The 230,686-nt window shown below is 46.5% G+C and carries 216 protein-coding genes, 1 tRNA gene, 1 other RNA gene, 1 pseudogene and 6 other annotated features (1 of these 225 running past the window's edge); of the genes and pseudogenes, 43 read left to right on the top strand and 176 right to left on the bottom strand.

Going from position 1 to position 230,686, the window contains the following annotated elements:
* Positions 1 to 124 precede the first annotated feature (124 nt).
* The 4 genes from BW42_RS01685 to BW42_RS01670 all read left to right on the top strand — a co-directional run bounded on the left by BW42_RS01685 (position 125) and on the right by BW42_RS01670 (position 4,011).
* On the top strand, positions 125 to 856 hold the full coding sequence (locus tag BW42_RS01685; RefSeq protein WP_035406651.1) for a hypothetical protein: 732 nt from the start codon (positions 125 to 127) through the stop codon (positions 854 to 856).
* A gap of 247 nt (positions 857 to 1,103) precedes the next feature.
* On the top strand, positions 1,104 to 1,397 hold the full coding sequence (locus BW42_RS01680) for a hypothetical protein (RefSeq protein ID WP_035406649.1): 294 nt from the start codon (positions 1,104 to 1,106) through the stop codon (positions 1,395 to 1,397).
* A 347-nt stretch (positions 1,398 to 1,744) separates the two neighbouring features.
* On the top strand, positions 1,745 to 3,070 hold the full coding sequence (gene brnQ / locus BW42_RS01675; RefSeq protein WP_035406647.1) for a branched-chain amino acid transport system II carrier protein: 1,326 nt from the start codon (positions 1,745 to 1,747) through the stop codon (positions 3,068 to 3,070).
* 65 nt (positions 3,071 to 3,135) lie between these two features.
* The gene (locus tag BW42_RS01670; RefSeq protein WP_035406645.1) at positions 3,136 to 4,011 is read left to right on the top strand and encodes a DegV family protein; all 876 of its coding nucleotides are present in this window, start codon (positions 3,136 to 3,138) and stop codon (positions 4,009 to 4,011) included.
* Positions 4,012 to 4,067: 56 nt separating this feature from the next.
* On the opposite strand, the gene BW42_RS01665 is transcribed toward BW42_RS01670, so the two are convergent.
* Genes BW42_RS01665 through BW42_RS01655 form a run of 3 tightly spaced genes read right to left on the bottom strand, consistent with a single transcriptional unit; the run spans position 4,068 to position 5,727 of the window.
* Complete coding sequence (locus BW42_RS01665) at positions 4,068 to 4,565, bottom strand: hypothetical protein (RefSeq protein ID WP_035406643.1); 498 nt, start codon at positions 4,563 to 4,565, stop codon at positions 4,068 to 4,070.
* Positions 4,565 to 5,185 carry a phosphatase PAP2 family protein gene (locus BW42_RS15960; protein ID WP_052018989.1) on the bottom strand — a complete coding sequence of 207 codons (621 nt, stop codon included), beginning with the start codon at positions 5,183 to 5,185 and terminating at the stop codon, positions 4,565 to 4,567. Before BW42_RS15960 ends, BW42_RS01665 begins: the two co-directional genes overlap by 1 nt.
* Positions 5,185 to 5,727 carry a phosphatidylglycerophosphatase A gene (locus BW42_RS01655; RefSeq protein ID WP_035406640.1) on the bottom strand — a complete coding sequence of 181 codons (543 nt, stop codon included), beginning with the start codon at positions 5,725 to 5,727 and terminating at the stop codon, positions 5,185 to 5,187. Before BW42_RS01655 ends, BW42_RS15960 begins: the two co-directional genes overlap by 1 nt.
* Positions 5,728 to 5,872: 145 nt before the next feature.
* On the opposite strand from BW42_RS01655, the gene BW42_RS01650 reads away from it, so the two are divergent.
* Positions 5,873 to 6,385 (top strand): YjcG family protein, encoded by a 513-nt coding sequence (locus tag BW42_RS01650; RefSeq protein WP_035406637.1) that lies wholly within the window; start codon positions 5,873 to 5,875, stop codon positions 6,383 to 6,385.
* A gap of 4 nt (positions 6,386 to 6,389) precedes the next feature.
* On the opposite strand, the gene BW42_RS01645 is transcribed toward BW42_RS01650, so the two are convergent.
* Complete coding sequence (locus tag BW42_RS01645) at positions 6,390 to 6,608, bottom strand: hypothetical protein (protein WP_035406634.1); 219 nt, start codon at positions 6,606 to 6,608, stop codon at positions 6,390 to 6,392.
* Between the two features lie 119 nt (positions 6,609 to 6,727).
* Positions 6,728 to 7,501: an enoyl-ACP reductase FabI gene (gene fabI / locus BW42_RS01640; protein ID WP_029342212.1), complete on the bottom strand. Its 774-nt coding sequence runs from the start codon at positions 7,499 to 7,501 to the stop codon at positions 6,728 to 6,730.
* Positions 7,502 to 7,645: 144 nt separating this feature from the next.
* Between fabI and BW42_RS01635 the strand changes: the two genes are divergently transcribed.
* Positions 7,646 to 8,815, top strand: coding sequence for an FtsW/RodA/SpoVE family cell cycle protein (locus tag BW42_RS01635; RefSeq protein ID WP_035406631.1), 1,170 nt, complete (start codon positions 7,646 to 7,648; stop codon positions 8,813 to 8,815).
* 54 nt (positions 8,816 to 8,869) lie between these two features.
* Here BW42_RS01635 and BW42_RS01630 read toward each other — a convergent pair whose 3' ends face one another.
* The 3 genes from BW42_RS01630 to BW42_RS01620 are packed head-to-tail and all read right to left on the bottom strand — an operon-like array spanning position 8,870 to position 11,238.
* The gene (locus tag BW42_RS01630; protein ID WP_035406628.1) at positions 8,870 to 9,754 is read right to left on the bottom strand and encodes an RluA family pseudouridine synthase; all 885 of its coding nucleotides are present in this window, start codon (positions 9,752 to 9,754) and stop codon (positions 8,870 to 8,872) included.
* Between the two features lie 25 nt (positions 9,755 to 9,779).
* Positions 9,780 to 10,583, bottom strand: a complete 804-nt coding sequence (locus BW42_RS01625; RefSeq protein ID WP_035406625.1) for an NAD kinase — start codon at positions 10,581 to 10,583, stop codon at positions 9,780 to 9,782.
* A gap of 10 nt (positions 10,584 to 10,593) precedes the next feature.
* On the bottom strand, positions 10,594 to 11,238 hold the full coding sequence (locus BW42_RS01620) for a GTP pyrophosphokinase family protein (RefSeq protein ID WP_035396676.1): 645 nt from the start codon (positions 11,236 to 11,238) through the stop codon (positions 10,594 to 10,596).
* A 96-nt stretch (positions 11,239 to 11,334) separates the two neighbouring features.
* Here BW42_RS01620 and BW42_RS01615 point away from each other — a divergent pair, with 96 nt between their 5' ends.
* The gene (locus BW42_RS01615; protein WP_231496835.1) at positions 11,335 to 11,916 is read left to right on the top strand and encodes a CYTH domain-containing protein; all 582 of its coding nucleotides are present in this window, start codon (positions 11,335 to 11,337) and stop codon (positions 11,914 to 11,916) included.
* A gap of 94 nt (positions 11,917 to 12,010) precedes the next feature.
* Positions 12,011 to 12,802, top strand: coding sequence for a DsbA family protein (locus tag BW42_RS01610; RefSeq protein ID WP_035406622.1), 792 nt, complete (start codon positions 12,011 to 12,013; stop codon positions 12,800 to 12,802).
* Positions 12,803 to 13,014: 212 nt separating this feature from the next.
* Here BW42_RS01610 and pepF read toward each other — a convergent pair whose 3' ends face one another.
* The 3 genes from pepF to cls all read right to left on the bottom strand — a co-directional run bounded on the left by pepF (position 13,015) and on the right by cls (position 17,362).
* Positions 13,015 to 14,817, bottom strand: a complete 1,803-nt coding sequence (gene pepF, locus BW42_RS01605) for an oligoendopeptidase F (protein WP_035406619.1) — start codon at positions 14,815 to 14,817, stop codon at positions 13,015 to 13,017.
* Positions 14,818 to 14,881: 64 nt separating this feature from the next.
* Entirely contained in the window at positions 14,882 to 15,832 is a 951-nt protein-coding gene (locus BW42_RS01600; RefSeq protein WP_035406616.1) for a competence protein CoiA family protein, read from the bottom strand.
* 18 nt (positions 15,833 to 15,850) lie between these two features.
* Positions 15,851 to 17,362 (bottom strand): cardiolipin synthase, encoded by a 1,512-nt coding sequence (cls, locus tag BW42_RS01595; protein WP_035406614.1) that lies wholly within the window; start codon positions 17,360 to 17,362, stop codon positions 15,851 to 15,853.
* A gap of 70 nt (positions 17,363 to 17,432) precedes the next feature.
* Between cls and BW42_RS01590 the strand changes: the two genes are divergently transcribed.
* Positions 17,433 to 18,155, top strand: coding sequence for an SDR family NAD(P)-dependent oxidoreductase (locus tag BW42_RS01590; RefSeq protein WP_035406611.1), 723 nt, complete (start codon positions 17,433 to 17,435; stop codon positions 18,153 to 18,155).
* A gap of 62 nt (positions 18,156 to 18,217) precedes the next feature.
* Here BW42_RS01590 and mecA read toward each other — a convergent pair whose 3' ends face one another.
* The 3 genes from mecA to BW42_RS16385 form a co-directional block, all read right to left on the bottom strand.
* Positions 18,218 to 18,844 carry an adaptor protein MecA gene (gene mecA / locus BW42_RS01585; RefSeq protein WP_035406608.1) on the bottom strand — a complete coding sequence of 209 codons (627 nt, stop codon included), beginning with the start codon at positions 18,842 to 18,844 and terminating at the stop codon, positions 18,218 to 18,220.
* 171 nt (positions 18,845 to 19,015) lie between these two features.
* On the bottom strand, positions 19,016 to 19,414 hold the full coding sequence (gene spxA, locus BW42_RS01580; RefSeq protein WP_012370920.1) for a transcriptional regulator SpxA: 399 nt from the start codon (positions 19,412 to 19,414) through the stop codon (positions 19,016 to 19,018).
* Between the two features lie 172 nt (positions 19,415 to 19,586).
* A complete protein-coding gene (locus BW42_RS16385; RefSeq protein WP_023468890.1) occupies positions 19,587 to 19,724 on the bottom strand; it encodes a hypothetical protein in 138 nt (45 codons plus the stop codon).
* Between the two features lie 223 nt (positions 19,725 to 19,947).
* Between BW42_RS16385 and BW42_RS01575 the strand changes: the two genes are divergently transcribed.
* The gene (locus tag BW42_RS01575; RefSeq protein ID WP_035406605.1) at positions 19,948 to 20,481 is read left to right on the top strand and encodes an HD domain-containing protein; all 534 of its coding nucleotides are present in this window, start codon (positions 19,948 to 19,950) and stop codon (positions 20,479 to 20,481) included.
* 46 nt (positions 20,482 to 20,527) lie between these two features.
* Here the strand turns inward: BW42_RS01575 and BW42_RS01570 are convergent, their stop codons facing one another.
* The 5 genes from BW42_RS01570 to BW42_RS01550 all read right to left on the bottom strand — a co-directional run bounded on the left by BW42_RS01570 (position 20,528) and on the right by BW42_RS01550 (position 26,491).
* Positions 20,528 to 21,481 (bottom strand): ABC transporter ATP-binding protein, encoded by a 954-nt coding sequence (locus BW42_RS01570; protein WP_035406602.1) that lies wholly within the window; start codon positions 21,479 to 21,481, stop codon positions 20,528 to 20,530.
* Positions 21,481 to 22,554: an ABC transporter ATP-binding protein gene (locus tag BW42_RS01565; RefSeq protein ID WP_035406599.1), complete on the bottom strand. Its 1,074-nt coding sequence runs from the start codon at positions 22,552 to 22,554 to the stop codon at positions 21,481 to 21,483. The genes BW42_RS01570 and BW42_RS01565 overlap by 1 nt, the downstream gene beginning before the upstream one ends.
* Before the next feature lie 32 nt (positions 22,555 to 22,586).
* Positions 22,587 to 23,618 carry an oligopeptide ABC transporter permease gene (gene opp3C / locus BW42_RS01560; protein ID WP_035406596.1) on the bottom strand — a complete coding sequence of 344 codons (1,032 nt, stop codon included), beginning with the start codon at positions 23,616 to 23,618 and terminating at the stop codon, positions 22,587 to 22,589.
* On the bottom strand, positions 23,618 to 24,544 hold the full coding sequence (gene opp3b / locus BW42_RS01555; protein ID WP_035406592.1) for an oligopeptide ABC transporter permease: 927 nt from the start codon (positions 24,542 to 24,544) through the stop codon (positions 23,618 to 23,620). Before opp3b ends, opp3C begins: the two co-directional genes overlap by 1 nt.
* 333 nt (positions 24,545 to 24,877) lie before the next feature.
* A complete protein-coding gene (locus BW42_RS01550; RefSeq protein ID WP_035406590.1) occupies positions 24,878 to 26,491 on the bottom strand; it encodes an ABC transporter substrate-binding protein in 1,614 nt (537 codons plus the stop codon).
* Positions 26,492 to 26,763: 272 nt separating this feature from the next.
* Here BW42_RS01550 and BW42_RS01545 point away from each other — a divergent pair, with 272 nt between their 5' ends.
* Positions 26,764 to 27,144 carry a DUF3899 domain-containing protein gene (locus BW42_RS01545; protein ID WP_035406587.1) on the top strand — a complete coding sequence of 127 codons (381 nt, stop codon included), beginning with the start codon at positions 26,764 to 26,766 and terminating at the stop codon, positions 27,142 to 27,144.
* Positions 27,145 to 27,200: 56 nt separating this feature from the next.
* Positions 27,201 to 27,407, top strand: a binding site (T-box leader).
* 51 nt (positions 27,408 to 27,458) lie between these two features.
* Complete coding sequence (gene trpS, locus BW42_RS01540) at positions 27,459 to 28,460, top strand: tryptophan--tRNA ligase (RefSeq protein ID WP_035406584.1); 1,002 nt, start codon at positions 27,459 to 27,461, stop codon at positions 28,458 to 28,460.
* 99 nt (positions 28,461 to 28,559) lie between these two features.
* Here the strand turns inward: trpS and BW42_RS01535 are convergent, their stop codons facing one another.
* The 15 genes from BW42_RS01535 to BW42_RS01465 form a co-directional block, all read right to left on the bottom strand.
* On the bottom strand, positions 28,560 to 30,203 hold the full coding sequence (locus BW42_RS01535; protein WP_035406580.1) for a peptide ABC transporter substrate-binding protein: 1,644 nt from the start codon (positions 30,201 to 30,203) through the stop codon (positions 28,560 to 28,562).
* Between the two features lie 205 nt (positions 30,204 to 30,408).
* A complete protein-coding gene (locus tag BW42_RS01530; RefSeq protein ID WP_035406577.1) occupies positions 30,409 to 31,965 on the bottom strand; it encodes a peptide ABC transporter substrate-binding protein in 1,557 nt (518 codons plus the stop codon).
* Between the two features lie 97 nt (positions 31,966 to 32,062).
* Positions 32,063 to 33,301: a beta-ketoacyl-ACP synthase II gene (gene fabF / locus BW42_RS01525; RefSeq protein WP_035406574.1), complete on the bottom strand. Its 1,239-nt coding sequence runs from the start codon at positions 33,299 to 33,301 to the stop codon at positions 32,063 to 32,065.
* Between the two features lies 1 nt (position 33,302).
* On the bottom strand, positions 33,303 to 34,247 hold the full coding sequence (locus BW42_RS01520) for a beta-ketoacyl-ACP synthase III (protein ID WP_035406571.1): 945 nt from the start codon (positions 34,245 to 34,247) through the stop codon (positions 33,303 to 33,305).
* Positions 34,248 to 34,353: 106 nt separating this feature from the next.
* Positions 34,354 to 35,052, bottom strand: coding sequence for a 5'-methylthioadenosine/S-adenosylhomocysteine nucleosidase (gene mtnN / locus BW42_RS01515; protein WP_035406568.1), 699 nt, complete (start codon positions 35,050 to 35,052; stop codon positions 34,354 to 34,356).
* A gap of 52 nt (positions 35,053 to 35,104) precedes the next feature.
* Complete coding sequence (gene greA / locus BW42_RS01510; protein ID WP_029342224.1) at positions 35,105 to 35,578, bottom strand: transcription elongation factor GreA; 474 nt, start codon at positions 35,576 to 35,578, stop codon at positions 35,105 to 35,107.
* Positions 35,579 to 35,634: 56 nt separating this feature from the next.
* Positions 35,635 to 36,282, bottom strand: a complete 648-nt coding sequence (gene udk, locus BW42_RS01505; RefSeq protein WP_035406565.1) for a uridine kinase — start codon at positions 36,280 to 36,282, stop codon at positions 35,635 to 35,637.
* 16 nt (positions 36,283 to 36,298) lie between these two features.
* Entirely contained in the window at positions 36,299 to 36,937 is a 639-nt protein-coding gene (locus BW42_RS01500; protein ID WP_081780346.1) for an O-methyltransferase, read from the bottom strand.
* Positions 36,938 to 37,008: 71 nt separating this feature from the next.
* Positions 37,009 to 38,157: an endolytic transglycosylase MltG gene (gene mltG / locus BW42_RS01495; protein WP_035406563.1), complete on the bottom strand. Its 1,149-nt coding sequence runs from the start codon at positions 38,155 to 38,157 to the stop codon at positions 37,009 to 37,011.
* 78 nt (positions 38,158 to 38,235) lie between these two features.
* Positions 38,236 to 38,529, bottom strand: coding sequence for a DUF1292 domain-containing protein (locus tag BW42_RS01490; RefSeq protein ID WP_023468908.1), 294 nt, complete (start codon positions 38,527 to 38,529; stop codon positions 38,236 to 38,238).
* A complete protein-coding gene (locus tag BW42_RS01485; RefSeq protein ID WP_023468909.1) occupies positions 38,516 to 38,803 on the bottom strand; it encodes a DUF1292 domain-containing protein in 288 nt (95 codons plus the stop codon). The genes BW42_RS01490 and BW42_RS01485 overlap by 14 nt, the downstream gene beginning before the upstream one ends.
* Before the next feature lie 14 nt (positions 38,804 to 38,817).
* Positions 38,818 to 39,240 (bottom strand): Holliday junction resolvase RuvX, encoded by a 423-nt coding sequence (gene ruvX, locus BW42_RS01480; protein ID WP_035406560.1) that lies wholly within the window; start codon positions 39,238 to 39,240, stop codon positions 38,818 to 38,820.
* Positions 39,237 to 39,506 carry an IreB family regulatory phosphoprotein gene (locus BW42_RS01475; protein ID WP_029342229.1) on the bottom strand — a complete coding sequence of 90 codons (270 nt, stop codon included), beginning with the start codon at positions 39,504 to 39,506 and terminating at the stop codon, positions 39,237 to 39,239. Before BW42_RS01475 ends, ruvX begins: the two co-directional genes overlap by 4 nt.
* Before the next feature lie 34 nt (positions 39,507 to 39,540).
* Complete coding sequence (alaS, locus tag BW42_RS01470; protein WP_035406557.1) at positions 39,541 to 42,183, bottom strand: alanine--tRNA ligase; 2,643 nt, start codon at positions 42,181 to 42,183, stop codon at positions 39,541 to 39,543.
* 57 nt (positions 42,184 to 42,240) lie between these two features.
* Positions 42,241 to 42,451 (bottom strand) — a binding site (T-box leader).
* A 42-nt stretch (positions 42,452 to 42,493) separates the two neighbouring features.
* Complete coding sequence (locus BW42_RS01465; protein ID WP_035406554.1) at positions 42,494 to 44,719, bottom strand: ATP-dependent RecD-like DNA helicase; 2,226 nt, start codon at positions 44,717 to 44,719, stop codon at positions 42,494 to 42,496.
* Between the two features lie 116 nt (positions 44,720 to 44,835).
* On the opposite strand from BW42_RS01465, the gene BW42_RS01460 reads away from it, so the two are divergent.
* Complete coding sequence (locus tag BW42_RS01460; protein ID WP_035406551.1) at positions 44,836 to 45,384, top strand: VOC family protein; 549 nt, start codon at positions 44,836 to 44,838, stop codon at positions 45,382 to 45,384.
* A 47-nt stretch (positions 45,385 to 45,431) separates the two neighbouring features.
* Here BW42_RS01460 and BW42_RS01455 read toward each other — a convergent pair whose 3' ends face one another.
* Genes BW42_RS01455 through cymR form a run of 4 tightly spaced genes read right to left on the bottom strand, consistent with a single transcriptional unit; the run spans position 45,432 to position 48,797 of the window.
* Complete coding sequence (locus BW42_RS01455) at positions 45,432 to 46,097, bottom strand: lipopolysaccharide assembly protein LapB (protein ID WP_035406548.1); 666 nt, start codon at positions 46,095 to 46,097, stop codon at positions 45,432 to 45,434.
* 13 nt (positions 46,098 to 46,110) lie between these two features.
* Positions 46,111 to 47,232, bottom strand: coding sequence for a tRNA 2-thiouridine(34) synthase MnmA (gene mnmA, locus BW42_RS01450; RefSeq protein ID WP_029342234.1), 1,122 nt, complete (start codon positions 47,230 to 47,232; stop codon positions 46,111 to 46,113).
* Positions 47,233 to 47,248: 16 nt separating this feature from the next.
* Positions 47,249 to 48,376: a cysteine desulfurase family protein gene (locus tag BW42_RS01445; protein ID WP_035406543.1), complete on the bottom strand. Its 1,128-nt coding sequence runs from the start codon at positions 48,374 to 48,376 to the stop codon at positions 47,249 to 47,251.
* A 13-nt stretch (positions 48,377 to 48,389) separates the two neighbouring features.
* Positions 48,390 to 48,797, bottom strand: coding sequence for a cysteine metabolism transcriptional regulator CymR (gene cymR / locus BW42_RS01440; protein WP_035409489.1), 408 nt, complete (start codon positions 48,795 to 48,797; stop codon positions 48,390 to 48,392).
* A gap of 60 nt (positions 48,798 to 48,857) precedes the next feature.
* On the opposite strand from cymR, the gene BW42_RS01435 reads away from it, so the two are divergent.
* A complete protein-coding gene (locus BW42_RS01435) occupies positions 48,858 to 50,195 on the top strand; it encodes a replication-associated recombination protein A (protein ID WP_035406541.1) in 1,338 nt (445 codons plus the stop codon).
* A 12-nt stretch (positions 50,196 to 50,207) separates the two neighbouring features.
* Here the strand turns inward: BW42_RS01435 and BW42_RS01430 are convergent, their stop codons facing one another.
* The 19 genes and pseudogenes from BW42_RS01430 to BW42_RS01345 form a co-directional block, all read right to left on the bottom strand.
* Entirely contained in the window at positions 50,208 to 50,972 is a 765-nt protein-coding gene (locus BW42_RS01430) for a ThiF family adenylyltransferase (RefSeq protein ID WP_023468920.1), read from the bottom strand.
* 93 nt (positions 50,973 to 51,065) lie between these two features.
* Positions 51,066 to 51,255: non-coding RNA, 6S RNA (gene ssrS, locus BW42_RS16100), on the bottom strand.
* Positions 51,256 to 51,328: 73 nt separating this feature from the next.
* Entirely contained in the window at positions 51,329 to 52,513 is a 1,185-nt protein-coding gene (locus tag BW42_RS01425; protein WP_035406539.1) for a DASH family cryptochrome, read from the bottom strand.
* Between the two features lie 289 nt (positions 52,514 to 52,802).
* A complete protein-coding gene (locus BW42_RS01420; protein WP_035406536.1) occupies positions 52,803 to 53,387 on the bottom strand; it encodes a DNA-3-methyladenine glycosylase in 585 nt (194 codons plus the stop codon).
* Positions 53,388 to 53,449: 62 nt separating this feature from the next.
* Complete coding sequence (gene aspS, locus BW42_RS01415) at positions 53,450 to 55,216, bottom strand: aspartate--tRNA ligase (RefSeq protein ID WP_035406533.1); 1,767 nt, start codon at positions 55,214 to 55,216, stop codon at positions 53,450 to 53,452.
* Positions 55,213 to 56,493: a histidine--tRNA ligase gene (gene hisS / locus BW42_RS01410; RefSeq protein WP_035406530.1), complete on the bottom strand. Its 1,281-nt coding sequence runs from the start codon at positions 56,491 to 56,493 to the stop codon at positions 55,213 to 55,215. Before hisS ends, aspS begins: the two co-directional genes overlap by 4 nt.
* Positions 56,494 to 56,535: 42 nt before the next feature.
* Positions 56,536 to 56,757: a binding site (T-box leader), on the bottom strand.
* 45 nt (positions 56,758 to 56,802) lie between these two features.
* Positions 56,803 to 57,252: a D-aminoacyl-tRNA deacylase gene (gene dtd, locus BW42_RS01405; RefSeq protein ID WP_035406526.1), complete on the bottom strand. Its 450-nt coding sequence runs from the start codon at positions 57,250 to 57,252 to the stop codon at positions 56,803 to 56,805.
* Between the two features lie 14 nt (positions 57,253 to 57,266).
* Positions 57,267 to 59,465, bottom strand: coding sequence for a bifunctional (p)ppGpp synthetase/guanosine-3',5'-bis(diphosphate) 3'-pyrophosphohydrolase (locus BW42_RS01400; protein WP_035406523.1), 2,199 nt, complete (start codon positions 59,463 to 59,465; stop codon positions 57,267 to 57,269).
* A gap of 141 nt (positions 59,466 to 59,606) precedes the next feature.
* Positions 59,607 to 60,125, bottom strand: coding sequence for an adenine phosphoribosyltransferase (locus BW42_RS01395; RefSeq protein ID WP_035406521.1), 519 nt, complete (start codon positions 60,123 to 60,125; stop codon positions 59,607 to 59,609).
* Positions 60,104 to 62,413 carry a single-stranded-DNA-specific exonuclease RecJ gene (gene recJ / locus BW42_RS01390; protein WP_035406518.1) on the bottom strand — a complete coding sequence of 770 codons (2,310 nt, stop codon included), beginning with the start codon at positions 62,411 to 62,413 and terminating at the stop codon, positions 60,104 to 60,106. Before recJ ends, BW42_RS01395 begins: the two co-directional genes overlap by 22 nt.
* A gap of 72 nt (positions 62,414 to 62,485) precedes the next feature.
* Positions 62,486 to 64,694, bottom strand: a pseudogene (gene secD / locus BW42_RS16495) (protein translocase subunit SecD).
* A 156-nt stretch (positions 64,695 to 64,850) separates the two neighbouring features.
* Positions 64,851 to 65,141, bottom strand: a complete 291-nt coding sequence (gene yajC / locus BW42_RS01380; protein WP_035406515.1) for a preprotein translocase subunit YajC — start codon at positions 65,139 to 65,141, stop codon at positions 64,851 to 64,853.
* Positions 65,142 to 65,213: 72 nt separating this feature from the next.
* Positions 65,214 to 66,359 (bottom strand): tRNA guanosine(34) transglycosylase Tgt, encoded by a 1,146-nt coding sequence (gene tgt, locus BW42_RS01375; protein WP_035406513.1) that lies wholly within the window; start codon positions 66,357 to 66,359, stop codon positions 65,214 to 65,216.
* The gene (gene queA / locus BW42_RS01370) at positions 66,359 to 67,399 is read right to left on the bottom strand and encodes a tRNA preQ1(34) S-adenosylmethionine ribosyltransferase-isomerase QueA (protein WP_035406510.1); all 1,041 of its coding nucleotides are present in this window, start codon (positions 67,397 to 67,399) and stop codon (positions 66,359 to 66,361) included. The genes tgt and queA overlap by 1 nt, the downstream gene beginning before the upstream one ends.
* 4 nt (positions 67,400 to 67,403) lie before the next feature.
* Positions 67,404 to 68,399 carry a Holliday junction branch migration DNA helicase RuvB gene (gene ruvB, locus BW42_RS01365; protein WP_035406506.1) on the bottom strand — a complete coding sequence of 332 codons (996 nt, stop codon included), beginning with the start codon at positions 68,397 to 68,399 and terminating at the stop codon, positions 67,404 to 67,406.
* A 4-nt stretch (positions 68,400 to 68,403) separates the two neighbouring features.
* Positions 68,404 to 68,997, bottom strand: coding sequence for a Holliday junction branch migration protein RuvA (gene ruvA / locus BW42_RS01360; protein WP_023468936.1), 594 nt, complete (start codon positions 68,995 to 68,997; stop codon positions 68,404 to 68,406).
* A gap of 162 nt (positions 68,998 to 69,159) precedes the next feature.
* Positions 69,160 to 70,257: a quinolinate synthase NadA gene (nadA, locus tag BW42_RS01355; protein ID WP_035406503.1), complete on the bottom strand. Its 1,098-nt coding sequence runs from the start codon at positions 70,255 to 70,257 to the stop codon at positions 69,160 to 69,162.
* Positions 70,247 to 71,098, bottom strand: coding sequence for a carboxylating nicotinate-nucleotide diphosphorylase (nadC, locus tag BW42_RS01350; protein ID WP_369792025.1), 852 nt, complete (start codon positions 71,096 to 71,098; stop codon positions 70,247 to 70,249). Before nadC ends, nadA begins: the two co-directional genes overlap by 11 nt.
* Positions 71,013 to 72,482, bottom strand: coding sequence for an L-aspartate oxidase (locus BW42_RS01345; RefSeq protein ID WP_052018988.1), 1,470 nt, complete (start codon positions 72,480 to 72,482; stop codon positions 71,013 to 71,015). Before BW42_RS01345 ends, nadC begins: the two co-directional genes overlap by 86 nt.
* A 98-nt stretch (positions 72,483 to 72,580) precedes the next feature.
* Between BW42_RS01345 and BW42_RS01340 the strand changes: the two genes are divergently transcribed.
* Both BW42_RS01340 and BW42_RS01335 read left to right on the top strand, forming a co-directional pair.
* A complete protein-coding gene (locus tag BW42_RS01340) occupies positions 72,581 to 73,663 on the top strand; it encodes a cysteine desulfurase family protein (RefSeq protein WP_035406497.1) in 1,083 nt (360 codons plus the stop codon).
* Between the two features lie 24 nt (positions 73,664 to 73,687).
* Complete coding sequence (locus BW42_RS01335; protein WP_035406494.1) at positions 73,688 to 74,230, top strand: transcription repressor NadR; 543 nt, start codon at positions 73,688 to 73,690, stop codon at positions 74,228 to 74,230.
* Between the two features lie 45 nt (positions 74,231 to 74,275).
* Here BW42_RS01335 and BW42_RS01330 read toward each other — a convergent pair whose 3' ends face one another.
* The 23 genes from BW42_RS01330 to BW42_RS01220 all read right to left on the bottom strand — a co-directional run bounded on the left by BW42_RS01330 (position 74,276) and on the right by BW42_RS01220 (position 95,041).
* A complete protein-coding gene (locus BW42_RS01330) occupies positions 74,276 to 75,544 on the bottom strand; it encodes a hemolysin family protein (protein WP_231496834.1) in 1,269 nt (422 codons plus the stop codon).
* A gap of 53 nt (positions 75,545 to 75,597) precedes the next feature.
* A complete protein-coding gene (gene obgE, locus BW42_RS01325) occupies positions 75,598 to 76,893 on the bottom strand; it encodes a GTPase ObgE (RefSeq protein WP_035406491.1) in 1,296 nt (431 codons plus the stop codon).
* Positions 76,894 to 76,908: 15 nt separating this feature from the next.
* Positions 76,909 to 77,391, bottom strand: coding sequence for a Spo0B domain-containing protein (locus tag BW42_RS01320; protein WP_035406489.1), 483 nt, complete (start codon positions 77,389 to 77,391; stop codon positions 76,909 to 76,911).
* A 68-nt stretch (positions 77,392 to 77,459) separates the two neighbouring features.
* Positions 77,460 to 77,738, bottom strand: coding sequence for a 50S ribosomal protein L27 (rpmA, locus tag BW42_RS01315; protein ID WP_012370976.1), 279 nt, complete (start codon positions 77,736 to 77,738; stop codon positions 77,460 to 77,462).
* A gap of 14 nt (positions 77,739 to 77,752) precedes the next feature.
* Positions 77,753 to 78,091, bottom strand: coding sequence for a ribosomal-processing cysteine protease Prp (locus BW42_RS01310; RefSeq protein WP_023468945.1), 339 nt, complete (start codon positions 78,089 to 78,091; stop codon positions 77,753 to 77,755).
* Between the two features lie 3 nt (positions 78,092 to 78,094).
* The gene (gene rplU / locus BW42_RS01305; protein WP_012370978.1) at positions 78,095 to 78,403 is read right to left on the bottom strand and encodes a 50S ribosomal protein L21; all 309 of its coding nucleotides are present in this window, start codon (positions 78,401 to 78,403) and stop codon (positions 78,095 to 78,097) included.
* A gap of 15 nt (positions 78,404 to 78,418) precedes the next feature.
* Positions 78,419 to 78,488, bottom strand: a sequence feature (ribosomal protein L21 leader region).
* Positions 78,489 to 78,562: 74 nt separating this feature from the next.
* Positions 78,563 to 79,903, bottom strand: a complete 1,341-nt coding sequence (locus BW42_RS01300) for a ribonuclease E/G (RefSeq protein WP_035406486.1) — start codon at positions 79,901 to 79,903, stop codon at positions 78,563 to 78,565.
* A 63-nt stretch (positions 79,904 to 79,966) separates the two neighbouring features.
* Entirely contained in the window at positions 79,967 to 80,770 is an 804-nt protein-coding gene (gene minD / locus BW42_RS01295) for a septum site-determining protein MinD (RefSeq protein ID WP_029342255.1), read from the bottom strand.
* 50 nt (positions 80,771 to 80,820) lie between these two features.
* Positions 80,821 to 81,495, bottom strand: a complete 675-nt coding sequence (locus BW42_RS01290) for a septum site-determining protein MinC (RefSeq protein WP_035406484.1) — start codon at positions 81,493 to 81,495, stop codon at positions 80,821 to 80,823.
* Positions 81,496 to 81,498: 3 nt separating this feature from the next.
* Positions 81,499 to 82,002: a rod shape-determining protein MreD gene (mreD, locus tag BW42_RS01285; RefSeq protein WP_035406481.1), complete on the bottom strand. Its 504-nt coding sequence runs from the start codon at positions 82,000 to 82,002 to the stop codon at positions 81,499 to 81,501.
* Complete coding sequence (gene mreC / locus BW42_RS01280) at positions 81,995 to 82,879, bottom strand: rod shape-determining protein MreC (RefSeq protein ID WP_035406478.1); 885 nt, start codon at positions 82,877 to 82,879, stop codon at positions 81,995 to 81,997. Before mreC ends, mreD begins: the two co-directional genes overlap by 8 nt.
* Before the next feature lie 14 nt (positions 82,880 to 82,893).
* Positions 82,894 to 83,928 (bottom strand): rod shape-determining protein, encoded by a 1,035-nt coding sequence (locus tag BW42_RS01275; protein WP_029342258.1) that lies wholly within the window; start codon positions 83,926 to 83,928, stop codon positions 82,894 to 82,896.
* A 162-nt stretch (positions 83,929 to 84,090) separates the two neighbouring features.
* Complete coding sequence (gene radC, locus BW42_RS01270) at positions 84,091 to 84,723, bottom strand: DNA repair protein RadC (RefSeq protein WP_050677672.1); 633 nt, start codon at positions 84,721 to 84,723, stop codon at positions 84,091 to 84,093.
* A 46-nt stretch (positions 84,724 to 84,769) separates the two neighbouring features.
* The gene (locus BW42_RS01265) at positions 84,770 to 85,345 is read right to left on the bottom strand and encodes a nucleoside triphosphate pyrophosphatase (protein WP_035406475.1); all 576 of its coding nucleotides are present in this window, start codon (positions 85,343 to 85,345) and stop codon (positions 84,770 to 84,772) included.
* A 107-nt stretch (positions 85,346 to 85,452) separates the two neighbouring features.
* Positions 85,453 to 86,181, bottom strand: a complete 729-nt coding sequence (locus BW42_RS01260) for a hypothetical protein (protein ID WP_035406472.1) — start codon at positions 86,179 to 86,181, stop codon at positions 85,453 to 85,455.
* A complete protein-coding gene (locus tag BW42_RS01255; RefSeq protein ID WP_035406469.1) occupies positions 86,178 to 87,917 on the bottom strand; it encodes a fimbrial assembly protein in 1,740 nt (579 codons plus the stop codon). The genes BW42_RS01260 and BW42_RS01255 overlap by 4 nt, the downstream gene beginning before the upstream one ends.
* Before the next feature lie 18 nt (positions 87,918 to 87,935).
* Complete coding sequence (locus BW42_RS01250) at positions 87,936 to 88,691, bottom strand: A24 family peptidase (RefSeq protein WP_035406466.1); 756 nt, start codon at positions 88,689 to 88,691, stop codon at positions 87,936 to 87,938.
* Positions 88,692 to 88,748: 57 nt separating this feature from the next.
* Entirely contained in the window at positions 88,749 to 89,267 is a 519-nt protein-coding gene (locus tag BW42_RS01245) for a type II secretion system protein (protein ID WP_050677605.1), read from the bottom strand.
* A gap of 138 nt (positions 89,268 to 89,405) precedes the next feature.
* A complete protein-coding gene (locus BW42_RS01240) occupies positions 89,406 to 90,623 on the bottom strand; it encodes a type II secretion system F family protein (protein WP_035406463.1) in 1,218 nt (405 codons plus the stop codon).
* A 4-nt stretch (positions 90,624 to 90,627) separates the two neighbouring features.
* On the bottom strand, positions 90,628 to 91,674 hold the full coding sequence (locus tag BW42_RS01235) for a type IV pilus twitching motility protein PilT (RefSeq protein ID WP_035406460.1): 1,047 nt from the start codon (positions 91,672 to 91,674) through the stop codon (positions 90,628 to 90,630).
* Positions 91,671 to 93,335, bottom strand: coding sequence for a GspE/PulE family protein (locus tag BW42_RS01230; protein ID WP_035406458.1), 1,665 nt, complete (start codon positions 93,333 to 93,335; stop codon positions 91,671 to 91,673). Before BW42_RS01230 ends, BW42_RS01235 begins: the two co-directional genes overlap by 4 nt.
* An 8-nt stretch (positions 93,336 to 93,343) precedes the next feature.
* Positions 93,344 to 93,658 (bottom strand): hypothetical protein, encoded by a 315-nt coding sequence (locus BW42_RS01225; protein ID WP_035406455.1) that lies wholly within the window; start codon positions 93,656 to 93,658, stop codon positions 93,344 to 93,346.
* 15 nt (positions 93,659 to 93,673) lie between these two features.
* Positions 93,674 to 95,041: a G5 domain-containing protein gene (locus tag BW42_RS01220; RefSeq protein ID WP_035406453.1), complete on the bottom strand. Its 1,368-nt coding sequence runs from the start codon at positions 95,039 to 95,041 to the stop codon at positions 93,674 to 93,676.
* Positions 95,042 to 95,231: 190 nt separating this feature from the next.
* Here BW42_RS01220 and BW42_RS01215 point away from each other — a divergent pair, with 190 nt between their 5' ends.
* Genes BW42_RS01215 through BW42_RS01205 form a run of 3 tightly spaced genes read left to right on the top strand, consistent with a single transcriptional unit; the run spans position 95,232 to position 97,932 of the window.
* A complete protein-coding gene (locus tag BW42_RS01215; RefSeq protein ID WP_035406451.1) occupies positions 95,232 to 95,759 on the top strand; it encodes a prepilin-type N-terminal cleavage/methylation domain-containing protein in 528 nt (175 codons plus the stop codon).
* The gene (locus BW42_RS01210; protein WP_035406449.1) at positions 95,722 to 96,342 is read left to right on the top strand and encodes a type II secretion system protein; all 621 of its coding nucleotides are present in this window, start codon (positions 95,722 to 95,724) and stop codon (positions 96,340 to 96,342) included. Before BW42_RS01215 ends, BW42_RS01210 begins: the two co-directional genes overlap by 38 nt.
* Positions 96,343 to 96,360: 18 nt before the next feature.
* Positions 96,361 to 97,932, top strand: coding sequence for a hypothetical protein (locus BW42_RS01205; RefSeq protein WP_035406447.1), 1,572 nt, complete (start codon positions 96,361 to 96,363; stop codon positions 97,930 to 97,932).
* 49 nt (positions 97,933 to 97,981) lie between these two features.
* On the opposite strand, the gene BW42_RS01200 is transcribed toward BW42_RS01205, so the two are convergent.
* From BW42_RS01200 to BW42_RS01055, 30 genes are all read right to left on the bottom strand, one after another.
* Positions 97,982 to 98,668, bottom strand: a complete 687-nt coding sequence (locus BW42_RS01200; protein ID WP_035406445.1) for an ankyrin repeat domain-containing protein — start codon at positions 98,666 to 98,668, stop codon at positions 97,982 to 97,984.
* An 18-nt stretch (positions 98,669 to 98,686) separates the two neighbouring features.
* The gene (locus BW42_RS01195; RefSeq protein ID WP_231496833.1) at positions 98,687 to 102,268 is read right to left on the bottom strand and encodes a DUF5057 domain-containing protein; all 3,582 of its coding nucleotides are present in this window, start codon (positions 102,266 to 102,268) and stop codon (positions 98,687 to 98,689) included.
* A 79-nt stretch (positions 102,269 to 102,347) separates the two neighbouring features.
* Entirely contained in the window at positions 102,348 to 103,580 is a 1,233-nt protein-coding gene (locus tag BW42_RS01190; RefSeq protein ID WP_035406443.1) for a folylpolyglutamate synthase/dihydrofolate synthase family protein, read from the bottom strand.
* A 54-nt stretch (positions 103,581 to 103,634) separates the two neighbouring features.
* Entirely contained in the window at positions 103,635 to 106,271 is a 2,637-nt protein-coding gene (locus BW42_RS01185) for a valine--tRNA ligase (RefSeq protein ID WP_035406439.1), read from the bottom strand.
* A gap of 50 nt (positions 106,272 to 106,321) precedes the next feature.
* Positions 106,322 to 106,551, bottom strand: a binding site (T-box leader).
* Positions 106,552 to 106,605: 54 nt separating this feature from the next.
* Positions 106,606 to 107,916: a glutamate-1-semialdehyde 2,1-aminomutase gene (gene hemL / locus BW42_RS01180; RefSeq protein ID WP_035406436.1), complete on the bottom strand. Its 1,311-nt coding sequence runs from the start codon at positions 107,914 to 107,916 to the stop codon at positions 106,606 to 106,608.
* Positions 107,913 to 108,902: a porphobilinogen synthase gene (gene hemB / locus BW42_RS01175; RefSeq protein WP_035406433.1), complete on the bottom strand. Its 990-nt coding sequence runs from the start codon at positions 108,900 to 108,902 to the stop codon at positions 107,913 to 107,915. Before hemB ends, hemL begins: the two co-directional genes overlap by 4 nt.
* Complete coding sequence (locus tag BW42_RS01170) at positions 108,899 to 109,603, bottom strand: uroporphyrinogen-III synthase (RefSeq protein WP_231496832.1); 705 nt, start codon at positions 109,601 to 109,603, stop codon at positions 108,899 to 108,901. The genes hemB and BW42_RS01170 overlap by 4 nt, the downstream gene beginning before the upstream one ends.
* Positions 109,569 to 110,495 (bottom strand): hydroxymethylbilane synthase, encoded by a 927-nt coding sequence (hemC, locus tag BW42_RS01165; RefSeq protein ID WP_035406427.1) that lies wholly within the window; start codon positions 110,493 to 110,495, stop codon positions 109,569 to 109,571. The genes BW42_RS01170 and hemC overlap by 35 nt, the downstream gene beginning before the upstream one ends.
* An 83-nt stretch (positions 110,496 to 110,578) precedes the next feature.
* Positions 110,579 to 111,919 (bottom strand): glutamyl-tRNA reductase, encoded by a 1,341-nt coding sequence (hemA, locus tag BW42_RS01160; RefSeq protein ID WP_035406423.1) that lies wholly within the window; start codon positions 111,917 to 111,919, stop codon positions 110,579 to 110,581.
* A gap of 214 nt (positions 111,920 to 112,133) precedes the next feature.
* Complete coding sequence (locus tag BW42_RS01155; RefSeq protein WP_052018986.1) at positions 112,134 to 113,276, bottom strand: AI-2E family transporter; 1,143 nt, start codon at positions 113,274 to 113,276, stop codon at positions 112,134 to 112,136.
* 27 nt (positions 113,277 to 113,303) lie between these two features.
* Positions 113,304 to 114,737: a glycosyltransferase gene (locus BW42_RS01150; RefSeq protein ID WP_035406421.1), complete on the bottom strand. Its 1,434-nt coding sequence runs from the start codon at positions 114,735 to 114,737 to the stop codon at positions 113,304 to 113,306.
* Positions 114,727 to 115,746, bottom strand: coding sequence for a HEAT repeat domain-containing protein (locus tag BW42_RS01145; protein WP_035406418.1), 1,020 nt, complete (start codon positions 115,744 to 115,746; stop codon positions 114,727 to 114,729). The genes BW42_RS01150 and BW42_RS01145 overlap by 11 nt, the downstream gene beginning before the upstream one ends.
* On the bottom strand, positions 115,746 to 116,492 hold the full coding sequence (locus BW42_RS01140) for a response regulator (RefSeq protein WP_035406415.1): 747 nt from the start codon (positions 116,490 to 116,492) through the stop codon (positions 115,746 to 115,748). The genes BW42_RS01145 and BW42_RS01140 overlap by 1 nt, the downstream gene beginning before the upstream one ends.
* A complete protein-coding gene (locus tag BW42_RS01135) occupies positions 116,493 to 119,540 on the bottom strand; it encodes a hypothetical protein (RefSeq protein ID WP_035406412.1) in 3,048 nt (1,015 codons plus the stop codon).
* Positions 119,541 to 119,724: 184 nt separating this feature from the next.
* Positions 119,725 to 120,306, bottom strand: coding sequence for a ribosome biogenesis GTP-binding protein YihA/YsxC (gene yihA, locus BW42_RS01130; protein ID WP_023468975.1), 582 nt, complete (start codon positions 120,304 to 120,306; stop codon positions 119,725 to 119,727).
* A 1-nt stretch (position 120,307) separates the two neighbouring features.
* Positions 120,308 to 122,617 (bottom strand): endopeptidase La, encoded by a 2,310-nt coding sequence (gene lon / locus BW42_RS01125; RefSeq protein ID WP_035406409.1) that lies wholly within the window; start codon positions 122,615 to 122,617, stop codon positions 120,308 to 120,310.
* A 69-nt stretch (positions 122,618 to 122,686) separates the two neighbouring features.
* Complete coding sequence (gene clpX / locus BW42_RS01120) at positions 122,687 to 123,952, bottom strand: ATP-dependent protease ATP-binding subunit ClpX (RefSeq protein WP_023468977.1); 1,266 nt, start codon at positions 123,950 to 123,952, stop codon at positions 122,687 to 122,689.
* 234 nt (positions 123,953 to 124,186) lie between these two features.
* A complete protein-coding gene (gene tig / locus BW42_RS01115; RefSeq protein WP_023468978.1) occupies positions 124,187 to 125,479 on the bottom strand; it encodes a trigger factor in 1,293 nt (430 codons plus the stop codon).
* 110 nt (positions 125,480 to 125,589) lie between these two features.
* The gene (locus BW42_RS01110) at positions 125,590 to 126,576 is read right to left on the bottom strand and encodes a hypothetical protein (protein WP_035406406.1); all 987 of its coding nucleotides are present in this window, start codon (positions 126,574 to 126,576) and stop codon (positions 125,590 to 125,592) included.
* 27 nt (positions 126,577 to 126,603) lie between these two features.
* Positions 126,604 to 127,128, bottom strand: a complete 525-nt coding sequence (locus BW42_RS01105; RefSeq protein WP_231496831.1) for a hypothetical protein — start codon at positions 127,126 to 127,128, stop codon at positions 126,604 to 126,606.
* 102 nt (positions 127,129 to 127,230) lie between these two features.
* Positions 127,231 to 127,304: transfer RNA gene (locus BW42_RS01100), tRNA-Arg, on the bottom strand.
* 73 nt (positions 127,305 to 127,377) lie between these two features.
* A complete protein-coding gene (locus BW42_RS01095) occupies positions 127,378 to 127,887 on the bottom strand; it encodes a metallophosphoesterase family protein (RefSeq protein WP_035406400.1) in 510 nt (169 codons plus the stop codon).
* A 5-nt stretch (positions 127,888 to 127,892) separates the two neighbouring features.
* Complete coding sequence (locus BW42_RS01090; protein ID WP_035406397.1) at positions 127,893 to 128,486, bottom strand: XTP/dITP diphosphatase; 594 nt, start codon at positions 128,484 to 128,486, stop codon at positions 127,893 to 127,895.
* A complete protein-coding gene (rph, locus tag BW42_RS01085; protein ID WP_035406394.1) occupies positions 128,483 to 129,238 on the bottom strand; it encodes a ribonuclease PH in 756 nt (251 codons plus the stop codon). The genes BW42_RS01090 and rph overlap by 4 nt, the downstream gene beginning before the upstream one ends.
* A complete protein-coding gene (gene racE, locus BW42_RS01080) occupies positions 129,239 to 130,045 on the bottom strand; it encodes a glutamate racemase (RefSeq protein ID WP_035406391.1) in 807 nt (268 codons plus the stop codon).
* Between the two features lie 86 nt (positions 130,046 to 130,131).
* Positions 130,132 to 130,395, bottom strand: coding sequence for a phosphocarrier protein HPr (locus BW42_RS01075; RefSeq protein ID WP_012371023.1), 264 nt, complete (start codon positions 130,393 to 130,395; stop codon positions 130,132 to 130,134).
* A gap of 65 nt (positions 130,396 to 130,460) precedes the next feature.
* A complete protein-coding gene (locus BW42_RS01070) occupies positions 130,461 to 130,916 on the bottom strand; it encodes a thioesterase family protein (protein ID WP_035406388.1) in 456 nt (151 codons plus the stop codon).
* Positions 130,917 to 130,972: 56 nt separating this feature from the next.
* The gene (sdhB, locus tag BW42_RS01065) at positions 130,973 to 131,779 is read right to left on the bottom strand and encodes a succinate dehydrogenase iron-sulfur subunit (protein WP_023468986.1); all 807 of its coding nucleotides are present in this window, start codon (positions 131,777 to 131,779) and stop codon (positions 130,973 to 130,975) included.
* The gene (gene sdhA, locus BW42_RS01060) at positions 131,779 to 133,542 is read right to left on the bottom strand and encodes a succinate dehydrogenase flavoprotein subunit (protein WP_023468987.1); all 1,764 of its coding nucleotides are present in this window, start codon (positions 133,540 to 133,542) and stop codon (positions 131,779 to 131,781) included. Before sdhA ends, sdhB begins: the two co-directional genes overlap by 1 nt.
* A 19-nt stretch (positions 133,543 to 133,561) precedes the next feature.
* Positions 133,562 to 134,179, bottom strand: a complete 618-nt coding sequence (locus BW42_RS01055) for a succinate dehydrogenase cytochrome b558 subunit (RefSeq protein WP_035406385.1) — start codon at positions 134,177 to 134,179, stop codon at positions 133,562 to 133,564.
* Positions 134,180 to 134,392: 213 nt separating this feature from the next.
* Here BW42_RS01055 and BW42_RS01050 point away from each other — a divergent pair, with 213 nt between their 5' ends.
* Together BW42_RS01050 and BW42_RS01045 are read left to right on the top strand one after the other, a co-directional pair.
* Entirely contained in the window at positions 134,393 to 134,830 is a 438-nt protein-coding gene (locus BW42_RS01050) for a YslB family protein (protein ID WP_035406382.1), read from the top strand.
* Between the two features lie 99 nt (positions 134,831 to 134,929).
* Positions 134,930 to 135,544: a PH domain-containing protein gene (locus BW42_RS01045; RefSeq protein WP_023468990.1), complete on the top strand. Its 615-nt coding sequence runs from the start codon at positions 134,930 to 134,932 to the stop codon at positions 135,542 to 135,544.
* A 42-nt stretch (positions 135,545 to 135,586) separates the two neighbouring features.
* Here BW42_RS01045 and uvrC read toward each other — a convergent pair whose 3' ends face one another.
* The gene (gene uvrC / locus BW42_RS01040) at positions 135,587 to 137,371 is read right to left on the bottom strand and encodes an excinuclease ABC subunit UvrC (protein WP_035406379.1); all 1,785 of its coding nucleotides are present in this window, start codon (positions 137,369 to 137,371) and stop codon (positions 135,587 to 135,589) included.
* Positions 137,372 to 137,453: 82 nt separating this feature from the next.
* On the opposite strand from uvrC, the gene BW42_RS01035 reads away from it, so the two are divergent.
* Positions 137,454 to 138,776 (top strand): NAD(P)/FAD-dependent oxidoreductase, encoded by a 1,323-nt coding sequence (locus tag BW42_RS01035; protein WP_035406377.1) that lies wholly within the window; start codon positions 137,454 to 137,456, stop codon positions 138,774 to 138,776.
* A gap of 11 nt (positions 138,777 to 138,787) precedes the next feature.
* A complete protein-coding gene (locus BW42_RS01030) occupies positions 138,788 to 139,168 on the top strand; it encodes a VOC family protein (protein ID WP_035406375.1) in 381 nt (126 codons plus the stop codon).
* Positions 139,169 to 139,230: 62 nt separating this feature from the next.
* On the opposite strand, the gene trxA is transcribed toward BW42_RS01030, so the two are convergent.
* The 11 genes from trxA to zapA form a co-directional block, all read right to left on the bottom strand.
* The gene (trxA, locus tag BW42_RS01025; RefSeq protein ID WP_023468994.1) at positions 139,231 to 139,542 is read right to left on the bottom strand and encodes a thioredoxin; all 312 of its coding nucleotides are present in this window, start codon (positions 139,540 to 139,542) and stop codon (positions 139,231 to 139,233) included.
* A 160-nt stretch (positions 139,543 to 139,702) separates the two neighbouring features.
* Positions 139,703 to 140,668: an electron transfer flavoprotein subunit alpha/FixB family protein gene (locus BW42_RS01020; RefSeq protein WP_035406372.1), complete on the bottom strand. Its 966-nt coding sequence runs from the start codon at positions 140,666 to 140,668 to the stop codon at positions 139,703 to 139,705.
* A gap of 13 nt (positions 140,669 to 140,681) precedes the next feature.
* On the bottom strand, positions 140,682 to 141,455 hold the full coding sequence (locus BW42_RS01015) for an electron transfer flavoprotein subunit beta/FixA family protein (RefSeq protein ID WP_035406369.1): 774 nt from the start codon (positions 141,453 to 141,455) through the stop codon (positions 140,682 to 140,684).
* A gap of 74 nt (positions 141,456 to 141,529) precedes the next feature.
* On the bottom strand, positions 141,530 to 142,108 hold the full coding sequence (locus BW42_RS01010; protein ID WP_052018985.1) for a TetR/AcrR family transcriptional regulator: 579 nt from the start codon (positions 142,106 to 142,108) through the stop codon (positions 141,530 to 141,532).
* Between the two features lie 71 nt (positions 142,109 to 142,179).
* Entirely contained in the window at positions 142,180 to 143,853 is a 1,674-nt protein-coding gene (locus BW42_RS01005; protein ID WP_035406363.1) for an AMP-binding protein, read from the bottom strand.
* A 197-nt stretch (positions 143,854 to 144,050) separates the two neighbouring features.
* Positions 144,051 to 144,947 carry a YitT family protein gene (locus tag BW42_RS01000; RefSeq protein ID WP_035406360.1) on the bottom strand — a complete coding sequence of 299 codons (897 nt, stop codon included), beginning with the start codon at positions 144,945 to 144,947 and terminating at the stop codon, positions 144,051 to 144,053.
* 183 nt (positions 144,948 to 145,130) lie between these two features.
* Positions 145,131 to 145,538 carry a DUF350 domain-containing protein gene (locus BW42_RS00995; RefSeq protein ID WP_035406358.1) on the bottom strand — a complete coding sequence of 136 codons (408 nt, stop codon included), beginning with the start codon at positions 145,536 to 145,538 and terminating at the stop codon, positions 145,131 to 145,133.
* A gap of 10 nt (positions 145,539 to 145,548) precedes the next feature.
* On the bottom strand, positions 145,549 to 147,915 hold the full coding sequence (locus BW42_RS00990) for an endonuclease MutS2 (RefSeq protein WP_035406355.1): 2,367 nt from the start codon (positions 147,913 to 147,915) through the stop codon (positions 145,549 to 145,551).
* Positions 147,916 to 149,631, bottom strand: a complete 1,716-nt coding sequence (polX, locus tag BW42_RS00985; RefSeq protein WP_035406352.1) for a DNA polymerase/3'-5' exonuclease PolX — start codon at positions 149,629 to 149,631, stop codon at positions 147,916 to 147,918.
* A gap of 45 nt (positions 149,632 to 149,676) precedes the next feature.
* Entirely contained in the window at positions 149,677 to 150,225 is a 549-nt protein-coding gene (locus BW42_RS00980; protein WP_035406349.1) for a CvpA family protein, read from the bottom strand.
* Between the two features lie 3 nt (positions 150,226 to 150,228).
* Entirely contained in the window at positions 150,229 to 150,465 is a 237-nt protein-coding gene (gene zapA, locus BW42_RS00975) for a cell division protein ZapA (RefSeq protein WP_029342308.1), read from the bottom strand.
* 120 nt (positions 150,466 to 150,585) lie between these two features.
* On the opposite strand from zapA, the gene rnhC reads away from it, so the two are divergent.
* Positions 150,586 to 151,506 (top strand): ribonuclease HIII, encoded by a 921-nt coding sequence (gene rnhC / locus BW42_RS00970; RefSeq protein ID WP_035406344.1) that lies wholly within the window; start codon positions 150,586 to 150,588, stop codon positions 151,504 to 151,506.
* Between the two features lie 21 nt (positions 151,507 to 151,527).
* Here rnhC and BW42_RS00965 read toward each other — a convergent pair whose 3' ends face one another.
* The gene (locus BW42_RS00965; protein WP_052018984.1) at positions 151,528 to 152,994 is read right to left on the bottom strand and encodes a UDP-N-acetylmuramoyl-L-alanyl-D-glutamate--2,6-diaminopimelate ligase; all 1,467 of its coding nucleotides are present in this window, start codon (positions 152,992 to 152,994) and stop codon (positions 151,528 to 151,530) included.
* 248 nt (positions 152,995 to 153,242) lie between these two features.
* Here BW42_RS00965 and BW42_RS00960 point away from each other — a divergent pair, with 248 nt between their 5' ends.
* A complete protein-coding gene (locus BW42_RS00960) occupies positions 153,243 to 153,671 on the top strand; it encodes a MarR family winged helix-turn-helix transcriptional regulator (RefSeq protein WP_035406341.1) in 429 nt (142 codons plus the stop codon).
* Entirely contained in the window at positions 153,668 to 154,855 is a 1,188-nt protein-coding gene (locus BW42_RS00955; RefSeq protein WP_035406338.1) for an MFS transporter, read from the top strand. The genes BW42_RS00960 and BW42_RS00955 overlap by 4 nt, the downstream gene beginning before the upstream one ends.
* 82 nt (positions 154,856 to 154,937) lie before the next feature.
* Here the strand turns inward: BW42_RS00955 and pheT are convergent, their stop codons facing one another.
* From pheT to infC, 8 genes are all read right to left on the bottom strand, one after another.
* Positions 154,938 to 157,334, bottom strand: coding sequence for a phenylalanine--tRNA ligase subunit beta (pheT, locus tag BW42_RS00950; RefSeq protein ID WP_035406335.1), 2,397 nt, complete (start codon positions 157,332 to 157,334; stop codon positions 154,938 to 154,940).
* Between the two features lie 12 nt (positions 157,335 to 157,346).
* Complete coding sequence (gene pheS / locus BW42_RS00945; protein ID WP_035396564.1) at positions 157,347 to 158,369, bottom strand: phenylalanine--tRNA ligase subunit alpha; 1,023 nt, start codon at positions 158,367 to 158,369, stop codon at positions 157,347 to 157,349.
* A 308-nt stretch (positions 158,370 to 158,677) separates the two neighbouring features.
* Positions 158,678 to 159,430, bottom strand: a complete 753-nt coding sequence (locus BW42_RS00940; RefSeq protein ID WP_035406333.1) for an RNA methyltransferase — start codon at positions 159,428 to 159,430, stop codon at positions 158,678 to 158,680.
* A gap of 7 nt (positions 159,431 to 159,437) precedes the next feature.
* A complete protein-coding gene (locus BW42_RS00935; protein ID WP_029342316.1) occupies positions 159,438 to 160,520 on the bottom strand; it encodes a M42 family metallopeptidase in 1,083 nt (360 codons plus the stop codon).
* A gap of 12 nt (positions 160,521 to 160,532) precedes the next feature.
* The gene (locus tag BW42_RS00930) at positions 160,533 to 161,015 is read right to left on the bottom strand and encodes a dUTP diphosphatase (RefSeq protein WP_035406331.1); all 483 of its coding nucleotides are present in this window, start codon (positions 161,013 to 161,015) and stop codon (positions 160,533 to 160,535) included.
* Between the two features lie 118 nt (positions 161,016 to 161,133).
* On the bottom strand, positions 161,134 to 161,493 hold the full coding sequence (rplT, locus tag BW42_RS00925) for a 50S ribosomal protein L20 (protein ID WP_012371057.1): 360 nt from the start codon (positions 161,491 to 161,493) through the stop codon (positions 161,134 to 161,136).
* Between the two features lie 37 nt (positions 161,494 to 161,530).
* On the bottom strand, positions 161,531 to 161,725 hold the full coding sequence (gene rpmI / locus BW42_RS00920; RefSeq protein ID WP_023469015.1) for a 50S ribosomal protein L35: 195 nt from the start codon (positions 161,723 to 161,725) through the stop codon (positions 161,531 to 161,533).
* A 27-nt stretch (positions 161,726 to 161,752) separates the two neighbouring features.
* A complete protein-coding gene (gene infC, locus BW42_RS00915; protein WP_035406328.1) occupies positions 161,753 to 162,283 on the bottom strand; it encodes a translation initiation factor IF-3 in 531 nt (176 codons plus the stop codon).
* Positions 162,284 to 162,715: 432 nt separating this feature from the next.
* Between infC and BW42_RS00910 the strand changes: the two genes are divergently transcribed.
* Positions 162,716 to 164,185, top strand: coding sequence for a catalase (locus BW42_RS00910; RefSeq protein ID WP_035406325.1), 1,470 nt, complete (start codon positions 162,716 to 162,718; stop codon positions 164,183 to 164,185).
* Positions 164,186 to 164,232: 47 nt separating this feature from the next.
* Here the strand turns inward: BW42_RS00910 and BW42_RS00905 are convergent, their stop codons facing one another.
* From BW42_RS00905 to BW42_RS00845, 13 genes are all read right to left on the bottom strand, one after another.
* Positions 164,233 to 165,438 (bottom strand): hypothetical protein, encoded by a 1,206-nt coding sequence (locus BW42_RS00905; RefSeq protein ID WP_231496830.1) that lies wholly within the window; start codon positions 165,436 to 165,438, stop codon positions 164,233 to 164,235.
* A 217-nt stretch (positions 165,439 to 165,655) separates the two neighbouring features.
* Positions 165,656 to 167,596: a threonine--tRNA ligase gene (gene thrS, locus BW42_RS00900; RefSeq protein WP_035406322.1), complete on the bottom strand. Its 1,941-nt coding sequence runs from the start codon at positions 167,594 to 167,596 to the stop codon at positions 165,656 to 165,658.
* A 311-nt stretch (positions 167,597 to 167,907) separates the two neighbouring features.
* Entirely contained in the window at positions 167,908 to 168,825 is a 918-nt protein-coding gene (gene dnaI, locus BW42_RS00895) for a primosomal protein DnaI (protein WP_035406319.1), read from the bottom strand.
* 12 nt (positions 168,826 to 168,837) lie between these two features.
* A complete protein-coding gene (locus tag BW42_RS00890; RefSeq protein ID WP_035406315.1) occupies positions 168,838 to 170,199 on the bottom strand; it encodes a replication initiation and membrane attachment family protein in 1,362 nt (453 codons plus the stop codon).
* Between the two features lie 72 nt (positions 170,200 to 170,271).
* Positions 170,272 to 170,748 (bottom strand): transcriptional regulator NrdR, encoded by a 477-nt coding sequence (gene nrdR / locus BW42_RS00885; RefSeq protein WP_035406313.1) that lies wholly within the window; start codon positions 170,746 to 170,748, stop codon positions 170,272 to 170,274.
* 13 nt (positions 170,749 to 170,761) lie between these two features.
* Positions 170,762 to 171,130 (bottom strand): hypothetical protein, encoded by a 369-nt coding sequence (locus BW42_RS00880; RefSeq protein WP_035406312.1) that lies wholly within the window; start codon positions 171,128 to 171,130, stop codon positions 170,762 to 170,764.
* A 107-nt stretch (positions 171,131 to 171,237) separates the two neighbouring features.
* A complete protein-coding gene (gene speD, locus BW42_RS00875; protein ID WP_023469024.1) occupies positions 171,238 to 171,624 on the bottom strand; it encodes an adenosylmethionine decarboxylase in 387 nt (128 codons plus the stop codon).
* A gap of 258 nt (positions 171,625 to 171,882) precedes the next feature.
* Positions 171,883 to 172,926: a glyceraldehyde-3-phosphate dehydrogenase gene (locus tag BW42_RS00870; protein ID WP_035406310.1), complete on the bottom strand. Its 1,044-nt coding sequence runs from the start codon at positions 172,924 to 172,926 to the stop codon at positions 171,883 to 171,885.
* Between the two features lie 154 nt (positions 172,927 to 173,080).
* Positions 173,081 to 173,665: a dephospho-CoA kinase gene (gene coaE, locus BW42_RS00865; protein WP_035406308.1), complete on the bottom strand. Its 585-nt coding sequence runs from the start codon at positions 173,663 to 173,665 to the stop codon at positions 173,081 to 173,083.
* A complete protein-coding gene (mutM, locus tag BW42_RS00860; protein WP_035406306.1) occupies positions 173,662 to 174,492 on the bottom strand; it encodes a DNA-formamidopyrimidine glycosylase in 831 nt (276 codons plus the stop codon). Before mutM ends, coaE begins: the two co-directional genes overlap by 4 nt.
* Positions 174,493 to 174,508: 16 nt before the next feature.
* Positions 174,509 to 177,106 (bottom strand): DNA polymerase I, encoded by a 2,598-nt coding sequence (gene polA, locus BW42_RS00855; protein WP_035406304.1) that lies wholly within the window; start codon positions 177,104 to 177,106, stop codon positions 174,509 to 174,511.
* Positions 177,107 to 177,318: 212 nt separating this feature from the next.
* Positions 177,319 to 179,052: a two-component system histidine kinase PnpS gene (pnpS, locus tag BW42_RS00850; RefSeq protein ID WP_035406301.1), complete on the bottom strand. Its 1,734-nt coding sequence runs from the start codon at positions 179,050 to 179,052 to the stop codon at positions 177,319 to 177,321.
* On the bottom strand, positions 179,049 to 179,768 hold the full coding sequence (locus BW42_RS00845; RefSeq protein ID WP_369792024.1) for a response regulator: 720 nt from the start codon (positions 179,766 to 179,768) through the stop codon (positions 179,049 to 179,051). Before BW42_RS00845 ends, pnpS begins: the two co-directional genes overlap by 4 nt.
* Before the next feature lie 211 nt (positions 179,769 to 179,979).
* Here BW42_RS00845 and BW42_RS00840 point away from each other — a divergent pair, with 211 nt between their 5' ends.
* Positions 179,980 to 180,405, top strand: coding sequence for a divergent PAP2 family protein (locus tag BW42_RS00840; protein WP_035406299.1), 426 nt, complete (start codon positions 179,980 to 179,982; stop codon positions 180,403 to 180,405).
* A gap of 49 nt (positions 180,406 to 180,454) precedes the next feature.
* On the opposite strand, the gene BW42_RS00835 is transcribed toward BW42_RS00840, so the two are convergent.
* The 11 genes from BW42_RS00835 to dnaE all read right to left on the bottom strand — a co-directional run bounded on the left by BW42_RS00835 (position 180,455) and on the right by dnaE (position 194,602).
* On the bottom strand, positions 180,455 to 181,594 hold the full coding sequence (locus BW42_RS00835) for a zinc-dependent alcohol dehydrogenase (RefSeq protein ID WP_035406295.1): 1,140 nt from the start codon (positions 181,592 to 181,594) through the stop codon (positions 180,455 to 180,457).
* A 325-nt stretch (positions 181,595 to 181,919) separates the two neighbouring features.
* Positions 181,920 to 182,858 (bottom strand): malate dehydrogenase, encoded by a 939-nt coding sequence (gene mdh / locus BW42_RS00830; RefSeq protein ID WP_035406292.1) that lies wholly within the window; start codon positions 182,856 to 182,858, stop codon positions 181,920 to 181,922.
* A 22-nt stretch (positions 182,859 to 182,880) separates the two neighbouring features.
* Positions 182,881 to 184,155, bottom strand: coding sequence for an NADP-dependent isocitrate dehydrogenase (icd, locus tag BW42_RS00825; protein WP_035406288.1), 1,275 nt, complete (start codon positions 184,153 to 184,155; stop codon positions 182,881 to 182,883).
* Positions 184,156 to 184,226: 71 nt separating this feature from the next.
* Positions 184,227 to 185,339 (bottom strand): citrate synthase, encoded by a 1,113-nt coding sequence (gene citZ, locus BW42_RS00820; protein WP_035406285.1) that lies wholly within the window; start codon positions 185,337 to 185,339, stop codon positions 184,227 to 184,229.
* A gap of 218 nt (positions 185,340 to 185,557) precedes the next feature.
* Positions 185,558 to 186,028 carry a DUF441 domain-containing protein gene (locus BW42_RS00815; protein WP_035406282.1) on the bottom strand — a complete coding sequence of 157 codons (471 nt, stop codon included), beginning with the start codon at positions 186,026 to 186,028 and terminating at the stop codon, positions 185,558 to 185,560.
* A gap of 58 nt (positions 186,029 to 186,086) precedes the next feature.
* Complete coding sequence (gene pyk, locus BW42_RS00810) at positions 186,087 to 187,835, bottom strand: pyruvate kinase (protein WP_035406280.1); 1,749 nt, start codon at positions 187,833 to 187,835, stop codon at positions 186,087 to 186,089.
* Between the two features lie 65 nt (positions 187,836 to 187,900).
* Positions 187,901 to 188,869 (bottom strand): 6-phosphofructokinase, encoded by a 969-nt coding sequence (pfkA, locus tag BW42_RS00805; RefSeq protein WP_035406276.1) that lies wholly within the window; start codon positions 188,867 to 188,869, stop codon positions 187,901 to 187,903.
* Positions 188,870 to 189,016: 147 nt separating this feature from the next.
* Positions 189,017 to 189,952 (bottom strand): acetyl-CoA carboxylase carboxyl transferase subunit alpha, encoded by a 936-nt coding sequence (gene accA, locus BW42_RS00800; RefSeq protein ID WP_035406271.1) that lies wholly within the window; start codon positions 189,950 to 189,952, stop codon positions 189,017 to 189,019.
* Positions 189,939 to 190,799, bottom strand: coding sequence for an acetyl-CoA carboxylase, carboxyltransferase subunit beta (gene accD / locus BW42_RS00795; RefSeq protein ID WP_035406267.1), 861 nt, complete (start codon positions 190,797 to 190,799; stop codon positions 189,939 to 189,941). Before accD ends, accA begins: the two co-directional genes overlap by 14 nt.
* A 20-nt stretch (positions 190,800 to 190,819) precedes the next feature.
* Positions 190,820 to 191,338, bottom strand: coding sequence for a FadR/GntR family transcriptional regulator (locus BW42_RS00790; RefSeq protein WP_035406263.1), 519 nt, complete (start codon positions 191,336 to 191,338; stop codon positions 190,820 to 190,822).
* Positions 191,339 to 191,440: 102 nt separating this feature from the next.
* Positions 191,441 to 194,602, bottom strand: a complete 3,162-nt coding sequence (gene dnaE / locus BW42_RS00785; protein ID WP_035406260.1) for a DNA polymerase III subunit alpha — start codon at positions 194,600 to 194,602, stop codon at positions 191,441 to 191,443.
* 145 nt (positions 194,603 to 194,747) lie between these two features.
* Here dnaE and BW42_RS00780 point away from each other — a divergent pair, with 145 nt between their 5' ends.
* Complete coding sequence (locus BW42_RS00780; RefSeq protein ID WP_035406258.1) at positions 194,748 to 194,942, top strand: hypothetical protein; 195 nt, start codon at positions 194,748 to 194,750, stop codon at positions 194,940 to 194,942.
* 65 nt (positions 194,943 to 195,007) lie between these two features.
* On the opposite strand, the gene BW42_RS00775 is transcribed toward BW42_RS00780, so the two are convergent.
* Positions 195,008 to 195,943 carry a bifunctional oligoribonuclease/PAP phosphatase NrnA gene (locus BW42_RS00775; protein WP_035406255.1) on the bottom strand — a complete coding sequence of 312 codons (936 nt, stop codon included), beginning with the start codon at positions 195,941 to 195,943 and terminating at the stop codon, positions 195,008 to 195,010.
* Between the two features lie 63 nt (positions 195,944 to 196,006).
* On the opposite strand from BW42_RS00775, the gene BW42_RS00770 reads away from it, so the two are divergent.
* Positions 196,007 to 196,315, top strand: coding sequence for a YtpI family protein (locus BW42_RS00770; RefSeq protein WP_035406252.1), 309 nt, complete (start codon positions 196,007 to 196,009; stop codon positions 196,313 to 196,315).
* A gap of 52 nt (positions 196,316 to 196,367) precedes the next feature.
* Here BW42_RS00770 and BW42_RS00765 read toward each other — a convergent pair whose 3' ends face one another.
* The gene (locus tag BW42_RS00765) at positions 196,368 to 197,678 is read right to left on the bottom strand and encodes a DRTGG domain-containing protein (RefSeq protein WP_023469046.1); all 1,311 of its coding nucleotides are present in this window, start codon (positions 197,676 to 197,678) and stop codon (positions 196,368 to 196,370) included.
* 155 nt (positions 197,679 to 197,833) lie between these two features.
* On the opposite strand from BW42_RS00765, the gene BW42_RS00760 reads away from it, so the two are divergent.
* A complete protein-coding gene (locus BW42_RS00760) occupies positions 197,834 to 198,937 on the top strand; it encodes a Xaa-Pro peptidase family protein (protein WP_035406247.1) in 1,104 nt (367 codons plus the stop codon).
* 46 nt (positions 198,938 to 198,983) lie between these two features.
* Here the strand turns inward: BW42_RS00760 and BW42_RS00755 are convergent, their stop codons facing one another.
* A complete protein-coding gene (locus BW42_RS00755; RefSeq protein WP_035406245.1) occupies positions 198,984 to 199,709 on the bottom strand; it encodes an SDR family oxidoreductase in 726 nt (241 codons plus the stop codon).
* A 154-nt stretch (positions 199,710 to 199,863) separates the two neighbouring features.
* Between BW42_RS00755 and BW42_RS00750 the strand changes: the two genes are divergently transcribed.
* Entirely contained in the window at positions 199,864 to 200,301 is a 438-nt protein-coding gene (locus tag BW42_RS00750) for a universal stress protein (protein WP_029342342.1), read from the top strand.
* A gap of 107 nt (positions 200,302 to 200,408) precedes the next feature.
* Here BW42_RS00750 and BW42_RS00745 read toward each other — a convergent pair whose 3' ends face one another.
* From BW42_RS00745 to tpx, 4 genes are all read right to left on the bottom strand, one after another.
* A complete protein-coding gene (locus BW42_RS00745; protein ID WP_035406242.1) occupies positions 200,409 to 201,014 on the bottom strand; it encodes a 3D domain-containing protein in 606 nt (201 codons plus the stop codon).
* A gap of 303 nt (positions 201,015 to 201,317) precedes the next feature.
* Entirely contained in the window at positions 201,318 to 202,529 is a 1,212-nt protein-coding gene (locus BW42_RS00740) for an acetate kinase (RefSeq protein WP_035406240.1), read from the bottom strand.
* 120 nt (positions 202,530 to 202,649) lie between these two features.
* Positions 202,650 to 203,558 carry a class I SAM-dependent methyltransferase gene (locus BW42_RS00735; RefSeq protein WP_023469052.1) on the bottom strand — a complete coding sequence of 303 codons (909 nt, stop codon included), beginning with the start codon at positions 203,556 to 203,558 and terminating at the stop codon, positions 202,650 to 202,652.
* A 100-nt stretch (positions 203,559 to 203,658) separates the two neighbouring features.
* Positions 203,659 to 204,156, bottom strand: coding sequence for a thiol peroxidase (gene tpx, locus BW42_RS00730; protein ID WP_155960139.1), 498 nt, complete (start codon positions 204,154 to 204,156; stop codon positions 203,659 to 203,661).
* Positions 204,157 to 204,321: 165 nt separating this feature from the next.
* On the opposite strand from tpx, the gene BW42_RS00725 reads away from it, so the two are divergent.
* Positions 204,322 to 205,137 (top strand): NAD kinase, encoded by an 816-nt coding sequence (locus tag BW42_RS00725; protein ID WP_023469054.1) that lies wholly within the window; start codon positions 204,322 to 204,324, stop codon positions 205,135 to 205,137.
* Between the two features lie 90 nt (positions 205,138 to 205,227).
* On the top strand, positions 205,228 to 205,998 hold the full coding sequence (locus BW42_RS00720) for a MerR family transcriptional regulator (protein ID WP_052018983.1): 771 nt from the start codon (positions 205,228 to 205,230) through the stop codon (positions 205,996 to 205,998).
* Here the strand turns inward: BW42_RS00720 and BW42_RS00715 are convergent.
* Together BW42_RS00715 and ezrA are read right to left on the bottom strand one after the other, a co-directional pair.
* A complete protein-coding gene (locus BW42_RS00715) occupies positions 205,990 to 207,549 on the bottom strand; it encodes an amidohydrolase (RefSeq protein WP_035406234.1) in 1,560 nt (519 codons plus the stop codon). The genes BW42_RS00720 and BW42_RS00715 overlap by 9 nt on opposite strands.
* Before the next feature lie 67 nt (positions 207,550 to 207,616).
* Positions 207,617 to 209,323: a septation ring formation regulator EzrA gene (gene ezrA, locus BW42_RS00710; protein WP_035406231.1), complete on the bottom strand. Its 1,707-nt coding sequence runs from the start codon at positions 209,321 to 209,323 to the stop codon at positions 207,617 to 207,619.
* Positions 209,324 to 209,545: 222 nt separating this feature from the next.
* Here ezrA and BW42_RS00705 point away from each other — a divergent pair, with 222 nt between their 5' ends.
* The 3 genes from BW42_RS00705 (at position 209,546) to BW42_RS00695 (ending at position 211,546) form a co-directional block, all read left to right on the top strand.
* On the top strand, positions 209,546 to 210,031 hold the full coding sequence (locus BW42_RS00705) for a GAF domain-containing protein (RefSeq protein ID WP_023469058.1): 486 nt from the start codon (positions 209,546 to 209,548) through the stop codon (positions 210,029 to 210,031).
* A gap of 233 nt (positions 210,032 to 210,264) precedes the next feature.
* Positions 210,265 to 210,864, top strand: coding sequence for a 30S ribosomal protein S4 (gene rpsD, locus BW42_RS00700; protein ID WP_035406229.1), 600 nt, complete (start codon positions 210,265 to 210,267; stop codon positions 210,862 to 210,864).
* A gap of 154 nt (positions 210,865 to 211,018) precedes the next feature.
* Positions 211,019 to 211,546 carry a biotin transporter BioY gene (locus BW42_RS00695; protein ID WP_035406222.1) on the top strand — a complete coding sequence of 176 codons (528 nt, stop codon included), beginning with the start codon at positions 211,019 to 211,021 and terminating at the stop codon, positions 211,544 to 211,546.
* Between the two features lie 44 nt (positions 211,547 to 211,590).
* Here the strand turns inward: BW42_RS00695 and tyrS are convergent, their stop codons facing one another.
* Positions 211,591 to 212,838, bottom strand: coding sequence for a tyrosine--tRNA ligase (gene tyrS, locus BW42_RS00690; protein ID WP_035406219.1), 1,248 nt, complete (start codon positions 212,836 to 212,838; stop codon positions 211,591 to 211,593).
* A gap of 54 nt (positions 212,839 to 212,892) precedes the next feature.
* Positions 212,893 to 213,100, bottom strand: a binding site (T-box leader).
* 148 nt (positions 213,101 to 213,248) lie between these two features.
* On the opposite strand from tyrS, the gene BW42_RS00685 reads away from it, so the two are divergent.
* On the top strand, positions 213,249 to 215,840 hold the full coding sequence (locus BW42_RS00685) for a transglycosylase domain-containing protein (RefSeq protein WP_052018982.1): 2,592 nt from the start codon (positions 213,249 to 213,251) through the stop codon (positions 215,838 to 215,840).
* Between the two features lie 47 nt (positions 215,841 to 215,887).
* Here the strand turns inward: BW42_RS00685 and acsA are convergent, their stop codons facing one another.
* On the bottom strand, positions 215,888 to 217,591 hold the full coding sequence (gene acsA, locus BW42_RS00680) for an acetate--CoA ligase (protein ID WP_035406216.1): 1,704 nt from the start codon (positions 217,589 to 217,591) through the stop codon (positions 215,888 to 215,890).
* A gap of 146 nt (positions 217,592 to 217,737) precedes the next feature.
* On the opposite strand from acsA, the gene BW42_RS00675 reads away from it, so the two are divergent.
* From BW42_RS00675 to BW42_RS00660, 4 genes are all read left to right on the top strand, one after another.
* A complete protein-coding gene (locus BW42_RS00675; protein WP_023469064.1) occupies positions 217,738 to 218,370 on the top strand; it encodes a GNAT family N-acetyltransferase in 633 nt (210 codons plus the stop codon).
* Between the two features lie 18 nt (positions 218,371 to 218,388).
* Complete coding sequence (locus BW42_RS00670) at positions 218,389 to 219,021, top strand: acetoin utilization AcuB family protein (RefSeq protein ID WP_035406212.1); 633 nt, start codon at positions 218,389 to 218,391, stop codon at positions 219,019 to 219,021.
* Positions 219,018 to 220,211, top strand: coding sequence for an acetoin utilization protein AcuC (locus BW42_RS00665; protein WP_035406209.1), 1,194 nt, complete (start codon positions 219,018 to 219,020; stop codon positions 220,209 to 220,211). The genes BW42_RS00670 and BW42_RS00665 overlap by 4 nt, the downstream gene beginning before the upstream one ends.
* 102 nt (positions 220,212 to 220,313) lie before the next feature.
* The gene (locus tag BW42_RS00660) at positions 220,314 to 221,057 is read left to right on the top strand and encodes a FixH family protein (protein ID WP_155960138.1); all 744 of its coding nucleotides are present in this window, start codon (positions 220,314 to 220,316) and stop codon (positions 221,055 to 221,057) included.
* A 53-nt stretch (positions 221,058 to 221,110) separates the two neighbouring features.
* Here the strand turns inward: BW42_RS00660 and ccpA are convergent, their stop codons facing one another.
* The 4 genes from ccpA to BW42_RS00640 form a co-directional block, all read right to left on the bottom strand.
* Entirely contained in the window at positions 221,111 to 222,121 is a 1,011-nt protein-coding gene (gene ccpA, locus BW42_RS00655) for a catabolite control protein A (protein ID WP_035406207.1), read from the bottom strand.
* A 158-nt stretch (positions 222,122 to 222,279) separates the two neighbouring features.
* Positions 222,280 to 223,365 carry a bifunctional 3-deoxy-7-phosphoheptulonate synthase/chorismate mutase gene (locus tag BW42_RS00650; RefSeq protein WP_035406204.1) on the bottom strand — a complete coding sequence of 362 codons (1,086 nt, stop codon included), beginning with the start codon at positions 223,363 to 223,365 and terminating at the stop codon, positions 222,280 to 222,282.
* A 200-nt stretch (positions 223,366 to 223,565) separates the two neighbouring features.
* Positions 223,566 to 224,102, bottom strand: a complete 537-nt coding sequence (locus tag BW42_RS00645; RefSeq protein WP_035406201.1) for a YtxH domain-containing protein — start codon at positions 224,100 to 224,102, stop codon at positions 223,566 to 223,568.
* Positions 224,099 to 224,668: a DUF948 domain-containing protein gene (locus BW42_RS00640; protein WP_035406198.1), complete on the bottom strand. Its 570-nt coding sequence runs from the start codon at positions 224,666 to 224,668 to the stop codon at positions 224,099 to 224,101. Before BW42_RS00640 ends, BW42_RS00645 begins: the two co-directional genes overlap by 4 nt.
* Positions 224,669 to 224,806: 138 nt before the next feature.
* On the opposite strand from BW42_RS00640, the gene BW42_RS00635 reads away from it, so the two are divergent.
* Positions 224,807 to 225,919, top strand: a complete 1,113-nt coding sequence (locus BW42_RS00635; RefSeq protein WP_035406195.1) for an aminopeptidase — start codon at positions 224,807 to 224,809, stop codon at positions 225,917 to 225,919.
* A 53-nt stretch (positions 225,920 to 225,972) separates the two neighbouring features.
* Here the strand turns inward: BW42_RS00635 and BW42_RS00630 are convergent, their stop codons facing one another.
* From BW42_RS00630 to BW42_RS00605, 6 genes are all read right to left on the bottom strand, one after another.
* Complete coding sequence (locus tag BW42_RS00630; RefSeq protein WP_023469073.1) at positions 225,973 to 226,413, bottom strand: DNA starvation/stationary phase protection protein; 441 nt, start codon at positions 226,411 to 226,413, stop codon at positions 225,973 to 225,975.
* A gap of 92 nt (positions 226,414 to 226,505) precedes the next feature.
* Positions 226,506 to 227,021, bottom strand: a complete 516-nt coding sequence (locus tag BW42_RS00625) for a DUF2179 domain-containing protein (RefSeq protein ID WP_035406192.1) — start codon at positions 227,019 to 227,021, stop codon at positions 226,506 to 226,508.
* 171 nt (positions 227,022 to 227,192) lie between these two features.
* Positions 227,193 to 228,488: a UDP-N-acetylmuramate--L-alanine ligase gene (murC, locus tag BW42_RS00620; RefSeq protein ID WP_035406189.1), complete on the bottom strand. Its 1,296-nt coding sequence runs from the start codon at positions 228,486 to 228,488 to the stop codon at positions 227,193 to 227,195.
* 78 nt (positions 228,489 to 228,566) lie between these two features.
* Positions 228,567 to 229,304, bottom strand: coding sequence for a hypothetical protein (locus BW42_RS00615; protein WP_035406186.1), 738 nt, complete (start codon positions 229,302 to 229,304; stop codon positions 228,567 to 228,569).
* Positions 229,305 to 229,341: 37 nt separating this feature from the next.
* Complete coding sequence (gene ytpR / locus BW42_RS00610; RefSeq protein ID WP_035406183.1) at positions 229,342 to 229,950, bottom strand: YtpR family tRNA-binding protein; 609 nt, start codon at positions 229,948 to 229,950, stop codon at positions 229,342 to 229,344.
* A 53-nt stretch (positions 229,951 to 230,003) separates the two neighbouring features.
* Positions 230,004 to 230,686, bottom strand: partial view of a DUF1444 domain-containing protein gene (locus BW42_RS00605; RefSeq protein ID WP_035406180.1) — the 3' portion only. Its footprint extends 115 nt past the window's final position; only the last 683 of its 798 coding nucleotides appear in the window; its start codon lies beyond the right edge, outside the window; its stop codon occupies positions 230,004 to 230,006.

Below are 230,686 nucleotides of genomic sequence, written 5' to 3'. Positions count from 1 at the left end.
ACCTCTCTTTATGCTTCTCTATGTAGTATGCCCGTTTTCAGGAGTAAATATCCTTTCAGGCAATTCGAAGTTTTGCTACTATTGAATTATGAAGGAGTTAGTCACGGAAAGGAAGCGAAGTGGTATGTCAAGTGCGTTACTTTACTTATATGAGGACGAGGAAAATCAACGCTTGACGATGTCAGGGGTGCATTTCTCTGATTTCGCCGCAGCCGTCGATTTGAAGCGTCCTTTGCTTATTTCAGGAAGTGATTTCAAGCAGACGAAACAATCGTTTCGGACAATGCTACATTATATCGAAGCGCATGAAATCGAACAGTTTTCACAATCCACGGATGTGCAGCGTCATCCATTGATCGCTATCGATATTCGTTCCTCCCATTCACTCGACGTATTAACGGATGTCGAGATCGCAGAGTTGTTATTTCTAATGCATATGAAACGTGGAATGCCACTTCCCTTCCTTGATTCGATTGAAAATGAATTGGTCTATTTTAGCGAGCATGACGGACTTCATGCTTCCGTTTACTTAAAAGACTGGGCACGCGTCGAACAATTGATTGCTGATCTTGTGCAACGAAAATTCCGACAGCACGCACGATCCGTTGCCTCTGTTGCTTTAACAGCTGAAATCATGATCCATATCCGTCATTTTCTCGGAGAAGGGGTCCTGATTGATTTCGAAAGCGCAAAGCGATCTGTTTTTTCAAGAAATATTACGATTCCTGTCTACGTGGCTGGCCGTTATGAAGACATGAGCGTATTACATGAAGATTTTGAAGCCGAGAAAGAATCGATTCTTAGACGTGGAACGCTTGTGTGTCGAAAAAAGAAATGGAGTTTTGAGTTAGATTGACCTTTAGCATCTTTTTCTTTTAGAAAAGGATGCTTTTGTTCTATTTGAATTTTAAATGATGATTCCTTCTTTACGGTTATTATGGACAATGTGACAATATCGTTAAAAAATTTTTCGAATTTTCACACAAAATAAGACTAGCATCTTGTGAGGACTTCGCTATAATGAGGATAACCTTTTTAAGATAGAAGTTAGACCTGTTTTTTTGTAGGGATGGTACTGGAATCAGCAGAAGGAGGAATTCAATATGGATCAGTTAAAAGTGAACGGAATTGGCTCATTCACGAAATTTGCGACGAACGGGAACATCCTCAAATTAAAGGATGCGACACTCGGTGAAGTGAAACTGTCGCTGAATGAAGCGAGTTCAATGACCATCGCCCCTGTCGATGAAGAAAATGGACTTTTCGTCATTAAAGGGCAACAGCAGGAATCGCTTGTTGAACTGACGTTACCACGTCAATCCTGTGAGGTCGTTCACGCTTGGCTCCTCCATAAATTGAAACGCCATAAAAAAATACGCTCGATTGCGACAAGCTGACATTTGTATGAAAATCCTTAACTCAAGACTTCCATTCATGAGTTAAGGGTTTTTTTCTGTTTAAAAGTCTCGGTGATAAATTTTCAGAAAATATTGTTTTCTTAGATTCTTCATGTTATCCTTAGAAAAATTCAAACAGGAGGTTTTAAACATGACATATACATCGCTTATCCCAGTACGACTGATTGTGATTAGGACCAGGGACTGAAGATTCATTTCTCGATTGAGAAGATGAAGACCAGGCCCTTTTCGTCATTTCGACAAGGCGTCTGATCACACGACGCCTATCCACGCACATCGTGGATGAGGCTTTTTTTATTGAAATTAGAAGGAATGGAGGACAACACATGTTTAAGACAAAAGATACGTTCGCTTTAGGATTTATGATCTTCGCATTATTTTTCGGTGCGGGTAACCTAATCTTCCCACCAGAACTCGGCGCCCTTGCAGGTAAACAATTCCTCCCAGCCATCCTCGGCTTTATCGTGACAGGTGTGGGTCTTCCGTTGCTCGGCTTACTTGCTGTCGCATCTATCGGAGGCGGTATCAAAACGCTTGCTGCTCCTCTCCCTCGTTTTGTAGGTGCTGCCTTGACGTTTGCTCTCTACGTTGCCATTGGACCTTTCTTCGGAATCCCTCGGACATCGGTTGTCACGTATGAGCTCGGTGTTGTACCATTTCTCGGTGCGCCTTCACAAATGACATTAGTTCTCTCATCAAGTCTCTTTTTCATTGCTACGCTTTACCTCGTATTGCGTCCTGGTAAATTACTTGAAATCATCGGACGTTTCATCACACCTTTATTGCTGATTGCACTTGCTGCGTTAAGCATCAGTAGCATCGTCTCACCACTTTCAAGTGTCGCTTCACCAAGCAAAGCCTATGAGACGACAGGTCAAGCATTCATCCAAGGTTTTCTTCAAGGATACTTAACGCTTGATGCACTCGGCGCCTTAGTCTTCGGTGTCGTGGTACTTCATACATTAAAAAGCCGAGGCGTTCATGAACGAACAGCACAATTTAAAGTCGTCACTCGTGCTGGAACGATTGCTGCGGTTGCTTTGACTCTCGTCTATATCGGACTCGGAATGATCGGACGTAATACATTTGCCGCAATCGGAAAAGTCGATGGTCCGACCCTTCTTCAGCATTATGCGAATACAGCATTCGGTTCAATTGGTTTAGCTGTACTTGGTCTTGCGATCCTACTTGCCTGCTTGACGACTTCAGTTGGTCTCGTCACTGCATTTGCAGAATATATGATGACTCTTTCAACACGTGTCACATTAAAAACAGCAAGTATCTTCACGACTGTTCTTGGTCTCACGGTATCTATTGTCGGATTACAGACATTGTTATCAATCGCTGTTCCCGTGTTGATGTTCCTTTATCCAATCGTCATCGTCTTAATCGCATTAACATTCATGCGTCATCTGTTCCGTCGTAAGTCGGTCGTTTATCAGTTCACTCTTGGAGTAACGATTTTCTTCTCACTTTGTAGTGCGTTAAACCAACTTTCTCTTTTCCCGGGAAATCTCAAAACCTTCTATCAATCACTTCCTTTAGTGGATCAAAGTTTAGAATGGTTGTTTCCGACACTTATCGCCTTTGGTCTCAGTTCATGGTTTGGACACGTTTCCACCCCTTCCGTCATACAAAAACGCGCTAGCTAGTGATTCCGTTTTCATAGCTATGGTATGATGAACAAAATGGTTATATTAATGGAGGCGTCATATACATGGATAAGATTGCTTGGATTACCGACAGCATGGCTTTTTTCGAGCCAGGAGAGGCTGAAAAAATCGGAGTCCATGTGATACCGACATTACTCATCTTGAACGGGGAGTCTTACCGGGAGTATGTCGATATCTCGATTGAACAATTGAATCAAAAAATGCAGGACGATTCGAAAATCTCACCTACGACTTCGCAACCGTCTTTTGGTGACTTCGTAACTCTATACGAACAGTTACTCGAAGACGGTTATGATTACGGATATGCGATTCACATCACGAGTGGCTTAAGTGGTACCTACTCCAGTTCGGTCGCTGCAGCTGAGGCTGTCGGTTTCCCGCTGTATGCGATTGATTCATACACGGGTGCTGCCAATCAACAAGAACTTGTCCGGATCGCACAGCGACTAGTAGCTGCTGGTAACGATCCAAAGGAAGTCATGTCGACACTTGAAACGTTTAAACACAAATCGCATTTTTATCTGATTATTGGAAATATGGAGACGATGCGACGTAGTGGTCGAGTTTCAGGAAGTCAATTTTTATTAGCGAATATGCTCAACATCAAGCCGATCGTTCAATTTAATGAAGAAGGACAGCTTGTTCCTTTCAAGAAGGTACGCTCGATCAAAAAAGCATTTAAGGAAATGGTAACCGAGATCACTTCTAAAGTGACAGCACAAGGAGTCTACGATCGAACACTATATATCGGTCATACGCTCGCTCATACTGCTGCTGAAGAATTAAAACGTTTGATTGTAACGGAACATCCTGAAATCAACGTTCGTATCACGCAATTCGGTCCTTCCATCTTGGCACATGCTGGTGCTGAGACGGTCGGCGTGTTCTGGTTCGACGACATTTCTCTACCTACAACTTGATACCTAACATTAAAAAATAAAGAACCGGACGGTCTTAAAAAAGACCGTCCGGTTCTTTATTTTGTTTCGTATTTACGAAATAATTCTTCTAGCAACATCGCTTCGTCCAACGTACGATGAATCGGTTCGTGCGGAAGTGCGATTTGATTCGATAATGTGTCGGAAGGATATACATCAAACGACACTTGTTCCATCTCAATAAGATACTCAAGGATAGAATCAAGTGAGCTTTCCTTTTTAAATTGACGAAGCCAGTTTTCATATCGACGATCTACTTTTCCTTCTTTCAGCAATATCTCTCCACTAGCAATGATTGCCCATTTAGGCGGCGCATCGATTTGGAAAAGTTCCAACTGCTGATATTCTTCCATCGTTCGTTTCGTCACCGGAATGACACCGTTGATTGAGACCAATCGTTTTAATCTAAGATGCGCTCGCATCGTCATGAATCGCGGTCGTCCGGCGACTCGCTCAACAAGCAAGGTCGGTTTATCAATAGAACGCATCGTTTCTTCATCAAATAATAAACTATGATCTACATCTAATACTAGCATTAAGACACTCCTTTTTTTCTGCGGGAGACGATGAATGCATAGGAGCTACATAAAAGAATCGCTGCAAAACAATAACCACCGATGACGTCTGAAAAATAATGAACGTTTAAAATGATGCGGGAAGCTCCCATGGCAAGAAATAACCCAATCGTCAACACCGATACGATTACTTTGCCAGTCGTTTTTAAATGCCGGAAAGCGACGACAAGAAATCCTACATATACAGCGAATGCCATCGCGGAATGACCACTTGGAAAACTATAGCCAACACCACCAACTAACTCATTCAATGAAGGACGTTCTCGTACGAAGGCAAATTTGACGACTTGATTCAATGCTCCTACAGAGATCGCCATCAATACATACCAAATACTTGCGATACGATCTCGCCACAAGACATAACTCACTACTCCAAGTAACACCGTCATTGTCATCGCCCCAGGACCAGAGCCTAGTTGAGTGAACCAAGAGACATAGTCCCCTGGAACATGTTGAGACATGTACGACGATAATTGAGCGTCAAATAAAAAATAGCCCGTCATTCGAATCGAGACGGCGATGATCACGAACAAGACGACAGCGATGGATGCACCCACCCACGCCGCTCTTGCCCCCCGCATTAGTATGTCCCCTTACGTTCTTCTAATTCTTCTGCTGAATAATCTTCCTTATCCCGCAAACGATGTGCCAAACGCCCTGATGCATTTGCTGCGATGGCTGCAACGATATCGTCCATGAACGTATTGACTTTTCCGTCTCCGAGCTTCGTATCCAGTTCTTTGATGATCCCAACCTTCGCCTTATCCAAATATCCGAATGTCGTAACAGCGATAGAACCGTACGTATTGACAGCACCAATCGCGATCGTTTCATCTACGCCAAATAATCCTTCATCGCTTTGGATGATGGACAAGAGTGGTTCTGATAATAATCCTTTTTCAGCAAGAATATCTAATTCTGCCCCGACAAGGATCGCATGTTGTAATTCACGCTTTTCAAGAACTCGTTCAACCGAACTGACACATGTTTCTACTGTCAGATCCACTGTGTATGGTGCTTGCATTTGGTAAACGATCTCAGCAATCGCATGAATCGTCACCCCGCGTTCATGTAACTTGTCAATTGCTGCTTGTTTGACCTCTTTTGAATGTGTTTTCTTCATGACTGTATCCACCTCTCCAACAAAGTACTTCATTAGTATACACGGATTCTAAAGCTCCTCTCAAACTTCTTTGACATCGACGCCAGAATCCGTCATGATTATTTTGTAAAGCGTTATCATTTCAGGGGAAAGTAGGGGATTTTCGATGAACATCGGGGTTGTATTGTTTCCATCGAAACGCGTTCAAGATTTTGCCAATTCATACCGAAAGAGATATGACTCGAAGTATTCACTGATCACACCGCACATCACGTTACGGGAGCGGATGGGAGTCGATGAGACAGAATTAAATCACATCGTGACAGAGTTAAATCGAATCGCGTCCGAAACGAAACCGGTCAATCTGCACATCCAAGGAGCCCGGTCGTTCCATCCGACGAACAATGTCTTGTTCCTTAAAGTAATGCCATCGGATGAGTTAGAACAATTACATCGTGCCTTGCATACAGGACCACTCGCACATAATCCGAAATACGATTTCTTGCCACATATCACGATTGGTCAAGAACTGTCGGATGTCGAATTGTTCGATGTACTAGAACGTCTCAAGATGGAAGATATCCGTTTCCAAGAAGATGTCACGAAAATGGCTTTATTGTATGAACTGGAAAATGGAGCTTGGAGTGTCTACGAGACATTCCGCTTTACAGGTCAATGAATGATTAAACTTCCCGGTCGAAGCTTCGACCGGGAAGTTTTAGTTCTGGTAACACTCCATATGCATTCGCCTGTTCTTCTAAAAAATCTTGCGTTTCATGTTCTCGATAAGGATCGACTGGGCGTATCGGTTGAACCCTTGCGACCGGTTCAGTTTTCAGTTGTGGGTCGACTCGTACTTGACGATTCACATATTGTACGACCGTAAAATCGATTGCGTTCATCCTCTGCACTTCCTCTCCCCTTCTAATTCTAACGTTGTTCATAATTGACACTTCCCCGATTAAGCACAAAAAAAACCAAGCTCCCCTCCTAAGGGAAGCCCGGTTCACTAAATCACCTATTACAGAATGTGGAATCCACTATCGACGTGAAGGATTTCTCCTGTTACACCACTCGACATTTGCGAAAGTAAGAATAATCCACTCTGACCGATTTGTTCCGTCGTAACGTTACGGTGAAGTGGCGCGCGTTCTTCGATGCTATCAAGGATTGAGTTGAAATCGCCAACACCTTTTGCTGAAACTGTCCGGATCGGACCAGCAGAGATCGCATTGACACGAACACCTTGCTGTCCGTATTCAGCAGCGAGATAACGAACGCTAGCATCTAATGCTGCTTTCGCAACACCCATGACGTTGTAGTTCGGAACCATCTTCTCACCACCAAGGTAAGTCAATGTGATGACAGATGCGTCTTCTGTGAAGAAATCTTTCGCTGCCTTGACGACTGCCGTCAAACTGTAGGCAGAGATATCAAGTGCTTGCGCGAACTGTTCACGTGTCACACCAGAAAATTCACCACGAAGTGCTTCTTTATCCGCGAATGCGATCGAGTGAGCAATTCCTGAAATCTTACCGTGATCTGCATGGATCGTCTGGAAGACCTGTTCGATTTCTTCATCACTCGTGACATCACACGTATAATAAGAAGCCGGACGTGATAATTCCTGTCCTAATTTTTCAAGTGGTGCTTTGAAACGTTCCCCGACATATGTAAATGCGAGGCTTGCTCCAGCAGCGTCGAGTGCACGTGCGATGCCCCATGCAATCGAACGTTGGTTGATGACGCCCATGACGACGTACGTCTTGCCTTCGAGTGAAGGATAAATATTCATGATAAAGTCCCCCTTGAATTAGTACCTGGTAATAAAACCTATCTTCAGGTTACAAAAACGTAACGCTTCTGTCAACCATCGCTCTTGATATTGCGGATTTGATAAATTACGGTAATATAGAAAGTGATAGAAAGTAGGGATGAAATGAATCGATTCAAATCATTTACACAACGTTATGATCATACGTTGTTGTTTTTACTCGCCTGTCTGATGGTCATCAGCGTCATCGCCATCTATACGGCCCAACCTTCGCTTAAAGGTGCTATCAGTGCCATCAACTTCTCCGCCAAACAAATTCAGTGGTATGTCATCGGTTTCATAGCGTTATCCGTCGTCATTTTCATCGACTATGAACAGCTGAAGCGATTCCACTGGTTTTTATACGGAGCTGGTATCCTGTCATTGATTGGTCTTGTTATTTTCCGTGGTACACCAATCGTTACTGAAATCAAAGGAGCGTATGGGTGGTATCAATTCCCGGTCATTGGGACAGTTCAACCGGCTGAGTTCATGAAATTCTTTTTGATTGTTTCGCTCGCTGCCGTCATCACCGAACACAATGCCCGTTATGTTCAACACGAACGCGACTTCTTATTGCTCGTTAAAATGGTTGCTGTCACGGCTTTGCCACTTGGTCTCATTATCATCCAACCCGATTTAGGAATCGGTTTGATCTTATGTGTCATTCTTGCATGTGCCATGTTGTTATCTGGACTGAACTGGAAATGGCTCTTGACGATGTTTGCCCTGTTCGCAGGTTCTGTCATCATCTTCTTTTACCTGTTTTATTTCCACAACGACTTACTCGCAACGTTTTTCCCAGGTCACGCGATGAACCGGATCATGGCTTGGTTGCAACCTTTTGAATATGCGGATGATCTCTCGTATCAGCTCGTCCAAGCAATCAATGCAACAGGTTCTGGTCAAATGTTCGGGGTTGGATACGGAAAACTGCAGGTATTCGTTCCGGAACTGCATACGGACTTCATCTTTACGACGATTGCCTCACACTATGGTTTCATCGGGGCTGCCATCGTATTGATCGTCTTATTCCTGTTCGTCTATCGCTTGATTCAAATTGCTCTTGAGACGGCGGATCCATTTGGTACCTATATCGTGACAGGATATGTCGCCATGTTCACGTTCCAAATCTTCCAGAACATCGGGATGACGATCGGTGTCTTACCGATCACAGGTCTTCCATTACCATTCATCAGTTATGGTGGATCAACGATGATCGTAAACCTCGTCGGTCTAGGGTTAATTATGGCAATCGCTTCTCAGTCTCGGATTTCCATGTTTGATGAAGATTAATCGCATACGATAAAAGGCAGTGGATTAAGTCCACTGCCTTTTATCGTATGTTCATTATTCCAATCGAAGATCCTCGGGAAGCGGCGCTTCAAATCGGACACGTTCTCCTGTCGCAGGGTGAAGGAACGTCGCTGACGCGCTATGGAGTGCTTGACGCGGGAGCAATGGTTCACCCTGATACATCGTATCACCAATCAAAGGATGTCCTAAAAAGGCAAGATGGACACGAATTTGATGCGTCCGTCCCGTCTCTAGTCGAATATCCAGTAAGGAAAACTCTCGATCCAAAGCTTGGACCCGTCGACTATTTAAAATATGCGTAATGGCCCGTTGACCATCCGGTCGTACCATTCGTTCCATGAAGGAATGATCGGTTTGACCAATCGGCTGATCAATCGTTTGTACCGGTACATGTCCGGGTGCATAGGCTAAATAATGCCGCTCTAATTCGTTTGATCGTTGCATGAGACTCATTCGGTGATGGGCGAGTCCGTGTTTCGCGAATAAAACGAGACCACTCGTGTCTCGATCGAGTCGATTGACGATATGGATCGCATACGGAATCCCTTGTTTTCGATAATAACCAAGAACATAATTCGACAATGAGTGTTCCGGATGCAATCGTGACGGAATCGATGCCATCCCCGGTGGTTTATTGACGACGAGTAACCAATCATCTTCAAACAAAATATCGAGTTCCCCTTCTGTCGCTACCATGTCCGGTGCTGGTGTTTCTTCCGGGAAGAAGACGTGGACACGGTCACCCGCGCACAAGACGTCGTGGACGTTGACATGATGACCGTTCCGCGTGATATCTCCATGATTTTTGATTGATACTAACATTTTTCGTGAGATACCTAGACGGGTCGTACAAAAATGACTGACGCGCCAGCCATCCTCGATATCAGTAACCGTCTGTTGTAGCTGAAATCCATTCATGTTTCCATTTCCTTTACATACTGCGTCAACGTCTTTCGTCTGCTAGGAAAGATTCCCGCACCCGTTGCCAAAACGGGAAAGAACGAAAACGAGCAAATTTCACTTTTTTATCTGATACCCGACACCGGATCGATGTCACATTTTGATGGACAATCGAAGCATAGTGGTCATAGGTCATCTGAAAATCAATCGGATTGACGGGACGAATTTCGACATCATGATGTTTCGGTAACAACATCGGTGAGCCGATCGTCCGGTAAACACGATTATTGATCGAAGCCATTTCTGTGATTTGGATCGCTTCGAGTGCCGGGTGGACAATCGCACCGCCGAGCGCCTTGTTATATGCCGTCGAACCAGAGGGTGTCGATATACATAACCCGTCACCTCGAAACGTCTCAAAATAGTCGCCTCGAATCGATAAATCGCAGACGAGTGTTTGATTGAAACTTTTGATCGTACACTCGTTCAAAGCAAGCAGTTGATTATGCGAGCCATCCGCATAGTCAATTGATAGTTCAAGCAGCGGGTATTCGACCGTCGCTAAATCCTGCTTCGCGATATGATCAATCAACTCATCCATCTCTTCAGGACGCCAATCCGCATAAAAACCAAGGTGCCCTGTATGAATCCCTACAAGGGTAATCGTCTCTACTTGATCGAGATACGAATGGAACGCTTGTAACATTGTCCCGTCTCCCCCGATTGAAACGACGATTTCCGGTTGACTGACATCAAGCACACATCCCCGCTCCGTCAACGCCTGCTCGAGTTGTTGTTTTAGCGCATGAGAACGCTCATCATCACGAGCCGTGATTGCAAAACGCATGGTCATCCCCCTACTCTTTTAATCGTTCCGACGCCTTAGCGTCGCGTTGAAAGACGAGTTGCGCGTCTTGAATTTCTACTTTCAATTGACTCATCTCCGCGTCAAGCAAAAATGCCGCTTCTGCCGCACGCCGCAGGCGCTCCCGTGTTTCTTCCGGAATGTTCCCTTGGTACTTGTAATTTAACGAGTGTTCGATCGTCGCCCAAAAGTTCATCGCAAGCGTACGAATTTGAATCTCGACTAATGTCGGTACTTCACCTTCGATCGTCTGTACTGGATAAGCAATGATGACATGATACGATCGATAACCACTATCCTTCTTTTGAGTGATGTAGTTACGTTCCTCGACGATTTTAAAATCACCGCGCGAACGTAATAGTTCAAGAACATGAATGATATCATCGACGAATTGACACATGATGCGTAATCCGGCAATATCCTGCATATCTTGTTCCAATGATTCACGCGCAATTGCTTTTCGTTCTGCTTTTTGAAGAATGCTTTTTACAGGTTTGACCCGTCCTGTGACAAATTCAATCGGTGAATGCTCTCCCCGTTGCTGAAATTGTTTACGAATCGCTTTTAGCTTTACTTTCAACTCATCGACCGCGATTTGATACGGCGCAAGAAATAAATCCCAATTTTCTTTTGTCATCTGATTTGTCACCACTTTTAATCGAATAGTATTGGTTCAGTGCCTGTTCCTACCTCATTCATGTTATCATATTTTCAGACATTCAACTAGAAAGGCGTGATTCCGATTAGACAAGAATTGGAAATCGAATTCAAGAACTTATTGTCTGAACAAGAATATCTATCGTTATTTACCCATTATGCGTCAACTAAACAACCCATTTGGCAAGCAAATGATTATTTTGATACGCCTGATTTCGAACTTCGAAAAAAAGGTGCTGCCTTACGGATACGTGAAAAAAAACAAGGACTTGTCCTTACTTTAAAACAACCTCATGAAAATGGATTGCTTGAAACACATGTCACACTATCAGCAAGTGAAGCGGAAGATCTATTCAAATACGGTCTGATTCACTCCGAAGAGATGAATCACCAGTTGTCGTCTTTTGACTTGCAAGGTTCGTTGGAACATTTAGGACGTTTAGAAACCGAACGCATCGAGACGGTGCTTCCAGAAGGCTTACTCGTCCTTGATAAAAGTCGCTATCTCGGACATACCGATTATGAGTTAGAGTTTGAGGTCAGCAACTTCGAACAAGGGCAAAAGGATTTCGAGCGAATTCTTTCAGAACACGACATTCCACAGCGCAAAACAAAAAATAAAATCGTTCGCTTCATGGAACGTAAAGCGCTTTCTTGATTTTTCGTGTAAGAATGAACAAGCAAAACCTTTGCTCTTTCTTTTTTTTCGTTGCTAAAATAGGGTAACGATAACAACAGGAAGGGGTGAACGGATGGAACACGCACAATGTAACGGATCTTATTGTTCATTGGACGAACCATCGATTCAACAACCGACGAAACCTCTGGAAATCTATCATTTTTTAGATGTGACACAAACGGATGGTTTACGGTTGATACCCGTTCTCAAGAAATTAGAGCTAGAATATGGTCATCTGTTCCGTCTCCGCACGATTGCTACGATTCCTTGTGCTCCTTCACGTTCCGCGTGCGATATGTCACCACTCGTCATCCTAAAAGCAATCGAGCTTCAAGGAAAAACGTTTGGTATGCGGTTCATGCGACGCCTTCGGATGCTTCATAATGTCGAAGGTGAGAGTGCTTACAGCCGTCCATCATTGATGCGGTTAGCCGAAGCATTGACAGAGTATGGTCTGGATTTAGATGAATTCCACCGTGATGTCTCGTCGGACACGATTCAGCAAATGCTCGAGAAAGAGACTGAACTGGTCACGGAATGGGATGTCCGAATTCTTCCGACACTCGCTTTCGTTGGAGATGAGGAAGCCATTAAGGCAGAAGGACCTTATGAGTATTTGGTCTATGTTTCGATCTTAAGTGAACTGCTAGATCATACGATTGAAAAACAATCGAAGCCACCACTTGAACAATTCTTGAGACGGTATGAAACAGCAACTACGGCTGAAATCGCCTTTATTTATGACGCTCCTGAATCCCAGGTTGAACACGAACTAAAAAAACTGGTCTTACAACAGAAATGTGCTTCTCTATCGTACTGTGATGGAAAAGTATGGCGTCATTTAAAAGATTCAGCACATGCTTAATACAAAAAGGACAGTGGAGCAAGCTTCACTGTCCTTTTTTGGTATTCACTCATAGAAAAAGAAGAAGTCCTTCATGACGAGAAGGACTTCTTCTTTTGACCATTGGATGGGGGAAAAAGAGAATCGACTGGGGAATGTGACCCTCTTCACAATATAAGTATACCGTGAGTCTTTTTTCTTTTCCACACTTTGTTCACTTTGTCACAAAGATGTCACTCTGCTAATAACGCTTCGAATTCATCTAGGACACGTTCAAATTGACGAAGTGCTGCTTCAACTGGTGCTTTTGTTGTCATATCAACACCAGCAGCTTTTAGTACTTCGATTGGATAATCGCTTGATCCCGCTTTTAAGAAATTATTGATGTAACGTTCTACAGCCGGTTGTCCTTCTTCTAGGATTTGATCCGTCAAAGCAGCCGCCGCCGAAATGCCTGTTGCATACTGATAGACATAGTAATTGTAATAGAAGTGTGGAATCCGAGCCCACTCCAAACCAATCTCTTCATCTAATACAATCTCTTCTCCGAAGTATTTTTGATTCAAGGCATAATACGTTGACGTCAAGAATTCTGGTGTCAACGATTGTCCAAGACGCGCCGCATCATGAATCGCATGTTCGAACTCAGCGAACATCGTTTGTCGGAACAATGTACCGCGGAATGTTTCAAGTTGATTGTTTAATAGATAAAGTTTTTCTTTACGATCCGTCACTTTCTTCAATAGATAGTCGTTTAACAACGCTTCATTTGTCGTTGAAGCGACTTCAGCGACGAAGATTGAATAATCGCCATATGGATATGGTTGAGATTTCCGCGTGTAGTAGCTATGAACCGAATGTCCGAATTCATGTGCGAGCGTAAAGAGATTATTGATGTTATCTTGCCAGTTCATCAAAATGAATGGTTGTGTATCGTAAGCACCAGAAGAGTATGCCCCACTCCGTTTACCACGTGTTTCCCGGACATCAACCCAGCGCTCAGACAACCCTTCTTCGAGAATATGTTTATATTCTGCTCCAAGCGGCGCGAGCCCTTCGACCATCAATTGTTTCGCTTCTTCATAAGAGACCTTCATCTCGACCTCAGAAACGAGGGGGGTATACATATCGTACATGTGTAACTCATCAAGACCGAGGACCCGTTTACGTAAGGCAACATAGCGATGAAGCAATGGTAAGTGCTCATGCACCGCTTCAACCAACCCATCATAAACGGATTCAGGGATTGCATTACCATGTAAGGCTGCCGCGCGTGCAGAAGGAAACTTCCGAACATCTGCATAGAAGTTGTCTTTCTTAACTGACCCAGCAAGAGTTGAGGCGAGCGTATTCGTGTATTTCGCATACGTTCCGTACATCGCTTTAAATGCGGCTTCACGCACCGAACGATCAGATGATTCAAGGAATGTGATGAAACGACCATGTGTCAATTCTGTCTCTTCCCCGTCTTCCCCCTTAATTTTCGGGAATGTCAAATCTGCATTATTCAGCATACCGAATGTCGTACCGGATTGACCGAGAACTTCTCCCGCCTTCGCTAGAATCGCTTCTTCCGCTTCCGTCAACACATGCTCGCGTTCTTGGTTCAACTCATCAAATGCATGACGGTACATCGCAAGGTCTGCATTCTCATTAAGATACGCTTCTATCGTTGTTTCAGGTACAGCTAACAATTCCGGTGTCATGAAAGCAAGTGTGGCTCCGATTTGTGACGCAAGCGTCCGAGCACGGTCGTTCATGGCTTGATAGAAGCTATCCGCTGTATTTTCGTCGTAACGCATGTGCGCGTATGTATAGAGCTTATAAAGACGTCTTGAGACTTCGTCTCGTAACTGTAACCCTTCATAGAGCGTATCCGCACTTTGTCCAAGACGACCCTTATACTCGACGAGTAATGGAAGCATCGCTTTCACCGATTCAAATTCTTCTTCCCACGCTTCGTTTGATGCATAAATCGATTCTAGATTCCAAGTTTCTGAAACGTCAACATCTTGACGTGTTAATACTTCTGCCATTTCCCTCACTCCTTTAATTCAGTTATACCTGTTTTCTTTTCGACAAACAATCGAAGTGCTCCTGCTAAAACAGCCGATTCGCCTCCTCGATCCGCTCTAACCATTCCGTGATAAGTAAATCGATCATCGGTCGTTCAAACGGGATATCCAATCGATGAAGTAAATGAAAGACGGCTTGTTCTAAAGCAGTAGAGGAATAAACCCCTTTTAAACGCAAAAAGACTGCCATTTGAAACTCAAAAGGATGAACGGGATACGATAATAAGTGACTGATCGGAAGAAAGACCGATGACGGCAGATTCAGAAGATGAAACCCTGCCTCATATAATGGAAGTTTAAGCATTCGTGGAGGTAACGAAGGATAAAAAGGACGCTGTCGATAGCGCAAGACGATTCCTTGCCATCGAGCCATTGAAAATTTCCGAGGAAATGACGGAAGTTCCGTCGAAAGGAAGTCGGATAATGAAAGGGATTGAACGGTACAATAGACATAATGTTTCGCAAAAGGGAGCGGATGTCGAAACCGTCGGATTTGATTGTCAACAATCAAGTCCAAATACTCATTTTCTAAGAAGGCTTGACGCATCCATCCTTGTAAACGAAATGTGACACCATGTGACGGATGAAACCCAATCCAACGAACCGTTTGTCCTTGTTTCGCATCAAGTCTTGCTCGTCTAATCCATTCATCTGCCGACATCGGAGAACGCTGAATTTCAATCCCAATCTCTTTTTCCGGAATCCACAGGTCGAAGCGTCGCTGTCCAATCGTCCATTCGGTCTCGACGCGAACGCCTGCATTCATCAACGAATCTGCAATTCGTCGTTTCCAAGATACATGTAAGCTACTTTCTCCTGAACATGCTGAGATATGTGCAAAATGTGGTCGTCGTCCCTGCCTGACGCGCAATGGCTTCAGACAATACGGACAATGTAAGGACATCGCTTTTAATTCATGGACAGAAAACCTATGAATCAGAATGCGTTTACCTGACCCATCAATGGCTTCAAACATCAGCATCGTCCCCTTTTGCTAGAGTAGCGGTGAGAATAAGCGTGAAATTGATTCAACTAAACGGCGGCGTAATGGACGACGATGAAACAAATCAGCATCAACTTGTGTAGACTGGCTAAAATCCTCATAAAAATCACGTGTTAATTGATGTACCGAATTTGTTCCGTATAAAAAAGCATTTACCTCGAAATTCAAATGAAAACTCCGTAAATCCATATTCGCTGTTCCAATCGTTGCGATGGCGTCATCCACGACGATGACTTTCGAATGCATGAATCCTTTGTTATACTCATAGATTTTCACACCAGCCTGGAGTAAATCATCAAAGTAAGAGCGACTCGCATAAAATACGATTTTATGATCCGGAAAGCTTGGCAGAAGAATACGAACATCAATTCCAGACATAGCGGCTGTCTTTAGTGCTGTCATCAAATCTTCATCTGGTATTAAATATGGAGATGCAATGTAAACAGATTCACGCGCTTCTGTGATGAGTCCGAAGTAAAGTGACTTCATTGCCTCATGTGGCTCATCAGGTCCACTGGCAATGATTTGAACGCCTCCCGTTGCTTCATCGACATATTCCAGTGGTTCCATATAAAACGGTGTAAACAGGCGTTCCCCCGTCATATAGTACCAGTCTTGGAGGAAAATCAATTGAAGTTCAGAAACAGCTTCTCCGCGTACAAGAAGATGCGTATCACGCCAAAATCCAAAATGCTGATCGCGACCGATATACTCGTCCCCAACGTTAATTCCACCCGTAAAAGCAACTGTTCCATCAATGACAACGATCTTCCGATGATTTCGGTAGTTAGACTTACTCGAAATGAACGGTAATACGACAGGGAAAAATGCCCGAACTTCAACACCTGCATCCTGCATCTTCTTGAAATAATGCTTATCTGTCGAAAAACACCCGACGGCATCATAAAGAAAACGGACTTCAATTCCTTGTTGTGCCTTTTCAATCAATACTTCCTGTAACTGCAATGCGAGCTCGTCATCCCGTACGATATAGTATTCCAAATGAATATGATGTTGTGCTTGACGAATCTCTTCTAAAAGAATCGGAAATTTCTCCTGACCATTCGTCAAAATTCTTGTATGTGTATTATACGAAATTGGAAGTCGACTGATCGAATCGATAAGTGTGACAACTTTTCCATAATGTCCTTCTTGGAACACTGATTGGTGTACTGCTGTTTTAAACTGGGTACGGTATTTAATATAAGACTCTTCATCAAGCATTGCTTTCAATCGAAACATTCGTTTCCGGCGGTAGTTCTGACCAAACGTAAAATAAACAAACACGCCGACAACAGGTAGTGCCATCATGACAAGTGCCCAGACGAGTGTTCGTTCTGGGTTACGATTTTCAAGCAAAATGATGACGAACACGCTCATGACGACCAAAATGATGACGATGGACAGCCAGCCTACCATATAGACGCTCCAATAGTAGGATAAAAAGGCGATTAAACCGATGGTCAAGATGAGGGTCATGAGAAGTTGTACACGTCGTAGCATGAATCCCCCTCCTTTTATGTATGTTGTAAAAATTGTAGTTAAGAACTCATGACAGAAAGGAAGCGTTTAAATGGGTACGTATATCATTACTGGTGCAACAAGTGGAATCGGAGAAGCAACTGCCCTCCAACTGATTCGAGAAGGTCATACCATTCTTGCCATTGGTCGTAATCAAGACAAAGGAGCTTCTCTTGAATCTAGCGGAGAAGGACGTTTATATTTCTTCCCTGTCGACTTGACTGATTCCTCTGCCATCGACAGGTTCTTTGAAGAAACACTCGAAGATTTTCCAGAAATCGACGGGATTTTTAATAATGCAGGGACATTTGGAAAACCCGTCGCACCCGAGAGAATCTCCGATCAACAAAAAGAAGTGTTCCAAGTGAATTATCATGCCCCTGAACGAATCATCCAGCTCGCGACGAAACGTTTCTCAAAAGGTGCCTCTATCGTCAATAATAGCGCGATCGTCGGTCACGTCAAGTTTCCCGCCATGCTCTTACCCTATGCATCGTCTAAGAGCGCTTTATTGACACTGACAAAGACATACGCTGCCCGCTTCCATGGCAAGTATCGTTTTAATGCCATTTGTCCGGGACCGGTCGACACATCATTGAGCCACGCATTATATGGCGGGAAAGATAAGTTTGATCTTGCGATGAAGCATCATCTTCGTGGCGAACCTGCACAACCTTCTGAAATCGCAGAAGTCGTTTGTTTCTTACTCTCGAATAAAGCGAGTTACATCAATGGGCAAGCCCTTATCGTAGACGGTGGTTATACCCTCACTTAATGTCAGAATAAAAGGAGGTATCACGATTCGTGATCCTCCTTTTACTCGCACTTTTAGTTCCTTTAATTCGGAAAGTATTTCCGAATAAAGGCAAAGACGTCTGAAGCAATGATTTGTTTTCCATATTCAGCGACAGGATGAATCGTTTGTTCGCTGAAATGAAGATATTCGGCAATTAAACTCATGACATTTTCTTGTGCTTCTACATTCACATCATCTTCGAAATGAACATGTAGTAGATAGAGTCCATCCTTTTGGTAAAGCGCTGTTTCAAGTTCTGCGAAGACAGGAGCATTCGCATATTGACTAAGCGCAATGATATGCTCGAAATCATGAGTTTCGAATAAGACATCCTGGCTTAATTCTGTATCTTTATCTTCTGTCTCAGACATCGCTGATCGTAAAAGTGAATCGAGTTCGTCTTCATCGACTTGCTCACCATCGACTGCATTTTTTGCGATCGTTACAGTGACTTCAAGACCTTTTTCAAAAGCTTGCACTTGTATCCATAGTGGACCTTCGAAGGAGATGGACTCTTTTTCATTCGCTTCGTCCATCATCTGCCAGAATAACTGTTCTCCCCGTTCCCGATTATACCAAATCTCATCTCGGGCAAAACCACGGCGTTCGATGTCAGTATAAGTGATGAAGAACTTGACCGTATTGTCATTGACGCGTTCGATTTTCAATCTGTCCACTCCTTTCTTCTCGTTCCTTATCTAGAATACGAACGAGGACATGACTTGGATTCACACTTTCGAATCCGAAGGATATATTTCTATTCCTTTGTTATCTTTATTTTAACCTTTTTTATCGGTAACAAAAAGCACACTGCTCACGAAGCAGCGTGCTTTTTAAAATTACTCGTTTACAAGACGCTGTGCTTCCAAAAGTTGGAATGTACGCACCTTGCGTGGTAAGAATCGACGGATTTCATCCTCGTTATATCCTACTTGAAGACGTTTTTCGTCAATCAAAATCGGACGACGCAATAATCCAGGATATTCTTGAATTAAATCGTATAGGTGCTGCAACGATAAGTTTTCAACGGAAACATCGAGTTTCGAGAAGACTTTTGAACGCGTTGAGATAATCTCGTCCGTTCCATCTTCCGTCATTCGAAGAATCTGTTTGATTTCATCGAGCGATAATGGTTCTGAAAAAATATTACGTTCTACGAACGGGATTTCATGTTCTTCAAGCCACGCGCGTGCTTTCCGACAAGAAGTACAACTTGGTGAAGTATAGAGTGTTACCATTGAAAAACATCCTCCCCCTGATTTAACATCATTTAACACCTAAGTGAATACATAGATATCGATGATGGTTCTATTACTTGACAGTTTACATCTAATAAAGCAGAAAACCTAGCTTTTTTATAAAGATGAAAGAACTTTTCGTAAAAAAGCTTGTTAAAGCCACCACGTGGCTTTAACAAGCTGGCGTGTGATCAAATGGCTGAGAAATCGTTTCTTTTGCTTTAGGAAGTTTCATTTCTTTTAGTTTTTTCTCTAAAATATCCCGCAAAAGGCGCTTCTTCAGCTTTTTCTTTTTGTCACGTTCTTTCATATTCCGACACCCCAATCGGTCCGAAACAGAACTAACAACCTACGAAAGCAAAATAATCATCTTCTACATTAGTAATTATACCACGTATATCAAAAATCTATTCCTACTTTAAACAATTAAATATGTGAGATTGTCGATTAAGTAATGAAAAATAGTTGCAATTTCTTTCAATTTTCTGTAGAGTGTATAGAAATATCAACGCTCAGGAAGGAGTTTTTCATTCATGTCATTAACACTCGTCACTATTCTCGATCATCCGATCGCTCAAAAATATTTATCCCGTTCTGGCTTGAATCATGCGATTTCAGTAGCTGAACGCGCTCTGACGCTCGCTACGAAGCGAGGTTTAGATGCGGATACAGCTACGAAAGCTGCACTCCTCCATGACATCGGGCATTACGAATGGTATACCGATGGCACTTGGAACTATGATCTCTATCGTCAAAATGATATTCATGCCATTAAAGGGGCTGAACGCGCCCATAAACTTTTGATTCGCCTTGGTGAAGAACCAGCACGCGCCAAAGAAATCGCACTTGCCGTTCTCTTGCATACGGATTCGTATCTTCCACCTGGTGCAATCAACCGGACACCACTTCAACAACTTGTGCACGATGCGGATACGCTAGAAGAACAACCAGGCGGACTACATCACTATGAAAAAATCGATTTTGATGAAGCCATGCGCCGTCTTGATGCGATTGATTCTGTCGTTCATCGCTTCGCGCATCTTCCACGAATTGCATCAGAAAATTAAAAGGCATTTCCACGATCAACGTGGAAATGCCTTTTGTTTTAAACAATTATACGAGTTGCGCTTGATATGCTTCCAGTTCTGCATCCGTCATCGAAACAAAATGACCTGGTTCGATTTCACGAAGTGGTGGAATGCTTGAATCTTCATCTGATTTACCAACAGGTCCACTCGTCGGACGATCATAAACGATCCGCTTACGTGTACGCTCGTGCTCTGGATCCGGAAGAGGAATCGCAGACAAGAGCGATTTCGTATAAGCATGGACCGGATTCTCATATAAGCGATCCGCACTACATAGTTCAACGAGGTGACCTTGGTACATAACACCGATACGATCCGAGATATATTTTACCATCGATAAGTCGTGGGCGATGAACAAGTAAGTCAAACTACGGTCACGTTGCAGTTTTTTCATCAAGTTGACGACCTGCGCTTGAATCGATACGTCAAGTGCCGAGATTGGCTCATCCGCGATGATGAAGTCCGGTTCTACAGCAAGCGCACGCGCGATTCCAATCCGTTGACGCTGACCACCCGAGAACTCGTGTGGGTAACGGCTCGCATGTTCTTTCGTCAAACCAACTGTTTCGAGTAAATCGTACACACGGTTATTCCGCTCGTCTTTCGACTTTGCTAGACCATGAATATCAATTCCCTCAGCGATGATATCACCGACTGTCATCCGTGGGTTAAGTGACGCATAAGGGTCTTGGAAAATCATTTGCATCGCACGGTTGAACTTCAGTTTATCTTTACGCGACTTTTTACCATGAACGTTTTCACCTTTGAACATGACTTCGCCGTCTGTCGCCTCATACAATCCGATGATTGAGCGACCAGTCGTTGATTTACCACAACCCGATTCACCTACAAGACCAAGTACTTCGCCTTCATAGATATCGAATGATAAACCATCAACCGCTTTAACGACACGTCCGCGTCCAATGTTGAAGTGTTGCTTCAAGTTTTTTACTTCAAGTAATTTATTACGGTTTTCCATTATTTCAGACCGCCTTTCAGAAGCGATTTCGCGAATACGCTATCTGGGCGGTATTTCAACGCCAGATCCCGAATTGCAAGTGGTGGCTCAACATACGGTGCTTGTGGATGGAGCAACCATGTCGCCGCTTCGTGAGTATCTGTAATTTTGAAGAAAGGAGGTTCTTTTTCAAAATCAATCTTCATTGCATATTTATTTCGTGGTGCAAACGCGTCACCGACTGGTGGATGAAGTAAGTTAGGTGGTGTTCCTGGAATCGCCGGTAAATCTTGTGAACGGTCATCCGATGGACGTGGCATTGAACCAAGGAGTCCCCAAGTATATGGATGACGTGGCTCGTAGAAAATCTCATCGACTGTACCCTTCTCAATTAATTTACCTGCATACATGACCGCTACACGATCGGCCATATTCGCTACGACGCCTAAATCGTGCGTGATGAAGATGATCGCTGTACCCGTTTTTTGTTGAATGTCTTTCAACAACTCAAGGATTTGCGCTTGAATCGTAACATCGAGTGCTGTCGTCGGCTCATCGGCAATCAAGACTTTCGGATTACAAGCAAGTGCGATTGCGATGACGATCCGTTGACGCATCCCACCAGACAATTGGTGTGGATATTGTTTCAGACGTGCTTCTGGGTTTGGAATCCCTACAAGCGTCAGTAATTCAAGCGTACGTTTTTTAGCAGCATCACCTGTCAATCCTTGGTGACGTTTTAAACCTTCGGCAATCTGTTTGTAGATCGTCATTGTCGGGTTAAGTGATGTCATTGGATCTTGGAAGATCATTGCGATATCACGACCGCGTACTTTTTGCATTTCTTTATCGGAAAGCTTAACCAAATCGCGACCTTCGAATAAGATCTCACCTTTTGTGATTTCACCTGGCGGATTTGGAATCAGACGCATGATGGCTTTTGAAGTAACCGATTTACCAGAACCGGACTCACCAACGATTGCGAGTGTTTCACCTTTTTTTAAATCGAACGATACTCCGCGGACGGCTTGAACCGTCCCGGCGTACGTATGGAAAGCGACATTCAGGTCGCGGACTGACAAGATTGTTTCCATTTTGGATGAGCTCCTCTCTAATCTAATATTTGTTAGCGACGTAGACGTGGATCGAACGCATCACGTAATCCATCTGCCAACATGTTGAAGCTGATCATGAGGAGTACGAGCACTGTCGATGGAACGACGAGCAAGAAAGGAAACGTCTTAAGTTCTTTGTACCCTTCATTGATCAGTGTACCAAGCGACGGTTGCGGTGGTGCAAGTCCAAGACCGATGAAGCTTAGGAAAGCTTCGAAGAAGATTGCCCCAGGAATCGTGAACATGAGCGAGATGATGATTGTACCCAAGGTATTTGGAATCAAATGTTTGAAGACTAAACGTGCGCTAGAAGCACCAAGTGTACGTGCTGCGAGAACGAATTCTTGGTTCTTTAGTTTCAGGATCTGACCACGAACGAGTCGACTCATCCCGATCCAACCAGTAATCGTCATCGCGAGGATGATCGTCGTGATTCCTGGTTCAAGAATCAAGATGAAGAGGATGATCAGGATTAAGTTCGGTACCCCTGTCAGGATTTCCGCGATCCGTTGCATGATATTATCGACGCGACCGCCGTAATAAGCTGAAATACCACCGTATGTGACACCGACGAGAACGTCAATAAGCGCTGCCATCAAACCGATGAAGAGTGAAATTTTAGTCCCTTCCCAGACACGTGACCAAAGATCACGACCAAGGTGGTCCGTACCAAACCAATAATTTTCTTTTACTTGTTTTTGTTTATAAAAATCGATTGGTGTCTCACCAAGTGTTGCCATACCATCAAAGCCAGCCCACTCTAATCCTGTTACTTTAGGTGGAAGTTTAGCTTGAGTGATTGTTTGGGTATAAGCATCTTTACCAGAGATTGCAGGACCCGCTAATGACATGATGGCAATCACGATGATCAAGACAAGAGAAATGATCGCTGCTTTGTTTTTACGCAAGCGCATCCAAGCATCCTGCCAAAAGTTTAAGCTTTTACCGGCAATTCGTTCACCGGCTTGTTCATTGAACTCAACTTGTTGAAACAATGATGAATCGAACTGTTCCGCTTTTGCATTTGAATTTTGTTCAGCCATTATTTACTACCCCCCAAACGAATCCGTGGATCAACGACACCGTATAGCAAGTCGACGATTAAAATCATGAGAATGAAGATTGCCGAGAAGAACAGCGTCGTACCCATGATAACTGTATAGTCATTTTGTGTGATTGACGATACGAACAACTCACCAAGCCCAGGTACAGCAAAGATTTTTTCGATGACAAATGTACCTGTGATCAATGCAGCAGTCATAGGTCCAAGAATCGTAATAGCAGGAATCAATGCATTCCGAACCATGTGTTTCCAAGTGATTGATTGACCATCTAGGCCTTTTGCTTTAGCTAACGTGACGTAATCCTGACCTGTAACCTCAAGCATTTCCGTCCTTACGAATCGGGCAATCGAGGCGGTGACCCCAAGAGACAACGAAATCGTTGGTAGAATCGTATGCGCCGGACTTTCCCAGAACGCTACTGGCAAAGCGCCCCATTTCACGCCGACATAATACTGAAGGAGTGAGGCGAATACGAATGATGGTACTGAAATCCCGAGAACCGAGATGAACATTGCTCCGTAGTCGACAACTGTGTTGTGACGAAGTGCAGCAACTACACCAAGTACGAGACCTAAGAGTACACCAAGTACGAGTGCTTGAACTCCAAGTTGAGCCGATGGTCCAATTCGTTCAGAAATTAAATCTGTAACTGGACGGCTGTCATATTTGAACGATACACCAAGGTCTCCTTGGAATAAGTTAACCATGTACGCTGCATAGCGTTGTGGTAGTGGATCATTCAAATTGTACTTATCCCGAAGGATATTCAACTGTTCAGGAGAAAGTTTCTCCTGGTTCTGGAATGGTGAACCTGGTAGCAGATCCATCAGGAAGAAAGTGAACGAAGCGATGAGTAAAAACGTCAGTACGCCGTAAACCAGGCGTTGAGCTAAATAACGGCCCATAAGATGGCACCCCCTATAAAGATTTTCTGTTTTTTTCGAAACATCAATAAAATCAGTATGACCCACAATTGTCGGAACATTCAAGAATTTTGTTATAAAAATTTAAAATTCTTTTTAATTGTGCTTTGATTCGATGTTCGATCAGACGCTTTTTTTAATGTCGTCCAATAGTCAGAATTTTTCGTTTGATTCCATTATACTTTGCTAACAAAGTAATTAGAACCATTTTTTTACGAAAATTTCACATTTCCGCTAAAAATGAGTTTCCGTTCATTCAAAGTAGTATAAAACAGGAGCGCACCCGAACTGACTTAGGGACGCTCCCGTTCTCGATTACTTCACATCAACATATTTGTATTGGAAATCTGCTCCGAACAATTGACGGTTGAAATCTTTGACCGTCGGACGGCTCAAGTATGCAGAACCCGCTTGATAGATTGGTGCGATGGCTTGATCTTTTTCAATCAATTGCGCCTCAGCTTGTTTGAACAAATCTAAACGCTTCGTCAAGTCTGACTCATCGTTTGCCGCGTTTAATAATTTATCATACGCAGCTGATTTGTACTTCACGTCATTTTGGCTGTTCGTTGATTCGAAGATGGACAGGTTAGACATTGGATCTTGATAATCTGGACCCCAAACTGAGTAAGAAACTTGGTAGTCGCCTTTTGTTTCAAGATCGAGTTTATTCTTGAACGGCTGTTGTTTGATCGAAACAGTGACATTCGGAAGATTCTTCTCGAGTTGACCTTTCATGTACTCACCGATTTTCTTAGCGTCTTCGTTATCAAACGAAAGCAATTCAATCGTCGTTTTCTTATCGCCATTTGCTTTTTTCCAAAGATCTGCTGCTTCTTTCGCGTCACGATCGAACCAGTTGATGTCGCTCGTGTAGTCTTTGCCTGATGCATCTTTAACGAAATCTTTTGGAATGAAGCTTGTTGTCGGAATCGAACCGTTCGCAAGAAGCGTATCCGTGATTCCTTTTGGATCAATCGCACGAGCGATTGCTTTACGTGCATTTACATCTTTCATCGTTGCATCTTCGTTATTGAATTTCAAGTAAGCGATCGAAGAACGAAGCGCTGTCTTGAATTCAGGTTTCGATTTGTATGCTTCAACTTGCTCCGAAGTCAGACCTGCGTAATCGATTTCGTTTGAATCATACAGGTTTGCGACTGTCGAATTATCCTTAACGACACTGATTGTGACTTCGTCGAGTTTGACGGCATCTTTATCCCAGTAGTTGTCGTTCTTTTTCAGAACACGTTTTGAATCCGTTTTCCAAGTTTCCCAAACGAAAGGACCGTTATAAAGCAATTTATCTGGTTTGAGCGAGAAGTCTTTCTCGTTTTTCTTGTAGAAGTCTTCACTGATTGGTGTATACGTACCGAACGATGTCAGTGAGAGGAAATACGGAGCTGGACGCTCGAGTTTTACTTCTAACGTTTTATCATCGATTGCTTTAACACCGAGTTCATCAACAGGCTTTTTACCTTGTGTGACATCAGCGCCGTTTTTTAACGTGTCAAAGATGTATGAGTAACTAGAACCAGTTTTCGGATCAGCAGCACGTTTCCATGCAAATTCGAAATCCTGTGCTTTGACCGGTGAACCATCAGACCACTTCGAATCACGAAGCGTGAACGTATACGTCAAATTGTCGCTTGAGATATCCGTTTTTTCTGCAAGTGCTGGAATCGCTTTTCCGTCTTTGTCTAAACGATAAAGACCTTCCATCGTGTTTCCGATCATGTTGAAAGCGACGGAATCCGTAGCTTTCGCAGGGTCCACTGTCGTGATGTCCGAAGTGTCCGTCAAACGTAGATTTTTCTTGCCGTCTGTTGAACCTGAATCTTTGTCTCCGCCACCTGTCGAACATCCAGCAAGCACTGCGCTTCCTGCAAGCATGACTGATAAAGCGAGACCGACTGTTTTTTTCTTCATCGGTAAGTCATCTCCTTTTCAATTTCCAAGTTGCCATAATGCCTATGACATCAATAACGTCCCGTCGAAACTGCAATGTATTCCCCAAAATGCATTGACCTAGTTTCAAAAACTTAAACGAAGTGATAAATTGATTTTATGTGAGAATAGCATTAACGTCAAGTGAATAGTCACACTATTTGCTATTTTGCATCATTCGTTTGTTACCGATTCGTAACAGCATTAAAAGTTTCGTATACTAAGAATATCTATGTACGTAAAGGGGGATTTTCATGCGATCGACGTATTTCCGACCGGTCATCATTGCGGTCATTCTTGTTCTGCTTTACACGATTTGGGCGACTATGACGGATTCAACACACAGCATCTTGTATCATCTGTCTGGTGGTTTATTCATAGCAGGATTCTTGTTAGTTGCAGTAGGATTCTTCTCGAATATGTCTGCTAACGGTTTCTTCCGTGGCATGACAGCTGGATTCAAAAAGCAGCGGGAAGCGAAGTTGCGAGAGATTGATGGCGATTATTACGAAGATGAAGACGAGGAGGAAGAAGTGCTTCGCAAAAAGCAACGCCGTGCTTCAGCACGGACGAAGCCCTATGTCTCAAGCGGTATCATCTTCATCGTCGTCTCACTGATCATCTCATATTTTTAAACGAAATCAACGTGACGCTCTACCTAAGGTATGGTAAACTCAAGCTAATCAAACAAGAAAACACGACGACAAAGAGTAGTAACTTAGATCCACTCCTCTCAGAGAGTCCATGGTGCTGAAAATGGACAGGTGATGCCTAAGTGAATGGACTTTCGAGTGGCTGATTCGAAAACAAGTAGAGTCAGATGGGTTTGCCCATTACAGCAAATTGAGCGGCTATGTAAATAGCAACTTGGGTGGCAACGCGATGACTCGTCCCTTGATTTTCAAGGGGCGTTTTTTATTTTGATCTTATTATTTGGAGGGATTTCATTATGAAAACGATTTTCTCAGGTATCAAACCAACCGGAACGGTCACACTCGGAAATTACTTAGGTGCCATGAAACACTTCGTGAACTTACAGGACGGTCATGATGCATATTACTGCGTCGTCGATCTGCACTCCATCACGGTCGATATCGATCGTGTCGAACTGATGAACAATACACGCGCCCTTGCTGCTCTTTATATCGCAAGTGGTCTGAACCCAGAAAAATCAACGATTTTCGTTCAATCAGAAGTCAAAGCGCACGCGCAACTCGGCTGGATGTTGACATGTCTTTCCGGTATGGGTGAACTAGAACGTATGACGCAATATAAAGATAAATCACAAGGAAAAGAGCGGATTGGTGCAGGGTTGTTCGTCTACCCGACGCTCATGGCAGCTGATATCCTTCTCTACGACGCGGAACTCGTTCCGGTCGGTGACGATCAAAAACAACACATTGAGTTAACGCGCGATTTAGCCCAACGATTTAATAGCCGCTATTATGAGACGTTCACATTACCAGAACCGATCATTGCTGAATCAGGTGCCCGGATCATGAGTTTGACGACGCCAGATAAAAAGATGTCAAAATCTGATCAAAATCCGAAAGGCTTCATCTCGATGCTTGACGCACCAGATGTCATTCGTAAAAAAGTGAAATCAGCTGTCACAGACTCGGAAGGCATCGTAAAATTCGATCGTGAAAACAAACCAGGTGTGTCGAATTTACTTGAGATCTATTCCCTACTCGCTGGTATCTCGATTCCAGCTCTTGAAGCAAAATACGAGGGCTCGAATTATGGAACATTCAAAGCAGATGTCGCAGAAGCGATCATTGCGGAACTCGAACCGATTCAACAGCGCTATTATGAATTGATTGACTCTGAAGAACTCGATCAAATTCTCGACGCTGGACGTGATCGCGCAGAAGCAGTCGCTGCCAAAAAACTCGCGAAGATCGAAAAGGCAATGGGCTTACAACGGAAACGTGCGAAAGTAAAAAGATAATTCGTCCTCTACGCGAAAGACCGGGATGTCCCGGTCTTTTTATATATCACAGATAAAAAACGGCTTCCGAATCAAATCGGAAACCGTTTTTTATTTTGCTTATTTTCCTTCGATTGAAGCCCATTTGTATGAGAAGTCTGCGCCGAAGTTATGCTCGACGACTCCTTTAACGTATGGTTTAACGAGGAATGCACGTCCACGCTGATAAACAGGTGAGATCGCTGCTGAATCAAGAAGGATTTTCTCAGCTTCTTGTAGTTCAGACCAACGTTTTGTTGCATCTGTTTGAGTTTGTGCATCTTTGATGAGTTTATCGTACTCTTTGTCCGACCATTTACCACGGTTGTATGGTCCGCCCGTGACGAAGAGATCGAGGAACGTCATTGGATCTTGGTAGTCAGGACCCCAGCCGGCGAATGAGAACTGGAAGTCACCTTTGTTTTCAAGATCAAGTTTGTTTTTGAATGGTTGTTGTTTGATCGTAACCTTCATACCTGGAAGGTTTTTCTCAAGTTCCCCTTTCAAGAACTCACCGATTTTCTTAGCATCGTCGCTATCGTAGTTCAAGAGCTCAAGATCAACCGATTTTTGACCGATTTCTTTGAGACCCTCTTCCCAGAGTTTTTTCGCTTCATCGGCATTGTATTCGTTGAATGCCGGATACTTGTCGCGGAAATCTTTTCCGTCAGCATCTTTTGCGAAATCTTTTGGTACGAGGTAGTTCGCTGGAAGTGATCCGTTTGCAAGGATGACATCCGTGATTCCTTTTTTGTTGTAACCCATGTCGATTGCGCGACGGATTTTTTCATTATCAAGCGCTTTCACCTTTGTGTTGAGGTAAAGGTAGAAAATCGTTGATTCACCTTTTGTTTTGAACTCTTTATTGTCTTTGTACTGGGCAACGAACTCAGAAGTTAGACCTGTACGGTCGATGTCGCCTTTTTCATACAAGTTAACGCCTGTCGCAACTTCTTTAACAACCTTAACGTTGATCGTTTTGAGTTTAACGGCATCTTTATCCCAGTAGTTATCGTTTTTAACCATTTTCCAGCCTTGCTCACGTGTCCAATCTGTTAACTTGAATGGTCCGTTGTACAGCGATTTGTCTGCAGTCGAACCGAAGTCTTTCCCGATTTTCTTCGAGAGTTCTTCTGATTTCGGCATGAATGGTCCGAATCCAGTGAGTCCGAGGAAGTAATCTGCAGGGGCTTTTAATTTAACTTCAAACGTTTTGTCGTCAACCGCTTTAACGCCGACAGCATCACGATCACCTTTCTTCGTGTTGTACTCTTCTGCACCTTCGATATTGTAGAAGACATATGCATACTGTGAAGCGTTCTCCGGGTTGAGAACTTCTTTCCATGCATATTCAAAGTCTTTTGCCGTGATTGGTGTACCATCAGACCATTTCGCATCACGTAATTTGAACGTGTATGTTAATTTGTCATCTGAAACCGTGTGGCTTTCAGCGATACCTGGTGTCGGCTGCTGCTTGTCATCAAGACGGTAAAGACCTTCCATCGTGTTGTTCAACACGTTGAAAGACACTGCATCTGTTGAAGTCGTCGGGTTGAGTGTCGGGATGTCCGAACCTTCGATCAAATTAAGTGTTTGATCGTTTGATTTTTTGCTTGAACCTGTGTCGCCCGATTTGTCGCCTGAATCCGTTGTCGAACAAGCTGCGAGGAACGCACTTGATACGAGTGCTACCGATGTAGCTAAAGCAAAGCTTTTCTTCTTCATGTTACGATGACCCCCCTAGGTTTCTAAAAAAATGATACTGTCAGGTTTTTGACCGAAAAAAAAAGAATTACTATATTCGAATCAAACCCTTCGTTACAAATAGTTTACAATGTTCTGATAATTTTGCAAACCTTTTATCCGATTTTTCTAAATATTTTTTCAAAAAAGACTGGGACCTTAAGAAATAATGGTCCCAGTTAAGTGATTATTTTAAAATTTTCATCGAGCGGAGTAGGTATTCCGGTCCATAAATCGGTACTTCAATTCCTTGAATCGTATCAGAAACATATAATTTCTCAGTCGTCTGATACAAAGGAACGACGACAGCATCCTGATGGATTAACCGTACTTCGGCTCGATGATAGAGTGCTTGTTTTCGTTTTATCTCTTTTTCTTTTCTTGCTTTTTCAACTGTCTGGTCGTATACCTTGGATTGATAATTCACCGAATTTAAAGGATTGTCTGAGACGAACTGATTTAAATAGGCTAGCGGTCCAGGATAATCTGGCATCCATCCAGTCAAAGTCATCGCATATCGTGATGATTGTTCTTTGTCGATTTTCTCTTCAATCGCGACTGGCTTAAGAATGATATCAATCTCAGGTATTTGTTTCTCAAGATAGGTTTCGAGTTGTTCCCCAATCCGTTTTGCTTGTGGATCATCAAAATTAAGCATCTCAATTTGTTGTTTACTATGTTCTTGTGATTTTTCAGGTTTCTCTTGAACGGATTCTGACATCAATACGTTCGTATCCGTGACGACGAATCGATTCGTCGGAATACCTGCATACCCTAAAGGAAGTTGAACCGATTCTTTTTCCATCAAGGCGTGAGCAATCCGCTTTCTGAGTGTCGTATCGCGGAACGTGTCATTTTTTTGATTAAAGGCGATATAAAAGACACCACTCCGCTTTTTTTGATAGGTCGGTCGTGAAACCTGATCACCTTGTGTTTCGACACTTTCTTGTAATGGAAGGATAGCCGCCTTGCTTTTCTCATACGAACTCCATTGCGTCTGATGGTCGGGAGTGATACGGCTTTCTATTTTCGCTACTGTGACAACGTTTTGCTGATGATACTGATCATTTTTCTTAAGCGTATATCCGCTTTTCGACATTTTTTCTAGTGTAAATGCACCATTTCCAACAAGTTCTTCCCACTTCTTTGATTCCGGTTGTGGATAGAAGACGGACATCGCAAGTAATTCCTTTAGATTCGAAACCGGCTGATTCAACGTGATGATGAGTTGATTGCGTCCTTTGGCTTTGACTCCTAAACGCTCTGGTTTCATTTTTCCATCATTGACGGCGCGTCCATTTTTAAATACTTCAAACAAGAAACCATACGGTGAATTGGTTTGATTAGCAGCGATACGCCGAAAACTATCGACGAACTGCTGCGCCGTAATCGGCTGACCATTGGCATCCTTCGTTTCTTTGAGTTGAATCGTATACGTCAATCGATCTTTCGAGACTGACATATCCTGCGCTAAACCTCGACGGACCGATGTTCCGGAAGTAAAGACATATAATCCTTCATACAATTGCGCTAAAAGTGTCTTTGAACGACTATCTGTCGCCAGCGCAATATCTGACGTTTTCGGAAGCGATGATTCAATCAGTTCGACTTTTGCTGTTTTTGTTTCGTTACTTGTTTTAGTTTCTTGAGACGACGACAGACGATATATGAGCATGCCACTAAGTGCAATCAGTAAAAATAGGAGCAGTGCCATGATCGATGTCTTTTTTGTGATGTTAGCCATAAACGACTCCTTTCTGCGTCAAACACGCATTTCTCTATTGAATCAGAATTTCATCAAAAAAGCGACCCCCTTGATGTTTCAAGGGAGTCGCTTGAGCTTAAGCTTCATACCGTTTGAAGACGAGTGATGCGTTGTGTCCACCGAACCCAAGCGAGTTGCTGAGCGCATAAGTCATTTCGACGTGACGTGAACCTTCTGTCACGTAGTCGAGATCACAGCCTTCACTCGGCTGTTTCAGATGGATCGTCGGGTGAACTGTTTGTTCTTGTAACGATTTAATTGTTGCAATCGCCTCGACACCACCTGCTCCACCAAGTAAGTGACCGATCATCGATTTCGTTGAGTTGACGACGAGTTGTTTCGCTTGTTCACCAAAGACACTGTGAATCGCTTTTGTTTCAAGAATGTCGTTCATCGGTGTGCTCGTTCCATGAGCATTGATGTATCCGACTGCCTCCGGAGTGATGCCCGCATCTTGAATCGCCATCGCCATCGCGCGTGCTCCACCGTCTCCGTCTGGATCCGGAGCTGTGATGTGATACGCATCAGCTGTTAATCCATACCCACTGACCTCTGCATAGATTTTCGCACCACGTGCTACCGCATGCTCGTATTCCTCAAGAATCAGGATACCTGCGCCTTCTCCCATGACGAATCCGTCACGTCCTTCATCAAATGGACGACTTGCCGTTTCAGGATCGTGATTCGTCGACATCGCTTTGTTGGCACAAAAACCAGCAAATGCTAAGTTCGTGATCGGTGCTTCCGCTCCACCAGCGATCATGACATCCGCATCGCCACGTTCGATGACACGCAGTGCTTCTCCAATGGCATTCGTTCCTGAAGCACATGCAGTGACGGAACAGTTATTCGGTCCCTTGGCTCCGGTATAGATCGATACCTGACCGCTTGCCATGTTCGGAATCATCATTGGAATGAAGAATGGGCTGACACGACGGTGTCCACGTTCAAAGTAGATTTTCGCTTGTTTCTCGATCGTCTCAACGCCACCGATTCCAGATCCGATCCAGACCCCAGCACGTTCTGCAATTTCTTTAATGTCGATTCCAGCATCTTTTACAGCTTCCAGGCTTGCGACAAGTGAATAATGAACGAAGCGATCCATTTTCCGTGCTTCTTTCGCCTCAATGAATTCTGTGACATCGAAGTTCTGTAATTCGCCCGTAACCTTCGTTGGATACTCATCGATATCGAGACGCTCCATCGGACGAATTCCGTTCGTTCCTTCTTTTAATGCATCCCAGAATGTATTCGCATCATTCCCGATTGGTGTCAATGCCCCGATTCCTGTGACTACAACGCGTTTTCTCATCATCTTATGTGTTCTCTCCTTTAGTCCAAGTAATATATGCTGCTCCCCAAGTCAATCCGGCACCGAAGCCAGCAAGTACAAGTTTCGTACCTAGTGTCAGACGACCTTGCTTACGTGCTTCTTCGAGTGCGAGTGGAATCGAAGCAGCAGATGTATTCGCATGCTCATCGATCGTAACGATGACCTTTTCTTGCGGAATATGCAGTCGTTCACACGCTGCATCGATGATGCGTAGGTTCGCCTGATGCGGAATCAAGATATCGACATCTTCAAGCGTGCTGTCTGCTTTTTGAATGACCTTCTCAACGATTTCCGGTAATTTACGAACGGCGAACTTAAAGACTTCGCGACCGTTCATCTCGATTGGTCCATCGATATCCTTAAACAACAGATGGGCTCCACGTCCGTCTGTTCCGAGTTCAAAAGCATTTAATCCCTCTTGCTCAGTTTGTCCGATGACGACCGCTCCTGCACCATCTCCGAATAAAATCGCTGTCGACCGGTCTGACCAGTCAACGATACTCGACATTTTTTCGGCACCGATGACCAGTGCATGTTTTCCTTTGACTGTTGATAACATGCTTGCAGCTGTTTGTAATGCGAAGATGAATCCACTACAGGCCGCACTGATATCAAAAGCGGTCGCTCCTCGTGCTCCCAGGCGCTCTTGAACGATACAGGCTGTAGAAGGGAACGCACGTCCTGTTGCCGTTCCGACAACGATCAAGCCGATGTCCTCTACTGTCAATCCAGCATCATCGAGTGCCTTCTGAGCCGCTTCTGTCGCTAAGTCTGTTACATCCACATCATCGGCTGCGATCCGTCGTGCCCCGATTCCTGTTCGTGTCCGAATCCATTCATCACTTGTGTCGAGCGTCGTTGCTAGCTCATCATTCGTTACGCGACGTGATGGCAAAGACGTTCCTAATCCTACAATCCCGATCTTCATAAGGCATCCCCTTTTGTTATTAGTATCTGGTACTAATATAAAGCGTTAATTTGCTTTTGTCAAAGAAAAAAGGAAGAGCAAGGTCTCCCGTGCCCTTCCTTCTACCTCATTCTGCTAACGTCCGAACGACTTCCATGACCATTTTAGCGGAATTGATTGACGCAATCTCGAGGAATTCATCAAACGAGAGTGACGCTTCTTCATTAGCGCTATCTGAAATCGAACGTGTCACGACGAACGGAACACCAAACTGATGACAGACTTGTGCGATTGGCGCAGCTTCCATCTCAACGGCTGCGACTTCTGGGAAGTGCGCCTTGATTTGAGCAGCACGCTCTGAATCATGGATGAAGGAGTCACCTGTCGCGATCAATCCATGAACGACACGAATTGCATCCATGCGCTCGATGACAGCTTCTGCTGTTGCTACGAGCTTTGGATCTGCTTGGTAGGCAGCTGGCATTCCAGGTACCTGACCATATTCGTAACCAAACGCTGTCACGTCTACGTCATGGTGACGTACTTCTGTTGAGACGACGACATCCCCAACCGTTAAGCCTTCTTTAAATCCGCCTGCTGAGCCGGTATTGATGACAGCAGTTGGTTTGTAGTGGTCAAGCAATAATGTCGTACCGATCGCAGCGTTCACTTTCCCGATTCCTGACTTCAAAATGACGACAGGAACGCTATTCAAGAGTCCTTCATAAAAATGATAGTTTGCAATGACTGTATCTTTACGTTCTGACAACTCGTTGCGCAATAAGTTGACTTCCTCTTCCATTGCGCCGATGATTGCGATTGGCATGGTCCATTCCTCCATCAAACAGAAAGCCGGATTGCTCCGGCTCCTGTGTTCTTTATTTGATCGATGTAATTTTTACTGCGTATTCGCCGCCTGGTGCTGGTACAGAGACTTGATCTCCGACTTGGTGCCCCATTAAACTTTTTGCGATTGGTGATTCGTTCGAAATTTTACCCGTGAACGGATCTGCTTCGGCACTACCAACGATCGTATACGTATCTTCTTCGTTGTCTTCGACACTCAAGAAAGTGACTGTCGTTCCGATACCGACGACTGAGATATCCTTCTCTTCTTCCGAAATGATGGCAACGTTGCGAAGCATCTCTTCCAGTTGAGCAATCCGGCCTTCGACCATTGCTTGCTCTTCTTTTGCTGAATCATACTCTGCGTTCTCTGAAAGGTCACCGAACGAACGGGCAATCTTGATGTTCTCGACGACTTCTTTCCGGCGGACTGACTTCAATTCATTCAATTCATTTTCAATGTTCGCTTTACCTTCAAGCGTCATGTAGTATTGCTTTTCTGCCATTTTTGTCACGCTCCTTTTTATTCCACTAGTATAGTATATTCACATCTTTTTTGGAATCAATATCCTCTTTGATCAAGTGCCGAACGATAATCAAGGATCGCTCGGATTTTCGTTACGAGTAAATCGATTGCCACGTGGTTTTCACCGCCCTCTGGTACGATGATATCCGCATAACGTTTTGTCGGTTCACAGAACTGCAGATGCATCGGACGGACGACATTCGTGTACTGCTCAACGACAGAATCAATTGAACGCCCACGTTCGTTGATATCACGTTGCATCCGACGAAGAATGCGAACGTCCGCATCCGTATCGACGAACACCTTAATATCCATTAGTTCCCGTAACCGTTCGTCTTCAAGCGCTAAAATTCCTTCTACGATGATGACATCACGTGGTTCGAGACGAATCGTTTCTTGAGCACGTGTATGTGCGACATAATCATATACCGGTTTTTCAACGGCAATGTTTTCGCGGAGCGCTTGAATGTGTTCGATCAAAAGACCATTATCGAAAGCAAATGGATGATCATAGTTTGTCTGATATCGCTCTTCCATTGATAATTCACTTTGGTCTTTATAGTATGCGTCCTGTTCAATCATGACGATTGATTCGCTTGGGAACGCATCGACAAGTGAACGTGCCACCGTCGTCTTCCCTGAACCCGTTCCGCCCGCTACGCCTATTACTACCGGTTTTTGCATGTCATTCGTTCCTCCATCATTTCGACTTTTTCCGACTGACGGATACACCGTCACCGAGCGGAAAAATCGTCGTATCATATTGTTCTTGTTCCATCATCCAGACCGTGAATTCTTTGACGAGACGCACGAGCCGACGTCTTCTTCGATCGAATGTCTTCGGGTCAGGCTCAAGGACATCTCCGTGTAAGAAGAGATTGTCCGTATAAAGCACGCCACCCTCTGGAATGAGTCGCCCATATCCCGCAAAGAATTTTTTATACTGTCCTTTAGCTGCATCGATGAAGACTGCATCAAACTGGTCTTCAAGCGTTTCGGCTAATTCTACTGCATCACCAAAAATGATGTCAATCCGATCCGCCACATCTGACCGGGCGATGAAGGTTTTTGCTTCTTCATACCGCTTTGCATTCCGTTCGATTGTCGTAATACGCGCATCCGGTAACGCACGTGCCATCCGGATCGCACTATAACCAATTGCTGTTCCGACTTCTAAAATACGCTTCGGTTGCTGTAATCGCAGGAGCGACAACAAGACTTCGGAACCGGTCAACTCGATGATCGGTATATGATGTTCTTCCGCATAACGCTCCATTTCTTCTAGTAGGGCATCACGAGGATGAATCATCGATTCGACATAGGTCGTGAAATCCTTCACGCCATTCACTCCCTCTTCCGCATAAACAGGTTGACTTGAAGCGTCATTTCCGCTTCAACCCAACCCGTTGCTCATTGCTCTTTACTCGCTTCGTATTCCACCCATTCCGGTTTATACTTAACGACGTTTCGTTGATGTTCTTCATATGTCTCTTCGTAAAGAATCTGTCCTCGTGGATGTGTATCACTTGGTGGACGGGCGAAGAAATAGACATATTTTGTTTTATTCGGGTTCAAGACAGCTAATACGGAATCCTTACTGACCGTTGAAATCGGACCAATCGGAATTCCTTCGTACTTATACGTATTGTACTTCGAGTTATTCTCAAGATCCTTCAGCGTCGTCAATGCCGTATTCTCGCCTGTGCCATACCAAACCGTCGGGTCCGACTGAAGTTTCATGCCATCATCTAAACGGTTTTTGAAGACGCCTGCGATTTCACGACGATCCTTCGGTGTCGCGGCTTCACGCTCGACCATTGAACCGAGACTGAGCACTTCATGGAAGGTCATGCCTGACTTTCGAATGGCATCCTCATTTTCATCGTAGACTTTTTCTGTCTCGTCGAGCATCGTCTCGACGATTTGATCAATGCTTTTTCCTTTATCGAACTCATACGTTGCTGGGAAGAGATATCCTTCAAGTGCGTACAAGACGCCATTCTTCTTCACTTCATCCGTCAACATCGGATATTTTTCAATCATGGCATCGATGAACATCGCATCCGTCAATTCTTTACGAATCGTCTCTTCTTTGAACTTCGTCGCTTTCGCGATTAAATCAATTTGACGATCCATCGTGATGCCTTCAGGTAACGTGATTTTCACATCCGCTGCCTTCATGACCGTTCCCGTTTTCAATTCATTGATGATTTCATCCGGGGACATGGCTTGTGACAGGGTATATGTACCCGCCTGGAATGACGATTCATTCTTATAACGGACGTAATAACGGAAAATCGTCTCGTTTGCAATCAAATCTTTTTCCTTTAGTAAGGACGCGATCGTACTCGTTCCTGCGCCTAAAGGAATTTCGACTTTGACGGATTTCGTCGCTGCTTCATCGACCGGTTCAAGCGCATTTTTCAAAAAGACATAGATGACCGCACTGGTAACTAGAAAAATCGTCAACAATACAGAAAGGATGATCAGCGTGATCCGGCGTGATGTCCGGCGTCGCCTTTTTTCGATTTCAGCATTTTGCTTCCATTCGTTCTCCATCGGTTCCTCCTTCTTCTCTTAAAACAAGGTGACACCGTAAGAGAAAGTCTCTTACGACGTCACCTGTCATGAGTCGGGTTAGTCTAACTGATCTTCGAGCGTGTTAAAGACTTCTTCGATTTCATCCCAAGTCGCTGTATCGTCTTCGTCGATTGGTACGAGGTTGAAGTCGTTGTCTCCATCACCGTATTCGTCGAGTTCGTAAACGAAGATATCGACTTCTTCTGCTTCGTCATAATCTGCTCCGATTGGCTCGAGGAAGATGTATGTCTTGCTCGAACGTGGGCTTTCATAACGCAGACGTTCTACGAATTCGAAATCATTTCCTTCGCCGTCCGGAATTACGTAACGTGTTGGCTCATTCTGTTGCATCAGTGATCCGCTCCTTTAACGCAAGCTCGAGTTCATCCCAAGTTTGCTCATCATTTTCATCGATCAGGCTCAATTCAAAATCATCTTCGCCTTCTCCATATTCATCGATCTCACAGATGATTAGATCATCCGCTCCTTCGTCAGGGTTACCGATCATTTCAAGAAATAGATAGGTTTTTCCTGTACGTTCACTTGAGTAACGGTACCATTCTTCGAAAAGATGTTCGCCGCCCTCTTCATCTGGAAAGAGATACTGACGTTTTTCTTCAGCCATCGGTTTCTCCCCCTTCATCGATTCGCCCGATCCAAATACGATTGCAGGATCATGACGGCAGCCATCTTATCGATGACTTGTTTTCGTTTCTTGCGGCTGACATCGGCATCGATCAACATCCGTTCTGCTTGCATCGTCGTCAACCGTTCATCCATGAAGACGACTTCAAGCCCAGTATGCTGTTCGATTTCCTTCGCAAAGGCTTCACTCGCCTCCGCACGGGGACCGATGGAACCGTTCATGTTTTTCGGAAGACCAATGACTAGGATTTCGACATTGTATGTCTCCATGATGACATCGAGCCGTTTGAAGGCTTCTGGGTAATCCGGTTCCGTCCACTTGACCGTCTCGACACCTTGCGCCGTCCAGCCCATCAAGTCACTGACCGCTACCCCGATCGTCTTCGAACCGATGTCTAGTCCCATTGCACGTTTCATTTTGAATTTCCACTCTCCGCCAAATAAGATTTCACGAGTTCTTCGAGCAATTCGTCACGTTCAATCTTACGAATTAAGTTACGTGCGTCATTATGACGAGGAATGTAAGCAGGATCTCCAGATAGGAGATAGCCGACGATTTGGTTGATCGGATGATATCCTTTTTCTTCTAAAGCATGATAGACCGTCAACAACACATCCCGTGTCGCTGCTTTGTTATCGTCTTCTGGAAAGTTGAATTTCATCGTTTGATCCATCTGACTCACGTTCATCACCTCTTTCATATACACTACGTTTCTATTATGCCAGTGATTGCACGTATTGTGAAGCGTACGCGAGTGCTTCTTCTAATTTCGACGCATCTTTCCCACCAGCTTGAGCCATGTCAGGGCGACCGCCACCGCCACCACCGCAGCGTGTTGCGACTTCCTTGATCAATTTACCAGCATGATAGCCTTGGTCGATTAAATCTTTTGAAACGCTTGCGACAAGATTGACTTTTTCACCTTGCGCACTACCGAGAACAATGATTGCTGATCCGAGTGAGCTCTTCAACTCATCCATCATACCGCGAAGGGCATCCATATCTGAGACGTCGACACGTTTTGCAAGCACACGTACGCCGTTGATTTCCTCAACATCGTCCTTTAGTGAAGCAGCTTCGATGTTCGCAAGTTTTGCTTGCAACGATTCGTTCGCCCGTTCCGTCTCACGAAGTTGTTGTTGCAGTGCTTCGATACGGACCGGAACTTCCGTCGTTTTCGTTTTCAAGACAGCTGCTGCTTGTTCGAGTGTTTCCAAGTGTTGATTCATCACACGATACGCGCCTGCACCCGTTACGGCTTCGATCCGGCGTGTACCTGCACCGATCCCAGACTCGGAGACGATCTTGAACAGACCGATCTCTGCAGTGTTTCCGACGTGGATTCCGCCACACAATTCAATCGAATATGTGCCTGCTGAGACGACACGAACCGTTTCACCGTACTTCTCACCGAACAATGCCATCGCGCCTTTTGCTTTTGCATCAGCGATGTTCATCTCTTCGATATCAACCGGTAATGATGCCCAGATCGCTTTGTTGACGTCTTGTTCGATTTTTGTCAACTCTTCTTGTGTCACTGCACCGAAGTGTGAGAAGTCGAAGCGGAGACGTTCTGGAGAAACGAGTGATCCCGCTTGGTTGACGTGTGTTCCGAGCGTGTCTTTCAATGCTTTATGAAGCAAGTGTGTTGCCGTATGGTTTTTCGTGACGGCTTTACGTTCTGCTGCTTCGACGTTTGCAACGACATCCGCCGCTTCCGTTGCGATTCCTGTACGGACGATGACCGTATGCAAGTTTTGACCGTTTGGCGCCTTTTGAACATCTTTGACATCAAGAACGAAGTCTTTGCCTTCGATTGTTCCTGTATCCGCGACTTCACCACCACTTTCAGCGTAGAACGGCGTGATATCGAGAATGACTTGCGCTTCTTCACCAGCAGCCACTTCTGTGACTCGTTCTCCATCATGCAACAATGCGATGATTTTTGCATCCGCCTTAAGGTCGGTATAGCCGACGAACGTACTTTTATCTTTTAGTGTCGAGAGGACTTCCGATTGTTGTTGCATCGAACCGCTCTCTTCACGTGCTGCCCGCGCACGTTGACGTTGCGCGTCCATCGCTTGTTTGAAGCCTTCTTCATCAACAGACATCTGATGATCTTCCGCATACTCAACTGTCAATTCGAGTGGGAAACCATACGTGTCATACAGACGGAACGCATCTTCGCCACTGATGACGTGCTCACCGTTTGCTTTAGAATTCTGAGCCACCGTGTTCAAGATTGCAAGACCGTCATGAAGCGTCTCATGGAAACGTTCTTCTTCGTTTTTAATGACGCGTTTGATGAAGTCCGCTTTTTCCGGAACTTGTGGGTAGAAGTCAACCATGACGTTCCCGACCGTATCAACGAGTTCATACATGAACGGACGTTCGATCCCAAGCATCTTCGCATAACGAACCGCACGTCGTAGTAAACGACGAAGGACATATCCACGTCCTTCATTCGAAGGAAGAGCACCATCACCGATCGCAAATGATACAGTACGGATGTGGTCTGCGATGACTTTGAATGCTACATCAAGTTTCGAATCATCACGGTAGATCTTGCCGCTGATTTCTTCTGTCTTATGAATGATCGGCATGAACAGATCCGTATCGAAGTTCGTCGGCACGTCCTGCATGACACACGCCATCCGTTCGAGTCCCATCCCAGTATCGATGTTTTTACGCGGAAGTTCCGTGTAGTTGCCGTGTCCGTCGTGGTTGTACTGACTGAAGACGATATTCCAGATCTCGAGATAGCGTTCGTTTTCGCCACCTGGATAAAGTTCTGAATCGTTCGGATCGTCTCCGAAAGCTGGACCACGATCGAAGAAGATTTCCGTATTCGGACCAGATGGACCTTCACCGATTTCCCAGAAGTTATCTTCAAGCGGAATGATCCGCTCAGCCGGTACACCGAGTTCAAGCCAGATTTGACGCGCTGCATCATCTTCCGGATGAATCGTGACCGAAAGACGTTCTGGGTCAAGACCGTACCAGTCATCACTCGTCAAGAGTTCCCAACCCCATTTGATTGCATCTTCACGGAAGTAATCACCGACAGAGAAGTTTCCGAGCATCTCGAAGAACGTATGGTGACGCGCTGTTTTCCCGACGTTTTCGATATCGTTCGTCCGGATTGATTTTTGTGCGTTGACGATACGTGGATTATCAGGAATGACACGACCATCAAAATATTTCTTGAGTGTTGCAACACCCGAGTTGATCCACAAGAGCGATGGATCCTCGACCGGTACGAGCGAAGCACTCGGTTCGATCGCATGCCCTTTGCTTTGGAAGAAATCAAGATACATCTGACGGATTTGTGCACCCGTTAATGGTTTTAGAGCTTTCATGAACAGTTACCTCCATTGGTTTTATTTGGACGCAAAAAAACGATGCTTTCATCCCTGAAAAGGGACGAAAGCATCGCTTCCGTGGTACCACCCTCGTTCGTAAGCAACCTATTGCCTACCTCGAACATCTGATAACGGGGATGACCCGCAGGTGTTTACACCCGACTCCGGAAGGAGCTTCAAAGGGACTCGAGAAAGTGATTGCAGCAGACTCACTTCTCTCTGGACTCGAGTTTTCCTTTTACTTATCTTCCATCAACGTGTTACGTCCATTCATCTATCGTGATTATTACCTATCGAACAGCATCCGTCAAGTCTTTGTCACCCCACCGAGTCGTTCGATCAATCGTGTTCGGCGCCGGGGTTCCTCTTCTTGCGACGCTTTATGGAACGCACGCGGATCACCGAATAATAACAAACTCGATTTTGCCCGAGTAACTGCCGTATAAATTAAATTTCGGGAATGTTTGAACGCCCCCGTGAAATAGACCGGCATCAAGACGATCGGAAACTCAGATCCTTGCGCTTTGTGAATCGTAATCGCATAGGCGTGCGTGAATTGATCCCAATCACTCCGGTTGTACTCGACCTCCGTCTGATCGAACCGGGCGATGATTTTATCGACTTTATCGACATTCTCTTTAGCGAAGAAGATATTGACGATTTCGCCGATATCTCCGTTATAGACGTTTTCTTCCGCATTGTTGACGAGCTGGAGAATCTTGTCCCCGGTTCGGTAAATCCGCGTCCCTTGTTTGACTTCCCGTTTCTTCGGTTCCTCCGGGTTATAGACGCGTTGCAAGGCGACATTCAATTCGTCGATCCCGACCTGACCCCGGTAGGTCGGCGCGAGGACCTGGACATCGAATTTCGAGTAGCCTTTTGCGAGTGCTTTTTCCGCGAAGGCCGAGATGCCCCGTAACGTCTCTTGCGGAGACGCAGTGTAGAAGCGGCGATCCGCAAGTGGTGATAACAAATCAGCAGACGTCGTCCGGTTCTTCAAATCGTGCGCCAGGCGCAATATCGAAGAATCTTCTGCTTGACGATGGACGACGTTCAAACGGACGACGGGAATTCCTTCCGTATCCATCAAGTCTGCCAGCACCTGTCCTGGACCGACGGATGGCAATTGATCGCGGTCACCGACGAACAAGATCTTCATGCCATTCGGGACGGCGCGAAGCAAACTCGATAACAAGTAGATATCAATCATCGACGATTCATCGATGATCAGTACTTTTCCCGTGATCGGCTGATCCTCATTCAGTTGAAAGTTCGTTCCATCATACTTTAAGAGACGGTGAATCGTCATCGCCGGTACATCTGTTGCTTCCGATAGACGTTTAGCGGCACGTCCCGTCGGTGCAACAAGGACGTATGGATAGACCTCTCCTGTCTTGACGCGACTCTTCTCAAGCGGCCAGTCATGAATTTCTTGCAACGCATGCAAAATTCCCTTGATGACAGTCGTCTTACCGGTACCCGGTCCACCAGTCAAGACCATCAGCGGCGCTTTGACCGCTAACTCGATCGCTTCTCGCTGTTGCGCGGCATATTCCATGCCAAACTGTTCTTCGAGGTGCCCGATTGCTTCAAGAATCGTCGCGACATCGACTTCTTGTTCAGCACCGTTTGCCATGACGCGTGCTAGCTCCTTCGCCGCTCGGACTTCCGCATAAAAGATCGTCGGTAAATACAAGCAACCTTCTTCAAGCTTGACCTTATCTTCAGCGAGCAACAGTTCGATCGCTTGTTCCAGCCGCTCTCCCGGATCTTCCCCTAGCAGACGGGGTGCCCGTTGCAACAGAGAGTCGACCGTCGCGAAGGCATGTCCCTCGCCCGCTTCTTGTTCTAATATATGCATGATCGAAGCAGCGACACGCTCTGGATGTAGCCCGACAAGTCCGAGGTGCGCGGCAATATGATCGGCTGTCTTAAAGCCAATCCCGTTTACTTCATACATCAAGGAATACGGATTCTCCCGAATCCGTGCCATGGCGTCGCCCTCGTACGCGGCATAGATCTTTGCCGCTAGCTTCGGTGTGACATCAAACGGTGCTAAGAACAGCATCAACTGATCGACACCGTATAACGTGGCGAGTCGATTCAATATGATGTCGGCTTGTTTTTGTTTCAACCCAGGCACCTGATTCAGTACCCGTTCATCTTTCAAAATGAGATCCACTGCGTCTTCTCCGAGAGCATCGACGATATTTTTCGCTGTCTTCGGACCAATGCCGGTGAACGAACCATTCGTCAAGAAGCGGATCGTCGCATGTTTGGTCATCGGAACCGATCGACGAATCAGCTCCGCCTTCAGTTGTTTTCCGAATCGGGGATGATCGACGAGACGACCGAATGCTTGATACGTCCCTCCGAGTTCGATTCCGACTCCTGTACCCGTAATGACGAGCTCGGTCTCTTTTAATTCAAAGTTCTTTTCTTTGACGGCGACCAGTACAATGGAGTGTGCTTCCTCTTCAGAAGAAAAGAGCACACGTTTGACGCGCCCGACTACTTGATGGGGGTGCTCCATCACTCCACCTTCTTTCTCTCTTTTTCATTCGCTGCTTTCATCATAGCATTCGTTTACCGGATTTTAAATCAGGGAAAGATAACGTGAAACATTTCGTTAAGAGGAGGAGTTCAAGGATGGCACGTTTACCGATTGCAGGATTGTGTGAGTTAGTACTTGAAGTTGAGGATATGGATCGCGCCCTTGGCTTTTGGAATGGGACACTTGGTATTCCGATTGTCGAGCAATGGGCACCTGAGGATGCTGAGCCGAGCAAAGAACAATCTAAACAAGATGGGGTCTGGGCAACGTGGCTCTACATTGGCGGCAACACCCGACTCGGTCTTTGGCTGAAACGGGACTTCACGATGGAAGAACGAACCGTTAAACATTTACCGGTCTCCGAATGGGATACGTTGTACGATGAAGGCGGAGTCCATGTCCACTGTGCCTTTTACGTTGAGAAGGACGAGTTCCAGCAAGCCTTAAATCAGCTTCGGGAAGCTTCAATCACCGTGAAGCTAAGAGAATGGGATGAACAGGAGACCTCGAACCAAAAAGAGTATTCCGCTTATTTCAAGGATACAGAAAATAACGTCATCGAACTGTATACGAAAAACATGGATGAAGCCTATGAAGACTTTTCCGGACCTCCGCTTCGTGTCATCCGTGAAGTCGGGAATTAAATACCATACAAAAAAGACGACTCCGCCTGGAATCGTCTTTTTTTAGATCAATCTGCTTGTTTTAATAACGCATCCATCTTCGCTTTTGCATCTCGTGCAAGCGCGTGTTCCGGCTGATAGGCAAGAACGGCTTCAAGTTCTGCATAACAGGCTTCCTGTTGACCGAGGAAGGCAAGAGCAATCGCATAATTGTATCGTGCATCTGTATGCGTTTCGTCAAGCATCAAGACATGCTCGAACATCTCGACCGCTTCTTCCAACTTCTCGTTTTGCGCTAAGGCAAGTCCGTATTGGAACGCGACCTCGATATCGACACCGTTTAGTTCTGACGCGCGTTGTAAACGAGGTAAGCCGCGGACTGGATCACCGAGTTTTTGATACGTCATCCCTAGCATGAAATGGAGATCCGCGTCGTCAAGTCCGTACAATAACGCCGCGCGCAATGATTCCTCTGCTTCGACGAGTTTGTCGGCAGCAAAGAACAAGGCACCTTTCGCATAATAGGCACTCGCAAACGTATTATCAATCATTAGTGCCCGGTCATAAAAACGGAGGGCACGATCAGCGTCGTTCATCGATTGGAGTAATGTTCCAAGATTGACGTATGCTGTCGGATCTTTTGGGTTTTCTTCGATCGCATCATTAAAAGCTTGCGCTGCTAATTCATAATTTCCAGCTTCTAGATGCCGGAACCCTACTTCATTATAGTTCATCTTCTTTTGCTCCTTACGCTAAATAAGCGAGGCGTTCGCCTGCTTTATAGGCTGCATCGATTGTGGCACCACCGAGGCAGATGTCTCCATCATAGAACACGACCGCTTGTCCTGGTGTGATCGCCCGTTGACGTTCGTCAAACGAAACATCGAGTCCATCTTCAAGGACACGAACCGTGACGGCTGTGTCTTGTTGACGGTAACGGAATTTCGCTGTGCAACGGAATGTCTCACCGACTGGACGTTCAGATGTCCAACTAACATCTGAAGCAAGTAATCCTTCCGAATACAATAATTCGTTATGGAATCCTTGATCGACATAGAGAATGTTCTCTTTTAGGTTTTTTCCAACGACGAACCAAGGTTCTCCGTCGCCACCGATACCAAGCCCGTGGCGTTGCCCCATCGTATAGTACATCAATCCATCGTGACGACCCATGACGTTGCCGTCAAGCGTCCGCATCTCACCGGGTTGTGCCGGTAGGTATTGACCGAGGAACTGTTTAAAATTCCGCTCGCCAATGAAGCAAATACCGGTCGAGTCTTTTTTCTTAGCTGTTGCAAGGTTCGCTTCTTCTGCGATCCGGCGCACTTCTGATTTTTCCATGTGACCGATTGGGAACATCGCCTTCGCAATTTGCTCTTGCGACAATTGATTCAAGAAATACGTTTGATCCTTGTTTGCATCGACACCACGAAGCAATTTATGTTCTCCATCTTCATAGACAGCACGTGCATAATGACCTGTCGCGACGAAATCGGCACCAAGACGCATCGCGTGATCGAGGAAGGCTTTGAACTTGATTTCCTTGTTACACATGACGTCTGGATTCGGTGTCCGACCGAGTTTATATTCATCGAGGAAGTACGTGAAGACCTTATCCCAGTACTCTTTTTCAAAATTGACCGCATAATACGGAATGCCGATTTGATTGGCTACGGCGATGACGTCTTCATAATCTTCCGTCGCCGTACAAAAGCCGTTCTCATCCGTGTCATCCCAGTTTTTCATGAAGATCCCGATGACGTTATAGCCTTGCTCTTTTAATAAATGAGCCGTCACAGACGAATCGACACCGCCCGACATCCCAACGACGACTGTCGTTTCACTCGGGGCTTTCGCTCGTGTATTCATTCATTTCACCTCTTAGTTAATTCTGAAACGATTTTACGACATCTTGCAAGGCTTGTGCGAGTAGTTCGACTTGCGCGAGCTCATTTCCGTGACCAAAACTGATCCGAACCGATGCCCGTGTCCGTTCATCTTCACCATACATCGCCGACAAGACATGCGAAGGCTCGACGGATCCTGCCGTACATGCACTCCCGCTCGATACCGCCATCTGGCGCATATCAAGCATGATCAAGAACGGTTCGATTTCAATTTGCGGGAAGTAAAGATTGAGGACATTCGGCAATCCTTCAACACCGTTGACTTCGTAAGTGACGCCACTTTCATCCAAGCGTGTTAGCAAAACGCTACGCAGTTGTTTGATGTGGTCCTGCTGTTGATCGCGCTCTGCGATCATCAGTTCGAGCGCTTTCGCTAAACCGACGATTCCCGGTACGTTCTCCGTACCAGCGCGACGCTTGCGTTCCTGTTCTCCGCCATACGTCTGCGTCGCTAATTTCACACCTGTCCGTACATATAATAGCCCGATTCCTTTTGGACCATTGATTTTATGACCAGACGCGGATAAAAGATCGACCTGTAACGCTTCGACATCGATTGCTTGTTTTCCGAACACTTGCACCGCGTCCGTATGGAACAAAATACCGCGTTCCCGTAAGAATTGACCAATTGCCGCAATCGGCTGGATCGTCCCGACTTCATTGTTGCCGAACATGATCGAGACAAGTGTCGTATCTTCCCGGACAGCTTCTTGCAAGGCATCCAATGAGACGACGCCTGTCGTTGGTACATCAAGATACGTGACGTCATAGCCTTGTTTTTCGAGCTCTTCGAAGGCGCGGAGCACGGCATGATGCTCAAAACGTGTCGTAATGAGATGACGTCCTTTTTCACGCGCTGCCTCTGCCGCACCGAAGATGGCATAGTTATCCGACTCCGTTCCACCACTCGTGAAAATCAGTTCGGTTGGTTTTGCGTTCAATTCTTGTGCGATCTGCCGACGTGCTTTGTCAATCGCTGCACGAGCAGACCGACCAGCCGCATGGACACTCGATGGGTTACCATACTGTTCGAGCAAATAAGGCGTCATCGCCTCAAGGACTTCCGGACGCATCGGCGTCGTCGCCGAATGGTCAAAGTAATTCATTCGTATTCACCTCTCAAATATAGAACATGTATCCTGTATCGTCTTCTTCCGCTAAGTCTTGTAGTGTCGTTGAATCGAGTACTTGATCGACCGCTTGTTGGATTTTGTCCCAAAGTTTGCGTTTCGTGACCTCGTCACAAGCATCGACTTCGACGACGACGAGTGGTCCTTCAAGCAGGCGGATGATTTCACCCGCCGTAATGCTTTGTGCTTCACGACCGAGCTTATACCCGCCATAAGCGCCGCGGACACTTTTGACGAGACCACCATTACGAAGTGGTGCGATCAATTGCTCGAGGTAGTGCTCAGATAAGTCATACATCTGCGCGATTTTCTTTAAGGACAATGGTTTAGATTCAGCTTCTTTCGCGAGTGCGATCATGATCGTCAGACCATATCGCCCTTTCGTTGAGATTTTCATCATGCGAAGGATCATCCTTTCTAGTATAGTAGTAGCTAAAAGTGGAAGGAGCGTATGTGTATGGCACATTTATTTGAATCCCAGTCTCCTGCCGGACCGCTCGCGAATCGAATGCGTCCGCAGAATCTGGATGAAATCGTCGGACAACGTCATCTGATTGGAGAGACAACGCTCCTGCGGCGTGCCATCTTAGCCGATCGTCTCGGAACCGTCATTTTTTACGGTCCACCCGGTACCGGTAAGACGACGCTCGCACGTGTCATCTCCAGTTATACGAAATCAGCATTCGAGCAATTGAATGCGGTCACGGCGAAACTGGAACAATTACGGGAAATTCTAAAAGCAGCCGAAGCTCGTCTTCAGTTCGAGGATCAAAAAACGATCCTTTTTCTCGATGAGATCCATCGGTTCAATAAGATGCAGCAAGACGCCTTACTGCCAGCGCTTGAAGCGGGTACGATCACATTGATCGGGGCGACGACGGAAAATCCGAGTTTTGAGGTCAACGCCGCTCTCTTATCGCGGGCAACAGTCTTTCGTTTCGAGCCCCCGACGGCAGATGATTTACGGATCGTCCTCGATCGGACCCTGAAGGACACGGAGCGTGGTCTTGGCAAATATCCAATCACGATCACGGATGAAGCAATCGATCATTACGTCAAGTTGTCAGACGGCGACTACCGGGCATTATTGAATGCACTTGAACTTGCCGTCTTAACGACGCCAGAAATTGATGGTCAGATCACGATCGATCTTTCTGTCGCCGAGGAATCGATTCAGCAAAAAGCATTGAAGTACGATAAGGACGGCGATCGTCATTACGATGTCATCTCCGCCTTCATCAAATCGATTCGCGGTTCCGATCCCGACGCCGCTCTCTACTGGCTCGCCGTCATGATTGAAGCGGGCGAAAGTCCACGTTTCATCGTCCGTCGTCTCTACGTCCATGCGGCAGAAGACATCGGTCTGTCTGATCCGCAAGCGTTATTAATGGTCGATGCCTGCGCACGCGCGTGCGAGTACGTCGGTTTCCCGGAAGCACGGATCCCGCTTGCTGAAACGGTCTTATATCTCGCGACGGCACCGAAATCGAATGCTGTCATCTCAGCAATCGATCAAGCATTGACGCTCGTTCGTCGTTCGGACGGCGGACCCGTCCCGCCGCACTTGCGCGATGCCCATCATCCGGGGGCAGCGACGCTCGGGAATGGTGTCACTTATCAATATCCTCATGAGTTCGAGCATGCCTATGTGCCACAAAATTACTGGCCCGAGAACCTGGCCCGAACAAAGCCGGTCTTTTATCGCCCGAGCCCGCGCGGTTTTGAGAAACAACTGCAAGCTCGACTTGATTTTTGGAACAAACAAACAGCCACACATCAGAAAAAGCGACCATAAGGTCGCTTTTTTTTAACGAACGCGTTCGATCGTCACGCCAGCTTCACGGACAATCTCATTGATGACGTAGCTCGCTGCAATCAGTCCACCGACAGATGGAACAAATGCATTCGAACTCGGTGGCATCTTCGCTTTACGAATCGCAGCGGCATCGTTTCCGACGACTTGGCGGACTTCTTCAATGATCTTAACGGGTGGTTCATCGGAAAAGACGACAGGAACACCTTTATGGATGCCGGCTTTCCGGAGTTTCGTCCGAATGACCTTCGCTAATGGATCATAACTTGTATCTTTGATGTCAACGATCTTGATGCGTGTCGGATCCATCTTGTTTGCCATCCCCATGCTCGAGATAATCGGGATGTTACGTTTCTTACATTCTTGAATCAGGTGAATTTTGAACGAGACCGTGTCCGATGCATCAATGACATAATCCGGCTGCTGTTCAAAGAACGACTCGAATGTTTCTTCATTGTAGAACATCTTCAAACGAACGATTTCAAGGTCTGGATTGATTAACGCAAGACGTTCTGCCATCGCATCGACCTTCGGCTGACCGACCGTCGGAAGCAAGGCATGAATTTGTCGGTTGACGTTCGTGATGTCGATATCATCCTTATCAACGAGAATCAAACGACCTACACCACTACGGGCAAGCGCTTCTGCCGAGAACGATCCAACACCACCGATTCCCAGAATAGCGACAGACTTGGATGCCAATGCGTCAAGTCCAGTTTTACCGATTGCTAGTTCATTACGCGAAAATTGATGTAACATCTCATAACCTCACAATACTCATACTGTTTTACTCGGAATTATATCATAAAAAAAAACGTCATGCGACGTGTCAAACAATAAAATAATAAGACGATGGGACCCGAAGTGCCGTGTCGATACCTTATTTTTGAACCTGCTGTGCAGGTGGGTGTCTTATCCGATTCCTATTCGTACGTCCTCCTGCTGTGTTACGAGGCATGTACTACTAGTTGGAACGTCAAACTCCCTATCAAAAAAGAGTGGCTCAAAGATAAAAGGCGGCTCTCGTACAATTCAGGAACCCCATCTGATGCATTTAATATAGCATCCTCCCCTCTGAAATGCAACTACTTCCCACTCCAGAAAAAGATGCTTTTTTAAGTCCAACGTTTCGTGAATTCCTCATTCGGATCATATCGTTGTTGCTGGAACACGGGATCGAATCGTGGCGTCCGTGTCGCATTCCCGACCCCTGCGATGAATGCCCAGTTGCCATAGTTCGAAGCGACGTCATGATCAATCAATTGTTGTTCAAAATACTGTGCTCCGATGCGCCAGTCCTGTTTTAATTCATGAATGAGATAACTGGCAACGATCTGCCTGCCCCGGTTCGACATCCATCCCGTCTCGCGAATCTCGTTCATAAAGGCATCAACGAACGGTACACCGGTCTTTCCTTTTATCCAACGTTCGACAGCTAGCTGATCCGTCTTCCACGTGTATTGTCCTTCCTTTAATCCATTCGATCGAAACAGACGACTTCCTGTCTCACGCATCGTTAAATGGAAAAAGTCACGCCATAACAGTTCGAAATACAACCAGTACGTCGATTCATTTGCTCCCTTTTTTCGCTCGGCTTTCTGCAATTCAGCCATGACGCGACGCGGTGACAGCGATCCGTTCGCTAGCCAGGCAGATAACTTCGAAGAATCATCTCGCAAAAAACCATTACGTGTTTCTTTATAGGTGAATACAGGCTCAGCAAAGTATTCTTGAAGACGTGCTCTCCCCGCTGATTCTCCACCACGGAACGGGAACGCAATCTCTGGATCCGCTTTGACTGATTCCTCCCTTATTAATCGAATACCGGTTGGTGGATCAAGTGGATCGTAGAAGGTTCCTTTCGCCTCGACACGTTTTCGAAACGCTGTAAAGACGCGCTTCAGTTCGTCACTTCCGATATCTTCCCGGCGATGTAGTGTCTGTGTCTCAAAAGAACGGACTGTATATCTGTCTTTGACATACTGCTCACTTGCCGCTTCTTCTGTTCCAGTCATCTTATGGAAATAGACTGTATCATCCGTTTGTAGATAAGAATCAAGTGCCTCATTCACCTTCCCCTCTAAAATATCTAATGCAATTCCGATTTGAGACAAATGATCGGCTAAATTCGCTAATGTCTCTTCTTCGAATTTCGCTTGTTGTGCGCCTCTTTCAAACAGCTGTTCCTTATGATTTTTAACGTATACTGCCCGAATCGTATCTTGTTCTTCGCATGCGCTCCGAAGTGCTTCATGATCATCGACACGCAAATCATTGCGGTACCAGACGACTGCTCCCATATTGATCGGCTCCCTTCTCTTATACTATGACCCGACCAAGGGACTTAGAAAACCAATCGATGTGCCGACGAGGTTTTAAGACGTTGTTTTCGTGGAATATGATTACTACAACAAATCAGAGGAGTGAATGGATCAATGGCTGCAAAACGCGGTAAACTCAGAACATTAGTGACGCTTGTAACGACGGTTGGACCAATCGTTTATAAATTCTATAAAAAACAACAAGCTAAAAAATCAATCAACAATCCTAAATAAAAAATGGACGCTTCCTGATCGGAGCGTCCATTTTTTAACGTTTACTGACACCTTCACTCGCGTCGACATAAAAACGCCATGGATAGGCCGTCGCTTCTCCAGCATTTGGAATACCAATGCGTGTCGTCTGGACGATTGCATCGACTGGGTCGGCAACGAGTCGAAACCGGTCTTGATAAAGATCCTGACCTGAATCAGCAGTCGTTAGACCGAATCCTTGGCACAATTTTGCCGGTCCATTGACGAGATTTCGTCGTTGAATCGCAGTCAATTCTGCGTAGGAACAACCGAAACGGCGTTCAGCGACAAGATCGTGCCCACTGATGATTTCGGCACCTCGTAACAGCAGTCCGTATCCTTCCCCTTCATGTCCACAAACGATATTCATACAGTGATGCATACCATACGTGAAATAAACATATAAATGTCCGGGTGGACCGAACATCGGTGCCGTTCGTTTCGTCGGTTTACCGGAAAACGAGTGTGCCGCTTGATCGTGAGGACCGAGATAGGCTTCGACCTCGACGATTCGCATCGTCACCTCATCGACCGTGATGTGTGTTCCTAAGAAGTCTGGTCCGACTTCAACCGGAGACCGTTCAAAAAAGTGTCGTTCCATCCGTTCGCCCTCCTTCATGAAACAAGCGAACCTCCCATACCGGAAGATTCGCTTGTCGTGACTTAAGATTGTTTGACTGCTGTACGAATTGAGAGATCATTCAATTGCGCATCCGAGACTGGGCTTGGTGCTGCCGTCAACAGATCACTTGCTGATGCTGTTTTCGGGAAGGCAATTGTATCACGCAAGTTCGAACGCCCTGCGAGTAACATGACGAGACGGTCTAGACCAAGTGCGATCCCCGCATGTGGTGGTGTTCCGTATTCGAATGCTTCCATCAAGAAGCCGAATTGCTCGTTTGCTTCTTCTTCTGAGAAGCCAAGCAACTTGAACATCCGCTCCTGGATATCCCGTTCATAAATCCGTTGCGATCCACCGCCGAGCTCATATCCGTTTAAGACGAGGTCATACGCGACTGCGAGGACTTTGCCAGGATCCGTCTCGAGCAATTCGAGATCCTCACGACGCGGCATCGTGAACGGGTGGTGGTTCGCATAGAAACGACCATCTTCTTCTTCGTACGTGACAAGTGGGAAGTCTGTCACCCAAAGGAAGTTGAAGACCGACTCATCAATTAAGTCGAGTTCCTTCGCCAACTTCTGACGGAGCGCACCTAAGCTGTCTGCTACGATCGATGCTTTTGCTGCGACGAACAACAACAAGTCGCCTGCTTCCGCATCTGTCGCCGCTGTCAAGCGAGCGGTTGCTTCTTCGTCGAAGAACTTCGCGATTGGACCATTCAATCCGTCCGCTGTCACTTTGACCCATGCGAGACCTTTTGCACCGTAAATCGCCGTAAATTCTTGTAACTTATCGATGTCTTTTCGTGAGAAGCGTTCAGCTGCACCTTTGACGTTCAATGCTTTGACTTCTCCACCTGCTTCAAGTGCCATATCGAATACTTTGAATCCTGCTCCTTTGACGGCATCCGCGACATCGATCAATTCGAGACCGAAGCGTGTATCCGGTTTATCCGAACCATACCGGCTCATTGCTTCTGCATACGGCATCCGTGGGAATGGTGTCACGATATCTTTTCCGAGCGTTTCTTTCATGACGCGTGTCATCATCGACTCCATCATTGCATACAAGTCTTCGATGTCCATGAAGCTTGTCTCGATGTCGACTTGCGTGAATTCAGGTTGACGGTCTGCCCGTAAGTCTTCATCACGGAAACAACGTGCGATTTGGAAGTACCGCTCAAAACCAGACACCATCAGCAATTGTTTGAACAATTGTGGAGATTGTGGCAAGGCGTAGAACTCGCCCGGGTGAACCCGGCTTGGGACGAGATAGTCACGTGCGCCTTCTGGCGTTGATTTCGTTAAGATTGGTGTCTCGACTTCAAGGAAGTCTTGCTCATCGAGGAAGTTCCGCATGATGTTCGATGCTTTCGAACGGAGACGGAATGTCTCTTGGAGCGATGGGCGACGCAAGTCGAGGTAACGGTATTTGAGACGTAAATCTTCTGACGTCTGCTCTGCTTCTTCACTGATCGGGAACGGTGTCATCTTCGCTGCGTTTAAGATGACGACTTCATCCGCGACGACCTCGACTTGTCCAGTCGGGATGTTCGGGTTCGGATTCTCACGTGCGATGACATGTCCTTTAATATCGAGGACATATTCCGAACGAATCGATTCGGCAAGACGGTGTGCCTGCTCGTTTTCCGGTTGGAAGACGATTTGGACGATGCCACTACGGTCACGGAGATCAAGGAAGATCAATCCTCCTAAGTCACGTCGTTTTTGAACCCATCCTTTAAGTTGAACGTGTTGTCCGATGACTTCTTCTGTCACCTGTCCGTTCATATGCGTGCGTCCGATCATTGTGCTTCCTCCTTTAATTTCGCGACGATCGTATCAGCGACTGCTGATAACGGAACGTCCGTCTGTTCCCCTGTAGCCATGTTTTTGAGGGCAGCTGCACCACGCTCGACTTCTTCATCCCCGAGGATGACCGTGTAACGTGCTTTCAAGCGATCCGCCGCTTTGAATTGTCCTTTGAACTTCCGACCGAGATAATCGCGATCCGCGACAAGTCCTTCAAGACGCATCAATTGTAAGAGACGTGTTGCTGTCTTTTCGACTTCGTCACTGCCTTGCGCGACGATGAAGACGTCGATTTGATCATCGACTGCCGGTAAGACGTTCTCATTCTCAAGCGCCATCAATAAACGCTCGATACCGATTCCGAATCCGATTCCCGGTGTTGCTGGTCCACCGATCTGTTCGACGAGACCGTTGTAACGACCACCACCACATAGTGTCGTGATTGCTCCGAAACCTTCTGCTTCTGACATGATTTCGAACGCCGTGTGATTGTAATAGTCGATTCCGCGAACAAGCGTTGGATCAACGACGTACTCGATACCGAGTGCATCTAAGTGAAGCAACACTTCGTCGAAGTACGCTTTTGATGCCGGGTTTAAGTAATCGAGAATCGATGGTGCTGTTGCCATGCTCGGGTGATCGCGGTCGACCTTACAATCGAGGACACGAAGTGGATTCGTTTCGAGACGATTTTGACAGTCCTGGCATAATTCGTGAACGACTGGCTTAAAGTGTTCGACGAGTGCTGCCCGGTGTGCGGCGCGACTTTCGTTATCCCCGAGCGTGTTGATGACCAGTTTAAGATGCTTCAATCCGAATGAACGGTAGATGCTCATCGCGAGACTGATTACTTCTGCATCGATGGCCGGTTGTTCACTTCCGAGTGCTTCAACTCCGTATTGGTGGAGCTGACGGAAACGTCCTGCTTGCGGACGTTCATAACGGAACATCGGGCCGATGTAGAATAATTTCGTTGGTTGGTTCGGTGAACCGAACAGTTTGTTTGTCACGAATGAACGAACGACGGCAGCCGTTCCTTCCGGGCGTAACGTCAACTGGTCTTTTCCGCGTTTCTCAAGCATGAACATCTCTTTTTGAACGATATCCGTCGTCTCACCAACGCCACGTTTAAAGAGTTCTGTCTCCTCAAAAATCGGCGTCCGGATTTCCTTATAGTTGTAACGCTTACTAATTTCACGTAATTGTTGTTCGATGTACTGCCAACGTTCGACTGTTCCTGGAAGGACATCAAACGTACCGCGTGGTAATTTCATCTCAAATTCCTCCTTTTTTGAATACAAAAAAGTTCTCGTCCGCAAAGGGACGAGAACTTGAAGATCCCGTGGTACCACCCTGGTTGTCAAATCACATTTGACCACTCGGTGCAGTTAACGCCTGCGTACGACCTTCCCTACTATCGGTTCAGGAAGATACCTCGGAAGGGTCTTTCATCGAGTTCGTCTGTTCGCCCTTTCAGCCAAGGGGCGACTCTCTAAGCAGACGAGGTCTTGATTACTCCTCTTCGTCTTCGGTCGTATGAATCATTTGGTTACGTCTAATATTGCCTCGTCTCTCGGTTCCTGTCAAGCGTTTGCTTCTTTTTCAAGAATCAACGTTACAGGCCCATCATTAATGAGCGCGATATCCATCATGGCACCGAACTGACCTGTCTCGACCGTCAGTCCTTGCGCACGAAGACGTTCATTGAACGCTTCATACAACTCATTGGCAACATCCGGTTTCGCCGCTTCCGTGAAGGCTGGACGACGTCCTTTTTTGACATCACCATACAGCGTGAACTGCGAGACGGATAGAATCTGACCGTCGACATCCTGTAACGAGCGATTCATCCGTTCTTCCTCATCTTCAAACACACGGAGTCCTGCGATTTTATCAGCTAACCAGTTCACCTGATCGATCGTGTCTTCGTGCGTGACACCGACGAGCAAAAGAAATCCTTGTTTGATTTGACCGATGATTTTTTGATCGACTGTGACACTTGCTTCTTTGACTCGTTGTAATACAACTCGCACGACGGATCCGCTCCTTACGTCATCATGACGCGATGTACAGCATACACGTCAGAGATTTGTTTAATTCGATCGACGACTTTTTGTAGATGATTGACATTATTGATCGCAATCGTCATCGTGATTTTGGCTTGTTTACTGTCGTCGCCCTTCCCACTGACAGCGACGATGTTCGTATTCGTTGCAGATACCGACTGCAAGACATCATTCAACAATCCTGCCCGGTCAAATCCAGAAATTTCGATTTCGACGTTATAACTCTTGACGGCTTTACCTTCATGTTCCCACTCGACTTCGAGCAGACGTTCCGGATTTTGTTCGTGAATGACGTTCAAACAGTCCGTCCGGTGAATTGAGACGCCACGCCCACGCGTGATATATCCGACGATATCGTCCCCTGGAACCGGATTACAACAACGACTCATGCGAACGAGCATGTTATCGATGCCTTTGACCCGAACCCCTTCCGGATTTTCCTTTTTCGGACGATCGAACGTCTTCATCTCACTGATTGCTTCGTTCAGTTCTAGATTTTTGGATTCTTTGTCTTTGCGTAATTTTTCCGTTAATTTATGCGCGACTTGGGCAGCAGTCAGACCATGATAGCCAACAGCAGCGTACATGTCTTCTTCTTGCGAGAAGTTGAACTTCCGCGTCACGTCTTCGAGCGTCTTCTCATTGATGACTTCTTTCGGCTCAAAGCCAAGCTTCTTCACTTCTGCTTCGATCAGTTCCCGTCCTTTTGAGACGTTCTCTTCGCGTTGCTGACGTTTGAACCATTGACGGATTTTATTTTTCGCCTGACTCGACACACAAATCTTGAGCCAATCCTTACTTGGACCATAACTATGCTTCGACGTGACGATTTCGATGATGTCACCTGTCTTTAGCTTATAGTCGATCGGTACCATCCGTCCGTTGACTTTCGCTCCGATCGTCCGGTGACCAATTTCCGTATGAATTCGGTAGGCATAATCAATCGGAACAGAACCTTTCGGCAACTCGATGACGTCACCTTTTGGTGTGAAGACGTACAGCATGTCACTGAAGAAGTCGACTTTGACCGATTCCATGAATTCCTCGGCATCTGCCGTGTCCTTCTGTAACTCCAAAATCTCGCGGAAGTGAGCAATCTTATCCTCAAATCCAGATTTTGCTTCCTGTTCCTTACCTTCTTTATACGCCCAGTGAGCGGCAATCCCGTACTCGGCAATGAAATGCATGTCTCGCGTCCGAATTTGGACCTCGAGCGGCTCGCCTTTCGGTCCGATGACCGTCGTATGCAGCGATTGATACATGTTCGGCTTCGGCATCGCGATATAATCCTTGAAGCGTCCCGGCATCGGTTTATACTGCGTATGAATGATTCCGAGTACAGCGTAACAATCTTTGATTGAGTCAACAATGATGCGAACAGCCATCAAATCATAGATTTCACTGAACTCTTTTTTCGAGTTTTGCATCTTATTATAAATGGAATAGATATGCTTCGGACGTCCATCGACTTCCGCTGCAATCTGTACATCATCGAGTACTTCATTGACCTCTTCAATAACCGAACTAACGAGCGCTTCTCGTTCCGTCCGTTTTTGTTTCATCATCGAAACGATCCGGTAGTATTGTTGCGGATTGATGTAGCGCAAACTGATGTCCTCGAGTTCCCATTTGATCGTCGAAATCCCGAGACGATGTGCAAGTGGCGCGAAGATTTCAAGCGTCTCTTCTGCCTTTTGCACTTGCTTTTCCTTGACCATATGTTGCAACGTCCGCATATTGTGCAAACGGTCAGCCAGTTTGATCAAGATGACACGAATGTCTTCCGCCATCGCGATGAACATCTTCCGATGGTTCTCAGCTAACTCTTCGCGCTTCGATTTATATTTAATTTTCCCGAGTTTCGTGACGCCATCGACGAGCATCGCAACGTCAGATCCGAATCGTTCGGATAATTCTTCGAGTGTAATGTCCGTATCTTCGACGACATCATGAAGAAGCGCAGCGACGATCGTCGTTGCATCCAAACCAATATCGACTAAGATACCGGCAACTTGTACCGGATGAATGATGTACGGTTCCCCTGAACGGCGGAATTGCCCATCATGTTCGTCTTTCGCGAATTGGTAAGCACGTTCGATGTCTTTGACTTCAGCTTGCGTCATGTATTCCGCACATCGAGCGAGAAGGTCTTCTACATTTACGATTTGTTTATTTGTCATCCCTTTTCCTCACCCAGTCCCCGGGATCGTCTGCAACGGAATCCCTAATATATAATTCTTATTATCGTGAAATCTTGAGAAGATGTCAAAATAAAAAGAAATACCCCCTTGGTCATCAAGTACCAAGAGAGTATAGTGTCTTCAGTCTTCGTAGCGAATCAATGAAAGAATGTCATATCCTTCGAGTTTCTCACGTCCGCCAAGACCATCGAGTTCAATTAAGAATCCGATTCCGGCAACTGTTCCGCCTAATTTTTCGATCATTTGGATCGTTGCTTCAATCGTACCACCTGTCGCAAGCAAATCGTCAAGGATGACGACTCGTTGTCCCGGTTGGATTGCATCTTCGTGCATCGTCAAGACGTCTTTTCCGTACTCAAGACCATACTCGACACGGACTGTCTCGCGCGGTAATTTTCCTTCTTTACGAACAGGAACGAATCCGATTTCCATCGCGTAAGCTGCTGGGCAACCAACGACGAATCCACGTGCTTCTGGACCTGCGATGACATCTGCGCCTTTACTGCGTGCATACTCAACGAGTGCATCGACCGATTGTTTATACGCCGGTCCGTTTTGCATGAGTGATGTGATGTCCTTGAAACTGATTCCTTCTTTCGGCCAATTCTCGACCTCTTTTATATGCTGTTTGAACTCCATGTCTTTTCCTCCTGCTTCGCCGCTTCTACCAAAGTATCAAAACGCTCTTTCAACTGAGCGAGTGACGAATAAATGTATTGTTGCTCGAGCTCTTGACGCGCTTCATGACGCTGGTACGTCGGTGCTTCCGTCAGATCTCGTTTTGCAGCATTTGGGTTCACACCCGGCAGCCCGTCCTCCATTGTAACAAGAAAATCAAGTTCCGAGAATACCGAATGCATAAAGTTAATCGATCGTTTCGTCCATTTTCGCGATTTCGACAAACGTACGAGACCCATCCGGAGCTCATCCCGTGGACATTTCGCAAAATACTGGAAGTACTGTTTGAAGTCCTCACGCGATGGAATCGTCTCGAAATAATAGCCTTCATCCTTAAAGGCACAATAAATCCGCTCTGCCTGTTGCACATATGGATAAAATGCTGCTTCCTCTTCCGGCAGGTCAAGAAAGACGATGTTTTGTCGAATCGGACCATTCAACGAACGTTCAGTGTATTTCTCCTTCATCTCATCGGTAAAGGCGACGAATGTCGTCGTCTCGTGCGGTAAGGCGAATAGATCGCTCAGCGGCCGCTTACCTCCACGGTAATCAAACACTTGAACATCTTCGACAGCGACGTCTTGAATCATCAATTGTGGTTTACGGAAACCATTCCATTCATTGATGTTCAGACTGCCCATCAAGTGAATCTTCGATAAGGTTGAAACTTCATCGACGAGGTCGCCGAAGCCGAAGCCAATTGCATCGAGTTCCTTCCCGTCGCCTGATAGGAGTGCCTTGACATGCGTCAGATCACGACCGATCCGTTTCATATCGCGAATCTTCGCCTGCTCAATGACGATCCGTGGCGCGGGGTTTCCCATCCCGAACGGTGCCAGTCGCTGAATGTCTTCAATCAACTGAATCGAGATATCACTGACGTGTAGACGTAGGTCGACATCGATTGTCGCGATGAACGCGTCATCCGGTAACGTGCTCGCTTGTTCATTCAAGCGTTGACGTAACGTCTCAACGTCATCAGAAGATAAAGTCATCCCAGCCGCAGCTGGATGTCCGCCGAAATGCGGTAAGATATCTTCACATTTCGTCAGTTCAGCGAAGAGGTCAAAGGCTGGAATCGATCGCCCAGAACCTTTGGCTGTTCCTTTTTCAGCATCATGACACAGCATGATGACGGGGCGATGATATTTTTCAACGAGTCGCGAGGCGACGATGCCGACGACACCTGGGTTCCAGTCTGCCGCATCGACGACGAGGACGCGGTCATCCTTGAAGCGTTCCTCGACAAGCGCCGTTGCTTCTTCCGCAATCTGCTTGACGATATCTTGACGTTGCTTATTTTGTTGGTCGAGCTGTTTCGCGAGATGAAGTGCTTCATCTTTACTTTCTGCTAACAACATCTCGAGCGCTGGCATCGCAGAATCAAGACGACCTGCTGCATTGATCCGTGGACCGAACGCAAATCCGACCGACTCTTCCGTTAGTTCGTCCTCAGTTAAACTGCAGACGTCACGTAACGCAAGGATACCTGGACGTTCACTTGCGTTCAGTGCTTCGATGCCACGAATCGCAAGCAAGCGGTTTTCGCCGACGAGCGGGACAAGATCGGCAATCGTTCCGAGCACGGCAAGATCGAGTAATTCGACTGGTTCACGATCAAGGAGAGCATGCGCGACTTTAAAGGCAACTCCTGCGCCTGCGAGTTTCGAGAACGGATACGCCGAATCGACACCTGGATGGATCAAGGCAAAGGCATCGGGTAACGTTTCTTTTGCTTCGTGATGATCGGTGATGATTAAATCGACCCCGAGTTCTTTCAGGACATCTGCTTCGTGGATACCGGAAATCCCACAGTCGACGGTGATGACGAGACTAAACCCTTCTTCCGCTGCCCAGCGAAATGCTGCTTCATTCGGTCCATAGCCTTCCGTGAATCGGTTTGGGATATAACACTCTGCCATCCCTCCGATTTCAATCAAGGCGTGCCAGAGAATCGCCGCGGAACTCACACCATCAACGTCATAATCACCGTAAATTAAAATCATCTCACCTTCGTTGACGGCACGTTGAATCCGTTCAACGACTTTCGGCATGTCTTTAAAAGCAAATGGGTCGTGGAATGCCATTTGATCGGTTTCTAGAAATTCACGGGCTGCTTCACGTGTCATGAACCCCCGTTGGACAAGTAGTTGTGCGACGTGCGGAGAGATCGAGCCATCCGCCGTCAATTGTTCGATTTGTTCTGGATCAATGACTTTATCAAGCCATGTTTTTTTAGCATGGTACATCTCAAACCCTCCAATCAACTTCCCCATTATAATTGAAAATCCGCATCAGCGATAGCTGATGCGGATACTCTTTTAGGAAGCACGTTTTGTCCGACCAAGTGTCCGACCCTTCATGACGAGCCAGAGCTGAGCAGCGATGAAGATCGAAGAGAACATCCCCATGATCAACCCGACGAGCAACGCAAGACTGAATCCACGGATCGCTTCGCTACCGAAGATGTAGAGCGCTGCTGCCGTCATGATGACCGTGACGACGGTGTTGATCGAACGGACGATTGTTTGTTGAATCGATTCATTGACGATATGCGCCAACTCATCGAACGAAACTTTTCGTCCCCCTTTTTCGGCAAGTCCGAGATTTTCTCGAACCCTGTCGAACGTAACGATCGTATCGTTGACAGAATACCCGATGATCGTCAGGATCGCTGCAATGAAGTACAAGTTGACCTCAATTTGGAACAACGAGAAGAAGGCGACGATCATTAACGCATCATGCAATAATGCAAGCACTGTCGCAATCCCGTATAACGGTTGGAATCGGAACGAGACATAGATGACGATCCCAAGTGACGCGAGTAAGACCGCATAAATCGCGTTACGCGCGATTTCTTGACCAACTTGCGCCGAAACCGTCGAGATACTCGGTTCTTTCTTATATTCCGTTTCAATCGTTTGTTTCATTTTAGAGATTTGATCTTGGCTGAATTCCCCAACGAACGTGACGTTCGCTAGTTTTCCACCTTGAGCAAATTGGATGCCATCGATTTCCGCAGCATCAATGCCTGACTCTTCAATGACAGAGCGGACATCGGTTTCCTTGATTTGATTCTCAGAAGAAATCTCGACGCGTGTACCTTGCGAGAAGTCGATCCCAAGGTTAAGACCGCGGAACGACAGCAAAAGTACCGAAATGATGACGAGGGCAATCGTGATCGCGAAATAGATTTTGCGATGTTTGACGTAATCGAATTTCGTAGGATTAAAGCTCACGGATTTCACTCTCCTTTACACCGAACCATGATTTCTTCTTATCGAACCATCGGCTACTGACAAGGAGTTGCATCAGGTAACGTGAGACAAAGACATTCGTGACGAAAGTGACGGCAATTGAGACCATCAACATGATAGCGAATCCTTTGACCGTGCTTGTACCGAAGTAGTACAAGACACCAGCAGAAATCAATGTCGTTAAGTTGGCATCAAGAATCGTACCGAACGAACGACGGTTTCCGGCTTTAAATGCGGATAAGACGGATTTGCCGCTTCGTAATTCGTCCTTGATCCGCTCTGCAGTGATGATGTTCGCATCAACCGCCATACCGACACCAAGAACGAGTGCCGCAATCCCCGGTAATGTAAGGACGGCATTAATCCCGTTAAAGAAAATCATGACGAGATAGATGTAGAACAACAAGGTAATAATCGAAACTAATCCAGAGATCCGGTAGAACACTAGCATGAACAAGAAGACAGCAGCTACACCGATAGCTGACGCGAAGAGTGTCTGATCAAGTGCATCCTGTCCAAAAGCAGCCGAGACCGACGTCGAGTAGATTTCCTCGAGTTTGACCGGCAGTGCTCCTGCGTTAAGGATTGAGGACAATTGTTTACCATACTCGGCATCGATATCGCCACCGGAAATGATTGCCTTATCCGAGTTGATTGGTTGAGTGACCGATGCATCCGAAACGATTTTCGAATTCTTCTTTTGAATCTCTTTTTCGTACGTATCACCCTTTTCGTAATCGAGCCAGATGACAAGGCGGTTCGCCGGTGCTTGCATTTGTGAGACTTTTTGAGTTACTTCATAAAATTTCTGTTTTGACTTCATCGTCAATTCGACGAGTGGTTCATTCGTATTCGGATCATATCCGACTTTTGCTCCTTTAGCTTTTAAGTCTGAACCGTCAAGCAACAACTTATCGTTGATGTCACGGAATGACAATTGTGCCGTCGAAGATAGGATTTGACGCGCTTCCGTCTGATCCTTGACGCCAGCAAGCTGAACACGAATCCGGTTGTTACCTTCAATCCGAATATCCGGTTCAGAGACACCGAGAACGTTGACACGGTTCTCGATTGCCGTCAATGTGGCACTCATCGCATTTTGGTCGATGACGTCTCCTTCTTTCAGTGGTTGTACTTCATACAAGACTTCGAAGCCACCTTTAAGGTCAAGGCCAAGCTTCGTATCCTTCAGCAACCATGACGATGTCGTACCGATCAGCACGAGCAACGCGATGACGACGATGAAGAATGTGGCAAGTTTCCCTTTCTTGATCATGCTACATTGTCCTTTCTCTAGTTCCCAGTATATTTTCAGACAACTTTGTTCTCCTACCCTAGCTTACAAAAGAAATGGTAATCTTAGCAAACGTTTTTCTCATATATAAACAGAAAAGACGCTCCGGAATCCGGAAAGCGTCTTTTCAATGCCTTATTCGACCGTTTCGTCGCCCATGACAGTTGTTGATTTTTTCGTCACTTCTGCGATAGCACTACGGTTGAATGTCAATTGTGAGTTACCTGACTTCAATGTCACCGTTGTGTCGTCGACTTTTTGGACAACCCCGTGAAGACCACCGATCGTAACGATCGAATCGCCGCGTGAGAGTTCAGTTTGCATCTGACGCACTTGCTTCTGGCGTTTGTTCTGTGGACGGATCAACAAGAAATAGAACACCACGAAGATCAAGATCATCGGGAGGAATGTGATTAAGCCTTCCATCTGATTCAGCTCCTTTTATCATTCAAATCACGTTCATTATACCGTGAAAGAATTGATTTGTCAGACGATTTGTTAGAAATTCTTTGCATTCGGCAAATTATAGCCGTATTCTTCGAAGAATTCTTCCTTGAAATCAAGCAGACGATCCTCACGAATCGCTTGGCGAACGCCTTCCATCAACTTGACGAGGAAGTGAAGATTGTGTGTCGAACAAAGATGCAGACCGAACGTTTCTTGCGCTCGGATCAAGTGATGGATGTACGAACGCGAGTAATTTTTACATGCGTAGCAATCACATTTCTCATCGAGCGGACGGAAATCACGTGCATATTTCGCGTTCCGGACGACGAGACGTCCTTGTGATGTCATCAACGTACCGTTTCGTGCAATCCGTGTCGGTAAGACACAGTCGAACATATCGATTCCGCGAATCGCGCCTTCAATCAATGCATCCGGTGAACCAACGCCCATTAAATAACGTGGTTTATCTTCTGGCATGAGTGGTGTCGTGAATTCGAGTGCTCGGTACATGACATCTTTTGGCTCTCCAACCGAGAGACCACCGACCGCATAACCTGGGAAATCAAGCGCTACGAGATCTTTCGCACTTTGGCGACGTAAGTCTTCGTATTCGCCACCCTGGATAATTCCGAACAGTGCTTGGTCTTGCGGACGTTCGTGCGCTGCAAGACAACGTTCTGCCCAGCGGCTTGTTCGTTCGACAGATGCTTTCATGTACTCGTGAGAAGCAGGATATGGTGGGCACTCATCAAACGCCATCATGATGTCTGAACCGAGTGCGTTTTGGATTTCCATTGCTTTTTCCGGTGATAAGAACAGTTTGTCACCGTTTAAATGGTTACGGAAATGAACGCCTTCTTCCGAAATATTCCGGAGATCAGCGAGTGAGAAGACTTGGAAGCCACCTGAATCCGTGAGAATCGCGCCATCCCAGTTCATGAATTTATGCAGACCGCCTGCTTCCTTGATGACATCGTGTCCCGGACGCACCCATAGGTGATACGTGTTCGCGAGGATGATGTTCGCGTTCATATCCTTGATTTGTTCTGGTGCCATCGTCTTGACCGTCGCTTGTGTTCCGACCGGCATGAAGACCGGTGTCTCAAAACTACCGTGCGGCGTATGGACGATTCCTAACCGCGCTCCGGATTGTTTACATGTTTTGATATGTTCGTATGTTACCGCGTGTTTTGTCATTAGTTTCGTTCCTCTCTCGTTAAGAACATCGCATCACCGAAGCTAAAGAAACGATAGCCATTCGCGACAGCTTCTTCGTAGGCATGCAGAATGTGTTCCCGTGTCGATAACGCGGACACGAGCATGATCAATGTGGATTTCGGTAAGTGGAAGTTCGTGATCAATCCATCGATCCCTTTGACTTCCTGACCTGGGAAAATGAAGATATCTGTCCAACCTGTTGCTTCGACGAAGTCACCGTGATCACGGATGACCGTTTCAAGCGTTCGAGTCGACGTCGTACCAACCGCGATGATCCGTCCGCCTTGTTTCCGTGTTTCGCGTAGCAGTGCCGCTGAACTTTCCGGCAATTCGTAGTACTCACTATGCATCTTGTGACTATCGACGTCGTCGACCGAAACAGGACGGAATGTGCCAAGTCCGACATGTAACGTCAACGGTGCGATCCGGACACCTTTCGCTTGAAGCGCTTCGAGCAATTCCGGTGTGAAGTGAAGACCCGCTGTTGGTGCCGCGGCGCTCCCACGTTCGCGAGCGTAGACCGTCTGGTAACGATCTTGATCTTCTAGTTGTTCATGAATGTACGGCGGCAATGGCATCGTTCCGAGTTGATCGAGCACTTCGTAGAAAATCCCGTCGTAGAAAAACTTCAGAATCCGTCCCCCGTCTTCAAGTGCTTCGACACACTCAGCGCGGAGTAATCCGTCACCAAACGACAGAATTGTACCTGGTTTGACTCGTTTTGCTGGTTTTGCTAGCGTTTCCCAAACATCGTCACTCGTCTGCTTCAAGAGCAACAATTCGATTTTTCCACCTGTCTCTCCCTTTACACCAAAGAGACGTGCTGGTAAGACTTTCGTATCGTTGATGACAAGTGTATCGCCTTCCCGGAAGTGGTCGACGATATCATGGAAGTGTTGATGCTGAATCGCACCTGTCTCCCGGTCGAGGACCATCAATTTCGAACTCGTCCGGTCGAGCAATGGCACTTGAGCAATTTGTTCTTCTGGTAAATGAAAATCAAATAAGTTTACATCCATTGGTTCAATTTCCTTCTTTCAGTCCTAAATGTTGGCGGGCGAACGGTGTTAAGACACGTCCACGCGGGGTACGTTGTAAAAAGCCTTGTTGCAACAGATATGGTTCATACACATCTTCAATCGTCTGCGCATCTTCTCCGATTGTCGCTGCAATCGTCTCAAGACCGACCGGACCACCGGCAAACCGTTCTGCAAGCGATCGTAGTAAACGATGGTCGACATCGTCGAGTCCGAGCGCATCGACATGCAAGCGATCAAGTGCACTTGTCGCAAGCGAGGCATCGATCTCAGTTTGATGAGCAACTTGAGCGAAGTCACGGACACGCCGTAACAACCGGTTCGCGACACGTGGTGTTCCGCGTGACCGAAGGGCGATCGCTTCTGCTGCGAGACGATCCGCTTCGAATCCAAACAACCGTGACGTCCGGGTCACGATGGCAGACAACTCTGACATCGTATAATATTCAAGCTTCAGCGTCACGCCAAAACGATCACGTAGCGGTGCCGACAGCATCCCGGCACGCGTCGTCGCACCGACGAGTGTAAATGGTGGCAAGTCGATCCGAACGCTACGCGCGAGTTCCCCTTGACCGATGACGATATCGAGACAATAGTCTTCCATCGCCGGATATAGAATCTCTTCGATCGATCGACTCAACCGATGAATTTCGTCGATGAACAGGACGTCTCCCGGCTCAAGTGATGAGAGAATTGCCGCCAGATCACCTGGTCGTTCGATCGCAGGACCGGCTGTCGTCTTGATGCCGACCCCCATCTCGTTTGCGATGATTGTCGCAAGCGTCGTCTTACCAAGACCTGGAGGACCGTAGAGAAGAACGTGATCGAGTGTTTCCTGACGAATTTTTGCCGCCTCGATGAAGACACTTAAGTTTCCTTTTGCTTTCTCCTGCCCGATATATTGCTCGAGCGTCTGAGGACGCAGACTCCACTCTTCTTGATCTTCCGCATGGGCGGATTCTGACAAAATGCGCTCTTCCATGTCCTCACCTCACATTCAATAACAACTGGAGTGCCCGTTTAACATATTGATCCGTTGACAGGACTTCTGCCTGCAACGCTTTTTTGACTTTTTCGACTTCTCGATCACTGTAACCGAGCGCCGTCAGAGCTTCACAGGCTTCGTTCAGCTCTGCGTTACCTTGTGCGAACAAGCCTTCGCTCGGTACGTAGTCTGGCGCGAGCTCTGCTAACTTTCCTTTTAGGTCGAGTGTCATTTGTTTTGCTGTCTTTTTGCCGACACCTGGGAACTTGACGAGATAACTTTCCTTTTCTTGTTCGATCGCTTCAACAAGCGCATCGACATTCCCTGATGCGACGATTGCAAGCGCTCCTTTTGGTCCGATCCCTGTCACACCGAGCAACTTCGTGAACAAGGCACGCTCACGCCGGGAACGGAATCCGAATAAGACTTCTTGGTCCTCACGGACATAGTGATACGTATATACGATGATCTGTTCGTCTCCGGTCCGATAAAAAAACGGGTTCGGTGCTACGATCTTGTAGCCAATCCCGCCAACTTCTACCGTCACGAATTCCGCACAGACATAAGCGACTTCGCCGCGTACGAATTCTATCAATGTGGAACGCTCCCATCTATAAACAAACTCTCGTGTTATTGTAGCATACATCTTCGTTTGGCTTCAAAGCGTTCTTCAGCAAAAATCAATACATACGTTCGCTCTCTCAATCAGAAGACAAAAAGCGTGATCGTTTGCACGACCACGCTCTCACTCTCTATTTTACGAACGCTCAAGCATCCGTTCGAGCGCCAACACGGCATGCCGCGTCGTCTCTACGTCGACTTTAATGATATTGACCGGCTCACCTGCTTCGACTTGTTCGAGCGCCCACGCTAAATGCGGCAAGTCAATCCGATTCATCGTCAGACACGGGCACATGAACGGATTGAGCGACACGATGTCGAGATCCGGATGAGTCGTCGCGAGTCGATTGACAAGGTTCATCTCTGTTCCGATCGCCCACTTCGTTCCAGGAGCAGCCTGTTCGATTTGTTGAATGATGTACGCTGTTGATCCGTTGAGATCTGACGCTACTACGACTTCATGCGAACATTCCGGGTGAACGAGAATCTTTCGCTCCGGATCCGTCTTACGGAACTGTTCGATTTGTCCGACTGTGAATTTCTCATGCACCGAGCAATGCCCTTTCCATAAGATGACGCGGATGTCTTGGTCCTCCCCGTCAAAAACGAGTTCGTCGCGAATCGGATCCCAAATCGCCATCTGCTCTAACGGAATTCCGAGCGCATGTGCCGTATTGCGACCGAGATGTTGATCCGGCAGGAAGAATAAGATGTCTCGTTCAGCAAGCGCCCACTCGACCATCTGGACAGCGTTCGATGATGTCACCGTCGCCCCACCGTGACGACCGACGAATGCTTTGATGGCTGCTGTCGAATTGACATACGTCAACGGTAAGATCGACTCTCCGAACCGTTCCGTCAAGATCGTAAAGGCACGCTCCGTTTGTATATCATTCGCCATATCTGCCATCGAACAGCCAGCACGCATGTCAGGCAAAACGACCGTATGTGACGCATCGGTCAACATATCTGCCGTCTCCGCCATAAAGTGAACACCGCAAAAGACCGTATATTCGGCTTCTATCATCTGCTTCGCGACTTGTGCAAGCTGGAGCGAATCTCCCGTCGCATCCGCGAACTGGACGACTTCGTCTTTTTGATAGTGGTGGGCAGGTAAGAATAAGCGACTGCCCATCCGTGCTTTGACCCCTTCGATGATCGCAATCAATTCTGCTTCTGATTGCTGTAAGTATGACGCCGGAATCCCTTCGTGACGTAATAGATCAAATGACATCTTTTTTTCCTCCTTCGATTTTCATACTAATATCAAGTGCTGTTACTGAATGCGTCAACGCACCGAGTGAGATGACGTCTGCTCCGCTATCCACGAAGTCTGATAACGTGTCTATCGTAATCCCGCCGGATAGTTCGACCGTGATATGTGGTGGAATCAATTGCCGGAGCTGTTTGATTTCTGCTGGTGTCCGGTTATCGAGCATGATGATGTCGACTTTTGCAGCCACTGCCTCAAGCACTTCCGCTTCCGTCTCAACTTCGACTTCGATTGGTGTCGTATGACCTGCAACTCGTTTTGCTCGCATCACCGCTTCCGTAATCGATCCCGCGACCGTGATGTGGTTATCTTTGATCATGACCGCGTCATCGAGTCGTCCGCGATGACTATAGCCACCACCGACGCGAACGGCGTGTTTTTCGAGCATCCGTAATCCAGGAGTCGTCTTCCGTGTATCCGTGATTCGGATTCGTCCTGCTACTACCTCGACCGCTTGACGTGTCTGCGTCGCAATCCCAGATAAGCGTTGCACAAGGTTCAAAGCGACCCGTTCTCCGCTTAAAATATCCTGTAACGAACCAGACCACTCAGCAAGAAGCGTTCCTCGCGTGACGACCGTCCCTTCCGCTATATGAATCGTCACGTTGACTTGTAACAGATGCGCCATCTCACGAATAATGTCTACTCCACAGAAGACACCGTCTTCCTTTGCTAAAAAACGACCGGTTCCGCGTTCTTGTCCCGTCAAACATCCTTCACTCGTGATATCCCACTGTCCGATGTCCTCGATTAAAAATGCCTCCAGTTGTTGCCGTAACTGCCACTTGTTCAATGTTCTCATCCTCTCCTGTCAACCGACTTCGCGCCCCTTCAAGCAATAGACATGCTGTCACGTAACGTAATCGATTTTCTTCTGCTTCCTGTCCGGATTCTTCTAATGTCCAGCCTTTTAACGCATCCAGACATTCTTGTACCTGCCTAACATCCATTTCGACACCGATGACCTGCGATAGATGGTCTGTTACGGAACGAAGTGTTCCTGGACGTTGTTTCACTTGTTTTACTGATGGTCCCGGTAACAACTCGAGCTGTTCTGCTACTGCTTTCCCCATGACGACACACTCAAGAAGCGAGTTCGACGCCAGACGATTTCGACCGTGCAGTCCGATCGATGCTGTCTCGCCGACCGCGTAAAGTCCTTCGACATTCGTCTGCCCTGTCAGATCGGTCTCGATTCCACCCATTAAGAAATGAATGCCTGGTGCGATTTCAACGAGATCCGGATTTATGTTCAGTTTTTCACATTTTTCGACAAACGTTGGAAACCGTTTTGTTCGATCAACGACTTTTGACGTGTCGAGATAGACCGGTTCGTGTTTTCGCACCTCATGGATTCGTTTTGCGACTTCATCGCGCGCCGCTAAATCTTGCATCGGATGATCCGCCATGATCCGGTCCCCGCTTTTCGTCACAAGTGTCGCTCCTGCACCGCGTAGTGCTTCCGTAATCAAACCTTCTGAGCGACCTGCATGAACAAGTACCGTCGGATGGTGCTGGATATAGCCGAGATCACGAATCGTCGCCCCTGCTTCAAAAGCGAGTGCAATCCCATTTCCTTGAATCGATGGATCATTCGTCGACGACGCGAATATTCCACCAACTCCACCAGTCGCGAGAATCGTTGCTCGCGCCACAATCTCGATCGGTTCTCCATGGCTATATCCAACTGCACCTACAACCTGTCCATTTACTTGAATCAATTCCGTGATACACGTCTGCTCAAGAATCGGAAAAGGCACTCGCGGCATTAACGTCTCCATGATTCGTTTGCCGGTCTCGTCCCCGCCAGAGTGATAAATCCGCGGCAAACGGTGCGCACCTTCTCGACCGAGCAAGAACTCTCCCTCGGATTGATCAAACAGGACACCTTGTCGTAACAAGAATTCCATTGCCTCGGCTCCTGATCGGGTCACATAATCAACAGCTGACAAATTGATGCGCCCTTTTGCCGCCTGACACGTATCTTCAAAATGACCACGATGATCAACTTCCGCATAAGCAGAAGCAATCCCACCTTGTGCTCGGACAGAGTTGGTCTCAAATCGCGTGCCTTTTGTGACAAGCAACGCTTCAGTTCCAGGCGGAAGATGCAAGGCGACCGAAATCGCGGCAAGCCCTGTTCCAATGATCAACACATCCGTCTCAAGTCTTTTATGTAAAGACATATGTTTTACACCTCTATATCTAAATGTTTACTATTGACTTGACAATAAGTTTGGCATACTTTTAGCTGAGTGACAAGACGAAAGGACAGGATTTTTTCATGATCTATCTCGATTACGCAGCTACTACTCCGCTGCATCCACAAGCACTCGATCATTATAAACAAGCCGCTCAGTCGTTCTACGGCAACAGTTCTTCTCTTCATGACATCGGTGGGGATGCAGAACGCCTGCTTCAACGAGCACGACAGTATCTGATGCAACAATTAGATCAAAAAGAAGGATCTATCATCTTTACAGGAAGCGGTTCAGAAGCAAATTACATCGCTTTGACACACTTGATACGACAGAGTAACAAATCAGTTGTCTTGACACTTCAGTGTGAACACGACTCGGTCTTGCTTCCACTTGCGCGCTGGGCACAAGAAACACGTCATCTTTCTCTACTGCCGGACGGAACGTTCGACTGGGATCGATTCGTTACGGCTTGTACGGAAGAGGTTGGTGTCGTCTCGATTCAACACGTCAATTCGGATACCGGTTTTCGGTTCCCAGTCGAACGAATTGCAGTATATTGTCAATCGCGCGGGGTTCTGTTTCATTGCGATGGGGTTCAAGGATTTTTAAAAGATGATATTACCATCGACTCCTTTGACGCTTACACGATGAGTAGCCATAAAGTCTACGGTCCTAAAGGGTTAGGTGCCCTGTATTTGCGACGACCGCTCTTTAGTCCCTACTACGAAGGACATCATGAGTTCGGGATTCGCCCAGGCACAGTCGATGTTCCGGGAATTGCCGCCTTCATCGCTGCCTGTGAGGCGTCGCGCTTAGAAAATCCAGGAATCCAGGCATCCAGTCAGGTATTTCGTGGTATGCTAAAAAAAACATTGTCTTCGTCTCGTTATCTGATCGTTGAATCTCCAACGCAACTGGCTTCCATCTGTGCCATCCATACGAAACAACGGGACGGTCAATACGCGTTGCTCGCCTTGAATCGTGCTGGAATCGCCGTTTCCGCCGGTAGTGCCTGTCGGGCTGGAGAAAATGGTCCGAATGCGACATTACGCGCCATCGGCTTCGATGAATCGGCGGCTCATGGATTGATCCGACTCAGTTTTGGAAGACACACGACGAACGAAGAAATCGAACAGTGCATTGATGTGTTGAACACGATCTCATGACACTGGAGAAAGGTAGGAGACATCATGGGGAAACGCATCTCCGGAGAAGAACGCCGGAAATCATTACTTCGTATGATTGAGGAAAGTGAACAACCTGTTACGGGAACAGCACTGGCGAAACAAGCAGGCGTCAGCCGCCAAGTGATCGTGCAGGATTTATCATTGTTAAAAGCAAAAGGATATCCCGTCATCGCGACAGCTCGTGGGTATTTGATCAATGACCCTGAAATCGACGGTTCGAAATTACGCCGCAAGATCGTCTGTCGCCACGGCATCGATCAATTAAAGGATGAGTGTGACGCCATCGTTGATGAAGGGGTCGTCATCCGGGATGTCATCATCGAGCATCCTGTCTACGGCTTCATTACAGGTGAGTTGATGCTAAAAAGCCGCCGAGATGTCCGTGTACTGCTTGAACAGCTAGAGGAGACACAAGCTACTCCACTGTCGAGCCTGACCGACGGAGTCCATATCCATACGCTTGAGGCGGATCATGAAGACGCACTGGAAGCCGCTATTGCGAAACTCGATCGTCTCGGAATTCTCGTTTCGGAACTCGATGTCTGAACATTAAAAAACCGCCTATTCCTAAGGAATGAGCGGTTTTTATTGTTACATCGATTCAAGCGGTAGCTCTGGCATCATAGCGGGAGGATCAAACGTCGCTAAGACTTTCCGGACGCGGCGGTTCTCGATATGCAAGACCGTCAACGTGACACGTTCATAACGCATCGCCGTTCCGACGTCCGGCAGCTGTCCGCTCTCTTCCATGATCCATCCCCCGAGTGACTGGGCATCGGTGTCCGGCATCGTCAATTGAAATTGCTGACAGAAGTCTTCAATGTCATACTCCGCTAGACATTCGAATTGTTCTGGACCAATCCGTTTCGTGTATTCCAATGATTCATCGTGTTCATCCCAAATCTCCCCGACGATTTCTTCTAAAATATCCTCAAGGGTGATCAGACCTGCCGTCCCTCCGAACTCATCGAGTACGACTGCCATATGGGACTGCTTGACTTTGAGTTCCGGCAATAAATCCATCAATCGTGTCTGTGGTACGACGAACGATACCGGTCGAATCCATTCCCGGATATCGACGGAACCATTCTTCACGTATGCACGCAGAAAGTCCCGCTCCGATAAGACACCAATGACGTGATCAATCGAATCTTTATAGACCGGTAGACGAGAATAGCCACCCTTCTGGACCTCTGCAAGGATGTCTTCGAGCCGCGCATCGATATCGATCGCTTGAATATCCATGCGTGGCGTCAAAGCATCCTCGACCGTCACATGTTGAAAATCAACCGCCTGGTGGACAAGTTCAGCTTCAGCGATTCCCATGATTCCCTCTTCCTGACTGATATCGACGAGTGCCTTGAGTTCCTGTTCGGTCACGAGTGGCCCTTTCGGATCGGCTCCAATCAATCGAAGCGCAAACTGGCGTAAGCGGAGTAACAGGAAGACAAGCGGTCGAAAGCACAGTAAGAAGAAGCGCAGTGGACGTCCGATCAATAACACGTAACGTTCCGTATGCTCACGGGCATACGATTTCGGAATCAATTCCCCGAACAACAGCAACAGAAAGAACAGCCCAAGAAAGGCAATGGTCTGCGTTGCGATCGTCTCGGCGAACTGGATGATCCACCAGCCGCCAAACAAGATGAAGCCGACATTGACGAGCGTATTCCCGATCAAAATCGACGTCAATGTCTCCTCATAACGTTGAAGCAACCGAAACACACGGGACGCACGCGCGTCCCCTGCTTCAGACTGGTGCAACAACCGCAACCGATTGACACTCGCGAGTGCTGTCTCGGCTGAGGAAAAGAACGCGGATAAGATGAGAATCGGAATTAACCAAACGAATGAAATCATGGGCAATGGGTCCACGATGCTTTCACACTCCGTTTCTTAATGGAATGAACCGCTTAGAAGGATGACTCAACGAATTCAAATTCGAAATCACGGATTCGAACGACATCGCCGTCGATTGCACCAAGACGACGTAACTCTTCGTCGACACCCATTTGACGCAGTGTCCGAGCGAAACGTTTAATCGATTCTTCACGCATGAAGTTCGTCATAGTGAAGAGTTTTTCGATTCGTGGTCCTTTGATGACGAAGCAGTCGTCTTCATCTTTCGAAATCGTAAAGCCGGCTTCAGGTGCTTCATAACCGTAGACGACACGTGGTGTCGCTGTTTTCTCTTCGAGTTCCTCAAGACCGAATTCTGGCGTCGCATCAACGAGGTCAGCGATTCGGAATAACAGATCACGTAATCCTTGGCGTGTTGCTGCTGAAATCTCGAATACTTCAAGCTCTGGGAAAGCTTCCTTGAAGGCTTCGAGATGTTCTGCCGCATCCGGCATATCCATCTTGTTCGCGACGACGACTTGTGGACGCTCTGTCAAACGAAGGTTATAGTCTGCGAGCTCTTTATTGATGATGTTGTAGTCTTCGATTGGATCGCGTCCTTCCATCCCACTCATGTCGATGACGTGGACGATCACTTTCGTCCGCTCGACGTGACGGAGGAACTGGTGACCGAGTCCGACACCTTCACTTGCACCTTCGATCAATCCTGGCAAGTCAGCCATGACGAAGCTACGGCTATCTTCCGTTTCGACGACACCGATGTTCGGTGTGATCGTCGTGAAGTGATATGCTCCGATTTTCGGACGTGCTGCTGAAACGACCGATAACATCGTTGATTTCCCGACGCTTGGGAAGCCGACGAGACCAACGTCTGCTAGCATCTTCAGTTCAAGCTTCAAGTACTTCTCTTCTCCTGGCTCACCGTTTTCTGCGTGCTCTGGAGCTGGGTTGGCTGGTGTCGCAAAACGTGTATTCCCACGTCCGCCACGTCCGCCTTTTGCGACGATTGCTTGTTGTCCGTGATGGACGAGGTCAGCGATGACCGCATCCGTATCATCATCGTAGACGACTGTGCCCGGTGGAACCTTGACGATTAAATGCTCGGCTTTACGACCGTGCATGCCTTTTGACATTCCGTTTTCACCTTGAACTGCTTTAAAGTGACGTTTGTAACGGAAGTCCATCAATGTCCGAAGTCCTTCGTCGACTTCGAGGACGACGTGAGCTCCGTGACCACCGTCACCGCCGGCTGGTCCACCGTCTGGAACGTATTTCTCGCGACGGAACGCTACTTGTCCACGTCCTCCGTCACCTGCTTTTACATAAATATTTACCTGATCGACAAACATGTCGGATCCCTCCTCTTACTTCTCTTCCTCAAACGGAAGACTTTCAATCTCAATCACACACTCATTTTCCGTCTGCGACTCGATTTCCATCGGCGTCACTAGATCTTCAAGGCGCGACATATCTAGTAGATCCCGATAGATCTCGATGGTCACGCCCTCGTGAAAGGTCACGGATACTTCTCCTACTCCTACATCAATCATGGTGATGGCTGCTTCGACGAGTTGCTTCAGCCGCTCATCTTCCATGTGGGGTGCTCCGATGACATCATACGTCACAGTTTTGCCTGACCATTCAGCTTGCAATAACGCCAGTGCGGTTTTCGGCAATCCGATTTGCGCTAGACGTCCTTCCCGAGATGCTTGATCCCGGTATGCCGAACAGATCGACTCGACTGCTTGTTCGTCTCCGATCGCGCCATACGAACGGACGAGTTGTATCCGGTTCAACCACTCGTGACGAAGAGTCTTTAAAAGATCAAGTACCTGTTGTTCCTCCATCGGTCGTTCCCTCCTAAAAAAAACAGACCCTAACCCTCGAAAGTGGCTAGAGTCTGCTTCGTCGATCCTTATGCTGGGTAAACGCTGACTTGTTTCTTGTCGCGTCCGAGACGTTCGAAACGAACGACACCAGTTGCAGTTGCGAAAAGTGTATCATCGCCACCACGTCCGACGTTCATACCTGGGTGAATCTTCGTACCGCGTTGACGGTAGAGGATTGAACCAGCAGAAACAGTTTGACCGTCTGCACGTTTCGCCCCAAGGCGTTTCGATTGCGAGTCACGACCGTTCTTTGTCGAACCTACCCCTTTTTTCGATGCGAAGAACTGAAGATTAAGTTTCAACATGTGGAATCCACCTCCTATACTTGTTCAAGTTGGATAAACTCACCGTAACTTTCAGCGATGGTACCAAGCTGGACCAAAGTCGCCTCCAGTAACAATTGGGTGCGTTCACTGACATCCGGTGCTAAGTCAGCATACGGTTCTACATAAAAGTAGCCACCTTCTTGTTGTTCTGCCATTTCAAGGAGCAGGACCTGCCCGAGTAATGCTTCTATGGCATTGTATGCCCCGAAGATCACCGACGATACGCCGGCACAGACAAGGTCGAGACCTGGTTCTGCAAACTCGGCATGTCCTGTCACTTCGATGGAGCGGACGAGTTCCGCTTCATCTCGTCGAATCTTGACACGTATCATGGCTTACGCTTCGATTTTCTCGATGCGGACCTTCGTGTAAGGTTGACGGTGACCTTGCTTACGACGGTAGTTCTTTTTCGCTTTCATTTTGAAGACAGTGATCTTTTTCGCGCGAGCGTGTTTGATGACCGTTGCTACGACCTTCGCACCTTCTACGAGTGGAGCGCCGACTTTAACATCGTCACCACCAAGGATCAATACTTCACCAAATTCAACTGTGCTGTCGACGTCTGCGTTTAATTTCTCAACGTAGATTTCTTGGCCAGCTTCGACTTTGACTTGTTTACCACCAGTTTTGATAATTGCGTACATTACGTGCACCTCCTCTTAGGAACTCAGACTCGCCATCACGGGCAGCAGATGCTTTAAAACCCGGTCTGTGCGGTTGTAGTCATTTGGGTGCTTCCAAACGAACTAACGTTATTCAGAATACCAAACGTTCTTCCACCTTGTCAATGCTGTTCTGAAGGATTATTCTGATCGCTTGATGAAATCGAGACAGTCCTGTGACGACCCAGTGAATAGGACGGCTGGATCGCCTTCTAACACGTGCACCTCGAGTGGTTGGCGAGAGATGAATTCGTCTTGTAACAAGTGACGCGGCGCGCGAATCACGACCGCTTCCGCATAGGTCGCAATCTCAAGCAATTTCGGTTCAATCAACCGATAGACGCTTAATCGTGTCCATTGACCGGATTCCTGCGATCGTTCCTGCAATGATTTTCCGTGTCGTTGTCGCGTCAGTTCGCATAAGCCCATCTTCGTAAACCCATAGACTTCGATTTGTTTCGTCTCGAGCACTGCCCGTTCTTTGAGGAGTTGAGTCACCCGCGTCTGCCCTTTACTTGAGCCACGTAAAAAATCGATTGCAATCATCCCGCTGATATTACGTAACCGTAATTGCCGCATGACTTCGACGGCAGCCGCTTCGTTGATCTGGTCAAACGTCCGCTTTTGTTCTTTGACCGAAATCGTCTTCCCACTGTTGACGTCGATGACAGTCATCGTCTCGACTTCTTCAATCAAGAGATACGCTCCTCCGTCGAGCCAGACGACCCGTTGCATCGCTTTTTCGATTGCCCCATCAATGGCTTCCATCTCAGGTAAGCGCCCTTTTCGTAGCGATCGTTCAACGGACAGACCGAGTAATTCGAGTCGTTCCTTTTCCTGACGCGTCATGACGAGCGCATCGGTGACATGCGGAAGTCGCTTCGCTTCCTGGACGATCAATGCCTCGTCTTGCTCAAGACGCGGCGCCTGCATGAGTTCTTTATGCCGTATCCGTAATGACTGTAACTCTTGTTTCAATTCGTCGATTGATGCTTTCGCTGCCTCCGTCCGGTAAAGAATCCCTTCTTCTTCCGTCGTCGTCAATTGCTCCGCCAGTTGACGCTGGACGACGAGATCCAACTTCCGACTGAAACGGACGCGGCGACCGTACGGGAAATAGACAAGATAACGTCCACCATAAGTGATGTTCTGCGTCACCTTGTGTTGCTTCGGTGCGACCCCTTCCTTGACGACCTGAACGAGCAATGTCTGCCCGACCTGGACGGCTTGTCCGATCGTTGGCACGTCCGGATAGCGACGAAGTGCTTCCACCGTTTCATTAAGCGGTAAGTAAAGCGGCGTACCGTCAGTCGCGATCAAAAAGGCTGCTCCGAGCGTCGGATGCAACCGGTCGACCTTGGCATAAACGAACGTTCCGACCCGGATCTCGTCACGCATCCGTTCATGATATTCAATCAATCGACCGCCTTCGACCAACGCCAATCGTTCGAGTGAAGCGGTCTGTTCACTAATCCATCGCATACTGATCCCTCCAAAAAAATTAGACTAGGCGCGACGATGTCGTCCTAGTCTAATTTCCCATTCTTATTTCATCCCAAGCATCTTCTTCAATTTGACGAAGAACCCTTTTTGCGGTTGTTCATTTAAATCAAGCAGTGGCACGGATTCTCCGAGAATCCGGCGGGCGATGTTCCGGTAGCCGAGTCCAGCCCGGTTATCCGGATTCATCGTCACAGGCACACCGCGGTGCGAAGCGGCGATGACTTCTTCATCATCGATGATCAGACCAAGCAGATCGATTGAAAGAATACGCATAATCTCATCGATATCGAGCATATCACCTGATGCCATCATGTGCGAACGCACCCGATTGATGACGAGTTTTGGAACGATGTTTCGTTCTGAGCGTTCGAGCATCCCAATGATCCGGTCCGCATCTTGGACGGCTGCTTTTTCCGGTGTCGTTACGACGACAGCTTCATCCGCTCCAGCAATCGCATTCATGAATCCTTGTTCGATTCCTGCCGGGCAGTCAATCAATACAAAATCGTATTCAAGTTTCAGCGTGTCGATGATTGCCTTCACCTGTTCGGGTGTGACGGAGGACTTATCCTTTGATTGAGCAGCAGGCAACAGATACATCTCTTCAAAACGCTTATCGCGGACGAGCGCTTGGTGCAATTTACATTGTCCCGTTACGACGTCAACGATGTTATAGATACTCCGGTTATCGAGACCAAGCACGATATCCAGATTGCGTAACCCGATATCCGTATCGACGAGACAAACCGAATGCCCCATCAATGCAAGTGCTGTTCCGATGTTCGCCGTCGTCGTCGTCTTACCGACGCCGCCTTTACCGGATGTGACGACGATGGCGCGTCCCATATTCGTCTTCGCCTCCATATGTACCTGTTCTTTCACTTGTTCCATATCCGTCACCCTCTTTCACTATCAATCGCAAACTGATCCATCCGCGCAAGCGGAACGGTTTGAAGGCGGGAGAATTCCACCCCGTCTTCGCCTAAAAATGCACAGCCCATATCGAGAGCAGGAATCGGTGCGTCATCCGGCTCCTCATGGACGGTTCCAGCGACCGCGACCCATTTCGGTTGCAACACACTTGCAGCGATGACTGCTTCCGTATTACCACCTTTACCTGCATGAACGGTACCACGCAAAGCTCCGAGACAATAGATACTTCCTGTCGCATGGACGACCGCCCCCGGATTGATATCTCCGATGATGACGATCGAACCTTCAACGTCTAATACGTGCCCACTGCGTGCGGTGCCACCAAAATAATGGAACGTCCGCTCTCCGTACAAGGCTTTTGCCTCATCTTTCGTGATGCACTCACTGTCATAGCCTTTGAAAGAGAAGGAATCATGTCGCGCGACGATAGATTCGACGGCCGTCAACACCCCTTCATCGACATAACGTCGACCGAAGAAGAAGGTGATGGGTACGGCGCGTCCGTTCTCGACGGATTTGTCCGCAAGCGTCAACTCTAAATCGTCAAGAAATTCATCCACACTGCACCTTTCATTCACATAGACGGCGAGGCCACCACGATGGCCTTTCATCGTTACATAACGTTTACGCTCAATCATGACTCATCCTCTTTTCTCGTCAAGGGTCGACTGCACGAGTCGGGTCATCGGATAATACAGGATGATGATCCCGATCAACTGGGCAACCAAACTCCTTGGAATGATCTGTGTCGCGAGTTCTTGGAAGGAAACCCCGACACCAACGACCGAAGCCGTGAAGAAATATATATCGAGTTCATACAAAATGGCACTGAACGTGAACGTGACGAGAATCGTCAATACGTTCTCCTTTACATATTTTAGCACGAAGCTACTAAAAAGCGGAATGGCGGATAACGCAAATAAGTAAATCCCGATAATATCCGAGTACACGAAATCATAGAGCAACCCGAAAACGAGTCCGAATCCGAGTGCTTGTTCAAGCTTCCCGTACCGACCGAGGAACATTAGACCGATCAAGGTCGTATGAATGACATACGGCGAACCATCTCCAAGCGGTCCCGCGAACAACGTTCCTTCTAAGATAAAAAGAAGGAACACGGCGAAAAACAACTTAACGTTATTCACGAGTGTTCCCTCCCTTATCGGTCTCAGCGAAAGGTTCCTTCGCTTCGCGTTCAATCACGAAGACATGACCGAACTGTTCGAAGTCTGCTGCCGGTTTGACGTATGCGATTTTCGAAGCCCCATACTGATCGGATTTCACTTCTTCGATTTTTCCGATGACGATCCCGCTCGGATACTTTCCACCAAGACCGGACGTCGTGACGGTCTGCCCTTTTTTCAGCTTCGCGTCGTTCGGAATTTTCGTGAACTTGAGTAGTTTCGTCTCTTCATCGAAGCCTTCAATCGTTCCGAAGACTCCTTTTCCTTTCGTGTCGTCTGCCGTTGCCGAAACGTTATTCGTCCGACTCGTATCCGACATCAACTGCACAAGGGACGTATAAGCGCTCGCCTGGATGACGCGACCGATCAATCCATCTGCTGTTACGACGGCCATGTTCGGTTTGACCCCTTTTTGTTCGCCGATGTTAATCGTCACGAACCGTTGCCATTCGGACGATGTCCGCCCGATCATCTCTGCCGGTAACAGTTTATAGTCGCGAATCGAACCTTTGAGGTCGAGCATGTCTTTTAATTCTTTATTCTCACGCTCAAGATCACGGACTTTAACGGCATTGCCGGCATAGTCGTTCAATCGTGATTTCAAGTGTTCATTTTCTTTGTACACGTCACGCACTTCTTTAATCGAAGTGACCGTATCATCAATCCAGCCAATCGGTGTCGCGAAAAGGCGTTGACCGACGCCCACGGTATCACGCACGAAGCTTTGATACCAGTGGGATTGGTTACGCCCTTGTAGCGAAATCCCGATCAAGATCACCAAAAGGAGAAAACTAAGGAGTGTGATGAGCAGTTTTCGATTATTTAAAAATCGCTTCATCGCTCATCCCGTCCTTATCTTTTTTGCGAGATGCCTGATTTCGAACGAAGAACATTCATCATCTCGAGTGATTTTCCTGTACCGATTGCGACACAATCAAGTGCGTTTTCCGCAACGAGTGTCAAAATACGAGTTTCGTCTTCGATGACAGCGTCGAGGTTCTTCAAGAGTGCCCCACCGCCTGTCAAGACGATTCCGCGGTCCATGACGTCTGCTGATAATTCAGGAGGCGTCTGCTCAAGCGTGTGTTTGACACCTGCAAGAATCGCTTCGACCGTATCTGAGAGTGCGTCACAAATTTCAGCACTTGTGACTTCAATCTGTTTCGGAAGACCTGTGACGAGATCACGTCCACGGATTTCCATCGTTTCGTTTTCTGACTCTTCATCGATGCGAGCGTAACCGATCGTCATTTTCAACGTCTCAGCTGTCCGCTCCCCGATCATCAAGTTGTATTTCGATTTGATGTAACGAATGATCGACTCATCCATCTCATCACCACCGACACGGATCGATTGGCTCGTGACGATACCACCGAGTGAGATGACAGCAACTTCTGTCGTACCACCACCGATATCAACGACCATCGAGCCTGTTGGTTCTGAAACCGGAAGACCAGCTCCGATTGCTGCTGCGAATGGTTCTTCAATCGTGTACGCTTCACGCGCACCTGCAAGTTTCGCTGCATCTTCGACCGCACGTTTTTCGACTGATGTGATACCACTTGGTACACAGATCATGACGTTCGTCTTAGAAGAGAACAAGCCTTTTTTCTTCGAAGCTTGATCCATGAAATATTTGATCATCGTAGCGGTTGTTTCATAATCCGCGATAACCCCGTCTTTCATCGGGCGTCGTGCAGTCACGTTACCCGGCGTACGACCGATCATGTTTTTTGCCGCGTTACCGACAGCTTCAATTTTCCCTGTATCCGTACGGAAGGCGACGACGGACGGTTCGCGGACGACGATTCCTTGCCCCTTTACATACACAAGCGTGTTAGCCGTACCTAAGTCAATGCCGATTTCACGGCTGAATGATCCAAACATTATTCAAAAAACCCCTCTCTGAGAATACACTTCACTAATTATAACGGAAAAGCCTTCATTGGAAAGCGTTAAAACGTTACAGCTTGTTTACAGTTCGCCTTAGAAAACACACAAAAAAACGTCTGACGGAAAGAAACGAAACTTTCCCTTCAGACGTTATTCTTACATAAATCCGCGCTGTTTCATACTAATAAATTGTCCATGCCCGATGATGATGTGGTCAAGACAACTGATTCCAATGAGTCGTCCTGCCTCAACAAGTCGCTCGGATACCTCGATATCTTCCCGACTTGGCGTCGGATCACCGGACGGATGATTATGGACGGCAATGAAGTTCGCAGCCGAGCAGCGAATCGCTTCCCGGAAGACGTCTCGCGGGTGGACGATTGACGTGTTCAATCCTCCAATGAATAACGTCTTTTTCGAGACAACCTCATTTTTCGTATTCAAATACAGGCAGATGAAATGTTCCTGTTGATAGAGACGCATTTCTTCTAACAACAGCTCCGCCGCGTCTTCCGGTGAACGGATCGTCGGTCGAACCCACTTCGGTTCCGTGACGAGACGGCGACCGAGTTCCAGTCCCGCCATGATTTGCAACGCCTTTGCCTTCCCGACACCTGGTGCTTTCTCGAGTCCACCGACTCCAGCTGCCTCGAGTTCAATCAGTGAAGGATAGATGTGCAGTAATTCTTCCGCGATTTCGAGCGGTGTCCGGTCGCGCGTTCCGCTTCGGACAAGACATGCCAGTAACTCGACTGTCGTCGCTTGTGCTAAGCCTTTCAACTGAACCATATCCTTCGGCCATTCAATCACAGCATCCGACCTCTCTGTTTCAGGATTACGCAAACATCGGCTTGATCGCAAAGGACGCGAGACGTTTCATGATCTCGTGGATCGGCAATCCGACAACATTATAGTAATCGCCCTCGATCGCTTCGACGAACAGGCCACCCATCGCTTGAATACCATATCCACCCGCTTTATCATAGGGCTCGGTCGTCGCGATATAGCCTTCGATCCATTCGTTTGGCAATGCACCAAAACGAACGTGTGTCGTCACGTCGAATGTCTCTTCCTTCTCACCAAAGCGAATCGTTACTCCTGTCACGACTTCATGTGCGCGTCCCGATAGACGCGCGAGCATCGCCCGTGCCTCTCCCCTATCTGCCGGCTTCTCGAGAATCATATCGTCAATTGCAACGACTGTATCGGCTGCCAGAATGACACCGTCCGCTGTAATCGCTCGCGCTTTCTTTTGCGATAGATGACGGACGTATTCATGCGGGGACATCGGGTAAGGCGCTTCTTCAACGACATTCGCCGGTACGACTGCGTGAGCGATTCCGATTTGTTGCAGGAGCTCTGTCCGGCGCGGTGAAGCTGAGGCGAGAATCAAGTGTGGTTGCGTTATCATCAGTATCACGTTCTTTCCCATTAATTTCGAATCGCATAATTCGAGTCATCGAATAGTCTAACAAAAAACAAGCGGTCCCTAACAGCATAGGAACCGCTTGTTTTCTTTTAATTTCCTGTCACATCGACAAATGGATCCAACTTCGGCGTCTTCTCCTCGAGTGGCGTTTGCTTATCCGGCGTCAACTTCGTCAGGTCCGGACGATAATACGATTCGATCTCGACTGTGAATGAAAGCATCTCATCCTCAAGCAAGACCGTCCCACTACTCGGACCCGGTTCTTCCGGTCCCGATAACTGAATTTGGCGTAAGACCGTGATTCGATCCGTCCGCTCGATTTGTTTTAAGAATGCCATCAATTCAAGATACGACGGGGCTTCAACCGTCAATGACGCCGGAAGTGGCGTCGCATTCGCTGTGGTTGTTCCTGTCGCCGCAGCTGTTGTCGCTTGATCTTGATCAGACTCCGTCGCCATTGCTCCGTCAACGGCAGGCGTTGATGTCACCGGTGACTGTGGCGTTGTGGTCGCCTGACCAAACGTGATCGACTGGACTTTGACACCGGCAATCTGACTCGACGCGTTAATCGCATCGATGACGTCATCGTTCGCTGCCGTCACCGGGACTTTTTGTTGCAGGAAGCTCGACTCAGCGACGTCGACTTTCTGTTCGTTCGCTTTCGCTTGCTCGAGCACCATCTGTTCCCGTTTCAACGTCGCTTCTTTTTCTTGCAACGTTTGGTGTGTCGTATACGTCGTATAACCGAAGTAACCGACCGCACCGAGAACGATCAAGATCGTTAGACCGAGGAGGATGAAGCTACTATAACGTTTCAATTGTCCGGCACCTCCTCGATTTCAGTCGTTACATTCGGATCAGTCGTCTCCGTCGTCGGATCGGTTGAAGGAGTCGCTTCCGTCGAGCTATCCGTTTCCGATTCAGACGGCTGATCTTCTTTTGGTACTGTCGGATCAGCTTCGTTCGTTTCGCCTTTGACGACTTCCGTCGGGTTGACGTTCAACGAGAATTGTCCGATATAACGGGGTTCTTCTGATTCGGCATCATCCGACGGTGTGATTTCCGTCGTCGGAATTTCTTGCCCGGTCGTCGGATCAACCGTCGTCGTCGTGACGACATCCGCCTTTTCATTCATCGTCCGTGTCGTCACACTCGCAAGGTTCGTTCCTGAGAAGACTTTATCTGTCAACAATTCACGATAAAAATCGTTTAGTTCATCAAGCGTCTCGAATTGGGTCGTCATCGTCACGGCATGATTCGCACCATACGCGAATTGAAGGATATAACCGCGTTCCGGGAGATAACGGGTAATTCGTTCAAGCGTCGGCACGGCAGGACGTGGCGTCGTCTCGAGTCCTTCGACTGTCTGTTTGAGTTGCGCGACTTCCTGCTTCGCCGATTGGTCCGATTCCGACTGCAACTGACGGACGATCTGGATTTGATCGTTCGTCGATTCGACGCGGTCCGCGAATTGATCGGTTTGCCAGTAGAGATAACCACCAGCGAGTCCGCCGAACAACAACAGAATGAGTGAAGCGACAAGCGGATATTTCGGTGCTTCGTCATTTTCCGGTAATAAGTTGATGCGGTCTTTTCGCGGTGAAGCAAGACCAGCGAGCGGTAAGTACGCTCGTGGAATTGACTGTCCGTCAATCGTCATCATATCTGGAATTTCATCGAGACTTAAATCAAAGTTCGACCGGAAACGTGTTGCAAGTTCATCACGGAACGGGAAGTCCCCGGCAAGGACGACATTCGTGATCTCTCGTCCTTCGCGCGCGAGCGAAAAACGATAGAAATCGAGCACACGCGAGAACTCGAGCAACATCTCATCTAAGACGAGTTCGACCGTCGGATCATCCGAGCGGTAACGATAATGCAATTGATCATCGATGACATCAACATCCCACGCATCAGCCGCAAACGTGTCGACCGAGCGAATCAGACGTGGCACGTGATCTTCGATAATGATCAGCTGGTGATTCGTCGCATTCGCATTCCAGATCAATAACGTATCAGCTTCCGTCGCGACTGGGTGATGAGATTCAATCCCGAAGTAGGTCGCAAGCGGTTGAGGTTCAGCAGCAACCAGTCGCAAATGCTTTTGTTTGAACAGTTGCGTGTATTGCTTTAGCGCTTCGTTTGGGGCGGCATAGAGCATGATTTCCCGCTTGCCGTCTTCTTCAAGAACCGTGTAATCAAAATATGGTTCTTCAAACGGTAAGACGATACTATGTCCGATCTCCATAAACAAATAGCCACGGATTTGATTCGTCTCGATTGTCTCCGGAATATCAAGTTTCCGGGCGAGAACGAGTGAACCATCGAGCGCGAGCACCGCTTGCGAACCACGCGGTACTTTTAGTTTCGTCAGTAACCCGTCAAAGATGAAATCAAGCGAGGCTTCCGGCTGTAACCAGCCTCCTTGAAGTGTTCCTGGCGGCAGCGCGACGACTGCCCGGCGCTTGATGACGCCTTTTTTGACGACCGCACCGAAGATTGCGACGTCGGTAAAATTAAAGTAGATATAAGTCCCTTTACGCCGTTGCGCCATATGTACGTTCTTCCTTTCTTAAAGCAGTAAATCGAGGTACCACGATACCCAATCATCCGCAAAATAATATGTCAGTAATGTTCCGACGGCAATCGACGGAACGAAGGGAATGGGTTGTTTCCGTTTCACGCGTCCGAGTCCAAGTAATGTTAAGCCAAGAACGGAACCAACGAATGCCGAGACGAACAAGGCAATGACGACGTGAAGCGGTCCAAGGAAGATTCCGAGCAGTCCGAACAGTTTGACATCCCCTGCTCCCATACCACGACGGGAAGCAAGAAAGATGACGAATAATAGAACGAACCCGACGATTCCACCAATAATTGGATTATACCAGTTTTCGAGTGGAGAAAGGTAGCGCACAATCAAGGCAATTGGCAAAAAGATGAGTAAAATTTTATTCGGGATCAGCATGTAGGCTAAGTCCGACATTGTCAGGATAAATAACAAGCTCGTCAGGACGAGTGTCAACGCCAGTTCCATCGACCAGCCGAACTGCCAAAAGGCATAGGCGTAGAGAATCCCTCCGAGTAATTCAAGCGCTGGATACTTGATTGAAATTGATTGTCCGCAAGAGCGGCACTTCCCACCAAGTACTGCGTAACCGAGTACCGGTGTCAGTTCAAGCGGTCCTAGGACATGCCCACATGTCGGACAATGGGAGCGCGGATGAACGATCGACTCCCCGACCGGGACGCGCAGACCGACGACGTTCGTAAACGACGTGATGAGTAAGCCTAACAAGAAAAAGTAAACCGTGAAGACGATCGTCATGACACGACCTCCCTTTCAAAAAAGTTCAGAAAAAAACCCCCGAGGAGGGGGTGGGGATTATTTCACTTCAACAGCTGAACGCTTTAGTTCAGATGGATCTTGTTTTTCGAAGTAAGAATTTGTAGATTTTTTACTTGTAAGCGTGACTGTATAAGTATATTTTCCAGCACTTTCTTTAACAAGTACATAAGAATCTTTATATTCTGCATCCGAATTTAATGAATCTTTCATTTCATCGATATACTTACTTAATGACTCTTTACGTACTGGAACATCGGTGCCAACTGCTGTTGATTTAATAGCTTTTCCATCTTCATTAATTCCCAAGATAATTGATTCTCCTGCTTGAATCGGATTTGAAGAAGTATACAACTTCGCAGCCGATACCAATTGCTTCGCATCCGAAACAACGGCATCTTTACGTGAGTTCTCAATCAAACCACCGATTGCGACGACAGCGATTGCTGCAATGATTCCTAAGATAACGACGACGACGAGTAACTCTATCAACGTCAATCCACGCTCATCGCGCATTTGTTTTGCATCTAACCAGATTTCTTTTAAACGTTCTACCATTTTCTTTATGCCTCCCTAGTACTTTTTCACTGTTCTTGGTTAGTAGGTAATACTATCCAGATGAATACTATTATAGTAGCACCATATTTTTTGTAGAATATGTCTTTTTTTCACATCAGGTAAATGTTTTTACAATTGTCAACTCGCTTGTATATCCGAGTAAATTTTAAACATCGGTACGACGACGGCAATGACGATGACACCAACGATTGCTGCTAAAACAACGATCAAGAGTGGCTCAATAATCGACTTTAAACGGTCTGTCGTCGTCTCGACTTCTGTCTCATAGAAGTTCGCGACTTCCGTCAGCATCGTATCAAGACGTCCTGACTCTTCCCCGATTGCAATCATCTGCGTGACGAGAGGTGGAAAATATTTGTTTTTCTCAAGTGGTTCGTGCATTGGAATGCCACGTGCCATCGCTTCGTTGGCTCCCGCAATCCCTTTCCGGATGATCCGATTCGTCACGATCCGCTCTGTGATATCGAGTGAGGCTAAAATTGGGACGGAAGCATTAAGCAGGACGGACAGCCCCCGGGTCATCAAGGCAATCTGCGACTTTTGGATCAGAGGGCCAAAAACGGGAATAATTAATAAAAAGCGATCAAAAAATAGTCGTTGGCGTTCGTTTTTTAAATTAAAGTACAGTAATCCAATCAATCCAAAAGCAATTAGCAACATGACCCACCAGTACGCAACGAAGAAATCCGATACGGCAACGACGAGCTTCGTGATCAAAGGCAACTCACTACCGAGTTGATCAAAGATCGATGCAAACGTCGGGACGACGTTCATCATCAAGAAGACGACGACCCCTACGGCAACGAGTGAAACGACCGCTGGGTAGATCAATGCCGAGATGACTTTCCGTTTGATTTCATATTGTTTTTCAAGCTGGGTGACGATGTTATCAAGTGCTTCCTCGAGATTCCCACTTGCCTCTCCCGCCATCGCCATACTGACGAAGAATGTATCAAAGACCCGTGGATGTTTTTCAATCGCTTGCGAAAACTGAATCCCACTCCGTAAGTCATCTTCGACCTCAACGAGTGCCCGTTCAAGTGGTTTCGACTCCGTCTGCTTCCGCAGAATTTCCGTCGCCTTGACGATTGAGACACCGGACCGCACAAGTGTCGCGAACTGACGCGCATACATGACGAGATGTTCAATTTTCGGTTTTGCACTGAGAAACGTAATCTCGGTGTTTAATCCTTTCGACTCTTGCTTTTGAAGCGAAGTCACAGCAATCTGATCCGTCCGCAACCGTTCTGCGGCTTCTCGTTTCGTCAGTGCTGTAATCTTGCCTTTCTTTCGTTTGCCGGCCATCGTCCGACCTTCATAAATGAATACTGCCATGTGTTCACCCCGATATGTACGGTGATGCAGCAGAAGCCGGAATCAATCCCCGACTGACGAGATCCTGCAATGCCATCTGCATCGTCTGCATGCCGTATTGTTTACCCGTCTGCAGGACGGATTGAATCTGATATTCCTTACCGGTCCGAATCAAGTTCGAGACAGCTGGTGTATCGACCATGATTTCGAGGGCTGCGACGCGACCTGTTCCATCCGAACGCGGCATCAAGCGCTGCGAGATGACACCCGCAAGGACGTTCGCCAGTTGAGCTCGAATCTGATCTTGTTGCTCTGACGGGAAAACATCAATGATTCGGCTAACCGTTGAGGCAGCCGTCGATGTATGAACTGTCGCAAAGACGAGGTGACCCGTCTCCGCTGCCGTCACGGCGGTCGCAATCGTCTCAAGGTCCCGCATCTCCCCAAGCAAAATGACATCTGGATCTTGACGGAGCGCTGAACGTAAGCCGGTTGCAAAGCGTGGCGCATCGATCCCGATTTCTCGCTGATCGATTAGGCTTTTATGATGACTATGTAAGTATTCAATCGGATCTTCGAGCGTAATGATTCGTTTATACATCGTCTGATTGATTTCATTGATCATCGCTGCAAGCGTTGTCGATTTTCCAGAACCGGTCGGACCCGTGACGAGAATCAAGCCGTGTGGTTTCGTTAAGAATCGTTTTAAAACAGGAGGCAACGCTAATTGCTCAAGCGTTGGTACCTCAGTCGGAATCGTCCGAAACGCCATTGACAAAGCACCCCGTTGATAAAAGCAGTTGACCCGGTACCGAGCGACACCGGTCACACCGAACGAAAAATCGATATCCCGGTCCTGTTTCAGCTGTTGATACATCTCTTCCGTGATCAATGACTGCACAAATCCATCAATGATGATTGGTTTCATCTTCTCCGTCCCAAAAGGTGTCAACGTCCCGTTGATCCGAAAGACGGGCGGTGATCCCGCCGTCAAGTGAACATCTGACGCTCCTCGTTCTTTTGAGGAGCGTAAAATATCTTCGATTTGTGCCCGTTCCATCGTACTGTTCATTCTGAAATCACCGTCCGTAAAATCTCTTCTGTCGTCGTGATCCCGTTCGCGACTTTTGATAGACCATCTGCAAGTAGGAAGCGTTGTCCTTGCTCCTTAACGTACGCTGTGATGTCACTTTCCGTCGATTGATTCATGATCATTCGGCGTAACACTTCATCAATCATGATGACTTCTTGAATCGCAACCCGTCCGCGGTACCCCGTCATGTTACAAGACGAGCAACCACGTCCACGCATGACCGTCGTCGCTTCGATTCCTTCTTGATCAAATAACTCTTGCTCACGTGTTGAAATCGGGTGAACTTCGCCACAATCGCGACAGACACGGCGAACGAGTCGTTGAGCAATCAATCCACTGATTGAAGCGGCTACGAGGAACGGTTCGACTCCCATGTCAATCAATCGCGTGATCGAGCTAACGGCAGAGTTCGTGTGCAAGGTCGAAAGAACCAAGTGTCCTGTCAGCGAGGCGCGAATCGAAATCTCAGCCGTCTCGATATCTCGAATTTCCCCGACCATGACGACGTTCGGATCCTGACGAAGAATCGAGCGAAGACCACTCGCAAACGTCAACCCAATCTTCGCGTTGACTTGAACTTGGTTGATTCCATCGACTTGATACTCGACCGGATCTTCAACAGTAATGATGTTGCGTGACTCGTCATTCAACTCATTTAACGCGGCATACAATGTCGACGATTTCCCGGACCCAGTCGGACCGGTGATCAAGATAATCCCGTTCGGGCGCTTCAGCATCTCCCGGAACTGTGACTCGTTTCGCGAACTAAAACCGATTTTTGAAATCGAGATGTTCGAGTTGGAGCTGTCAAGAATCCGGATAACGACCTTTTCACCGTAAACCGTCGGCAAGGTCGAGACACGGAAATCATACGGTAACCCGTTAAAGACATATTTAATCCGTCCATCCTGTGGTAAGCGTGACTCGGTGATATCAAGTTCACTCATGACTTTGATCCGCGTCGTCAAAATGCTTTGAATCTGTTTCGGATAATTGTTCTCCGTCCGCAACTCTCCATCAATCCGGATTCGGATCGTCATCGAAGTTTCCTGCGGATCCATATGAATATCCGATGCACGCTGGGCAATCGCGTTCTCTAGAATTTGATTGACGAGTCGGATGATGGGTGCATCTTCACGCGTTACGACATCACGAGATTGATCCGACTCCATCATGTCATCGGATTCGAGTAGCTCCCGTAACGACGAATCAATGTCATAATACTTCAGGATCGTTCGTCTGATTTCGTCACGTGTCGCGATTCCGACATCAATCGATAAACCGGTCTGCATACGTAAATCATCGATCGCGATTAAATCCATTGGGTCTGCCATGGCAATAAATAAACGGTTTCCTTCCCGATAAACCGGAACGAGCGTGTGCCGCTGTGCCAAGTCTTTTGAAATTAGTTTCGTGACAGCTACGTCAACTGGATAGTTGTATAGCTGGATGATCGGAATCTTCAATTGATGGTGCAGTGCTTCTAATAGTTGTTGTTCCGTCAAGTGCCCGAGTCGAAGCAGTGCATCGCCGAGTTTTTCGGTCGATCGTTTGACCGTCAACGCCTCTTCGACTTGCTGTTCCGTCACAAGGCTTTCTTCGATCAACATTTCCCCTAAACGTTTTCGTTTCATTGCCATTTAACGAGTCATCCTTCCGCGTGCCATGTTTCTTCTTCCTCTAACACATCCGGTTTTTGATGTTTTTCATCAACTACACTTGTCACGACTGCCGTCAACAGACATAAGACGACAATCCCCGTGAGAACGAGTGGGTTCGTGATCCAGTCGAGTTGAATACTGAAATAGATCAACGTCACGATCAAAATCGCCGCAACAGATAAAATCGCTTTCGTCGTCACCGTCGTCACATAAGGAATCGTCACCGCAAACATCAGTCCACAGATGATCGTCGCTAGACCGATAATGATACCGAGTTCAATTGCTATCGTCGTCCAGTTCATCTCTTCTCCTCCTTCTTATCCGACAGGTTCCCCTGTCGTTTCACCTTCTACTGGTGAAGCAGGGTCACCCGTTTCATTACTATCCGGTGTGTCGGGTGTCGTCGGACTTGTCGGAGACGTTGGTGTATCCGGTGTCTCAACTCCGTCCGTCTGCGGTTCATCCGTCGTTTGATCGTCTGTCTCATCTGTATTCGTTGAATCATTGGAATCATTCGTATCCGTCGAATCATCAGAGTTCGTGTCGTCTTCCGGTTCAGGTACGACGACAGGTGCTTGTTCTTCTTGACTACTCTTTGTGATGATTGCTGGGATTGCTGCATAGAAATCAAGGGATAATAACTGCTTTTTCTCACCTTGAGTCGTCTTCGTCACGCGATAGACTTCGATTGACTTTCCGTCCTCTCCCGCTTGAGTATCACTTGTCGTTCCTGCCGTAAGCGTTGCAGAATAACGTGTAATCGTCCGGAACGGAATCGATTTTTCGCCTTCAAGGACGGTCGTAACCGTTTCTTTGAACGGCGTGCCTTGCAATTCAAGTGTGACATCACTTCCGTTTTGTGTCGCAACGACACGATAGATCGATGCTTGTGTATTACGAACGGCAAAATCTGTTTTCTCATCAATTTTGACGTCATATCCTAGTGTGATGCCGTCTGGTAATGACGTATGTGGCATCCGTTCGACGATTTCAAATGGAGTCTTTGCGAACAGTTCGTATAACTTACTGCCAACATATGATCCCGCGACCGCATCCATACCGTACGTCTTGACATTCATTAATTGTCCCGGCTTGATCTCCACATTCATCATCGCCGTGATCATCTGTTCTTCAGCGGCAGACCGCGTCGAGAATGATACTGTCGATACGACCTCACCTGCCGGATCGACTGCAGCTTCCGATTGAGCAGGATCAAAGTTCCCTTCCTGTAACATTTTACTCGTATCAATTAACCATGTCTTAAAAGCAAGGCGTTGCTCATCCGAGTAACTGATTGGCTGTGACGCCAGAAAGTTCTCAAGCGTCGCTTCGTCTACCGCAACCATCAAGTCTCCGCCTTTTTTCAAAGAAGCTTTTTTTACAGAGTCATCAGCGTTGATTTTCACGACTTCTGTTGGAATCGGTGTCGTCTCTTCTCCTGTTCCAGTTGACAGCGGCGTTTTCTTCGTCCACTCCGTAATCGCTTTCTCGACTTTCGATTGTGCTTCCTTTCGATCCATGCCACTGACTGGAACCGATCCAATACGTGCTGTCTCAGAAAATGTCGTAGGTGCCGTTGCTTTACCGGTAAAGGAAATCAAGGCAAACGATGGTACGTAAATCAGGGCTACAAGTACAAGTAATAAGAGTGTATGTATAACAAAACGCTTTGGATTAATCATCATCTGTTTCCTTTCTGTATGAATTTAATCATTTCAGGTGCCTAGTATTTCCATTATAATGAATATTATGATGAAACATAAGTCCTATCCTGACAAATCCTTTCATGATCTGTGAATAGGTGCTGTTTTTGATTTTCTAGAAAAATCATTGAGGACCTTTCATTCTCATCTATCATGAAGTAGAGGTGAATCCATGCATCGCGAGCAAGGCGGTTTTTCGCTAATCGAAGTACTAGTCAGTATCACGATTTTATCTATCATATCGGTATCTCTTATCAGTATTTTTTCTCAGTCACTAGCTGCTTCGCGTGACAGTACAGAGTTGACGTTCGCGAATTATCTGGCAAAAAACGCAACATCTTATATCAAGCGAGAAGCTTTAGAAGCGACACGTGACGAACCATTCGCTTTTAGTTCTCTATCTACACAAGCAGACAAAGCCACTTATCTAAATGGAAACTATGTCATTCCCGAGCCCACGTCTCCTTCTTGTGGACTATCGGCTATATGTACATCAATCTTTACTAATCCTGAAATCAATAATATTGCCTTTGACGTCAAATACAGTGTGACACCTCGGAAAATAGAAGGAGTCGTTAATCCAAATCTTCTTGACTTACATGTATTCGTCTATATAGAAGGTACATCTGAACCGATTACGTCATTGAAAGGATCGATTACGAATGCGACGCTCAATCAAAGTTTTCCGACAACAAAATGATGGATTCTCACTTGTCGAATTGCTTGTTGCGATCGTCATTGCCTCGATCTTTAGTGCGGTCATTTTGACCGTATTCATTTCGGGTACGAAAAGCTTTCGGGCAACTGGGATCATCACTGAACTACGCAGTGAAGCTGATAGTCGAGTCGGTATCATCTTAAATGAAATCAGTGGATTTGATGCAATTCGGGTCGATGAAGCAAAACAATTATCGTTTTATAAAAGATCACTTCCTGTCTTAAACGCCGATACTGGATTACTTGAACGCGCCAGTGGATTCGAACCTTTTGACGCAACAGAAGAATCATCTTCTTCAGAAGAGAAAGCGAGACCAGTCCGTTATACATTCGCAGAACAAACACTGGACAGTACCGAACTAACGTATGAATCAGCGACACAGTCAATCGACGACCAAACTGATTTACTTCAGACTTTCAAGTTATCGAGTCCGGAGTATCAAACCATTACATCAGGAACGTATCCGGGTCGTTACGTCATTCACGGTATTTTAACGATTACAACTACAATTCAATCGACAGATCAAGAGGAAGTTCAGACCTTCACGAGTACGATTGGATTTTAACTCAGAAAGGAACACGGTATGCGTAAATCCGAACAAGGCTATACATTACTTTTCGTTCTTGTGACTTTAACAGTCCTGTCCGTTCTCGCTGTTGCGACGATCGGTATCAGCTTACAGTCGAATCGCTTAACTGAAATCCGTGAGACAGATATCGATGTCGAGACGACGACACAAAATGATCTTGATTTAGCAGTCGCCTCCCTGCAAAACATCGTCTCTAAGACGACCGGGACTTCACCAACGACTTCTTCTCAAGCATTGTTTGAGAATCTCGATAATTCTATCGTTTTACCCTTAAAATCAATTGTTCCGAACGTGACCGTCAAGTTGAATGAAACCGCATCAAACGTCCGGGTCAAAGCGTTTGATTTAACAGCGACAGTTTCAAAACAAAAAGGCGACCAGCCGACAATAAAAAAAACGTATCGACAACGTGTCTATTTATCTGCCATTCCTAGTTTTTTGTACTATACGTTAGGCTCAGATGATCAAGTCATCTTAAATGGTGCTCCCTTGATCGAAGGTAATATTTTTTCCCGCAACGCCCTGCAAGCAACTGCGACCCCGATATTCAAATACAATAATGAGGATGGTACCTTCACTAATACTAAAGCACTTCCCTACATCGCAGGTCAGGTACGCGTTTTCCAAGAGAAGACTCAGCCATTATTGAAGTGTGGGGATTACCTCGTGTGTGATAAAACGATTTTTGATCCGAAAGGTGCAACGGAGCTAGTATCAACGAAAGAAACATTAGTTCCGTTCGATTTCGACTATGCGTTGAACGATTTTTTGAAATTACCAGTGAATACGCCTTTTACGCAAGTGGCTTCTGCATTAAAAAATTCTTCAATTCCACAATCTATATTAACGGGACCATTTTTAACAGAACTTGATACGAAGCGACAAATGATCAGTCCAGCATTAAACACAGGCAATACTGTGACATTGACAGATGATCTTGTTCAAGAAACACTCGAACCTTTAATCATTAACGGAAATTTAACGATTTCTTCTTTGAACCCTTTGACCCAGCCGCTTGAGATCAAGCGTCCTCTCGTTGTTCTTGGCAACTTACTGATTCGAGGAAATGTTGGATTTGCAACGACGATTTATGCGACTGGAACGAGTCGTCTAGATGACGCAAACATTCAAGGGCTGACTTCAACTGCGAAACAAAATACATTGATTTTACTTAGTAAAGGAAATCTTGTCATTAACCGCGTCAATAAATTTTCGACGCCTCAGACGACTACACCTGATTTAAATGCGTTTCTATATAGTGACGACGATCAAAAAAATACGATTTATTCTGTTGGTTCGACGATGAATGTACGTGGAGGAATCTTCACGAAAGGAGAACTCGAAGTCAATGCTTACCGTGGGAAACTGAATTTACCTGAAAATGCGTTCCCTGCAAACGTGACGGAGCTCGAAAAACTGATGGTCGCCAACAAATCAACGGACTTTGAAGCATCCCGTCTACGTATGGCGTATGATGCGACGGTATTAAAAAATCCAACAGCCTTACTTCCACTCAATCGAGCAGTTCAATTGTATGTCGAAACACCAAAACGCGTTCAACCATAGCACACATAAAAAAGAGTCATTCGTCAGCGACGAACGACTCTTTTTTTGATTAAAATTTCGTTGCTCGGTATTGTTTAACAAGCTTTTTCACCTTGTTCTTTTCTACCGTTGCACCATTCTGTTGTAACATCACATACAAATCTTTTCGATTTTGTTTAACCGTTTCATAGACTGGTTGCTCTTTCCCACGATTCGGATCAGCTCCTGCTTGCAATAACAGTTTAATCGCTGCATCGTTTTGATCCAGTGTGGCATAAAAGAGTGGTGTATGTCCGAAGTCATCGATCCGATTGATTTCTTTTTTTGAAGCTTTTTTCACGAGAAGCGTATAGACATCAATCGATCGATTCACACTTGTCGCGACATGAAGGACCGACTGACCTTGCGCATTCAGTTGACTGATTTTTGCACCTTGTGCCAACCATTCAGCTACCGTACTACGCGGTGTGAATTGCGCTGCATAAAACCAGTTCGCTTTATTTTGGACGGTCTGTTCGTCAAGGAGAAGCTTCGCCTTGTCAAAGGCGAGTGTTTCTTGGAATCGACGAATGTAACGATTTTTCTCCTTTGTCGATAAAGAGGCATCCTTTAACGCTGTAGCAAGTCGTTCTGGCTTTTCCGAACGTAGTCCTTGTTCAAGTGCTGCGTGTTGATTCGCTTTTATGACGTATACCGCCCCCCCGATTCCAATGATAATTAAAATCAAGAGGACGGCAATGATTCGTTTGCGTTTCATATCTCGCGTCCCCACTTCTTAGTAAACATCTCCATCCAAGTCTGATGTTCCTGATTCAGAACCAATTGTTACCTTAAATGTCGTCGTTAGTGGTGTTTTTTGATTATCTTTCACGACTTCGAGCACCTCTTTATTCTCTTTTAATGCCGTTACCTTGATACGTGCCACACCTGGACGCAACGGTTGCAATGCTTGCCCTGTTGCATCAATTTTGACGTATTCCTTACCTTGAAGGACTTCCAAGCGATAGAATCGCTCCGTCGCCGTCACTGGGAACCAGCGCAGAACCGGTGATTTCTTATCATCTTTCATCGTCATCGCGATATCATCAGCTGTCAGATCGAGTGGGTTCTCGCGTACCCGTACGAGCGTCTTCGCGACTGTATCCGGGAAATCTGTCAATGTGAGTAACGCTTCGACCGGTCCATTTGGTGTACCGGATTTACCTGTGATCGTATAACCTGACGCCGTCTGTTTCAACTCAATCGCACCACTTACAGTCGAAGTCGTAAATGGTAATAGATAGCTTGGTTTAAACGTCGCTGTCACGTCTTGATTTGATCCGACCCACAGTTCCAGATTATTTGGGGAGACCGATAGTTCCGGTAACTTGACTTGGATCGTGTACTCTTGTGACTGAGCAAGATAAGTTGAGCTTCCGGCTGTTGCAGGTACAACCGCTTTAACCGTGACCATTCCTGGCGTCTTTCCTGTCAGCTCCAACGTATTTTTAGTTAAGCCATTCGTCGTCACACGAGAATCGTTCGTTACGATCCATTGAATCGGTGTGTTTCGTCCCGATACCATCGAAGCAATTCCGGACATTGATTTTGTCTCTCCCACATATAATGTATCCGGTATATTTCGAACGGTTAATCCTCCAAATACATCATTGATGACGAGTTCTGAAGTCGCTGTCAACTCTTTTCCGTTTCCGACTGGTACGACGAGTTTAATCTGTGTCGTTCCGACTTTTTTCGGTTTGATGACACCAGCTTCATCAATCGATGCGATTTCCGAATCCACAATCGACCATTTTAATGCGCCATATTGACTGCCTGAAGGATTAATTTCTGGCAAGACTTTATAAGATGGTGTCGTGATATCCATCTTAACGGATGGAATCTTCACACTTGTCGCAAAGGATGGTGTCAGTGCATAACCAATCGTCGGAAAAGCTTGTGGATCATTTGCGACGGTCGTCGATTTATCTTTCCCATTCTTTTTATCACGATATATATTTTTTATTGATGTCAACGTGTTGTCTTTTTTATCAAGTAAATGAACTCCTGCGGCATCTTTCGCACGTACTTTGACAGTAAACGTCACTTCCGATTGATTCGCGATCCATTCCCCTTTATGAACGCCTTCAATTGCCTCATCATATTCGATGTCCGGAAGATTTCCTTTGATCGTCTGACCGGTAATATTCGTCCCAGTCAGCCCCGTCGCCGATAATATTTCAAGGTTACTCGGGAATTGTTCGTTAAACAGAATGTTTTCCATCGTCACCGAGAACTGACCCATGATGTATCCATTGTTTCCGATGGCATCCTTTTGCATCATCGGAGACATTTTGACGGTATAGGTGATATCGGCTGTTTCCCCTTTTGGAATCGTTGCTGGATCAATCGAACGGGACAGGACGAATGGTGCGGATGCAGCCGGACGCACGACTTGGATGGTCCGTGTCTCAATCGTTTTTGCTCCCCGTTGATCTTCTGCTTCAATTCGGATCGTCACGCTCGTTTTTCCTTTAAGTTTCGATTCAAACGATTGACTGACGAATGAGTTGTTTTTCAACTTATTGTTTTCAAACACTTTCTCATCATCAATATAGATGCGCGTCTTCAACTCACGATCTTGTAGATCGTAGTCGTTTATTTGGTATGAGATTGCTAAAGGCTCATTTTCAAGATAACTTGATTTGTTATATGGTAAAAGACTTTTGATTAAAGGTTTATGATTCGCACCGATAAAGGCACGATACATCGTGTTGGTAAATAGATTCTGCTCCCCTACATTTGTAAAAGAAGAGGTATGTCCAGCACCTGAATATGTGATGTTTCCCTTGGTGTACATATAGTAGTGATTTCGAGCATCTCCTACCGTCCTACCAGTCTCCGTATTTGCTTCTGTTTCCTTGATATTATACCAAGGTATTAAATCTGGTTGTTCTAAATCAAGAGCAAAATATTGATTGTGTGTTTGCGCAATCGAAATCTCATTGTCTAACGCAAAAGGAAATGATGTCATTTGCCCTTCATTTTGTCGAATGGCTTTCGTGGATTTTTTAGGTGCTGCAAACCCCATATTTGTATAGTAGGTTTGACCCGATGCTGTAGCGTAGTCTGCTTCCCAGCGAGTTGGCGCATTTTTTACATTTGATCTAAAGATGGTATCGTGTGTCAACATGAGTCCCTGTCCCGTATTCGTAAATGACTTAACTTTATCAAATGCCAGGTCAGTAAGACTAGCAGTACCATAAGAATCTTGGAATCCGAAAATCAACATATCATATGAAGCATTTAAATCTTTTGAAGTTACTTCACTCGAAAATTTAGCTGAATCTATGACATTTAAATTAAAATTATAAAAATCATTTTTACTTAAATTTTCTCCTTTTAGATTATCTAGAAGAGAACCAGTTCCTCTCGTTCCAAGAACCTGAAGTACTTTTGCTTCAGCTAATTGATCTTTCATTAAAAAACTACCTGTCTTATAGTCTGACAATCCATTGCTTTTATTGATTCGAATCATCCACTGTCGTGGTCCTGTATAACTCGGAACGTCAAATGTATAGGTAAGTTTCCCATTAACTGCGGCTGGTAATTCATCAACTTTTTCTGATTCATCGAACTGATCATTACTGTCAAAATCGATATAAAGTGTCACTGTAGTATCAGTTATCGACTGATCAAGAGTATAACTAAACTCAATTGGTCGATTCGGAACCGCTATCGAACCGATAGACGACAATGTGTTACCTGCTTGCTTTACTGTCACATTCGAGATACGGGGACGCACATTGATTTTTTGCTTCAATGAGTTAATGACATCATTGATATTTTCGTAAGAAACAGTTGCTTGCGTCGACACATAGTTCTTCAAGACCTTTGAGAAATTACTTTGATCATGCGTGAAGATATCTTTATGCAGATACACTGGTAGCCCTTTTCGAACATATGCATTGAGGATTTCATTACTTTTTAGTCGTGTAATATCATTTTCGATTTTACTTGTATTATGGTTTCTTTTATCAAACTCAGATAATTTAATTGAATATTTCTCTTGATCATTACTATTGATTGAAGGATCAAAAACGATTGCATCAAACGCTCCATCTAACGGAAAACGTGAAGCGTTAAGTTCCTTGACGGTCATTTTCTTAACATCAAAACGCGCTGAATCAAGTCCGGTCAATAACGAAGTGATTTTGGTTCCCGGATCAATCCGATTCGTCGTTGACCATTCATCACGAATCTCTAAAATCTTAAACTTTTCACCCGTTGCGGCTTTTGAATGTGGCTCCTGTATATACGTAAAACTTGAAAAAATCAGTAAGGTAGCTAAGGCTAGACGGACCCACTGTTTCATCATTTATCGTCTCCTCATCATATCATTGAAATATGGGACTATACTCCCCCATTTCATTATAACGAGAGAATCAGGATTTTCCCTATTTTGTAAAAACGGAAGCGTAATAATGACGCACTTCACTGATGAAATAAAGTGATCCCGTCACGACGTATGTCCGGTCCATCTCTAATTGATCGAAGAACTCTTCGACCGTCGTTACATTAGCCCCGTCTTGTTTTAACTCATCGAGTGTCCTTGCTCGCGGGAAATCGAATGTCGTCTCGTAAATATCTGGTGTAACGTTGCTTAACTGCGCAAGCATCGCCGACCGGTCTTTGTCACGCAAAATCGAACAGAGCAACGTCACGGGTTTTGATTCTTCCTTTAACCGTTCAACAAGTGCTGTAATGCCTTCAGGGTTATGCGCACCATCGAGAATGATTCGTGGTTTGCGCGAGATGATTTCAAACCGACCTGGATGTTTTGCTTCTCGTAACCCTTTTCGGATCGCCGCTTTCGACCATCCGAGTCGTCGCGCACAGATGACGGCATTCGCCGCATTATGAACTTGATGATGGCCTTCGAGACCTAAGCGGGTCTCGGGAATCCCATCGTACGTTGCCCAAGTCCCCGTCTCTTTTAATCGATAACGGATGATGGCTTCCTGACTCCATTTCAACGTTGCATTTCGGTCGCCGCAATATGCCATCAACGGCACCGTCAGTTCTTCTTGCAGTTTTCCGGCGATGACCGGTGTCCCTTGTTTGATGATGCCGAACTTCTGTAAGGCGATCTCTTGGAGCGTATCTCCGAGAATCGCTTGATGATCGTGACCGATTGACGTGATGATTGCTGCGACCGGCTTTTTGAAGACGTTCGTTGAGTCATACAGTCCACCGAGACCGACCTCATAGATGACGAAATCCGGACGGATCTGATCAAAATAATAGAAAGCAAGTCCTGTCAATGCTTCGAACTCAGTGACCGTACCGAGTGCCGGATCGATGTGCCTGATGGCATCTTGAACCGCGATGGCAGCTGTAACGAGATCGTCTTCTGCGATCGGTACCCCATTCAACATGATCCGTTCCTCAAACTGAATGATGTACGGTGACGTAAATGTCCCGATTTGCAATCCTTCCGCAACCCCCATCTCACGCAAGAACGCGACCGTCGATCCTTTTCCGTTTGTTCCGGCGACATGAATCGTCGGAATCGCGTCCGGGTCAATCTGTAATTCCAGTAACATCGCTTGCATCCGTTCAAGACCTGGTTTGACGCCGAATGCTAGTAAGCTCGATAACCAATCCAATACATCTTCTCGCGTCCTCATGCTGTTCGCTCCTTTAAAAAAAGTGGCTCAAGGAGACTTGAGCCACTGCTGTAATTAGTGTGAGAGTTCGTTGATGCGTGCTTCGACAGCTTGACGTTTTTCCGTATAATCAAGTGCCTTCGCTTTTTCTTCATCAATGACATGTGCTGGTGCTTTGCCGACGAAGCCAGGGTTGTTGAGTTTTTTCTCGACCCGTTCGACTTCTTTCGTATACTTGACGAGTTCTTTATTCAAGCGCGCGATTTCTTCCTCGATGTTGATCAAGTCTGCGAGCGGGATGAACAATTCTGCTCCTGTTACGATCGCACTCATCGCTTTTTCTGGCGCTGGCATTTGCTCTTCAATCCGGAGTTCAGACGCGTTCGTGAACTTTTGCAAGTACGAGCTATTAGACGACAAGTCGTCTTGAACACGTGCGTCGTTCGTCGAGATGAACAATTGGATCTGTTTCGACATCGGTGCGTTCACTTCCGCGCGGATGTTACGAACCGAACGGATGACGTTCTGAACCGCTTCAAATGCTGGAACAGCTTCCGGGAAGTCGAGTGACGCCTCGCGTGTCGGCCATGCGGCACGTGTGATCGTCTCACCTTCATGCGGTAAGTGTTGCCAGATTTCTTCCGTGATGAACGGCATGAATGGATGCATCAAGCGCATGATCCGGTCGAGTGTATAGGCAAGAACCGAACGCGTCGTTTGTTTCGCTGCTTCGTCTTCTCCGTTGAGCGGCAACTTCGCCATCTCGATATACCAGTTACAGAAGTCTTCCCAGATGAAGTGATAGAGAATACGTCCTGCTTCACCAAACTCATATTTATCCGATAGACGTGTCACGTCATCGATCGTTGTCTGTAAACGTGTCAGGATCCACTTATCTGCGAGTGATTTCTCGCCTGTCAAATCGATCTGATCAAACGTTAGACCGTCCATGTTCATCAAGGCAAAACGGCTTGCGTTCCATAGTTTGTTCGAGAAGTTCCACGTTGCTTCAATCTTTTCCCAGTAGAAGCGGAGGTCGTTGCCTGGTGTCGATCCAGTCGTTAAGAACCAACGCAGTGAATCAGCACCGTATTTCTCGATGACATCCATCGGATCAATCCCGTTTCCGAGGGATTTCGACATTTTGCGTCCTTCCGAATCACGAATCAATCCGTGGATCAAGACGTCTTGGAATGGACGTTGTCCCGTGAATTCATACGATTGGAAGATCATCCGTGATACCCAGAAGGCGATGATGTCGTATCCCGTAACCAGTGTCGATGTCGGGAAGTATTTCTGATAATCCGCTGCGTCCGTATTCGGCCAACCCATCGTTGAGAACGGCCAAAGGGCTGAAGAGAACCATGTATCGAGAACATCGTTGTCTTGCTCCCAGTTCTCGATGTCTGCTGGTGCTTCCTTGCCAACGTATACTTCGCCTGTTTCTTTATGGTACCAAGCCGGAATGCGATGTCCCCACCACAGTTGACGGCTAACACACCAGTCACGGATATTTTCCATCCAGCGTACATATGTGTTTTCAAAGCGTTGCGGAACGAAGTTGACCTTGTCTGGTCCTTGTTGTTCCTCGAGTGCTTTTTGCGCGAGTGGTTCCATTTTGACGAACCATTGCAATGAGAGATACGGCTCGACGATTGCATCTGAACGTTCCGAGTGACCAACAGAGTGCAAGTGTGGTTCGATTTTGATTAGAACACCTTCTGCTTTTAAATCTTCAACGATTTGTTTCCGGCATTCGAAACGATCCATGCCTTCGTATTTACCTGCATTCTCGTTCATCGTTCCATCTTCATTCATGACGAGGACACGTGGTAATTCGTGGCGGTTACCGACTTCGAAGTCGTTCGGGTCGTGTGCAGGTGTAATCTTCACGACACCTGTACCGAACTCCATGTCGACATATTCATCCGCAACAATCGGAATCTCGCGACCAACAATTGGTAACGTGATCGTTTTTCCGACGAGGTGAGCGTAACGCTCATCCTTCGGGTTCACGGCAATCGCTGTATCACCAAGCATCGTCTCAGGACGTGTCGTCGCTAGTTCAACATGACCTGAACCGTCCGTCAGTGGATAGCTGAGGTGGTAAAACGCCCCTTCGATATCCTTGTAGATGACTTCGATATCCGAGATCGCTGTTTTCGTCGCTGGGTCCCAGTTAACGATGTATTCGCCACGATAGATCAAGCCTTTTTCGTAAAGTTTAACGAAGACTTCTTGAACTGCTTCTGACAACCCTTCGTCGAGCGTGAAGCGTTCACGCGAGTAATCGAGTCCAAGACCGAGTTTTGCCCATTGTGCACGAATCGTTGACGCATACTCTTCTTTCCATGCCCAAGATTGCTCGAGGAATTTCTCACGACCCATTTCAAGACGTGATTTCCCTTCTGCTCGCAGTTTTTGTTCGACTTTTGCTTGCGTCGCAATACCAGCATGGTCCATTCCCGGTAGATACAGGACGTCGAACCCTTGCATCCGTTTCATCCGCGTCAGCATATCTTGTAATGTTGTGTCCCAAGCGTGACCAAGGTGTAATTTACCTGTGACGTTCGGTGGTGGAATGACGATCGTGTACGGCTCTTTCTCCGGATCTTGATCAGCTTTAAAGTACTCTCCCTTTAACCAAAAGTCGTGCCATTTTTCTTCCGTTGCCTGCGGATCATATTTCGTTGGCATTGATAATTCCTGCATCCTGATCGCTCCCTTTTTGTCCATAATAAAAACGGCTTCTCTCGTCCTATGCTAAGGACGAAAGAAAGCCGTTGCTTTTTTCCGCGGTACCACCTTAGTTCATCCAACATCGGATGCCCTCGAGCCACGTAACGTGTGGAGGACGGATATCGCTCGTAAGACTCACGATACCAGCTCGTGGGGTGACCTTCCTCCTGTTCGTCCGTCACATCTTTCAGCCAAGGATGTGTTCTCTACGCCGGTACGAATACAGGATTACTCTTCCCGTCATCGCTGTTGCCATTTTCTTCTTTATTCATTTTAGCCGAGAGTTCAATCAATCGTCAAGAACTGCTTAACGATCGAACTCAACTTGGAGTTCCTTGAACGTCAATTCGACGGCTTCAATCGTCTGTTCGATATCTTCGTCCGTATGGGCAATCGAGAGGAAGAGACCTTCGAATTGTGATGGTGGTAAGAAGACACCACGCGCCGCCATCTTTTGATAATACGAACGGAACATCTCAAGGTTCGATGTTTTCGCTTTTTCAAAGTTCGTGACACGTTCATCCGTGAAGAAGACACCAAACATCGCACCCGCACGGTTCGTCGTCAGCGGAATGTTATATTTCGCCGCAGCATTCAGGTAGCCTTCAGACAGACGGCTCGCTTTCCGGTCGAACTCTTCATAGTGCTCGGGTTTCAATTGCGTCAGTGTCGCTAGACCCGCTGCCATCGCAAGTGGGTTCCCGGATAACGTACCTGCTTGATAAATTGGACCTTGTGGTGCGATCTGTTCCATGATGTCACGACGTCCGCCATAAGCACCGACTGGCATTCCGCCGCCGATGACTTTACCGAGACACGTGATATCCGGCGTGACACCGAAGTGTCCTTGCGCACAGTGGAATCCGACACGGAAACCGGTCATGACTTCGTCAAAAATCAATAACGCACCGTTTTCTGATGTGATTTCCCGTAAGCCTTCAAGGAATCCTGGTTCTGGTGGCACGAAGCCCATGTTCCCAGCAGCCGGTTCGACGATGACACCAGCGATATCGTCGCCGTGTTTTTCAAACGCGATCCGGACAGCGTCCAAATCGTTGTAAGGAACCGTCAGTGTCATGCTCGCAATTTGCGCCGGAACGCCTGGTGAATCTGGTAGTCCAAGTGTCGCGACACCTGAACCTGCTTTAATCAAGAGTGAGTCCCCATGACCGTGGTAACAGCCTTCGAACTTCAAGATTTTTGTCCGACCTGTATAGCCGCGTGCGAGACGAAGGGCAGCCATCGTCGCTTCTGTTCCTGAATTGACCATCCGGACGACTTCGACCGACGGTACACGACTGATGACGACTTCCGCCATCGCTGATTCGATTTCTGTTGGTGTCCCGTAACTCCAGCCACGCATCGCTTGTTCTTGAATCGCTGACGTGACGATTGGATCGGCATGACCGAGAATCATCGGTCCCCATGACAGGACGTAATCGATATACTCTTTTCCGTCGATATCATAGAGCTTTGATCCTTTCGCATGATCTGCGAAGATTGGTGTCATCCCGACCGATTTATAAGCACGGACTGGGCTGTTGACACCACCCGGCATGAGCGGGAGTGCCCGCTCGAACGCTTCTTTTGATTTTGAGTTCTGGTTAATTAAGCTCATTTCGACCCCTCCAGGTAACGACAAATGTCTTTTGCGAAATAGGTGATAATTAAATCAGCTCCTGCTCGTTTAAAGCCAAGCATCGTCTCAAGGACGATTCGTTCTTCGTCGATCCAGCCGTTCAGGGCTGCAGCTTTGACCATCGCATACTCACCTGATACGTTATACGCAACGATTGGTAGATCAATCCGCTCGCGCACATCACGAATGATGTCCATGAACGCAAGCGCAGGTTTGACGATCATGAAGTCAGCTCCTTGATCGACGTCCGCTGTTGCTTCTCGGAACGCTTCGCGACGGTTTGCTGGGTCCATTTGGTAGCCTTTCCGGTCGCCTTCTCCTGGTGCCGAGTTTGCCGCGTCACGGAATGGACCGTAATAAGCAGATGCATATTTAACGCCATAGCTCATGACCGGAATATGGCTGAAGCCGTTCTCGTCCAACCCTTGACGAATCGCTGCGACGAATCCGTCCATCATTGATGATGGAGCGATGACATCGGCACCCGCCTGAGCTTGTGAGATGGCTGTTTTGACGTGAAGCGGTAATGACGCATCATTATCGACCGTTCCGTCCGCGACGATTCCACAGTGACCTGTCGACGTATATTCACATAAGCATGTGTCGGCAATGACCGTTAGCTGCGGAGCAACTTTTTTGACGAGACGTGTTGCCTCTTGAACGATCCCGTGATCGTGAAACGCACCTGATCCTTGCTCGTCTTTTAAGTGGTCGTGCGGGACACCGAATAAGATGACAGATTCGATTCCGAGTGCGACGACTTCTTCAATCTCAGCCGTCAGATGATCGAGTGATAAGTTGAAGACGCCAGGCATCGAGCTGACTTCGCGTTTGATATCTTCGCCTTCAGCAACGAAAATCGGATAAATCAAATCCGATTTATGCAACTGGTTCTCGCGGACGAGTGACCGGAGTGATGCGGTATGACGTAAACGACGGTGACGTGCGTATTCTAATGTGTTCATGCTGATTCCTCCTCAATGATACGATCAATCATGCCGTCCACCGTGAATTCACGGGCGACATGAATCGGTTGAAGTCCGGCTGCTTTTGCTGCTTGCTCCGTGATCGTCCCGATGACGATGAAGGTCGTCTTCAGGTCTAGCGGAGCAATCGCTTCGACAGCGGAAGGACTCTGCAGTCCAATATAGGTGGCATTTCTGATAAGAGCTTCAGGTAGTCGACGGGTGACGGTTTCATAGGTGATGATATCCTCGATCGTATATCGATTCAGTTTTCGTAACTGATCGACCGGTGCTTGCCGCGATCGGTTCCCTCGCGCAAAAACGATATGATCGCCGTCAGACAAGTATGGTTCCAGTTCTGCGACGAGTGCGTCTCCTGTAAAGGTTGACGGACAAAAGTCGGCTGTTCGACCATACTTCGCAAGTGTATCTGCTGTCTTTCGTCCAACGACCGCGATACGCGTTTCTGCTAATTCAGGCAATGCATCAGCAACCCGGTGGACGCCATTCGGACTCGTCACGATGAGCCAATCAATTCCCTTCGGCAACGTAAACGAAACAGGTCGCGTTTCAATGACCGGATAATGCACTGACTCGATTGCGACGTCACGCAGTCGCGCCATCTGCTCGTTCGTCGGTGGTCGACTTCCCGTGAACAATACCTGCTTACAAGTCATCCGGAAGTGTTGCGAGAATCTCACGACCGCCCGAAGAAAGCAGACGTTCGGCAACGTCTTGACCGAGATGCATCGGGTCAAGACCTGATTCGCGCTCGATTAGAATTTGCTCCCCATCGACGGATCCGATGAATCCGACAAGTGTCGTTGACATGTCTTCGTTAATCGTCGCGAATCCACCAACAGGAACGTGACAGCTACCTTCGATGGCTGCTAGGAAAGCGCGTTCTGCGTATGCCACTTTTTCTGTCATCTGATCATGGATCAGGTGCAGGAGATCACGTACTTCTTGATCATGTTCGCGACATTCGATACCGAGGATTCCTTGACCGACAGCTGGAATCATGTCTTCTGTTGAAAGATATTCCGATACGACATCTTCAGACCAACCCATCCGTTTTAAACCAGCTGCTGCAAGCAGAATCCCGTCAAACGGACCATTTTTTAATTTATCAAGTCGTGTATCGATGTTCCCGCGAATCGATTCGATTTTTAAATCAGGGCGGAGTTTTAGCAATTGTGACCCACGACGTAAGCTGCTCGTGCCGACAACCGCACCTTCTGGCAAGGAAGCAAGACCTTCTCCTGTTTTCGTGATCAAGGCATCACGCGCATCGACACGTGCCGGTGTGGCACCGATGATGAGACCATCCGGTAGTTCAGACGGTAAATCCTTCATGCTGTGAACAGCAAAATCGATTTCTTCGTCAATCATCTGCTGTTCGATCTCTTTTACGAATAACCCTTTACCACCGACTTTTGAGAGCGTCACATCCAAAATGCGGTCTCCTTTTGTGATGATGTTCTTGATTTCGAACTCATACGGCGCGCCGGCTTGTTTCAACTGGTCAATGACCCATTTCGTCTGTGTCATCGCTAGCTTCGAGCTTCGCGATCCAACAATGATTTTTCGCATGCTAAAATCCCCCTGTACAATGATAAAGGGGCGGCACAAGTCCGCCCCATGCATTTTCTATTGTAACACAAATCGTACTTTGTTCACCGGTTCACAGCTTTTGCTGAAGGTGTCGTCTCTTCTGACGTCACGATTTCATCTTCGAGCCCATCAAACAAGTCTTCGTTTAATGCGAACGTATCCATGAACTGCGCAATCCGCTCATCAGCATCCGGTTTCGCTGCCGCATCTTTGATGTAAGATAGCGGTTCACGCAACAATTGATTGATGATGGATTTCATGTGTTTACCAATGACGGTTTTTTCACGTTTTGACATCTCCGGTAATTTCCGTTCCAAGCTTTGCATTGTCTCTTGTTGAATCCGCAATGCTTGGTCTCGTAATTCCGTGATGATCGGCACGACACCAAGTGTCGTCATCCACCCTTCGAACTCAGCGATTGCCGCTTCGATTCGTTGTTCGATTTTCGCCGCTTCCTTCATCCGTTCCGCCATGTTTTGCTGGACAATCGATGTCAGATCATCGACATCATATAAATGAACGCCTGGCAAGTCACCAACGGTCGGTTCGATGTCGCGCGGTACTGCGATGTCAATCAACAAGAATGGACGATCGTGACGGAACAGCTGTGCTGCTGCGATGTCTTCCCGTTTGATGATGGCACGTTTTGCACCTGTTGAAGAAATGACGATGTCTGCCCGAAGCAAACCGCACTGCATCTCGTTAATCGAATGCGCTGATCCCTCGAACCGATTCGCGACCTCTTCTGCTTTGGCGAGCGTCCGGTTAAAGACCGTGATGTCACGAGCTCCTGCTTCATATAAGTTGAGCGTCGTCAATTCGCCAGTTTCTCCCGCACCGATGACGACAATCGATTTATCTTCAAGCGATCCGAGTAACTGTTCGGCAAGCGTGACGGCAGCAGCACTGACAGAAACGGCATTTTCACCGATTCCAGTTTCTGCGTGAGCCCGTTTGGCGAGCGTGACCGCTTCTTTGAAGAGTTTGTTAAAGACCGTTCCTGTCGTTTCAAGCTTCTGTGCCATGAAGAAGCTTGTCTTGACCTGACCAAGGATTTGCGTTTCACCGACGATCATTGAATCAAGACCACTTGTCACGCGGAACAGATGTTTCATCGCATCGAATCCTTCATGGATGAAGAGATACGGCTCGAGCTCTTCCATCGTCAAACCAAACCAGTTTGCAAGGAAACGTTTTGTATAATACCGTCCTGTATGTGGCTGATCCGTCACGACGTACAGTTCCGTCCGGTTACATGTCGAGACGATGACACTTTCAAAGATACTTTTTTCATCGCGCAATGCGACGACCGCTCCCTTCATCTCATGCTCCCCAAATGAGACTTGTTCGCGTATTGATACAGGCGCTGTTTTGTTATTCAAGCCGACCACTACGATATGCATGCGCTCTACCCCTTACGTCCAAAGATTTCGTTCCGATCTATCTTTTCGTTCTCTATCCTACATTATAACCATTATAAAAAAGATTCCAATCAATTTATAAACTAAAATGAGTCGAAGTTGTGAAATCTTCTTCATTTTTTCTCTTCTTCTACCTTATCCCTCTCCCGTAAAAATCACAAACCCTCTGCTCCTAAAAAGAGCAGAGGGTTACACTTTACTTCAACGATTCAGGTGATACCGTCACGTCCGGTACATCGAGACGTTGCTGACGTAAACGATAAATCCGAGCGATGTTCTGAATGACGACTTTTGAGACCGCATAGGTCGGAACTGCCAAGATGACACCGATGATGCCACCGATTTTCCCGGCAACGAGCAAAACGATGATGATCGTCAAGGGATGGACCTTGAGTGTTTTTCCTTGAACGTAAGGAGAAATCAAGTTCGATTCGATTTGTTGCGCGACGACGATCGTGATGATCGCATAGACCGCTTTGATCGGATCATCAATGAATCCGACAATGACTGCCGGGACGGCACCGATGTAAGGTCCAAGATACGGGATGATGTTCGTCACCGTACAGAATAAGGCAAGTAATAACGCATATTGAATGTCAGCAATGAAAAAGCCGATCAAGGACATCACACCGACGCAGATTGAGACGATGACCTGTCCGTTGACGTAATGCTTCACTGTCACGTGCATGTCGTGCAGAATTTTACGCGTTTCCGTTTCGTAGCTACGCGGTAACAATTTCACGACGGAGTCAGGGAATTTATACCCGTCAAGCAACATATACACTAAGATGAACGGCACTAAGACGATGATTAAGACCGTCGAAGAGATGACACCGAAAATCGTTCCAACGGACGTCGAGACGGACTTGAAGACGGTACCGACATACGATGTCGCTTCATTCGTCCACTTATCAAATAAATCTGTATTCTCATGTACCCAGGTCGAGATAAAACGATTGTCCATCAGCTGATCGCGTAAATTTAACGTTTGATCACGCAATTCGATGACGAGCGTCGGAATGCTCGTTGCAAAATCTGTCACCTGCTCAACTAAGATCGGTCCGATTGAAGCGACGGCGATCGTCAGGATCGTGATGAAACCAAGTAAAACGATCAACACGGCAAGACCACGTTTCTTGACTCGTTTTTGCAACGCATCTACGATCCCAAGCGTGAAGTAATAGAAAATACCCGCAATAATGAGCGGTGGGAAGATCAATGCCAGCATGACTTTTATCGGCTGGAATAAAAATGAGATCTTTGTACCGACCCAGATGACAAGAAAAATCACTAATACCCAAATTAATGCTTTAAACCATTTGTTTCGTAACAAATCCACCTAGCATATCCTCCTCATACCTATTCGTCAGCCGACTTTTTCCTCGGTGACGTCTTCGAGACGTTGGCGCTCCATCTGTCCCCAGTTTCCTCGACCAGTCAAGAATTGAATCAATCCACCTAGTTTGAAGAAGACTAAAATCGGACGGTACCAGAACGACTCGGTCAAGGACCATAAATACAACCGAATCAATTCTTTGACGTTCTTGAATCGGTGCATCGTCCACTCTTCCAATAATACGGCACCTGCTGATAATAAGGAACCATAGAGTAAAGCGACGACCAATAAGACGATACCAAATTCAAAGTTAAGCGTCCCGACGAGCAGGTTGAGCGGAATGATGAAATATCCGATCAGTTCAACGATAGGTCCGAGTAATTCAATCAAAAAGAAATATAGCATCGAAACGCCACCAATAGAACCATACTTCGGATTACCGATCATGCGCTTATGGGTCCAGAGCGTCTCAGCTAGCCCACGGTGCCAACGTGTTCGTTGTGACCGTAACACTTCCATTGACTCCGGAGCTTGCGTCCAACAGACTGGTGCCGGAACGTACTCGATGCGTTTATCGAGTTTATTTTCCTTCATGTATCGGTGCAAACGAACGACAAGTTCCATGTCCTCGCCGACAAGTCCTTCCTTATATCCACCTGCCTGGACAACGATGTTCTTTTGGAACAGACCGAACGCACCAGAGACAATCAATAAGATGTTGAAACGGCTAAGTCCAAGGCGACCAAATAAGAATGCTCGGAAATATTCAATCATCTGCATCAAGACGATCCGTTGTTTTGGTGTCCGAATCTCGACGATTTCACCACCTTCAATCGTACAGCCATTGACGAGGAAGATTGAACCGCATGTCGCGACGACCTCTTCGTCGGACTCGACGATCGGTTTCATGACTTTTAATAGGGCATCCCGCTCTAAAATCGAATCCGCGTCAAGCGAGCAGAAATACGGATAACTGGAATGGTCGATACCGGCATTCAAGGCATCCGCCTTTCCACCATTCTCTTTATCGATAACGATCAAACGACTATCGATCCGCGAACGGTAGACTTGTTTGACCGGCTTCGAACCAATTAGAATCCTCGGATAGCGGATTTCCTTCTCCAGCTCATACGATCGGAACAATTCGTCCATCGTTCCGTCCTTTGAACCATCATTGATGACGATGACTTCATGCTCCGGATAGTCAAGTGCTAGCAAAGCTTGGACACTCGAGACGATCGTATATTCCTCATTGTACGCTGGTACAAGGATACTGACCGGCCGTGTATAGAGAGAGCGCATCAGTGGCAAGTAAGAGCTCTCTTTCCGACGGAAGCGTTGCCGTCGCACCATTTGAGCTGAAATCAGGTAAAGCATCGAATAGAACACGATGACGAGTAACATATAAATCAACACTGTCCATGAAAGGACTTCAATAATGGCTTGGATTGTCTCAGACGACATGATGTTTCATCTCCTTTGCCAACCGTTCTGTAGCTTTTTGACGCGCATAGCGGTCGGGGTGTGTACTTGATACCTTCGCCAATTGTTCGATCCCGCCACAAGCAAGCAGCGCATCAAAGGCAGCCGTCCGGACCCACCACGATCGACTACCGACAAACGGTAAGATCGCTGGTATCGCATCGGCTGGAACGACATGTTCTAGGAAACGAAGGGCAAGCATTTGCTCAACCCAACTTGATTCTTCTTCCAAGTAAGGCACATATAACTTCCAGTCCTCCTCAAGCCCGATTCGCGTGAGCGCACGAAGGGCACGTTTTCGGATTTCCGGATTTTCATCTGTCGTCTTGTCACGAACGAGTGCGATATAACGTGTCTCATCGCGATCAAAGATCAACTGAAGGATCGCTAACTTAAAGGACAGTGTCAATTCTTCAAACGCAGCCACCCATTCCTCTAAGTCTTGACTACGACCGACCGCAAGAATCGCACCGAAGAAACTAATCCAGTTTTCTTGCTTGGCGATGGCGATCGCATCTTGCGGTGATAGTGAGACGAGGGTCCGAACGATGACATCGCTCTCTTCTTTTTCAATCGTGTTTCCCCAACGCGCATGAATCATCGGTGCGACTGCTACCAAACGGAATTGAGAGACGGCCTCATAAGCGTTCAAGCGACGGTCAATCCGGCGATGCTTCAATTGTTGTTCGTAATAGGCATGCATATTAGCAGCGACAAAAGCTTGCACTCGTTCGAGATGTGCCGGTGTTGCTGTTAAGTTGGATAGTGCGAAGAGTTCAAGCTCAGCTAAATCCTCGTTTCCTTTTTGAACCGTCGGCATGTCCTGACGTTCACCTGTCGCATAGTCGTAGATGTCATCTCGAAAGACAAGTTGCCAATCGCTACGGGCATGCTCGCGGTTGGCACGTTTTCGTTTTTGAACGACGAGATAGACCAATGCTCCACCTTGTAAGAAAACGAGTACAACGATAAATACTAGAATCGCCTGCATCATCGGCCATCCTCAACTTTTCGGATCCACGCGCGGAATTCTTCGATTTTTAACGGAAGGGTCATAATGTAATCAACACCTCGGTCAATCGCAAGAACATGATCGCGTTCACGGTTGTACATCGAAATCATCATCGATTGGAACGGTGCGACACTCTGATGTTTTGCTCGCAGTAGTAATTCCAGCCCATCTGCTCGTGGTAATGCTGACGTAAACACGAGTAAGTACGGACGGGATGCTACGTACTCGTCAAGGAATGTCTCTGCTCGTTCGAATGTTACGAACCGTTCGAAGCGTTCCGTCAGTTCCCGTTCCATCATCCGACGGATATGCGGATCTTCCGTTACGACGACGACATCCGCGATATGATGGATTTTTTTATAACGCGCTAGCCGGTCAAGGACAAGCTCCCGCGATAGTGTCGCCGGTAGAATTTCTCGCGCATTTTCTAAACCATAGAAAGAAGTCTCTGTATTAAAATACACGACGGGAATTCGTTCCTCGATGACAGGTTCGCTTGCGAGAACGACATCGGCATAAGAAATGTCCGTCCGCACGCACCATCCCTCTTCAATCAATCCGTTGACCGCCTCCGGCATTTGTCCGACTGTGTGCACGAACAAGGTATTCGTCGACGATTGCCGGACGGTTTCTTCCGTCCATTCAATCGTCGAACTGACCTCACGATCTTGACTTGTTGATTCAAACGACTGATTGATTAATTTCCACATCTCTTCACGTCGCATTTAATTTCCTCCCTCAGTGAATGCTTTTTTCATCGTCCGATAGACAGGTTTCAGTTCTTCTCGCTGTTGCGGATTCGTCCACTCTGCCCAGTTGTAGAAACCACGATCTTTTTCAGGGATACGTGTCTCACCGACTTGACCTGTGACTTCGATTCCTTCCGTAATCATCTTCGCTTCTAATCCATCTTTCCAGAAGTCACCGATGATTTCATGTTTACTAGGGTCTCGCATATTCAAGACCATCCATGGAATACGGAGCTCTACGGTTGGTTTCGTGATATCTGAGATATCTGTCAAGATATCGTCTGGTTCTCCTTCATGTAGAACACCCGTGTCCCACTTTACGGCTGGTTTGACGATTTTTTTCGTCATCGGGTCGCGTCTTGCATAATCGAGCATTTGATAAATTGGAACGAACTTACCGCTGTCTTTTTGATCAGACGGTGGTTTTACCATCTCAAACGGCATCTTGAGACCATAGTGATAACGGAAGATATCATAACGAGCATCGACATCGATGCGCGCCTTCTGATCGATCGTCAGGCGATATTCCGCTCCTTCATCAAGCATCAACGGACCGACTTTCGTATTCCCATCGTTTGGTTTCGTCGATAGCGCAAGTGTCGTCGGCTCTGCTTTTTTCCGGTCGATACGCAAATAGAGATAGGCTTCGTCGGATGTCATATATATCGCTTGATCCTTATTTTCAGCGACTGGTGCATACCCTTTCCAATCATCCAATTTCCCGTCAATGACGATATCTGAACGCAGGAAACCAAGCATACCGAAATGTTGTTCGCTCGTCTGGACATTCGACCAACGGGGACGCGTATTGGCATCATCATAATCCATCGTGTTCCACGTCCGCTTGAACCATTCATCTTGCCAGATGAAGACGAGTCCACCGGCTGTTTTGACATCTTTAATGTCTTGATAGAGTTGTGCGACGAGTTCGCCTTGTTTCTTCTCACTGACATGCCCTTGATCGAAACCATTTGGTCCGAGGTGCGTCTTCCCGCGAGAACTCGGAATTCCGAATTCTGATACAAGTAGCGGCATATCATGATAATCCTTCATCTTCTTCAAGTAACGGGCATACGATTCAGATCCTTTGTCCGTTTTTTGACTGTACTCTTCCTTGATGAACGAAGGATAGTATGGATAGATGTGGTAAGACGCGAACAAGCCACCCGGGAAATCCTTCGTTGCTTTTAAGTGATTGAAATCAATGGAAACGAGGTCCTGTTCTTCCTCAATCTCTTTTGGGTGTTTCAACGGATCCGTCGTCGGCCAGTTCGTCGAACCGATTGGTCGTGTTGTGCCGTACTCTTTGATTTCGTGTGCAGTCGCCGTATCCATCCGACCTGCTAACCACGATTCGAAAGGAGACGCTTCTTTCGTCGTCGTTACGTATTGTCCTTCGAAACGTGTTCCTTTGTTCTTTTTATTTGTTTCAACGACAGCTTCCGGTAACCATTCGATTCCGAAGACGAATGCTGAAACGTATTGCGAGACGTCTGAAGTGTATGTTCCGGAAGCATGACCAACAACTTCTTTAACGACTGCGTTTCCATGAATGACATCAACCATTCGTTTTGCTTCCGTATCTGTCATCTTCATGAACTTTGGATCGAATGCATTTTTTAGTTCCTCGAACGGCTTCTCTTCGACCCACATGCCTTGCATGAGATAAATCGGTTGTTTCGCCTGTTCGTTGTAAGCTTTTAATGCATCGTAAAAAGCAGGAGGGTGCAACGTGTACACACGAATCGTATTGACCCCCATCGCTCCGATTTCCTTCAACCAACGATCATATTCGTTTCGGCTGATGGCATGTTCCCCAGGAAATGCACCTGGTCGACCAAGTCCAATGTTGACACCCTTAACGAAGTACGGCTTCCATTCACCATCTTGATACATCTCAAGTGTGTCCTGTCCTTCACGAGCTCGGGTCCGCAACTCTTGGTTACCGACCTTCGTTTTTGAAAGTGGTTTGACCTTCGCAGTTTGTGTCGAGATCCGTTTCGTATCCTCAAGAATCCGCGTCAGCGTCGGGGCGTAAATCTTCCAGAAGAACGCCGATTCACTTTCCGCACTATCGAGGATGAACTGTTTGCGGAACCAATCGAGACCACTGTATCGATAATAACGTGGGATATCCGCGACGTCCGTATAATCACCAGCAAAATAGTGACCACTTCCTTGCGTGACATACGCTGGAAACTCAAGCGGCAACTGGTATTTTCGAAGCATTGCTTGTGTCTGTTTCGAAGGGTTCCAAGAGAAATGCGCTTGTTGTTTCCCGCCATCTAGTTCAAGAATCTCGAACCAGTAGTTATAACGGACCTCATCTTTTGCATTCCCCTTATTTTGATCCCACTTGTAAAGTAAAGGAGTGTCATCATTGACGAAAAAAGCTTTTTCGGTCGAATCATTAATAAAAACATAACCCGGACCTGATAGTTTGAACTCTTTTTCTTTCGCTTGTGTTTTTAATTGAGCTACGACGTTTTTCTCAAGACCTTGCAGTTTTGTTAAATCTGGGAAAAATCGACCGATCCATCCTGTCCAAGCCGTCCCGAATAATTGTCGAAACGCATTGGACCGCTCGACTGACGTCGGACTTGCTGCTGTATTAAATTCCGCCACGACGGTTTTCCCTTGCGAAATCGCTTCAGTTGCGAGCTCGACGTCTTCTGTCGTCAAGCCACCACGATGTTCTTTTTTCCCGTTGACGTCATATGATTTTCCGTACGTATCCGTAAACAACAGCACATCTGCTTTAGAGGCTTGTCGTAACATTTTTTTACCTTGTGTACCATCATAACGGTTGATGTAGTCCGAATACGTATAATCTTGCCCTTGCGTATTTCGGATCTTTAAGTGATTCAATAACCACGTCGTTCCGGCATGCTCTCGCTCTTCCGTTCCGTTCGTGTAATCAAATAGCGCAATGTTTAATGTCTTTTCCTGCTTCAAGAACCAAATGGCAAATGGTGTCAGAACGAGTAAGACGACGATTGCGAACGTCCATTTATAACGCCTCATATTGGCATAGCCTCCCACTAGAACAATTTGTTCCTATCATTGTAACGTGAATCAAATGATGTTCATATAATGGAAATCAAAAATGTTGTAAGGAAATAATTAGATACTATTTTTAGATTACTTTAAACCCTCATAAAAAAAACGTTTTGTTCTCCTATTATAGGAGAACAAAACGTTTCATTTTTTACAGAAGACGATAAATCGCTTCCCATGCGGCATCGACGCCTTCTCCTGTCTCAGATGAGAAAGGAATTAAGGTATCTTGACCATCAAATTGCAATTTACGTTTGATTGCCGCGATATGTTTATCACGTTGACTCTTTTTGATTTTATCGAGTTTTGTCGCAACGACGATGACCGGTAGATCGTAATACTTCAAGAAATCGTACATCGTCACGTCATCCGCAGACGGATCATGTCGGATGTCGACGAGCTGTACGACACCTTTGAGGATTTCACGTTGTGTGAAGTACTTCTCCATCATCTTGCCCCACGCTTCACGCTCCGTCTTCGAGACTTTCGCATACCCGTAACCCGGTACATCGACGAACATGACTTCATCATTGATGTTAAAGAAGTTCAAAGTTTGCGTTTTACCTGGTTTCGAAGATGTCCGCGCGAGTGCTTTTCGCTGAACCAGTTTATTGATGAAAGAGGACTTTCCGACATTCGATCGCCCTGCGAGTGCCACTTCTGGCAACAATGGCTCCGGATAATGTTCCGGGTTTACGCCACTCGTAATAAAATCAGCTTTATAAATTTTCATGTTACTCTCCTTTTAATGCATGTTCGAGCACTTGCTCCATCGTCGCGACCGGAATGAATTCCATTCCTGCGCGGACGCTTTCCGGGATATCATCGATGTCCCGCGTATTATCTTGTGGTAGAAGAACGGTCGTCAAGCCCGCACGATGTGCTGCGAGTGACTTTTCCTTTAGTCCACCGATCGGTAAGACCCGTCCACGTAGTGTGATTTCACCTGTCATCCCGACGTCCCGGCGAACCGGACGCTTCGTCAAGGCGGAAATCAGTGCTGTTGCCAGTGTGATACCAGCAGATGGACCATCTTTTGGTACAGCACCTTCAGGGACGTGGATGTGGATGTCTTGCGTTTCGTAGAAGTTCGGTTCGATGCCAAGGGACGTCGCATTTGCTCGGACGAAGCTGTACGCAGTCTGAGCGGACTCTTGCATGACGTCACCGAGTTTCCCGGTTAACTGCAGTTTCCCTTTACCCGGAGCAAGACTGACTTCGATCGTCAACGTATCGCCCCCAAAAGCAGTATACGCTAAACCAGTCACTGCGCCAATCATATCTTCTAGCTCGCCTTGACCATAACGATAGATCGGTTTACCTAGGAAATCATCTAGATTACGCTTCGTCACCGTCACCCGCTTCTTCTCACCCATCGCGATTTGTTTTGCTGCTTTCCGGCAAAGTGAGCCGAGGACACGTTCAAGATTTCGGACACCGGCTTCTCGTGTATAACGACGAACTACTTCTTCTAGCGCGTCTGCTTTGACCGTCAATTGACTCTTTTTCAGACCGTGTTCAGCAAGTTGCTTCGATAATAGATGACGAACGGCAATTTCCGTCTTCTCTTGTTCCGTATAGCCACCAATCTGAATCAGTTCCATTCGGTCGAGCAAAGGTCCTGGGATGTTCGAGACATCATTTGCTGTCGCAATGAAGAGGACATTTGATAAATCGAACGGTTCTTCGATGTAGTGATCGGAGAAGCTGTTGTTTTGTTCCGGATCAAGAACTTCAAGCATCGCGGACGATGGGTCACCACGGAAGTCATTTGACATCTTATCAATCTCATCCAGTAAGAAGACCGGGTTATTCGTTCCTGCTTGTTTTAAACCGCGGATGATTCGACCTGGCATCGCACCGATATACGTCCGGCGATGTCCACGGATCTCCGCTTCATCGCGCACGCCACCAAGTGAGACGCGGACAAACTTCCGCTCGAGCGCTGTTGCGATGGAGCGAGCAAGCGACGTTTTCCCGACCCCCGGAGGACCAGAAAGACAGAGAATCGGACCCCGTAGCGAATCCGTCAATTGACGAACAGCGAGATACTCAAGAATTCGTTCTTTGACCTTTTCTAGACCGTAATGATCCTTTTCGAGCTGTTCCGAAGCTGCTGAAACGTTCAAGAAATCGTCCGTTGCTTCGTTCCACGGTAACGAGAAGAACCACTCGAGATAGTTGCGGATGACACCATGTTCCGGACTTGTCGCCGGTACGACAGCTAAACGACTGATTTCCTTCTCGACGTTCGCAACCGTCGTTTCCGGTAAATCAAGCATGGACAGTTGCTCCCGGTATTTCGTCGCATCGCTTTCAACGGATGCCGACTCGCCACCGAGTTCTTGTTGAATCGTCTTCAATTGTTCCCGCAAGTAATACTCGCGTTGCGATTGTTCAATCGTCTTCTTCGTCCGTTCACGCATCTCACGTTCGAGTTCGACGACCTCATATTCATGTTTCATGACGTCAAGCAACATCAAGCCCCGTTCGACCGGATCCTGTTGTTCGAGGAACTCCTGTTTCTTCGAGATATCGATCGGTAACTTCGACGTGATATAGTCCGTCAATGAGTCGAGACGTTCATAGGTCTCGAACCGACGACGCTCATCTGTTCCGATGCCTTTGATACGAGAGACGAGTTGACCGAACTGTTCTTTAATTAGACGAACGAGCGCTTCTTGTTTCGCCCCTTTGATGTCCATCTTCTCGATTGGTTCGATGACTGCTTGATATCCTTCGTCCGTCTCCTCAACGTTTTCAATCCGGACTCGTTCCTTCCCGATAACACGAACACGAACTGTATCATTCCCAAGTTCACTCATCTTCGCGATTTGAACAAGTGTACCGACCTGATGCAACCCGTCGACAGACGGCTCTGCTTCTGGATCACGTTGCGTGACGACGACGAGATCGATCTCGTGTTCCTTTGATGCAAGTAAGGCTTTTAAGGATACCGGACGCCCGACATCAATCGTCAATCCGATCAACGGATACGCGACGACACCGCGTAACGGTAAAAGTGGATATTGTTTTTTCTTCATTCGAATTCCTCCTAAACAAAAAGACTCGGAAAGGCGTACAAGTAGCCTCCGAGCCGATTTGTCACGGTGTTACGCCGTTTCTTTTTCTTTCCCATGTTCAATTGTACCATCTTTCAACTCAAGCGTTGGACCGCGCTTACCAGTCAACGTTTCTGCTGTAATGATGACTTTCGCGATGTCTTCACGCGATGGAATTTCGAACATGATATCTAGCATAGTTTCTTCGATGATTGAACGAAGACCACGCGCACCTGTTTTACGTTCGATTGCGAGCTTCGCAATCTCAAGAAGTGCATCTTCCGTGAAGTCGAGTTCGACATCATCAAGTTGAAGCATTTTCTTATATTGTTTCACGAGGGCGTTTTTCGGTTTCGTCAAGATTTGAACGAGTGCCTCTTCATCGAGTGGCTCGAGTGTTGCCATGACTGGCAAACGACCGATGAACTCAGGAATCAAACCAAACTTTTGAAGATCTTCTGGCAATGCGGCTGCTAGAATTTCTTTTTGTGTGAGGTTACGGTTCTCTGAATCGTTTCCGAAGCCGATGACTTTTTTACCGAGACGACGTTTGATCGACTGATCGATACCATCGAATGCTCCACCAACGATGAACAAGATGTTCGTCGTATCGATTTGGATGAATTCTTGATGCGGATGTTTGCGTCCACCTTGTGGCGGTACACTTGCAACAGTTCCTTCCAAAATCTTCAGCAAGGCTTGTTGAACACCCTCACCAGAAACATCACGTGTAATTGACGGATTTTCTGATTTACGAGCGATCTTATCGATCTCATCAATGTAGATGATTCCTTTTTCAGCCTTCTCGACATCGTAATCCGCTGCTTGGATGAGTTTCAACAGGATGTTCTCGACGTCTTCACCGACATAACCGGCTTCCGTCAAACTTGTTGCATCTGCAATCGCAAACGGTACGTTTAAGATACGTGCCATCGTTTGGGCAAGAAGTGTCTTACCGCTACCTGTTGGACCGATCATGACGATGTTTGATTTTGAGAGCTCGACATCATCTGCGCGACCACCAGCATTGATTCGTTTGTAGTGATTATACATCGCTACAGATAACGATTTTTTCGCTTTTTCTTGACCGATGACATAATCGTCAAGTGTTGTACGAATTTCATGCGGTTTTGGAACATTCTTCAGCTCGACTTCTTCTTCTGTACCGAGTTCTTCCTCTACGATTTCATTGCAGAGTTCGATACACTCGTCGCAAATGTAAACGCCAGGTCCAGCAACAAGTTTGCGTACTTGTTCTTGTGTCTTTCCACAGAAAGAACATTTTAGCTGACCTTTTTCTTCGTTGAATTTAAACATAAAGGTCCACCCCTTTAACGTGGAAATTGTATGGACGCCTGTAGCATCCCGTCTCACGTTTTACTATTTATGATTGTAGCATGAACAAGGAAAGTCTTTCAAATCCTGGACGAACGATTTACAGTTTGATGTCCTGAACCAAGGATTGTTTGTCCTTGTTTGACCTATCGTACAAAAAAATCGACTCCAAGACCAGAAATTGGGCTTGAAGTCGATCGAAAACCATGAAATGGCTTATTTTGCTTTTGCGTTGTCGACGAGAACATCGATAGCTTTACGGAATTGAAGGTCGCCTTTAAGCGTTTCAAGACCACCTTGTGGTGCAAGCATCGTTTCAAGTTGATCTGCAGGGATGTTGTAGAGTTCTGACATTGATTGAAGTTCAGTTTGTGTTTCCTCATCTGTTACTTCGATTTTTTCGTCAGCAACGATTTGCTTAAGGACGAGACGTGCCTTAACGCGCTCTTCCGCTTGCTCTTTCATTTCAGAACGCATTGCCTCTTCTGTCGTTCCAGTCAACTGGAAGTACATGTTGAGGTCGATGCCTTGTGATTGAATACGTTGTGTGAACTCTTGAACCATACGCTCGACTTCGTTTTCGACCATGACTTCTGGAAGATCAACTGTCGCGTTTTTCGTAGCAGCTTCGACTAACTCATCGCGCATTGAAGCATCAGCTTCTTGTTTGCGTGTGTTTTCGAGACGCGTACGGATTTTTGTTTTCAACTCGTCGAGTGAAGAAACTTCTTCATCCATCTCTTTTGCGAACTCATCTGTCAATTCAGGGAGCTCTTGCGCTTTGACTTCATGGATTGTTACTTTGAATGTAACTGGTTTTCCAGCGAGTGATGCTTCGTGGTATTCCTCTGGGAATGTCACTTCAAGATCTTTTTGCTCGCCAGTTTTTAAACCGACCATTTGCTCTTCGAATCCAGGAATGAAGTTTCCAGAACCGATGACGAGTGAGTAGTTCTCAGCAGTTCCGCCGTCGAATTGGTTTTCCCCATCGAAACCTGCGAAGTCGAATACGACTGTATCGCCATTCTCGATGACGCCATCTTCTTTAACGACGAGTTCTGCACCGCGTTCTTGCAACGTTTTGAGTTCAGCGTCGACGTCTTCGTCAGTAACGTTCGTTTCAACTGCTGTGTACTCAAGACCTTTGTACTCACCGAGTGTAGCTTCTGGCTCGATGACGAACGTGATTTTGAATTCGACTGGCTTGCCTTTTTCGAGTGTTTCAACGTCGATGTTTTCAAGCGCGATTGGCTCGATTCCTGATTCGACGACTGCACCTTCGATTGTGTCCTTATAAAGGATATCGAGTGCATCTTGGTACAGTGCTTCTTCACCGTACATTTTGTTGAACATTGCGCGTGGCATTTTTCCTTTACGGAAACCTGGTGTGTTCAAAGTCTTAACGACTTTCTTGAACGCTTGGTCTACCGCTTTATCAAATGCTTCAGCAGGCGCTTCATACGTGAGGACGCCGAGGCTACCTGATTGTTTTTCCCATTTTGCAGTCATGCTGAGTCCCTCCAAAATTGTCAATTAGCGTACATGTGTGTACAACAAGTCACATTATAGCACAATCGTTCTGACGATTACCACTGTTGAACGAATCGTTTCCAGATGTCTCAATCGAAGTAAATCTGCTCGAATGCGATGACTTCCGGATAGAGGATATGCACCCCCTGATATAATCGCTTCGCTAGCGGACTCAAGTCACGTTCCGGCTCTTCTTTTTCAAACGACAGACCGGCTAGTTCTTCGCATGCGAGAAGCCACTTCTCCATATTCGACCCGATTGCTTCTCGTTCTTCAAGATGAATCAACTGGTCCGAACGTAAGACGAGCAAGGCTCGAAAAGGATCCATTTTTTCTAATGTATGCATCGATGCGAGTAACGCTTGTTGTTCCTGTTGATGCGCAATCAGCACTTCTTCTAAATCTTGACGCGTCGAGATCGTCCAGTGTACATCTAAATGTGGCACATAAATGTCTGCTGGATAGGACAGATGCTCAATCACACTTCCTAATAACTGATCGATGACGAGTAGGCTTTGATGTTCTGTATCCTGAGCACGAAGATACTTGTTTGTGATGTAGTCAAAGAGCTCAGGTGTCCGTTCGAATTCAGCACCAGCCAAATGGCGCATTTGTTCGACCCAGCTTCCATGTTGCAACACATGCATCAACGCCGTTCCGGAAGTTACAGTACTCTGAGTAACATTGTTTTTTTGAACCGGTGTCGTCTTTTGTTCTCGCACCGTCATCCGCTGTTTGATCTCGTCTAACCGAAGCGCAAGTCCATACGGCAGATACGGTGACGCCGAGCGTAGAGCGAGCTTCATTGGATACCGTTCTCCGAGTTCATAAAGAAAGAGTGCGAGCACTTGCTCCACACCCTCGACTTCAAGAAAACGTTCTGCTACAGTTTCGTATCGTTCACGGTCATGCAGTAATAGCGGTTGAATGACATAGAGTCGGTATAATACGTCTTCTCCTGTCAATTGGTCAGTCTCTAATTCCTTGACCAGCCGTTCCTGTTCAGATGCGGGCAAACGGAGGATGCGCACTCGTTCCGCTTCTAATTCGTGTTCCATCCAGCGGGATGTCCCCATTTTCCGACACTCCTTTTAATTCACTGTTCAGTTTGTGAATGGATCAAGCAATGATGTCCAGTTCGTGATCGCCTCTTGTAATTTCCCTGCTTGTTCGATGCCAAGACGATTTAATGTATCGAGAGAGACGTCTGTTTCAAGAAGTCGCGTGATATCTTCTGATTGATTCACGAACTGCTCGAGCTTTGCACTTAAATTTTGTAACTCTTGCGGTGGATTTTCAAGTCCCGCCAATCGTTGGTCGATTTGGTCCAGCTCTTGATTGAACTGATCAATCGTTCCGTTTTCCTTTAACTTTTCGACTTGTTGGTCGAGCGCTTGCTCCGGATTCGTGGATTCGCGTGCTTTCGCAGCCGCTTCATTCAAAGAAGAAGATAAGTCGGACGTGACTTGTGCCGTATCTTTCGCAATCCCTTGAAGTTCTCCAGCATAATCGACACTATTTTTCACATCGTTGACCTGTTGTTTTGCATCATCAACTGTATTTGAAATCTCACTACACCCTACAAGAAACGTACTGAGTAACAGGACTGTACCAACTTTCTTCCACATCGCTTTCATCCCTTTCGAGTTCATGATACCTTAATTATAAACGAAAATTGAAATAAAAAAAAGAGACCGCCCTCGTAAGGGCAGTCTCTATTTTAATTATAGCGTCCCAAGAGGGATTCGAACCCCCGACCGACGGCTTAGAAGGCCGTTGCTCTATCCTGCTGAGCTATTGGGACGTGTCAACACGAATAAACTATACTAGAACAATTCTTTCGTGTCAATCACATTACAAAGATTGCATTTATTTTATTACAAAAATGTTCCGTCGAGGTGAAGTGCATTGACGCGATCCCCGTTCATGTCAAGAAAATCGACAGAATAGCGGTCTTGTTCTACTTCAAGAATCGCATACGTCTTGTCTGGGCGATGGCGTGGCATCCGAATCGATCCTGGATTGATGAATAACACACCATCCCGATACTCCGCCTTCGCAACATGAGAATGACCATACAAAACGATATCAGCTTGCTTTTCGTTCGCATGATGTTGCAAGACATCTAGGCTATATTTGACGTCCTGACGATGTCCGTGGACACAGAGGACCTTATGCTCGTCTATTTCCAACGTGACTTCTTCCGGGAAATCGTGTCCATAATCACAGTTCCCCCGTACAACACGATATGGATATAACGATTCAATGTCGCGCGTCAATTGAGAGTCTCCACAATGAAAAGCCAAATCCACGTCCTGATGCCGTTCGAATATCGTAAGCAGTTCTTGTTCTAGTCCATGGCTATCACTAACGATCAACGCTCTCATTTTCATCACACTCCTAGGAAAGTAGTTAAGTCCTGTTCGAGCTTGCGCAATGCATTGCCACGATGACTGATCATCGCTTTTTCTTCTTTCGTCAACTCAGCAGCCGTTTGTCCACTTGCCGTGACGAACAATGGGTCATAACCGAAACCGTTCGATCCCGTTGCTTCAAAACCGATTCGCCCTTCCATTGTTCCGCGTACCGTCAATGTTTCGCCTGTTGGTTTTGCTAGCGCGAGTACACAAACGAAGCGTGCCGTCCGCTCCTCTTCCGGAACACCTTCTAACTTTTCAAGTAGTAGAGCGTTGTTCGCTGCATCCGACTTTTCAAGACCCGCGAAGCGTGCCGAGTAGACACCTGGAGCGCCATCTAAAGCATCGACTTCAAGACCTGAATCGTCAGCAAGTACTGCGTGACCAAAGTAGGCTGCTGCTTCTGTTGCTTTTAAGAGTGCATTCTCTTCGAATGTTTCACCTGTCTCATCCGTTTCTTTAGCATCCGCATGATCGAGTAACGACTCGACTGTATAGCCGAGACGCCCAAGCATGCTTTCGAGTTCCTTCACTTTACCAGCGTTATGTGTTGCGACGATGACTTTCATTTATGTTCCCCCACTTCTTCTCCTACATACCACCACGAAACACCGAGTGCCTCGCGACCGGCTTCAATCAGTTCCTTAATACCTTTTTCCCCAAGTTCGAGCATTTCGAGCATCTCTTGACGGGAAAAGGTCGACTCTTCTCCTGTTGCTTGCATCTCGACGATTTTACCGGATGAGGTCATGACGAGATTGAAGTCGACTTCAGCTGCAGCATCTTCTTCGTAGCATAAATCAAGTAAGGCATTCGATTCGACGATTCCAACTGAGATGGCGGCGATGCCCTCTTTGATTGGTGTATCGGTCAGTTTTCCCGCTTGAATCAGTTGATCGATAGCTCGAACGAGTGCTAAAAATCCACCGGTGATCGATGCTGTTCGTGTTCCGCCATCAGCTTGAATGACGTCACAATCGATCCAGATCGTCCGTTCACCAAGTTTTTCTAGATCGACGACCGCCCGAAGCGATCGGCTAATGAGACGTTGGATTTCCATCGTCCGTCCCGTCTGTTTGCCGCGAACGGCTTCTCGTGCAGTCCGCTGAGCGGTTGCCCGCGGTAACATCGAATATTCCGCATTGATCCAGCCTTGGCGTTTTCCACGCAGAAATGGTGGTACCCTTTCCTCGACGGTCGCCGTGCAGAGGACTTTCGTATCACCCAGTTCAATCAAAATCGAACCTTCCGCGTGTTTATTGATGTCAACCGATAACTGTACTGGACGGAGATCGTCCGCCGTTCGTTGGTCTGTCCGCATTTAATCTTCCTCCGTTCCAAGGACGATGCGCTCCGCATGAATGGGCTGATCGAGCCAGTCCGTTGCAATTTGGTCGAATGAGCGGATATCGCCTGTCGCGTAATAACGATGTTCTGGTGTTTGTGTCACATCTGCTGAAATCGTGTTGTAGTCAAGTAGTGCTGCTACTTCGAGTGCGGTTTCATCCCCTGAAGAGATGAGTTGAACGCCTGGTCCGATGACCCGTCCAATGACATCTGCTAAGAGCGGATAATGGGTGCACCCGAGTATTAGTGTATCCATATCGTAATTCATCAAAGGTCGTAGCGTATTCGCAACGACACGTTCGACGTATGCGCCATCCGTCTGCATCGATTCGACGAGCGGAACGAATGGCGGGCACGCTAACGATTCAACGACGACTTGTCCTTCGACATGTCGTAACGCCTTCTCGTAGGAATTACTTGTAATCGTCATCTTCGTTCCGATGACACCGATTCGTTTCGTACGTGTCACCTTGACTGCTGCACGGGCACCCGGATCGATGACACCGATGACAGGTATATTTAAACGTTCTCGCGCTTCTTTTAAGACGACAGCCGTAGCTGTATTACAGGCGATCACGATCAATTTCACATCTTGTTGTACGAGATAATCAATCATCTCCCACGTAAACTCACGAATCTCTTCTTCTGGACGCGGACCATACGGACAACGTAGTGTATCCCCGACATAGATGATTCGCTCATGGGGCAACTGTCGCATCAATTCACGTGCGACCGTCAATCCACCGACTCCGGAATCCAGTACTCCAATCGCTCGATTCACTCTTCTCCACCTCTTTCTCTCAATCTTATGGTAACAAAAAAGGACGACGGTGCAAGACCGGCGTCCGAGAATGTACGATTACAGGATTACTGAGCAAGACCTTCGCTAGTCAGCATATCTGAAAGAGTCGTGATTGCTTCAGAAGCATCGTCACCGTTTGCAACGATTTTGATATCTGAATCTTTCGCGATTCCGAGTGAAAGAACACCCATGATTGACTTCAAGTTGACAGTCTTTCCGTTGTATTCCAAGTTGATGTCTGATTGGAATTTAGATGCTGTGTTGACGAGCTGAGTAGCGGGACGAGCGTGAATGCCTGAATCCGCGATGACTTTGAATGTTTTTTCCATGATTAAGAAATCTCCCTTCACTAATAACGTACTAGTGAGTCGTTTTCGAATATGTGAACTCATTATCAAATGATAACGGATTCGAATCGATTCTGCAAGGAATTTTTATATGTCTCACTCCATGGGAATGCTTTCCCGGCACGATTGATTTGTACCATCGATGTCCGTCCTGTGAACATCAGTTCACCCTGCTCATCAAATGCCGCATAATGGACGTCACACGATGCACTTCCGACATGTACTGGGTACGCATAGACGGCGAGACGTGTCCGTGGATACACTTGGCGAATGTAATTACACTGGGCATCCGCAACGACGATGATCCCGTCTTCTGCAAGCGAGTATCCGGTCTCCTCTAACATCAATGTCCGAACGTCCTCGAAATAGACGAACGGTACCCGGTTATTCATATGACCATAGGCATCCGTCTCTGCAAAACGAACAGCGACGTCGAGTCGTGTTCCATGTTTCATTTGTTCAAGCCATGATTCGAGTTCTGGAATATAAGCTGGTACGCGCACAATCGGTTCCTCCTGTCTGAATGAAAAAAGAAGGAGCAAGCTCCTTCTTTAATAACTTATGAACTAACTGCTTCACCTGTCCGTCCTTCGTCACTACCGAAGAACTTCTTGAATGAGTGAAGTGTCGTCTGACGGTTCATCGCTGCGATCGAAGTCGTCAGCGGAATGCCTTTCGGACAAACCTCGACACAGTTTTGAGCATTACCACACTGCATGATCCCGCCATCTTCCATCAACGCTTCAAGACGTTCTTCCTTATGGAAGGCACCTGTTGGATGCGAGTTGAATAGACGAACTTGCGAGATCGATGCTGGTCCGATGAACGTCGAACGATCGTTGACGTTCGGACATGCTTCGAGACACACGCCACATGTCATACATTTCGATAACTCATACGCCCATTGACGTTTGTTCTCTGGCATCCGTGGTCCTGGACCTAAGTCGTACGTTCCATCGATCGGAACCCATGCTTTAACCTTTTTCAACGCATCAAACATGCGCTGACGGTCGACTTGAAGGTCACGAACGATTGGGAATGTCTGCATCGGTTGAAGGCGGATCGGTTGTTCGAGTTTATCGACGAGTGCCGTACACGATTGACGTGGTGTACCGTTGATAACCATGGAACAAGCGCCACATACTTCTTCTAGACAACCCATATCCCAGTTGATCGGTGTCGTTTTTTCACCGGCTGCATTCACAGGATTACGACGAATCTCCATTAAAGCAGAGATGACGTTCATGTTCGGACGGTACGGAATTTCAAACGCTTCATCATACGGTTTACCATCAGGTCCATCTTGACGTTGAACGATGAATTGAACCGATTTTTGCGTAGTAGATGATTCGAGTGGTGTCGCCATTATGCTTTCACCTCTTTCTTCGACTTCTTACTGTAGTCGCGTTTCCGCGGTGGAATCAACGACGTGTCGACATCTTCATAGAAGATTTCTGGATGACCATTCGTATAACGAGCCATCGTCGTCTTCAAGAACTGTTCATCATTACGTTCCGGGAAGTCCGGTTTGTAGTGCGCCCCGCGACTCTCGTCACGTTTTAAGGCACCGAGCGTAATTGCTTCGGCTAGGTCGAGCATGTGATCGAGCTGACGGATGAACGACGCTCCTTGGTTACTCCAACGCGCTGTGTCCGTTGCCGAAATGCGCGTGAACCGATCACGAAGTTCCTTGATTTTCGTGAGTGTCTCTTCGAGCTTATCGTTATAACGGACGACCGTGACATTATCCGTCATGATTTCTCCAAGTTCACGGTGGATCTGATACGCGTTTTCTGTACCTTCCATCGATAAGATATCGTTAAAACGATTGATTTCTTCGATCTTATGCGCTTCGACGACGTCTTCGCTCATCTCATGAACCGATGTCTCAAGTTCATTCATATACGCGATCGCTGACGGTCCGGCGACCATTCCGCCATATACCGCAGAAAGAAGTGAATTCGCTCCGAGACGGTTTCCTCCGTGCATCGAATAATCACATTCGCCTGCTGCAAATAGTCCAGGAATATTCGTCATCTGATCATAGTCGACCCATAGTCCACCCATTGAATAGTGAACAGCCGGGAAAATTTTCATCGGTACTTTTCGTGGATCATCACCGACGAACTTTTCGTAGATTTCAAGGATTCCACCGAGTTTGACGTCGAGTTCTTTTGCGTCTTTATGTGATAGATCAAGATAAACCATGTTCTCCCCGTTGACGCCGAGTTTTTGATTGACACAGACGTCAAAAATCTCGCGTGTCGCGATATCTCGTGGGACAAGGTTTCCGTATGCCGGATATTTCTCTTCAAGGAAGTACCAAGGTTTACCGTCTTTATACGTCCAGACGCGACCGCCCTCACCACGTGCTGATTCACTCATGAGACGTAATTTATCATCCCCAGGAATCGCTGTCGGGTGAATCTGGATGAACTCACCGTTCGCATAGATCGCACCTTGACGATAGACAGCTGCTGCCGCTTGTCCTGTGTTGATAACCGAGTTCGTCGATTTTCCGAAGATGACCCCAGGACCACCTGTCGCGAGGATGACAGAATCCGCGGCAAATGCCTCGATTTCCATCGTCCGGAGGTTTTGACAAACCGCTCCACGACAGATGCCATTGTCATCGATGATGGCACGAAGGAATTCCCATCCTTCATATTTTTCTACCAAACCTTGCGCTTCGAACTTACGAACCTGTTCATCTAATGCGTACAATAACTGTTGCCCCGTCGTCGCTCCAGCGTATGCCGTCCGGTGATGCAACGTTCCTCCGAAGCGTCGGAAGTCGAGTAACCCTTCCGGTGTCCGGTTGAACATGACACCCATGCGGTCGAACATATGGATGATCTTCGGTGCTGCTTCCGCCATTTTTTGAACAGGTGGTTGATTTGCGAGGAAGTCTCCACCGTATACCGTGTCATCGAAATGCTGATATGGTGAATCCCCTTCCCCTTTCGTATTGACTGCTCCGTTGATGCCACCTTGTGCACAAACAGAGTGTGAGCGTTTGACGGGTACGAGTGAGAATAACTTAACTGGTACGCCTTGCTCTGCTGCTTTTATCGTAGCCATCAGACCGGCAAGCCCTCCGCCGATGATGACAAGATTCTTGTTCGCCATGTTGTCAGTTCCCCTTTCCTTACAACACGCCTGCAAACGTTAAGATCGAGCGTACGCCTACAAACGATAAACCGATGAATACGAGTGCTGCCACGTAAGACATCGCCCGTTGAGATGCTGGTGACTGCGTGATTCCCCAAGTAATACAGAACGTCCATAGTCCGTTCGCGAGGTGGAATGTCGTTGCCAAGATCCCGACGATATAGAACGCTAACATGAATCCGTTATCGACGATGTTCTGCATCATGCTCGCATCAACTTCTGTTCCCATCGCAGCGGCAATCCGAGTCTCCCAAACGTGCCATGTGATGAACACGACGAGGAACACTCCGCTAAACCGTTGCAAGACATACATCCAGTTCCGGAAATATGTATATCGTCCTGTGTTCGCAGAACCCGTGAATGCGATGTAAACACCGTAGACACCATGCAAGATGATTGGAATGAAGATGACAAAGATCTCTAAGAACAATCGATACGGAACGCTCCCCACAAATTCCGCGGCCTTATTGAAGTCTTCCTCACCACGTACGATGAAGTAGTTCGTCGTTAAGTGCGAAAGTAAAAATAACCCGATTGGAATGACGCCGAGCAGTGAGTGTATTTTACGACTCACGAAATCACGATGATTCGCCATCCAAATCCCCCCTTTTGTTTGCCAATCAACCGTTGGCGCATTTTGGTAGAAAAGCGCTTTCATAAGGAAATTCGTCTTTTCATCACTTATTCTACTCCTGTCCTTTTTAGAAGACAACCCGAGCCGTTGCATTTAACTGCAAATTTTTTCAGGAAAACAATGACCTGCTAGAATCATCTCGGTATAATGGTTGGCAGATAGGAGTGAATCATGATGGATGTTACACCAAACCAAACACCACTTTTCGGAATCGAACTGATCCGGGATTATGTGTTAACCGATCTTCTAGGATCGGATTATCGGCAAGTCATCTACTGGGCAGGTAAACGTCTCGCGCGTCAATTCCCTGTCGTGGATGAATCTGAATTGGCCTCATTCTTTGAACAAGCCGGTTGGGGAATGCTCGAAATCAAGAAACGTAAAGGAACGGTCATCTCGTTCGTACTGTCTCCTCCTGATACGACGAGAGATGAACGGCCACAAGGCTACTTTCAACTCGAAGCCGGTTTCCTCGCTGAACAGTTTTCTCGTTTTAACGGATGTGTTGCGGAAGGATATGCTGAGACGAGTAAAGAGTTTGTTCAAATCACGGTCCAAATCGATCCAAAAGATCCACTCGAACCAATCGGTCGAACTTTACATAGAATGTGACAGGAATCTTTATTTTCAACATCGAAATAGATTCATGAAACTTTTTGTAGCAAGTGATCGTAAAATCATGCGTACACAAATTGCGAGGAGGAACTTTACATGTTCAAAAAACTAGCAGCAGATTTAACGGGATTCAGTGATATCGGACAAGTCATTCATCCTGATGATTTCGACAAGGCAGCCGCTGACGATTATGTTTTACATGAGGACGGCGAAAAAATCTATTTCTTGATCAAGTCCAAATCTGACGAGTATTGTTTTACGAACTTAGCCTTGATTCACCTTGATGGAGAAAGTGCTGTCAGTTCAAAACGTGTACTCTACCGCTATCCATATGCACATTATCCAATTCGCCACGTCATGTTCGAAACGGCCGGAACAGTCGACCTCGATGTCGAGATCAAGTTCGAGATTGGTGGCAAACATTATTCGATCGACGTTGATAAAAAACAACTGGAGCACGTAAAGGATCTGTATAAGACATTACTTGCCATCGCTGAAAAACAATACGAAGGACAAAAGATGCTCGAGTTCGCGAATAGCTCATTAAATCATTCGGTCACGATTCTCGGTGGTCTTCGCCAAGGCGACATGAATGTTCCGCAAACATTCAAGGAGTTGTCTGAACAATCCTTCGAGTGGCTTCAAGGTCACTACCATCAGTGGAACCAGCGTGATTTCGGTTCGTACTACGAGAAGTACATCAACAACTAATGCCATAAAAAAAGCCGCTCTCTTCACGAGGACGGCCTTTTTTCATTCTTCATTCGCTTGGCTTAAATACTCAGCAACGGTTTCCGCTAATTTCACAGGCAATCCTGCCTCAGCCAACTGTTCGATCGTCGCACGTCTTAGACTACGCATCGACCCGAAATGACGGATCAGCTGTTGGCGTCGTTTTGGTCCGACTCCTGGTATCTCATCGAGCAAGGAACGGGTCATCCCTTTCGAACGAAGCGAGCGGTGGAATGTGATCGCGAATCGGTGGACCTCATCTTGCATACGCTGAAGTAAATAAAATGCACTTGAGCGAGGGCTGAGTTCGATCAATCGCGCATCTTCTCCAAACAACAACTGACTCGTCCGGTGTTTGTCATCTTTTTTTAATGAGCCGACCGGCAGGGATAGGCCGAGTTCATCTTGAATGACTTCTAAAGCAGCATTCAACTGTCCGACTCCTCCATCAATCAGGACGAGATCCGGAAGGCGCGCTCCCTCAAGTAACAAGCGTCGATAACGCCGACGAACGATTTCCCGCATCGATTCATAGTCATCCGGTCCTTGAACCGTCCGAATCTTGAACTTCCGGTATTCTTTTTTCAGTGGTTTACCGTCTTCAAAGACGACGAGCGCCGAAACGGCATCCGCTCCTTGGATGTTCGCATTATCGATGATTTCGATCCGTGACAATGGATGAACGTCGATCGCGTCAGCGAGTTCTTCTACTGCCTGAACGGTCCGTTTCTCATCCCGCGCGAGTAGTTCGAAACGTTCCGAAATCGCGTTTTCAGCATTTTTCGTTGCTAAATCAAGTAATTTCCGTTTTGATCCTCGGACCGGAACATGAATTTTGATCGAGAGCGCCTCTTTGAGCAGAAGTTGATTAACGAGTGGTGGTACATACAGTTCACTTGGTTTGATGTTCTTCTCATAGAACTGGACGATGAAACTCTCGAGTTCCTCTGCTGGTGTTCCGTAGATTGGGAAGAGCGAGACATCACGTTCAATCATCTTTCCGCCGCGGAGGAAGAAGACTTGGACACACATCCAGCCTTTATCAACGTGGATCCCGAATACATCGCGTGATGTCAAATCTGCTGTAATCATGTTTTGCTTGTTCATGATCGACTCAATGGCTCGGACCTGATCCCGTAATTCTCCGGCACGCTCGAATTCCATCGTCTCAGCTGATTCCGCCATCTTGTGCTTCAAGCTTTCGACGAGTTCCTTCGTGTCTCCGGACAAAAAACGTCGAATTTCCGAAACGAGCGCTTTTTGTTCCGACTCGAGATTCGGTATTTCGCATGGACCGAGACACTGACCGATATGGTAATACAGACAGAGCTTCTTCGGCATCGGCTGGCATTTGCGTAGCGGATATAAACGATCTAACAGACGTTTCGTTTCGTTCGCTGCATATGCATTCGGGTAAGGACCAAAATAATGTCCGCCATCCTTCTTCAACTTACGCGTCGTAATCAAGCGCGGATATGTCTCATTCGTAATCTTCAGATAAGGATAGGATTTGTCATCCTTCAACATGATATTGTACTTCGGATCATGTTTCTTAATAAGCGTCATCTCAAGCAATAACGCTTCTAGTTCACTCGCTGTAATAATGTATTCAAAATCACGAACTTCCGCAACGAGGCGTTCCGTCTTGATATCATGTGCTCCTGTGAAATAGGAACGGACACGGTTCTTGAGATTTTTTGCTTTTCCGACATAAATGACTTCACCAAATTCATTTTTGTGTAGATAACATCCCGGCTCATCAGGCAAAAGGGATAATTTCGCTTTGATATGTTCTTGATGTCCCAAATAAATGTCTCCTTTCACCGTTTTTAGTTTTATTCGTTCGGGTAAATACCATACATTGATTATGACATACGGAGGATGAAAAATGCGTACATATGATTGCATTGTGATTGGAACAGGTTCCGCTGGAAATCAAGCGGCTTATAAATTTGCTGAAAAAGGACTACGTGTTGCCATCGTTGAAAATTTCACGCCAGGGGGCACATGTGCCCAACGTGGGTGTGACGCTAAAAAAATTCTGCTGACGGGTAGTGAGACGAAGGATGCGGTCGAGCGCTTGCTCGGATATGGCGTAAAGGGATTAATTTCAATCGATTGGCGCCAGTTGATGGAGCGCAAGAATGAATACACGCGCGCCATTCCGGAACAAACACGAAAACGATACGAGGAAACGGACATCGACTATTTCCACGGCGAACCCCGCTTCGTCTCTTCACACCGTCTCCAAATTGGTGAAGAAGAAATCGAAGGGAAACAATTCCTGATCGCAACTGGTTTACGCCCTCGCGAGTTATCTGTACCCGGTAGTGAACGTTTTATAACGAGTAATGAATTTTTGGAACTAAAAGACCTCCCACGTCGACTCGTCTGTATTGGTGGCGGGTACATCTCGTTCGAGTTCGCGCATCTTGCTCGGATTGCTGGTGCAGACGTCACGATTGTTTTACGTTCTAACCCCTTAAAACAATTCGAGAGTGAACTCGTCGATGTCTTACTCGATGCTACGCAAGCACTTGGCATCTCGATCATCAAAGAAGCAGAGGTCGTCGCTTACGAAGAGGAATCACTTCGTTTATCGAACGGTGACGTGTTGAAGACGGACGTCGTCTTGAATGCGACTGGACGTGTCGCAAGTATCGACCAACTCGGACTCGAAGAAATCGGTGTTTCCCATAATGAAAAAGGAATCCATGTCAATGCGTACCTGCAGTCTTCTGTCGAACATATCTATGCCGCAGGAGATGTCGCTGTCAGCGGGAATCCCGCGTTGACGCCGTTTGCTGGAACCGAAGGACGACTCGCTGCCGATAACATGCTCGAAGGGAATAACCGGAAACTGGAATTGCTCCCTGTACCTAGCGTCGTATTCACTGCGCCGAACCTTGCCCTCGTCGGTGAAACTGAAGTTTCCTTAAAAAATGCAGGTATTCCGTACCGTGGTCGTTTGATTGATACGTCCTCTTGGCAAACGAACGCACGCATCAAGGATAATTTTGCTCGGGCGAAAGTGCTCGTGGGGGAAGATGATCAAGTACTAGGCGCACACTTCATTGGTGTCAATGCGGCGGAACTCGCAAACTATTTCTCGTTTGCGATGCAACACCGGATCCCTAGTACTTCGATGCAACAGACTGGATTTGCTTACCCGACACCTGCTTCAGACATTGCTTCGTTATTCGAGGATTGATAGGAGGCTTTTTGATGATTCAATACGGCTATACGATTTTATACGTTGAAGACACTGCACGGACGCTGACATTCTATCGAGACGTTCTTGGCTTATCCGTCAAAGCGGAGCACGGAAGCTACATTGAGTTCGAGACCGGTCAGACAACACTTGCCTTCAATACTCGTGAAGACGTGCAACGGTTGATTCCGGATTACACGATCCCAAGCGGAAAAGCGCAGCAGACGTTAGAGATTGGTTTCGTCACGGATGACGTCCCTACGCTTTTTCAAAAGGTGGAAGCTGCCGGATACAAGACCGTACTCACGCCTGTTGAAAAACCATGGGGGCAAGTCGTTGCGTACGTGCTTGATCCGGATGGTCACTTGATTGAACTTTGTACGCCAATGTAATCTAAAAAAAAACAGACCGTTCTGCCTGTGCAGAACGGTCTGTTTTGATATGCAAGAAAGAATTAGTTAGATGTTTCAACGAATTCTTTAAGTGCGTCTTTTGGCATGAAGCCCATTGTTTTGTTGACAGGTTGTCCATCCTTGAAGAGAACGAGCGTCGGGATACTTTGAACTTGGAATGCTCCAGCTACTTCTGGGTTTGCATCCACGTCAACTTTAACGATTTTTACATCTTGCATGTCAGCATCGAGTTCTTCAAGAACTGGTGCGAGCATACGACATGGTCCACACCATGTTGCCCAAAAATCAACAAGGACGAGTCCTTCTTGTGTTTCTTCTTTAAATGATTGGCTAGTTGCGTGTACGATTGCCATTGATTATAACCTCCTAATGAGTAGATCAACCCGTTAAAAAATGGGTGATCTCTTTATTGATTCGAGTATATCATAGCAGTCTCTTCCAACAAACGAAACTGCTCACGCGAAAAATCCGCAAAAACAACCGGCACCATGATAATGGCACCGGTCTTCAAACTTATCCGTGAACGAGCATTTTTTTGAATTCAGCTGTCAATAACGGTACGACGTCAAACAAATCTCCGACGATCCCGTAGTCCGCGACAGAGAAGATGTTCGCTTCTGGATCCTTATTGATCGCAACGATCACTTTGGCATTCGACATCCCTGCTAAGTGTTGGATCGCACCCGAGATCCCGCACGCGATATAAAGATCCGGTGTAACGACTTTCCCCGTCTGACCGATTTGAAGCGCATAATCGCAGTAGTCTGCATCACAAGCACCACGCGAAGCACCCACTGCTCCTCCGAGGACATCTGCTAGTTCTTGTAACGGTGCGAAGCCGTCCGAACTCTTGACGCCTCGTCCACCTGCGACGATGACTTTTGCCTCTGATAAATCAACGCCGCCTGTTGCTTTGCGTACGATGTCTGCGACGATCGTCCGTAAATCCTTCAGTTCAACCGTAACCGACTCGACCGTTCCTTGTGAACTCCCCGTTTCGAGCGGATCGATGTTGTTCGGACGGACCGTAAAGAGTGTCTTGCCTTCTGCGACTTTGACTTTCTCGAATGCTTTCCCTGAGTAGATCGGTCGGATGAAAGTTGCTTCCGCGCCTTCCCCTTCAATCGCCGTCACATCACTGATTAGACCGGCTTGCAGTTTTGCCGCGATCTTCGGTGATAAATCCTTACCGAGCGACGTATGACCGAAGACGAGCACGTCGGGTGACGTCCGGTTCATCAACTCGAGGAAGACTTGTCCATAACCGTCTGGCGTGTAGTGTAGAAGACGCTCATCCTCGACGACGAGGACTTGGTCCGCTCCGCGTGATGCTAATGCGTCGGCATCCTTTGCGACATCGTGTCCAATCAGGACCGCGATGACTTCATCCGCGACACGTCGCGCTGCTGCGATTGCCTCAAACGACACATTCCGTAAACTACCATCCCGTGATTCTGCGAGTACTAATGCTTTTGTCATTCGTTTCTCCCCCTTAGACCACTTTTGCTTCGTTACGTAATAATGATGCGAGCTGCGCGACTTGCTCGTTTAGTTCACCTTCGAGAATCTTACCGGCTGCTTTGTTCGGTGGTAAGAAACGTTCAATCGTCTCTAGACGTGGTGCGAGTTCATCTTCATCGAGTTCGAGATCATCGAGTTCGAGTTCTTCAAGCGGCTTCTTTTTCGCTTTCATGATCCCCGGAAGACTTGGATAGCGTGGCTCATTCAGTCCTTGCTGCGCAGTCACGAGTAACGGAAGTGTTGTTTCAATCGTTTCTGTATCCCCTTCAGCGTCACGTGTCACGACAGCCTTCGTGCCGTCGAGTTCGAGTTTTGTGATCGTCGTCACGTAAGGAATATCGAGCAATTCTGCGACGCGTGGTGCCACTTGACCACTTCCGCCATCAACTGCGACGTTTCCAGCGATGATAAGATCGACTGTCTGTTCTTTTAAATAACCAGCAAGTACTTCAGAAATCGTGAAATGATCCGCCTCTTCGATGTCATCCTCAATCGAGATGCGTACTGCTTGATCCGCTCCCATTGCGAGTGCTGTTCGTAATTCTTTGTCCGCGTCTTCCGGACCGACCGTCACGATCGTCACAGTTCCCCCTTGTGCATCACGGACACGAATCGCCTCTTCTACCGCATATTCATCATATGGGTTAATGATGAACTCAGCCCCATCCTCATCGATTTGACCATTTTCGAGTTGGATTGCTTCTTCCGTATCGAATGTGCGTTTCAACAGTACATAGATTTCCATCTCATGCTCCCCCTTATCGTCTATTCACCATCATTCTTTGTATCCGCTTACATAATTGTTGTCATGAAAAGGGCTTAACTCAGCCCTTTGATCAACATCCGATGGATCCCGTCGCGTGTCTCAAGCAACTCATATTTGAATCCACTTGCCATCCAGCTCGTCACGACCTCATCGATTGTTCCGAAGATCATCTGACGCGCTAATCGATAATCGAGTTCGTTTGAAAACTCGCCTGTCGTCATCCCGTGCTTGATGACACGGTCAATCAGATGCAGGTACGGTTTCAAGACGGCGGCAATGTTTTGGCGCATGTCTTGATTGGATTGACGTAGCTCGATTTGCGTGACGACAGCCAAATCATAATCAACGGATAATTGCTCAAGATGTGCCTCGATCAATGCGGCCAATTGTTCTGTCGCTGACGTGTGATTCGCGATTTGTCCTTCGGAATATTCGATGAAACTTCCCATTTTCGCTTGGAATAGCGAAATCAGCAGGTGTTCTTTATTCTTGAAGTACAGATAGATCGTTCCATCCGCAACACCGGCTTCCTTTGCGATGGCGGTCACCTTCGCTCCATGGTAGCCGTTTTTAGCGATGACTTTTACGGCGGCATCAATGATGCGGTCACTCTTTGACATTGTTCGTTTCATTCCACTATCTCCTAACGCATAAAATGAATGATGGTTCATTCATATTTATTCTATCATGCCATTTTGTCCTGTCAACTGCTTTCTTCGAGTTGTTTGGCACGTTCTTCTTCAATAAGAACACGACGGAGAATCTTCCCGACGAACGTCTTCGGTAACTCTTGTCGGAATTCGTACTGCTTTGGCACTTTAAATGACGCTAACTGTTTACGACAGAATTGATCAAGCTCTTCTTCTGTGACCGTCATCTCATCCTTGACGACGATGAACGCCTTGACGGTCTCTCCACGATAGGCATCCGGAACACCGATGACGACGGCTTCCTTGACGGCCGGATGCTCGTACAAGATTTCTTCGACTTCACGTGGATAAATATTAAATCCGGAAGCAATGATTAAATCCTTTTTCCGATCAACGATCCGGAAGTAATGATCTTCGCCGATATAGCCAAGGTCTCCCGTGTGCAACCAACCGTTTCGAAGAACAGCTTGCGTCTCTTCTGGTCGTTTCCAGTATCCTTTCATGACTTGCGGACCTGTGACGATGATCTCACCGATCTCACCAGGAGTTGCGGGTGTCTCTCCATCCGCTTGGACGATTTTCGCTTGCGTATCGGGTACCGGAATACCAACCGTTCCAGGAATCCGGCGATCCCAGATACAGTTCGTATGAGTCACCGGACTCGTCTCAGACAAACCATATCCTTCAACGATTCGTCCGCCCGTTAATGCTTCGAATTTTTCCTGGACTTCGACCGGCAGTGGAGCTGAACCTGAAATACAAGCTTCGATTGAAGACAGATCATATTTCTTTAGCTTCGGATGGTTCAACAGACCGACATACATCGTCGGTGCACCAGGGAACAGATTTGGTTTTTCCTTATGAATCATTTTCAATACTTGTTCGATGTCGAATTTTGGAACGATGATTTGCTCATAGGCATTAAAAATACCGAAATTGAGGTTACATGTCATGCCATAGACATGGAAATACGGAACGACAGCTAACAGTTTTCGTCCATCTCCCCGCTCATATTTATAAAACCATTTGTCGATTTGCTCGACATTCGCACTCAGGTTATAGTGCGTCAGCATGACACCTTTTGGAGCACCTGTCGTTCCACCCGTATATTGAAGAACCGCGACATCTTCTTTCGGTTGAATCGCAACCGGTGTAATCGGTTCATAACCACGTAGCGATAAAAATGGAATCGAACCCGTCGTATCGATGACGATGTTGTTATCTTTCCGTGCTTTAATGGGATACAGTTTATTTTTAGGGAAGGGAAGATAATCCGCGATGCTTGTTGTCACGACCGTTTTGAGTGCCGTCGCCGCTTTGACGCGAGATGCTTTCGGATAAAGTAGGTCGAGGGTCACGAGCAGATGTGCACCTGAATCGATGAGGATCTGTTCGAGTTCACGGTCCGTATAGAGCGGATTCACCTGCACGACGATTCCACCAGCATAGAGGACAGCATAATAACTGATCATATACTGGGGACAGTTCGGTAACATCAGTCCGACACGATCTCCTTTTTTGAGGCCATGCTCTTGAAGTAAACTTCCGAGTGCATGTGCTTCGTCGCACACTTCACGAAACGTCATACGTTTCCCTAAGAAACTTAAGGCACGTTGTTCTGGAAAATCAGTCGCTGCCTCATCAAGTGCCTGATAAAGAGGTATTTCTCGGTAATCAATCGATACGGGTACTTGCTTTGGATAATCAGATAACCAAACGGATTCCATACGTTTCCCTCCCTGATAATGAATTACTATTCATTTTCATTATACGTTGATTTGAATTCGACATGCCAGTAAAATCCAAAAAAAGAAATTGAATCTGCTTGTTTTTTTGGTTATTTCAATCAAAATTTTAATACTAAAAAAGCAGCACCTCCCTTTCTCGATTTCCGAAAAAGAGAGGTGCTACTTTTGAATCCATATTACCGGGAGGGATATGTGAATCCTTCCCCGATGACTTCTCGCACTTTATGAATGACGACGAAGGCGCGGGGATCCGCTGCTTCGACGATTTGTTTCAACGGTGCCAGTTGTCGTTTATCGACGATCATATACAACATGTCATTCTTTTGTTTCGTGAAATGACCATGACTGTGGATGACAGTTGCGCTACGTCCGAGCGTCTCCGTCAGAATCGTCGCGATTTCTTCTTGGCGATGGCTAATGATCGTGACCGCTTCGCGGACATTCAATCCTTCGCTGACGAGATCAATCAAATACGAACCGATGATAATCGCAATTAACGTGTACAGCATCGTCTCTTCTCCAAATAGAAAACCTGACGCACCGACAACGGCGACATCGATGATGAACATCGAGACTGCGATACTGAGATTCAAGTATTTATTCATCAGTCGAGCGATAATGACACCACCGCCCGTCGTTCCTCCCGCACGAATGACGAGTCCGATTCCGACACCAATCAAAATACCCGCATAGACCGTACCAATCAAACGGCTATCCGATGATGTCGCAAGGTTTGCTGTCGAAGAGAGGACAAACGATGTGACGGCGACTGAGATGACTGAGTAAAGCATCGTCTTCCGGCTAAGGAATCGATAACCGACAACGAACAGCAAAGCGTTCGCAAGTAAGGAGACAAGTCCCGTATCCCAACCGTAAAGATAGTAGAAAATGACCGTGATCCCAATCAATCCACCTTCTGAGAGATCATTTGGAATCGTAAAGTAGTTGATTCCAAAGGCGAGAATCGACGACCCGATGATAACCCAGAAGATGTCCTTCCAAGAAATCAATTGCATCGCCTCGAAAGCACGGCGTCTCGTTTCTGTCGTTGTTGATGTTTTTCGTACGTTCATATGCGTTCCTCCTTTTTTGATTAGGCGTGGCTCAATAAAAATTCCGTACTGAAACGATGTCAGTACGGAATGATCACACGGTAAGACCGGTTCTTTTAATTAAATACAATCCAGAGGATACCGACAACCAAAAAGGCGATCGAAACCCCGAACATGATTTTCGCTAAACGTTCTAACACGGATTCACCCCACTAACGCTGATCCGATGACGTAGGACATGCCGATCGATAAAGCGCATGAAATGATACCGACAGCAATGTTGCCATTCTCGATTTCACGGTCTACCGGCAAATTCGGTGTCAGGAATTCAAAGATCCAATATGTCGATATCAACAATAAGAAGCCAAAGGCACTTTCAAGAAATATCGACCCGACTCGTTCTCCCCCTTGAACAGCGAAATGAACGATATTGGCGAGTCCGATGATTTTTCCACCTGTTGCTAACGCAACGGCGATGTTGCCACTCTTGATATGTTCCCAGTTTTTATACCGGGTTGTCAACTCAAAAAGTGCAAGCCCCAAAATGATCAGTAATCCCGCGACCGAATAGAGCGCTGTCGTATAGACATAGACGTTCTCAAAAATGTTCATCTTGCTTTCCTCATTTCAGTTCGATGATCGTCACACCGTGTCCGCCTTCACCTTGACCACCTAACCGGTGACCTTTGACGTGACGATGACCTTTCAAGAATTCTTGGACACCTTGTCGCATCGCTCCCGTACCCAAGCCATGAATGACACGGATGTGGTCGTAGTTCGATAACAAGGCTTGGTCCATGAAGCGTTCGAGCTTCGACAACCCTTCTTCGACACGCACGCCACGTAAATCCAGTTCAGCCGAAGGTGTCGATTGTTTCGTCACACTCGTTCCACCAGAGCGCCCTTTCGTTTGTGGACGTTTTGGTGTACTGCCAACCTTCGCGAGATCTTCTGGTTTGACGTTCACCTTCATGATGCCGACTTGGACGGTATACTCGCCGTTCGCCTGTTGGTTGATAATGTAGCCTTTTTGATTGAAGGTCGTGACTTTAACTTCTTCGCCTTTATCAAATCGCGGCGTTTGGTCGTATTTTGCTTTTACTTTAGCTATCCGCTTCTCTTGCAGACTCGGCTTCGCATCTTCGAGTCGCTTCCGCGCCTCGATCAGTTCATGCTCTTTGACGGCACCAGCGTCTCGTAATTCCTTCAGACGTTTGATGACGCCTTCTGCTTCTTTTTGAGCGCGTTCGACCGCACGTGTTGCTTTTTCTTCCGCTTTTGCCAGAATTTCGTTTTTCTCTTCCTGGATCTCAGCTTGTTCTTGCTCGAACTGCTCTCTCTCTTCGACAAGTCGTTTTTTCTCTTCTAACAACTGTGCCTCTAACGTTTCAGCCCGCTGTTTCGCTTCTTCTAATCGTTCGATCATCGTCTCGACAGACTGTGCGTCGCTACCGATTTGACCACGTGCCGCGTCGATGATCCGGTCTTCGAGTCCAAGACGTTTTGAAATCTCGAACGCATTCGAGCGTCCAGGTACACCGATGAGTAAGCGATAGGTCGGACTGAGTGATTCGACATCGAATTCCATCGACGCATTGACGACCCCTTCTCGGTTATAGCCGTACGCTTTTAATTCTGAATAGTGCGTCGTCGCTGCCACACGTGCTCCGCGTCGCTTCACTTCATCAAGAATCGCGATTGCTAGGGCAGCCCCTTCTGTCGGATCCGTTCCCGCACCTAACTCATCGAACAGTACTAGACTCATAAAATCGATTTTTTCCATCATTGAGACGATGTTCGTCATGTGTGAACTAAACGTCGATAAGTTTTGTTCAATCGACTGTTCATCCCCGATATCGGCATAAATCGCATCAAAGACACTGAGCTCCGTCTCATCTGCAGCTGGCACGTATAGTCCCGATTGCACCATCAATTGCAAAAGACCGATCGTCTTTAAGGTAACTGTTTTACCGCCGGTGTTCGGACCGGTGATGACGAGTGACGTAAAATCCCCACCCAGTGATACGGTAATTGGTACGACTTCCTCTTTCGGGATGAACGGATGCCGTGCTTCCTTCAGAATGATATGGCGGTTTTCGTTCAAGCGTGGCTCGACCGCTCCAATCTGATGACCGTATAATGCTTTTGCCATGATGAAATCAAGTTCTGCTAGTACATCCAGATTGATGCGTAGCGAATCACCAACGCTACCGACAAGTGCCGATAGTTGTGCAAGAATTCGTTCGATTTCCGCCCGTTCTTTCAAACGCGCTTCTTGAATTTCGTTGTTCGCAGAGACGACAGCTTGCGGTTCGATGAACAACGTTGCTCCAGAAGCCGACTGATCGTGGACGATTCCGCCGAACGCTTGACGGTATTCTTGTTTGACCGGTACACAATAACGATCGTTTCGCATCGTCACGATGGCGTCAGACAGCATCTTCGCTTTACTACGTAAGACGTTATCGATTTTTGAACGAACTTGTCCTTCGAGCGAGCGTAACTGACTGCGTAACGCTCGTAATTTATCACTCGCTGAGTCTTGGACAGTCCCTTGATCGTCGATGGCATGGCGAATCCCCTGTTCGATCTCGACGAGCTTCGTGATTTGCTCGATTCGACTATCAAGGCGCGGTAATCGTAGATCCGCATGGTCTTCGTGTAGCCGTTCTTGGAACGCCTTCACTTGACGTCCCGAGTAGACGACGTCTGCGACGGCTAGAAGTTCACTCGTCGAGAGGACAGAGCCAATCTCTGCCCGTTTGACTTCACTTCGGACGTCCGTCAATCCACCGAACGGATAACGGTCACGCAACCGGTAGACCGTCGTTGCTTCCGTCGTGACAGCTAACAGTTCCTTGACCTGCTCGAAGTCTTCCGCCGGACGCATTGCCCGGACGAACTGTGCTCCGAGTGAACTAGCCGTGAAGGCGAGCATGTTTTCTTTTAACTTCTCATATTCTAAAACGCGTAATGCGTTGGCATTCATTTAATCCACTCCTAAACGTTTTCGACCGAAGAATTCGAGTGCTTCTTCAACAGACCACGTATTGATGACATCAGACGCCTCCAAATAAGCTTTACGAGCATGGAGGACTCCAAGTTTCATATCTTCTAACATTTCTGGTCGGTGTGTATCCGTATTAATTAAAATCTTCACGCCGGCAGCCTTCGCTTTCGCAAGCGAACTTGCCGTTAAATCAAAACGTGCTGGATTCGCGTTCATCTCAAGCGCTGTTCCTGTCTCCGCTGCTAGTTCGATCAATCGATCGACATTGACGGCGTATCCTTCTCGTCTTCCAATGATTCGTCCCGTCGGATGAGCAATCAAGGAAACATAAGGATTACGACAAGCATTCTCGAGCCGCTGCATGATCTCTTCTTCCGTCTGATCGAACTTCGAGTGGATCGAGGCGATGACATAGTCCATTTCTTTTAAGAACTCATCTTCATAATCAAGTGATCCATCGGGCAAGATATCCATCTCGACACCACATAAAATTGTCATATCGGGATGTTTCTCGCGTGCCGCTTCGATTTCAATACGTTGTGCACGCAGACGTTCTTCCGTTAATCCATTGACGAATTTCATATATTTACTATGATCCGTGATCGCCATCCATGTATATCCGCGTGCAGCACAGGCATCGACTAGTTCTTCAACAGACAACGTACCATCTGACCATGTCGTATGCATATGAACATCGGCTTGAATATCTTGTTCCGTCAAGAGACGTGATAAATCTTGCTCGAATTCATGACGTCCCGCTCGTAATTCAGGCGCGATGAACGGTAAATCATATCGCGCAAACAATTCTTCTTCTGTGTTCGGTTGCACTAATCCTTGCTCGGTCTCGACACCATATTCAGAAATACTCTCTCCTCGCTCTTTTGCGAGTTGGCGCATCCGGACGTTGTGATCCTTCGAACCCGTAAAGTGATGTAATGTAGATGCATACGCCGCATCATCCACGATTCGGAAATCAACCGCGATATAATGAACGTCTCGTTTTAAGATGAGCGATACTTTCGTGCTGCCAGCTGCGATGACTTCATCGATGAGCGACAGTTCTAGAAGCTGCTCCTTGATTCGTTCCGGTTCATCCGTTGAGAGAATGAAATCAAGGTCCTTACACGTCTCTTCTGCTCGACGGAAACTTCCTCCAACTTCAAAACGAATGATTGCCTCAAACGATGCAAGTGTCTGATTCAATTCAGCGACGATCTTTCGCATGACACCGTATGGTAATCGCTCCGGTCGTGTTTCAAACGTTTCAAGTGCTTTAACGTACTTCTCGACCGTCTTCTTGCCGAATCCAGGCATCGCTTCGACTGTACCATCTGCTAATTTCTCTGCAAAGGAATCTGCATCAATGACGCCGACTTCATGCAGTTTAGCGAGCTTTTTTCCACCAAGACCCGGAATCTTCAATAAGGCGATCAATCCTTCTGGCACTTCTTGTTCGAGTTCTGTCAGTGCCGTGCTCGTTCCCGTTTCCCGATATTCCTCTAGAACAGCAGCCGTTCCTTTCCCGATCCCCTTCATCGCCGTGAAATCCTCGATCGCCATGAAGTCAGCATCGGATGCTTCGAGAATACTTGCTGCTTTCCGAAAAGCATTAATCTTAAATGGATTTTCCCCTTTGACCTCTAGGTAGACCGATATCCGTTCCAAATGACGCATCGCATCTTGAATCGTACGCATGTGCAGTTCTCCCCTCAAAAAAAGCTCCCAATCGTGGGAGCCTGTTTATTTTATCAATCCAACTTGATCCATCAGCCAGTTCGCAAGAAGCGGGGTGTGCTGGATAATGAAGCTTGCTAAACTCGAGTCCGCGATCGCATCCTGTATCGATTGGATTGGAACGAATGCCGCTAAGAACAAGAGCAGGAAGATGAAGATGTACATCTCGATGAAACCAAAGACGCCACCTAATAACCCTTTGACTTGTTTTAGAATCGGGACATTCGTCAACGAATCAAACATCGACAATAAGATCGATAAGATGATTTTTGTACCGAAGAACAGGACGACGAACCAAAAGGCTTTGTAGAACACCTCATCGAGTCGTGCTGAACTTGGAATCGCGAACATCGTCAAATCGATTCCCGCATCATCCAGTGTAGACGGATATGGTACCCACAATCGGAATTTCGTAGCCAGTTCCTCATAGAACGACAGTGCAACGATGAAGGAAATGATCAGGCTGAGCAAATGACCGGCCTGCAACACAACTCCCCTTCGGACCCCTGTCATGACACCTAAGGCGAGAAGTAATAAGATAACGAGAGAAATCATAGTTTATAGTTCACCCAAATTCTTTTTAATTTTTACATAATCACTACCAATATTAAGCGCCGCTAGGACGGCGATTTGACGAACGTCGAGTTGTGGTGCTTGTTCTCGGATTTCTCGAATCTTCGTATCTACGAGGAGACCCACTTCGCGTACGTGTTCTGGCGACTCCGTTCCGACAATCGTATAATCATTGCCTGCGATATGAATCGTCGTCCGGTTCAACCCTTCTGAATCAGCCATTTTTCTGTCCTCCTCATACTTTGCTTCTTTCATATAGTACCATCATTTTCGTTTTAGGAAAAGAAGTCCCCCATCGGTCTTAAGGATGGTATGCTTAATCCCGGAAAGGGAGGTTAGCCTATGGGAACGACCGTTTTACGCTTATCTAAAGAAAAACAGGACTTAGTCATACAGAACTTCAAACAGAACGAGATGAAGTCTCCTCCGTATGCCCGTTTTGCTGCTAAGATTCCTGGTTGTGTCATCACGATTTATAATTCTGGAAAAGTGATGTTTCAAGGACCGCAAGCCGAAGCTATCGCTACACGTTTCGGTACGGCTTCGCCGACTAAGTCGAAAGAACCACTTGTTTCAACGTTACCGAATGGTTTTTCGGAATGGTCCGTCGTTGGTAGTGACGAAGTCGGGAAAGGCGATTTCTTCGGTCCACTCGTCGTCGCCGCTTCCTTTGTTGATCGAAAGCAGATTGCACTTCTTCACGAACTCGGTGTCCGAGACTCCAAACATTTGAACGATATCGAGATTCGTCGAATTGCTCGCGATCTCCATGCTGTCATTCCGTACACATATCGTATTCTACATAATCCAGAATACAATCAGATGCAACGGTCGATGACTCAAGGAAAGATGACTGCCCTGATGCATAATGATGTAATCGAGCGGCTTCTTGACCAACTGGAGACGAAACCAGAAGCGATTTTAATTGATCAGTTCGCCGAAAAAAGTGTCTATTATAAACACCTATCTGGTGTCGTGAATCCTGTTCGAGAAAATGTCTACTTCTCGACTAAAGCGGAACAACTTCATGTCGCCGTCGCTGCTTCATCCATCATCGCTCGTGCGATTTTTCTCAAGGAAATGGACAAGTTAAGTGAGTCAACAGGTGTCGTCATTCCTAAAGGTGCTGGCGCCAAGGTTGACCAAGTCGCGGCTTCACTGATTTTACGTTATGGCTCTGACAAACTTCGTGACTGGACGAAAGCTCATTTTGCGAATACAAAAAAGGCACAACAATTAGCTACGAAACGAAACCGACCATGACCCTTGCGGAATGGTCGGTTTTTAAATGACGGATTCTCCTTCAGACAGCCGTTCTAGTTCCGCAAGCAGTATATGTTTTTCATTAAAAGGAATCGTTTTAGTTCCGATTCGTTCCACCTCATCATGCCCTTTTCCGACAATGACGACGCGTTGTCCTCGATGTGCGAGATGCGCGGCTTGTACGAGTGCTTCATGACGAGACGTGTGACACCCAATTAACCGCTCTTTCGGAACATCAACAATTAACTCATCGATGATCTGATTCGGAGCCTCTGATCTCGCATCATGAACAGTTGCTATGATATGTTCGCAATATTTACTTGCGATTCGTCCCATCTCCGCTCGTTTTGATCGGTCCCGCTCTCCAGCTGCACTCAAGACAATCGATAGCGACTCGCCTATATAAGTAAGTGCCTGTAAACATTTTTCTAGACCATCTGGGGTATGCGCATAATCGAGATAGATTTCGCAAGAAGTCCATTCCAGTCGTTCAAGTCGTCCTTTCGGTAACTCCAGTTCTGGAATATGACGAATCAGTGCATACAGATTGGCATTGCCTGCCCGCAATAATCCCATTGCTGCCGCTAAATTCGCCGCATTGAATTCACCAAGTAAAGCTGTCGGTACACGTGTCGTCGTCTCATCGATCCGGACATTGATGGTGTCGGTCAGCCATTCGACTGCGATTTGTGACGTCCGGTGTGGTTGCGTCGTATACCAAATAACTGGTTGCAAAGGTGCGGCATCTCGCATGACACGACTCCAACCGTCTTCTCGATTTAAGACGATGGTCTGTCCGTTTGACGCAGCAACTTGTTGAAATAACAAAGCTTTCGTCTTGGCGTACTCTTCCATCGAATGATGATAATCAAGATGATCATGCGATAAATTCGTAAAGGCTGCCGAATGGAAGGAAACTCCCTCGACTCTCCCTTCAGCAAGCGCATGAGAAGACACTTCAATAATACAATCCGTGACGCCTTGTTCAACCATCTCGAACAATAATCGATGCAAAATGATCGCTTCGGGCGTCGTATTTGGCGTCTCGATGAGTTCTTCATCGATCCGTGCACCGACCGTGCTGATCATGCCGGCTTTCACACCAGTCGCCCGAAAGAGATCGTACGCTAATTTCGTTGTCGTCGTTTTTCCGTTCGTTCCTGTTACACCATAAACACGCATTTTTTGACTCGGTTGATTATAAAAGCGATTCGCGACTTGACCCGCAAGTCGTTTTGTATCCGATACGATGATGATAGGAACTGGACAGTCGGGAAACGGCCGTTCAGCCAAAATTGCCACAGCTCCATTTTCGATTGCTTGATTGATATAATCGTGACCATCAACGGTGTAACCGTTGATACAAATAAACAGTCCATTCGGTTTGATTTGACGTGAATCGGTGGCGATATTCGTGATCAATGGATTGATTGCTTCATTTATAGGAATTGGCAATAATTCAGTCAGAAGCTTCGCTAGTCGATTCATGATGTACTCTTCCTTTCTTCTCTCTATGTCCAAATAGTACAGTCAACTTATCGTAAGAGTAAGCACTCGATGTTTTAAGTTGAACAAATACCCTTTTACGGAACATACCCCGTTCGAGCATTGCTTAATCTTTTTCATTTAAGAACCTCATTCCTGTTAATACATGCACGAAGTTTTTTCATCTTGCACCTCTCACCCAGCTTTGATACACTCTTAAGGTTAACTAGTTAACTAAAGGAGAAATAAAAATGCTTTATACCCAAGAAGATGTCCTCGGACAATTATCCAAAGTATCACGTCTCGTCAAACGAGAAGTTGATGCTACCTTAGCTCCATATTCCTTACATACGGGTCAATGGGCGCTATTGAAAGCAGTTGCGTTATTACAACCTGTTTCACAAGTTCAATTGGCACATTATTTGATCATCGAAAAACCAGCTGTGACAAAAACCGTTTCACGTCTTGAGACACTCGGATTCATCACTCGAACGAAAGAAGGACGAACACACTTCGTCTCGTTGACACCTTTAGCCATCGAACGGTTCGACCAAATCGACGCTGCTGTCCAAGAGACACATCAACGATTACTTGCCACCTTCCCCCTTACCGATCAGCAACAACTCGGTGAATGGATGACACACTTACTCACTCTACATCGACAGGAGGAATCCTCATGACCACTCGATTATTTTCACGTCATTACGTCATGACGTTGGTCATCAATCTATTGCTCTTCATCACGTTTTACCTACTCAATGCCTCACTGCCTTTACTGGCTGCTAAGCAGTTTCCAGTCTCTGCTTCAGCACTCGGATGGATTGTGACGAGCTTCATCCTGGCAACGGTCTGTTCTCGTCCATTGATTGGTCACTGGTTGGATCGTTACGATTTGAAGCGCGTCTTGATGATCTCTGCGACTCTCTTTACAATGATGAGCATTTGTTACCTGCTCGTCCTACCACTGGAATCATTCTTCTATTTGATCATCATCCGTATCATTCATGGTTTTAGTTTTGGGATGTTGTCTTCTTCAATCAGTCTCGCTGTCACGACATTGATCCCAAAAACACGTCAAGGCGAAGGTATGGGATATTTTGTACTATCGATGAACTTGGCATCCGTTCTTGGTCCTGTCATCGGTCTAACCTTTATTCAAGAAAAAGCCTTTGCTCTTTATTTCGTCACGGTTGCTGCCCTAGCCATCATCGCCTTATTGTTAATGATGCGTTTGCCACTAACAAGCCAACATATTCCAAGCACATCCGCATTTCGTTTAAGCCAGTCTCTCTTTTTATCGCGTCCACTTTTGTTAGTAGCGACCCTTTTGGCAGGCGTTGCAATTTCTAGTACTTCAGCGTTCATTTCACTGTATACGGACTCGATCGGACATGTGGCATATGCTTCTTATTTTTATGCGTTAGTTGCTCTTGGAATGGTCGGGATTCGACCAATTGCCGGAAAACTGTTCGACCAGCGGGGTGCCGCATTCGTGTTATTGCCATCGTTTGTTCTTTATATGATTGGCTTTGTCATTCTCGGCATGTATCCTTCTTTTGCCGGTTTATTGACTGCTGCCGTCATCATTGGTGTCGGTTCGGCGTCTATCTTCCCGGGTCTTCAAACCGTCCTCTTGAATTTCGCACCTCCCGCACAGAAAGGGAAAGCCATCTCGACCTTTTTCCTTGCTTACGACACGGGCTTCGGAATCGGTGCCTTGATTCTCGCCACAGTCGCAAGCGGTATCGGCTATTCGAATATGTTCTTATCCTGTAGTCTAATCGTTCTCGTAAGTGGTCTACTGTACTTTATCTTTACGAAACGACAAGCTACATCATCTGAAGCAGAAGAACTAGCTTCTTAAATCTATCTCGTCAAACTAAAACAGCCACCTTCCTCTAAGAGGAAAGCGGCTGTTTTTTTCATTCTGATTATGCACGAACTGATTATGCACGAAGTTCCGCATTGAAAGTTTCTTTCACTGCATCAACGACTCGCTGTTGCGCTGTCGTAATCTCTTCGTCGACGAGCGTCCGTTCTTTGTTTTGGTAACGAAGAGAGAAGGCGAACGATTTTTCATGTTCTCCAACGTTCTCTCCCGTATAGACATCGAATAATTCGATTGCCTGTAGAAGTGGACCGGCCGCCTCCGTCATGACATCGACGATTGATTGTGCCGTCACTGATCGCTCAACGACGATTGCTAAGTCACGTGTCATCGATGGGAAACGTGAGATTTCCGAGTAGACCTGTTCTTCCTTCGAACGCAATGCCATTGCCTCTAACTCGAAGACGTACACTTCTTTTAGACCATACTGTTCTTTTGACAGACCAGGATGCACTTGACCGACGAATCCGATTGCTTCTCCATCAAGCAGAATACGTGCCGTCCGCCCTGGGTGCATCGATGGAATGCTCGCTGCCTCAAACGTCAACGTGATACCAGACGCAGATGCGAGTGTCTCGACGATTCCTTTCATGACGAAGAAATCTGTTTTAACAAGTGTGCCATGAGCACGGTGTTGTTCTGATACACCAACTGCGACACCACCAATCATTTCTTGTTCGATTGGAAGTGTCTCAAGTGAAGCATCTCGTTGTAGATAAACACTACCGAGTTCATAGAATGCGACATCTGCATGCTGTCGAGCGACGTTATGTTGTGCGACTTCAAGGAGTCCCGGAATGAGTGATGTCCGCAATGTCGAACGTGCTTCACTGATTGGCATCGCCAGTTTGACTGGATGCAGATCTTCCCGTTCATTGAATTGCATCGCGCGTTGCTCGCTCGTCAATGAATACGTGATCGCTTGTGAGAGACCCGCTCCCTGCAATGTCCGACGTAAATGACGACGATGGATGTTCCGTTTTGGTAAGAAACCACGGCTCGCTTCAGACGGTAAGCTTGAAGTCAGTGCATCATATCCATAGAGACGTGCGACCTCTTCCGCTAAATCAGCCGGAATTTTCAAATCTTGGCGGCGAGTCGGTACGCTGACCGTCAAGGCATCCCCCGATAATTCAACACCGAGACCAAGACGTTCGAGTAACGTTTGCATGACCGTTCCTTCAATTTCCATACCAAGACGATGATTGATGTACGAGACACTCGCTTCAATCAAATGATCGTCAAGCTCGAGCGTTCCGGCTTGAGCGACACCGGCTTGAACCGTTCCACCCGAGAGTTCAGCAATCAAAGCTGCAGCACGATCGAGTGCTAACAAGACACGACGTGGATCGACACCTTTTTCAAAACGCGCACTCGAGTCAGAACGGAGTCCAAGAACACGGCTCGTCTTCCGGACAGAAATCGGTGCGAAATAAGCAGACTCTAAAATGATCGATGTCGTATTACCGTCCACTTCGGTATTTGCTCCACCCATGACTCCAGCAAGCGCGACCGGGCGTTCACCGTCTGTGATGACGAGCATCGAAGAATCAAGTGTCCGCTCGACTTCGTCTAACGTCGTGAATGACTCCCCTGCACGTGCTTGACGCACGACGATTTGTTTCCCGAGTTTTTCGGCATCGAATGAATGAAGCGGCTGACCTGTTTCAAGTAAAACGAAGTTCGTGACGTCGACGACGTTGTTGATCGGACGAATGCCGTTCGCGATCAAGCGGTTTTTTAACCAAGTCGGTGATTCTTGAATCGTCACCCCTTGGATTTCTCGTGCCGCGTAGAACGAGCAGTCTTCTGAATCAAGCGTCACTTCTACTGTCGTCGCTGGCTCTGCTTCTTTGACTTCAACGACCGGGAAAGTCGGTGTCGTGTCATAAAGCGCGGCCACTTCGTGTGCGACACCATACATGCTGAGACAGTCCGAACGGTTCGGTGTTAAGCCAAGTTCGAGGATTTCGTCGCGAAGACCGAGTAATTCCAAGACGTCTTGTCCTGGTGTGACTGGTTCACGGAACGTATGGATCCCGTCCTGCTCATCTTCTCGGATATATTTTTTTTCGAATCCGAGTTCTTCGAGTGAACAGATCATCCCTTCCGAGACGACACCGCGCAATTTGGCACGTTTAATTTTAATCCCTGGCAAGCGAGCTCCGACACGCGCGACGATGACATCTTGTCCTGCTTCGACGTTCGGTGCACCACAAACGATTTGAACTGGTTCGTCTTGTCCGATGTCAACTGTCGTAACGTTTAATTTATCTGCTTCTGGATGTTTTTCTTTCGTTAACACACGTCCGACGACGATGTTGTTTAACGCTTCATCCCGGACATCGACGCCTTCGACTTCGATTCCACTCTTAGTAATCAAATCAGCCAGGTCTTGTCCTGATGTATGACTGACATCCACATATTCGTTCAACCATTGTTTTGAGACTAACATCTGCGTTCCCCCTTAAAACTGTTCGCTGAAGCGAACGTCATTCGTATAGAAGTGGCGAATATCATCGACACCGTATTTCAACATGGCAATCCGTTCGATGCCCATTCCGAATGCGAAACCTGACATTTTCGTGCTATCATATTCGGCCATTTCGAGAACGTGAGGATGAACCATTCCAGCACCTAGAATTTCAATCCAACCCGTCTGTTTACAGATGTTGCATCCTTTACCGCCACATTTGAAACACGAAACGTCGACTTCGACGGACGGCTCCGTGAATGGGAAGAAACTTGGACGTAAGCGGACTTCACGCGCTTCACCGAACATCTGCTTCGCAAAAGCCTCAAGCGTTCCTTTTAAGTCTGCCATCGAAATCGATTCTCCGACGACTAGTCCTTCGACTTGCATGAATTGGTGCGAGTGCGTCGCATCATCTTCATCCCGGCGATAGACTTTACCTGGGCAAAGAATACGGATTGGTTCCCCTTTAGAAGCGAGCATCGTCCGCGCTTGGACTGGTGACGTATGCGTTCGCATCAAAATTTCTTCCGTGATGTAGAATGAATCTTGCATATCACGTGCTGGGTGATCCTTCGGCAGATTCAACATCTCGAAGTTGAAAAGATCTTGCTCGACTTCTGGTCCTTCGGCAATCGTATAACCGAGTCCGACAAAGATGTCTTCGATCTCATCCGTCACCTGTTGCAAGAGGTGCGCATGACCGACCTTTTTCGGACGACCTGGTAAAGTGACGTCAATTGCTTCCGCTGCTAGTTTCGCATCCATTTCTTGTTGTTTGACAGCTGTCAGACGTTGTTCGAGTTGCTCTTGGATCGCTTGACGGACCGTATTAGCGATCTCACCGACGACTGGTCGTTCTTCCGCTGATAACTTTCCCATTCCTCGTAATACTTCTGTGATTGGTCCCTTTTTCCCGAGATACTTGACTCGGACGTCATTAAGATCTTTTTGTGTTGTTGCCTGATCGACTAATGTCAACGCTTCATCGCGTAATGCTTCTAATTGCTCGCGCATCTTTCCCACTCCTTTAGTTGAAGATATAAAAAAACGTCCCTCCGGCAAATGCCGAAGGGACGATGTAAACACCGTGGTACCACCCTTGTTTGACTTTTCAATCGAAAAGTCCTCCAATTGCGCGATAACGGGCGCATCCCGTCACGATCTCTCGTGCGACTCCGGAGTGAATTCGGTTAGCAGATTCACGAAGCAGTTTTCAGTCTATGACTGCCTCTCCCTGATTGAATCATTCCCTAACGTACTCTGTTCCATCAACGTCCATGATGTATTCCTGATGTTCACTTTAGCATGAACGCTTGTCGGTTTCAATCCACGCTTGCAAAATGATAGAGCAAAATGCCAGCCGCTACTGCCGCATTCAATGACTCCGCTTTACCGCGGATCGGGATGTAGGCACGCTCATCACAATAAGAGAGCAATTCTGGCGCAACGCCTTGTGCTTCGTTCCCGATGATCAAACCGAGTGCATCCATCGGTGCGATCGTTTGATAAGACGTTGCTCCTTCTAACGCCGTGCCGATTACCGCAATTCCTTGCTCGTGCAGTGCATTGACTGCCTCTTCGAGCGACATGGAGATGACAGGTAGGTGGAACAGCGATCCTTGGGTCGCACGGATGACTTTTCCGTTATAGACGTCAACTGTTCCCGGTCCGACGACGACACCATCGAATCCAGCTGCGTCAGCTGTCCGAATCATCGTCCCGACATTCCCTGGATCTTGCAAACGATCGAGTAACAAATAGCGTCCTCGTTCTAATTGTGCCGAAGCTTGTTTCATCTCACAGACAGCGAAGATGCCTTGCGACGTTTCCGTCTCAGCCAGTACTTTGATGACGGCTTCATCGATCGTAAAGACATCGGCATTTCTTTTCCAAGAACCTGGTACTTGGTACGATTCACGCACGATCAATTCCTTGACGATTCCAGCGCGAACCGCCTCTTCAATCAAGTGTTCTCCTTCGATCAAGAAACGGTTCGTCTGCAGACGTCCTTTTTTCGTTAAGAGTTTTTTCCATTGTTTAACGATTTCGTTCTTTGCTGATGCGATGTGCTTCATTATTTTATTACCCCTCGTAGATCGCTTGGACGGTCTCCGCATCAAGACGTTTTGTGACAGCAACGACTAAATCGACGGCTGCCTCGAAATCGGCTTTATGCATGATTGAGACGTTCGTGTGCAAGTAACGGATCGGTACAGTCAATGCAAGTGATGGAACACCTGTATTAGACAAATGGAATTTCGCTGCATCCGTTCCGCCACCTGGCGTTAAGTCCAGTTGATACTTGATATTTTCTTCTGTTGCGACTTTCGTCACGAAATCGATCAATCCACGATGTGCGATCATCGTTGCATCGAACATGATGACTTGAACGCCTTCACCTAATTTAGACAATGCTTCACGATCGGTCATTCCTGGCGTATCACCTGGGATACCTGTATCGACTGCAAAGGCGATTGATGGTTTCAGCAGGTGTGCGACGGTTTGAGCCCCACGTAACCCGACTTCTTCCTGAACAGTCGCTCCTGCGAAAATCGTGTTCGGATGACCGTCTGCTTTTAAGCGTTTGATTGCTTCGATTGCGATGGCACAACCAATCCGGTTGTCCCACGCTTTTGCCATCAAGAAGTTCTCATTTTTCATCACAGTAAATTCGCAATGTGGAACGACCGTATCACCCGGACGAATTCCCCAACCGTCGACTTCTTCTTTTGATGAAGCACCGATATCGATGAACATATCTTTAATGTCGACCGGCTTATTGCGCGCTTCCGGTGGTAAAACATGAGGTGGTTTTGCACCGATTACACCTGGAATGACTTCACCAGATGACGTTACAATGTTCATACGCTGTGCCAAGAGGACTTGACCCCACCAACCGCCGAGTGGTTGGAAACGAAGGAATCCTTTTTCATCGATCTTCGTGACCATGAATCCGACTTCATCCATGTGACCAGCAATCAATACACGTGGTGCATCTTCGCCTGCGCCTTTATGTTCAGCAAACAGACTACCGAGACCATCCTGGTGGAATGCTTCTGCATGAGGTTCTAAATATTCACGCATGAGGCTTCGGACTTCTTTTTCGTTTCCCGGTACACCTGTTGCGTCCGTGAGACGTTTTAGCATATGTAATTGTTCGTTCATCTGATTTCCTCCTTAGTAACCGTTGTCTTGTCGCACATGGTTTGCTTCATTTTTAGAAATGTAAGCCTTGAAAATCATATCCTGTGTAAAGCCTAGTGTAGCACCTAATGCAAGGTATGCACCAATCAGAACATCATAACTTTGTTCCGTCCGCGAAATCGCAAAAACGTTCGTTTTGTTATAGACGTCTAAAAAAGCATCTGTTGCTGTCAAATAGAAGTCACCTTCTGTAAAATGACTCTTCTTGTACTCAAGCGCTAGACCTAGTGAGAGTAGAAAATGGACGCCATCGACATATTCCTCAAGAATTGTGACTTGAGCGGATGGTCCCTTGTTCGACCAGAACTTAAAGCAACGTGTCTCGTTCGCAAGTTCACCGAGTTCGACCAATAAGGCAAGCAGACGCTCGTCGAATTGATTGCCTGTTAATTGATGTTCTGACTGAATCCGTTTATCCAACTGTTCTTGCATCTCAAAAAGTGTCAACCAATCCATCTTTAATTCTCCTTCTATCTAAAAAAATCATATGACCGTCTCATCGACGTGCCTTCTTATTTTATCATTAAATCGAAAAAAACGTCGGAGAATTAAATTCCCCGACGAATTGTAGAACTTAAGCGTTCAATTTTGCTTTTGCTGTATCAGCAAGTGAAGCAAATGCAGTTGCATCTGTAACTGCGAGGTCAGCGAGCATCTTACGGTTAACGTCGATACCTGCTAATTTAAGACCATGCATCATGCGGCTGTAAGAAAGACCGTTGATACGTGCTGCCGCATTGATCCGAGTGATCCAGAGGCGACGGAAGTCACGTTTCTTTTGACGACGGTCACGGTAAGCGTACATGAGAGATTTCATGACTTGCTGTTTCGCAACCTTGAAGAGTGTATGTTTCGAGCCGTAGTAGCCCTTAGCTAATTTGAGTTGTTTTTTACGACGTTGACGAGTCGTATATCCGCCTTTTACGCGTGGCATATAAATTCCCTCCTAAATCTGTATACGATTGGATAAATTACTTCGCGATCATGTGACGGATGCGTTTGAAGTCACCCGTAGATACCATGCTAGCTTTACGTAATTTACGTTTCGCTTTTGTTGATTTGTTACCGAACAAGTGGCTTGTGTAAGCACGACCACGTTTCAATTTGCCAGAAGCAGTACGTTTGAAACGTTTAGAAGCACCGCGGTGCGATTTCATTTTAGGCATGAGAGATTCCCTCCTACTTCGATTCGATTAGTCTTCTTTCTTAGGAGCAAGCACGAGGAACATGCTGCGTCCTTCCATCTTCGGTCTCTGTTCCACAACACCGAACTCACTTAAATCCGTTGCGAGGCGTTCGAGAACGCGTCTACCGATTTCCGAGTGAGTGATGGCACGACCGCGGAAACGAATACTCGCTTTCACTTTGTTACCATTCTCCAAGAATTTCTTCGCATTACGGAATTTCGTTTGGAAGTCGTTCTCCTCGATCGTCGGGCTAAGACGAACTTCTTTCATCTGAATCACTTTCTGATTCTTCCGAGTTTCTTTGTCCTTCTTTTGCATCTCGAAACGGTATTTACCATAGTCCATGATCTTACAAACTGGCGGTGTCGCTTGTGGAGCGACCATGACGAGGTCAAGTTCCGCTTCCTCTGCGAGACGTAGCGCTTCGTTGCGTGATTGGACACCTAGTTGAGCACCATCCGCTCCGATAAGACGAACTTCCCGGGCACGGATGCTTTCATTGATTAACAGATCTTTGCTAATGGTTAGCACCTCCATCGTGCATTGCACGAAAAATGAATGATAGAAAACGCTATAAAAAAAGCGTCGGCAGTTTTTCCCGCCCACACTCATAAGGAACGCCAAGGCACAGCATTTGCTATACATTGCGTATCTTCATGATGAACCAGTACGAGTTATCATACATGGTGAGAAGCGGGATGCTTCTGCTTTGTTGTCATTTCACTTTGCTATCATAGCACTTGTTTTCCCGTGATGTCAAGCCGCTTTCTATGTTCTTACAGAACGTTGCTCACATACTTGATTATAATAGCAATCCTTTTACGGATAAGCAAGAAGTTTCTAACCTGTTTTTCACGGGTACATTCATAACATGAAAAAAGATTCAGAACATTCGCAAGCAAAACTGTTTATTTAGAATGATTATTGTTTTATAATTAATTTAATCTTACATAAAGGGGAGAATAACAGATGACTGAAAAACGATTAACGACCAATCAAGGTGTACCAATCGGAGACAACCAGAATTCACGTACGGCTGGACGTCGCGGACCAACTTTATTAGAAGACTATCAATTAATTGAAAAGATGGCCCATTTCGATCGGGAACGTGTACCTGAGCGCGTCGTACATGCTCGTGGCTTTGGTGCTCACGGTGTCTTCACTGTCAAAAATTCAATGAAAAAGTACACGAAAGCTGCGTTTTTACAAGAAGAAGGGACAGAAGTTCCTGTTTTCGCCCGCTTCTCGACTGTTATTCACGGCACGCATTCTCCAGAGACGCTCCGCGACCCACGTGGATTCTCTGTCAAGTTCTATACAGAAGAAGGAAACTGGGATTTCGTCGGGAACAACCTTCCTGTCTTCTTCATTCGTGACGCCATGAAATTCCCGGATATGGTCCATTCTCTCAAACCAGATCCACGCACGAATATTCAAGATCCTGACCGTTACTGGGACTTCATGACACTTCGTCCGGAATCGACGAACATGCTCATGCACCTTTTCACGGATGAGGGTATTCCTGCAAGCTACCGTAAAATGCGTGGTTCTTCCGTTCACTCGTTCAAATGGGTGAATGCACACGGTAATACGGTTTATGTGAAACTACGCTGGGTACCAAAAGCTGGTGTTCATAATCTCTCAGCTGAAGAAGCAACAGAGATTCAAGGAAAAGATTTCAACCATGCTTCAAACGATACGTTCCAAGCGATTGAAGATGGCGATTACCCGGAATGGGATCTGTTCGTACAGGTACTTGATCCGGCTGACGTCGATCAGTTCGATTTCGATCCGCTCGACGCGACAAAAGATTGGTTTGAGGATGTCATTCCGTTCCAACACGTTGGTACAATGACATTGAACAAAAATGTCGACAACTACTTTGCTGAAACAGAATCGGTTGGTTTTAACCCAGGTGTCTTGATTCCAGGGATGTTGCCATCTGAAGATAAGTTACTACAAGGTCGCTTGTTCTCTTACTCAGATACACAACGCTACCGTATTGGCACGAATTATCAACAACTTCCAATCAACTGTCCGTTTGCACAAGTGAACAACTACCAACGTGACGGTGCAATGCCGGTCGGTCAGCAAACGAGTCCGGTCAACTACGAACCGAACCGTTATCAAGAAGAACCAAAAGAAACACCCGAGTATACGGAAGAAAATCAACCGTTGCTTGATGATAAACACGGTCGTCTCGAAATCGAGAAGACGAATAACTTTGGTCAAGCCGGAGAAGTATACCGTCGTCTGACAGAAGAAGAGCAAGCAGCTCTCTTGAAGAACCTCGTCAACGACCTTCAGCAAGTCCGTCATGAAAATACGGTCCTGCTCGCAATCTGTAACTTCTATCGTGCTGATGCATCACTCGGTCAGAAGCTATCAGAAGCGCTTCAAGTCAATATCGAACCGTTCCTGCAACAAATGCGTTCATAACGCAAAACGAGCACCCTCGACACTAGTCTTGGGTGCTTGTTTGTGTCCTAGTATGGAATAAAATCGTAACGCTCTGCCGTTTTATACGTGAACTCGTTCAGTTTTTTGAATAAGACGATTTGATCGAGTCCAACCTGCTTGACCGTATTTTGTTGCATGTACCGTTTTTGATCTGCTGTAAACGTATTATAGATTGGAGCATAGCCGTTACTTTGGAACGGTTGCATTTGAATCGCGCGATCCGCGTCTTCCAATCGATTGTAGCGAATTGTCCCTCCGACAACTCCTCTACCGAGAATCGTCATCGCTTTTCCATCTGCTCGATGCACGTTTCGGATCGTATTGTAGCGGACCGTTGGATTCTCCCAGTTCATCATCGAAATCGCATAATCCTTCGTTCCGTCAATCGTGTTTTTTTCAATCCGGACATTCGTGTGTAATTTGTTTTCCGTGTATTGATGTGTGCCGATTGCCACATTGATGTTACGGAATAAGTTATTACGAATCGTGATATCTTCATTTGGAGTGCCATCTTGATTCGACCACTTCCAGTTGAAACCCTTCGTAATTGGATCTGGGGTATCGAGATTAATCGATTCATTCGGACCTGTATTCGGTATCATGACGGCATCGACGAATTTCATGTTTTCGATGACTGCCTTCTTCGTTGCATCAAGTTCCATCGCATGTGAACCCTTTTGATTCCGTACCGTAATACCGCCGATGTACAAATTTTGATTATGGGCAATAGCGAAAGCCGAACCACGCGCATATTGATTCAAGTCGATCTGTGCATTCCCCTTACCGACGAGTTTAACATTCTGGGAACCGTTATATTGGCCAACTTTTTTATTCAGACGTAAAACAGATGGCGAAACGAAATCAAAGACACTCGTCGTCGAACTAATCTTTGTCGTCCCTGTCTCTGTCGTCTTTTTGATAATGACACCATCCTCTAGGATCACCGTCGTATTGGACGGGATACCAACACGTAACGGGGACAGATACGTTCCCTTTGTTAGAACGAGGGTGCCTCCCCCTTCTTTTTCAAGTCGTTCCAAATAAGAACGCATCGTATAATGATTGCGTGTCTTTGCATTATAGGTCGTATATTTACGGATTGCTGGGTCAATCGCTTCTGTTTTTGGTGTAATCCGGTATGTTTTTTTAATCGTTGTCCCCTTCGCTTCGCTCGGATGAATACCGATTAAAAGTGAAGAAGCGATGAATACAGCGAGAGTTGTTTTCTTCAATCTGTAACTTCCTTCCCATTCTTCAAAACATTTCATCCACTGAAGGTTTATTATAGCATTTATCCAATTAAAGGAAAAATGACATTTGGTCATTTTAGATAGATTCAGTTGGATGTTCTACCTGTTTCATCGGTATGAAATTGGTTTCTTTCAAGCATCCCATCACAAAAACAATCCGCCCTACATCAGCAGGGCGGATTGTTTTTGTATACATGAATTATTTTGAACGATTTGCGATTTCTTGCTCTAAATCTGCAATGAATTGTTCGAGTGATGCATTACTCGAGTCTTTTGAACCGTAACGACGAATGTTGACTTCGCGTGATTCAACTTCTTTGTCACCTAAAACGAGCATGACCGGTACTTTATTGACTTGTGCTTCACGAATACGATAACCGAGTTTCTCGTCACGGAAATCTGTTTCGACGCGGATTCCCTTTTTCAACAGGATCGCTTTGATTTCACGGGCATAGTCTTCATGAACACCAGAAACCGGAATCAATTTCACCTGAACGGGTGCGAGCCATGTTGGGAATGCGCCTTTGTATTCTTCGATCAAGTAAGCAACGAATCGTTCCATCGTTGATACGACACCTCGGTGTAAGACGACTGGACGGTGATCTTGTCCGTCGTTCCCTTTGTATGTCAATTCGAATCGCTCTGGTAAGAGGAAGTCGAGTTGGACTGTTGAGAGCGTCTCATCTTTACCAAGCGCTGTCCGAACTTGAACGTCAAGCTTTGGTCCGTAGAATGCGGCTTCGCCTTCTGCTTCGAAGTATTCGAGTTCGAGCTCATCCATTGTTTCTTTCAACTCACGTTGCGCCATTTCCCAGATCGCATCGTTGTCGAAGTACTTCTCTTTGTCCGCTGGGTCACGGTATGAAAGACGGAACTTGTAATCTGTGATCCCGAAATCAGCATAGACTTCTTGAATGAGATGAACGATGGCTTTAAACTCATCTTTCATTTGGTCAGGACGGACGAACGTATGTCCATCGTTAAGAACCATGTAACGAACACGTTGAAGACCAGTCAAGGCACCAGACATTTCGTAACGGTGCATGCCACCAAGCTCCGCGACACGAAGTGGTAAATCACGGTACGAACGTGGTTCGTTCTTATAGACCATCATATGGTGTGGACAGTTCATCGGGCGAAGAACAAGTTCTTCATTGTCCATCTCCATTTTCGGGAACATGTCATCTTGATAGTGATCCCAGTGCCCCGATGTCTTGTATAGATCGACTGAACCGAGGACCGGTGTATAGACGTGCTCATACCCAAGTTCGAGTTCTTTATCGACGATATAACGCTCGACTGTCCGACGGATCGCTGCTCCTTTTGGTAACCACATCGGAAGTCCTTGACCGACTTCTTGAGAAGTGAAGAATAAACCAAGTTCCTTCCCGAGTTTCCGGTGATCCCGTTCTTTTGCTTCAGCGAGGAAGTGGAGGTGTTGTTTCAACTGATCTTTTGTTGCCCATGCTGTACCGTAAATGCGTTGTAACATCTTGTTTTTCGAATCACCACGCCAGTAAGCACCAGCAATGCTCATCAATTTGAAGACTTGTAGCTTCGCTGTCGCTGGAACGTGTGGTCCACGGCAGAGATCGAAGAATTCGCCTTGACGGTAAATCGTCAAATCCTGATCAGCAGGAATCGACTCGATCAATTCAATCTTCAACGGATCATTGAGTTCTTTATAGATGGCGAGTGCCTCGTCACGCGAGACGACTTCTCGTTCGATCGGCAAGTTTTCACCGGCGATTTTATTCATCATCTTCTCGATTTCTGGAAGGTCCTCTTCTGTCAGACGACGTTCCATATCGATGTCATAGTAAAAACCATTCTCGATTGTCGGTCCAATTCCAAGATGAATCGTTTCATCCGGATACAGACGTTTGATGGCTTGTGCCATCAAATGAGCTGATGAGTGACGAATCAAGTCGAGCCCTTCTTCTGAATCCGGCATGATCAATTCAATTGTACCGTCCTCTTCGATTGGACGACGGTAATCGATGGCGTGCCCGTTCAATTTAGCAGCAAAGGCTTTTTTACGAAGACCTGGGCTGATCGAAGCTGCCACTTCTTCAGCTGTCGTGCCGGCTGCAAATTCCTTTACGGCGCCGTCTGGAAATGTAAGTGCGATGTTTGACATGACTGTTTCCCCCTTTTACAAAATAAAAAAGACTCATCCCTAAAAAGGGACGAGTCTTAATCTCGTGGTACCACCCTCGTTCCCGGACCATGCACTGGTTCGGCTCGAACACGCGTTAACGGGCGTGAGGCGCAAACGGATTAGCCCCGTTCGTGCTATGAGGGAGTAAAGACATGAATGATGCCATGAGAAGCTTCCACCGTTCTTCTCTCGCTAGTTTGGTTCATTTCATACTTCATATCCTCAATCGTTGCATCGTCTATTGACGTGTCATTAGTATAACGAATCCGTTGCTTCCTTGACAAGGAAAATTAGTAGCGACGTCGATTTTCACCAAGGAACTCGATTGGTTGCGTCGTCGTCCGGATTCGTTCCATCAGTCGTGCAGCCTTTAATTTATCGCCTTGATCATTTGTGATTCCGAAATGGAGCTCGAGTTCATCATAAGATAAGTTCGAGCTGAATAATGTCGGCAGACGATGCATCATGCGATACTGCAAAATGATCCCGAACAATTCATCCCGTACCCACGGACTGATCGATTCAGCACCGATATCGTCAATCAACAATACTGGAATCGTTTGAAATCCTTCGAGGAATGTATCAAACGAGTCAGACCGAATCCTCCGTTTCGCTTCAGCGACAAACCCCGGGGCATGGACGAGAATCGTTGCAATCCGTTCTTTTTTCAAAGCATTCCCGATCGCAGCCAAAAGGTATGTTTTCCCGACACCAAAGCTACCATGAAGGTACAATCCCTTTACCGTCTCCTTCGAGCGGAGATGATTGAGGAACTGAGACGCCGCACGTAAGGCAAGCTTACGGTCCGTCGTCGACAAGTCAAAATCACTGAAGTTCGCATCGCGGACTTCATCCGGCAGGAACAGGCTCTTAAATTTCTTCTCAAGCGCACGTTCATCCTCTCGGTCTTTTAACGCTTGCGACTTCTCATACGAGACGACGATCTGTCCTTTTTCGACGTGCAGGATCGGCTGGTACCCTTCGATGACTGCCTTACTTTCAATCAGTCGATTTCCGTCCATCTGTTCCGCATATTCATTCAATTTGAGCATGCCCCGCTCGATCATCCGTTGATCGATCTCCGGATGTGTCCGCAAGAACATGACGACACCTGGATGAGACAACACTCGTTGTTGAATCGCTCGAACCGATTCTGCGACGTCCGGTCGACTTAATATTTTTTCGATAGATGATTGAATATGTTCCATGTCTCGACTCCTTTAGTTCCCCTTCAGTTCTCGTAAGATCCGTTCCATTTCTTCATCATCTGGAACATCTGCTTCGAAACTCGCTTTTTTAGAGGCTTCGTACTCCTGCTGTTTTGCTTTCTCTTCTTGCAACCACTTCGGATTCGGACCGCCATTCGTGTTGCTTGTCCGTCCCCGGCGACCACCAACAGTTTGACGCGCACGTTCTTGTTTTTGCTCCTGCTTTTTTGAAATCAACTCATCCTGCTCCTGCGTCTTCGCTAGTGCCTCGGATGCCGTCACGTATCCCTTCTGTTTCCAATCATCAACGATCGATAAGAGGAAGTTCTTGCTGAAGCGATTATCTTTTTTGATGACGAGCGCATAGTAGTACGCAGCATTGACGATCCCAGACGACATCTCATAATCGATGATCAATTGTTGGATCAATTCTTCATCCCGTTCAGACAACGCTTTGACCTTTCGCAACTTCGCTACATAATGCTTCGGATGGGTGCTTTCCATCGTCTCCGTCGCTTCGATGTCTCCGACCTCGATCGTGTCTAGTGAGGCGACCTTCGCTTTTTTCTCCCGGCTGAGTTTTTGTTTCGCTGACAACATCATCTGTTTGCAGCGTTCTTGCTTCTCAGCATCGGTCATCGGCAAGTACGCTTCGTGACGGAAACGGGCATTCAACAGTTCCGCCATCAACGCTTCATTCGATTGCGTGACGTAAGCAAGCTTCACGAGCAGATGATCGATTGCCTTTGAGTAAAATGTTCGTGGCAGGAAACGATCGGTCTGTCGCTTCATCTCTTCTAGATCAAACGAATAGTCGAATTCATATACCGCACGTTCCTGTTTCGCATAAGCTTTCGGCTGATGAGCGGAAGCAAGACCAGCTTTTACGTCGAACACTTGATCAAATCGAACCGTCCGATCAACGATGTTCTTCGGAAGCGGCTCCGTCCGAAAACGATGCTGTAACGACCGGAACCGGATTTCACCGACGCGATAGAACAGCAGACTCGATAACACCCCGTCATTCAAGAAGGTGTTCGGCGCAAGCGGAACCCGGATTTGATAAATGTAACGATAAGCGGCTTGGCGCGCTTCGAACGTTCGAATCAACCCGATCCCTTCTAGCTTAAATAACTCTTCCTTGAACTCATCGACGGAAAACCCGAGTAGTGTTCCGAGTTCCGCATGGGAAATATACTGGGATTTCGTTTTCCCTGGGATCATCTCACTCCAAAACGTTTGATAGAGCCCAAGCGCTTTAACACCGATAATCGGCTGGTATAAATAATATAAAGATTGATAAGCTTCACGGTCGACGACACCATTGCTCATCACTAAGCAAAGGTCGGTACCGGAAAGTTCACGTTCTACCATCTGACTCGTCCTTTCCTTAGGGAGAAAAAGAGAGGTGCGCTGACCGGACAGACGACCTCTCTTATATCACGTTCAATTCTCACGGTCATTTTCCTGATGTCGCTCCATCAGTTCAGAGAGCTCTTGGAAAAAGACATTGATGTCCTTAAATTGTTTATAAACACTCGCAAAGCGGACATATGCCACTTCGTCAACGGATGCTAGTTCATTTAATACGAGACGTCCGACCTGCTCACTTGGAATCTCATGCTGAGCTGTCGCTCGTAATGCCTTTTCGACCCGACTGACGACTGTTTCTAGCTGTTCAATCGAAATCGGTCGTTTTTCACAGGCACGCACTAATCCGCGTAGAATTTTCTCGCGATTGAACTCGTCACGCGTTCCGTCTTTCTTTACGATGATTAAAGGGGTCTGCTCGACCATTTCGAATGTCGTAAAACGATAGCCACAAGACTCACATTCACGTCTTCTTCGAATCGAACCGAAATCCTGGACTGGTCTTGAATCCAGTACTTTTGTTCCGTTAAAATTACAGGCTGGACAGCGCATGCCGTACCTCCGTTCACGTGATTTCTTTTGTTCCAATCATCTTTAATCGATACCCTGCATCAAGTGATGCATAGATTCGCTCAATTTGTTTCTCGAGATCAGGTCCGAGAAGACTTTCACGGTGTAAGAAGAGATCGACGGCAGTACGTCCGCCTGCCACCATGATGACTGTCGCAAGTCCATCGACTTCTTTTAAGGTAAAAGCGAGTTCTCCACGTTCCGCGTCAACACGACGAACCGTTCCGCCATCTTGCTTTAAGATATTTTCTAAACCAGCAAATAACATTTCCACAGTTGCTGCGTAGTAGTGTGTGCGTAGGTTTTCGTTTTTATGTGTATCGGATGTCTCTAGCTGTTTTTGCAAACGTTCCTTCAGTCCCATGGTCATCCTCTTTTCTTTGTTTCTTCTACTATTAAGAATAACAGACGTCAGACATATTAAAAAGCCCTCGTCTGAACGACGAGGGCTTGACGAATTCGTGTGTATTGTCAGTTGACGTGCTGGACAGTAGCCGCTGGAACTTGAACAGGTCCCATACCACGTGGAATTTCGACATTTTCACGGATTTTCGCATCGAGCTTTTCAGCAATGTAGTTCGCTGCGATGGCTGGATCGATCCGATCCCCACAAGTAAAGACATCAACCGATGCATACCCGTGCTCTGGGAAACTGTGAATCGTTAAGTGCGATTCAGAGATAATGACGACGCCACTGACGCCGTGTGGTGCAAACTTGTGGAATGCTACTTCTCGTACTTCTGCACCTGCTTGAAGTGCTGCGTCAACGAAAAGTCGTTCAACGAATTCCATGTCGTTCAATTTTTCAGGATTACAATCCCAAAGTTCTGCAATAATGTGTCTTCCCATAGTATCCATTTGTGGATCCCCCCTACATTCAATGGTCTTCAAAGTAGTTGATCACTTACTTTGCGCCTGAGTCGTTCGCACCCACGGGGGAAAGTTAGTCCAGAGAGGTCCTAACCCTTTAAGCTGCGATTGCCAGACCGATTGAAGTTCACGATTTGAATTATAGCGAGTATCAAAAAGATACACAAGGATAAATTTCAAAAATTAATATATTTTAAGAAAAAAAACGGGACAGCCCCCGTCATTGCTGGGATCTGCCCGTTATAATTAATTCAATTCAAGTTCTTTTTCAACGGTTCCCATCGCCTCTAAGTGTGCCGAGACGAGGTGTACGAGATCGACGACGCGGCATGAGTAACCCCACTCATTATCGTACCAAGCGAGGACCTTCACCTGACGACCACCCATGACCATCGTCGAGAGCCCGTCGACGACCGTCGAACGTTCTTCTCCGTTAAAGTCGATTGAGACGAGCGGTTCCATCGTCATTCCGAGAATGCCATCAAGCGCACCGTCCGCTGCTTTCGTGAAGGCTTCGTTCACTTCAGCGACCGTCGTATCTCGACTGACTTCGACGACGAGATCGACGAGTGATACGTTCGGTGTCGGAACACGAAGCGCGAGTCCATTTAATTTCCCTTCCAAATGTGGCAAGACGAGCGCAATCGCCTTTGCCGCGCCTGTCGACGTCGGAATGATCGATGAGCCGCATGCCCGGGCGCGCCGTAAATCCTTATGCGGGTTATCAATGTTATTTTGATCGTTCGTAAACGCATGAACCGTCGTGACGAGACCAGATTCGATTCCGAATGCACGGTCGATGACTTGTACGACAGGTGCGAGACAGTTCGTCGTACACGATGCGTTCGAAACGATATCATCCGTTTCATGATCATACATGTCATCATTGACACCCATGACAATCGTCCGAACATCCCCTTTAGCAGGTGCCGTGATGACGACCTTTTTTGCTCCTGCCACTAAATGCTTCGCAGCGCCCGTATCCGAATTGAACTTCCCTGTTGCTTCGACGACGATATCGATGCCGAGTTCCCCCCACGGCAATAGCTCAGGATTGCGTTCACTGACGATTTGAATCTCTTTTCCGTCAACCATCAACGCCCCATCGATGATGTCGACCGGATAATTGAATTTTCCGTGTACCGTATCATACTTGATTAAATGCGCGAGTGTTTCGACTGGATAACTCGCATTAATTGCTACGACTTCGCTTTTCCCCTCAGCGATCAGACGTCGAAAGACCATTCGACCAATTCGACCAAAACCATTGACTGCCACCTTGACTCCCATGTGCGGATCCCCCTTCAATGTGACGGATGTAGCTCCGTTTACAGATAGAACTATATCATGAAATGTAAGCGATTTCATTATGTTCTCTAAAAAAAGTGAGAGAAGATGGAAACTTCTCTCACTTCATGTTTTTCATAACTTGTCATCATTTGCATCAATCACCATACCGACTTAACCACTCATCGATTTGTTGGTATAACGAATCAATACTGCCGTCATTGAAGAATACATCATCTGCAAGCTCTTTTTTCTGTTCGATGCCGAGTTGCGCATGGATACGTGCATACGCTTCTGCTTCTGATAAATCATTACGTTGCATCAATCTTCTTAACTGCATATCTTCTGGGCAATAGACGACAACGACGCGTTCGAACAGGTTTCGCCAATCCCCTTCTAGCAGTAACGGAATATCAAATACGACGAGAGAATGTCCTGAACGTTCATAGGCATCTGCTGCTTCGAGCATCTGTTGTCGAATACTCGGGTGCATCAAATGATTCAATTGTTGTCGTTTTTCACTATCTTGAAAAATGATTTGTCCGAGCTTTGGACGGACAAGACGTCCTTTTTCAAACGCCTCTGGGAATGCCAGTTGGACTGCATCATATGCTCGCCCTCCCGGCTCAACGACTTCTCGCGCAATGAGATCCGCATCGATGACCGCTATTCCTTTTTGTTTTAAATAGCTAGAAACCGTACTTTTACCGGTTGCGATACTCCCTGTCAGACCGACTCTCATAAGGCAACCTGTTGGCACGTCGGACAGAAATGTGTTCCCCGTCCACCGACTTTGATTTTTTCGATGGCTGTACCACAACGAGGACACGGTTCCCCTTTTTGACCATATACCGCAAGTTGAAGCTGGAATTCACCTTTTCCTGACGGCGAGACATAACTCCGGATCGTACTTCCTCCTGCTTCCACCGCTTGTCGTAAAACGTTGACACCGGCTTGATGAATGCGTGAGATATCGTCGAGTGTCAAGGCGCCGGCTTTCGTCAACGGGTGGACGCGTGCAGCATGAAGGGTCTCATCGACATAGATGTTACCGAGACCAAGGAAGATGGACTGGTCGAGCAGTGCCGTTTTGATTGGACTTCTCTTTTTACGAATTAAATTCTCCGCTAACACTTCTGCTGTAAATTCCGGATCAAACGGTTCACGCTCCAGTTGTGCCAGTGGAGCAGTCTGCATCGCTGTTTGCTTATCACGTAATTCCATCGTTCCGAACTTCCGAACATCATTATAGTGAAGTTCCGAACCATCCGTGAAACGGAAGACGACATGCGTATGTTTATCCCGTTCAACCGGTTGTGGATATGGGAAGTACTTTCCTTCCATCCGCAAATGGCTGACGAGATAAAAACGATCAAAATCAAAGAGCAGGAACTTTCCGCGACGTTCGACGCGTTCGATCCTTTCTTGATGTAAGGCATCTGCAAATGGCGCCACTTCCATCCCCCGAATCATTTTCGGATGGTAGACTTTGACGGAAGAGACTGTCTTTCCAGAGACCGAACGTTCTAAACTGCGGCGAACGGTCTCGACTTCAGGTAATTCAGGCACATCTATTCCTCCTTGCTTACTTCGTTTCGTACCACGTATGCCCTGCGCCCCCATCGACGCGTAGCGGTACGGATAGTTCGACGGTCTGCTCCATCGCTTGTTTGACAAGTGCTTGTAAAGCGTCGAGTTCTTCGTCTGGTGCTTCAAAAATCAATTCATCGTGTACTTGTAATAACAAGCGTGCCTTCAGATTAGATGCTTTCAAAGCAGCATGAACATCAAGCATTGCTTTTTTAATGATATCTGCAGCCGAACCTTGAATCGGTGTATTGATCGCAGTACGTTCAGCAAAACCGCGTAAGTTAAAGTTTTTCGAATTGATATCCGGAATATTGCGGCGACGGTTCATCAACGTTTCGACGAATCCATTTGCTCGTGCCGTCTCGATCGCTGTATCCATGAACTGTTTGATTTGCGGGAACAACTCGAAATAACGATCGATGAATGATTGCGCTTCTTTGCGTGTGATGTTCAAGTTTTGAGACAATCCATAATCGCTGATTCCGTAAATGATTCCAAAGTTGACGGCTTTCGCCTGACGCCGCATGTTTCCTGTGACATCTTCCGGTTCGACACCGAAGACACTACTTGCCGTTTGAGTATGAATATCCTCATCATGGAGGAACGCATCGACAAGCGTCTGATCCTGCGACATATCGGCCATGACACGTAATTCAATTTGTGAATAATCAGCAGCGTACAATGACCAGCCTGTTTGACTCGGAACGAAGGCTTTTCGAATCTTCCGTCCTTCTTCAATCCGGATCGGGATATTCTGAAGGTTCGGATTGACCGAACTTAAACGACCTGTTTGAGCGATTGTCTGAGCAAAACGAGTATGGATTTTTCCATCTTCCTTGATGACTTTTTGCAATCCTTCAACATACGTCGACTGCAACTTTTGCAGTTCTCGGTAAAGCATGATGTGATCGATGACTGGGTGCAGCGGGCGCAGTTTTTCAAGGACATCTGCGGCAGTCGAGTAGCCCGTCTTTGTTTTCTTAAAGGCAGGGAGTTCGAGTTTTTCAAACAAAATTACACCGAGTTGTTTCGGAGAATTAATATTGAACGACTCACCTGCTGCTTCAAAGACCAATGTCTCAAGTTCTGTTAAACGCCCAGCAAGATCCGCTTGCATCTCTTGGAGCGTCGCGACGTCTACGCGAATCCCAGTCCATTCCATCTCAGCGAGGACACCTGATAGTGGACGCTCTAACGTTTCATATAACTCGTATTGTTGATTCGCCTTCAGTTCTTCTCGGACTTTTGGGAACAGCAATTCAACCATCCGTGCTTTCTCAGCTAAATAAGGATGAAGAGCTTCATCTTCTGGCGCGAGACGTTTCGCCCCCTTACCGAGTACTGCTTCCTCATTCGGCGCCATTAATGCATAATGACCAGCGATCGAAGCGAGTGTTGTACCGCCACTTAAGTTTAACAAATAGCCTGCTAATAACAGATCTTCGTACCCGTTCAATGTCAAGCCGTGTTTACGCAATGCAAATGCGACTTGTTTCGCATCGAGACAAATCTTTTGATGTTCCGACTCGATCCATTGACGGAATGCTGGATCCTCGACGAGCGTCGGAGCAGCAACATAGATCGTGTCAGGCGTTGCTATCGCAAATCCAATGATGTCTTCTTCCATGTAATCTTCTCGAAGCTGTTCTGCAATCAATACGGCATCCGTGACGTCTTTAGGAAGTGAAGTGATCGTCACGACGTTTAATTGTTCTTTATCCTCTTCTTTGACGACAGGGGCGAATCGATTCGTCAATGACTTGAAGCCAAGTGACTGGAACAATGAATAAGGAACTTGGGTATCGACATTGCGAATTTGCAAATCATCTAGCGTCGTCTCGAGAGGGACATCCACCTTGATTGTCGCGAGTTCTTTCGACAGTCGTGCGAGCTCTTCGTTCGCGATGACTTTTTCTTTCTGCTTCCCTTTTAAATCCTCGACATGTTCGTACAGTCCTTCAACAGAACCGTATGCCGAAATCAATTTAACAGCCGTCTTTTCACCAATCCCAGGAATCCCTGGAATATTATCCGATTTATCACCCATCAACCCCTTCAAATCAATCATTTGAATTGGCTTTAAACCACCATACGTCTCAGCAAACAGTTCCTCTGTCATGCACTGGACGTCCGTGATCCCACGCTTCGTGATCAAGACTTCGACCTTATCCGTGACAAGTTGAAGTAAATCTTTGTCTCCTGTGACAATCCGCGTCCGATCCGTTGGCATTGTCCGTGCGAGCGTACCAATCAAATCATCTGCCTCATAGCGATGGAGTTCCATCATTTGAATACCGAGTGCTTCACAGATGTCTCGGACGATCGGGAATTGTTCCCGTAGTTCGGACGGTGTTTTTTCCCGACTTCCTTTATACTCCTGATAGACATCGTGACGGAATGTTTCACTCGAAGCATCAAAGGCAACGAGCATATGTGTCGGTTGCTCTTCTTCAAGCAACTTCAATAACATCATCGTAAAGCCATAGGCTGCGTTCGTATTTCGTCCTTGCGCGTCCGTCATTGGTGGTAAAGCGAAAAACGCCCGATAAGTCAATGAGTTCCCATCAATCAATAACAATTTATTTTCCATCATCTACGCCCCTTTAATCGATTTTCTGTCCCTATTGTATCACTCTGCACACATTTGTTCGCTAAAAATGACCAAAAAAAGACGATTGACTCACGGAGAGTCAACCGCCAAGGGCATGACGACATGGGAGCTGATCCAGTCGCCATACAGATGATGAAGAAGGTACTTTCATCATAAGATACATCTATTAAGGAATTGTGAATCCACTGTGAAATTCAGCCATGTTTTGGTAAACGAATCGTAAACGTCGTTCCTTGTTGCTCCGCCGATTCGACATCAATTTCTCCATGGTGAAGATCAACGATGTGTTTAACAATGGCCAGCCCGAGACCCGTTCCACCTGAATTACGGCTTCGCGCCTTATCGACACGATAGAACCGTTCGAAGATACGCTGCGTCTCCTTCGGATGAATACCAATCCCATCATCTTTGATGATGAGTTGGACAGACTCTTCTCCATCCTCGAGTTGAATCCAGACGTTACCACCGTTCGGTGTGTAGTTCAACGCATTCGCAACTAAGTTGACTACGACTTGTTTCAACCGATTCAAATCTGCCCGGATGAAGACTTCCTCTTCCGTTTCGATATGAATCATCATCTCTTTTTCCGCTGCTCGTCGATGCAACAGCTCTGCGGTTTCGCGAACGAGACTCGTCACATCAACGATCGCTGTCTCAAGCTGATAGTTGTCTTGTTCCAGTCGCGATAGTTCGAGCAAGTCTTCGACCAATGTCTGCATTCGTTCTGATTCATCATGAATGATCCGCAAAAATTGTTCCCGGATTTCCGGAACATCTTGCGCACCATCGAGTAACGTTTCTGCAAACCCCTTGATGGACGTCAGTGGTGTTTTTAATTCGTGACTGACATTCGCAACGAAGTCTTTGCGCATCTGTTCCAGCTTTTTAATTTCCGTAATATCGTTGAAGACAACGGTCGTTCCTTGCACGCGACCGTTCTTATCAAAAATCGGTGCGGCACTGACCATAAACGTCCGACTGTTGATGCCGAAACGGACACTCGATTGTTTGCGATTCGGTTTTTCTGTCAGGTAGACATCTTCAATCACCTGACTCATCTTTTCGTTCGGAAGTACGCGGTAATATAATTTTCCACTAGATGGTTCGTGAATATGGAACATCTCCCGATAGGTACGGTTAACAAGTAGTACATAACCCTTTTCATCAATCAGCATGAGACCGGCTCCCATGTATTCGATCAAGGATTCGAGTCGTGCCCGTTGCATCGCTTCACCGGATGATGCATTCTCTAGATTTCGTGCGAGGAGATTGATCGAGCGTCCTAAATCACGTGATTCATCTGGTGCCGCTAACTCGTAGACGCGTGACTTGTAATTCCCATGTGACAGTTCGTGCAACACATCGGTCGCCTCCGCGATTGGTCGTAGGAACCGTTTCGTTGAACGATAGATTGTCAAAAAGATTATTACGAGCGAAGCAAGGAGTGAGAAGAAAATGACCGTCCAAATCCGTGAATAGATAATATTCAAATCTTTAGCATAACGAATGAAACTGACGTACACTTCTCCACCATCTGCTGTTGGAACAGGCTTCGTGAACTGGACGACACTGTCATCCGTCTTCGATTCAAACGTGCCATCTTTGGGAATCGCTGAGAAATTGAGCGTTGCTACTTTCAGTTTCGTGACATCAACAGGGGTACCTGCGATGATTTCCCCACGTCCGTTAAATAAGATCATGTCAAAGTTGGATTCGGCATACAATTGATTCACGTACTGTGCCATATCAGAAACTTCGCGCCCTTGTAGGATCGTCTCGACAAGCGAGGTTTCATCCATCAGTTTTTCTTTTTCATTTTGAACATAGAATTCCTTAAATGATTGTCCAAGTAGAAAACCGAGTGCAACAAGCACCAAACTAATGAAAGAAATCATTTTAAAGATGAACCGTTTCCGATACTTACTCATTCTGGTTTCGGCTCCTCCATCTTATACCCGAGACCGCGAATCGTTTTGATATAAATCGGTTTTTTCGTATTCGGTTCGATTTTTTCACGGACGTGACTGATATGCACATCCACGATACGCGTATCGCCGACGAAATCATAATTCCAAATCGCGGATAACAGTTGATCTCGTGTCAAGACACGTCCTTTATTTTTAGCGAGATATACGAGCAATTCAAATTCCTTAGGAGTAAGTTCAAGACGTTCTTCTGCTTTGAAAGCTTCGTAGTTATCCGGAACGATTTTGACGTCACCAATCAGAATCGTTCCGTCCGTGACCTCATCCGGGGATGCTGTCTGATGACTCATCCGTCGTAAAATCGCTTTTACACGGGCAACGACTTCGCGTGGGCTAAACGGTTTTGTCAGGTAATCGTCCGCACCGAGTTCTAGACCGAGCACCTTATCAAACTCATCATCCTTTGCCGTCAGCATCAAGATCGGTGTATTGATTTTCTGTTGACGTAGTCGTTTACATACTTCCAGACCATCGAGTTCCGGCAACATAAGATCCAGTACGATCAGTGCGGCATCTTGTTTTTCCGCTAATTTCAAACCTGACATTCCATCATGTGCCGTTTCGACGACAAAACCAGCCTGCTCTAAATTAAACTTCAATAGTGTTGCAATCGACAATTCATCATCTACCACGATAATTTTATCTTTCAAACCTTGCATCCCCCTCAAGTTTCGTTCTTTCGAATGAGGAATTCCGTGGAATCCGCTTCGTCTGTCTTCATCTTACCGACTTTTACTGGAAAATCACAAATCTTTCTGCTGTTTCTTTACATAATCTTTAAAGGAGACGATGAATCCCTCTTGATCATTCGTGTAAAAGCGATAAAAACGGGGAATCAATACATATCGTCAATCGTAGGAGGTAAAATGTATGGAATGGAATCATCCCCTTTTTGCAGCCATCACGGCATGGTTCATCGCTCAAGCAGCGAAGCTTGTTACGAGTTTGGTACGGACCCGAAAGTTCGACCTGGAGATCATGTTTGCTTCCGGTGGTATGCCTAGTTCACATAGCTCGACTGTCGTCGCGTTAGCCGTGGTCATCGGTTTTCAGGAAGGTTTCTCATCTTCGCTCTTCGCACTAGCTGCCATATTTGCCACAATCATCATGTATGACGCGACGGGTGTCAGACAAGCTGTTGGTGTTCAGGCAAAATTACTCAATGATTATTTTAAGGGAATTCGTCATGAGACCCCTCTTCTGAATGAACTCGTCGGTCACACTGAGTTTCAAGTATTCGTTGGTCTCTTACTCGGTTTAGCTGTCGGTATCTTGTGGCCAGTTTTCTTCTTTTAATGCAAACAACCCATCCGATTTTGGATGGGTTGTTTGCATGTGAAGTGACTTATGGTTTTAGAACGACCTTGATGCATCCATCTGTTCGATCGTTGAAGGTTTGATAGGCTGCAGCAGCATCATCGAGTGCCACTCGATGCGTCACGATGTCCGTCGGATCAAATTCCTTATTGATGATTTTCTGGAACAGTTCCGGCATCAAATGGACGACGGGTGCTTGTCCCATTTTCAGTGTGATATTTCGAGTGAAAAAGTCGCCGAGTGGAAATTGATTATATTTTTTCGCATAGACACCCGTCAACTGTACGGTACCAAACTTCCGGACAGCATCCTTCGCAATATCAATGGCACTCAACGTTCCCCCTTGCAAACCAATCTTTTGTTCGATTTTTTCAACAGGTGACATCTTCCCATCAAGACCGACGCAATCAATCACGACATCTGCCCCACCTTGCGTCAATTCTTTGATGTAGGCACCACTTTCTGCATGATCTGAAAAATTCACGGTCTCGACTTTATTCGTCACTTTGGCGTGATTTAATCGATAGACTTGATCATCCACCGCAATGACCCGTTTCGCACCTTGCATCCATGCGAATTTTTGTGTCATCAGTCCGACAGGTCCCGATCCGAGTACGACGACCGTGTCCCCTTTTTTCACACCAGCATGCAGGACACTCCAATATGCTGTAGGTAAAACGTCAGATAAGAACAACAACGCTTCATCTTCTAGTTCACACGATTCAGGAATTACGAGCGGCATGAAATTTCCAAATGGTACTTTTAAATATTCCGCCTGACCACCGGGATGTCCACCAAACTCTTCTGTAAAACCAAAATATCCACCTGTATCGACATGCGGATTTCCGTTTGAGTTATCACATTGACTTTCCATATCATGTTCGCAAAAGAAACAGTGACCGCAAGCAACGTTAAACGGTAACACGACGCGGTCTCCCCGTTTAACCTTCGTCACTCCTGGTCCAACTTCTTCAACGATGCCCATCGGTTCATGACCAATGACATAGTCTTTGTGAGCCGGCATATTCCCTTGATAAATGTGTAGATCCGAACCACAAATTGCAGTCGAGGTGATCTTTACGATGATGTCATCGTTTTTATCAATCGATGGATCCTGTACTTGTTTGACTTGAACATCTTTTGTTCCTTGGTACGTTACGGCGCGCATGTAAAATCCCCCTTAATGGAATAAAATGACGTACCTTTGTCCTTACCCTAATACAAGCATTTATTCTACATGTTTTTTAAAATTGGAACTTTTATACTACATGGATCACATGGTGTGAACTAACCATTTTACTTTACACATTTATATGTAAAAGAAGCTTATATCATGGCCCGATGCACCGTTTGTCTCAAAAATGGTCTTCTCGAACAATCTATCGTTTGATGTGATCGGCTGACCTGTCCGCATTGTCAAAACTCGCAACACCTACTGTAACGAGACGAAAAAGACGAACCTGTCGAAAGTGACAGGTTCGTCTTTTTTAGATTCAGGATTTTAATAAGTCAAGTACCGAACGGACGGTAGACGCAGAGCGGTTCAATGCTTCTTGTTCATCGACAGTCAGCTCGAGTTCGTAGACGTGCTCGACACCGTTCCCACCAAGAATGACCGGTACACCGAAATACATATCGTCATATCCATATTCGCCTTCGAGATAAGCAATGGCAGGTAGAATACGTCGCTGATCCTTCAAAATCGCTTCGACCATCTGAGCAATTGCCGCTGCTGGCGCGTAATAAGCGGAACCGTTTCCAAGTAACTGAACGATTTCACCGCCCCCTTTACGGGTCCGGTCAACGATCGCATCGAGTCGTTCTTTCGATATGAGCTTCTCAATCGGAATTCCTCCTGCCTGAGAATAGCGCAGTAGCGGTACCATATCATCTCCGTGTCCACCGAGCACGAACCCTGATACGTCCTTCACAGAAACATTGAGTTCTTCTGCTAGAAATGTCCGGAAACGCGCTGTGTCGAGGACTCCGGACTGACCGATGACACGTTCCTTCGGAAAACCAGATGCTTGATAGACCGTATACGTCATCGCATCGACCGGGTTCGTCAAAACGATGATGATCGATTCTGGTGCATGCGCGACGATTTCCTTCGTCACAGCTGTCATGACGGCAGCATTCGTACTGACAAGGTCTTCGCGGCTCATGCCCGGCTTTCGAGCAATGCCGGCAGTGATGACGACGATATCTGCGTCCTTGATATCTGCATAATCCGATGTCCCTTTTACCGAAACATCAAATCCGAGGATTGGCGCTGCTTCTTGCATATCAAGCGCCTTTCCTTTCGTCGGATTTTCTTGCTCTGGTCGGTCGACGAGGACGATATCACCTAACTCTTGCTGGGCAAGGTAAAGTGCCGTCGTCGCGCCCGTAAAGCCACTTCCTATGACTGCGATCTTCTTCCGTCTGTTCATCGACTCATTCCTCCTGATCGGATTACATGTTTTTGATGAGTTCGTCCGCGAATTCAGAACACTTCACTTCAGTCGCACCATCCATGAGACGTGCGAAGTCGTATGTGACGACTTTTGCTTCGATCGATGTTTCCATCGATTTGATGATGAGATCTGCTGCTTCGTTCCAACCGAGGTGACGGAACATCATTTCGCCTGACAAGATGACAGATGATGGGTTTACTTTATCAAGTCCAGCGTATTTTGGTGCTGTACCGTGAGTTGCTTCAAAAATCGCGTGACCAGTCATGTAGTTGATGTTTGCTCCAGGTGCGATTCCGATACCACCCACTTGTGCAGCAAGTGCATCCGAGATGTAGTCACCGTTCAAATTCATTGTCGCAACGACATCGAACTCTTTTGGACGAGTCAAGATTTGTTGTAAGAAGATATCAGCGATTGAGTCTTTTACGATTAACTTACCAGCAGCTTCAGCGTCTGCTTGTGCTTTGTTCGCAGCCTCAGTTCCCTCTTCTTCTTTGATACGATCGTACTGGTTCCAAGTGAAGACGTGCTCTGCGTATTCACGCTCAGCAAGCTCATAACCCCAGTTTTTGAAAGCTCCTTCAGTGAACTTCATGATGTTTCCTTTGTGAACGAGTGTCAACGAAGCGCGCTTGTGCTCAAGTGCGTATTCGATTGCTGCACGAACGAGGCGTTCTGTTCCCTCTTTTGAAATCGGTTTGATTCCAAGACCAGATGTCTCAGGGAAGCGAATTTTGTTGACACCCATTTCGTTTTGAAGGAATTCAAGCAGTTTTGCAACGCCTTCGCTACCTTCTGCATATTCGATTCCTGCGTAGATGTCTTCAGTATTTTCACGGAAGATGACCATATCTGTATCTTCTGGGCGTTTAACCGGTGAAGGAACACCTGTGAAGTAACGAACTGGGCGAAGGCATGTGTACAAATCAAGCTCTTGACGTAATGCAACGTTTAATGAGCGAATACCGCCGCCGACTGGTGTCGTAAGTGGTCCTTTGATTGCGATGATGTGCTCACGGATGAGATCGAGTGTCTCTTCTGGTAACCAGTTGCCTGTTTTGTTGAATGCTTTTTCGCCAGCATAGACTTCTTTCCATTCAATCTTCTTCTCACCGTTATAGGCTTTTTCAACTGCTGCATCAAATACGCGTACCGCAGCATTCCAGATGTCAGGTCCTGTTCCGTCACCAATGATGAATGGAATGATTGGAGCATTTGGAACTTGAAGTGTACCGTTCGTTACTGTGATGTTTTCGCCTTGAAGTGTAGCCATGTCTAAAAATCCCCCTTAAGTAATTGTAATCTACATCAAAAATCAGGAGAGGATTACTCCTCTCCGTCCTTTTAACGTTCTTCGATGGACACATATGTCCGGTGCGTTTCACCCGTGTAGTCTGCACGTGGACGAATCAGACGGTTATCGCTATACTGCTCTAAAATGTGCGCCAACCAACCTGACATTCGACTTACTGCAAAGATTGGAGTGAAAAGTTCTGTATCAAGTCCAAGTGCATGGTACGTAGAAGCGGAATAGAAATCAACGTTTGGTTTCAATCCTTTTTCCGACTGGACGATCTCGTCAATCTTAACTGACATCTCATACCATTTCGGTTCCCCGATTTGAGCAGTCAGCTGACGACTCATTTCCTGAAGGTGCTTCGCACGTGGATCGCCGTCCTTGTAGACACGGTGACCAAAGCCCATGATTTTTTGCTTGTTCTCAAGTTTATTATGAACATACTCGTCAACCTTTTCAACCGAATCAATTTCAAGCAACATCTTCATGACGGCTTCATTCGCTCCACCGTGAAGAGGTCCTTTTAATGCACCCATCGCTGCTGTCACACCTGAGTAGACGTCAGAGAGTGTCGCAACACAAACACGTGCCGTGAATGTCGAAGCGTTCAACTCATGGTCTGCATGAAGAACAAGCGCTTGGTTGAACGCTTTTTCAGCCACTTCTGTCGGCTCTTCGCCTGTCAACATGAACAGGAAGTTTGCAGCGTAAGAAAGACCTGTTTTAGGTGCGATTGGTTCCTGCCCTTTTTTGATACGCGCGTAAGCCGTAACAAGTGTTGCGATTTGCGCTTGTAATTTGATGGCTTTAGCGTAATTCGCCTCTGTCGACATATCTTCTGATGTTTCATCGTAAAGCGCGAGTTGAGAGAGCGCTGTTCGAATCATTGCCATCGCATTCGCCGACTTTGGTGCTGCCTTCATCGTCTCGAGAACGGCAGTCGCAACTGGTGCTTCGGAAATGAGTGCTTCCGACAGTTGCTTCAATTCCTCTTCTTTTGGTAGACGGTCGTTCCATAATAAGAAGACGACTTCCTCAAATGAGGCGTGCTCCGCCAAATCATCAATTGTATAACCGCCGTACGTCAATTGACCATCGATGATCGAACTGATTTTCGATGTCGTCGCGACGATTCCTTCTAAACCTTTAGTTTGCGTCATGACAATAATCCCCCTTTTTTTCCCCAGAAATTTAAAACGCTTTCATTTCCGTATTGAAAAAAAGACGTCCACTCAAGAGTCGTTCCCCATGCTTGTACCGCTGTACTCTTGAATAGACCATCTTGTTTCTGTTCTTAGTATAAACAAAATTACCCAAAAAGTGAATGAACTTGCATACTATTATCAAAAAATTAATTCGTATTCTTTGCTGATCCTGCTCATCCCGTGAACGTTTTTGCGATGATATCCCACATTCCGATGACAAGCGCAGCGATCCCAGCACCAATTAGCGGACCAACGGGTACTCCCCGAAAGAGTCCAACTGCGAGAATCGTTCCTGCAAGCAATGCCGTCGTGACAAGTGGGTCTTCTTTCATCAGACCAACACCATGTGCCGCTACGATCGCAACGAAGATTCCTGATAAAAATGAGATGATGCCGATATGCCCCCGAATACTTTGAATAAGTTCCTTAAATCCGATATCCCCTGCTGCGATCGGTACAAGAATCGCAGCCGTAATCAATGTGACACCCCACGTGATTCCTTTTGCCTGCAAGGATGGAAATAATCGACCATCTAGTCCGATCGCCTTGACGATCAACAGGAAAGCAGCAGCGATGATCAATGATTTATTTTGTGCGATGACCCCGATGAAGACGAGGGCAATCAAAAATAGATAAGCTTCCATACGTCCTCCTCATGAAAAAAAGACGGACATGACCTAAGTCACGTCCGTCATGAATGAATTATGCGTTATACAGTTTACCTGTCAGTGGATCGATTGAGATCATTTGACCGTCTTTGAAGACTGTCAATGCATTTTCAACACCAACGATGACCGGTTTACCGAGTGATGGTCCAACGATACCAGCATGGCTAGTCAATCCACCATCTACTGTGATCATTGCTGCAGCCAATTCGATTGCAGGCATCATGTCACGATCTGTTGAGTTCGTAACGAGGATCATGCCTGGTTTCGCTTTCGCATTTGCTTCTTCAGCATTGTTTGCAATGACGACTTCACCAACAACACCACGTTCGCCGATTCCGCGACCGTTTGCGATCTCTTTACCAACGATGTGAACTTTTAGCATGTTCGTTGTACCAGCAGTCAAAGCAGGGATACCAGCCGAGATGACGACGAGGTCACCGTCTGTAACAAAACCAGCATCTTTCGCTGTATCTGCAGCAAGTGTCAACATATCATCCGTGTTGTCTGAGAGATGATCGACGACGATTGGATACACACCCCATACGATGTTTAACTGACGTGCGACACGTGCGCTTGGTGTAACAGCGACGATGTTCGGCTCCGGACGGTATTTCGAGATACGTGATGCTGTGTAGCCCGATTGTGTCGGTGTCAAGATTGCTTTTGCATCCAAGTTGATTGCTGTGTGCGTAACGGCTTGAGCGATCGCATCCGTTACTGTGTGCTCACTGCGAGTTTGACGATCTTTCAACAAGAGTTTGTAGTCGAGCATTTTTTCTGTACGTTTTGCGATCGAGTGCATCATTTTGACAGATTCAATCGGGTAGTCCCCTGCTGCTGTCTCACCTGAAAGCATGATTGCATCCGTACCATCAAGAATCGCGTTCGCGACGTCTGATGCTTCGGCACGTGTTGGACGTGGGAAACGTTGCATTGAATCAAGCATTTGTGTTGCTGTGATGACCGGTTTACCAAAGTCATTACAAAGCTTGATCAAGTCTTTTTGAGTTGGTGTTACGTCCTCTGTCGGGATCTCGATACCGAGGTCACCACGCGCTACCATCAAACCGTCTGAAATCGCGAGAATTTCTTCGATGTTATCGACGCCTTCTTGGTTCTCGATTTTCGGGAAGATTTTGATGTGAGTCGCATTGTTTTTCTCAAGCAATTGGCGAATCGCAACGACGTCAGACGCACGGCGTACGAATGATGGTGCGATTAAGTCGACATCGCTCTTGATTCCGAATTCGATATCAGCTACGTCTTTATCTGTCAAAGCAGGAAGGTTAACCTTCACGTTTGGCAAGTTGACACCTTTTTTCGTTTTGATGACACCTTCGTTTTCGATAGAGCAACGAAGTTCACGGTTTGGAAGTTTTTCAACGACACGAAGACCGATGAGACCATCATCAAGCATGATCATCGAACCAACTTCGACGTCATCATAAAGTCCTTCATACGTAACAGAGAACTTATCTTTTGTTCCGACGATTTCGTTTGCGTCACCACTGACGACGATGACTTCTTGTCCACGTACGAGAAGTGCTTTTCCATCTTCGAACGTATGCGTCCGGATTTCTGGACCTTTCGTATCAAGAAGAATCGTAACGATTTTGTTTGCTTCTTTTGCTGCACGACGGATATCTGTGATTCGTGCACCGTGTTCTTCATAATCGCCGTGTGAGAAGTTCAAACGAGCGACGTTCATACCTGCTTCGATCATTTCTGGGAGACGTTTTTCTGACGCCGGTCCGATCGTACATACAATTTTAGTTCTGCGCATATTCCATAAACCTCCTACGGTGTTTGGCCAAGTTCTCTTGCCCATTCCAATCCTATCGATGTTCGTTAAATCGAAAGCTGTTTTGAAAGCTCAAGGATTTCAAGATCCAGCTCATGTTTGTTTGCGTCGAGTGCCTCATCGATATCGAGATCAATCATCTTGCCACCACGTACACCTACGACACGTCCTTGTTTTCCTTGAAGTAGGATTTCGATGGCATGTGCCCCCATCCGACTTGCAAGTACACGGTCCGCTGCCGTCGGTGCTCCACCACGTTGAACGTGACCAAGAACCGTGACGCGTGTATCGAGACCTGTTTCTTTTGCGATAGCGTCTCCCACGTCCTGAGCACGACCTGCACCTTCAGCGACGATGACGATCGAGTGTTTCTTACCGCGGTTGACACCACTTTGAATGCGATCGAGCACTTCTTTTAAATCTTCAGGACGTTCAGGAACAAGAATCGATTCTGCTCCACCAGCAAGTCCTGCATATAATGCGATATCACCCGCATCGCGTCCCATGACTTCAATGACATACGTCCGCTCATGCGACGATGCTGTATCACGGATTTTGTCGATCGCTTCAAGCGCAGTATTGAGCGCTGTATCAAAACCGATCGTATAGTCCGTTCCAGGAATATCGTTATCGATCGTACCTGGAAGTCCGATTGTCGGGAAGCCAAGTCCAGTCAATTTTTGGGCACCACGATACGACCCGTCTCCGCCTACGACGACGAGTGCATCAATTTCAAATTTCTTAAGATTGACGACCGCTTTTGCTCGTCCTTCTTCTGTACGGAACTCAGGGCAACGTGCTGAACGTAGGAACGTTCCACCTCGTTGAATGATGTCACCGACTGATCCAAGGTTCAACTGGACGATGTCCCCGTTGATTAATCCTTGATACCCGTTGTAGACACCGAATACTTCTAAGCCATGAAAAATCGCTTTACGCGTGACAGCACGCACCGCGGCGTTCATACCTGGTGCATCACCGCCACTCGTTAAGACAGCAATCCGTTTTAAACTCACGTTAATCACCTCTCCATTAATCTGAATCTAAAATAGCACGTTGTTTTCTTGTTTTACAACAGGGCAGATTGCATAAACTTTCACTATCTTTTTCATCATCAATTCCGGAAATGAGGAATATCAATCATGATAGCGATTACATGGTGCTTATGTGCCAATTTGGTGATATTTTTCGGTCCGTTGATCGAGGAGCTCTTCCTTGGTCAGATGAACCAAAGTTTCGAGCTTCTGTACCAAGACAGATTTTAATTTATCCGCCTGTAATGACACATCAAGATGTGCTCCTCCGATGACTTCAGGAATGATAGCATCCGCGATTCCAAGGCGTAACAAATCAGGTGCTGTGATTTTCATCGATTCTGCAGCCTTTTCCGCAAGACTCGCATCTTTCCACAATAATGCTGCAGCACCTTCAGGAGAGATAACGGAATACGTCGAGTTCTCAAGCATCAAGAGTTGATCACAAACGCCGATTCCTAAAGCACCACCTGAACCGCCTTCACCAATGACAATCGAGATGATTGGCACAGTCATCCCAGCCATCTCAAACAAGTTTTTCGCGATGGCTTCACTTTGACCGCGTTCTTCTGCCGCACGTCCTGGATATGCTCCTTTCGTGTCAATGAACGTAATGATCGGTCGGTTGAATTTTTCCGCTTGTTGCATGAGACGCAGTGCTTTCCGGTACCCTTCTGGATGTGGCATCCCGAAGTTACGACGAATGTTCTCTTTTGTATCTTTTCCGCGTTGATGACCGATGATCGTCACGGGACGACCATTTAGCGTTCCGATTCCACCGACGATTGCTGCATCATCATACCCATGACGATCACCGTGCAGTTCGATGAAATCTTCACAAATCGATTCAATGTAATCGAGTGTCGTTGGACGTTCTGGATGACGTGCCAACTGAACACGATTCCACGCTTTCATATTCCCGTAAATATCGAGTTCTAACCGATGAAGGCGTTCTTCAAGAAGTTGCAGTTCTTCCTTGAAATCAAGTCCTTGCGTTTCCGCCATGTCATGAAGCTCAAGAATTTTTTCGCGTAACGCGATGACTGGTTGGTCAAATGGTTGCATGGTTCGTTCCCTCCGCATGTAGCTTTAAGATTCGCGTATAGTACGTCTTCAGATCGTGTCGTGATACGACATCGTCCAGTTGACCTGCTTGCAATAAGAATTCTGCTGTTTGGAAATCTTCCGGTAGTTTTTCACGAATCGTCTGTTCGATGATCCGGCGACCCGCAAATCCAATCAACGCACCCGGTTCAGCAATGTTGAAATCACCTAGCATCGCAAAACTTGCTGATACACCACCGGTTGTCGGATGGGTCATACAAGAAATATAGAGTAACCCTGCATCTGAATGCTGTTTTAAAAAGAGACTTGATTTTGCCATCTGCATGAGACTGACCATTCCTTCTTGCATCCGTGCCCCACCTGAAGCAGAGAATATCGTGACAGGTAGACGATGTTTCGTCGCGTAACGAACAGCTTCAGAAATTGCAGCACCAACGGCAGCTCCCATCGAGCCCATCCGGAATCGCGCATCCATGACACAAGCGACGAGTGGGTGACCATTCACATTCCCGACGCCACAGACGATCGCTTCCTTAAGACCCGTTCTGACTTGATCTCCTTTTAATTTTTCCGGGTAATCCTGGAATCCGAGGGGATCCGCTTGAACTACCGGCAGATCAAAATATGTTACCGAACCTTCATCAAATAATTGCGTAAAACGTTCTTGCGCAGTCAATGGATGATGATATCCACATGAACAGACGCGTAGGTTCGCTTCTAGTTGTTTCGTATATTGGATCAATTTACATTTCGGACATTTTGTCATTAAGCCAACAGGCACATCGACACGTTGCTCCTTTGAAGTCAACGTGACGAACTTTTTAGGTTTTCGAAAAAATGCTTGCACGTTCAGTTCCCCCTTGTCATCTATGGGCGGTTCAAGAGTTGTTCCCGTTCCACTTGCGTATAGAGTTCCCCTTGACCGAAGCTTTTATGGAAGGCATTGACTTGTCGCCAGATTCGTTCAAACAGATCGTTATCGACCGTCTGAATCAACGTCTCACGAAACGCTGCATCGGATGCAACGACTGGTGCAAGCACCGAAAGGTCATCCAGCTGCGCGAGCGCTGCTTGCTCAAGCAAGCGGAGCGTTCCTGCCAAGTCTTCGAACTTCGAATCGCCAGTCACTAAGAATTGAGCGATGATTTGAATATAGGTATGATCGTCACGGTTCAATAGAAAGCTTCCGCCTCCGTGCCGTGTCTCGACGATGCCTAAATAAGCGAGCGTCCGTAATGCTTCTCGTACGGACGGTCGGCTGATGGATAGTCGTTCTGCCAGTTCCCGTTCCGATGGGATTCGGTCTCCTGGAACTAATCCATCTTGTTCGATCATCAATTTAATCGCCGCGATATTGGCTTCAAACGCATTTCGTTTCTTCTCCATATCGATACGGCACCACCTTTCTGACCCTTCAGTCGGTTGCTTTAATCGGTGGCATTGGTCAGACCAATTACCCTTTATTATAACAAATCTTATTACCTACTACTAGTTTGAGCGAGGCACATTTTTCAGGACAACATGATCCTCACCAAACTGCATACGTAGACGAGCTAATAATTCCTCATCATGCCGAACCGCATAAAGTGGCGGTAACGATTTCGTCTCGCGTGAATCAGCGTAGCGAACGACGACTGGAATATCGCCTGGCGCAGCTTCTAACAATTGTTCGAGTGTGGCTAGCTCATTTTTTGATGTTAGCTTGACGAACAATACATCTTGTCCGAGTGGCCGGAGCCGTTCCAAAATGAATTGGCGCTCCCCTTCACGATCTTGAACCTTCAATTCGATCAATAAGACATTCCCTAAATAAAGAGAACGACGGAACCGCTCATACTGACTTGGGAATACGACGACTTCTTCATTTGAATACCCATCGACCGCTTGAATGACCGCCATCTCTTGACCGCGTTTCGTCTTGAATTCTCGGATTTGATCAATATAGCAGATTAAATAATGCGTGTCTGCTCCGACACTAAGATCATGAAAATAAGCAGATTCGACCGGTGCTTTCATCGCTGTCGTCAAAGGAGAATACGTTAACCAGAATCCGAGCGCATCTCGTTCCAGGCGTGCCCAGTCGGAATCGCTTCGTTTCGATGACTTCTGTGTCCGGCGTTTCCCGAGGATTGCCAGTTCGTCCGGTAATAAGGTATTCGATGATTCCGTGAAGTACTCGAGCACCTCTTGTTCAGCGAGTCCACGATCGCCGTGCGTCGCTCGGTCTAATGCGCCACTATAAAGTAGTAATTCGATTTTTGCTCGTTCCTTTTTACCCCATCCGACATGAGTCAATAGATCGGCGATCGTCGCCGTGTGCTTCGACGCTTCTTTTAACCGTTCGAACTCTCGCTCGGAAATACCTTTAATCACATGGATTCCAAGTCGAATCCCCTTTCCCTCTAGTGAAGAACGATAATCGGAAATCCAGACGTCCGGTGATAGGACAAGGAGACGTCGTTCGCGCATCAACCGGACGAGGCGTTCCGGTTGTTCCACCGAAACGAGAAAGAAAATTTGCGGGAAATGCGCTTTGATATACCCAAGGGCATAACTAATCTTTGAGTAGGCGACTGCATGACTTCGGTTAAATCCATATCCGGCAAAACGTTCGATTTGTTCATAAAGTGAATGTGCTACTGTATCATCGAATCCATTCGTTCGTGCACCTTCTAAAAAATGGAGACGTTCCTGTTCGAGCGAATCCGTACTCTTCTTGGAAATCGCACGTCGTAATATATCTGCTTGAGCAAGCGTAAAACCAGCCACTCGCCGTGTGATTTCCATGACTTGCTCTTGGTAGACGATGATGCCATATGTCGACGCCAGCACCTCTTCTAATACAGGATGTACCATCTGATAAGGTTGACCGGCTTTTCGTTTTGCGTACAGATCAATGAATTTCATCGGTCCTGGACGATAGAGCGACATCGTGGCGACCAAATCTTCAAATCGATTCGGTTTCACTTCTCGCAATGTTTGTTTCATGCCTGGTGATTCGAATTGGAAGATATCATCCGTCTCAGCGCGGGCAAAGACTTGGAACGTCGCACGATCTTCTTCTGGAATTTGCGAGAGCGTAAAAGAGGGGTGTTCTCTTCGAATCAATTCTTCCATTCGACGCAAACGACTAAGATTGCGCAGCCCCAGCAAGTCAATCTTCAGTAATCCTTGACGTTCTAATGCTTGCATCAGGAACTGCGTCACGTATCGCTCGTTCGGTCCTGTCTCTAAGGGTGTCGTCTCGACGAGATTCTCTGACCCGATGACGACGCCAGCTGCGTGAACCGAACGTTGTCGCGGGAGACCTTCGACTGCTTGCGCTAGCTGTAAGAGTTGTCGACGTTTTTCACTTCCAGAGAACCAGCGATACGTCTGTTTATTTTGTTCGATTCCTTGTAACGTCGTCGATTTCCCAAGTTGTTTGACTGCAGCATCCAGTTCATCTTTTGAAAACTCCAGCGTTCGTCCGACATCTCGCAGAGCGGCTTTGGCACCAAGCGTTGATAATGTTCCGATTTGGGCGACATGGTCTTTTCCATAACGCATTACGAGATCTTCTAATACCTCTTCGCGTCGTTCATCTTCGATATCGATATCGATATCCGGCATCGAAATCCGCTCTGGATTCAAAAACCGCTCAAAGAGTAATCCATATTTCAACGGATCAACCGTTGTGATTCCAAGCGCATAACTAACGAGAGAGCCTGCTGCCGACCCACGACCAGGTCCAACATGAATGCCTTTCGCCTTTGCTCGTCGGATAAGTTCCTCGACGATCAAAAAATAATCAGCAAATCCGGTTTGTTCGATGACGGACAGTTCATAGGCGAGACGTTCCGCCGCTTCTTTACTTTCATGACCGTGTGCCAGTAATCCTTCTTCAGCATGCGTCCGTAGCATCGCATTCGAATCTTCTGCGACGCGTGGTAATGGACGTTGCTGGAACGGTAATTCTAAGCGTTCAGATGTCGCGGCAAATTGCTCAGCAATCGTGATTTCTCGCTCCGTAAAGTCTTCGAGTAACTCTTCTCGAGTCTTTAAATGCATCAGACGATCTGTTTTTTGATCTTGGAACGTCGTTGCTTCACGGATCGCACGTATTGCTTGATAAGCTGGGGCTTCAGCTCGATGAAGATAACGGACAGGATCGACCGGGATTGTCTCTACACCGAGTGATGCGGCTACTTCCCGATAACGCATGCGACTCTCTCGCTCGACCGTCGAGCGACTCGAAGTCACTCCCATATATGTACGCGCTCCTTGAACGTGTCCCATCCACTGCACGACGGAACGACGTAGACGTGTCATATCTTCCGATGCCTGACGAAGCGGAACGAGCACCGCAATGAGCGATGAGGCTTCAATAACCGGTTGTTCACTAGCTAATCGGTACAATTGCCGTAAGCCATCAGAAGAAAAAGCAAACCACAAGATACAACAGTCTTCTTCCTCGATTCGCTGTTCCCAGCCAATGACCGGTTGTAACTGTCGACGCTGACACGCCTCGATGAATGCCGGAACTCCGGTTAATGTCGTTTCACAGATGATCGCTCGTCCAAGCTGACGATGAACAAGCTCATCGAGGTACGTCTCGATTCGAATCAAACTTTGTAAGGGACTATATTGTGTCCGGACATTTAAGTGCATCTTCTATTCTCCTCTCTCTTCTGATGAAAGCTTAAAAAGTTTTCAGAACATTCATATCTAACTAACTCAAGTACTCGCCATCTGATTTATTATTCGCTACAATAAGTATAGAAATATCATGACGGGTACGGAAGGAGCATTTCTCATGATTTTGAATCGTAGTCAAATCGCACGTGAAAAGGTTGAACAACTAAAGTTAGGTGTTACTGCTTTTACTGAAACGGAAGAAATCGCTGAGAAGATTCGCAAGTCGGTCGCTGAACTTCAACTGAATGTCATTGAAGACCACACAGATCGTGGCGTATGGTTCATTCCGCAAGAAGAAACAAAAACGAAATAAGCATAAAAAGGCTGTTCGCTCCGCTTCCTCACGAGAGGAATGAGACCGAGCAGCCTTTTTTCCATTTAAAACTGGAAGTTCGCAGCGACCTCATTCAGACGATTAACGACACGTTCGACTTCACTTAACTGTTCAATCGTCGCACCAGACGCCATTGGATGTCCACCGCCATTGAATTCTTTTGCTACTTCATTGATGACTGGACCCTTCGAGCGAATTCGGACGCGAACTTCCATATCCGTTTCGAGGAACAGCGCCCAGCACTTCATTCCTTGTAAACCGGCAAAACTATTGACGAGTAACGATGCTTGTTCGACCGTTGCTCCAAATTGCTTCAATGTATCCTGTGTCAAAACGACATAACCGACGCCTTGATCCGTCAATTGGAGATGTTGAAGAACATATCCTTGTAGATGAAGCGCCGCCAGTTCTGTTTGGTACATATTCCGATACAACCAATCTGTATCAATCCCTACATCAATCAATTGCGCCGCGACTTCAAACGTTCGTTTCGTTGTACCACGGAATTGAAAACGTCCCGTGTCACCGACGATTCCCGCATAGAATTGAATAGCAGCTGATGCCGGAATGTCGTATCCCCATTCATTCAATAGATGAACGAGCAGTTCCGATGTCGAACTCATCGTCGTATCGACGAGTTGCACTGACGCGTATGGATCCTCATCGGGATGATGGTCGATTTTAATGACGTCTTTTCCTGTCATCGCGATCTTCCCGTCAATCCGTGCTTGATTCGCTGTATCCAAAATCACGACTAACGCCTCTTTGTATAATTCGTCTTCTACCCGATCAAGCTTCCCCATAAATGACAATGATGTCGCCATCTCACCTGCCGACAAGACTGTTTTCTCAGGAAACTGGTGTTGCAATGTCAATTGTAAGCCGAACTGACTACCGAGTGCATCGGGATCTGGTCGTTCGTGACGATGAATGATGATCGTATTTGCAGCTTCAATCATTTGTTTGATTTGCTCTTTCACTGTGCACAGCTCCTCTAATCTTGATATGATACTAGATGAAGACAAAAAGGAGGTCCTTTTAACATGCAATTCATCCTCATCGCCCTCATCGTTTTCTCGCTTGGTGGGTATTTGTTAGCAAAACGCCGCGCGTTCCATACGAAAAGTACGAACCGAAAATACTTGTTCAATACACAAGCGAGCATTTGGTTGAGTCTGTTCGTCATCCTATTTGCCGTCAATCAGTTCGTTTCCGGGAACGGATTAACGACACTCGTCGGAAAAGTGGTCTGTTCTATTTTAATCGTCGTCGGTGTTGCTTCATTCATCGCTGGATTCATCCGTTACAAAAAGATTTATCCATATGTCGTCCGTGAGATGGAGCAATCCTGAGCGAGATTCAGAGGAACCGAAGTCAATAGACTTCGGTTCTTTTTGTATTCACTTAACGATCGATGAGTTGCGAAGTCACGAGTGCTTTCGCAACGATTTGTGTACCTTGATACATTTCGACATCGACTTTCCCGAATTTCCGACCAACGTCAAAGACATTGGCCCGGATCGTTACCGTGCTCTCGATCTGAACAGGTTTAATGAAATAGATGCTGACGTTTTCAATGACAAGGTCACCTTTCTTCATGTGACGCAACATTCGCGTCGCCCCTTCGACGAGAAGCGTCGTCAATACACCACTTGAAGCAGTCCCCATGAAATTCGTCATTTGTGGAGAAACCTCAAGGGATAAGTACGGTCCCCGTTCGTCCTCTGCCGCTTTAATCTGCCCTGTGATCAGATCATCGAACGTCTCCCCGACCTGCGGCTGGCGATTCGCTAGTTGCAACGCCTTGAGGACATCTTGACGGCTAATGATCCCAAGCAATCGCCCATACTGGTCGATGACCGGTAACATTTCGATGCCTTCCCATACCATCTGATGCGCAGAATTCGTGACACTCGTTCGAATGCCGACCGTAATTGGATGCCGCGTCATGACTTTTTCAACAGCCCAGTCATGTGGACGGTCAATGATGTCCTTCGCCGTCACGACACCGACGACCTTCATTTGTTCATCGATGACAGGGTAACGATTGTGTTTCGTCTGTTCGTTCAACTCGTGCCAACGTGAAATCGGATCCGTCGTCTGTAAATAGAACGTATCATGTAAAGGGATCAAGATATCCGAGACGAGTAAGATTTCTTTTTTGATCAATCGATCATAAATCGCTCGGTTGATCATCGTTGCGACCGTAAATGTATCGTATGACGTCGAAATGATGGGCAACTCCATCTCATCCGCCAATCGTTTTGCATCCTCCGTTGTATCAAATCCACCAGTGATCAATACAGCGGCCCCTGCTTCAAGCACGAGTTCGTGTGCTTTTTCACGGTTCCCGATGATGACGAGACTGTCGACATCGATGTAACGCATCATCGCTTCAAGCTTCATTGCGCCAATGACGAATTTCGTCAATGTCTTGTGTAATCCGTTTCTTCCACCGAGAACTTGACCATCGACGATATTCACGACCTCCGCGAATGTCAGCTTCTCAATATTTTCTTTTTGTTTCTTTTTGATTCGAATCGTTCCGACTCGTTCGATCGTCGAGACGAACCCAAGATTCTCCGCTTCCTTGATGGCGCGATAGGCCGTTCCTTCGGATACGGTCAAGTCCTTCGCGATTTGTCGGACGGAAATCTTCGTTCCGACATCAAGATCTTCGATATGTCGAATGATCTGTTCGTGTTTCGTAGGCATACTGTATCCCTTCTTTTCCTTTTTTCTACTCTCCTGTCATTATACTGTACTACTCCAAAGATGAAAACGTGTACTAGTCTGATTTACGAGAAATGTTTTTCGAATCGGACGATGGTATACTTATGTAGAAAATGAGTAGAGAGGTGGAGTCACATATGAGCGAACGTACGAATTACATTAGTGCTTTCTTGAAAGAACAAGGAATCGATTTAGCCGTCATTACTTCAAAGGCGAATGTCTTTTACTTTTCAGGAGTCTACGCAGAACCACACGAACGTGTCATGGCAGTCCTCGTTGATGTAACCGGCAAACATGTATTATTCTGTCCGGCACTCGAAGCAAGTATCGTTGCAGCGAGTCCTTGGGAAGGAGACGTCGTCACGTATGAGGATCATGAAAATCCATTCGATCGTTTAGCTGAATTATTCAAGACATTTGAACATTCGAACAATCGGATCGGTATTGAAGGTGAACATATGACGTTTAGTCGATATCAAGAACTGAGCTCACATCTTGAAAATGCAGCCATTCTTGATATTGGTGAGTCCTTACAAGCGCTTCGCTTGAAGAAAACACCGGAAGAAATTGCTATCCTTCAAGAAGCAGCAGCACTTGCGGATGAAGCGATCGAAATCGGTAAACAAGCGATCCGTCCAGGTATCACGGAAATCGAAGTCATTGCGGAAATCGAATATGAAATGAAGAAAAAAGGCGTCCGCGAGATGTCGTTCGATACGCTTGTCCTATTTGGTGCAAACAGTGCTGATCCACACGGTGTCCCAGGTGACCGCGTCATCCAAGAAGGCGATTTCGTCCTATTCGATCTCGGTGTCATTTGGAAAGGCTACTGTTCAGACATTACACGGACCTTCATTTATGGTCAGGCAAGCGAAGAACAGACGAAAATCTATGAAACGGTCCGCCAAGCACTTGAAGCCGCGACAAAAGCGAGTCAGATCGGTACGACACTCGGCTCGTTGGATAAAGCAGCCCGCGACGTCATCACAGAGGCTGGCTACGGTCAGTACTTCACACATCGCGTTGGTCACGGACTCGGAATCGAGGTTCACGAATTCCCGTCCCTCGCTTCAAACAACTTACTGACGGCTGAAGCTGGTATCGTCTACACACTCGAACCAGGTATCTATGTTCCCGGAGTCGGCGGCGTCCGGATCGAAGATGATATCCATCTTACTGCGGAAGGTCCGGTTGCGTTAACTCGCACACCAAAACACCTTCAATCGATTCCATCATCTTAAATCAGTAAAAACACCTAATCCAAGCGATGGATTAGGTGTTTTTTATTTACTTACGGGATTGATGGACGACATTGACGCCCCCTGTCACATCAAGAATCGCACCTGTGATCATACTTGATTCTTCTGCGAGTAAGAAGGAGATGGCGCGAGCGATATCTTCCCCGACACCCGTTCTTCCGACTGGTGTTTCTTCATCTTGCTCTGCTTCGGAAATCCGTTTCGTCTTGTTATCACCGACGATGTTCCCCGGATTGACCATGTTGACCGTAATGCCGTGCTCTGCCTCTTCAAGCGCCACACTCTTCGTCAAACTCACCATCCCGCTTTTAGCAGCAGCGAACGCCGCCCGGCACACCCATCCTGGCGCTGTCGCACTTTCCGGAAAACCATACGTGATGATTCGACCATAGGCTTGCTTACGCATGACGGGTAATACTTGACGTAATAACCAGAAACTAGCGGTCAGATTCCCGGTAATGACTTCATTCCATTCTTGATCGCTATAATCTACTAATGCTTTCCGCTCGAATATATATGGTCCTGCATTAAGTATCAACGCATCAATCCGACCTTGCTCGTTAATCGCTTGTTGAGCTGCGTGTTCCACTTCTTCTTGGTTCGTCACGTCTGCTTGAATCGTCACAAGATTCGGATGTGTAAACTCGGGTTCAGAACGATGGAACGCTGTTACTTTCCATCCTTCTTCCAATAACTGGCGTGTTACTCGTTCTCCCAGTCCTTTTGTACCTGCTGTAATTAACGCGTGCCTCATCTTGGCATCGCCCCCTTTCACTGACTCCATCTTACGATGGAATGGAAAGGTAGGACAATTTTTAGAACTCGTTGAATGTTTCGTCCGCTTCCAGTAAGAGAATGGTATAATTAGGGTGTACTCATCATATCGATTACGAAGGGATGGATTCATCATGGCAATCGTCTATCATAATGTACTTGTAGCAGTAGATGGCTCAAAAGAGGCAGAACGTGCCTTCGAGACGGCAATCGATGTTTCATTGCGAAATGATGCAAAATTGATCATCGCACACGTCATTGATACACGGACGTTCGCAACAGTAGAAGCATATGACCGTACTATCACGGAACGTGCTGAATCTTACGCGAAGGAATTGCTAGACGAATATGTCAAGACCGCTCAAGATCGCGGTGTACAGGAAGTCGAAGTTGCAATTGAATACGGTTCTCCAAAAGTCACGATTGCCAAAAAACTTGCTCCTAATCACGATGCTGATTTAATCATCTGTGGCGCGACCGGCTTAAACGCTGTTGAGCGTTTCTTCATCGGTAGTGTCTCTGAAAGCATTACGCGTTACGCAAAATGTGACGTCTTGATCGTTCGTTTATGAACCACTCTTCCATCAAAAGCCTCTCTCCCTTCATCTCAAAGGAAGAGAGGCTTTTTGACGACCTGCTTAAACAAAAAACCATCGAACCGATGTCCGATGGTTTGAAATCATTTGTATTTTACTGTAACGGTACGACGACCCCAGTTGAATGCTTCTGAACGAGAGTAGTAAAGGATATCCATCTTCTTACCTTTGATGGCACCGCCAGTATCAGCAGCTGTATATGTCCCTTTCAACTTCCCTTTATAATACACTTTGACTGTCGAACGAAGTGGAATGACACGTGGATCAACAGCTACGACTTTCTTTTTCGAGCTTTTGATGTTCCAACCGATTGCTGTCAGGTTGCCACTGCCTGGATCATACGGTGTATAAGCTGTCGCACTCACGTTCGTGACTGTTTTCCAACCGCCCGTAGATTGTTTTTTTGATCCGCTTGACGTCACGACTTTCGAGTAGCTCGCGCTAAGATAAGCCGTCTTACCTTTGTAGCTTACTTTGTACCAGTTCCCTGTTTTTGCTTTGTACGATAACGTTTGGTTCTTATATAGAAGACCGAGTTTCTTCGAAGAAGTAGTAGCTTTTTGACGAATGACTAGGCTATCGACTGTTGACTTGACGCTTTTCTTAGTTGCAGCCTCTGCTTGAAGACCTGCGAACGAACTGAGTGCTAACACGACCGTTAAAACACTTGCGAGCATTCGTTTCATCATGTATTTTCTCCTCCATCATTGTTTCGTGTTTGTTAACTGAGATTAATATACATGACAAAAGCAAGTAGTGCCGTTACATATAGACCACAAAAATATGTCTGTACTATTACCGTTATGTTACAAAAGACTCATTTTTTTAAGAAACGACTCTTTTTTAGGTTTATTTTTACGATGATGACGCTTCTTTTTTCGTTGTATGACAAACGTCGTAACAATAGATCATACGTTCGCATATTAATTTTCTAGGATTTCATCAAAAAAAGGACTAAATCGTCGTATTAACGATTCAGTCCTTTTTAAAAATTATGCGTTTTGAGCAACCAATCCACCAACACGAACTGTATCGCGTGCGATCATCAATTCTTCATTCGTTGGAATGATAATGACTTTGACTGGTGAGTGTGGGTAGTTAATGAAGAGTTCTTCTCCATGAGCTCCATTGTTGAGTGATGGATCCCAGTAAACGCCCATGAATTCGAGACCACGTAGGACACGCTCACGGATTGAATCTGAGTTCTCCCCAACACCAGCTGTGAAGATAATGGCATCAACACCATTCATCTCAGCAGCATATTGCCCGATGTATCCGTGGATACGGTTCGCGAAGATACGGAGTGCCATCTCTGAACGGTGGTTTCCTTCCTTCGCAGCCGTTTGGACGTCACGCAAGTCACTTGAGAGACCTGAGAGTCCGTAGATTCCAGACTCTTTGTTCATGACGTTCAAGACTTCTTCCGCTGTTTTCCCTGTTTTCTCCATCAAGAATGGAATCAAAGCTGGGTCGAGTGAACCAGAACGTGTTCCCATCGTGATCCCTTCAAGCGGTGTGAAGCCCATCGTCGTATCGATTGATTCGCCACCCGAAACTGCTGCGATTGATGCTCCGCTACCTAAGTGACATGAGATCAAACGAAGGTCTTTTAATGGACGACCGAGTAATTCAGATGCACGTTCCGTAACATATTTGTGGCTCGTACCGTGGAAACCATATTTACGGATACCGTATTCTGTGTAGTAATCATACGGTAAGCTGTAAAGGAAGTTTTCTTCTGGCATCGTTTGATGGAACGCCGTATCGAAGACCGCCACTTGCGGCACTTCCGGAAGCAATGCTTGGAATGCCCGGATTCCGATCAAGTTTGGTGGAATGTGAAGTGGTCCGAGTTCTGTATACGACTCGATATCTTGCATGACTTCATCCGTGATCAATACAGAGTCTGCATATTTTTCTTTACCATGAAGAACACGATGTCCGACACCTTTAATCTCATCGTAAGACGAGATGATTCCGAACTCCATTAATTTTTCGAGTGATAACTCGACTGCTTCTTTATGTGTTGCAAGCGGGAGGACATCTGTATACTTTTGTCCTTCACCATATTTAATCGTAAAGATTGCATCGTCTTTACCGACACGTTCAACGAGTCCGACTGCAATCATCGTTTCGTTCGGCATTTCGAGCAATTGGAACTTCAAAGACGAACTACCTGCGTTTACCGCCATAATTTTTGCCATGATTTTTCCCCTTTTCCATTTGAATCCAATGAACATTCACATCTGTTTAGGTTTTCTTCTATTTCTGTTCTACAACTAGAATAGTCAAATTAACGACAGATTTCAATCACTTTGCGTAATTCATTTTAATTCTGTGTTAATCCATTCATCAATCTGTTTCACCATACCACCAAACGCACGGGCATCTGTGAAAGATGGTAGTTCAGCAAGTAACGCTTGTTTTGGCATCTTCATACCGGCTAAATGATTACGGACGATCAAATAACTTTTTGCTGCCTGTTCTTGTTTGAACATGGTTAACGGCAATTGTAAAATGCCGATGACGTGCGCTTTTGATTCAAAGTACTGTTTCAACTTGCCTTCCGTATCATGCTGGAACAAACCGTTCGGAATGACAAAAACACCGAACCCACCTGGTTTGACGTATTGCATTGCTTGTTCGATCAATAAGAAATGACTATAGCTCATACCCTCATCTCGCTTCAAGATGTAAGAAGCAGCAGCCTCTTCATCCGGATAATAACCGACTGGGAGATCAGCCATCGCAAGATCAACTGGATCTAGCAACAAAGGTCGTAACGCATCTTGATGCGTATACGTAACAGGATAGTCGAGTAATTCCGTTACCGCTGCCGATAAACGAATTAACGTCTCATCTACCTCAACTGCTTCAGCAGATGTGCCCGTCGAAAGCTGACTCAAGACAGCGTGTAACATACCACCTGTTCCACTTCCTAATTCAAGTAGTCGGATGTCCTCCTTACCTACCAATTTCCCGATTAGATAACCAGCAAACAAAGCGACGCTGTCTGGCGTCGGCAAATGGTTCGGTTGCGCTTGTTTCATCCCTTCTAAAATAGCAAGCGATACTGCCTTTCGAATGACCTCTTTGTCTACATTTTCAGTATGGCGATCGTTCAACCGGTCAATCACAGTCGTCAACGCTTCTAGGTAAGGCATATCAAGATCACGTTCGATTTGTTTTGTTTGACGTGTTAATTCCTTATATAACTTTTCTAACGGCTCCATGTACGTCATCCTCTCCAAAACGAAACGGCCCCCCGTAGAGCGGGAGCCGTTTCTATCATTAGTTCCATTGTAACGCTTCAGCGTCGTTTGTAAACCATTCTTACTTCGCTTCACGTGCTGCAGCGAGTGCTGCTTCGAAATTCACCTCATCCGTTGATTCTTCGAGGTATTCGACATACGTGATCTCGTTGTTCGAATCTAAGACGAAGACAGAGCGAGCAAGCAGACGTAATTCTTCGATTGCCACGCCGTACTGTGTACCGAATGAAAGATCACGGTGATCAGACAATGTCACGACTTGATCAAGACCACTTGACGCACACCAACGACGTTGCGCGAACGGAAGGTCGTTTGAGATCGTCATGACCGTCACACCTTCGATTTTAGCTGCTTCTTCGTTAAATTTACGAGTCTGCGCATCGCATACCCCTGTATCGATTGATGGGACGACACTGATGATTCGAACACCTTGGTATGTATCACGTGTTACGGGCGATAAGTCGTTAGCTAACACTTGAAAGTCTGGTGCTGTTTGTCCGACTTGAACCGCTGTACCTTGAAGTGTGATTGGATTTCCTTTAAACGTTGCCATATGAATTCCCCTTTTCCCCTGATTGGATATACTGTATTTTCTATTTAACTATAGGAATGATCTGCGAAGATGGCAAGTATTCTGCCATAATTGATGGACTTCAGTACCCGTCTTTCTAAAAAACAGGTATAATAAAAGAGTTCATGAAACGCTTTCAAGGGGGAATTGACCATGGCTCGAAATAATGTCTACCTGTACTACCGAAATACACAAAGACACGAGACGCAGGTGCGAAAGTTGATTGATGTCGGTACACGATACGGACTGAATGTCGTCCAAGATCATCGACAAGCAAACATCATCGTCTCGATTGGTGGAGATGGGGCTTTCTTGCAAGCGGCACGCTTCACAGGTTTCCGTGATGATGCGATCTATGTCGGATTCGCTGAAGGACCAAACTCGTTCTACTGTGACTTTGATATCAATGATCTTTCTGCGGTCGAAGCAATCTTTAAAGAGACGGGCAATCGTGTCTCGGATGGCGAAATCGAAGTACGTCGTTATCCACTACTTGAAGCATCCATCAACGGTGGACCACCGATGCTCTGTCTGAACGAATGTTCCGTAAAGTCGAGCATCATCAAATCACTCGCAATCGAAGTCTATATCGATGACTTCCTGTTTGAGACATTCCGCGGGGATGGAATGGTCATCTCAACACCGACGGGATCTACGGCTTATAACAAGTCACTTTCTGGTGCGATCGTCGATCCATTGATCCACTGTCTTCAAGTCAGCGAGATCGCTTCCGTTAACAATAACCGGTACCGGACACTCGGTTCTGCTTTCCTATTGAACCGCGGACGGAAACTCTCGTTACGCATCATTGAGGACGGAAACGATTATCCGATCATCGGGATGGATAACGAAGCACTCAGCCTGACACGAACGGATTCAGTCGATATCCAGCTCTCTGAAAAAGAACTTAAAACCGTCAAATTGACGAACAATACATTTTGGCATAAGATTCAACGCTCATTCTTATGACAATAAAAAAATCTGCCTCCTCAGGGCAGATTTTTTTATTGCGTCTTCCGTTACGTCACCCCTTATACTCCAATCAAAGGAGGTACACAGATGATGTATTCCACTCAGGAAATCGCCAAACTTACCGGCGTCACAAAACGAACGCTTTATCATTATGAGACGTTCGGTCTCCTTGTGCCAAAGCGCAACGATGCCGGTCACCGATATTATAGCAGTGAGGATCTTTTACGTTTACAACAAATCCTTCTCTATCGCTCTCTTGATTTTCCGCTGTCAGAAATCCAAAGATTACTTACACAATCTGACTCCAGTCATCACACGATATTGAAAAAACAAATTGTACTACTTCAAGAAAAAGCTTCGCATTATCAGATGCTCGCTCAACTCGCTGAACAAACATTACTCACTTTAATAGGAGGACTCCCCATGAAAGATGAACAATTATTCCGCGGTTTACGTCACGAAGAGATCGTCATGCACGAAAAACAACATGCAGATGAAGTCCAACAACACTACGGTGACACCGACGCATATCGAATCAGTGCAAAAAGACAAAAACAACGTACCCCAAATGAGAAAGAAAGACTTAGCGCCATGCACAAACAACTCGATCAACGCTTGACGATCCTTTACCGCAACGGACGTGCGGCATCTGACCCGGACGTTCAACAGGTCGTCAAGGAACAACATGACTTCATCGATACGTACTATTACCCATGTGAGTTATCTATTTTTGAGTCACTCGGTCAGATGTACGTGTCCGACGAACGGTTTCGCGCTTATTACGATACGTATGCACCTGGACTATCTTCTTTTTATTCAGAAGCTATTTCGCACTATGCAGAAGCAACATCAAACTAAGGCTGCTTCTGCCTGATAGACGATTTTACCAGCTTGGACAGTCTCCACTAAACGGTTATTCAAGATGGCTTCACCACGCAAGCGATAGAAGTCTTCTTCAAAGATGACGAAATCGGCATCGTATCCTGGTAGGAGTAATCCTTTGCGTCCATGTGTCTCGGTCGCGAGATGTGGATTTTTCGTAAAGAGTAACAAGGCTTCGTACATCGATAACGTCTCATTCGCCTTATTGACACGTCCCGCTGTTCCTTCCGTCGCTGCATACAGGGAACGCCGGACATCGGGGTCAGAGATCGGCGCATCTGCCCCACCGCATAATAATGCGCCGGTCTCAGCTAACGAACGTAAACGATAACTCCAGTCTAAGCGGTTCAATCCGAGTCGATCGACGATAAAGTCTGCGTCATCCAGTAAAAAGACCGGTTGAACGTCAATCAAGACCGGTAACTTCCGAATTCGTGCAAGCGTTTCTGGTCGAACGACCGTCGCATGAATGATCCGATCCCGCTTGCCTTTTGGTGCTGGATATTTCTCGAGCACCTGTACGAATCGTTCAATCGCTAAATCACCGATGACATGTGCCGCAACTGTAAACCCGTAACTACGTGCACGCTTGACGAGTTGTTCGAGTTGTTCTGGTGTATGCACTTCGATACCACGTGTCGTCGGATCATCAGAATAACCACGACTGAGAAGAGCTGTCCGTCCTCCGAGTGCGCCGTCGACGAATAGTTTCATCGCACCAATTGACATCGTTGATGGCAAAATTGGTTGCTGTTGCACGAACTCATCGATGACAAGATGATGCACGAGTAGATGTGTATGGAAGCCTGTCTCTTCTGTCACTTCTTTATATGCTTGGAGGATTTCCGCGACATCTCCGTGATACGATAAATCTTCTGTGTGTGCCGCAATGATGCCGTATTGATACAAACTCTTGATTGCTGATCGGAGTGACGATTTGTTTCGCTCTAAGTTTCCAGCTTGTAACGCATACAAAGGTTCAAGCGCCGCATCGTACAAAAATCCGTCAGCTTCGCCGTTATCCGATAAGCCGATCTTTCCACCATCGATGACAGTCGATGCTTTATAGCCGAGCTGTTGGAATAAAACATCGTTGACAAGTGCGGTATGCCGGTCTGTCCGTTTTAATAAGGCGGGAGCGTCCGGGAACAACTGATTCAGCCATGCTTTTGTCGGCGCACGGTCAAGTTTCGTTTCGTCATATCCTTCCGCTACGTGAATCCCATTGATTGGTTCTGCCTTGAGGAAAGCTTGTCCTAATGCTTCAAGCGTCGTATAACGCGAGGCATCGACACGGTTGATCGCTTCCCCGTAGCCAATCAGATGAATATGTGCGTCTGTGAAGGCTGGATAAACAGCTTTTCCGTTCAAGTCTTGAATCTGATCAATACGTCTACCGAAACGTCGACGTAGTTTTCCTTCCTCCCCCATTGCGATGATCCGCGTCTTCTCGACGAACATCGCTGAATGGACGTCCTCTTCATGTGCCATCGTTCGAATCAATCCGTTTACGTATAGTGTTCCCATTCTACTCACTCCTCTTTTTACAAAAATAGGGTGACCATGACGGTCACCCTGAATTGTCGATCCTGATTTAAACGTGCAACGTTTCCTCTGGTGCACACGATCGTTTAATGCGTTCGATCGCGTCCGGATCGTATTCATTTAGGACACGTTCCGCTAAGACGATCGTACGTTCATAGTCTCCCGCTAAGAACTTCGTTTCCGCGATCGTCAGCGACATATGTATCTCATTGTCGTGGCGACGGTATCGGTTCGCATACTGGACGAGCCGTTCGGCATACGTGACTTCGAACACTAATGTATCTAACCGTTCTTGCACATGTTTAAACGTTTCTTGGACGTCTTGGCTTTGTGCAACGATCGATCGGACATTAAACGGTAACTCTTCGAGCCGTGTCTCAAGCGTCTGTAGCGAACGATTCGCATTACGTAGTGCTTCTTCAACTTCCATTGGTAAGTTCGGTAATCCAAGTCGTTTCAGACGAAGACGTGTTTGCGAGAGCTGATGACGCCATTCGACGATCCGTTCGCGCACTTCTGTCTCTTCTTTTCGAAGCGCTTGAAGTTCGACCGTAAAGCGTTCGTACTGAATCATCAACTGTTCCTCTAAGCGAATCGCATCGCGCATTTGATCTTCGAGCATACTGAACGGAATGATTTTCCCAGCAATCGACTCATCGAGATCTTTTGCTGCTTCAAACAGTAGCTCTTCGTCACGCTGGATCGTTTCGTAGTGAATTCCAAGATCTGCTGAGATTTCATACTTTTCACGTAAGATACTGAACTCTTGCGCCAATTGATGAATCCGTTCGCGCATCCGTAATGCTTTTTGTTTCAAGGATTGATTTTCTTTTTTCACTTGATGACGTGCATCAACTTCACGACGGAACGTATCATACATTTGATCAACGTCGGCTGATAACTGTTGAATCGCTTCTTCTAAACCATCGACTTCAAGCATCTCGATTTTTTCAGAAAGGCTCAGACGTTGTTCCTCGAACCGTTTGATCTCGGATTGAAGACCGAGTGGTTCAAGCGGATACCCATCTAACGACATTTCCTTATAACCCGCTCCGAGCTGATCAATCCGTTGACGCAATTCATGTGCGAGAATCTTCCATTGTTTCGGCACGAGTTCAACAAGCTGACGCGTCGTCGCTACTTCTTGCTCAAGCAACAAGCTTGTTTCGTAAGCCTTCGTCACTTCACCCGAAGCTTCGTATTGACACATCTCATTCCAGTGCGCGTTGATTTGTTCACTTCGTTCTTCCAGACGCGCGAGCGCCGGACCGAATGAGTTCGCTTGGATCAATAACGATTTCCGAACTTGCCCAGAATCAGCTTCCCCTTGCGCTTTCAACTCTGCTAGAACCGATTGATTCGTTTTGAACGTCGACATCTCGACGAGCATCTCATCGATCAATCCTTCGAGTTCCGCAATCAATTGTTCCGTTACTTCAAGGTCATTCTTGACGGCGATGAACCGGTATTTATCGAGCGCTTCTTCCGCTCGGTAAAGGGTTTCATCGATTTGGGCGACGTGGACCGTTAACAACTCTTCCCACGCTTGATGCCAGGAGCTGAACTTCGTCTCCGTCTCACCCGCCATCGGTAGTTGCTTTAAGTCCTGCAACTCCTTTGGAATCGATGCACTGACGATGCCTTGTTTGCGCATATCAAGTTCATCGATTTTCGTGTAGTATTTTTTTCGACTGATCATGCTGAATAGCATGACGAGTAATACGATGACGATGACTCCGATCACCCATGCCCACATTTGTCACGACCTCCACTCTGTCGTACGACTTTAGATTTTCTCTAAATCGCAATAATCTTATCCTTATAATAGTATAGCGCAACCGTTTTGCATAGATTTACAGAGGCTTTTCCTGATTTCTTCCGCTGTTTTGAATCCTTTGTCCAAAAATCAATTGTTTGTCAGCTACACGAAAACTCGTTAAACTAAAAAAAATACGCTTTTCACGGGAGGAATTTTATTATGTTCGAAACAAAGACATATGAAGGTGACCGGACGAAACAATATGACATGCTGTCAAAACAACTCGATGCGTTATTAATGGGAGAAGACAATCAAGTCGCGAACTTATCGAATGCGAGCGCGTTACTCAACCAATTCCTCGACCGTATCAACTGGGTCGGCTTCTATTTGACGGATACCGAGCAAAACCAACTCGTCCTCGGACCATTCCAAGGACTTCCAGCATGCGTCCGTATTCCATTCGGTCGTGGTGTTTGCGGAACGTCCGCAGCAGAACAAACGACACAACGGATCGAAGACGTTCATCAATTCCCAGGTCATATCGCATGTGACGCGGCATCGAATTCTGAAATCGTCATTCCACTCGTCAAAGATGGACAAACGATCGGCGTCCTCGATATCGACAGCCCAGAATTCAACCGTTTCGATGAAGTCGACCAAGCTGGTTTAGAAGCATTCTGTACGACACTACTTCGTCATCTGTAATTCTGATTGACAGTCGATTGTCCACACCGTATACTTGTAAAAGTGCAGAAATGATAACGATAGCGGTCAAATCGCTTACGTATCACATTTCATGACTCGGTGAATAACCGGAGGGGCATCGTGTAACTTTGCTATCAAGCGAGGGTGCCACATCATGAAATGGGCGTAACGTGGGTTTGATGGCGTTATTATTTTTATGCAAATAATAACGAACACTAAGGAGGAGTCTTATTATGGCTCGCTATACAGGTCCAGCTTGGAAACTTTCACGTCGTCTCGGTATCTCACTTACTGAAACAGGAAAAGAAATCGCAAAACGTCCGTACGCTCCAGGACAACACGGTAACAGCCGTCGTAAAATGTCTGAGTACGGTCTTCAACTTCAAGCGAAGCAAACGCTTCGTCACATGTACGGAGTAAACGAACGCCAATTCAACCGTATGTTCAACGATGCTGGCAAAATGCCTGGTATTCACGGTGAGAACTTCATGTTCTTACTTGAAACACGTCTTGATAACGTCGTTTACCGTATGGGTATGGCTCGTACACGTCGTGCTGCTCGTCAGCTCGTCAACCACGGTCACATCCAAGTTGATGGCGCTCGCGTCGACATCCCGTCGTTCCGCGTGAAACCAGGTCAAACGATCTCAGTTCGCGAAAAATCGAAGAACTTTGTCGTTATCAAAGAAGCACTCGAAGTTGCTCCAGCAACTAAAGACTTCGTTACTTTCGATGCTGAGAAGCTCGAAGGAACGTTCGTCCGTCTTCCTGAGCGTTCTGAATTGAACGATCAAATCCAAGAACAACTCGTCGTCGAGTACTACTCACGTTAATCGATTGTTCCAGCACTCACTTCGGTGGGTGCTTTTTTTATACATATCATGAAAATGTATACCTGGTCTTAAAAAAAAGAGTGACGCCAATTATTTATTTGTGTTAACCTATAAACATACATAGTTAACACAAATAGAAAAGAGGACTTTATTCATGAAAACAAGAGATTTAACGTTCATCGCCCTTGGTGCTGCCATCATCGCAGCCGTTAGCTCTTTGCCGCAGATCCAACTGGTCGGCGCCGTTCCGATCACACTTCAGATGCTCGCAATCATGACGGTCAGTGCCATTCTCGGTGGAAAACGCGGTGGACTTGCTGTCTTGATCTTCTTATTGCTCGCAGCTGCTGGTCTCCCTGTTCTCGGCGGAAAAGGTGGACTTGCTCCATTCGTCGGACCAACTGTCGGGTATTTGATTGCCTTTCCGATTGCCGGATTCTTCATCGGTCTCATCGCTGAAAAAACACGTCGTTTCGCCCCCCTCTTCATCGGGATGATCGTCTTCGGACTTGGTTTAGTCTACTTGCTCGGAACATTCGGTCTGATGGCTGTACTCGATCTGTCGTTCAAAGATGCTTTTGCGATCAATTATCCTTTCGTCTTATGGGATACGATCAAAGCCGTCATTGCCACGACGATCGCCGTTCGCTTGTTGCCACTTCGCTTATTCCGGACAGCTTAAAAAACGCTCTCTGCATCTATGTGCAGGGAGCGTTTCGTTTATCATCAAGCATGCTCGACGACGAAGTATTTTTTCTTTCCGCGACGTACGATCGTAAAGCGACCGATTGCATCTGATTCAGTGATTTCTTTCGTTAAGTCTTGCTCGCGTTCTCCGTTGAGGTAGATCGCACCGTTCGTGACGTCTTCACGTGCCTGACGTTTTGACGGACTAATCTTCGCCTCAACGAGCACGTCGACGAGGTTGTTTGATTCGCCGAGTGTAAAGCGTGGCATGCCTTTGAAGGCATCTTCGATATCTTCGACTTGCAACGATTTAATATCTCCGCTAAAGAGTGCCGTCGTAATACGTTGTGCTTGTGTCAGACCTTCTTCACCGTGGACGAGAACCGTCATTTCTTCTGCAAGACGACGTTGTGCGACGCGCTTCTCTGGTGCTGCCTTGACTTCTTCTGCAAGTGCATCGAGTTCTTCGTGCGTCAAGAACGTGAAGTATTTCAAGAACTTGATGACGTCGAGATCGTCTACATTGAACCAGAACTGGTAGAACTCGTACGGTGACGTTTTATCAGCATCTAACCAGACCGCACCGCCAGCTGTCTTACCGAATTTCTGACCATCCGCTTTCGTAACGAGCGGTACTGTCAATCCAAATGCTTTTTCTTCATGACCAGCACGACGAATCAGCTCCATTCCTGCTGTGATGTTCCCCCACTGATCACTACCTCCTACTTGAAGACGGCATCCTTTGTCTTCGTAAAGTTTCAAGAAGTCAAACGATTGAAGTAACATGTATGAGAACTCAGTGAATGAGATACCGTTTTGAAGACGTGAATCAACAGAGTCCTTCGCAAGCATGTAGCTGACCGGGAAGTGTTTTCCGATATCACGTAAGAAATCGATGATTGTCAAATCTTTCGTCCAGTCTAAGTTATTGGCGATCGTGACCGGATTTTCACCTTCAAGTGGTAAGAAACGTGACAGTTGATCTTTAATCCGATTCGCGAACTCTTCGACGATATCCGATGTGTTCAATGACCGTTCCGTTGCACGACCACTCGGATCCCCAATCATCCCAGTTGCCCCTCCAACGAGACCTACGACATGGTGACCCGCTTGTTGGAATCTTTTTAAGACTAAAATCGGCAACAAGTGTCCGATGTGAAGTGAATCTGCTGTTGGATCGAAGCCTGTGTAAAGCGTCGTCGGATTCTCGAGTAATGTTTTCAGCCCTTCTTCATCTGTCATTTGGTTAATTAACCCGCGAAATTCTAAATCCTCTAATAACGTCATTGTTTCTCCTCCTAAAGTTCACTATTAACAAAAAAACCGTCCCTTCGTCTAAAACGAAGGGACGGAATATTCCGTGGTACCACCCTAATTGTCCTTTTGTGTAAAAGGACCACTTGGTTCGTCGATAACGGGACGGACCGCTTGATTTCTCAAGAAACTCCTGGAAGCGTAATTCATAAGTTCACTGTGTCCTAGTTCGCAGCACCACTAGGTCTCTGTCACAGGGAGTGACTTACTACTATATTCCGATCATGGTTTAACGCAATATACGAAAATAAGATGGTTTCATGATACGTCGAAGGCGAATCCGCTGTCAAGTCCGATTTCACTAGTAGATTTATGGTATAATACGTCTATCTGTGATTTAATATTAATTTACACCTAAGTTTAAGATGCAAAGGAGATCATTTATGCGCGAGAACTGGTTCAAGTTTTGGAATCATCCCCGGACGAAAGCCGTTCGGCACTGGTCAAATATCACATATGATGTTTCATGGAACATCATTTTGTTCCTCATCATAGCTGTCTTACTCGTCGGTAGTTTTTCTGTTGGTGCAGCGGGCGGCTATTTCGCTTCGCTCGTCAAGGACACAAAAGCACCACCATTGACTGAGATGAAACAACAAGTCAACAGCTATGCCGTCACAAGCCAAATTTATTGGGGAAGTGGTGAAAAGCTGACGAACATCTCAACAGATGAAGAACGTCAGCCTGTCGATATCAAGAAGATTTCTCCTTACTTGATCGATGCGCTTTTATCAACGGAAGATGTAGACTTCTATCAACACGATGGTGTCGTTCCAAAAGCGACATTACGAGCAGTTCTACAAGAACTAACGAATTCTGCGTCGCGCACAGGCGGAAGTACGCTAACACAACAATTAATCAAAAACCAAATCTTGACGAACGAAGTCTCATTCGAACGGAAAGCGAAAGAAATTCTTTTAGCATTGCGCCTTGAAAACGCGATGTCAAAAGATGAAATTTTACAAGCGTATTTGAATGTCGTCTCATTCGGTCGCAATTCACTCGGTCGTAATATCGCGGGGATCGAGGCTGCATCACAAGGAGTTTTCAACAAATCCGCGAAAAAACTGACGTTACCACAAGCAGCTTTTCTCGCTGGGATTCCTAAAAACCCTTATTACTACACCCCTTACCTTCAAGGTGGCGTTGTCAAAAAGGACTTGACGCCAAGCGTCAACCGGATGAAAACAGTATTGAAGCGGATGTATGTCGCGAAAAACATCACGAAGGAACAGTACGAAAAAGCAATCAAGCATGATATTACGAAAGATTTCGCGAAACAATCAAAACGTTCTCGTGATACGTATCCGTATGTCTACGATTTAGCCGAACGTGAAGCGACGAAAATCATGACGAAGTATCTGATGAAACAAGATGGCGTGAAAGAAGATGAAGTGAAACCGTCTGAACTGGCAGAAGTGCGTGCCAACTATCAAGATCAAGCACTTGTTGCACTGCGCCAAGGCGGCTACAAAGTTCACTTGACACTTGATAAAAAAATTCATGAAGCGATGCAACAACCTGCGAAGAACAGTGCGAACTTCCCAGGAAGCATGCAATACAAACAAGTCGTCGATCCAAAAACGAAAAAAAGCGTTTCGAAACAGGATCCAGAAGAAACAGCAGCAGTCATGGTTCAAAATGAAACGGGACGTATCCTCGGATTCGTCGGCGGACGGTATATGGATGGAAAAGCTGACGATTTCAACCGGGCATTCCAAGCCAAACGTCAAATCGGGTCAACGGCAAAACCAATCCTCGTTTACTCGAACGGGATTGAAAATCGCTTGATCACACCAGGTTCTACCGTTAATGATGAAGAGTACTACTACCAGACTGTACCACGTCAACCTGGCGACCGTCCGATCAAGAACGAAGGTGGACGTTACCGTGGTAATGTAACGGTTCGTACGGCATTAGAACTATCATTGAACGTACCGGCCGTTAAGATTTACGAGAAGATGAACATGTCGAATTCGATTCAAAAACTCGTCGATATGGGAGTTGAAGTACCTGATGCGATCCGTTATGCCCCTTCTGCGGCACTCGGAACGATGGAAATCACACCTGTCGAACTTGCAGGTGCTTACGCGACACTTGCCAACTATGGTGAATTCGTCCAACCGTACATCATCTCGAAAATCACGAAAGACGGAAAAGATATCTATAAAGCAAAACCGAAGAAAAAACGGATCTATGAACCACGAACAGCTTACCTGACACTTGATATGATGCGTGGTGTCTTCACGAAAGGTACAGCGACGTTCGCTAAAGCTAGATTGAACGTACCGGGAGATTGGGCCGGTAAGACGGGTACGACCAACGATGTCAAAGACTCTTATCTTGTTGGTTCTACTCCTGGTGTAACCCTTGCCGTCTGGACAGGACACGACCAGAACAACTCACTCATCGGTCCGTCAACGTACTACCAACGTACGCAGACGCTCTGGTCACAGATGGCGAATGCATCGTATGGTGCGAACAGCAGTTACTTCAAATCTGGCGCCCGCTTCACGCAACCATCTTCTGTAACAGCAAATGACTTCCAAAACAGTGGTCGCTTCAAAGAAGAAGATAAGAAGAAAAAAGCCGAAGAAGCAAAGAAAAAAGCCGAAGCGAAGAAACAGAAAGAAGTAGAAGAAAAGAAAAAAGAGGCAGACGCACAGAAGAAAGAAGATCAACAAAAACAACAAGATCAAGCTAAAGAAAAAGCAGATGCTGAGGCAAAGAAAAAAGCAGCAGATGACGCAAAACGTGCTGCCGATGCAAAAGCTGAAGCTGATGCAAAAGCAAAAGCCGACGCAAAAGCAAAAGCCGACGCAAAAGCAAAAGCCGAAGCCGATGCAAAAGCCGAAGCCGATGCAAAAAAGAAAGCTGAAGCGGACGCTAAGAAAAAAGAGGCAGATGCGAAGAAACAGCAAGAGCAACAAAAGAAACAAGATGAAAAGAAAAAAGATGCTGCTTCTGAAAACTAACAAAAAGGATGAATCACCTGTTTCGGTGATTCATCCTTTTTTCATGTTCAATCCTCCATCGTCGATAAATCGCCCGTTTCCAAGTTCAACTCCCATGCTTTCAGGACACGGCGCATGATTTTACCACTTCGTGTCTTCGGCAACTTATCTCGGAAATCAATTTCTCTTGGGGCCGCGTGAGCAGCTAGACCTTCCTTGACGAATGCTTGGATTTCTTGTTTTAATTCATCCGTTGGCTCATAACCATCACGTAAGGCAATGAATGCCTTAATGATTTCGCCTCGCACCGGGTCTGGTTTCCCGATGACTCCGGCTTCCGCGACTGCTGGGTGCTCAACGAGACGGCTTTCAACTTCAAACGGACCGACCCGTTCTCCAGCCGTCATGATGACGTCATCAACACGCCCCTGGAACCAGAAATAGCCTTCATCGTCCATATAGGCAGAATCGCCTGACACATACCATCCTTTAAAGAAATAGGATTCATATTTTTGTGGATTGTTCCAAATTTGACGCATCATCGATGGCCACGGTGTTTTCAAGGCAAGGTTACCCATCCGGAACGGTGGTAACTCGTTTCCTTGATCATCAATGATCGCAGCTTGGGTTCCTGGAATTGGTTTCCCCATCGATCCCGGTTTAATGTCCATCGACTTGTAGTTACAAATCATCATCGCGCCCGTTTCTGTCATCCACCATGTATCATGAATGCGTTGGTCAAATGCTTCTTTTCCCCAACGAATAACTTCTGGATTCAATGGTTCTCCGACAGACAACACATGACGAAGACTTGAAAGATCATGGTGATTCGCGACGTCCGCCCCCGCTCCCATTAACATCCGGAAAGCAGTTGGCGCGCTATACCAGACCGTTACGTTATACTTCTCGATAACACTATACCAGAAATCTGGATTGAAACGTCCACCGACAACTACGTTCGTTGTCCCATTTAAGAACGGTGCGAAGATACCGTAACTTGTTCCTGTGACCCACCCTGGATCAGCCGTGCACCAGTAGACATCGTCTTCTTGTAGATCGAGTACCCAACGTCCTGTCATTAAATGCTGAATCATCGCATTTTGAACATGGAGGACACCTTTTGGCTTCCCTGTCGATCCTGAAGTATAGTGCAAGATCAATCCGTCTTCACGATCCAACCAGACCGGTTCGAATACATCGGATGCTTGCTTGAACGCTTTTCGGAAATCAAGTAATGTTTCTGATTCTTCAACGCCTTCATCAACGAGTACTACTTTTTCAAGTGATTCCAGTTCCCCAACTGGAACACGCGGGAGCAACGCTTTCGTTGTCACGAGTAGTTTCGCTTCAGAATCAACTAAACGATCACGAACAGCTTGTTCCATGAATGCTTCAAACAACGGACCGACGATCGCCCCTACTTTCAGTGCACCAAGTAGGGCAAAGTACAGTTCTGGTGAGCGTGGCATGAAGATGAAAATCCGGTCACCCGTTTTGACTCCTGCATCGACTAATACATTTGCCGCTTTATTCGTCAATCGTTTCATGTCTGCATAGGTGAATCGTTGTTCCGTCATTCCATCGAAATAGATCAGCGCATCCTTGTTCGCCCGCTCGCCTTCTGCGTGGCGGTCGATTGCTTCATAGGCCATGTTGACTTTCCCCGTTGTCGCCCATGAAAAGTACTGCTCAGCATCTTTCCAGTCATACGTGTTCGTTTCATCATACTCTGCTAACCAATGCTTCCCCGGAAGCGCTTTCAAAACTTTCATGTCTCGTTCCTCCCCTTCTATATTTTCCTCTTTATTATAAGCTAGTTATCCGTCAGTTCAATCCATTTGCCGTCAATTTGTTAAAAAATCCCTCTCTTTACTCAAGCGCTTTCGTCTATAATGAATAGGAAGGTGGTGACGCTTACATGTTTGAAAAACAATTCAATCATCGGACGCATGAAACATCACTCGGTCCTGTTGACATCGAAGGTCCCGTACCGAGTCAAACACTAGCAACGTATACACTCGATTCAGGGTTAACGGCTTTTCGTCCACCCGCTGAACAACATCAAGCGCTCGTTGAGATCGCAGACCTTGAAGAAGGACGGATCATCGTCGCTCGTCAAGGAACGGAAATCATCGGTTATGTGACTTACTTATATCCTGATCCCTATGAAACATGGAGTGAGGGAAACAATCCGTACATCTTGGAACTCGGGGCGATTGAAGTCTCCTCTCGGTTCCGCGGACAACAGATTGGTAAAAAATTGCTTGAAATCTCCATGCTAGATCCTGCCATGGAACATTATTTAATTCTAACGACTGAATATTATTGGCATTGGGACTTAAAAGGGAGTGGACTATCAGTGTGGGATTACCGGAAGATCATGGAGAAGATGATGAACCATGGTGGTCTTGTCTTTTTCCCGACCGATGATCCGGAAATCGCCTCCCACCCTGCTAACTGCCTGATGGCACGTATCGGAAAACACGTCTCACCTGAAGTCGTCGCTCATTTTGATGCGCTACGCTTGAGAAGACGCTTCATGTATGACTGAGCTCGAGGAGGAATCGTCATGTTAATCGAACAAATCATGAATACGACGTGCATCACGATGCAACCGACGAATTCCATCGCGCATGCGGTTGAACTCATGCAACGTCATCAGATTCGTCATATTCTCGTCGTTAATGCCCGTCATGAACTCGTCGGTCTTGTCGGACTAAAGGAAATTCAAAGCGCGAGTAGCATCTTTCATCCGGACACAGCAAAACAAGACCTACAGTATCCCGTTTCAAGCATTATGATCGAAAGCCCTGTCACGGCCCATCCGCTTGATTTTCTAGAAGATGCGGCTGTGCTGTTTTATGAATATCGCTTATCCTGCTTGCCAATCGTCCGCGGTCGACGTCTTGTCGGTATCGTCACGGAAACGGATCTGTTACGGACATTCGTTCAGTTGACGGGTGCACTCGAACCAAGTTCCCAAATCGAGATCCGTGTCGAGAATACAGCAGGTACATTAGCGAAGATTTCCGCACTGCTTGCTAAAACGAATATTAATATTTTAAATGTACTCGTGTATCCAACAGACGATCCGTATGTCCGGATTGTTGCGTTTCGTGTTCAGACGATGAATCCAATTCGGATCATCGAGAAGTTACGCAAAGAAGGATTCGATGTACTTGGACCGGATGTGAGCAGATGAAGGATTTTGCTTATCTGTATAGTCCTGAAGAAGCAACCTATCGATTTTCCGAGACCCACCCATTTAACCCAATCCGTCTCGAATTAACCGTTTCCTTGCTTGAATCGATGCATCAATTAGATGACACCCCTTGTATCGCCCCACGTCATGCGACCGATGAAGAATTGGCACTCGTTCATGATCAGGATTATATTGCTGCTGTCAAAGCAGCCGGAACCGGAGTATTATCACCACTCAAGGCACAGATGTACGGTCTTGGTACGGAAGATACTCCCTTGTTTCAAGACATGCATTCGGGTGCTTCCCTCCTTGTCGGCGGAACGATTGAAGCATGTGACCTCGTCTTATCTGGTAAGTATAAACGCACCTTTCATATCGGCGGTGGATTACATCACGGGTTCCGCGGACGTGCTTCAGGGTTTTGTGTCTATAACGATACGGCTGTCGCCATGGCGGCGATGATTGAAAAATATCACTGTAAAATCCTTTATGTCGATACGGATGCTCACCACGGGGATGGTGTGCAATGGGCCTTTTATAATCGAAATGATGTCATGACACTATCTCTCCATGAAACGGGTCGCTACTTATTTCCAGGAACGGGGATGGTAACGGAGAGAGGCTCTGAAGAAGGATACGGTTTTAGCTGGAATGTACCACTGGATGCTTTTACGGAAGACGATTCGTTTTTACTTGCTTATGAGACGGCACTCTTTGAGGCATGCGAGTTGTTTCAACCGGATCTCATCATCACACAAAATGGCGCTGATGCGCACGTGCTTGACCCATTGACGCATCTATCCTTAACGATGAAAAGTTATGAAAAGATTCCTCAAATCGCTGTGGCTGCGGCAGAAAAGTATACAGATGGAAAAATCGTTGCTTTAGGCGGCGGTGGTTATGATTGGTATCGTGTCGTTCCTCGCGCGTGGAGTCAGGTTTTTGCTGCCATGACAGGACAAGATCCTTTTCACGGGGAAATTCCAATTGCATGGCAAGAACGATGGGGCGGACAGGAAATAGCGCCACCCACGCACTGGCATGATCCGTCACCACTTTATCCCGCAATTCCAAGACGTCCTGAAATTGAAGAAAAAAATTGGGAGACCGTCAAACGATTGATTTGGCCATTCGTAAACGATGAACGTAAAAAACAACTGACAGCGATTTCCCCCTATTCCGCTGATTAATTGACTTTTTATCTTCACATTTATTTCGTTCGGAGTTCACATCTTGTTGCTATACTAAATATGGAATTTTTACTTAGTAAACGAATAGTTGGGGGAATCATCATGAAAAAGGCATGGCTTTACTCCGGTCTCATTCTGTCGACAGGGATCGTACTTGCAGGGTGCGGGAATGAAAAGCAGGCAATGGATCACGATAACATGCAAGGGGCCGGAAAACCGACCGTCGACGTCACTGTCGATATCCCAGCAAAGACAATGGATGAAGATGCCGTCGTCTTTAAAGCATCCGCGGTCGAAAAGAAAAAGCCCGTCAACCTTGAGGACGTGACGTTTGAAGTTTGGAAAGCTGGAAAACAAGATGGGGCACATCAAAAATTCAAAGCAACCTTGAAAAAGACAGGTTTCTATCAAGCAGAAGCCAAACTTGCTGAAGGTGAATACGAAGGTCTCTATCATATTAATGATAAAAAAGGACTCCATCACATGGATAAGATCTCTTTTGTCGTCATGGATCATTCACATGAAAAAGAGGAAGCATCGCATGAACACGAAGCCGTCGATGGTCTGTCTGTCCATTATATGGGTGCGACGAAAGTAAAGGCTGGTGCTGACCTCCCTGTCTCCTTTCACGTTTTTCTCGATGGAAAACCATTAAAGGCGAACGTTCAAGTCGAAGTCATTGAAACCGGTATTGAAAAACATAATTATGTTCCATTAACTAAAAAAGGTGATGCATACAGCGGAAAAGTCACATTGAACGCCCCCGGTCAGACGACGGTGCGTCTGCACGTCGAAAATGATCAACTCCACCATCACCAAGATGAACTCATCACCGTCACAAAATGAAAAAGCGTCTCTTTTTTCAAGCAGCTTGCTTGAGAGAAGAGACGCTTTTTCGATTAAGGGCGTGTCGAATCCCGTTGTTCGATTCGGTGTGGTAACGTGACATCGTTCGTTTCGATTTCTTCTTTGTTCAAAATCTTCGTCAAAAGACGCATCGAGACTGCTCCAATATCATACATCGGCTGAACGACAGTCGTCAGTTTCGGACGAATCATCGTCGCAAGACGTGTATTATCGTGTCCGATGACTTCGAAGTCTTCTGGAACACGGTGTCCGGCATCTTGTAAGGCATGGATGACACCAAGAGCCATCTCATCTGTTCCAGCAAAAATCGCACGTGGGCAATCTTCTCCAAGTTCAAGCAATTGGTTCATCGCCTTCATTCCTGAATCATACGTATAGTTTCCAAGGACGACGTTTTGTTCGCTGAACGGAAGGTTCGCCTCTTCGAGCGCCCGACGATAACCAGCAAATTTCTTTTCACCATTGATTTGCTGTTCAAGTGGACCAGTGATGAACCCGATCCGTTCATGTCCACGGTCAATCAATGATTTGACGGCGTCATGTGCAGCACTTTCGTAATCGATGTTGACGGCAGGAAGGTCATAATCTTGATTTAGTGTCGCAGCGAGAACGATGGGCACAGGTGATGTCTTGAATTCACGAACGAGATCCTCATGTAGACGCCCACCCATGAAGATGATCCCATCAACCTGTTTTCCAAGTAATGTATTGAGCAAATGGATTTCTTTTTCCCGATTTTGGTCGGAGTTACAAAGAATGATGTTATATTTATACATCGTCGCAACATCTTCAATCCCCCGTGCTAAATCCGCAAAAAAGATGTTCGAGATATCGGGTACGATGACACCGACAGTCGTCGTTTTTTTACTTGCAAGTCCACGAGCAACAGCGTTTGGGCGGTAACCCAGTTGTTCGATTGCATCTTGGACCTTCTTTCGTGTGGATGGTTTAACGTTCGGATTCCCGTTGACGACACGCGATACGGTCGCCATCGAGACAGCCGCCTCTCGTGCGACGTCATAAATCGTAATATTACTATTCAAAACAAATTCCTCCTTTAGTATGATCCATCTCAAGTGTTTTCATTTCGTTTTCATTTTTAGGCAACACGAAAGGAAGACAGGAAAAGATAGTTTTCTTTTCCCATTCTTCCTTCATTGTAAAACGTTTTCATTCGCTTTAGGTCACCCTTTTTCGAAAATCATTGAACGTTTAGTGCCGGAAAGGTAGTCGTCAAGTTTTCGACGAACGTATCGAATTCTTGGAAATCAAGTTGTTGGTTCGCATCAGATAGTGCGAGTGCCGGAAACGGATGGACTTCAACCATGACAGCATCAGCACCGATCGCGTAAGCCGCTTTCGCTGTTGGCAACAGAAGATCCTTCCGTCCTGTCGAATGCGTCACATCGACCATGACAGGAAGATGTGTCTCTTGCTTCAGAATTGGAACTGCTGAGATATCAAGCGTGTTCCGTGTTGCACGTTCATATGTCCGAATGCCGCGCTCACACAAAATGACTTGATCGTTACCACTTGCCATGATGTACTCAGCCGCGTACATGAACTCCTCGAGTGTTGCAGCAAGGCCTCGTTTTAAAAGAACCGGCTTATTTGTACGACCGACTTCTTTTAGTAAATCGAAGTTTTGCATGTTGCGTGCGCCAACCTGGATAATGTCGACATATGGTAAAGCAGATTCAACCGCACTCGGCGTCATGATTTCAGTGATGACATGCAAACCGTGCGCGTCCGCTGCTTTTTTCAACATTTTTAGACCCTCGAGTCCAAGACCTTGGAAGTCGTAAGGTGATGTGCGTGGTTTGTACGCTCCACCTCGCATGAACTTCACGCCGTGTTTCGCGAGTTGTTCCGCGACTTCGAATACTTGTTCCTCGCTCTCGACCGCACATGGTCCAGCAATCAATTGTTGAGAACCATCTCCGATGACAGCATCTCCGATTCGGATGATCGTGTTCGTCGGTTTTTGTTTCCGTGATACGAGTAATTTCCGAGTCCGATCTTCTCCTTGTAATTCAAGAGAAGCTTTGAAAATTTCTTTAAATACATGCTGAAGGCGTCCTGTTTCAAAAGGTCCATGGTTATTAGCAGCAATTGATTCGAGCATTTGACGTTCCCGAACAGGGTCGTAACGGTCAAGCCCTTGTGCTCGTTTGACTTTTCCGATTTCGACAGCAATTTGACCACGTCGGTTCATCAATTCCAATAATTCTGCATTCACTAAATCGAGTTCATCCCGTAATCTTTTTAATTCTGCGTGTTGATCCATGTCCTACCACTCCCTAATCAGCATATAGCTCGTAATAGCAACTAATTATAACGAACTCTTTCCATGTTGTACATAAAGAAGCTGCATGATTTCTTAAAATATGAAAATAAATTACGTTTTTTCATATAATTTTTTCTACGTTTTCTCTATAAAGAAACATAGAAAAAGAGCCCTCATGATGAGAGCTCCGTATTCACTTCTTATTTCTTATGATTCACATCAGATTGTGGGTCATTGTCTTCCTCTTGCTCTTCCGCCAACTGTTCCCGTAGCTCTGAAAGATCAACGACCGTTTCCGTATCGATTTCTTCTGCTACGGATGCGCCATCGACTTCGTCCCCAATTTCACGCTCGATGTCACGTACAAGCTGTTCTGCTTCTGCGAGAGCTGCATCGATACTTGCCTGATCCTTCTCAAAACCAGCGTATTGTGCCGCTTCTTGAACCGTCGAATTATTCTTCGCTTTTTCAATGACAGGTGCTGCTTTGTCTTTTGCCAGTTGAATCCATTCTCCTACGAGTGGTTCTGCTTTTTCGCGAACAACTTGCGTCTGTTCTGTCAAACGTTGACGCGCAGGAGCCGTACGCTCGTCGATTAAGTCGCGCATCTCACGACCTGATTTCGGACTAGAAAGGAGAGCTGCCGCGGCACCAATCAATCCACCAACGATGATTCCCGCAAGGAAACCTCCTCCTTTAGAAGAATCTTGTGCTTGATATGGATGTTGTTTCGTCATGATTTACGATCTCCTTTCAACTCATCTGGAATGCTTTCGACGTCCGGGACGGATACGACTTCCGGTGTAACCGGTGTCTCTGCTTTTTTCCGGAATCGACGACGTGGTTTTTTCTCGACTGTCGTCGTTGCTGTCGTATGATTTGAAACTGTTGTTTCTGCCGGTTTATTTTTTTTGAATAATTCTACAGCGACTGAGCCCCAACGGACTGCTTGTGCAATCTGGTCTTTATTCGTATCTGCCGCACCAGCGACCGTATCGGATACCGTCCGGACAGAATCTGTTACTTTATTCAAGGACGTACCAAGCTCTTCGATCGAGTTTGCAACAGGTGCAAGCAACTCGGTTTTTTCTTCAATCGTATCGACAAGACGATTCGTCTTATGTAACAACGCTGTCGTCTCCATCATGATACCGTCCAATTGACGTTCAAGTCCTGCTGTCGTGTTGGCTACATTGTTCAGCGTCTTACTTGCAGCACTTAGTACACGGGCAAGGAAAATGACGAGCACTACGAATGCGATCGCAGCGACTAATCCGGCGATTCCGCCTAATGTGATTTCCATGGTTCTTGCCTCCAATTTTTTGCGTAGTCTTTTGTTGTTAGTTCGACATGTAGCAAGTCGTTCCTGCTACTCCAAATGGTTTATTTCCGTTACAATGATAATTGAAACCTACATCATCCATTTCGAGGGGGAAATTTCATGCGTGACCCACGTCTTACTCAACTGGCAACGAATCTGATCAACTATTCGGTTGCCCTTGAACCTGGTGAAAAAGTATTGATTGAAAATTTCGGTATCGAACGTGAACTAGTCGAAGCACTCGTAGAAGCTGCCTACGCGGCTGGCGGTCATCCGTTCGTCTTACTTAAGGATAATCGTATCCTACGAAAATTATACCGAAATGCTTCAGAAGAGCAACTCCAATTGATGGCAGACATCGAACGTAAGCAGATGCAGGCGATGGACGCATACATCGGATTACGAGCTGGTGATAATATCAATGAACTATCGGATGTACCAGCTGAACAAATGAAACTGTACGGTCAAACGATTGGTAAGATGCATACACAGGATCGCGTCAAAGGAACGAAATGGGTCGTCCTTCGCTTCCCGACAGCATCGATGGCTCAACTCGCCAATCAATCGACAGAAGCATTCGAAGACTTTTACTTCGATGTCTGTACGCTTGATTACGAAAAAATGGGACAAGCGATGGAACCGCTCGTCGATTTGATGAACCGGACGGATCGTGTTCGTCTCGTCGGACCAGGAACGGACCTTTCGTTCTCGATCAAAGACATCCCAGCAATCAAATGTGCCGGAAATGCCAATATTCCGGACGGTGAAGTCTTTACGGCACCCGTTAAAGATTCCGTCAACGGTGTCATCTCATATAACACACCATCTCCGTATCAAGGATTCACGTTTGAAAACGTCAAACTGACGTTCAAAGACGGTAAAATTGTCGAAGCGACGGCGAACGATACGGATCGTATCAACCAAGTCTTCGATACAGATGCGGGTTCTCGTTTCGTCGGTGAATTTGCGATTGGCGTCAATCCCTTTATCCAGCATCCAATGAAGGATATTCTGTTCGATGAGAAAATCGATGGCAGCTTCCACTTCACGCCGGGTCAAGCTTACGAAGAAGCCTACAACGGTAATGATTCATCCGTTCACTGGGATCTCGTCAATATCCAACGCCCTGATTACGGTGGTGGGGAGATCTGGTTTGACGACGTATTGATCCGTAAAGACGGTCGTTTCGTCCTTCCTGAACTCGAAGTCCTTAATCCTGAAAACCTGAAATAAGAAAAAGCGGATGGCTCGTCCTTCATAGGACAGGGGCATCCGTTTTCTATATCTTATTTTTTCAATGTCGCACGAAGCATCCAAATTTGTTTTTCGATTTCCTTCGCTTGACCAAGCAGATCATCTTCCACTGTTACGTCTTGTGCCTCAAGATGTTCAATCGCATCAAGCATCTCTTTTCGGACTTGTTGGAAGTCTTTAATGACCGAATCGATCATCTCATCTGCTGACAAACCTGATTTTGCTTCTTCGAGTGTCGTTTGTTCTAAATATTCTTTTAGCGTCGCTGAAGGTGTCCCGTTATTCATCAAGAGACGTTCCGCAACGACATCATACTGCTCAGACACCCATGTATAGAGTTCTTCAAGCTTCTCGTGAAGCGTCAAGAAGTCTGGACCTTTAATATACCAATGGTAGTTATGGAGCTTAACGAATAGGACCCCATAGTTTGCGACCTGTTGATTCAAAGCTGATTTTGCATGATTACTGATCATCTGATATTCCCCTTTCCTGATTTCAAATGACGTTCTAATTCATCTTTATCCTTAAATAACAAAGGATAAACATCATTTTCAGGAAGATTGGATTATCGCGGACGTTTTAATCCCTTTAGCATATATCCGCCTTTGAAGTCGACGGAATCGAAGGCAACGAGAAATGCTTTCGGTTCATACTCCTCGACGAGGTTACGGAGCACTTTCATACGTGTTCGTGCCGCAAGGACATCTAATCGGTAACGAACACCGTCTCGACCTTGTCCTTGATAATGCGTCACACCGAAACCATTATCACGGATGACTTGAATGAGTTCTGCCGGAAATTCTTGTGTGTGTACTTGGATCATATTGTAACCGATGGCTAGTTTTCGTTCGACATATCCACCAATGAGTATACCAAGTCCGAATCCGAGTGCATAAACGACCATACCAAGTGTCGTTAAGTCTTGGAACACGATTCCTAATGCAAAAATGTAAATCAATGTTTCGACCGTCCCAAAGAGTCCGGCAATGACGGTCCGCCCTTTGACAAGCATGATCGTCCGTAATGTCAAAACAGGAACGTAAATCAACTGGAGCAATAAGATGAGTAAAATCTGTCCCATGGTGTCTTTCCTCTCTATAATAACTTCAACACATACACACTATTTCAAACTTTATTTCAAGATGCAATCCTATTTTAGATTTTCCCTATCAGTTTTTTGATTTTACTATCACAATTCAAATTTACGACAAAAAAAATGCCACTCTAATCGAGTGACACTTTTGGTTCTCACTTATTTTACACTTTGATATTGATGCTGATACGTTTGAATGTCGCCCGCTCCCATGAATAGAAGCACAGCATTTTCATGCTGACGTAGGACAGAAACGTTGTCGCGCGTCAGAATAGAAGCTTGCGGAATTTTCTCCTGCAAATCTTCGACTCGAACTTGCCCTTCCTGCTCACGTGCTGAACCAAAGATTTCACATAGATATGTCGCATCTGCTTCACGTAAAGATGTCGCAAAATCATCCATGAATGATTTCAAGCGTGTGTACGTATGCGGTTGGAAAATCGCGATGACTTCACGATCCGGATATTTCTTCCGTGCCGACTCGATCGTTGCGCTGATCTCTTTTGGATGGTGTGCGTAGTCGTCTACTAAGATTTGTGTGCCAAATTCTGACTCACTGAAGCGGCGTTTCACTCCACCGAATGTTGCTAAACGTTCAGCAACGTCTTCTTTACTCAATCCTTCGTACTGACAGATCGCAATGACCGATAATGCATTCAAGACATGATGACGACCGAATCCTGGAATCAGGAACGTGCCATAGAAATCATCACGTAAATAGACATCAAACGATGTGCCGTCTGGCGTTGATGTCGCATTTTCAGCTCGGAAATCATTGTTTTCTCCGAATCCATAATAAAGAACAGGTACATTCGCTTGAATGTTTTGAAGATGTTCGTCATCTCCACAAGCAACGATTGCTTGCTTGACCTGCATCGCCATCTCTTGAAAAGCCGAAACGACATCATCGATTCCCGTGAAATAATCCGAATGATCGAAGTCGATGTTCGTCATGATAGCGTAATCCGGCTTGTAATATAAGAAGTGACGTTTGTATTCACATGCCTCGAAGACGAATGCCTTCGCATCTTCTACTCCTGCCCCTGTTCCGTCTCCGATCAAGAAGGCCGTCGGTGTAATACCGCTCAAGACGTGTGAAAGCAAACCTGTCGTCGACGTTTTTCCGTGTGAGCCTGTAATGGCGACCGAACGATATTCATTTGCTAAGTGTCCTAAGAAATCGTAATAATGATGGATCGTTAAACCAAGTTCATTTGCCCGTGCGATTTCTGGATGATCATCTCCAAAGGCATTCCCCTGGATGATGACATAATCTTCTTTGATGTTATCCGCATTGAACGGGAAAAATGGAATTCCCTTAGCCCGTAACGCGTCTTCAGTAAAAATGTGCTTTTCGATGTCTGAACCTTGTACCTCATGATTCATCTCATGTAGTACTTGGGCGAGCGCACTCATCCCTGTTCCTTTGATTCCAACAAAATGATACTTTGTCATATAAAAGCCCTCCAATTCACGTTCCGGTCCGTACCATCGGGCTCGGGTACAAAACCTGTACCATTATAGCAAACCGATTTATTTTTTACCATGTAAATTATTTTGCTCTCGACGCGCACGATACATCGCCATCAAGTCTTTTGTCGTCATAACGACATTGACAGGCGGTCCAACCGGCTTTTTCACTTCCGACTGAACGGGTGCTACTGCTTCCGCTTCAGCAACAGATGGATCCAAAATCGAAGTGACTTCTTCCGATTGTTGCTTCTCTGCTTCTTGATCATCAAGAAGTGCCTCGCTCGATGTATCCATCGGAACAGTTTGCTCTTCTACGGTTTCACGTGTAGAAGGCACTTCACTTACCCGCTCTTTTACAACCGTTTCTTCTGTTTCAGGTACGGTCGGCAATTCGACTTCGCTTACGTGATCTTGATTGGCTTCAGGTTCCGGTACAAGTAATTCAACGTCCGTCACCGGTACAAAGCCAGCATCTGCTTCTGCATTGTCTAAGACAACTTCTTCCGGCGCAACAGCCTCCTGCTCCGTCAAAGTAACCTCATCAGTAATTCCCTGTTCATCTGCATCTGAAACCTGTTCAACGGTTTTTGTTTCTTCCGCAGCTTCTACCGTTTCAGATACAGATTGTTTCGGACGTTGGAATCCATAAATCGGTGAAGGAACATCTGTTAAAACGAAGCGGTCTTCGCGCTCCTCTTTTTTCGGACGCTCTACCGGCTTTGTCTCACGTTCCCCCGCAAGCTCTCGACGAATTCGGGCAGCTTGCTCCTTTAGTGACTGTTCATAACGATTACTCATACGTTCACCCCTCCATCTTGTTAAAAAATCGGTCGAATCATCGACCGATTGAGAATGCTTCCCCTACTGCTGATGTATCATCAAGTACAAGAATCCCTTTTTCTTGTGGCGCATTGGCAAGTCCGAGCTCACGCGCTGAACAGAGCATACCACTTGACGGTACACCACGTAATGCTGAAGGACGAATGATTAACCCAGACGGCATGACCGCACCCGGTTTAGCGACGACGACCTTTTGACCCGCTGCTACATTCGGCGCTCCACAAACGATTTGTAAAGTTCCGTTATCCACCTCTACCTGACAGACCGATAATTTGTCAGCATCCGGATGCTTCTCACAAGAAGCAACAAACCCGACAACGAATTTCGGAGAATAGTCAACTTGTTCGAGTGACAATTCGATATCTCGGTTTGCAAGTTCCTTTTGGATGCGTGCTGCCAATTCTTCCGTCAATTCAACCGGTCCTTGTGACTCGATCGTAAATGTATTCGACGCCTCAAACAAGTTGTAACCAACAATACGATCACCATGCTTGATTGTTGCTACGTCTCCTTCACGAGTCGCCGTCACTTCCGCACGTGGTGCGTCTTCTAAAATGATCATTAAGACGTCACCGACGCCCTCTTTATTATAAAACACATTCATTCAATCCATGACTCCCTTCCGTCTTTCTCACAATGCCTATTGTATCAGATTCTTTACTCTTTCGGCTGCTTGTTTTTCGCAAGGACGAAGACCGGCTCAAGATTGCCATCTTCATATAAGAATGGCAATGCCGTAACAGGTACACGACCGTTCGAGAAGAAATCAAACATGAGTTGTTGTAAGACATCATATCCAGCGTCATTGCGGATATCGGCAAAAATCAAGACATCCTGGTGTGGAATACCAACAGCGAATTCCCCTTCGATTCGCGCCGCGTAATCAGCTAACAATGTCTTGTTCAAGACACGACTCGCCTCATATCCGTCTCCAAGACTCAAGAAATAAAAGATGTTCCCCGCTACTTCATCTTGTTTAAATGGCGCATCGAGCGATTTCAGGTTAAAACGTGCAGCTTCCGACAGCTGTTCAGCCGTCCATTCTGCAGATGCCAATAACTCCTCGTCAATCAAACGATATGTCGCCCCTAAATCAAGTGCGTACATGATTTTAGTCTCACCAGTATGTGGTGTGCTGACAAGCGTTTTTCCTTCTTTTGTCGTATCAGCAAACGATTTAGCCCGAATGACAGGGAATATTTTCTGTTCTTGTCCAACGAGTGAAATTTGATCCGTATGTCCGAGTACAGCACGGATGTATTCGATCGTCTCTTCGACTGCGATGACACCTCTTCGTTTTGCTTTTGCGACGAGCGGGTTCAATCCGACATCAACGCCTG

It is taken from the genome of Exiguobacterium sp. RIT341, assembly GCF_000632205.1.
Classification (GTDB): domain Bacteria; phylum Bacillota; class Bacilli; order Exiguobacteriales; family Exiguobacteriaceae; genus Exiguobacterium_A.
This window is presented reverse-complemented; position numbering and strand designations above follow the sequence as displayed.

What these genes read in the sequence shown, in the direction of transcription:
- BW42_RS00990 (WP_035406355.1), bottom strand. Translation starts at nt 147,915, where the DNA reads ATGAATGCCAACGCATTACGCGTTTTAGAATATGAGAAGTTAAAAGAA.
- BW42_RS01075 (WP_012371023.1), bottom strand. Translation starts at nt 130,395, where the DNA reads ATGGAAAAAACATTCAAAGTCATCGCGGATTCAGGCATTCACGCTCGT.
- BW42_RS01310 (WP_023468945.1), bottom strand. Translation starts at nt 78,091, where the DNA reads ATGATACGTGTCAAGATTCGACGAGATGAAGCGGAACTCGTCCGCTCC.
- BW42_RS00910 (WP_035406325.1), top strand. Translation starts at nt 162,716, where the DNA reads ATGACTGAAAAACGATTAACGACCAATCAAGGTGTACCAATCGGAGAC.
- BW42_RS01535 (WP_035406580.1), bottom strand. Translation starts at nt 30,203, where the DNA reads ATGAAGAAGAAAAGCTTTGCTTTAGCTACATCGGTAGCACTCGTATCA.
- BW42_RS01220 (WP_035406453.1), bottom strand. Translation starts at nt 95,041, where the DNA reads ATGATGATTAATCCAAAGCGTTTTGTTATACATACACTCTTATTACTT.
- zapA (WP_029342308.1), bottom strand. Translation starts at nt 150,465, where the DNA reads ATGGCTGATTCAGAAGGGTTGAACCGGACGACGATTCATATCGCAGGC.
- udk (WP_035406565.1), bottom strand. Translation starts at nt 36,282, where the DNA reads ATGCAAAAACCGGTAGTAATAGGCGTAGCGGGCGGAACGGGTTCAGGG.
- BW42_RS00660 (WP_155960138.1), top strand. Translation starts at nt 220,314, where the DNA reads ATGAAAAAGGCATGGCTTTACTCCGGTCTCATTCTGTCGACAGGGATC.
- BW42_RS01665 (WP_035406643.1), bottom strand. Translation starts at nt 4,565, where the DNA reads ATGCTAGTATTAGATGTAGATCATAGTTTATTATTTGATGAAGAAACG.
- hemL (WP_035406436.1), bottom strand. Translation starts at nt 107,916, where the DNA reads ATGAGCTTAATTAACCAGAACTCAAAATCAAAAGAAGCGTTCGAGCGG.
- hemC (WP_035406427.1), bottom strand. Translation starts at nt 110,495, where the DNA reads ATGCGAAAAATCATTGTTGGATCGCGAAGCTCGAAGCTAGCGATGACA.
- BW42_RS01240 (WP_035406463.1), bottom strand. Translation starts at nt 90,623, where the DNA reads ATGGCAGTATTCATTTATGAAGGTCGGACGATGGCCGGCAAACGAAAG.
- BW42_RS01635 (WP_035406631.1), top strand. Translation starts at nt 7,646, where the DNA reads ATGAATCGATTCAAATCATTTACACAACGTTATGATCATACGTTGTTG.
- BW42_RS01425 (WP_035406539.1), bottom strand. Translation starts at nt 52,513, where the DNA reads ATGGGAGCAGTCGTCTGGTACCGCAATGATTTGCGTGTCGATGATCAT.
- mreC (WP_035406478.1), bottom strand. Translation starts at nt 82,879, where the DNA reads ATGAAGCGATTTTTAAATAATCGAAAACTGCTCATCACACTCCTTAGT.
- BW42_RS01145 (WP_035406418.1), bottom strand. Translation starts at nt 115,746, where the DNA reads ATGCAGGCGATTCTAGTATTTATCGTTGTACTCGTTTTCTTACAAGGT.
- BW42_RS01625 (WP_035406625.1), bottom strand. Translation starts at nt 10,583, where the DNA reads ATGCGTTTTGCAATCACGGCTCGTGATGATGAGCGTTCTCATGCGCTA.
- dnaI (WP_035406319.1), bottom strand. Translation starts at nt 168,825, where the DNA reads ATGGAACATATTCAATCATCTATCGAAAAAATATTAAGTCGACCGGAC.
- queA (WP_035406510.1), bottom strand. Translation starts at nt 67,399, where the DNA reads ATGGATGTAAACTTATTTGATTTTCATTTACCAGAAGAACAAATTGCT.
- acsA (WP_035406216.1), bottom strand. Translation starts at nt 217,591, where the DNA reads ATGAAAGTTTTGAAAGCGCTTCCGGGGAAGCATTGGTTAGCAGAGTAT.
- BW42_RS00870 (WP_035406310.1), bottom strand. Translation starts at nt 172,926, where the DNA reads ATGGGAGTCAAGGTGGCAGTCAATGGTTTTGGTCGAATTGGTCGAATG.
- BW42_RS01420 (WP_035406536.1), bottom strand. Translation starts at nt 53,387, where the DNA reads ATGGAACGACACTTTTTTGAACGGTCTCCGGTTGAAGTCGGACCAGAC.
- BW42_RS01490 (WP_023468908.1), bottom strand. Translation starts at nt 38,529, where the DNA reads ATGCAACAGAATGAGCCAACACGTTACGTAATTCCGGACGGCGAAGGA.
- BW42_RS01335 (WP_035406494.1), top strand. Translation starts at nt 73,688, where the DNA reads ATGGGGAAACGCATCTCCGGAGAAGAACGCCGGAAATCATTACTTCGT.
- BW42_RS00790 (WP_035406263.1), bottom strand. Translation starts at nt 191,338, where the DNA reads ATGGAGAAGAAACGAAATGCGTTTGAAGCCAATATCGCGGCGATTAAA.
- nadA (WP_035406503.1), bottom strand. Translation starts at nt 70,257, where the DNA reads ATGTCATTTGATCTATTACGTCACGAAGGGATTCCGGCGTCATACTTA.
- murC (WP_035406189.1), bottom strand. Translation starts at nt 228,488, where the DNA reads ATGACAAAGTATCATTTTGTTGGAATCAAAGGAACAGGGATGAGTGCG.
- spxA (WP_012370920.1), bottom strand. Translation starts at nt 19,414, where the DNA reads ATGGTAACACTCTATACTTCACCAAGTTGTACTTCTTGTCGGAAAGCA.
- BW42_RS00615 (WP_035406186.1), bottom strand. Translation starts at nt 229,304, where the DNA reads ATGAGTAATCGTTATGAACAGTCACTAAAGGAGCAAGCTGCCCGAATT.
- BW42_RS01135 (WP_035406412.1), bottom strand. Translation starts at nt 119,540, where the DNA reads ATGAGGCGTTATAAATGGACGTTCGCAATCGTCGTCTTACTCGTTCTG.
- BW42_RS00940 (WP_035406333.1), bottom strand. Translation starts at nt 159,430, where the DNA reads ATGAAGCACATCGCATCAGCAAAGAACGAAATCGTTAAACAATGGAAA.
- dnaE (WP_035406260.1), bottom strand. Translation starts at nt 194,602, where the DNA reads ATGCACTTAAATGTCCGGACACAATATAGTCCCTTACAAAGTTTGATT.
- BW42_RS00685 (WP_052018982.1), top strand. Translation starts at nt 213,249, where the DNA reads ATGCGCGAGAACTGGTTCAAGTTTTGGAATCATCCCCGGACGAAAGCC.
- sdhA (WP_023468987.1), bottom strand. Translation starts at nt 133,542, where the DNA reads ATGGCGAACAAGAATCTTGTCATCATCGGCGGAGGGCTTGCCGGTCTG.
- BW42_RS00840 (WP_035406299.1), top strand. Translation starts at nt 179,980, where the DNA reads ATGGAATGGAATCATCCCCTTTTTGCAGCCATCACGGCATGGTTCATC.
- BW42_RS00965 (WP_052018984.1), bottom strand. Translation starts at nt 152,994, where the DNA reads ATGAATCGACTAGCGAAGCTTCTGACTGAATTATTGCCAATTCCTATA.
- BW42_RS01005 (WP_035406363.1), bottom strand. Translation starts at nt 143,853, where the DNA reads ATGGAATCCGTTTGGTTATCTGATTATCCAAAGCAAGTACCCGTATCG.
- nadC (WP_369792025.1), bottom strand. Translation starts at nt 71,098, where the DNA reads ATGAGAACATTGAACAAGTGGCAGTTACGGCAACAACTGGAGGCATTT.
- BW42_RS01685 (WP_035406651.1), top strand. Translation starts at nt 125, where the DNA reads ATGTCAAGTGCGTTACTTTACTTATATGAGGACGAGGAAAATCAACGC.
- BW42_RS01455 (WP_035406548.1), bottom strand. Translation starts at nt 46,097, where the DNA reads ATGAACTATAATGAAGTAGGGTTCCGGCATCTAGAAGCTGGAAATTAT.
- BW42_RS01035 (WP_035406377.1), top strand. Translation starts at nt 137,454, where the DNA reads ATGCGTACATATGATTGCATTGTGATTGGAACAGGTTCCGCTGGAAAT.
- BW42_RS01225 (WP_035406455.1), bottom strand. Translation starts at nt 93,658, where the DNA reads ATGAACTGGACGACGATAGCAATTGAACTCGGTATCATTATCGGTCTA.
- BW42_RS01300 (WP_035406486.1), bottom strand. Translation starts at nt 79,903, where the DNA reads ATGCGATGGATTAGTGAACAGACCGCTTCACTCGAACGATTGGCGTTG.
- citZ (WP_035406285.1), bottom strand. Translation starts at nt 185,339, where the DNA reads ATGACGCAAACTAAAGGTTTAGAAGGAATCGTCGCGACGACATCGAAA.
- pnpS (WP_035406301.1), bottom strand. Translation starts at nt 179,052, where the DNA reads ATGAGTAAGTATCGGAAACGGTTCATCTTTAAAATGATTTCTTTCATT.
- BW42_RS00670 (WP_035406212.1), top strand. Translation starts at nt 218,389, where the DNA reads ATGTTAATCGAACAAATCATGAATACGACGTGCATCACGATGCAACCG.
- BW42_RS01330 (WP_231496834.1), bottom strand. Translation starts at nt 75,544, where the DNA reads ATGATTTCATTCGTTTGGTTAATTCCGATTCTCATCTTATCCGCGTTC.
- BW42_RS01205 (WP_035406447.1), top strand. Translation starts at nt 96,361, where the DNA reads ATGCGTAAATCCGAACAAGGCTATACATTACTTTTCGTTCTTGTGACT.
- BW42_RS00725 (WP_023469054.1), top strand. Translation starts at nt 204,322, where the DNA reads ATGGCTCGAAATAATGTCTACCTGTACTACCGAAATACACAAAGACAC.
- BW42_RS00765 (WP_023469046.1), bottom strand. Translation starts at nt 197,678, where the DNA reads ATGCCTACGAAACACGAACAGATCATTCGACATATCGAAGATCTTGAT.
- rpmI (WP_023469015.1), bottom strand. Translation starts at nt 161,725, where the DNA reads ATGCCTAAAATGAAATCGCACCGCGGTGCTTCTAAACGTTTCAAACGT.
- ezrA (WP_035406231.1), bottom strand. Translation starts at nt 209,323, where the DNA reads ATGTGGGCATGGGTGATCGGAGTCATCGTCATCGTATTACTCGTCATG.
- BW42_RS01610 (WP_035406622.1), top strand. Translation starts at nt 12,011, where the DNA reads ATGGAACACGCACAATGTAACGGATCTTATTGTTCATTGGACGAACCA.
- aspS (WP_035406533.1), bottom strand. Translation starts at nt 55,216, where the DNA reads ATGATCGGACGCACGCATATGAACGGACAGGTGACAGAAGAAGTCATC.
- BW42_RS01445 (WP_035406543.1), bottom strand. Translation starts at nt 48,376, where the DNA reads ATGAATTACTTTGACCATTCGGCGACGACGCCGATGCGTCCGGAAGTC.
- BW42_RS01565 (WP_035406599.1), bottom strand. Translation starts at nt 22,554, where the DNA reads ATGGAAACAATCTTGTCAGTCCGCGACCTGAATGTCGCTTTCCATACG.
- BW42_RS00675 (WP_023469064.1), top strand. Translation starts at nt 217,738, where the DNA reads ATGTTTGAAAAACAATTCAATCATCGGACGCATGAAACATCACTCGGT.
- speD (WP_023469024.1), bottom strand. Translation starts at nt 171,624, where the DNA reads ATGGATACTATGGGAAGACACATTATTGCAGAACTTTGGGATTGTAAT.
- brnQ (WP_035406647.1), top strand. Translation starts at nt 1,745, where the DNA reads ATGTTTAAGACAAAAGATACGTTCGCTTTAGGATTTATGATCTTCGCA.
- BW42_RS00930 (WP_035406331.1), bottom strand. Translation starts at nt 161,015, where the DNA reads ATGGATTGGTTGACACTTTTTGAGATGCAAGAACAGTTGGATAAACGG.
- BW42_RS01600 (WP_035406616.1), bottom strand. Translation starts at nt 15,832, where the DNA reads ATGTTTGAAGCCATTGATGGGTCAGGTAAACGCATTCTGATTCATAGG.
- nrdR (WP_035406313.1), bottom strand. Translation starts at nt 170,748, where the DNA reads ATGCGCTGTCCAGCCTGTAATTTTAACGGAACAAAAGTACTGGATTCA.
- mtnN (WP_035406568.1), bottom strand. Translation starts at nt 35,052, where the DNA reads ATGCCAATCGCAATCATCGGCGCAATGGAAGAGGAAGTCAACTTATTG.
- icd (WP_035406288.1), bottom strand. Translation starts at nt 184,155, where the DNA reads ATGGCTACACTTCAAGGCGAAAACATCACAGTAACGAACGGTACACTT.
- tig (WP_023468978.1), bottom strand. Translation starts at nt 125,479, where the DNA reads ATGACTGCAAAATGGGAAAAACAATCAGGTAGCCTCGGCGTCCTCACG.
- fabF (WP_035406574.1), bottom strand. Translation starts at nt 33,301, where the DNA reads ATGATGAGAAAACGCGTTGTAGTCACAGGAATCGGGGCATTGACACCA.
- BW42_RS01545 (WP_035406587.1), top strand. Translation starts at nt 26,764, where the DNA reads ATGCGATCGACGTATTTCCGACCGGTCATCATTGCGGTCATTCTTGTT.
- BW42_RS01620 (WP_035396676.1), bottom strand. Translation starts at nt 11,238, where the DNA reads ATGACAAAAGAAAATTGGGATTTATTTCTTGCGCCGTATCAAATCGCG.
- polA (WP_035406304.1), bottom strand. Translation starts at nt 177,106, where the DNA reads ATGATGGAAAATAAATTGTTATTGATTGATGGGAACTCATTGACTTAT.
- BW42_RS01265 (WP_035406475.1), bottom strand. Translation starts at nt 85,345, where the DNA reads ATGATAACGCAACCACACTTGATTCTCGCCTCAGCTTCACCGCGCCGG.
- BW42_RS01235 (WP_035406460.1), bottom strand. Translation starts at nt 91,674, where the DNA reads ATGAACAGTACGATGGAACGGGCACAAATCGAAGATATTTTACGCTCC.
- BW42_RS01395 (WP_035406521.1), bottom strand. Translation starts at nt 60,125, where the DNA reads ATGGAGTTCAAACAGCATATAAAAGAGGTCGAGAATTGGCCGAAAGAA.
- BW42_RS01090 (WP_035406397.1), bottom strand. Translation starts at nt 128,486, where the DNA reads ATGAAAGTCATCGTCGCAACACATAACGCTGGTAAAGTGAAGGAACTC.
- BW42_RS01275 (WP_029342258.1), bottom strand. Translation starts at nt 83,928, where the DNA reads ATGTTTGGATCATTCAGCCGTGAAATCGGCATTGACTTAGGTACGGCT.
- alaS (WP_035406557.1), bottom strand. Translation starts at nt 42,183, where the DNA reads ATGAAAGCTCTAAAACCATTAACGGGTGCACAAATCCGTCAGATGTAT.
- BW42_RS01250 (WP_035406466.1), bottom strand. Translation starts at nt 88,691, where the DNA reads ATGACGATCGTCTTCACGGTTTACTTTTTCTTGTTAGGCTTACTCATC.
- BW42_RS01645 (WP_035406634.1), bottom strand. Translation starts at nt 6,608, where the DNA reads ATGAACGCAATCGATTTTACGGTCGTACAATATGTGAATCGTCAAGTA.
- BW42_RS15960 (WP_052018989.1), bottom strand. Translation starts at nt 5,185, where the DNA reads ATGCGGGGGGCAAGAGCGGCGTGGGTGGGTGCATCCATCGCTGTCGTC.
- mdh (WP_035406292.1), bottom strand. Translation starts at nt 182,858, where the DNA reads ATGAACAGACGGAAGAAGATCGCAGTCATAGGAAGTGGCTTTACGGGC.
- BW42_RS00880 (WP_035406312.1), bottom strand. Translation starts at nt 171,130, where the DNA reads ATGGGACTGAAGGAACGTTTGCAAAAACAGCTAGAGACATCCGATACA.
- BW42_RS00665 (WP_035406209.1), top strand. Translation starts at nt 219,018, where the DNA reads ATGAAGGATTTTGCTTATCTGTATAGTCCTGAAGAAGCAACCTATCGA.
- BW42_RS01575 (WP_035406605.1), top strand. Translation starts at nt 19,948, where the DNA reads ATGTCATTAACACTCGTCACTATTCTCGATCATCCGATCGCTCAAAAA.
- recJ (WP_035406518.1), bottom strand. Translation starts at nt 62,413, where the DNA reads ATGTACCATGCTAAAAAAACATGGCTTGATAAAGTCATTGATCCAGAA.
- BW42_RS01340 (WP_035406497.1), top strand. Translation starts at nt 72,581, where the DNA reads ATGATCTATCTCGATTACGCAGCTACTACTCCGCTGCATCCACAAGCA.
- radC (WP_050677672.1), bottom strand. Translation starts at nt 84,723, where the DNA reads ATGGTTCAGTTGAAAGGCTTAGCACAAGCGACGACAGTCGAGTTACTG.
- BW42_RS01400 (WP_035406523.1), bottom strand. Translation starts at nt 59,465, where the DNA reads ATGACAAATAAACAAATCGTAAATGTAGAAGACCTTCTCGCTCGATGT.
- BW42_RS01465 (WP_035406554.1), bottom strand. Translation starts at nt 44,719, where the DNA reads ATGGAGCACCCCCATCAAGTAGTCGGGCGCGTCAAACGTGTGCTCTTT.
- BW42_RS01245 (WP_050677605.1), bottom strand. Translation starts at nt 89,267, where the DNA reads ATGGTAGAACGTTTAAAAGAAATCTGGTTAGATGCAAAACAAATGCGC.
- trxA (WP_023468994.1), bottom strand. Translation starts at nt 139,542, where the DNA reads ATGGCAATCGTACACGCAACTAGCCAATCATTTAAAGAAGAAACACAA.
- BW42_RS01150 (WP_035406421.1), bottom strand. Translation starts at nt 114,737, where the DNA reads ATGTCGTCTGAGACAATCCAAGCCATTATTGAAGTCCTTTCATGGACA.
- yihA (WP_023468975.1), bottom strand. Translation starts at nt 120,306, where the DNA reads ATGAAAATTTATAAAGCTGATTTTATTACGAGTGGCGTAAACCCGGAA.
- rph (WP_035406394.1), bottom strand. Translation starts at nt 129,238, where the DNA reads ATGCGGACAGACCAACGAACGGCGGACGATCTCCGTCCAGTACAGTTA.
- BW42_RS00640 (WP_035406198.1), bottom strand. Translation starts at nt 224,668, where the DNA reads ATGGAAATCACATTAGGCGGAATCGCCGGATTAGTCGCTGCGATCGCA.
- BW42_RS01520 (WP_035406571.1), bottom strand. Translation starts at nt 34,247, where the DNA reads ATGAAGATCGGGATTGTAGGATTAGGAACGTCTTTGCCATCACGTCGC.
- BW42_RS00715 (WP_035406234.1), bottom strand. Translation starts at nt 207,549, where the DNA reads ATGGGAACACTATACGTAAACGGATTGATTCGAACGATGGCACATGAA.
- BW42_RS16385 (WP_023468890.1), bottom strand. Translation starts at nt 19,724, where the DNA reads ATGAAAGAACGTGACAAAAAGAAAAAGCTGAAGAAGCGCCTTTTGCGG.
- pepF (WP_035406619.1), bottom strand. Translation starts at nt 14,817, where the DNA reads ATGGCAGAAGTATTAACACGTCAAGATGTTGACGTTTCAGAAACTTGG.
- BW42_RS01670 (WP_035406645.1), top strand. Translation starts at nt 3,136, where the DNA reads ATGGATAAGATTGCTTGGATTACCGACAGCATGGCTTTTTTCGAGCCA.
- greA (WP_029342224.1), bottom strand. Translation starts at nt 35,578, where the DNA reads ATGGCAGAAAAGCAATACTACATGACGCTTGAAGGTAAAGCGAACATT.
- BW42_RS00705 (WP_023469058.1), top strand. Translation starts at nt 209,546, where the DNA reads ATGTTCGAAACAAAGACATATGAAGGTGACCGGACGAAACAATATGAC.
- BW42_RS01230 (WP_035406458.1), bottom strand. Translation starts at nt 93,335, where the DNA reads ATGGCAATGAAACGAAAACGTTTAGGGGAAATGTTGATCGAAGAAAGC.
- BW42_RS00635 (WP_035406195.1), top strand. Translation starts at nt 224,807, where the DNA reads ATGCGTGACCCACGTCTTACTCAACTGGCAACGAATCTGATCAACTAT.
- BW42_RS01255 (WP_035406469.1), bottom strand. Translation starts at nt 87,917, where the DNA reads ATGGCGCAACGGCGTAAAGGGACTTATATCTACTTTAATTTTACCGAC.
- BW42_RS00625 (WP_035406192.1), bottom strand. Translation starts at nt 227,021, where the DNA reads ATGGGACAGATTTTACTCATCTTATTGCTCCAGTTGATTTACGTTCCT.
- hemB (WP_035406433.1), bottom strand. Translation starts at nt 108,902, where the DNA reads ATGAACACATTAGAATACGCACGTCACCGTCGTTTACGTCATACCGCA.
- BW42_RS00735 (WP_023469052.1), bottom strand. Translation starts at nt 203,558, where the DNA reads ATGGAGCCGTTAGAAAAGTTATATAAGGAATTAACACGTCAAACAAAA.
- yajC (WP_035406515.1), bottom strand. Translation starts at nt 65,141, where the DNA reads ATGGAAGGCTTAATCACATTCCTCCCGATGATCTTGATCTTCGTGGTG.
- BW42_RS01530 (WP_035406577.1), bottom strand. Translation starts at nt 31,965, where the DNA reads ATGGCTAACATCACAAAAAAGACATCGATCATGGCACTGCTCCTATTT.
- fabI (WP_029342212.1), bottom strand. Translation starts at nt 7,501, where the DNA reads ATGAATATTTATCCTTCACTCGAAGGCAAGACGTACGTCGTCATGGGC.
- BW42_RS00955 (WP_035406338.1), top strand. Translation starts at nt 153,668, where the DNA reads ATGACCACTCGATTATTTTCACGTCATTACGTCATGACGTTGGTCATC.
- accA (WP_035406271.1), bottom strand. Translation starts at nt 189,952, where the DNA reads ATGCAACCATTTGACCAACCAGTCATCGCGTTACGCGAAAAAATTCTT.
- cls (WP_035406614.1), bottom strand. Translation starts at nt 17,362, where the DNA reads ATGCTACGACGTGTACAACTTCTCATGACCCTCATCTTGACCATCGGT.
- ruvX (WP_035406560.1), bottom strand. Translation starts at nt 39,240, where the DNA reads ATGAAACGTGCAATGGGACTAGACATCGGTTCGAAGACGATCGGGGTA.
- BW42_RS01140 (WP_035406415.1), bottom strand. Translation starts at nt 116,492, where the DNA reads ATGCGACGTGAAGAGATGTGGAAATTAATCAATCAGTCGTTTGAATCA.
- BW42_RS01185 (WP_035406439.1), bottom strand. Translation starts at nt 106,271, where the DNA reads ATGCAGGAATTATCAATGCCAACGAAATATGATCCGCAGGCAACGGAA.
- BW42_RS00745 (WP_035406242.1), bottom strand. Translation starts at nt 201,014, where the DNA reads ATGATGAAACGAATGCTCGCAAGTGTTTTAACGGTCGTGTTAGCACTC.
- rpsD (WP_035406229.1), top strand. Translation starts at nt 210,265, where the DNA reads ATGGCTCGCTATACAGGTCCAGCTTGGAAACTTTCACGTCGTCTCGGT.
- BW42_RS00770 (WP_035406252.1), top strand. Translation starts at nt 196,007, where the DNA reads ATGCAATTCATCCTCATCGCCCTCATCGTTTTCTCGCTTGGTGGGTAT.
- mltG (WP_035406563.1), bottom strand. Translation starts at nt 38,157, where the DNA reads ATGGAGAACGAATGGAAGCAAAATGCTGAAATCGAAAAAAGGCGACGC.
- BW42_RS01485 (WP_023468909.1), bottom strand. Translation starts at nt 38,803, where the DNA reads ATGGCTGAAGAAAAACGTCAGTATCTCTTTCCAGATGAAGAGGGCGGC.
- BW42_RS00645 (WP_035406201.1), bottom strand. Translation starts at nt 224,102, where the DNA reads ATGACGAAACAACATCCATATCAAGCACAAGATTCTTCTAAAGGAGGA.
- pheT (WP_035406335.1), bottom strand. Translation starts at nt 157,334, where the DNA reads ATGTTAGTCTCAAAACAATGGTTGAACGAATATGTGGATGTCAGTCAT.
- BW42_RS01015 (WP_035406369.1), bottom strand. Translation starts at nt 141,455, where the DNA reads ATGGAAATCTATGTACTGTTGAAACGCACATTCGATACGGAAGAAGCA.
- trpS (WP_035406584.1), top strand. Translation starts at nt 27,459, where the DNA reads ATGAAAACGATTTTCTCAGGTATCAAACCAACCGGAACGGTCACACTC.
- BW42_RS01010 (WP_052018985.1), bottom strand. Translation starts at nt 142,108, where the DNA reads ATGAAACGAACAATGTCAAAGAGTGACCGCATCATTGATGCCGCCGTA.
- opp3C (WP_035406596.1), bottom strand. Translation starts at nt 23,618, where the DNA reads ATGGCTGAACAAAATTCAAATGCAAAAGCGGAACAGTTCGATTCATCA.
- BW42_RS00630 (WP_023469073.1), bottom strand. Translation starts at nt 226,413, where the DNA reads ATGATCAGTAATCATGCAAAATCAGCTTTGAATCAACAGGTCGCAAAC.
- BW42_RS00995 (WP_035406358.1), bottom strand. Translation starts at nt 145,538, where the DNA reads ATGAACATTTTTGAGAACGTCTATGTCTATACGACAGCGCTCTATTCG.
- BW42_RS01630 (WP_035406628.1), bottom strand. Translation starts at nt 9,754, where the DNA reads ATGAATGGATTTCAGCTACAACAGACGGTTACTGATATCGAGGATGGC.
- polX (WP_035406352.1), bottom strand. Translation starts at nt 149,631, where the DNA reads ATGCGTACGATTCAAGATGCGATGCGTCATTTGGAACGGATATCGGTC.
- obgE (WP_035406491.1), bottom strand. Translation starts at nt 76,893, where the DNA reads ATGTTTGTCGATCAGGTAAATATTTATGTAAAAGCAGGTGACGGAGGA.
- BW42_RS01020 (WP_035406372.1), bottom strand. Translation starts at nt 140,668, where the DNA reads ATGACAAAAGCATTAGTACTCGCAGAATCACGGGATGGTAGTTTACGG.
- thrS (WP_035406322.1), bottom strand. Translation starts at nt 167,596, where the DNA reads ATGTCAAACATCGCACTTACATTTCCAGACGGCGCCGTAAAGGAATTT.
- lon (WP_035406409.1), bottom strand. Translation starts at nt 122,617, where the DNA reads ATGAAGAAAAAACAATATCCACTTTTACCGTTACGCGGTGTCGTCGCG.
- pyk (WP_035406280.1), bottom strand. Translation starts at nt 187,835, where the DNA reads ATGCGCAGAACTAAAATTGTATGTACGATCGGACCGGCGTCAGAAAAA.
- BW42_RS00750 (WP_029342342.1), top strand. Translation starts at nt 199,864, where the DNA reads ATGGCAATCGTCTATCATAATGTACTTGTAGCAGTAGATGGCTCAAAA.
- BW42_RS00980 (WP_035406349.1), bottom strand. Translation starts at nt 150,225, where the DNA reads ATGATTTCTCTCGTTATCTTATTACTTCTCGCCTTAGGTGTCATGACA.
- rnhC (WP_035406344.1), top strand. Translation starts at nt 150,586, where the DNA reads ATGGGAACGACCGTTTTACGCTTATCTAAAGAAAAACAGGACTTAGTC.
- BW42_RS01345 (WP_052018988.1), bottom strand. Translation starts at nt 72,482, where the DNA reads ATGTCTTTACATAAAAGACTTGAGACGGATGTGTTGATCATTGGAACA.
- BW42_RS01000 (WP_035406360.1), bottom strand. Translation starts at nt 144,947, where the DNA reads ATGAACGTACGAAAAACATCAACAACGACAGAAACGAGACGCCGTGCT.
- tgt (WP_035406513.1), bottom strand. Translation starts at nt 66,359, where the DNA reads ATGACAAAACACGCGGTAACATACGAACATATCAAAACATGTAAACAA.
- cymR (WP_035409489.1), bottom strand. Translation starts at nt 48,797, where the DNA reads ATGAAAATCTCAACGAAAGGGCGATATGGTCTGACGATCATGATCGCA.
- BW42_RS01215 (WP_035406451.1), top strand. Translation starts at nt 95,232, where the DNA reads ATGCATCGCGAGCAAGGCGGTTTTTCGCTAATCGAAGTACTAGTCAGT.
- minD (WP_029342255.1), bottom strand. Translation starts at nt 80,770, where the DNA reads ATGGGACGCGCCATCGTCGTCACATCCGGTAAAGGCGGCGTCGGTAAG.
- mnmA (WP_029342234.1), bottom strand. Translation starts at nt 47,232, where the DNA reads ATGAATACACGAGCGAAAGCCCCGAGTGAAACGACAGTCGTCGTTGGG.
- ruvB (WP_035406506.1), bottom strand. Translation starts at nt 68,399, where the DNA reads ATGGAAGAGCGCATTTTGTCAGAATCCGCCCATGCGGAAGATCAAGAA.
- opp3b (WP_035406592.1), bottom strand. Translation starts at nt 24,544, where the DNA reads ATGGGCCGTTATTTAGCTCAACGCCTGGTTTACGGCGTACTGACGTTT.
- coaE (WP_035406308.1), bottom strand. Translation starts at nt 173,665, where the DNA reads ATGAGAGTCGGTCTGACAGGGAGTATCGCAACCGGTAAAAGTACGGTT.
- BW42_RS00695 (WP_035406222.1), top strand. Translation starts at nt 211,019, where the DNA reads ATGAAAACAAGAGATTTAACGTTCATCGCCCTTGGTGCTGCCATCATC.
- BW42_RS01050 (WP_035406382.1), top strand. Translation starts at nt 134,393, where the DNA reads ATGGATGTTACACCAAACCAAACACCACTTTTCGGAATCGAACTGATC.
- BW42_RS01110 (WP_035406406.1), bottom strand. Translation starts at nt 126,576, where the DNA reads ATGGGGACATCCCGCTGGATGGAACACGAATTAGAAGCGGAACGAGTG.
- BW42_RS01210 (WP_035406449.1), top strand. Translation starts at nt 95,722, where the DNA reads ATGCGACGCTCAATCAAAGTTTTCCGACAACAAAATGATGGATTCTCA.
- BW42_RS01200 (WP_035406445.1), bottom strand. Translation starts at nt 98,668, where the DNA reads ATGAAACGCAAACGAATCATTGCCGTCCTCTTGATTTTAATTATCATT.
- BW42_RS00740 (WP_035406240.1), bottom strand. Translation starts at nt 202,529, where the DNA reads ATGGCAAAAATTATGGCGGTAAACGCAGGTAGTTCGTCTTTGAAGTTC.
- BW42_RS01430 (WP_023468920.1), bottom strand. Translation starts at nt 50,972, where the DNA reads ATGTTACATCAATTTTCGCGTAATGAACTAGCAATCGGTAAAACTGGA.
- BW42_RS01550 (WP_035406590.1), bottom strand. Translation starts at nt 26,491, where the DNA reads ATGAAGAAAAAAACAGTCGGTCTCGCTTTATCAGTCATGCTTGCAGGA.
- BW42_RS00845 (WP_369792024.1), bottom strand. Translation starts at nt 179,768, where the DNA reads ATGCAAGGTTTGAAAGATAAAATTATCGTGGTAGATGATGAATTGTCG.
- hemA (WP_035406423.1), bottom strand. Translation starts at nt 111,919, where the DNA reads ATGCATATCGTAGTGGTCGGCTTGAATAACAAAACAGCGCCTGTATCA.
- BW42_RS00960 (WP_035406341.1), top strand. Translation starts at nt 153,243, where the DNA reads ATGCTTTATACCCAAGAAGATGTCCTCGGACAATTATCCAAAGTATCA.
- BW42_RS01460 (WP_035406551.1), top strand. Translation starts at nt 44,836, where the DNA reads ATGGCACGTTTACCGATTGCAGGATTGTGTGAGTTAGTACTTGAAGTT.
- BW42_RS00890 (WP_035406315.1), bottom strand. Translation starts at nt 170,199, where the DNA reads ATGGTAGAACGTGAACTTTCCGGTACCGACCTTTGCTTAGTGATGAGC.
- BW42_RS01435 (WP_035406541.1), top strand. Translation starts at nt 48,858, where the DNA reads ATGGCACATTTATTTGAATCCCAGTCTCCTGCCGGACCGCTCGCGAAT.
- BW42_RS00720 (WP_052018983.1), top strand. Translation starts at nt 205,228, where the DNA reads ATGATGTATTCCACTCAGGAAATCGCCAAACTTACCGGCGTCACAAAA.
- BW42_RS00815 (WP_035406282.1), bottom strand. Translation starts at nt 186,028, where the DNA reads ATGGAAGCTTATCTATTTTTGATTGCCCTCGTCTTCATCGGGGTCATC.
- ytpR (WP_035406183.1), bottom strand. Translation starts at nt 229,950, where the DNA reads ATGAATGTGTTTTATAATAAAGAGGGCGTCGGTGACGTCTTAATGATC.
- BW42_RS00935 (WP_029342316.1), bottom strand. Translation starts at nt 160,520, where the DNA reads ATGAACGAACAATTACATATGCTAAAACGTCTCACGGACGCAACAGGT.
- BW42_RS01045 (WP_023468990.1), top strand. Translation starts at nt 134,930, where the DNA reads ATGTTCAAAAAACTAGCAGCAGATTTAACGGGATTCAGTGATATCGGA.
- BW42_RS00755 (WP_035406245.1), bottom strand. Translation starts at nt 199,709, where the DNA reads ATGAGGCACGCGTTAATTACAGCAGGTACAAAAGGACTGGGAGAACGA.
- BW42_RS01105 (WP_231496831.1), bottom strand. Translation starts at nt 127,128, where the DNA reads ATGTGGAAGAAAGTTGGTACAGTCCTGTTACTCAGTACGTTTCTTGTA.
- rplU (WP_012370978.1), bottom strand. Translation starts at nt 78,403, where the DNA reads ATGTACGCAATTATCAAAACTGGTGGTAAACAAGTCAAAGTCGAAGCT.
- clpX (WP_023468977.1), bottom strand. Translation starts at nt 123,952, where the DNA reads ATGTTTAAATTCAACGAAGAAAAAGGTCAGCTAAAATGTTCTTTCTGT.
- rpmA (WP_012370976.1), bottom strand. Translation starts at nt 77,738, where the DNA reads ATGTTGAAACTTAATCTTCAGTTCTTCGCATCGAAAAAAGGGGTAGGT.
- BW42_RS00780 (WP_035406258.1), top strand. Translation starts at nt 194,748, where the DNA reads ATGATTTTGAATCGTAGTCAAATCGCACGTGAAAAGGTTGAACAACTA.
- tyrS (WP_035406219.1), bottom strand. Translation starts at nt 212,838, where the DNA reads ATGACGTTATTAGAGGATTTAGAATTTCGCGGGTTAATTAACCAAATG.
- BW42_RS01650 (WP_035406637.1), top strand. Translation starts at nt 5,873, where the DNA reads ATGAACATCGGGGTTGTATTGTTTCCATCGAAACGCGTTCAAGATTTT.
- BW42_RS01655 (WP_035406640.1), bottom strand. Translation starts at nt 5,727, where the DNA reads ATGAAGAAAACACATTCAAAAGAGGTCAAACAAGCAGCAATTGACAAG.
- BW42_RS01590 (WP_035406611.1), top strand. Translation starts at nt 17,433, where the DNA reads ATGGGTACGTATATCATTACTGGTGCAACAAGTGGAATCGGAGAAGCA.
- BW42_RS01095 (WP_035406400.1), bottom strand. Translation starts at nt 127,887, where the DNA reads ATGAGAGCGTTGATCGTTAGTGATAGCCATGGACTAGAACAAGAACTG.
- BW42_RS00760 (WP_035406247.1), top strand. Translation starts at nt 197,834, where the DNA reads ATGAGCGAACGTACGAATTACATTAGTGCTTTCTTGAAAGAACAAGGA.
- BW42_RS01190 (WP_035406443.1), bottom strand. Translation starts at nt 103,580, where the DNA reads ATGAGGACGCGAGAAGATGTATTGGATTGGTTATCGAGCTTACTAGCA.
- rplT (WP_012371057.1), bottom strand. Translation starts at nt 161,493, where the DNA reads ATGCCACGCGTAAAAGGCGGATATACGACTCGTCAACGTCGTAAAAAA.
- sdhB (WP_023468986.1), bottom strand. Translation starts at nt 131,779, where the DNA reads ATGGCGACACCACTCGAATCATCTACTACGCAAAAATCGGTTCAATTC.
- BW42_RS01320 (WP_035406489.1), bottom strand. Translation starts at nt 77,391, where the DNA reads ATGGAGGAACAACAGGTACTTGATCTTTTAAAGACTCTTCGTCACGAG.
- BW42_RS01290 (WP_035406484.1), bottom strand. Translation starts at nt 81,495, where the DNA reads ATGATTGAGCGTAAACGTTATGTAACGATGAAAGGCCATCGTGGTGGC.
- pheS (WP_035396564.1), bottom strand. Translation starts at nt 158,369, where the DNA reads ATGCGCGAGCAATTAGAAGCATTACGCGATGAAGCGTTGACATTAGTC.
- hisS (WP_035406530.1), bottom strand. Translation starts at nt 56,493, where the DNA reads ATGAAATTACCACGCGGTACGTTTGATGTCCTTCCAGGAACAGTCGAA.
- infC (WP_035406328.1), bottom strand. Translation starts at nt 162,283, where the DNA reads ATGGAGGTGCTAACCATTAGCAAAGATCTGTTAATCAATGAAAGCATC.
- BW42_RS00835 (WP_035406295.1), bottom strand. Translation starts at nt 181,594, where the DNA reads ATGCGCGCCGTAACGTACCAAGGAACAAAAGATGTTCAAGTCAAACAA.
- BW42_RS01195 (WP_231496833.1), bottom strand. Translation starts at nt 102,268, where the DNA reads ATGATGAAACAGTGGGTCCGTCTAGCCTTAGCTACCTTACTGATTTTT.
- BW42_RS01680 (WP_035406649.1), top strand. Translation starts at nt 1,104, where the DNA reads ATGGATCAGTTAAAAGTGAACGGAATTGGCTCATTCACGAAATTTGCG.
- BW42_RS01055 (WP_035406385.1), bottom strand. Translation starts at nt 134,179, where the DNA reads ATGGCGAATCATCGTGATTTCGTGAGTCGTAAAATACACTCACTGCTC.
- BW42_RS01570 (WP_035406602.1), bottom strand. Translation starts at nt 21,481, where the DNA reads ATGGAAAACCGTAATAAATTACTTGAAGTAAAAAACTTGAAGCAACAC.
- BW42_RS00650 (WP_035406204.1), bottom strand. Translation starts at nt 223,365, where the DNA reads ATGGATCAACACGCAGAATTAAAAAGATTACGGGATGAACTCGATTTA.